214 protein-coding genes and 2 pseudogenes (2 of these 216 cut by a window edge) are annotated in these 224,060 nt (G+C 65.8%); 126 read left to right on the top strand and 90 right to left on the bottom strand.

Translation table 11 applies throughout. The annotated features are described in order from the left end of the window. The 5 genes from HS053_RS02400 to HS053_RS02380 all read left to right on the top strand — a co-directional run. Positions 1 to 33 carry the final stretch of an alpha/beta fold hydrolase gene (locus HS053_RS02400; RefSeq protein ID WP_174209578.1) on the top strand. The gene continues 792 nt to the left of window position 1, outside the view, so the window shows 33 of its 825 coding nt (coding positions 793–825); its start codon lies off the left edge, out of view; its stop codon occupies positions 31 to 33. After that, complete coding sequence (locus tag HS053_RS02395; protein ID WP_174209577.1) at positions 30 to 998, top strand: threonine ammonia-lyase; 969 nt, start codon at positions 30 to 32, stop codon at positions 996 to 998. Before HS053_RS02400 ends, HS053_RS02395 begins: the two co-directional genes overlap by 4 nt. A 3-nt stretch (positions 999 to 1,001) precedes the next feature. After that, a complete protein-coding gene (gene pcaD / locus HS053_RS02390) occupies positions 1,002 to 1,787 on the top strand; it encodes a 3-oxoadipate enol-lactonase (protein ID WP_174209576.1) in 786 nt (261 codons plus the stop codon). After that, entirely contained in the window at positions 1,780 to 2,454 is a 675-nt protein-coding gene (locus HS053_RS02385) for an alpha/beta fold hydrolase (protein ID WP_174209575.1), read from the top strand. The genes pcaD and HS053_RS02385 overlap by 8 nt, the downstream gene beginning before the upstream one ends. A gap of 96 nt (positions 2,455 to 2,550) precedes the next feature. Next, positions 2,551 to 3,792 carry a mandelate racemase/muconate lactonizing enzyme family protein gene (locus tag HS053_RS02380; protein ID WP_174209574.1) on the top strand — a complete coding sequence of 414 codons (1,242 nt, stop codon included), beginning with the start codon at positions 2,551 to 2,553 and terminating at the stop codon, positions 3,790 to 3,792. A gap of 44 nt (positions 3,793 to 3,836) precedes the next feature. Here the strand turns inward: HS053_RS02380 and HS053_RS02375 are convergent, their stop codons facing one another. From HS053_RS02375 to HS053_RS02350, 6 genes are all read right to left on the bottom strand, one after another. Then, positions 3,837 to 5,411 (bottom strand): N,N-dimethylformamidase beta subunit family domain-containing protein, encoded by a 1,575-nt coding sequence (locus HS053_RS02375; RefSeq protein ID WP_174209573.1) that lies wholly within the window; start codon positions 5,409 to 5,411, stop codon positions 3,837 to 3,839. Positions 5,412 to 5,414: 3 nt separating this feature from the next. Continuing rightward, entirely contained in the window at positions 5,415 to 6,383 is a 969-nt protein-coding gene (locus HS053_RS02370; RefSeq protein ID WP_174209572.1) for a type I glyceraldehyde-3-phosphate dehydrogenase, read from the bottom strand. 73 nt (positions 6,384 to 6,456) lie between these two features. Then, the gene (locus tag HS053_RS02365; RefSeq protein ID WP_174209571.1) at positions 6,457 to 7,281 is read right to left on the bottom strand and encodes an IclR family transcriptional regulator; all 825 of its coding nucleotides are present in this window, start codon (positions 7,279 to 7,281) and stop codon (positions 6,457 to 6,459) included. Positions 7,282 to 7,455: 174 nt separating this feature from the next. Then, on the bottom strand, positions 7,456 to 7,662 hold the full coding sequence (locus HS053_RS02360) for a hypothetical protein (RefSeq protein ID WP_174209570.1): 207 nt from the start codon (positions 7,660 to 7,662) through the stop codon (positions 7,456 to 7,458). 86 nt (positions 7,663 to 7,748) lie between these two features. After that, on the bottom strand, positions 7,749 to 8,342 hold the full coding sequence (locus HS053_RS02355; protein ID WP_174209569.1) for a YjbF family lipoprotein: 594 nt from the start codon (positions 8,340 to 8,342) through the stop codon (positions 7,749 to 7,751). Then, positions 8,339 to 10,450, bottom strand: coding sequence for a YjbH domain-containing protein (locus HS053_RS02350; RefSeq protein WP_174209568.1), 2,112 nt, complete (start codon positions 10,448 to 10,450; stop codon positions 8,339 to 8,341). The genes HS053_RS02355 and HS053_RS02350 overlap by 4 nt, the downstream gene beginning before the upstream one ends. 255 nt (positions 10,451 to 10,705) lie before the next feature. On the opposite strand from HS053_RS02350, the gene HS053_RS02345 reads away from it, so the two are divergent. Next, the gene (locus HS053_RS02345) at positions 10,706 to 12,994 is read left to right on the top strand and encodes a glycosyl hydrolase family 28-related protein (protein WP_174209567.1); all 2,289 of its coding nucleotides are present in this window, start codon (positions 10,706 to 10,708) and stop codon (positions 12,992 to 12,994) included. Positions 12,995 to 13,008: 14 nt separating this feature from the next. Here HS053_RS02345 and HS053_RS02340 read toward each other — a convergent pair whose 3' ends face one another. Next, positions 13,009 to 13,497 carry a HugZ family pyridoxamine 5'-phosphate oxidase gene (locus tag HS053_RS02340; protein ID WP_174209566.1) on the bottom strand — a complete coding sequence of 163 codons (489 nt, stop codon included), beginning with the start codon at positions 13,495 to 13,497 and terminating at the stop codon, positions 13,009 to 13,011. 262 nt (positions 13,498 to 13,759) lie between these two features. On the opposite strand from HS053_RS02340, the gene HS053_RS02335 reads away from it, so the two are divergent. The 4 genes from HS053_RS02335 (at position 13,760) to HS053_RS02320 (ending at position 19,493) form a co-directional block, all read left to right on the top strand. After that, on the top strand, positions 13,760 to 14,533 hold the full coding sequence (locus HS053_RS02335; protein ID WP_206677571.1) for a DUF1275 family protein: 774 nt from the start codon (positions 13,760 to 13,762) through the stop codon (positions 14,531 to 14,533). Between the two features lie 320 nt (positions 14,534 to 14,853). Continuing rightward, entirely contained in the window at positions 14,854 to 16,818 is a 1,965-nt protein-coding gene (gene acs / locus HS053_RS02330; protein WP_174209565.1) for an acetate--CoA ligase, read from the top strand. A 4-nt stretch (positions 16,819 to 16,822) separates the two neighbouring features. Next, the gene (locus tag HS053_RS02325) at positions 16,823 to 17,491 is read left to right on the top strand and encodes an adenylate kinase (protein WP_174209564.1); all 669 of its coding nucleotides are present in this window, start codon (positions 16,823 to 16,825) and stop codon (positions 17,489 to 17,491) included. 130 nt (positions 17,492 to 17,621) lie between these two features. Beyond that, positions 17,622 to 19,493 (top strand): MFS transporter, encoded by a 1,872-nt coding sequence (locus HS053_RS02320; RefSeq protein WP_194245481.1) that lies wholly within the window; start codon positions 17,622 to 17,624, stop codon positions 19,491 to 19,493. 125 nt (positions 19,494 to 19,618) lie between these two features. Here the strand turns inward: HS053_RS02320 and HS053_RS02315 are convergent, their stop codons facing one another. After that, positions 19,619 to 19,903: a hypothetical protein gene (locus HS053_RS02315; protein ID WP_174209563.1), complete on the bottom strand. Its 285-nt coding sequence runs from the start codon at positions 19,901 to 19,903 to the stop codon at positions 19,619 to 19,621. A gap of 101 nt (positions 19,904 to 20,004) precedes the next feature. Further along, complete coding sequence (gene truA, locus HS053_RS02310; protein WP_174209562.1) at positions 20,005 to 20,778, bottom strand: tRNA pseudouridine(38-40) synthase TruA; 774 nt, start codon at positions 20,776 to 20,778, stop codon at positions 20,005 to 20,007. A 95-nt stretch (positions 20,779 to 20,873) separates the two neighbouring features. On the opposite strand from truA, the gene HS053_RS02305 reads away from it, so the two are divergent. Next, positions 20,874 to 22,277, top strand: a complete 1,404-nt coding sequence (locus tag HS053_RS02305; RefSeq protein ID WP_174209561.1) for a YcjX family GTP-binding protein — start codon at positions 20,874 to 20,876, stop codon at positions 22,275 to 22,277. Next, complete coding sequence (locus tag HS053_RS02300) at positions 22,274 to 23,305, top strand: YcjF family protein (protein WP_347233282.1); 1,032 nt, start codon at positions 22,274 to 22,276, stop codon at positions 23,303 to 23,305. The genes HS053_RS02305 and HS053_RS02300 overlap by 4 nt, the downstream gene beginning before the upstream one ends. Here the strand turns inward: HS053_RS02300 and HS053_RS02295 are convergent, their stop codons facing one another. From HS053_RS02295 to HS053_RS02285, 3 genes are all read right to left on the bottom strand, one after another. Then, positions 23,306 to 23,986, bottom strand: coding sequence for a fumarylacetoacetate hydrolase family protein (locus HS053_RS02295; RefSeq protein WP_174209560.1), 681 nt, complete (start codon positions 23,984 to 23,986; stop codon positions 23,306 to 23,308). A 1-nt stretch (position 23,987) separates the two neighbouring features. Beyond that, complete coding sequence (locus HS053_RS02290) at positions 23,988 to 25,583, bottom strand: D-alanyl-D-alanine carboxypeptidase family protein (protein ID WP_241699719.1); 1,596 nt, start codon at positions 25,581 to 25,583, stop codon at positions 23,988 to 23,990. 151 nt (positions 25,584 to 25,734) lie between these two features. Next, complete coding sequence (locus HS053_RS02285) at positions 25,735 to 26,442, bottom strand: HAD family hydrolase (RefSeq protein WP_174209558.1); 708 nt, start codon at positions 26,440 to 26,442, stop codon at positions 25,735 to 25,737. Positions 26,443 to 26,573: 131 nt separating this feature from the next. Between HS053_RS02285 and clpS the strand changes: the two genes are divergently transcribed. Genes clpS through HS053_RS02270 form a run of 3 tightly spaced genes read left to right on the top strand, consistent with a single transcriptional unit; the run spans position 26,574 to position 28,727 of the window. Next, entirely contained in the window at positions 26,574 to 26,903 is a 330-nt protein-coding gene (gene clpS, locus HS053_RS02280) for an ATP-dependent Clp protease adapter ClpS (RefSeq protein WP_174209557.1), read from the top strand. Positions 26,904 to 26,918: 15 nt separating this feature from the next. Next, positions 26,919 to 27,902, top strand: a complete 984-nt coding sequence (locus tag HS053_RS02275; RefSeq protein ID WP_174209556.1) for a class I SAM-dependent methyltransferase — start codon at positions 26,919 to 26,921, stop codon at positions 27,900 to 27,902. Between the two features lie 15 nt (positions 27,903 to 27,917). Next, positions 27,918 to 28,727: an SDR family NAD(P)-dependent oxidoreductase gene (locus tag HS053_RS02270; RefSeq protein ID WP_174209555.1), complete on the top strand. Its 810-nt coding sequence runs from the start codon at positions 27,918 to 27,920 to the stop codon at positions 28,725 to 28,727. 4 nt (positions 28,728 to 28,731) lie between these two features. Here the strand turns inward: HS053_RS02270 and HS053_RS02265 are convergent, their stop codons facing one another. Then, positions 28,732 to 29,130, bottom strand: a complete 399-nt coding sequence (locus HS053_RS02265) for a hypothetical protein (protein ID WP_174209554.1) — start codon at positions 29,128 to 29,130, stop codon at positions 28,732 to 28,734. 118 nt (positions 29,131 to 29,248) lie between these two features. Here HS053_RS02265 and hemF point away from each other — a divergent pair, with 118 nt between their 5' ends. The 3 genes from hemF to HS053_RS02250 are packed head-to-tail and all read left to right on the top strand — an operon-like array spanning position 29,249 to position 31,081. Further along, the gene (hemF, locus tag HS053_RS02260; RefSeq protein WP_174209553.1) at positions 29,249 to 30,112 is read left to right on the top strand and encodes an oxygen-dependent coproporphyrinogen oxidase; all 864 of its coding nucleotides are present in this window, start codon (positions 29,249 to 29,251) and stop codon (positions 30,110 to 30,112) included. Between the two features lie 4 nt (positions 30,113 to 30,116). Beyond that, on the top strand, positions 30,117 to 30,719 hold the full coding sequence (locus HS053_RS02255) for a LysE family translocator (RefSeq protein ID WP_174209552.1): 603 nt from the start codon (positions 30,117 to 30,119) through the stop codon (positions 30,717 to 30,719). A gap of 11 nt (positions 30,720 to 30,730) precedes the next feature. Further along, entirely contained in the window at positions 30,731 to 31,081 is a 351-nt protein-coding gene (locus HS053_RS02250; protein ID WP_174209551.1) for a hypothetical protein, read from the top strand. Positions 31,082 to 31,132: 51 nt separating this feature from the next. Here HS053_RS02250 and HS053_RS02245 read toward each other — a convergent pair whose 3' ends face one another. From HS053_RS02245 to HS053_RS02230, 4 genes are read right to left on the bottom strand one after another with little or no spacing between them, the layout of a single operon-like run. Further along, the gene (locus HS053_RS02245) at positions 31,133 to 32,581 is read right to left on the bottom strand and encodes a patatin-like phospholipase family protein (protein ID WP_174209550.1); all 1,449 of its coding nucleotides are present in this window, start codon (positions 32,579 to 32,581) and stop codon (positions 31,133 to 31,135) included. Positions 32,582 to 32,602: 21 nt separating this feature from the next. Next, entirely contained in the window at positions 32,603 to 33,958 is a 1,356-nt protein-coding gene (locus HS053_RS02240; RefSeq protein ID WP_174209549.1) for a sensor histidine kinase, read from the bottom strand. Then, on the bottom strand, positions 33,955 to 34,638 hold the full coding sequence (locus tag HS053_RS02235) for a response regulator transcription factor (RefSeq protein ID WP_174209548.1): 684 nt from the start codon (positions 34,636 to 34,638) through the stop codon (positions 33,955 to 33,957). The genes HS053_RS02240 and HS053_RS02235 overlap by 4 nt, the downstream gene beginning before the upstream one ends. A 24-nt stretch (positions 34,639 to 34,662) precedes the next feature. Continuing rightward, the gene (locus tag HS053_RS02230) at positions 34,663 to 36,003 is read right to left on the bottom strand and encodes a S1C family serine protease (RefSeq protein ID WP_174209547.1); all 1,341 of its coding nucleotides are present in this window, start codon (positions 36,001 to 36,003) and stop codon (positions 34,663 to 34,665) included. Positions 36,004 to 36,162: 159 nt separating this feature from the next. Here HS053_RS02230 and HS053_RS02225 point away from each other — a divergent pair, with 159 nt between their 5' ends. Both HS053_RS02225 and HS053_RS02220 read left to right on the top strand, forming a co-directional pair. Further along, positions 36,163 to 36,783: a hypothetical protein gene (locus tag HS053_RS02225; protein ID WP_174209546.1), complete on the top strand. Its 621-nt coding sequence runs from the start codon at positions 36,163 to 36,165 to the stop codon at positions 36,781 to 36,783. A 10-nt stretch (positions 36,784 to 36,793) separates the two neighbouring features. Then, positions 36,794 to 38,872, top strand: a complete 2,079-nt coding sequence (locus HS053_RS02220; RefSeq protein WP_174209545.1) for a caspase family protein — start codon at positions 36,794 to 36,796, stop codon at positions 38,870 to 38,872. Positions 38,873 to 38,968: 96 nt separating this feature from the next. Here the strand turns inward: HS053_RS02220 and iolG are convergent, their stop codons facing one another. From iolG to HS053_RS02205, 3 genes are all read right to left on the bottom strand, one after another. Then, positions 38,969 to 39,970 (bottom strand): inositol 2-dehydrogenase, encoded by a 1,002-nt coding sequence (gene iolG / locus HS053_RS02215; RefSeq protein WP_174209544.1) that lies wholly within the window; start codon positions 39,968 to 39,970, stop codon positions 38,969 to 38,971. 93 nt (positions 39,971 to 40,063) lie between these two features. Next, positions 40,064 to 42,577 carry an ABC transporter permease gene (locus HS053_RS02210; RefSeq protein ID WP_174209543.1) on the bottom strand — a complete coding sequence of 838 codons (2,514 nt, stop codon included), beginning with the start codon at positions 42,575 to 42,577 and terminating at the stop codon, positions 40,064 to 40,066. Then, positions 42,574 to 43,254 (bottom strand): ABC transporter ATP-binding protein, encoded by a 681-nt coding sequence (locus HS053_RS02205; RefSeq protein ID WP_174209542.1) that lies wholly within the window; start codon positions 43,252 to 43,254, stop codon positions 42,574 to 42,576. Before HS053_RS02205 ends, HS053_RS02210 begins: the two co-directional genes overlap by 4 nt. Here HS053_RS02205 and HS053_RS02200 point away from each other — a divergent pair. From HS053_RS02200 to HS053_RS02190, 3 genes are all read left to right on the top strand, one after another. Then, entirely contained in the window at positions 43,253 to 43,945 is a 693-nt protein-coding gene (locus HS053_RS02200; protein WP_241699718.1) for an arylesterase, read from the top strand. The two genes, HS053_RS02205 and HS053_RS02200, sit on opposite strands and share 2 nt — an antisense overlap. A gap of 97 nt (positions 43,946 to 44,042) precedes the next feature. Then, complete coding sequence (locus HS053_RS02195) at positions 44,043 to 45,455, top strand: FAD-binding oxidoreductase (RefSeq protein WP_174209541.1); 1,413 nt, start codon at positions 44,043 to 44,045, stop codon at positions 45,453 to 45,455. Next, a complete protein-coding gene (locus HS053_RS02190) occupies positions 45,452 to 46,624 on the top strand; it encodes an MFS transporter (RefSeq protein ID WP_174209540.1) in 1,173 nt (390 codons plus the stop codon). Before HS053_RS02195 ends, HS053_RS02190 begins: the two co-directional genes overlap by 4 nt. On the opposite strand, the gene hemC is transcribed toward HS053_RS02190, so the two are convergent. Further along, positions 46,621 to 47,559 (bottom strand): hydroxymethylbilane synthase, encoded by a 939-nt coding sequence (gene hemC / locus HS053_RS02185; RefSeq protein WP_174209539.1) that lies wholly within the window; start codon positions 47,557 to 47,559, stop codon positions 46,621 to 46,623. The genes HS053_RS02190 and hemC overlap by 4 nt on opposite strands. A gap of 187 nt (positions 47,560 to 47,746) precedes the next feature. Here hemC and hemE point away from each other — a divergent pair, with 187 nt between their 5' ends. After that, positions 47,747 to 48,775, top strand: coding sequence for a uroporphyrinogen decarboxylase (gene hemE, locus HS053_RS02180; RefSeq protein ID WP_174209538.1), 1,029 nt, complete (start codon positions 47,747 to 47,749; stop codon positions 48,773 to 48,775). Positions 48,776 to 48,779: 4 nt separating this feature from the next. Here hemE and HS053_RS02175 read toward each other — a convergent pair whose 3' ends face one another. Then, positions 48,780 to 49,808, bottom strand: a complete 1,029-nt coding sequence (locus HS053_RS02175; RefSeq protein WP_174209537.1) for a trans-3-hydroxy-L-proline dehydratase — start codon at positions 49,806 to 49,808, stop codon at positions 48,780 to 48,782. Positions 49,809 to 49,942: 134 nt separating this feature from the next. Here HS053_RS02175 and HS053_RS02170 point away from each other — a divergent pair, with 134 nt between their 5' ends. Both HS053_RS02170 and HS053_RS02165 read left to right on the top strand, forming a co-directional pair. Continuing rightward, entirely contained in the window at positions 49,943 to 51,151 is a 1,209-nt protein-coding gene (locus tag HS053_RS02170) for an aminotransferase-like domain-containing protein (RefSeq protein ID WP_174209536.1), read from the top strand. Positions 51,152 to 51,153: 2 nt separating this feature from the next. Further along, on the top strand, positions 51,154 to 52,038 hold the full coding sequence (locus tag HS053_RS02165; protein ID WP_174209535.1) for an EamA family transporter: 885 nt from the start codon (positions 51,154 to 51,156) through the stop codon (positions 52,036 to 52,038). 10 nt (positions 52,039 to 52,048) lie between these two features. Here the strand turns inward: HS053_RS02165 and HS053_RS02160 are convergent, their stop codons facing one another. The 3 genes from HS053_RS02160 to HS053_RS02150 all read right to left on the bottom strand — a co-directional run bounded on the left by HS053_RS02160 (position 52,049) and on the right by HS053_RS02150 (position 55,313). Continuing rightward, positions 52,049 to 52,444 (bottom strand): DUF6173 family protein, encoded by a 396-nt coding sequence (locus HS053_RS02160; protein WP_174209534.1) that lies wholly within the window; start codon positions 52,442 to 52,444, stop codon positions 52,049 to 52,051. Between the two features lie 10 nt (positions 52,445 to 52,454). Next, complete coding sequence (locus tag HS053_RS02155) at positions 52,455 to 53,483, bottom strand: MBL fold metallo-hydrolase (RefSeq protein WP_174209533.1); 1,029 nt, start codon at positions 53,481 to 53,483, stop codon at positions 52,455 to 52,457. Between the two features lie 129 nt (positions 53,484 to 53,612). Further along, positions 53,613 to 55,313 carry an acyl-CoA dehydrogenase gene (locus HS053_RS02150; RefSeq protein WP_174209532.1) on the bottom strand — a complete coding sequence of 567 codons (1,701 nt, stop codon included), beginning with the start codon at positions 55,311 to 55,313 and terminating at the stop codon, positions 53,613 to 53,615. A gap of 108 nt (positions 55,314 to 55,421) precedes the next feature. Between HS053_RS02150 and HS053_RS02145 the strand changes: the two genes are divergently transcribed. Then, complete coding sequence (locus HS053_RS02145) at positions 55,422 to 56,369, top strand: L-threonylcarbamoyladenylate synthase (protein ID WP_174209531.1); 948 nt, start codon at positions 55,422 to 55,424, stop codon at positions 56,367 to 56,369. A 4-nt stretch (positions 56,370 to 56,373) separates the two neighbouring features. Next, positions 56,374 to 56,799 carry an NUDIX domain-containing protein gene (locus HS053_RS02140; protein ID WP_174209530.1) on the top strand — a complete coding sequence of 142 codons (426 nt, stop codon included), beginning with the start codon at positions 56,374 to 56,376 and terminating at the stop codon, positions 56,797 to 56,799. Here HS053_RS02140 and HS053_RS02135 read toward each other — a convergent pair. Beyond that, positions 56,796 to 57,092, bottom strand: coding sequence for a hypothetical protein (locus HS053_RS02135; protein ID WP_174209529.1), 297 nt, complete (start codon positions 57,090 to 57,092; stop codon positions 56,796 to 56,798). The genes HS053_RS02140 and HS053_RS02135 overlap by 4 nt on opposite strands. Before the next feature lie 119 nt (positions 57,093 to 57,211). Then, positions 57,212 to 58,360, bottom strand: a complete 1,149-nt coding sequence (gene argE / locus HS053_RS02130; RefSeq protein ID WP_206677570.1) for an acetylornithine deacetylase — start codon at positions 58,358 to 58,360, stop codon at positions 57,212 to 57,214. Positions 58,361 to 58,538: 178 nt separating this feature from the next. Here argE and HS053_RS02125 point away from each other — a divergent pair, with 178 nt between their 5' ends. The 6 genes from HS053_RS02125 (at position 58,539) to HS053_RS02100 (ending at position 63,036) form a co-directional block, all read left to right on the top strand. Then, complete coding sequence (locus HS053_RS02125; protein ID WP_174209527.1) at positions 58,539 to 59,228, top strand: hypothetical protein; 690 nt, start codon at positions 58,539 to 58,541, stop codon at positions 59,226 to 59,228. Between the two features lie 77 nt (positions 59,229 to 59,305). Further along, complete coding sequence (locus HS053_RS02120; protein WP_174209526.1) at positions 59,306 to 59,755, top strand: GNAT family N-acetyltransferase; 450 nt, start codon at positions 59,306 to 59,308, stop codon at positions 59,753 to 59,755. A 103-nt stretch (positions 59,756 to 59,858) separates the two neighbouring features. Further along, positions 59,859 to 61,139, top strand: coding sequence for a hypothetical protein (locus HS053_RS02115; RefSeq protein ID WP_174209525.1), 1,281 nt, complete (start codon positions 59,859 to 59,861; stop codon positions 61,137 to 61,139). Between the two features lie 21 nt (positions 61,140 to 61,160). Further along, entirely contained in the window at positions 61,161 to 62,021 is an 861-nt protein-coding gene (locus HS053_RS02110; RefSeq protein ID WP_174209524.1) for a D-amino-acid transaminase, read from the top strand. 2 nt (positions 62,022 to 62,023) lie between these two features. Next, on the top strand, positions 62,024 to 62,740 hold the full coding sequence (locus HS053_RS02105; protein ID WP_174209523.1) for an AzlC family ABC transporter permease: 717 nt from the start codon (positions 62,024 to 62,026) through the stop codon (positions 62,738 to 62,740). Further along, the gene (locus HS053_RS02100; protein ID WP_174209522.1) at positions 62,737 to 63,036 is read left to right on the top strand and encodes an AzlD domain-containing protein; all 300 of its coding nucleotides are present in this window, start codon (positions 62,737 to 62,739) and stop codon (positions 63,034 to 63,036) included. Before HS053_RS02105 ends, HS053_RS02100 begins: the two co-directional genes overlap by 4 nt. 36 nt (positions 63,037 to 63,072) lie before the next feature. On the opposite strand, the gene HS053_RS02095 is transcribed toward HS053_RS02100, so the two are convergent. After that, positions 63,073 to 63,807, bottom strand: coding sequence for an N-formylglutamate amidohydrolase (locus HS053_RS02095; protein ID WP_174209521.1), 735 nt, complete (start codon positions 63,805 to 63,807; stop codon positions 63,073 to 63,075). A 156-nt stretch (positions 63,808 to 63,963) separates the two neighbouring features. On the opposite strand from HS053_RS02095, the gene pyk reads away from it, so the two are divergent. The 4 genes from pyk (at position 63,964) to rplT (ending at position 66,349) form a co-directional block, all read left to right on the top strand. Next, complete coding sequence (gene pyk, locus HS053_RS02090; protein ID WP_174209520.1) at positions 63,964 to 65,409, top strand: pyruvate kinase; 1,446 nt, start codon at positions 63,964 to 63,966, stop codon at positions 65,407 to 65,409. Between the two features lie 33 nt (positions 65,410 to 65,442). Then, entirely contained in the window at positions 65,443 to 65,667 is a 225-nt protein-coding gene (locus HS053_RS02085) for a hypothetical protein (protein WP_174209519.1), read from the top strand. 106 nt (positions 65,668 to 65,773) lie between these two features. After that, positions 65,774 to 65,974 (top strand): 50S ribosomal protein L35, encoded by a 201-nt coding sequence (gene rpmI, locus HS053_RS02080; protein WP_103259124.1) that lies wholly within the window; start codon positions 65,774 to 65,776, stop codon positions 65,972 to 65,974. A 12-nt stretch (positions 65,975 to 65,986) separates the two neighbouring features. Next, complete coding sequence (rplT, locus tag HS053_RS02075) at positions 65,987 to 66,349, top strand: 50S ribosomal protein L20 (protein WP_174209518.1); 363 nt, start codon at positions 65,987 to 65,989, stop codon at positions 66,347 to 66,349. 105 nt (positions 66,350 to 66,454) lie between these two features. Here the strand turns inward: rplT and HS053_RS02070 are convergent, their stop codons facing one another. Beyond that, the gene (locus HS053_RS02070) at positions 66,455 to 66,985 is read right to left on the bottom strand and encodes a DUF2087 domain-containing protein (RefSeq protein WP_174209517.1); all 531 of its coding nucleotides are present in this window, start codon (positions 66,983 to 66,985) and stop codon (positions 66,455 to 66,457) included. Between the two features lie 150 nt (positions 66,986 to 67,135). After that, positions 67,136 to 67,684 (bottom strand): DNA-3-methyladenine glycosylase I, encoded by a 549-nt coding sequence (locus HS053_RS02065; protein WP_174209516.1) that lies wholly within the window; start codon positions 67,682 to 67,684, stop codon positions 67,136 to 67,138. Positions 67,685 to 67,801: 117 nt separating this feature from the next. Between HS053_RS02065 and HS053_RS02060 the strand changes: the two genes are divergently transcribed. From HS053_RS02060 to yddG, 5 genes are all read left to right on the top strand, one after another. Further along, positions 67,802 to 68,641, top strand: a complete 840-nt coding sequence (locus tag HS053_RS02060; RefSeq protein WP_174209515.1) for an EAL domain-containing protein — start codon at positions 67,802 to 67,804, stop codon at positions 68,639 to 68,641. A gap of 128 nt (positions 68,642 to 68,769) precedes the next feature. Next, positions 68,770 to 69,945 carry an acetyl-CoA C-acetyltransferase gene (locus HS053_RS02055; RefSeq protein WP_174209514.1) on the top strand — a complete coding sequence of 392 codons (1,176 nt, stop codon included), beginning with the start codon at positions 68,770 to 68,772 and terminating at the stop codon, positions 69,943 to 69,945. A 110-nt stretch (positions 69,946 to 70,055) separates the two neighbouring features. Further along, a complete protein-coding gene (phbB, locus tag HS053_RS02050; protein ID WP_174209513.1) occupies positions 70,056 to 70,781 on the top strand; it encodes an acetoacetyl-CoA reductase in 726 nt (241 codons plus the stop codon). 72 nt (positions 70,782 to 70,853) lie between these two features. Continuing rightward, a complete protein-coding gene (locus HS053_RS02045) occupies positions 70,854 to 71,990 on the top strand; it encodes a sugar-transfer associated ATP-grasp domain-containing protein (RefSeq protein WP_174209512.1) in 1,137 nt (378 codons plus the stop codon). Between the two features lie 53 nt (positions 71,991 to 72,043). Next, positions 72,044 to 72,928, top strand: a complete 885-nt coding sequence (gene yddG, locus HS053_RS02040) for an aromatic amino acid exporter YddG (RefSeq protein ID WP_174209511.1) — start codon at positions 72,044 to 72,046, stop codon at positions 72,926 to 72,928. Here the strand turns inward: yddG and HS053_RS02035 are convergent. The 3 genes from HS053_RS02035 to HS053_RS02025 form a co-directional block, all read right to left on the bottom strand. After that, positions 72,906 to 73,073 (bottom strand): YdcH family protein, encoded by a 168-nt coding sequence (locus HS053_RS02035; protein WP_174209510.1) that lies wholly within the window; start codon positions 73,071 to 73,073, stop codon positions 72,906 to 72,908. The genes yddG and HS053_RS02035 overlap by 23 nt on opposite strands. Before the next feature lie 111 nt (positions 73,074 to 73,184). After that, positions 73,185 to 73,943 carry a tRNA1(Val) (adenine(37)-N6)-methyltransferase gene (locus tag HS053_RS02030; RefSeq protein WP_174209509.1) on the bottom strand — a complete coding sequence of 253 codons (759 nt, stop codon included), beginning with the start codon at positions 73,941 to 73,943 and terminating at the stop codon, positions 73,185 to 73,187. Further along, the gene (locus HS053_RS02025) at positions 73,933 to 74,157 is read right to left on the bottom strand and encodes a putative signal transducing protein (protein WP_174209508.1); all 225 of its coding nucleotides are present in this window, start codon (positions 74,155 to 74,157) and stop codon (positions 73,933 to 73,935) included. The genes HS053_RS02030 and HS053_RS02025 overlap by 11 nt, the downstream gene beginning before the upstream one ends. A gap of 52 nt (positions 74,158 to 74,209) precedes the next feature. Between HS053_RS02025 and HS053_RS02020 the strand changes: the two genes are divergently transcribed. Then, entirely contained in the window at positions 74,210 to 75,211 is a 1,002-nt protein-coding gene (locus HS053_RS02020; protein ID WP_174209507.1) for a polyprenyl synthetase family protein, read from the top strand. On the opposite strand, the gene HS053_RS02015 is transcribed toward HS053_RS02020, so the two are convergent. The 3 genes from HS053_RS02015 to HS053_RS02005 form a co-directional block, all read right to left on the bottom strand. Further along, the gene (locus HS053_RS02015) at positions 75,208 to 76,047 is read right to left on the bottom strand and encodes a 4-(cytidine 5'-diphospho)-2-C-methyl-D-erythritol kinase (protein WP_174209506.1); all 840 of its coding nucleotides are present in this window, start codon (positions 76,045 to 76,047) and stop codon (positions 75,208 to 75,210) included. The genes HS053_RS02020 and HS053_RS02015 overlap by 4 nt on opposite strands. Continuing rightward, a complete protein-coding gene (locus tag HS053_RS02010; RefSeq protein ID WP_174209505.1) occupies positions 76,037 to 77,743 on the bottom strand; it encodes a tetratricopeptide repeat protein in 1,707 nt (568 codons plus the stop codon). Before HS053_RS02010 ends, HS053_RS02015 begins: the two co-directional genes overlap by 11 nt. Positions 77,744 to 77,853: 110 nt before the next feature. After that, positions 77,854 to 79,506 (bottom strand): electron transfer flavoprotein-ubiquinone oxidoreductase, encoded by a 1,653-nt coding sequence (locus tag HS053_RS02005; RefSeq protein ID WP_174209504.1) that lies wholly within the window; start codon positions 79,504 to 79,506, stop codon positions 77,854 to 77,856. Positions 79,507 to 79,756: 250 nt separating this feature from the next. Here HS053_RS02005 and greA point away from each other — a divergent pair, with 250 nt between their 5' ends. Continuing rightward, complete coding sequence (gene greA, locus HS053_RS02000; RefSeq protein WP_174209633.1) at positions 79,757 to 80,227, top strand: transcription elongation factor GreA; 471 nt, start codon at positions 79,757 to 79,759, stop codon at positions 80,225 to 80,227. A gap of 21 nt (positions 80,228 to 80,248) precedes the next feature. Next, complete coding sequence (locus HS053_RS01995) at positions 80,249 to 81,235, top strand: hypothetical protein (protein ID WP_174209503.1); 987 nt, start codon at positions 80,249 to 80,251, stop codon at positions 81,233 to 81,235. A 6-nt stretch (positions 81,236 to 81,241) separates the two neighbouring features. Here the strand turns inward: HS053_RS01995 and recQ are convergent, their stop codons facing one another. Continuing rightward, positions 81,242 to 83,302, bottom strand: a complete 2,061-nt coding sequence (gene recQ, locus HS053_RS01990; protein WP_174209502.1) for a DNA helicase RecQ — start codon at positions 83,300 to 83,302, stop codon at positions 81,242 to 81,244. 12 nt (positions 83,303 to 83,314) lie between these two features. Further along, positions 83,315 to 83,602, bottom strand: a complete 288-nt coding sequence (locus HS053_RS01985) for a YggT family protein (RefSeq protein WP_174209501.1) — start codon at positions 83,600 to 83,602, stop codon at positions 83,315 to 83,317. 126 nt (positions 83,603 to 83,728) lie between these two features. Here HS053_RS01985 and HS053_RS01980 point away from each other — a divergent pair, with 126 nt between their 5' ends. From HS053_RS01980 to HS053_RS01950, 7 genes are all read left to right on the top strand, one after another. Beyond that, positions 83,729 to 84,274 carry an acyl-CoA thioesterase gene (locus HS053_RS01980; RefSeq protein WP_174209500.1) on the top strand — a complete coding sequence of 182 codons (546 nt, stop codon included), beginning with the start codon at positions 83,729 to 83,731 and terminating at the stop codon, positions 84,272 to 84,274. Positions 84,275 to 84,334: 60 nt separating this feature from the next. Beyond that, complete coding sequence (locus HS053_RS01975; protein ID WP_174209499.1) at positions 84,335 to 85,702, top strand: MFS transporter; 1,368 nt, start codon at positions 84,335 to 84,337, stop codon at positions 85,700 to 85,702. After that, positions 85,699 to 86,595, top strand: a complete 897-nt coding sequence (gene mepA, locus HS053_RS01970) for a penicillin-insensitive murein endopeptidase (RefSeq protein ID WP_174209498.1) — start codon at positions 85,699 to 85,701, stop codon at positions 86,593 to 86,595. The genes HS053_RS01975 and mepA overlap by 4 nt, the downstream gene beginning before the upstream one ends. After that, entirely contained in the window at positions 86,568 to 87,461 is an 894-nt protein-coding gene (locus HS053_RS01965; RefSeq protein ID WP_174209497.1) for an esterase-like activity of phytase family protein, read from the top strand. The genes mepA and HS053_RS01965 overlap by 28 nt, the downstream gene beginning before the upstream one ends. Before the next feature lie 96 nt (positions 87,462 to 87,557). After that, entirely contained in the window at positions 87,558 to 88,178 is a 621-nt protein-coding gene (locus HS053_RS01960) for a queuosine precursor transporter (protein WP_174209496.1), read from the top strand. A 258-nt stretch (positions 88,179 to 88,436) separates the two neighbouring features. Further along, positions 88,437 to 88,859 (top strand): alternative ribosome rescue aminoacyl-tRNA hydrolase ArfB, encoded by a 423-nt coding sequence (gene arfB, locus HS053_RS01955; RefSeq protein ID WP_174209495.1) that lies wholly within the window; start codon positions 88,437 to 88,439, stop codon positions 88,857 to 88,859. Next, positions 88,856 to 89,776, top strand: a complete 921-nt coding sequence (locus tag HS053_RS01950) for a phosphotransferase enzyme family protein (protein WP_174209494.1) — start codon at positions 88,856 to 88,858, stop codon at positions 89,774 to 89,776. Before arfB ends, HS053_RS01950 begins: the two co-directional genes overlap by 4 nt. Positions 89,777 to 89,791: 15 nt before the next feature. On the opposite strand, the gene pncB is transcribed toward HS053_RS01950, so the two are convergent. The 3 genes from pncB to pncA are packed head-to-tail and all read right to left on the bottom strand — an operon-like array spanning position 89,792 to position 94,017. After that, positions 89,792 to 91,084 (bottom strand): nicotinate phosphoribosyltransferase, encoded by a 1,293-nt coding sequence (gene pncB, locus HS053_RS01945; protein ID WP_174209493.1) that lies wholly within the window; start codon positions 91,082 to 91,084, stop codon positions 89,792 to 89,794. Next, a complete protein-coding gene (locus tag HS053_RS01940) occupies positions 91,018 to 93,348 on the bottom strand; it encodes a hybrid sensor histidine kinase/response regulator (protein ID WP_174209492.1) in 2,331 nt (776 codons plus the stop codon). The genes pncB and HS053_RS01940 overlap by 67 nt, the downstream gene beginning before the upstream one ends. A 60-nt stretch (positions 93,349 to 93,408) precedes the next feature. Further along, on the bottom strand, positions 93,409 to 94,017 hold the full coding sequence (gene pncA / locus HS053_RS01935; protein WP_174209491.1) for a bifunctional nicotinamidase/pyrazinamidase: 609 nt from the start codon (positions 94,015 to 94,017) through the stop codon (positions 93,409 to 93,411). A 146-nt stretch (positions 94,018 to 94,163) separates the two neighbouring features. On the opposite strand from pncA, the gene trhO reads away from it, so the two are divergent. Together trhO and HS053_RS01925 are read left to right on the top strand one after the other, a co-directional pair. Beyond that, complete coding sequence (gene trhO, locus HS053_RS01930; RefSeq protein WP_174209490.1) at positions 94,164 to 95,066, top strand: oxygen-dependent tRNA uridine(34) hydroxylase TrhO; 903 nt, start codon at positions 94,164 to 94,166, stop codon at positions 95,064 to 95,066. A gap of 108 nt (positions 95,067 to 95,174) precedes the next feature. Beyond that, entirely contained in the window at positions 95,175 to 95,678 is a 504-nt protein-coding gene (locus tag HS053_RS01925; protein ID WP_174209489.1) for a DUF6985 domain-containing protein, read from the top strand. 127 nt (positions 95,679 to 95,805) lie between these two features. On the opposite strand, the gene HS053_RS01920 is transcribed toward HS053_RS01925, so the two are convergent. Both HS053_RS01920 and HS053_RS01915 read right to left on the bottom strand, forming a co-directional pair. Beyond that, positions 95,806 to 99,048: an efflux RND transporter permease subunit gene (locus tag HS053_RS01920; protein WP_174209488.1), complete on the bottom strand. Its 3,243-nt coding sequence runs from the start codon at positions 99,046 to 99,048 to the stop codon at positions 95,806 to 95,808. Further along, entirely contained in the window at positions 99,045 to 100,007 is a 963-nt protein-coding gene (locus HS053_RS01915) for an efflux RND transporter periplasmic adaptor subunit (protein ID WP_347233281.1), read from the bottom strand. Before HS053_RS01915 ends, HS053_RS01920 begins: the two co-directional genes overlap by 4 nt. 170 nt (positions 100,008 to 100,177) lie before the next feature. Between HS053_RS01915 and HS053_RS01910 the strand changes: the two genes are divergently transcribed. The 4 genes from HS053_RS01910 to HS053_RS01895 all read left to right on the top strand — a co-directional run bounded on the left by HS053_RS01910 (position 100,178) and on the right by HS053_RS01895 (position 103,987). Next, a complete protein-coding gene (locus tag HS053_RS01910; protein ID WP_174209487.1) occupies positions 100,178 to 101,209 on the top strand; it encodes an LLM class flavin-dependent oxidoreductase in 1,032 nt (343 codons plus the stop codon). Positions 101,210 to 101,246: 37 nt separating this feature from the next. Next, the gene (locus HS053_RS01905) at positions 101,247 to 101,645 is read left to right on the top strand and encodes a PaaI family thioesterase (RefSeq protein WP_174209486.1); all 399 of its coding nucleotides are present in this window, start codon (positions 101,247 to 101,249) and stop codon (positions 101,643 to 101,645) included. Positions 101,646 to 101,755: 110 nt separating this feature from the next. Beyond that, the gene (gene paaK, locus HS053_RS01900; protein WP_174209485.1) at positions 101,756 to 103,063 is read left to right on the top strand and encodes a phenylacetate--CoA ligase PaaK; all 1,308 of its coding nucleotides are present in this window, start codon (positions 101,756 to 101,758) and stop codon (positions 103,061 to 103,063) included. Positions 103,064 to 103,159: 96 nt separating this feature from the next. After that, complete coding sequence (locus HS053_RS01895; RefSeq protein WP_174209484.1) at positions 103,160 to 103,987, top strand: PhzF family phenazine biosynthesis protein; 828 nt, start codon at positions 103,160 to 103,162, stop codon at positions 103,985 to 103,987. 18 nt (positions 103,988 to 104,005) lie between these two features. On the opposite strand, the gene HS053_RS01890 is transcribed toward HS053_RS01895, so the two are convergent. Next, entirely contained in the window at positions 104,006 to 104,710 is a 705-nt protein-coding gene (locus HS053_RS01890) for a helix-turn-helix domain-containing protein (RefSeq protein WP_174209483.1), read from the bottom strand. Further along, positions 104,682 to 104,972, bottom strand: coding sequence for a hypothetical protein (locus HS053_RS01885; RefSeq protein WP_174209482.1), 291 nt, complete (start codon positions 104,970 to 104,972; stop codon positions 104,682 to 104,684). The genes HS053_RS01890 and HS053_RS01885 overlap by 29 nt, the downstream gene beginning before the upstream one ends. Positions 104,973 to 105,163: 191 nt before the next feature. Here HS053_RS01885 and HS053_RS01880 point away from each other — a divergent pair, with 191 nt between their 5' ends. The 4 genes from HS053_RS01880 to HS053_RS01865 all read left to right on the top strand — a co-directional run bounded on the left by HS053_RS01880 (position 105,164) and on the right by HS053_RS01865 (position 108,879). Then, entirely contained in the window at positions 105,164 to 105,640 is a 477-nt protein-coding gene (locus tag HS053_RS01880) for a hypothetical protein (protein ID WP_174209481.1), read from the top strand. A gap of 122 nt (positions 105,641 to 105,762) precedes the next feature. Then, positions 105,763 to 106,398, top strand: a complete 636-nt coding sequence (locus HS053_RS01875; protein WP_174209480.1) for a ribonuclease HII — start codon at positions 105,763 to 105,765, stop codon at positions 106,396 to 106,398. An 87-nt stretch (positions 106,399 to 106,485) separates the two neighbouring features. Next, complete coding sequence (locus HS053_RS01870; protein ID WP_174209479.1) at positions 106,486 to 107,610, top strand: site-specific DNA-methyltransferase; 1,125 nt, start codon at positions 106,486 to 106,488, stop codon at positions 107,608 to 107,610. Between the two features lie 138 nt (positions 107,611 to 107,748). Continuing rightward, the gene (locus tag HS053_RS01865; RefSeq protein ID WP_174209478.1) at positions 107,749 to 108,879 is read left to right on the top strand and encodes a methyltransferase domain-containing protein; all 1,131 of its coding nucleotides are present in this window, start codon (positions 107,749 to 107,751) and stop codon (positions 108,877 to 108,879) included. Here HS053_RS01865 and HS053_RS01860 read toward each other — a convergent pair whose 3' ends face one another. Both HS053_RS01860 and HS053_RS01855 read right to left on the bottom strand, forming a co-directional pair. Next, the gene (locus tag HS053_RS01860; RefSeq protein ID WP_174209477.1) at positions 108,880 to 110,028 is read right to left on the bottom strand and encodes an alkane 1-monooxygenase; all 1,149 of its coding nucleotides are present in this window, start codon (positions 110,026 to 110,028) and stop codon (positions 108,880 to 108,882) included. A gap of 143 nt (positions 110,029 to 110,171) precedes the next feature. Beyond that, a complete protein-coding gene (locus HS053_RS01855; protein ID WP_174209631.1) occupies positions 110,172 to 111,173 on the bottom strand; it encodes an A/G-specific adenine glycosylase in 1,002 nt (333 codons plus the stop codon). 151 nt (positions 111,174 to 111,324) lie between these two features. Here HS053_RS01855 and HS053_RS01850 point away from each other — a divergent pair, with 151 nt between their 5' ends. Genes HS053_RS01850 through HS053_RS01840 form a run of 3 tightly spaced genes read left to right on the top strand, consistent with a single transcriptional unit; the run spans position 111,325 to position 113,656 of the window. Beyond that, on the top strand, positions 111,325 to 111,864 hold the full coding sequence (locus HS053_RS01850) for a DUF721 domain-containing protein (protein ID WP_174209476.1): 540 nt from the start codon (positions 111,325 to 111,327) through the stop codon (positions 111,862 to 111,864). After that, the gene (locus HS053_RS01845; protein ID WP_458358872.1) at positions 111,861 to 112,511 is read left to right on the top strand and encodes a DsbA family protein; all 651 of its coding nucleotides are present in this window, start codon (positions 111,861 to 111,863) and stop codon (positions 112,509 to 112,511) included. The genes HS053_RS01850 and HS053_RS01845 overlap by 4 nt, the downstream gene beginning before the upstream one ends. Further along, complete coding sequence (locus HS053_RS01840; RefSeq protein ID WP_174209475.1) at positions 112,511 to 113,656, top strand: CaiB/BaiF CoA transferase family protein; 1,146 nt, start codon at positions 112,511 to 112,513, stop codon at positions 113,654 to 113,656. Before HS053_RS01845 ends, HS053_RS01840 begins: the two co-directional genes overlap by 1 nt. A gap of 6 nt (positions 113,657 to 113,662) precedes the next feature. Here HS053_RS01840 and HS053_RS01835 read toward each other — a convergent pair whose 3' ends face one another. Further along, positions 113,663 to 113,974, bottom strand: coding sequence for a TFIIB-type zinc ribbon-containing protein (locus HS053_RS01835; RefSeq protein WP_174209629.1), 312 nt, complete (start codon positions 113,972 to 113,974; stop codon positions 113,663 to 113,665). 125 nt (positions 113,975 to 114,099) lie between these two features. Between HS053_RS01835 and yghU the strand changes: the two genes are divergently transcribed. Further along, positions 114,100 to 114,948 carry a glutathione-dependent disulfide-bond oxidoreductase gene (yghU, locus tag HS053_RS01830; RefSeq protein ID WP_174209474.1) on the top strand — a complete coding sequence of 283 codons (849 nt, stop codon included), beginning with the start codon at positions 114,100 to 114,102 and terminating at the stop codon, positions 114,946 to 114,948. Positions 114,949 to 115,147: 199 nt separating this feature from the next. Next, the gene (locus HS053_RS01825; protein ID WP_174209473.1) at positions 115,148 to 116,356 is read left to right on the top strand and encodes a M24 family metallopeptidase; all 1,209 of its coding nucleotides are present in this window, start codon (positions 115,148 to 115,150) and stop codon (positions 116,354 to 116,356) included. Between the two features lie 40 nt (positions 116,357 to 116,396). Here HS053_RS01825 and HS053_RS01820 read toward each other — a convergent pair whose 3' ends face one another. Together HS053_RS01820 and HS053_RS01815 are read right to left on the bottom strand one after the other, a co-directional pair. Further along, positions 116,397 to 117,086 (bottom strand): L,D-transpeptidase, encoded by a 690-nt coding sequence (locus HS053_RS01820; RefSeq protein ID WP_174209472.1) that lies wholly within the window; start codon positions 117,084 to 117,086, stop codon positions 116,397 to 116,399. A 48-nt stretch (positions 117,087 to 117,134) separates the two neighbouring features. Further along, positions 117,135 to 117,548 carry a hypothetical protein gene (locus HS053_RS01815; protein ID WP_174209471.1) on the bottom strand — a complete coding sequence of 138 codons (414 nt, stop codon included), beginning with the start codon at positions 117,546 to 117,548 and terminating at the stop codon, positions 117,135 to 117,137. Between the two features lie 69 nt (positions 117,549 to 117,617). On the opposite strand from HS053_RS01815, the gene HS053_RS01810 reads away from it, so the two are divergent. Continuing rightward, positions 117,618 to 119,801: an esterase-like activity of phytase family protein gene (locus HS053_RS01810; protein ID WP_174209470.1), complete on the top strand. Its 2,184-nt coding sequence runs from the start codon at positions 117,618 to 117,620 to the stop codon at positions 119,799 to 119,801. A gap of 134 nt (positions 119,802 to 119,935) precedes the next feature. Next, positions 119,936 to 120,664 (top strand): annotated as a pseudogene (locus HS053_RS01805) (L,D-transpeptidase); the annotation flags it as partial. Positions 120,665 to 120,925: 261 nt separating this feature from the next. Here HS053_RS01805 and HS053_RS01800 read toward each other — a convergent pair. Then, positions 120,926 to 121,258, bottom strand: a complete 333-nt coding sequence (locus tag HS053_RS01800; RefSeq protein ID WP_174209469.1) for a cupin domain-containing protein — start codon at positions 121,256 to 121,258, stop codon at positions 120,926 to 120,928. A gap of 154 nt (positions 121,259 to 121,412) precedes the next feature. On the opposite strand from HS053_RS01800, the gene panB reads away from it, so the two are divergent. Beyond that, the gene (gene panB, locus HS053_RS01795; RefSeq protein WP_174209468.1) at positions 121,413 to 122,249 is read left to right on the top strand and encodes a 3-methyl-2-oxobutanoate hydroxymethyltransferase; all 837 of its coding nucleotides are present in this window, start codon (positions 121,413 to 121,415) and stop codon (positions 122,247 to 122,249) included. Then, positions 122,246 to 123,085, top strand: coding sequence for a pantoate--beta-alanine ligase (gene panC, locus HS053_RS01790; RefSeq protein ID WP_174209467.1), 840 nt, complete (start codon positions 122,246 to 122,248; stop codon positions 123,083 to 123,085). Before panB ends, panC begins: the two co-directional genes overlap by 4 nt. Positions 123,086 to 123,213: 128 nt before the next feature. On the opposite strand, the gene HS053_RS01785 is transcribed toward panC, so the two are convergent. Continuing rightward, positions 123,214 to 124,485: an acetylornithine deacetylase/succinyl-diaminopimelate desuccinylase family protein gene (locus tag HS053_RS01785; protein ID WP_174209627.1), complete on the bottom strand. Its 1,272-nt coding sequence runs from the start codon at positions 124,483 to 124,485 to the stop codon at positions 123,214 to 123,216. A 114-nt stretch (positions 124,486 to 124,599) separates the two neighbouring features. Here HS053_RS01785 and HS053_RS01780 point away from each other — a divergent pair, with 114 nt between their 5' ends. From HS053_RS01780 to HS053_RS01750, 7 genes are all read left to right on the top strand, one after another. Further along, positions 124,600 to 125,673: a coiled-coil domain-containing protein gene (locus HS053_RS01780; protein ID WP_174209466.1), complete on the top strand. Its 1,074-nt coding sequence runs from the start codon at positions 124,600 to 124,602 to the stop codon at positions 125,671 to 125,673. 48 nt (positions 125,674 to 125,721) lie between these two features. Then, a complete protein-coding gene (locus tag HS053_RS01775) occupies positions 125,722 to 126,849 on the top strand; it encodes a hypothetical protein (RefSeq protein WP_174209465.1) in 1,128 nt (375 codons plus the stop codon). 162 nt (positions 126,850 to 127,011) lie between these two features. Continuing rightward, a complete protein-coding gene (locus HS053_RS01770; protein WP_174209464.1) occupies positions 127,012 to 128,937 on the top strand; it encodes an AAA family ATPase in 1,926 nt (641 codons plus the stop codon). After that, positions 128,934 to 129,767, top strand: coding sequence for a hypothetical protein (locus tag HS053_RS01765; RefSeq protein WP_174209463.1), 834 nt, complete (start codon positions 128,934 to 128,936; stop codon positions 129,765 to 129,767). Before HS053_RS01770 ends, HS053_RS01765 begins: the two co-directional genes overlap by 4 nt. Further along, positions 129,764 to 131,125 carry a DUF6638 family protein gene (locus HS053_RS01760; RefSeq protein ID WP_174209462.1) on the top strand — a complete coding sequence of 454 codons (1,362 nt, stop codon included), beginning with the start codon at positions 129,764 to 129,766 and terminating at the stop codon, positions 131,123 to 131,125. Before HS053_RS01765 ends, HS053_RS01760 begins: the two co-directional genes overlap by 4 nt. Continuing rightward, complete coding sequence (locus HS053_RS01755; protein ID WP_174209461.1) at positions 131,122 to 131,403, top strand: hypothetical protein; 282 nt, start codon at positions 131,122 to 131,124, stop codon at positions 131,401 to 131,403. Before HS053_RS01760 ends, HS053_RS01755 begins: the two co-directional genes overlap by 4 nt. Positions 131,404 to 131,414: 11 nt before the next feature. Beyond that, positions 131,415 to 132,071: a DUF1523 family protein gene (locus HS053_RS01750; protein ID WP_174209460.1), complete on the top strand. Its 657-nt coding sequence runs from the start codon at positions 131,415 to 131,417 to the stop codon at positions 132,069 to 132,071. 44 nt (positions 132,072 to 132,115) lie between these two features. Here the strand turns inward: HS053_RS01750 and pheT are convergent, their stop codons facing one another. Next, positions 132,116 to 134,527 (bottom strand): phenylalanine--tRNA ligase subunit beta, encoded by a 2,412-nt coding sequence (gene pheT, locus HS053_RS01745; protein WP_174209459.1) that lies wholly within the window; start codon positions 134,525 to 134,527, stop codon positions 132,116 to 132,118. A 190-nt stretch (positions 134,528 to 134,717) separates the two neighbouring features. On the opposite strand from pheT, the gene HS053_RS22470 reads away from it, so the two are divergent. Then, positions 134,718 to 134,843: a hypothetical protein gene (locus tag HS053_RS22470; protein ID WP_277817035.1), complete on the top strand. Its 126-nt coding sequence runs from the start codon at positions 134,718 to 134,720 to the stop codon at positions 134,841 to 134,843. 70 nt (positions 134,844 to 134,913) lie between these two features. Further along, positions 134,914 to 135,903, top strand: coding sequence for a P1 family peptidase (locus HS053_RS01740; protein ID WP_174209458.1), 990 nt, complete (start codon positions 134,914 to 134,916; stop codon positions 135,901 to 135,903). Between the two features lie 19 nt (positions 135,904 to 135,922). Here HS053_RS01740 and HS053_RS01735 read toward each other — a convergent pair whose 3' ends face one another. The 4 genes from HS053_RS01735 to ppk2 all read right to left on the bottom strand — a co-directional run bounded on the left by HS053_RS01735 (position 135,923) and on the right by ppk2 (position 138,285). Continuing rightward, a complete protein-coding gene (locus HS053_RS01735) occupies positions 135,923 to 136,363 on the bottom strand; it encodes a molybdenum cofactor biosynthesis protein MoaE (RefSeq protein WP_174209457.1) in 441 nt (146 codons plus the stop codon). A gap of 1 nt (position 136,364) precedes the next feature. After that, positions 136,365 to 136,613 carry a molybdopterin converting factor subunit 1 gene (moaD, locus tag HS053_RS01730; RefSeq protein ID WP_174209456.1) on the bottom strand — a complete coding sequence of 83 codons (249 nt, stop codon included), beginning with the start codon at positions 136,611 to 136,613 and terminating at the stop codon, positions 136,365 to 136,367. Then, entirely contained in the window at positions 136,610 to 137,275 is a 666-nt protein-coding gene (pgsA, locus tag HS053_RS01725) for a CDP-diacylglycerol--glycerol-3-phosphate 3-phosphatidyltransferase (RefSeq protein WP_174209455.1), read from the bottom strand. The genes moaD and pgsA overlap by 4 nt, the downstream gene beginning before the upstream one ends. Before the next feature lie 92 nt (positions 137,276 to 137,367). Then, entirely contained in the window at positions 137,368 to 138,285 is a 918-nt protein-coding gene (ppk2, locus tag HS053_RS01720; RefSeq protein WP_174209454.1) for a polyphosphate kinase 2, read from the bottom strand. A gap of 126 nt (positions 138,286 to 138,411) precedes the next feature. Between ppk2 and trhA the strand changes: the two genes are divergently transcribed. After that, positions 138,412 to 139,065 (top strand): PAQR family membrane homeostasis protein TrhA, encoded by a 654-nt coding sequence (gene trhA / locus HS053_RS01715; RefSeq protein ID WP_174209453.1) that lies wholly within the window; start codon positions 138,412 to 138,414, stop codon positions 139,063 to 139,065. Here trhA and HS053_RS01710 read toward each other — a convergent pair. After that, positions 139,062 to 139,946: a LysR family transcriptional regulator gene (locus tag HS053_RS01710; protein ID WP_174209452.1), complete on the bottom strand. Its 885-nt coding sequence runs from the start codon at positions 139,944 to 139,946 to the stop codon at positions 139,062 to 139,064. The two genes, trhA and HS053_RS01710, sit on opposite strands and share 4 nt — an antisense overlap. A 104-nt stretch (positions 139,947 to 140,050) precedes the next feature. Between HS053_RS01710 and HS053_RS01705 the strand changes: the two genes are divergently transcribed. The 9 genes from HS053_RS01705 to HS053_RS01665 all read left to right on the top strand — a co-directional run bounded on the left by HS053_RS01705 (position 140,051) and on the right by HS053_RS01665 (position 149,963). Continuing rightward, positions 140,051 to 140,839 carry a S49 family peptidase gene (locus HS053_RS01705; protein ID WP_174209451.1) on the top strand — a complete coding sequence of 263 codons (789 nt, stop codon included), beginning with the start codon at positions 140,051 to 140,053 and terminating at the stop codon, positions 140,837 to 140,839. Position 140,840: 1 nt separating this feature from the next. After that, complete coding sequence (locus tag HS053_RS01700; RefSeq protein WP_174209450.1) at positions 140,841 to 141,035, top strand: hypothetical protein; 195 nt, start codon at positions 140,841 to 140,843, stop codon at positions 141,033 to 141,035. Further along, entirely contained in the window at positions 141,036 to 141,812 is a 777-nt protein-coding gene (locus HS053_RS01695; RefSeq protein WP_174209449.1) for an SDR family oxidoreductase, read from the top strand. It abuts the gene before it with no gap. A gap of 312 nt (positions 141,813 to 142,124) precedes the next feature. After that, positions 142,125 to 143,984: an excinuclease ABC subunit UvrC gene (gene uvrC, locus HS053_RS01690; RefSeq protein WP_174209448.1), complete on the top strand. Its 1,860-nt coding sequence runs from the start codon at positions 142,125 to 142,127 to the stop codon at positions 143,982 to 143,984. Between the two features lie 92 nt (positions 143,985 to 144,076). Then, on the top strand, positions 144,077 to 144,544 hold the full coding sequence (locus HS053_RS01685) for a formate dehydrogenase subunit gamma (protein ID WP_174209447.1): 468 nt from the start codon (positions 144,077 to 144,079) through the stop codon (positions 144,542 to 144,544). After that, complete coding sequence (locus HS053_RS01680) at positions 144,541 to 146,067, top strand: formate dehydrogenase beta subunit (protein WP_174209446.1); 1,527 nt, start codon at positions 144,541 to 144,543, stop codon at positions 146,065 to 146,067. The genes HS053_RS01685 and HS053_RS01680 overlap by 4 nt, the downstream gene beginning before the upstream one ends. Beyond that, a complete protein-coding gene (fdhF, locus tag HS053_RS01675) occupies positions 146,064 to 148,940 on the top strand; it encodes a formate dehydrogenase subunit alpha (protein ID WP_174209445.1) in 2,877 nt (958 codons plus the stop codon). Before HS053_RS01680 ends, fdhF begins: the two co-directional genes overlap by 4 nt. Continuing rightward, entirely contained in the window at positions 148,937 to 149,737 is an 801-nt protein-coding gene (gene fdhD, locus HS053_RS01670) for a formate dehydrogenase accessory sulfurtransferase FdhD (protein ID WP_174209444.1), read from the top strand. The genes fdhF and fdhD overlap by 4 nt, the downstream gene beginning before the upstream one ends. Continuing rightward, the gene (locus HS053_RS01665; protein ID WP_174209443.1) at positions 149,727 to 149,963 is read left to right on the top strand and encodes a formate dehydrogenase subunit delta; all 237 of its coding nucleotides are present in this window, start codon (positions 149,727 to 149,729) and stop codon (positions 149,961 to 149,963) included. Before fdhD ends, HS053_RS01665 begins: the two co-directional genes overlap by 11 nt. Before the next feature lie 3 nt (positions 149,964 to 149,966). Here HS053_RS01665 and HS053_RS01660 read toward each other — a convergent pair whose 3' ends face one another. From HS053_RS01660 to HS053_RS01630, 7 genes are all read right to left on the bottom strand, one after another. Next, entirely contained in the window at positions 149,967 to 150,149 is a 183-nt protein-coding gene (locus HS053_RS01660; protein WP_174209442.1) for a hypothetical protein, read from the bottom strand. Positions 150,150 to 150,238: 89 nt separating this feature from the next. Further along, positions 150,239 to 150,850, bottom strand: a complete 612-nt coding sequence (locus HS053_RS01655; RefSeq protein ID WP_174209441.1) for a 4'-phosphopantetheinyl transferase family protein — start codon at positions 150,848 to 150,850, stop codon at positions 150,239 to 150,241. Further along, complete coding sequence (locus HS053_RS01650) at positions 150,843 to 155,372, bottom strand: MupA/Atu3671 family FMN-dependent luciferase-like monooxygenase (protein WP_174209440.1); 4,530 nt, start codon at positions 155,370 to 155,372, stop codon at positions 150,843 to 150,845. The genes HS053_RS01655 and HS053_RS01650 overlap by 8 nt, the downstream gene beginning before the upstream one ends. A gap of 1 nt (position 155,373) precedes the next feature. Continuing rightward, positions 155,374 to 156,390: a glycosyltransferase gene (locus HS053_RS01645; protein ID WP_174209439.1), complete on the bottom strand. Its 1,017-nt coding sequence runs from the start codon at positions 156,388 to 156,390 to the stop codon at positions 155,374 to 155,376. A gap of 1 nt (position 156,391) precedes the next feature. After that, complete coding sequence (locus HS053_RS01640) at positions 156,392 to 162,766, bottom strand: type I polyketide synthase (RefSeq protein WP_174209438.1); 6,375 nt, start codon at positions 162,764 to 162,766, stop codon at positions 156,392 to 156,394. Between the two features lie 249 nt (positions 162,767 to 163,015). Further along, the gene (locus HS053_RS01635; protein WP_174209437.1) at positions 163,016 to 164,404 is read right to left on the bottom strand and encodes a hypothetical protein; all 1,389 of its coding nucleotides are present in this window, start codon (positions 164,402 to 164,404) and stop codon (positions 163,016 to 163,018) included. A 99-nt stretch (positions 164,405 to 164,503) separates the two neighbouring features. Next, on the bottom strand, positions 164,504 to 165,397 hold the full coding sequence (locus HS053_RS01630; RefSeq protein ID WP_174209436.1) for an acyltransferase family protein: 894 nt from the start codon (positions 165,395 to 165,397) through the stop codon (positions 164,504 to 164,506). Positions 165,398 to 165,545: 148 nt separating this feature from the next. Between HS053_RS01630 and HS053_RS01625 the strand changes: the two genes are divergently transcribed. Further along, positions 165,546 to 166,292 carry a WecB/TagA/CpsF family glycosyltransferase gene (locus tag HS053_RS01625; protein ID WP_174209435.1) on the top strand — a complete coding sequence of 249 codons (747 nt, stop codon included), beginning with the start codon at positions 165,546 to 165,548 and terminating at the stop codon, positions 166,290 to 166,292. Here the strand turns inward: HS053_RS01625 and HS053_RS01620 are convergent, their stop codons facing one another. Then, complete coding sequence (locus HS053_RS01620) at positions 166,293 to 167,252, bottom strand: glycosyltransferase family 2 protein (protein ID WP_174209434.1); 960 nt, start codon at positions 167,250 to 167,252, stop codon at positions 166,293 to 166,295. A gap of 325 nt (positions 167,253 to 167,577) precedes the next feature. On the opposite strand from HS053_RS01620, the gene HS053_RS01615 reads away from it, so the two are divergent. Then, positions 167,578 to 168,450 carry a tyrosine-protein kinase family protein gene (locus tag HS053_RS01615; RefSeq protein ID WP_174209433.1) on the top strand — a complete coding sequence of 291 codons (873 nt, stop codon included), beginning with the start codon at positions 167,578 to 167,580 and terminating at the stop codon, positions 168,448 to 168,450. Positions 168,451 to 168,453: 3 nt separating this feature from the next. Continuing rightward, positions 168,454 to 169,803, top strand: a complete 1,350-nt coding sequence (locus HS053_RS01610; RefSeq protein ID WP_174209432.1) for a GumC family protein — start codon at positions 168,454 to 168,456, stop codon at positions 169,801 to 169,803. A gap of 69 nt (positions 169,804 to 169,872) precedes the next feature. Here HS053_RS01610 and HS053_RS01605 read toward each other — a convergent pair whose 3' ends face one another. From HS053_RS01605 to HS053_RS01595, 3 genes are all read right to left on the bottom strand, one after another. Then, entirely contained in the window at positions 169,873 to 170,574 is a 702-nt protein-coding gene (locus HS053_RS01605; RefSeq protein ID WP_241699717.1) for a sugar transferase, read from the bottom strand. 409 nt (positions 170,575 to 170,983) lie between these two features. After that, the gene (locus HS053_RS01600) at positions 170,984 to 171,163 is read right to left on the bottom strand and encodes a hypothetical protein (protein ID WP_174209431.1); all 180 of its coding nucleotides are present in this window, start codon (positions 171,161 to 171,163) and stop codon (positions 170,984 to 170,986) included. A gap of 85 nt (positions 171,164 to 171,248) precedes the next feature. Beyond that, positions 171,249 to 172,595, bottom strand: coding sequence for an oligosaccharide flippase family protein (locus tag HS053_RS01595; RefSeq protein WP_174209430.1), 1,347 nt, complete (start codon positions 172,593 to 172,595; stop codon positions 171,249 to 171,251). 174 nt (positions 172,596 to 172,769) lie between these two features. Here HS053_RS01595 and HS053_RS01590 point away from each other — a divergent pair, with 174 nt between their 5' ends. Together HS053_RS01590 and HS053_RS01585 are read left to right on the top strand one after the other, a co-directional pair. Beyond that, positions 172,770 to 173,951: a glycosyltransferase gene (locus tag HS053_RS01590; protein ID WP_174209429.1), complete on the top strand. Its 1,182-nt coding sequence runs from the start codon at positions 172,770 to 172,772 to the stop codon at positions 173,949 to 173,951. Then, positions 173,951 to 174,727 (top strand): glycosyltransferase family protein, encoded by a 777-nt coding sequence (locus tag HS053_RS01585; protein WP_174209428.1) that lies wholly within the window; start codon positions 173,951 to 173,953, stop codon positions 174,725 to 174,727. The genes HS053_RS01590 and HS053_RS01585 overlap by 1 nt, the downstream gene beginning before the upstream one ends. 68 nt (positions 174,728 to 174,795) lie before the next feature. Here the strand turns inward: HS053_RS01585 and HS053_RS01580 are convergent, their stop codons facing one another. Next, positions 174,796 to 175,425, bottom strand: a complete 630-nt coding sequence (locus HS053_RS01580; protein WP_174209427.1) for a GDSL-type esterase/lipase family protein — start codon at positions 175,423 to 175,425, stop codon at positions 174,796 to 174,798. Between the two features lie 95 nt (positions 175,426 to 175,520). On the opposite strand from HS053_RS01580, the gene HS053_RS01575 reads away from it, so the two are divergent. Genes HS053_RS01575 through HS053_RS01565 form a run of 3 tightly spaced genes read left to right on the top strand, consistent with a single transcriptional unit; the run spans position 175,521 to position 177,292 of the window. Then, on the top strand, positions 175,521 to 176,438 hold the full coding sequence (locus HS053_RS01575) for a thioredoxin family protein (RefSeq protein ID WP_174209426.1): 918 nt from the start codon (positions 175,521 to 175,523) through the stop codon (positions 176,436 to 176,438). A gap of 27 nt (positions 176,439 to 176,465) precedes the next feature. Next, positions 176,466 to 177,113: an LON peptidase substrate-binding domain-containing protein gene (locus HS053_RS01570; protein ID WP_174209425.1), complete on the top strand. Its 648-nt coding sequence runs from the start codon at positions 176,466 to 176,468 to the stop codon at positions 177,111 to 177,113. Continuing rightward, the gene (locus tag HS053_RS01565; protein ID WP_174209424.1) at positions 177,110 to 177,292 is read left to right on the top strand and encodes a Trm112 family protein; all 183 of its coding nucleotides are present in this window, start codon (positions 177,110 to 177,112) and stop codon (positions 177,290 to 177,292) included. Before HS053_RS01570 ends, HS053_RS01565 begins: the two co-directional genes overlap by 4 nt. A gap of 9 nt (positions 177,293 to 177,301) precedes the next feature. Here HS053_RS01565 and HS053_RS01560 read toward each other — a convergent pair whose 3' ends face one another. Further along, positions 177,302 to 177,685 carry a tautomerase family protein gene (locus HS053_RS01560; RefSeq protein WP_174209423.1) on the bottom strand — a complete coding sequence of 128 codons (384 nt, stop codon included), beginning with the start codon at positions 177,683 to 177,685 and terminating at the stop codon, positions 177,302 to 177,304. Between the two features lie 94 nt (positions 177,686 to 177,779). Between HS053_RS01560 and HS053_RS01555 the strand changes: the two genes are divergently transcribed. After that, positions 177,780 to 178,658 (top strand): LysR substrate-binding domain-containing protein, encoded by an 879-nt coding sequence (locus HS053_RS01555; protein WP_174209422.1) that lies wholly within the window; start codon positions 177,780 to 177,782, stop codon positions 178,656 to 178,658. On the opposite strand, the gene HS053_RS01550 is transcribed toward HS053_RS01555, so the two are convergent. Next, the gene (locus HS053_RS01550; RefSeq protein ID WP_174209421.1) at positions 178,655 to 179,884 is read right to left on the bottom strand and encodes an FAD-dependent monooxygenase; all 1,230 of its coding nucleotides are present in this window, start codon (positions 179,882 to 179,884) and stop codon (positions 178,655 to 178,657) included. The two genes, HS053_RS01555 and HS053_RS01550, sit on opposite strands and share 4 nt — an antisense overlap. 127 nt (positions 179,885 to 180,011) lie before the next feature. Here HS053_RS01550 and HS053_RS01545 point away from each other — a divergent pair, with 127 nt between their 5' ends. The 5 genes and pseudogenes from HS053_RS01545 to HS053_RS22255 all read left to right on the top strand — a co-directional run. Then, on the top strand, positions 180,012 to 181,343 hold the full coding sequence (locus HS053_RS01545; RefSeq protein WP_241699716.1) for an amidase: 1,332 nt from the start codon (positions 180,012 to 180,014) through the stop codon (positions 181,341 to 181,343). A 218-nt stretch (positions 181,344 to 181,561) separates the two neighbouring features. Then, the gene (locus tag HS053_RS01540) at positions 181,562 to 182,737 is read left to right on the top strand and encodes an aminotransferase class I/II-fold pyridoxal phosphate-dependent enzyme (RefSeq protein ID WP_174209420.1); all 1,176 of its coding nucleotides are present in this window, start codon (positions 181,562 to 181,564) and stop codon (positions 182,735 to 182,737) included. Positions 182,738 to 182,749: 12 nt separating this feature from the next. Further along, a complete protein-coding gene (locus tag HS053_RS01535) occupies positions 182,750 to 185,800 on the top strand; it encodes a DNA translocase FtsK (RefSeq protein WP_174209419.1) in 3,051 nt (1,016 codons plus the stop codon). Next, complete coding sequence (locus tag HS053_RS01530) at positions 185,797 to 186,282, top strand: hypothetical protein (RefSeq protein ID WP_174209418.1); 486 nt, start codon at positions 185,797 to 185,799, stop codon at positions 186,280 to 186,282. The genes HS053_RS01535 and HS053_RS01530 overlap by 4 nt, the downstream gene beginning before the upstream one ends. Positions 186,283 to 186,326: 44 nt before the next feature. After that, positions 186,327 to 186,488: pseudogene (locus tag HS053_RS22255) on the top strand (DNA translocase FtsK); the annotation flags it as partial. A 72-nt stretch (positions 186,489 to 186,560) separates the two neighbouring features. Here HS053_RS22255 and HS053_RS01520 read toward each other — a convergent pair. After that, the gene (locus HS053_RS01520) at positions 186,561 to 187,025 is read right to left on the bottom strand and encodes a BrnA antitoxin family protein (protein WP_174209417.1); all 465 of its coding nucleotides are present in this window, start codon (positions 187,023 to 187,025) and stop codon (positions 186,561 to 186,563) included. A gap of 124 nt (positions 187,026 to 187,149) precedes the next feature. Continuing rightward, positions 187,150 to 188,445, bottom strand: coding sequence for a D-amino acid dehydrogenase (locus HS053_RS01515; RefSeq protein WP_174209416.1), 1,296 nt, complete (start codon positions 188,443 to 188,445; stop codon positions 187,150 to 187,152). A gap of 302 nt (positions 188,446 to 188,747) precedes the next feature. On the opposite strand from HS053_RS01515, the gene HS053_RS01510 reads away from it, so the two are divergent. Further along, complete coding sequence (locus HS053_RS01510) at positions 188,748 to 189,350, top strand: LolA family protein (protein WP_174209415.1); 603 nt, start codon at positions 188,748 to 188,750, stop codon at positions 189,348 to 189,350. A gap of 3 nt (positions 189,351 to 189,353) precedes the next feature. Here the strand turns inward: HS053_RS01510 and HS053_RS01505 are convergent, their stop codons facing one another. Then, positions 189,354 to 189,932, bottom strand: coding sequence for a transglycosylase SLT domain-containing protein (locus tag HS053_RS01505; protein WP_174209414.1), 579 nt, complete (start codon positions 189,930 to 189,932; stop codon positions 189,354 to 189,356). A gap of 209 nt (positions 189,933 to 190,141) precedes the next feature. Here HS053_RS01505 and hspQ point away from each other — a divergent pair, with 209 nt between their 5' ends. From hspQ to HS053_RS22250, 6 genes are all read left to right on the top strand, one after another. After that, positions 190,142 to 190,468 (top strand): heat shock protein HspQ, encoded by a 327-nt coding sequence (hspQ, locus tag HS053_RS01500; RefSeq protein ID WP_174209413.1) that lies wholly within the window; start codon positions 190,142 to 190,144, stop codon positions 190,466 to 190,468. A 76-nt stretch (positions 190,469 to 190,544) separates the two neighbouring features. Further along, positions 190,545 to 190,880: an STAS domain-containing protein gene (locus HS053_RS01495; RefSeq protein WP_174209412.1), complete on the top strand. Its 336-nt coding sequence runs from the start codon at positions 190,545 to 190,547 to the stop codon at positions 190,878 to 190,880. Beyond that, entirely contained in the window at positions 190,870 to 191,319 is a 450-nt protein-coding gene (locus tag HS053_RS01490) for an ATP-binding protein (protein WP_174209411.1), read from the top strand. Before HS053_RS01495 ends, HS053_RS01490 begins: the two co-directional genes overlap by 11 nt. A 437-nt stretch (positions 191,320 to 191,756) precedes the next feature. After that, on the top strand, positions 191,757 to 193,328 hold the full coding sequence (locus tag HS053_RS01485; protein ID WP_174209410.1) for a gamma-glutamyltransferase family protein: 1,572 nt from the start codon (positions 191,757 to 191,759) through the stop codon (positions 193,326 to 193,328). Between the two features lies 1 nt (position 193,329). Then, positions 193,330 to 193,782, top strand: a complete 453-nt coding sequence (locus HS053_RS01480) for a GAF domain-containing protein (RefSeq protein WP_174209409.1) — start codon at positions 193,330 to 193,332, stop codon at positions 193,780 to 193,782. Then, the gene (locus HS053_RS22250; RefSeq protein WP_174209408.1) at positions 193,779 to 194,540 is read left to right on the top strand and encodes a GFA family protein; all 762 of its coding nucleotides are present in this window, start codon (positions 193,779 to 193,781) and stop codon (positions 194,538 to 194,540) included. The genes HS053_RS01480 and HS053_RS22250 overlap by 4 nt, the downstream gene beginning before the upstream one ends. A gap of 145 nt (positions 194,541 to 194,685) precedes the next feature. On the opposite strand, the gene HS053_RS01470 is transcribed toward HS053_RS22250, so the two are convergent. Next, complete coding sequence (locus HS053_RS01470) at positions 194,686 to 195,111, bottom strand: VOC family protein (protein WP_174209407.1); 426 nt, start codon at positions 195,109 to 195,111, stop codon at positions 194,686 to 194,688. A gap of 92 nt (positions 195,112 to 195,203) precedes the next feature. On the opposite strand from HS053_RS01470, the gene HS053_RS01465 reads away from it, so the two are divergent. From HS053_RS01465 to HS053_RS01445, 5 genes are all read left to right on the top strand, one after another. Beyond that, positions 195,204 to 195,827 carry a LysE family translocator gene (locus HS053_RS01465; protein ID WP_174209406.1) on the top strand — a complete coding sequence of 208 codons (624 nt, stop codon included), beginning with the start codon at positions 195,204 to 195,206 and terminating at the stop codon, positions 195,825 to 195,827. Positions 195,828 to 195,830: 3 nt separating this feature from the next. After that, on the top strand, positions 195,831 to 196,727 hold the full coding sequence (locus HS053_RS01460) for a homocysteine S-methyltransferase family protein (RefSeq protein WP_174209405.1): 897 nt from the start codon (positions 195,831 to 195,833) through the stop codon (positions 196,725 to 196,727). Then, positions 196,724 to 197,377 (top strand): RluA family pseudouridine synthase, encoded by a 654-nt coding sequence (locus HS053_RS01455; protein WP_174209404.1) that lies wholly within the window; start codon positions 196,724 to 196,726, stop codon positions 197,375 to 197,377. Before HS053_RS01460 ends, HS053_RS01455 begins: the two co-directional genes overlap by 4 nt. 67 nt (positions 197,378 to 197,444) lie before the next feature. After that, on the top strand, positions 197,445 to 199,064 hold the full coding sequence (locus HS053_RS01450; RefSeq protein WP_174209403.1) for an FMN-binding glutamate synthase family protein: 1,620 nt from the start codon (positions 197,445 to 197,447) through the stop codon (positions 199,062 to 199,064). Positions 199,065 to 199,112: 48 nt separating this feature from the next. Continuing rightward, entirely contained in the window at positions 199,113 to 199,679 is a 567-nt protein-coding gene (locus HS053_RS01445) for a hypothetical protein (protein WP_174209402.1), read from the top strand. A gap of 97 nt (positions 199,680 to 199,776) precedes the next feature. Here HS053_RS01445 and HS053_RS01440 read toward each other — a convergent pair whose 3' ends face one another. From HS053_RS01440 to HS053_RS01420, 5 genes are all read right to left on the bottom strand, one after another. Then, entirely contained in the window at positions 199,777 to 201,753 is a 1,977-nt protein-coding gene (locus tag HS053_RS01440; protein ID WP_174209401.1) for an oxidoreductase, read from the bottom strand. Positions 201,754 to 201,901: 148 nt separating this feature from the next. Beyond that, positions 201,902 to 202,345 carry a hydroxyphenylacetyl-CoA thioesterase PaaI gene (gene paaI, locus HS053_RS01435; RefSeq protein WP_174209400.1) on the bottom strand — a complete coding sequence of 148 codons (444 nt, stop codon included), beginning with the start codon at positions 202,343 to 202,345 and terminating at the stop codon, positions 201,902 to 201,904. 11 nt (positions 202,346 to 202,356) lie between these two features. Continuing rightward, the gene (gene paaG / locus HS053_RS01430; protein WP_174209399.1) at positions 202,357 to 203,151 is read right to left on the bottom strand and encodes a 2-(1,2-epoxy-1,2-dihydrophenyl)acetyl-CoA isomerase PaaG; all 795 of its coding nucleotides are present in this window, start codon (positions 203,149 to 203,151) and stop codon (positions 202,357 to 202,359) included. Positions 203,152 to 203,161: 10 nt separating this feature from the next. Next, positions 203,162 to 204,358, bottom strand: coding sequence for an acetyl-CoA acetyltransferase (locus HS053_RS01425; RefSeq protein ID WP_174209398.1), 1,197 nt, complete (start codon positions 204,356 to 204,358; stop codon positions 203,162 to 203,164). 10 nt (positions 204,359 to 204,368) lie between these two features. After that, a complete protein-coding gene (locus HS053_RS01420; RefSeq protein ID WP_206677569.1) occupies positions 204,369 to 205,793 on the bottom strand; it encodes a 3-oxoacyl-[acyl-carrier-protein] synthase III C-terminal domain-containing protein in 1,425 nt (474 codons plus the stop codon). Positions 205,794 to 205,914: 121 nt separating this feature from the next. Between HS053_RS01420 and HS053_RS01415 the strand changes: the two genes are divergently transcribed. After that, positions 205,915 to 207,117, top strand: coding sequence for an NAD(P)/FAD-dependent oxidoreductase (locus HS053_RS01415; protein WP_174209397.1), 1,203 nt, complete (start codon positions 205,915 to 205,917; stop codon positions 207,115 to 207,117). Between the two features lie 6 nt (positions 207,118 to 207,123). Here the strand turns inward: HS053_RS01415 and HS053_RS01410 are convergent, their stop codons facing one another. Then, entirely contained in the window at positions 207,124 to 207,729 is a 606-nt protein-coding gene (locus HS053_RS01410; RefSeq protein ID WP_174209396.1) for a TetR family transcriptional regulator, read from the bottom strand. A gap of 228 nt (positions 207,730 to 207,957) precedes the next feature. On the opposite strand from HS053_RS01410, the gene HS053_RS01405 reads away from it, so the two are divergent. Together HS053_RS01405 and HS053_RS01400 are read left to right on the top strand one after the other, a co-directional pair. Beyond that, positions 207,958 to 209,277 carry a phenylacetate--CoA ligase family protein gene (locus HS053_RS01405; protein ID WP_174209395.1) on the top strand — a complete coding sequence of 440 codons (1,320 nt, stop codon included), beginning with the start codon at positions 207,958 to 207,960 and terminating at the stop codon, positions 209,275 to 209,277. A gap of 71 nt (positions 209,278 to 209,348) precedes the next feature. Next, positions 209,349 to 210,161 carry an alpha/beta hydrolase gene (locus tag HS053_RS01400; protein ID WP_194245479.1) on the top strand — a complete coding sequence of 271 codons (813 nt, stop codon included), beginning with the start codon at positions 209,349 to 209,351 and terminating at the stop codon, positions 210,159 to 210,161. A 14-nt stretch (positions 210,162 to 210,175) separates the two neighbouring features. On the opposite strand, the gene HS053_RS01395 is transcribed toward HS053_RS01400, so the two are convergent. From HS053_RS01395 to HS053_RS01365, 7 genes are read right to left on the bottom strand one after another with little or no spacing between them, the layout of a single operon-like run. After that, complete coding sequence (locus tag HS053_RS01395; RefSeq protein ID WP_174209394.1) at positions 210,176 to 211,330, bottom strand: CaiB/BaiF CoA transferase family protein; 1,155 nt, start codon at positions 211,328 to 211,330, stop codon at positions 210,176 to 210,178. A gap of 16 nt (positions 211,331 to 211,346) precedes the next feature. Next, positions 211,347 to 212,123: an SDR family NAD(P)-dependent oxidoreductase gene (locus HS053_RS01390; RefSeq protein WP_174209393.1), complete on the bottom strand. Its 777-nt coding sequence runs from the start codon at positions 212,121 to 212,123 to the stop codon at positions 211,347 to 211,349. Beyond that, positions 212,123 to 212,440 (bottom strand): 2Fe-2S iron-sulfur cluster-binding protein, encoded by a 318-nt coding sequence (locus tag HS053_RS01385; RefSeq protein WP_174209392.1) that lies wholly within the window; start codon positions 212,438 to 212,440, stop codon positions 212,123 to 212,125. The genes HS053_RS01390 and HS053_RS01385 overlap by 1 nt, the downstream gene beginning before the upstream one ends. Before the next feature lie 18 nt (positions 212,441 to 212,458). Then, the gene (locus HS053_RS01380) at positions 212,459 to 213,178 is read right to left on the bottom strand and encodes an SDR family NAD(P)-dependent oxidoreductase (protein ID WP_174209391.1); all 720 of its coding nucleotides are present in this window, start codon (positions 213,176 to 213,178) and stop codon (positions 212,459 to 212,461) included. Positions 213,179 to 213,180: 2 nt separating this feature from the next. Next, positions 213,181 to 213,987, bottom strand: coding sequence for an enoyl-CoA hydratase/isomerase family protein (locus HS053_RS01375; RefSeq protein ID WP_174209390.1), 807 nt, complete (start codon positions 213,985 to 213,987; stop codon positions 213,181 to 213,183). 9 nt (positions 213,988 to 213,996) lie between these two features. Further along, a complete protein-coding gene (locus HS053_RS01370; protein WP_174209389.1) occupies positions 213,997 to 214,524 on the bottom strand; it encodes an aromatic-ring-hydroxylating dioxygenase subunit beta in 528 nt (175 codons plus the stop codon). Beyond that, positions 214,521 to 215,798, bottom strand: a complete 1,278-nt coding sequence (locus HS053_RS01365; RefSeq protein ID WP_174209388.1) for an aromatic ring-hydroxylating oxygenase subunit alpha — start codon at positions 215,796 to 215,798, stop codon at positions 214,521 to 214,523. Before HS053_RS01365 ends, HS053_RS01370 begins: the two co-directional genes overlap by 4 nt. A 291-nt stretch (positions 215,799 to 216,089) precedes the next feature. Here HS053_RS01365 and HS053_RS01360 point away from each other — a divergent pair, with 291 nt between their 5' ends. From HS053_RS01360 to HS053_RS01335, 6 genes are all read left to right on the top strand, one after another. After that, a complete protein-coding gene (locus tag HS053_RS01360) occupies positions 216,090 to 217,229 on the top strand; it encodes an ABC transporter substrate-binding protein (protein ID WP_174209387.1) in 1,140 nt (379 codons plus the stop codon). A gap of 91 nt (positions 217,230 to 217,320) precedes the next feature. Beyond that, positions 217,321 to 218,193 carry a branched-chain amino acid ABC transporter permease gene (locus HS053_RS01355; protein ID WP_174209386.1) on the top strand — a complete coding sequence of 291 codons (873 nt, stop codon included), beginning with the start codon at positions 217,321 to 217,323 and terminating at the stop codon, positions 218,191 to 218,193. Between the two features lies 1 nt (position 218,194). Beyond that, on the top strand, positions 218,195 to 219,151 hold the full coding sequence (locus tag HS053_RS01350; RefSeq protein ID WP_174209385.1) for a branched-chain amino acid ABC transporter permease: 957 nt from the start codon (positions 218,195 to 218,197) through the stop codon (positions 219,149 to 219,151). Beyond that, the gene (locus tag HS053_RS01345) at positions 219,148 to 219,936 is read left to right on the top strand and encodes an ABC transporter ATP-binding protein (protein ID WP_174209384.1); all 789 of its coding nucleotides are present in this window, start codon (positions 219,148 to 219,150) and stop codon (positions 219,934 to 219,936) included. Before HS053_RS01350 ends, HS053_RS01345 begins: the two co-directional genes overlap by 4 nt. Continuing rightward, positions 219,923 to 220,624, top strand: a complete 702-nt coding sequence (locus tag HS053_RS01340; RefSeq protein ID WP_174209383.1) for an ABC transporter ATP-binding protein — start codon at positions 219,923 to 219,925, stop codon at positions 220,622 to 220,624. Before HS053_RS01345 ends, HS053_RS01340 begins: the two co-directional genes overlap by 14 nt. Positions 220,625 to 220,626: 2 nt before the next feature. Then, a complete protein-coding gene (locus HS053_RS01335; protein WP_174209382.1) occupies positions 220,627 to 222,594 on the top strand; it encodes a 3-hydroxyacyl-CoA dehydrogenase NAD-binding domain-containing protein in 1,968 nt (655 codons plus the stop codon). Positions 222,595 to 222,672: 78 nt separating this feature from the next. Here HS053_RS01335 and HS053_RS01330 read toward each other — a convergent pair whose 3' ends face one another. Continuing rightward, on the bottom strand, positions 222,673 to 224,060 hold the 3' portion of the coding sequence (locus HS053_RS01330) for an aldehyde dehydrogenase family protein (protein WP_174209381.1). 58 nt of this gene lie beyond the right edge of the window; only the last 1,388 of its 1,446 coding nucleotides appear in the window; its start codon lies beyond the right edge, outside the window; the stop codon is at positions 222,673 to 222,675.

The raw sequence follows: 224,060 nt of genomic DNA, 5'->3' as shown, positions 1-224,060 counted from the left end.
GTCATCCGCAACTGGCTGGGGGCGATGGCATGAGCGACCTTGCCCGCATCGAAGCCGCCGCAGCCCGGTTGGCCGGACAGACCCGGGTGACGCCGCTGCTCAACGCGCCCTTGCTGGATGCGCTGGCGGGGCGGCGTATTTTCGTCAAGGCGGAATGCCTGCAATGGACCGGCAGCTTCAAGTTCCGTGGCGGCTGGTCGGCGGTCTCGGCCCTGCCGCCCGAGGTCCGTGCGCGCGGCGTGATCGCCTATTCCTCGGGCAACCATGCGCAGGGGGTGGCGCTGGCCGCCGCCCGCCATGGCGTGCCAGCCGTCATCGTGATGCCGGTCGATGCCCCCAGGGTTAAGATCGAGAATACAAAGTCTTATGGCGCCGAGGTGGTGCTTTATGACCGCGTCAGCGAAGACCGCGACGCCATCGGCGCCGCCCTTGCCAAGGCCCGCGGCCTGACCCTGATCCGCCCCTATGACGAGCCGGAGGTGATTGCCGGGCAGGCCACGGTCGGGCTGGAAATCGCCGCGCAGGCCGCCGAAGCGGGCATCGCAGAGGCCGATGTGATCACCTGCTGCGGCGGTGGCGGCTTGACCGCCGGTATCGCGCTGGCGCTTGAGGCGCGGGCGCCGGGGCTGCGGGTGCGGCCGGCCGAACCGGAGGGGTTTGACGATACCGCCCGCTCGCTCGCCTCGGGGCGGCGGGAGCGGAACGCGGCGCTGGCGGGTTCGCTCTGCGATGCCATCGTGACCCCAAGCCCGGGCGAGATCACCTTTCCCATCCTGCAACGACTTTGCGGCCCCGGACTGGTCGTGACGGATGAAGAGGCGCTGCGGGCAATGGCGCTGGCCTTTACCCATCTGCGCATCGTGGTGGAACCGGGGGGTGCGGTGGCACTTGCGGCGGCCCTCTTCCGCAAGGATCTGCCCGATACCGTGATCTGCACCGCCTCGGGCGGGAATGTGGAGCCCTCTCTTTTCGCCGATGTCCTGCAGCGGTATGCCTAGGTCATGTCTCTGATTTACCTTGACGATCTGCGCCTGAATGCGGTTCTGGATGGCCCTTCGGACGGCCCGCCCCTTGTGTTGATTCACGCGCTGGGCACCGACCTGACGATCTGGGACGGGGTGGTGGCCCGCCTGCCCCGCCACCGCATCCTGCGCTTCGATCTGCGTGGCCATGGGGCGAGCGACTGCCCGCCGCCGCCCTATGCCATGGGCGCGCTGATCCGCGATGCCGAACGGTTGATGACCCATGCCGGCATGGCCGAGGCGGTGGTGGTCGGCGTCTCGCTGGGCGGGCTGGTGGCGCAGGGGTTGGCGGTCAAGCGGCTTGATCTGGTGCGCGGTATGGTGCTGTCGAACACGGCGGCCAAGATCGGCGGCGAGGCGCTGTGGAAAGCGCGGATCGCCGAGGTTACGGATAAGGGCCTTGCCGCCTATGCCCCCGGCGCGATGGAGCGGATTTTCGGGCGCAACTGGCGGCAAGCCCCTGAAATGCCACGGATTCGCGCGCTTCTTGAATCGACGCCGCCCGAAGGCTGGATCGGCTGCGCCGAGGCGATTGCGGGCACCGATTTCTACACCACCACCGCCAGCCTGACCCTGCCGACACTGGTGATCGCCGGGGCCAAGGACGGCACCACGCCGCCTGACCTTGTGCGCGAAACAGCAGAGCTGATCCTTGGCCACCGCTGGCATCTGATGCGCGGCGCCGGCCATCTGCCGATGGTCGAGCGGCCCGACGATTATGCGGCGCTGCTGCGCGACTTCCTTGCAAGCATCGGACATGGCTGAGTTTTTGCTGATCCACGGCGCGGGTCACGGCGCCTGGGCCTGGGATGAGGTGATCCCGAAACTGACCACCCTTGGCCATGACGCCCGCGCCATCGACCTGCCGGGGCGCGGCGGGGTGGCTACCACGCTGGAGGCGCAGGCGCGGGCCATCGTTGCGGCTCTGCAGGGGCCGACGGTGCTGGTCGGCCATTCGGCGGGCGGCTTTGCCATTACCGCCGCTGCCGCGATGGCGCCGGAGCGGGTGGTGCGGCTGATCTATCTCTGCGCTTTCATCCCGCAGCCGGGCCGCTCGATCGCCGATCTGCGGCGGGCCTGTCCGGGGATCGGACTGCGGGGCGCCTATCGTGTGGCGGCTGATCGGCAGAGCTTTGCTTTTGATGCGAATACCGCCAAGACATTGTTTTTCCACGATTGCCCAGCGCCAGAACAGGCTGCCGCCCGGCTGTGCGCCGAGCCGGTCCCCCCACAGGAAACCGCGCTGGAGCGGTTGCCCGACCTGCCCCGCGCGGCAATTCTCTGCACCGAAGACCGCGCCATTCCTTTGGGTTTTCAACAGGATATGGCCGCGGGAATTGCCGTTCAGCGCAGCCTGCCATCGGGCCATTCGCCGTTTCTGTCGATGCCGGGGGCGCTGGCACGGACCTTAGACGAACTCTCAGACTGTTAGCGACGAATCCTGTCGCAAACAGGGCGCCCATGTCGGAGTTCCGCGCGAGAGGCAGCGCTGCTGGCGCCAAACTTCCGTCAAAACGGAGGATTGCCGATGAAACTGCGCACGCTTGAGATTTTCGTTGTCGCCCCTCCGGCACCGGGTTGGGGGGGGCGCTACTGGATCTTCCCCAAGATCACCACCGATGACGGGATCATCGGCTATGGCGAATGCTATGCCTCGACCGTGGGGCCAAAGGCGATGATCGCAGTGATCGAAGATGTTTTTGAACGCCATATGTTGGGGGAAAGTGCCGAAAACATCGAGATGATGTATCGCCGCGTCTATTCCAGCGGCTTTACACAGCGGCCCGACCCCACGGTGATGGGCGCCTTTGCCGGCCTTGAAATCGCCTGCTGGGATATCATTGGCAAGGCGCGGAACCGGCCGGTCTGGGCGCTTCTGGGCGGGATGATGAATGCGCGGGTGCGGTCCTATACCTATCTTTACCCGCAGCCGGGGGTGGATGCGGCCGAGTTCTGGGTGAACCCCGACTGGCAGGCGGAAGAGGCGGCGCGCTGCGTGGCGCAGGGGTTTACGGCGGTCAAGTTCGATCCGGCCGGGCCCTATACCATCCGTGGGGGTCACCAACCCGCCATGAGCGACATCTCGCGGTCCGTCGCCTTCTGCAAAGCCATCCGCGAGGCGGTCGGCGACAAGGCGGACCTTCTGTTCGGCACTCATGGCCAGTTCACCACGGCAGGGGCGATACGGCTGGGCCGGGAGTTGGAACCCTATAACCCGCTTTGGTATGAAGAGCCGATTCCGCCGGATAATCTTCTGGAATTCCAAGAGGTTGCCCGGCAGGTGCGCATCCCCTTGGCCACGGGGGAAAGGCTGACCACCAAGACCGAATTCGGGATGCTGCTGCGCGCCGGAGGCGTGAAAATCCTGCAACCGGCTCTGGGGCGGCTCGGCGGTATCTGGGAGGCCAAGAAGCTTTCCGCCATAGCGGAAATCTACAATGCCGAAATGGCACCGCATCTTTATGCCGGGCCGGTGGAATGGGCGGCCAATATCCACCTTGCGGCCTCTATCCCCAACCTGTTGATTGCAGAGACAATTCAGACGGGCGGCGCCTTCCACCTCGCCCTCATCCGCAATTCGATCACTTGGGAAGACGGCTATGTGATCCCGCCGCAGGTCCCCGGGCTGGGCATCGAATTTGACGAGGATCTGGCCCGGGCGCATCCCTTTACCGGCACCGGGCTGCATCTGCAGATGCAGGAGGCGCCCTGCGACCATCGCCACGGCAACAGGTTCGAGGGGGGGGCTCCGGCGCCAAACAAGGCGTAAAGTCTGCGTCAATTTCCCGTATATTCTGCGTATATTTTCCGTATCTACAGCCAGTCGCCCAAAAGGATGTTGCGCGTCACCTGCTCGACCGGGCGTTCGCGGGCGATCAGGCCCGCGACCCATTCGCAAGAGGCGGCGTTGAAGACGGCGCCCTTGCCGCGGCGATACTCGGCCATGCAGCCGTTGCCGCGGCTGGCGCGGGCGACGGTTTCGGGCGTCACCACGCCATAGACATGCAAAGCGACCTCTTCGGCATCGGCGGTGCCGATGAAACTGTCGGCATCCTGCGGGCCGGTGGAATGCGACAGGGTGGTGGCGGGCGACAGGCCGACGATGGTCAGCGGGCCTTGCAGACCGGGGGCGACGGGTTCCGGCAGGCCCTGATGGAAGGTGAAGTCGATGCCGTCCACCTCATAGCCGAAAATCCGGCTCGCCGCGCCCAGCACATCGCCATAGCCAAGTCCGGTGCCGCGCAGCGCCCAATGCTCCGGCCGCCAGATCAGGAACCCGCCGGTGCCATGGGCAGCGCAGCGGCTCCACCCGGCATAGACGCCCGCCGAACCCGTCAGGCCCATGGTCGCCACCGCCGGGCGCGCGACCTGCGGGTGATCCCAGTAAGAGGTGAGGCGGGCGGGGTTAGGGTCTTCCGCCTCGGCCCGGGATTTGAAGCAGGTTTGCGTCAGGAGGTCGGGCGAAAGCCGCGTCTGCCAGAAGAAATTGCCGCCAAAGCGCGCCAGTTGACCGCCGCAGTCCAGCCACCCGTCGAGATGGTCGCGCATCTCCCATGTCCAGTATTCGTCATGGCCGACGATCAGGGCGCGGGGATAGCCGTTCAGCGCGGTGGGATCGCGGTGCAGGTCGTGCTGGGTAAGGTAGTCAAGCGCAATGCCCTGCGCCTCGCACCACAGGGCGAAGGGACGCTCGAAAGCGGCCCAGCCGGAGGAGGCGTATTTCTTGGAAATCCCCTTGGCGCGGGCGTAATCCATATGCGGATAGCGCGGCTTTGACAGCAGGGGCGAGGCATGGGGGATGCGCGGGGCATCCTCCGGCCAGCGGACAAAGCCGCGTGCCCAGGGGCGCAGCAGGCTGACATGGGCGGCGAAATCATCGCCACGCGGGCCGCTGAGGCCCTGATAATGGTTCGACCCGCCCCAGTCGTTATAGGCGCACCAGGTTCCGGTGGCGAGGACAAGGGCGATCTTTGCCTGAGGCTGCGCGGCGCGCAAGACGAACATATGTTCGGATTGGTGGCCAGCGATGGTGAAAGTCACGGTATAAAGGCCGGATCTCCAGGTCTGCGGGATTGGCAGGGCCAGCGCCTCTGGCCAGTTGCAGCCAGTTTCCGAACAATCGTTTGGCGTCGGTGCGAAATGAGCGGCGACCTCGGCATCGAATACGGTTTCAGGGGTCAGGCCATCACGGCAGATCGTGACGCGGGCCTTGGCTGCGGTGGAGCTGAGATGCAGGCGCAGCGTGTCGCCGAGCCGGTAGGATAGCGCATCGCTATAGCCCCAGACCTGCGGGCGGCTCGGATCGGGTGAGGCGGTCTCGTAATAATGGCCGGTGACGGAATCGCCGTCATCAAAGGGGCCGGGAACAAAAAAACCCTGCAAAGCCATGGCTTACCCCATCCTTAGGGCGACATCCAGCATCCGGTTGGAAAAGCCCCATTCATTGTCATACCAGCCAAAGACCCGCAGCATCCCGCCCTTGGTGACACGGGTTTCCGGCAGGGCCATGATGATGCTTTCGGGCCGGGCACGCAGATCGGTCGATACGAGCGGTTGTTCGGTTATGCCGATCACCCCGCCGGCCGCGACCAGCGCGGCATTGACTTCGGTGGCGGTGACCGGGCGTTCCGTCATCACGGCAAGGTCAACGGCAGAGACCGAAGCGGTCGGCACCCGCACCGCCGAGCCTTCGATCCGGCCCGCGATCTGCGGCAAAACGAGGTCCAGGAGACGCTGCGCGCTGGTCGTGGTCGGCACCATCGACAGCGCCGCCGCACGCGAGCGGGCATAGTCGGCAGCCGGCGCATCGACGGTGGGCTGCGAGCCGGTATAGCAATGGATCGTGGTCATCGAGCCGGTCACGACGCCCCAGTGTTCATGAATCAGCCGGGCCAGCGGCGCCAGTGCATTGGTGGTGCAGGAGGCGTTCGAGACGATTTCCTGTGCAGCAAGGGCCGCATCATTGGCGCCCAGAACCACCGTCAGATCGGCGGCGGCAGAGGGGCCGGAGATCAGCACCCGCCGCGCGCCGGCGCGCAGGCCCCGTTCGGCCACCGCGCGGGAATCGGCGCGGCCGGTGCATTCCATAACCAGATCGGTTCCGGCGAGGTCCAGCGTGGAAATATCCGGTGTGCGGTGGAGCGGGATGGCACGGCCATCGACGACCAAGGCGCCATCGGTCAGCGTCACGCTGCCGGGCCAGGGGCCGAAGACGGAATCATACTGAAAGAGATAGGCGCACATCTCGGGCGCGGCGATGTCGTTGATGCCGGTGATGGTCAGGCCGGGCGCCGCCCCTTTGGCCCAAGCCCGCAGAACCGACCGACCGATGCGGCCAAAGCCGTTGATGAAGACACGCATGACCGGCCCTCCCCTTTGGGCGAAGTCTGATCATGGGCCGGGCGGGGTTTCAAGCCGCCCGCAACAGGTTTGATCAAATATCTTCGGGCGCGCTGCCGCCAATCGCTTCGGTCACGCCATCGGCGGCGGCGCGGACGGCGGCACCGAGACGGGTGGCATCCGACAGGCCAAAGCGGAAGGCAGGCCCGGCGACGGCCAGCGCCGCCACGACGCGGCCTGCGCCGTCAAAGATCGGGGCGGCCACACCGCGCATCCCTTCGGCCTGCTCCTGATCATCCAGCGCAAAGCCCCGGCTGCGGGTGCGGAGCAGTTCCCGCGCGAGGGTTTCGGGCGAAGTGATGGTGAGCGTGGTCAGACGTTCAAGCCGCTGCCCCTCCAGCACCTCTTCGCGCAGGTCTTCATCCGCCCAGGCAAGCAGCACCTTGCCGGGCGCAGCGGCGTGCAACGGCGCCAGAGTGCCGGGTGGGAAGATGGCGCGGATCGGCTGGCGGGTTTCGCTTTGTGTCAGCACCAGAAGCCGCCCGCCCGAAACGATGCCCAGAGAAGCGGTTTCACCCGAGGCCGCGACCAGCGCATCCATCGCGCGGCGGGCCTGAACCTCAAGCCCGGTGCGGCGCAGATAGGCGGTGCCAAGGCGAAAGGCCGCCGGGCCGATGTGCCAGAGCGGGCCCGGCTCCACCCCTTCGACCATGCCGCGGGCCTGAAGCGTGGCAAGGGCGCGGAAGGTGGTGGCCAGCGCCTGCCCCGTCTGTTCGGCCAGATCGGACAGGCTGAGGCCGGGGCGGGCCGAAATCACCTCAAGCAGCGCAAGGGCGCGGTCAAGGGCGACAACGGTGTGCTGTTCGGGGTCGGCGGGGCTGGTGCGGGGACGCCCCCGGGGGCGGGTTGGATCGGGCATGGGCGGCCTCCTTGCCGATCCGGCCTAACATTGGCCGGTCAATATGAAAAAGGATTTCGCGCCATTGCGCCGCCATGCCGCAGCGCCGCACGCCCTTTGCCCAAAGCGATGGCACCCGGAATGCAAACGCCCGCGCAAATGGCGCGGGCGTTGCGAAAACCCAAAGGGTTCAGATCACTCTTCGGTGGTGCCGTCGCTGCCACCGCCGGCAACGGCAGCGCCAGCCAGAAGCAGGAGAGCGAGAACCAGCAGGCCACCTTTGCTGCTCGGGGTTTTGGCGACGACGGCCGGCTTTTGTTCACCGATCGGCTCGCTGATGCCACCGGCATGAGCAGCGGTGCCCGCGAGAAGCAGAGCAAGAGCAGCAGAGATTTTCTTCATGTTATCGTTCCTTGGAATGGGGATTCTTGAAGCCAGTATAGTGATTCTCTCCCCTGTTGCAAAGCATTACCGCCTTTTGGGTGATGCTAGGGGGCAACAAAGCCTGCATAACCGGCATAATCCGAGACCCATTGGCTGGATTGCACGATGCGACCGCCCCGCAGCCAATAGTCATTCGTGATATAGCCATCGGGCGAACTGCACTTCTGCCGGATATGGCGGGTGCCTGCGGGGCCCTCGCCACCATCGCCGGCGGCCACTGTGCAATCGAAATCGCGGCGCAGCATGGTGTCGGTGCCGTCCAGATAGAAATCGCTGCGCTTGTGCGCCGCGCCCCGCACCAACTCGGCAAGGCCGGGCTGGCTGGAGGACATCAGATCCGTGCCGAAACCACGGGTAGCAATCAGGATGCCGTCGCGCAATTCCATCTGGGCACCATCAGCCGCAACATAGGTCACGACGTTTCCGTCCCGCTCAAGCTCGCGCATCGGGAATTTGAAACCGCGGAAGGACAGTGTGACTTCGGTCCCGGGGCCGCTTTTGGGCATGGCGGGGGTTGACGCCTGCCCGCTTCCCCCCAGCATTCCGGCGGCAGGCGCAAGGGCGCGCTGACCAAGGCCGCAGCCGGACAGAAGGGCAGCCGCAACCACCAGACCCAGAGGCGCAAGGCGCATGGTCATCTCCAGAATCTCCCCCACTGGTCGTCGAGGCGACCCTGCTGATAGCCGCGCACGCTGTCGTAAAGCCGCCCGTCCACCGAGAGCCGCGCCCCTCCGTCGCGGGTGATCGGGCGGATCGTGGGGGCATAAGCCTTTTCGCTGGGCCTGCCGAGCAGCCAGTTGAAGGGGATCTGGATGCGGATGCCCTTGTCGAACGAGCCTTCGCCGAAGTCTTCATAGGAGACATCGGTCATGGTGGCAAAGGCGCCGACCTTCCAGCCATTGGCAAATTCGCGGTCGATGGCGAGCGTGGCGCCGATGTCGCCCGCAAGGTAACGGCCCACGTCAAGCTGCGCCACATAGCCGTTGCCAAAGCTGTAATAGCCCGAGACATGGCCGGTGAAGACCTTGTAATCTTGGAAGCCGAGCATCTGGTCAAAGTCACGCTGCTGGACATAGTTCAGCTCGACACCCAGTGCAAAGGGGCTGTCCACCCGTTTCCACAGCAATTCACCCGAGATGCCGCCGAACATCCGTTCGAGATAACCCACGGTGACGCGGCTATAGAGGTTTTCGCCCGGCTTGGCATACCAGGCCATGGTCAGGGTTTCGAGGGCAGGGTCGCCCTCGCGGTCATAGATGTTGCCGTCACTGCGCACATGCGGCAGCACCGAATTCGACACCCGGTCGGACGCATCAAGGTTGCCGATCACCTTCTTGGTGACGGACCCCGACAGCACGAGGCCCGGCGCGATATCGTAGCGGGCCGACAGGCGCAGGCCGAAATCGGCGCGCAGGGGGTCTTCCGGGTCAAACAGGCTGGTGCGGACATAGGGCGAAACGCCCCAGCCAAAGCGGGGATAAAGCCCCTCACCCATCAGCGCCCCTTCGGGCGTGGCACCAGAAACCGCCAGAATCTCGGTCCGGCTGCGCATCAGGGCATCCTGATTGGGGGCGTGATCCAGCGCCTCAAGGTCGGACCGCTGCATCACCACCTGCGACAGCGGCACGCCGTTCCAGACCGGAACGATGCGGAAGGTTTCCACCGAGGCGGGCAGTTGCGCCGCCAGCACCCGGGCCGCACGGCCCAGCATCTGCGGGCCGTTCTCGCGCTGCGGGGTGCGGACGCGCAGTTCAACCGCCGAAGCGGCGAAGCTGATGCTTTCCAGCGTCATGCCATCGGCGCGCAGATCGCGGGCGATGCTGTCGCGCAGGGTGGACTGGCGGCCACGGTCGCTGACCCATTCGGTGGACCAGTCGGCGCCTGCCGCACGGTCCTTGAGCGGGCGGGGGCCGCCATAGGTCAGCCCGCCGGTGGGGCTGCGGCGCGGGTCCAGCGCGAATTGCGCCGAAAGGCCCAGTTCAGAGCCATACATATAGTAGGCACCAACCCGCAGCACGCCGTTGACCTGATATTCCAGACCAAAGTTGAAGGGGCTCTTGCGCTCGAACGTCTGCCGCTCACCCGCTTCGGTCACATAATCGTCGGAGGAATATTCGGCCTTGAAGCCGAGTTTGTCGTTGATCTGGTATTCGATCCCGGCAAAGGGGGCAAAATCGCCCTTGAACCATTGGCCGGTGCGCACGGTGCCGCCAAGGCCATAGTCGAAATCGGGGCGGGTGCCGATCGCGCCGATCGGTTCATAGCTGCCAAGCCGGCCCCAGCCGAGGCCCGCCGTGACCTTGAGCTTGTCGCCGAAGGTCTTGGTGGCGGCGATATATTCGCCCGACATCTGGCCGGTGCCGATTATGTCCTGCAAGCCGATCACCACGCCGGGAACATAGGTGCCTTCGTTCAGCAGTTGATAGCGCAGGTCGAAGCTGCGGTCGTAATAGGTTTCCAGCGGGAAGGGCACGACGCGGTTCCAGTCGCGGGTGCCCGCATAGCGGAAGCTGCCCGAGAGCCGCGGCGTGATCTGAAAGCTGAGGGTGGTGCGCGAGATCGGGCCAAAATGTGCCGAGGTGATCGACAGCACCCCATCATTTTGCGATTCGCCCGTGGGCATGTCGATCAGGCCGGTCATGCCGCCGAAGGACAGGGTCGGGCGCATCTCGGCCGCGGCAGGCGCAGCCAGAAGCCCAGCCATCACGGCAGAACAGATCGCGGCGCGGCGGCGCGCAGTCGTCATGGGGCAACCCTCTTGCAATACCGTGGCCCGGCCTTTGGGGATTTCTAGGCCAGAATGCGGCAGCCTGCCAGCGCCTTGGCGGGGCAAGGGCGGCAAAACCCGCCCCTGTTGCGATTCCGCCCGTGCGGGCGGCGGCGTTGCGCCCAAGCGACAGGCAGCGCGCGGGCGCGGCAGCCGCTGTTAACTGCCGCCCGCTAGACCCTGTGGCCTGTTGCGGCACGGGCCGCGTGGGGCTTGGAAACGGCGAGGTTGCAGATGAACAAGGCGATTACCCAGGGTCTGGTGCTTATGCCGCCGGCCTTTTCGGCAGGGCTGGCGCTGTGGTCGCGCGAAGATGGCCTCCCCGGACAGGGCTCTTACGCGGGCCAGCCGAATGCGGCCTATGTGCCGGCGGATGCCGATTTCGCGGGCTGTCTGGAGTTGCAAAAGATCTCTGCCACGCAAAAGCTGCGCTGTTTTCAGCAGATTCCGTTTCAGCCGGGCCTCTATCTGCGCATCACCGCCCGGGTGAAGGCGGTCAGCGGCGCCCTGCCGGCGGTGGCGATTGCGGCATGGGCCGGCGACAGCAGCGGGGCCAATGTCACCACCGCCGATCAGGTGGGGCCGGAGGTGGCGCTGACCAGCTATGGCAGCGTGGTGACGGTAACGGCCATCGTCGGATCGGGCAACCGGCAGGGGGTGGACATGTCATGGGGCACGGCGCCGGCCTATGGCCATTTCGGGCTGAACCTGACCGGAGCGAATGGCGGTGTGGTGCGAATCGATGACATCACCATCGAAGATGTCACTTCGGTCTTTCATGCCGAGATGTTCAACTGGGTCGATGTGCGCGATTATGGCGCGGTGGGCGACGGGGTAACCGATGACCGCCCCGCCTTCGATGCCGCCGACAGTGCTGCGGCGGGCAAGACGGTGGTGGTCTCGCCCGGCACCTATTATCTGGCCAGCAACATGACCTTCGACAATCCGGTCAAGTTCGAGGGCACCATCACCATGCCCGCTGCCGCACGGCTGGCCTGCACGCGCAATTACGACCTTGATACCTATGCGGCGGCCTTTGGCAGCGAGCTTGCGGGTTTCAAGCGCGCGTTGCAGGTGCTGTTCTACTATACTGATCATGTCGAACTGAACCTGAACGGCCGCCGGATCGAGCTGACCGAGCCGATTGATGTGGCTGCCCTCTGCGGCCTGACGACCTTTCTGCAACGGCGGCTGGTGCGCAACGGGCAGTTGACGGTGGCCGCCGGGGCGGCATGGACCACCGCCTCGGTAACCGCCACCGCCACCTATTCCACCGCCCAGCCGACGCGGCTGACGGCAGTGGCCAATGTCGGCACCATCGAGGTGGGGTCGCGGATCAGTGGCAGCGGCGTGGGCCGCGAGGTTTATGTGACCGGGCGCAACATCGGCGCGGGCACGCTGGACATCAGCGCGCCTCTGGTCGGCGGGTCGGGCACGCGGCCCTATACCTTTGACCGCTATCGCTACATGCTGGATTTCTCAGGCTTTGCCGAGTTGGCCAAGTTCGAGCTTTCCGACATCGAGTTCCTCTGCGGCGGCACGGCCAGCGGCATTCTGCTCTCGGCCACCGGCAACACCTTTCGCGTGGCGGATTCGGTCTTCAACCGGCCGAAGGACCGGGGCCTGACCTCGTTCAATCAGGGCTGTCAGGGGCTTTTGCTGGACCATTGCCAGTTCCTGTCGAACGAACAGGACATCCGGGTGCAGGACCGCACGACGATCATGTTCAACATCAACCAGAACGACAGCAAGATCCGCAACTGCCGGGCGGTGAAATTCGCCACGACGGCGGTGATGCAGGGCACCGGGCACATGTTCGTCGGCAACCATTTCTTTCAGGGCGACGGCGAGCCTTCGGGCGTGCGGCGCGCGGGGATCGTGCTGACCACGCCGAACAGCAAGTCGATGATCACCGGAAATTACATCGACAATTGCTTTGTCGAGCTGACCAACGAACATGAGGCCGAGCCGAACTTCGGCTCGCAGTTCAGTTTCGGCGGGCTGACCATCACCGGCAACACCTTTACCGCGCAGGGGGTTGGCGCCTCATTCAGTTGGCTGGTGGTGACGCCGCGCGGCACGGGGCATTTCATCTCGGGCCTGTCGGTGACGGGCAATGTGTTCCGCGCCCGCGACGGCAATGCCGACCGCGCCGAGAAGGTGGATACGACCTATGCCACGCTGAACTATTTCAGCTTTCGCAACATCGTCTTTGAGTCGAATACCTATAACGGGGTCACGCAGGTCACCTCCAGCCCGCTGCATATCCAGCACAATCAGGCCACCGCAGCCGATACATGGGTGGTCGATGGCGGCGCCTATCTGCCGTTCGGGGCCCGCGCCCGCAATGTCACTGCGGTCGTGCTGGAGGGGGCGCCGACCAACACCGCCAATGCCGTGCAATGGGCGCAACCCTATGCGCTGGTCGAGCAGGGAACCGGCGGCAAGCTGGTGCATCTGAAATGGCCCGCCGCCGTGAAGGGGATCGCGCAGGTGACGATGCGCTGCGACAACCCCGTTTGAAGCCTGTGCCGGGGTCAGGCCCGCAGATCGGCCGCCTCGAACCGGAACGCCTTGCCGAACCCGCCGTTCAGCAGGGCGCCCAAAGGTTCAAGCAGGACAAAGGCGAAATCGGGGAAATCGACATAAAGGGCCGCCTTCGGGTGGCCCTTCAGCCAATGGGCACGCAGGGCGGGACGCGCGGGATCATCGGGCGCGATGAACTGCGCCCGGGCGCGAACCATCAGGCGCGGATGGGTCAGGGGATCGCCCTTGACCCCGACCTCACCCACCATCACCGCGCAGGCCGCCCGCGCCTTCAGCGCCGGTGAATGCGGCGCCAGACCCGAGATCAGCGTCATCGGCACGCCTTCGGGATCAAGGCCAAAGGCGATGCGGCTGATGCCCGGGGTGCCGTCCGCCTCAAGCCATGACAGGGCCGCATGATTGGCCGCCCGCAGCATGTCGCGGGCCTGGGCGCGGGCGGCATCATCGGCCGGCGCGACGGGATCGGGGCGGGTGGTCATTGCGGACTCCAGATAGTTGACAGAAACAGTCACCATCCCCAGCTAGCCGGTTTCGCGCGGCGATGCCAGCCACTTTGACGGCTGCGGCGGCGGGGGCGTTGACAAGCGGCCGGGGCAGAGGTCTTCTGGCCAAGCCGATATTTTCGCCCAAGTCTTTCCGCACATGACCCGTTTTGCCCCTTTGGGTGGATTGTCACCCCGACCGCAGCGGAGCTGACATGACCCGTTCCGAACCATCACCCGGCACGCCGGAGGGCCACCCGTGACCCTGCGGCAAAGCGTGCGCGGGCGGCTGGTTCACCCCGAGCGGTCCGAGGCAGAGGACCGCCAGCTTGCCGTGGTGCTGGCGGCGGTGGCGGGCGCGGCCAATGCGGGCGGGTTCTTTGCGCTGGGGCAGTATACCTCGCATATGACGGGGTATCTGGCGCAACTGGCCGACAATCTGGCGATCCTGAACCTGTGGATCAGCTTCGTCAGCCTGCTGGCGCTGGCGGCCTTCATCGCGGGGGCTGCCTTTTCGGCCATCCTGATCAATTGGGCACGCACCCGCCACAGCCAGCATCAATACGCCCTGCCCATCGCGGTGCAGGGCTGCTTTCTGATCTGCTTCTCCTGGGGCTGGATCTTTACCTCCGAAGCGGGGCGGCTGTTTTCGCTGGCCTGCCTGTGCTTTATCATGGGGATGCAGAATGCCACGATCACCAAACTGTCGGGCGCCCGCATCCGCACCACCCATGCAACGGGGATGGTGACCGATATCGGCATCGAACTGGGCCGGACGGTGTTCGGCACGCTGCAACCCGGCAGCGGGGTGCGGGCCGACCGCCGCAAACTGAGCATTCTGGTGTTGCAGGTGACCGGCTTTCTGGCCGGTGGCGTAGTGGGGGCCGTGGGCTATGGCGCCATGGGGTTCTATTTCTCGCTGCCGCTGGCGGCGGTGCTGCTGACCATCTCTGTTCCGGCGCTGCTGACGGGGGGCGCGGCACCGCCGCGCAAGACTGTCGAAAGACCGCCAGGCGATTCGCCCGCAGGGTGAGTAGACGGCCCCTTGCGCCATTGCCGCGACGCAGCGACATGACGCCGCGTCACGGCGCCGCGCGGGCGGCGCGGCACCGCTGCCCCAAGGGCCGATCACGGCCCCGATCACGCCCCTGTCATTTCATTGCCCTTTTTCGAAGGATTTACAGGCTTCACCGCTAACATTGTCAATATTTTTACAAGAAAATACTGATGATAAAAAGAGTTACACTTTCGTTTACAAAAGCGTTATCATGCCATGAAACGGGGGAGACTTGCGCGCCGCGCAGGCCGTGCAAAGGCGGTTCTGACAGCCGCTTTGGGATCGAGGAGGAACTTATGGCAGAAACGGGTCAGGCCACCGGCCTTTACAGCGCATCGGCGGATTTCGTCGCCCATGCCCATGTCAATGCCGAGCAATATGCGGCCAAATACGCCGCCTCGGTCAATGACCCCGAGGGGTTCTGGGCCGTCGAAGGCCAGCGGATCGACTGGATCAAGCCCTATACCAAGGTCAAAGACACCTCGTTCGAATTCGGCAATGTCTCGATCAAATGGTTCGAGGACGGCACGCTGAACGTTTCGGCCAACTGCATCGACCGCCACCTGATCGACCGCGCCAACCAGACCGCGATCATCTGGGAACCCGATGACCCCAAGACCCCGGCCCGCCACATCACCTATACCCAGCTTCTGGAAAACACCTGCCGCATGGCCAATGTGCTGAAGGCGCATGGCGTGACCAAGGGCGACCGGGTGGTGATCTATCTGCCGATGATCCCCGAAGCGGCCTATGCCATGCTGGCCTGTGCGCGGATCGGCGCCATCCATTCGATCGTCTTTGCGGGCTTCTCGCCCGACGCGCTGGCCAACCGGATCAACGATTCCGAAGCCAAGGTGGTGATCACCGCCGATTACGCCCCCCGTGGCGGCAAGAAGACCGCGCTCAAATCCAACACCGATGCCGCCCTCCTGCATTGTGACGACCGGGTGAAATGCCTTGTGGTCAAGCATACCGGCGACCAGACCACCTGGGTTGATGGCCGCGATTTCGACGTCAAGGCCGAGATGGCCGAAGCCCGCCCCTATTGCCCCTATGTCGAGGTGGGCGCCGAAGACCCGCTGTTCATTCTTTACACCTCGGGTTCCACCGGCAAGCCGAAGGGGGTGGTGCATACCTCGGGCGGCTATCTGGTTTATGCCGCGATGACGCAGCAGATCACCTTCGATTACCATGATGGCGACGTGTTCTGGTGCACGGCCGATGTGGGTTGGGTTACCGGCCATAGCTATATCGTCTATGGCCCGCTGGCCAATGGCGCGACCACCGTGATGTTTGAAGGCGTGCCGACCTTCCCCGACGCGGGCCGCTTCTGGGAAGTCTGCGCCAAGCATAAGGTCAATCAGTTCTACACCGCCCCGACCGCGATCCGCAGCCTGATGGGCCTTGGCGCCGAATGGGTGGAAAAGCACGACCTCTCCAGCCTGAAACTCCTGGGTTCGGTGGGCGAGCCGATCAACCCCGAGGCGTGGAACTGGTATAACACCCATGTCGGCAAGGGCCGCTGCCCCATCGTCGATACCTTCTGGCAGACGGAAACCGGCGGCCATCTGATCACCCCGCTGCCGGGTGCCGTGCCGCAAAAGCCCGGTTCGGCCACCCTGCCCTTCTTCGGCGTCAAGCCCATCGTGCTGGACCCGTCCAACGCGCAGGTGCAGGAAGCCACCGAAACCGATGGCGTGCTGTGCATCGCCGACAGCTGGCCGGGACAGATGCGCACCCTCTGGGGCGACCATCAACGCTTTGAAGAGGCGTATTTCGGCCAGTATCGCGGTTACTACTTCACCGGCGACGGCTGCCGCCGCGATGCGGATGGTTACTACTGGATCACCGGCCGCGTGGATGACGTGATCAACGTCTCCGGCCACCGGATGGGCACGGCGGAAGTGGAATCGGCGCTGGTCGCCCACCCGAAGGTCGCGGAAAGCGCCGTGGTCGGCTACCCCCACGACATCAAGGGACAGGGCATCTATGCCTACGTCACCCTGATGAACGGCGTGGAACCCACCGACGCCCTGCGCAAAGAACTTGAGGCTTGGGTTCGCACCGAAATCGGCCCGATTGCCAAGCCCGACCTGATCCAATGGGCCCCCGGCCTGCCCAAGACCCGCTCGGGCAAGATCATGCGCCGCATCCTGCGCAAGATCGCCGAGAACGACTATGGCGCGCTGGGCGATACCTCGACCCTCGCCGATCCGTCGGTGGTGGATGAGCTGATTGCCAACCGCATGAACCGGGGCTGAACCGATGACCGCACAAGCGCCCGTCCTGATCCTGCTTGGCCCCCCCGGGGCCGGCAAGGGCACGCAAGCCCGGATGCTGGAGGAAGATTTCGGTCTGGTCCAGCTTTCCACCGGCGACCTCTTGCGCGCCGCCGTGGCCGCAGGCACCGAAGCCGGCAAGCGTGCCAAGGCGGTGATGGAGGCCGGGCAACTGGTGTCGGACGAGATCGTTCTGGCGATCCTGAAAGACCGCATGGCGCAGCCGGATGTGGCCAAGGGTATCATCCTTGACGGTTTTCCGCGCACGGCGGGTCAGGCGGCGGCGCTGGATGCGCTGCTTGCGGCCACCGGGCAAAAGGTGACCGCCGCCATCAGCCTTGAGGTGGATGACGAGGCGATGGTGGGCCGGGTGTCCGGCCGCTACACCTGCGCTTGCGGCGAAGGCTACCATGACGAGTTCAAGCAACCCGCCGTGGCGGGGGTTTGCGACAAATGCGGCGGCTCCAGCTTCAAGCGCCGGGCCGACGACAATGCCGAAACGGTGCGCGAACGGCTGAAAGCCTATCACGCCCAGACGGCCCCGCTGATCGCCTATTACGATGGCAAGGGCGTGCTGGAAAAGCTCGACGCGATGGGTGCCATCGCCGAGATCCGCAGCAGCCTTGGCCGGATCGTGGCCGGCGTCGCGGCGTAAACGGAATGCCGCGCCCGGGCGTCAGGCCGGGCGGGGAGGGACGAGGGAGAGGCGCCCGAGATCAGGCCAAAGGCCGGACGAAGGCGCCGCAAGGGAACCGGCGAAGGCCGGGCAACACAGGGGAGGCCACATGGCTAACACATCCGCAGACGTGAGCGCACGCTCGCGCCCGATGACCGGGGAAGAGAAGAAGGTTATCCTTGCTTCGTCCGCCGGCACCATCTTTGAATGGTATGACTTCTACCTTTACGGCTCGCTGGCCGCGATCATCGGCGCGCAGTTCTTCACCTCGTTCCCCGAAGCCACGCGCAACGTCTTCGCGCTTCTGGCCTTCGCGGCGGGCTTCATCGTGCGCCCGTTCGGCGCGCTGGTGTTCGGGATGCTGGGCGACCTGATCGGCCGGAAGTATACCTTCCTTGCCACCATCCTGATCATGGGCGCCTCGACCTTCCTCGTCGGCCTGCTGCCCGGCTATGAAAGCTGGGGCATGGCCGCGCCGATCATCCTGATCGCGCTGCGGATGTTGCAGGGCCTCGCCCTCGGCGGCGAATACGGTGGTGCGGCGGTCTATGTGGCCGAACACGCGCCGCAGAACCAGCGCGGCTATTTCACCGCCTTCATCCAGACCACGGCCACGCTGGGTCTGCTGCTCTCGCTGGTCGTGATCCTGCTGGTGCAGGGCTATATCAACGGCAACTGGCCGGAAACCGAACTGGTGCAGAACGGCGTCGCCGTGCTGAACGCCGACGGCACCGCCAAGATGATCAAGGCTTTCGATCTCTGGGGCTGGCGCATTCCGTTCCTGGGCTCGATCTTCCTGCTGCTGATCTCGCTCTACATCCGTCTGCAGATGAACGAATCCCCCGCCTTCAAGAAGATGAAGGAAGAGGGCGCCCAGTCCAAGGCTCCGCTGCGTGAAGCCTTCGGTCAGTGGAAGAACGCCAAGATCGCGCTGATCGCGCTCTTCGGCCTGACCGCCGGTCAAGCGGTGGTCTGGTATTCGGGCCAGTTCTATGCGCTGTTCTTCATGCAGAACGTGATCAAGGTTGACAGCTTCTCGGCCAACGTCTTTGTGGCCTGGTCGCTGATCCTCGGCACCTATGGCTTCATCTTCTTCGGCCGTCTGTCCGACAAGATCGGCCGCAAGCCGATCATCCTTGCCGGCTGCCTGATCGGGGCGATCACCTTCTTCCCGGTGTTCAAGTTCCTGACCCAGACCGCCAACCCGGCGCTCTACAACGCCCAACTGACCGAAGTGACCGTGACCGCCGACCCGGCTGACTGCTCGTTCCAGTTCAACCCGACCGGCACTGTCAAGTTCACCAACTCCTGCGACATCGCCAAGGCCCTGCTGTCGAAGACCTCGGTGAATTCGACCACCGTCGCCGGCGAAGCGGGCAAGCCCGCCACCGTCAAGATCGGCGAAACCGTCATCGAATCCTATGACGGCGCAGCCAACTCCAAGGCGATTGCCGACGCGAAAGCCGCGCTGGAAACCGCCAAGGCCGGCACCGATCAGGCTGCCACCGACGCCGCACAAGCTGCGCTGGATGCCGCCAACGGCGTGAAGGCCGCCTTCGAGAAATCGGTGAACGAGGCGCTCAAGGCCGCCGGCTATCCGCTGGTTGCCGCCGACAACACCACCATCGCCAAGGCGTCGAACTTCATCGACATCTTCACCGCGCAGAAGCTGACGATCATCCTGACCCTGACCTACCTCATCATTCTGGTGACGATGGTTTACGGTCCGATCGCCGCCATGCTGGTGGAACTCTATCCGACCCGCATCCGCTACTCCGGTCTGTCGCTGCCCTACCACATCGGCAACGGCTGGTTCGGGGGCCTGCTGCCGGCAACCGCCTTCGCCATCTCGGCACAGTCGGGCAACATCTATGCGGGTCTCTGGTATGCGATCGTGGTCGCCCTGATGACCGTGGTGATCGGCACGATCTTCGTTCCGAACGGCACCCACAAGAAGAACATCTTCGCCGACAGCAACTGATCGGTCACAAGATGGAAGCAGAAGGGCCGGGGTGCCAACACCCCGGCCCTTTTCATTGGTCCGGCCCACCCATGGAAAAGCCGCCCGCGGAGGGTCCGGGGCGGCGTCTGCCTTGTCCGAAAAGATCAGCCGCGCAGGCGCCGATAGGCTTCCCATGCCGCCAGCGCGATGGCGAGCAGGATGACATTCGCCACCACCCCCACCGCCACCACCTGCCAGAGCGGCAGCGGCAAGCCCGCACGCTGCGCCGTGACCGGGATGATCACCGCCACGAACAGCGCCCCCGCCGCCAGCGGCAGCCAGACGCCCGTCGCCGCCCGCGTGCGCTGCATGGTCACGATCAGGGCAAGGAGAAGCCCGATGCGGAAAGGGTCGGCAAGCTGGCTGAGAAGAAGGTCGGACAGGGGCATGGGGCGCGGCTCCGGTTGTGCCCTTCCGGTGTAGCCCTTAGCCCGCCGCCGGTCCACCCGGTTGCATCGTCGCAGGGGGCTGTCTGCTCCCCCGCGCCGGATCAGCCGGCGAAAGGATCGGCCGGATAGCCGACCCCGCTCAGATACAGCCCCTGCGGCGGGCAGACCGGGCCGCAGGCGGCGCGGTCGCGGGCTGCAAGCGCCTCGGCCACCCGTTCGGGCGGCCAGGCCCCTGCCCCCACCCGCTCCAGCGTGCCGGTGATCGAGCGGACCTGATTGTGCAGGAACGACCGCGCCCGCAGAAACAGCCGGTATTCGATGCCGCCCGGATAGGGCAGTTCCTCGATGCTGATTTCATCCAGCGATTTCACCGGGCTTTTCGCCTGACAAAGCGTCGAGCGGAAGGTGGTGAAATCGTGGTGCCCGACCAGATACGCCGCGCCCTGCCGCATCGCGTCGATATCCAGCGGGTTCTGCACCTGCCAGACCCGGCCCCGGTCATGCGTGACCGGCGCGCGGCGGGCGATCAGCCGAAAGACATAACGCCGCTCGCGTGCCGAAAACCGGGCGTGGAAATCGTCCTCCACCTGCGCCACCGCCAGCACCGCAACCGGCGCCGGGCGCAGGTGATGGTTCAGCGCCTCGCCCAGACGGAACGGCGCCCAGTCGCGGGCAAGGTCGCAATGCGCCACCTGCCCCAGCGCATGGACCCCGGCATCGGTGCGCCCAGCGGCGGCGATGGTATGGGGGCCGGGCTCAAGCCGCGCCAGCGCCGCTTCGACAGCGCCCTGAACCGAGGCCAGCCCCTGCGCCTGCCGCTGCCATCCGGCAAAGGGGCCACCGTCATATTCGATCTTCAGCGCATATCTTGGCATGGCTCCGGGTTAGCCTGCCCGCCCGGCGCTGTCCATTCCCCCCTACCCTTTCCCGGCCCGGCTGCCTATCTTGAGGCGGTCAAAGGGGGCGCGCCTTGGTTTTCAATGCCATTACCGACGGGATCGGCCGCAGTCTGGGCGCACTTGGCGGCCCGGCATTCGAGCCGGTGATCCGGCTGGGTGTCACCGGACTGAGCCGGGCGGGCAAGACGGTGTTCATCACCGGCCTTGTCGCCAATCTCCTGGAACGGGGTCGGATGCCGCAATTGCGTGCCGCAACCGAAGGCCGGATCGAGGCGGTCTATCTGCAGCCGCAACCCGACGACACCCTGCCGCGCTTTGCCTATGAAGACCATCTGGCGGCGATGACCGGCGACAATCCGCGCTGGCCGCAATCGACCCGCGCCGTCAGCGAATTGCGCCTGTCGTTCCGCACGCGGTCCAAGGGCTTTTTCGGCGGCTTTGGCGGGCCGCGCACGTTGCATCTGGATATCGTCGATTATCCGGGGGAATGGCTTCTTGACCTCGCGCTGATGGACAAGAGCTTTGACGAATGGTCCGAGGCGACGCTGTCCCGGCTGGACCGCCGCCCCGAGGCGGCGGGGTTCATGGCCACCGCAAGGGCCGAGGATGGGGCGCTGCCGCTGGATGAGGGCAAGATTCAGAACCTTGCCGGCCTCTTCACCACCTATCTTCACACCGCCCGCGCCAAAGGCTGGTCCGATTGCACGCCGGGGCGGTTCCTTTTGCCGGGCGATCTTGCGGGAAGCCCGGTGCTGACCTTTGCGCCTCTACCCCGCCCGGCCCATACCCCGCGCGGCTGCCTCTGGCGCGAGATGGCGCGGCGCTATGAGGCCTATAAGGACCGCGTGGTGCGCCCCTTCTTCCGCGATCATTTCGCCAAGGTGGACCGGCAGATCGTGCTGGCCGATGTGCTGGGCGCCATCCATCACGGCCCCTGGGCGATCGAGGATCTGCGGCGCACGCTGGCCGAGGTGCTGACCGCCTTCCGCCCCGGGGTGAACGGCTGGCTTTCGGCGCTTCTGGGCGGCAAGCGGGTGGAAAAGATCCTGTTCGCCGCAACCAAGGCCGACCATCTGCACCACGAACAGCACCCTGCCCTGACCGCCATCACCGAGGCGCTTCTGCGCGAGGCGAAATCGCGCGCCGATTTTGCCGGGGCGGACACCATGGCCCTGTCGTTGGCCGGGCTGCGCTGCACGGTCGAAGACCGGCTGCCACAGGGCGGCGCCGATCTGCCGGCGGTGCGGGGGCGGCTGCTCGATACCGGCAAGCAGGCGGTGATGTATCCGGGCGAATTGCCTTCCGACCCGTTGCGCCTGCTGTCGCCCGCGCGCGAGGGGGCGGCGCAATGGCTGGATGCCGATTACGGGCTGATGGCCTTTGCCCCCGCCCGCGCCAGCCTTCGCCCCGGTGAAGGCCCGCCGCATATCCGGCTGGACCGGGCGGCGGAATTCCTGTTCGGAGACCGGCTGTGACCCTGCATCTGACTGACGAAAATCCCCGCCTGCGCGGCCCCGCCGTGGTCGAGCTTGATGACAGTGCCCCCGCCGACCCCGGTCTGGCCGAGGCGCCGCCCGATCCGATGCCGCAAGGCCGCGCTATGCAGACGGCGGCGGCGCTGACCACAAGACGCGGTTCGGCCCTTGGCCGGTTCGCGCGCTGGGTGTTCGGGGCGCTGTTCTCGCTGGTGATCTCGGTGGCGGCCTATGATTTCGTCACCCGGCTTTTCACGCAGAACACGGTGCTGGGCTGGCTGGCTTTCGGTCTTTTCGGGCTGGCGGTTCTGGTTCTGGCGCTGCTGGCGCTGCGCGAGGCGGCGGGATTCGCCCGCATGGCGCGGATTGACCGGCTGCGCGCCCGGGCCGAAGCGGCCCGCACCGCTGCCGATTTGCCCGCAGCGCGGGGGGTCAAGGCCGCAATTGCCGCGCTTTACGCCGGGCGGCCCGAGGCAAGCTGGGGCCTTGCCCGGGTGGAAGAGCGGGCGGGCGAGGTGATGGATGCCGATGCCCTGCTCGATCTGGTGGAAACCGAGGTGATGGCCCCCTTGGACCGCGCCGCGCTGGCCGAAGTCGAGGCGGCGGCGCGGCAGGTGGCCATGGTCACGGCGCTGGTGCCGATGGCGCTGGCCGATGTGGCGACGGCGCTTTATTCCAACCTGCGGATGATCCGGCGGCTGTCGGAAATCTACGGCGGGCGCTCATCGTCCCTTGGCAACCTGCGCCTGTTGCGGCGGGTCTTCACGGCGCTTCTGGGGGCCGGGGCCATGGCGCTGGCCGATGATCTGGTGGGCAGCTTTGCTTCGGGCGGGGTGCTGGGCCGGCTATCGCGGCGGTTTGGCGAAGGGGTGGTGAACGGCGCCCTGACCGCCCGTGTCGGTCTTGCCGCGATGGAGACCTGCCGCCCGCTGCCCTTTGCCGCGCTGGACAAGCCGGGCACCACGGCCACCACCAGCCGCGCTCTGGCCGGATTTCTCGCCCGCGCCAAGGCGGAAGAGCCGCGCTGATTACCGGAACGACACCGCAGCCGGAGCCAGCCCTTCGACCTCGACCACACAGGTCTGCCGCGCGGAAATCGGGCCCACCCCGGCAGGCGTGCCGGTAAAGATCAGATCGCCCGGTGCCAGTGTCACAAGCCGCGACAGATGGGCGATGATGCCCGCCACCGGCCAGATCATCTCGGACAGGTCGGCATCCTGCGTCACCCGCCCGTCCACACGGCAACGGATACGGCCCTGCGGCACCGCCGAACCGGGGCGGATCGCCCCCAGCACCGCCGAGGCGTCAAACCCCTTCGACATATCCCAAGGCCGCCGCGCGGCCTTGGCTTCGGCTTGCAAATCGCGTCGGGTCAGGTCATTGCCCGCCGCATAGCCCCAGACCAGCGACAGCGCCGCATCTGTGGGAACAAAGGCCCCCCCGGCACCCAGCGCCACCACCAGTTCCGCCTCGTGGTGCAGATCGGCGGTTGCCACCGGAAAGGGCAGAACCGCGCCGCTTTCCACCACGGCATCGGCGGGCTTGGTGAAGAAGAACGGCGGTTCGGCATCCGGGTTGCCGCCCATCTCGCGGGCATGTTCGGCATAATTGCGCCCGACACAGAAGATGCGGCGCACCGGAAAGCGGCGGCTGTCGCCGTCTACCGGAACCGAAACGACCGGCGGCGGCGGCAGAACATAATCCGGCATCTTACGGCCCCATCGTGAAGCACTGCACGCCGCGCGCCTGCAACTGCGCACAGGCACGTTCCGCCTCGTCCTGACCAAGGCCAAGGAAGTTGGCGTCAAAACCACCGCCCTTCTGGGTGACCTTGCGCAGGCTTTGGCCCAGCGTGGCGCTTTCGGCCAGTTGGGTCTTCATCAGGGCGCGGTCCGCCTCGCCCCAGGTGTTGAAACGCCCCACGTTGATGCCCCAATGCCGCCCGCCCGAGGTGGAGACGCGGGTGATCACCTCGCCCGCGGGTTCGGCCATGGCGACGGCCTCTTCGACCGGCGCTTCGTCATAGATCGGCGCGCGGCGTTTCGGCGGGCGGGGCGCGGATTCAACCAGCGTGACCGGGCTTGCCACGGTTTTGGCGGTGATGGTCAGCGGCTCTGGCGCGGCGGCGGCACCGGCGGCAGACAGCGCCTCGACATCGGTCGGCATTTCGGCCAGTGCAAGTTGCTGCGCCTCAAGCGTGCCTTCGGGCGGCGGCGCGGCATTGGCTTCGGCCACAGCCCCCGCGATATCATCGGCAATCGAGGCCACGACCTGCCCGGCGGCGGCAACCGTTTCGGCATTCGGGCGGGCCAGCGGCCGGGGCGAATTTGCCACCGCCGTCACCAGCCGCAGCGTCTTGCCCGCGCCGCCTTCGACCTCGGGCAGGCCATCATCGGGCGCGGCCTCGGCCACCAGTTCGTTATCCGCAGGGGCCGCGATCACCGGCGGCACTTCCTGCACGTTGCGCTTGGCCTTGCGGAAGCCGAGATCCAGAAGATCGGCCATCTTGGCATTGCGGTTGTCGGTCGAGCTGCCGCCGAAAACGGTCGCAATGATGCGGACCCCGCCCCGTTCAGCCGAAGCCGTCAGGTTGAAGCCGGCCGCCACCGTATAGCCGGTCTTGATGCCGTCGGCGCCGTCGTATTTGTCCAGAAAGCGGCGGTTGGTGTTGTTCACCGTGGCCAGCCCCGCATCGGTCGAGCGGCGCGAGAAGATGTTGTAATACTGCGGAAAATCATAGAACAGATGCCGCCCCAGCACAGACATGTCGCGCGCTGTGGACAGATGCCCCGAGGCCGTCAGCCCGTTGGCATTCTTGAAGGTCGTGTTCTTCATGCCCAGCGCCTTGGCGGTGCGGGTCATGCGGTTGGCGAATTTTTCCTGATTACCGCCGATGAAATCGCCCAGCGCCGCCGCCGCGTCATTGGCCGATTTGACCGCCGCCGCCCGGATCAGATAGCGCACCTGAATCTTCTGCCCGGCCTTCAGTCCAAGGCGCGAAGGCGGCTGCGCCGCGGCATTCTTCGACACCGTGACCATGGTATCAAGCGAGAGATTGCCGCGCTCGATCTCTTCAAAGGTGATGTAAAGCGTCATCATCTTGGTCAGCGAGGCCGGGTGCAGCCGCGTATCGGCATTCTCGGCATAAAGCGTCTCGCCGGTGCGGGCATCCATGACATGGGCGGCATAGGGCGGGGCGGCGTTCGATTCGCGCGGACCACCACAGGCTGCGATCAGCGTGAGCGCCACGAGAAACAGGAAATTGCGAATGGATTGCCCCCGCAGGTGCGCCACTGTCCCAGTCATCTGCTCTGCCTCTTGCAGCTCCTCATTCAACGGGAGCCTTCTTTGCGAGAGGAATGCTAGCATGAAGGAAATTGTCGGAAAACCCCTTCCATTCAAAGGCTTTACGAATTTTCTTCACAGCGGGATTCCGGTGACATCCCCTGCCCGCCCCCTAGGTCTGGTGGGTGGCGGCGACCCGGCCCACAAGATCGGGCAATTGCGACAGGTCGGTCAGGTCGTGAAAGCGGCCATCGCCGCGTGGCGCATCGGCGGCTTCCAGCTCCCATGTCATTTCATGCGGCACATGCACGCCCCAGCCGCCCGCCGCCAGCATCGGCAGCACATCGGATTTGAGCGAGTTGCCCACCATCATCCCCTGATCGGCGCCGGTGCCGTGGCGGGCAAAGACCAGCTTGTAGATTTCCGGTGTCTTGTTCGAGACGATTTCCACCCCGTCGAACAGATCGCCAAGGCCCGATTGCGCCAGTTTTCGCTCTTGATCCAGAAGGTCGCCCTTGGTCACCAGAAGCACCCGGTATTCCGCCGCAAGGGTGGTCACGGCGGCGCGGGCATGGGGCAGAAGGTGGATCGGATGCTCCAGCATCTCGCGCCCCGCCGCCAGAATCTCGCCGATCACCCGGGCGGGCACCCGGCCTTCGGTCACCTCGACGGCGGTTTCGATCATCGACAGGGTGAAGCCTTTCACACCAAAACCGTAGTGGCCCAGATTGCGCCGCTCGGCCGCCAGAAGCCGGGCCTGCAAATGGTCCGGCGCAGCATGGTCGGCCAGCAGGGTGGTGAACCGCTCCTGCGTCAGGCGAAAGAAGCTCTCGTTCTGCCAAAGCGTATCGTCGGCATCGAATCCGATGGTGGTCAGCATGGATTCCTCCTTTGCGGGCAAGCTGTTCCGCCCGGGGCCTTTTCGCAAGCCGGAAATCCGCTATAGTGCGCGGCAACCCTGATGTTTCCGAATCCCCTTGCGAGGTTTCCTTGCCCCTGCGCGCACCCGTCATGTCTGACAAGTCCTCTGGCCCCAATGGCCCCGGCGACGACACCTCGCTGTTGACCAAGACCAAGACGCGCACCCAGCGCCCGCCGCTTTACAAGGTGATGCTGCTGAATGACGACTATACGCCGATGGAATTCGTGGTGCATGTGCTGGAACGGTTCTTTGGCCTGAACCACGCGCAAGCCTTTGAAATCATGCTGACGGTGCATAAGAAGGGGCTGGCGGTTGTCGGTGTCTTCAGCTTTGAGATCGCCGAAACCAAGGTGGCGCAGGTGATGGATTTCGCCCGCCGGCATCAGCATCCGCTGCAATGCACCATGGAAAAGGAATAGGCGCGGGGTCGGGCGATGCTGGCCGCGCGGCTTGAACTGGCGCTGAACGAGGGTGCCTTGGTGCTGCCGCCCGCGGGCGGCATTCTGGTGTTGCGCCCCCGCGCCGGTGACGATCTGTCGCCCCTGCCGCGCGACCGCGTGGTGGTGCGCACCGGCTTTCGCCCGGATTTTCACCACTTTCAGAAGGCAGGCTATGCGACCAGCGGCGACGGCCCCTTTGCCGCTGCCGTGGTCTGCCTGCCACGCGCCCGCGCCGCTGCCCTTGCCCTGCTGGCCGAAGGGCTGGCCGCCCTGCCCCCCGGCGCGCCCCTGCTCTTGGACGGGCAAAAGACCGACGGGATCGAGGCGATCATCAAAACCTGTCGCGCCGAAGGGCTGCTGATGGGTGAGGTTCTGTCCAAAGCCCATGGCAAGGCGGTGGTGTTGCGCGCTGCCCCGCCCCCGGCAGGCTGGGCCGCGCAGCCCCGGCAGGTCGAAGGCTTTACCACCGGCCCCTTCTGTTTTTCCGCCGATGGGCCGGATCGTGGCTCGGCCCTGCTGGCGGCGGCGCTTCCCGCCCGACTGCCCCCAAGGGTGGCCGATCTGGGCGCCGGCTGGGGTTGTCTGTCGCGTGCCATCCTCGCACGCGACGGCGTGGCCGAACTGGATCTGGTCGAGGCCGAGGCCGAGGCGCTGGCCTGTGCAAAGGTGAACCTGCCAGACCCGCGGGCGCGGTTCCATTGGGCCGATGTCCCCGCCTTCAAGCCCTCCAAACTCTGGGATGCGGTGGTGATGAACCCGCCGTTTCACACCGGCCGCGCGCCCGATCCTGCCTTGGGCGAGGCGTTCATCCGCGCCGCCCACCGTTACCTGACCCCCTCGGGCAGCCTCTGGCTGGTGGCCAACCGCCATCTGCCCTATGATCGCAGCCTCACCATCCTCTTCCGTCAGGTCGAGGAGATTGGCGGCGACGCCGCCTTCAGGCTGACCCGCGCTGCCCTGCCGATCCGGGCGCGCTGAAACCGGAGACCTCCGATGTCCTTTTCGATCACCGGCAAGACCGCCATTGTTACCGGCGCGGCCAACGGGATTGGCCTTGCCATCGCCCGCCATTTCCTTGACCGCGGTGCCCGCGTGATGTTCGCCGACATGGACGAAGGCAAGCTTGAGGCCGAAATCGGCGACGAGGCCCGCAGCGAAGGCGCCGTGCGGATGTTCGCAGGTGACCTGCGCGAAAAGCTGGCCATCACCAACCTGCTTTCCGCCACCATCGACGCCTTTGACCGGGTGGATATTCTGGTCAATGCCTCGCGCGTGATGAAACGCTCGGACCCGATGATGCTGGGCGCCGATTGCGTCGAGGATATGCTGCAACAGAACCTGATGACCGCGCTGCGCGTGTCGCAGATGACGGCCAAGCGCATGATCCAGCAGGCCGAACGCGACGAAGACACCACGGCCATGGCGGGCACCATCATCAACCTGTCGTCGATCACCTCGCAGCGCACGCTGTCCACGCTGATGGGCTATTCCATCTCTTGCGCCGCGGTCGAACAGATGACCCGTGCGCTGGCCCTGACACTGGCGCCGAAACGCATCCGGGTGAATGCGGTCTCGCTGGGGTCGGTGATGTCGGCCAGCCTGCAAAACCTCTTGCGCGAAGAACCCGGCTGGCGCCCCGCGATCGAGTCCGCGACGCCGCTGGGCCGCATCGCCCCGGCAACCGAAATCGTCGAGACGGTGCAATACCTTGCCTCTGACGCCGCTGCCTTCGTGACCGGGCAGGTTCTGGTGGTGGATGGCGGGCGCAGCCTGCTTGATGGCGTCTCTGCCCCGGCGCATTAGGGCGCTATTCGGGATATTCGGCCTTGCAGGCGGCGATTTGTGGCGCCGCTGCCTTGGCCTGTGCTGCCCGCTTGGCCTTCAGCCCGGCCAGCTTCTGCGCCTCGGCCCCCAGATCCAGCGCCACCGGCTTGCGGATGGTCTCGGGCACTTCGTCCAGACAAAGCTGCGGCTTGGCGGGCGGCTCGCCCTCGGCATGGGGCGGCGGCAGCGGGCCGCAGCGCACCCAGCGCGTCGTCCAGACCGTCACCTCCTGATAGCCATAGCCGCGGGCCAGATTGCCCTCGGCCTCGGCGATCAGCCGGTCCACCATCCGCATGTCACGGGTGGCCGCCGAAATGCACTGTTCCTGCGGCGTGCCACAGGCCGACAGCACCATGAGGGCGGGCAAGGCCAGACGTTTCATCGCAACCTCCTGAAAACACCCGCCCAGTATAGCCGCTCTGCCGTGCTATGCCATATCAGCCGCGTTGAGCCTGCCGGCCCCCGGTGCTAACGAAGGGCATCCAGAGGAGGCCCGCCCGATGTCCGACGATTTCACCGACCGCAAGGCCCGTGCCGCCCAATGGTTCCGCAGCCTGCGCGACCAGATTGTCGCCGCCTTTGAAGACCTTGAAACCCGCCATGCCGGCGCCCGCGCGCCCGGCCGGTTCGAGGTGACCCCCACCACCCGCACCGATGGCGGCGGCGGGTTGATGAGCGTGATGCGCGGCGGCACCGTCTTTGAAAAGGTCGGCGTCAACTGGTCCGAGGTCCACGGCACCCTTGGTGACAAGGCACAGCGCGCCATGGCCGCGCGCGGCGTGCCCGGCATGGACAAAGACCCGCGCTTCTGGGCCTCGGGCATCAGCCTTGTGGCCCATATGGTCAATCCGCATTGCCCCGCCGTCCACATGAACACGCGGATGTTCTGGACGCCGGGGGCCGCATGGTTCGGCGGCGGGGCCGATCTGAACCCCTGCATCGAATATCCCGCTGACACCACACATTTCCATGGCCGGATGCAAGCCGCCTGCGACGCCCATGACCCGGCCTATTACCCCCGCTTCAAGGCTTGGGCGGATGAATATTTCTTCGTCCCGCACCGGGGCCGGGCGCGGGGCGTCGGCGGCATCTTCTATGACGATCTGAACTCGGGCAGTTGGGAGGCCGATTTCGCCTTTACCCGCGCCGTGGGCGAGGCGTTCCTGCCCGCCTTCCTGCCGGTGACCGAGGCCCGCCTGCAAACCCCCTGGACCGAGGCCGACCGCGACACCCAGCTTGTCCATCGCGGGCTTTATGCCGAATACAACCTCGTCTATGACCGGGGCACGAAATTCGGGCTGGAAACCGGCCATGATGCCAATGCCGTGCTGATGAGCCTGCCGCCGCTTGCCAAATGGCATTGAGACGATGCAACTGCTGCCCTTTGCCGCCACCGCGCTGGTGATCGAGCTGACGCCCGGCCCCAACATGATCTGGCTCGCCCTTCTGGCGGCGACCGAGGGGCGGCGCACCGCTTTTGCCGCCGTTCTGGGTGTGGCGGCGGGGCTGGCGGCGATGGGCGGGCTTTTGTCGCTGGGCGTCGGCGCGCTGATCTCGGCGCATCCGCCGCTTCTGACGGCGCTGCGCTGGGCCGGGGTAGGGTTCCTGCTCTGGCTGGCCTGGGAAAGCTGGCGGGATGCCCGCGATCCGGCGCACCACCGCGCCGGCGGCGGCGAGACGATGGGACAGGCATTTTCCCGCGGCCTGCTCACCAATCTGCTGAACCCCAAGGCGGCGCTGTTCTTTCTGCTGATCCTGCCCGGTTTCCTGCCGCCCGGCGCCGGGCGCGGCGAAAGCGCCGCATTGGCAACGCTTTATGTCGCCATCGCCACGGCGGTCCATCTGGCCGTGGTCGCTGCCGCCGGAACCGCAGGGCGCCTTGCCGCCGATCCCGTCATCTCGGCCCGGCTGCACCGCGTCGGGGCGGCCACCCTTACCCTCATGGCCCTTTGGGTCGCGCTCGAAACCTGAACGGAGTTCCCATGGCCGACCTCACCCTGAAAGCCGCCTATGCCACCGTCACCGAAGACGACGGTTTCCGCTTTGTCGGTTTCGTCGAAGAGGATGACGAAGGTTATGCCCTGTTCCGCCAGCCGGTAGAGGGCGGTGCAGTCTGGTTTGAGGTGAACGACGAAGAATTCGGCGATGATGAGGCGCTGGCCGCCGTCAGCCTAACGCCGAAGGGGCTGGAAATCGCCCTCACCGCCGAAGCCGCGCCGCGCTTTGGCTGGGCCACCAGCGTCGCCATCCGCCTGCCCGCCCGCTGCGAGAACCGCGACGAAGCCCTCGCCGCTCTGACCGAGATGCTCGGCCCGATGCTGCAAACCGGCTGATCTTTCATTTGGCTCAACTATCCCAGGGCGCGGCCCCAAGCGCGCCCTGCCCTAATTGCTGACCGGCGCAATCCGCCGCCCGCCCGCTGCGATGCCCTTCTGAATGCGGGCGTCCACGTCATTGCCCTCCAGCGAGGCGAGAAAGCCGTTGAATTCGGGCGTGGCGCGGGTGGCCAGCCGCCCGGCCTCGATCACCAGATCGACTTCCTCGGTTTTCAGCTTCAGCCGGGTCGGCACCTTGTTCAGCTTCTTGCGCATGTCGGCAGGAACACCTTCGAAACTCGCCTGCCCGATGAACAGCTTCAGGTCGCTGCAATCCCAGCCGTCCAGCGTGCCGCGCAGCCGCCGCACCTCGCCCGGGGGCAGGGCGCAGCGCCATTCGATCAGCTCGGCCTCCCATTGCCGCAACTCACCGCGCATCGCGTCATAGCCCGACCTTGTGGCGGCAGACATCGAGGCCGTGGCGATCGACATGCCAAGGCCCACGCCCCCCGGGCCGGGGATTTTCTGGGTCCAGCCGTAATCCGCCTCAACCCCCGCGTTGGCGACCAGAAACAGCATCCGCTTCATCCGCACCGCCTCTTCCGGCGTCATCGGCGCATAGGGCGCCTGCGCGCGGGCACGCTCCACAGCAAGGCCGGTGGTGCCGAAGTTGTCGGTGATGCCGCCATCCAGCAGTTTGACGTATTTCACCTCTTCGGGATTGGCATAGCTTTCCAGCGCCCGGCCCTGCGCCTTCATCGCCGCCGTCGCCTCGGGGTTGTTGCGGGCCGCTGTCAGCCAGTCCGGCTCTTTATAGCCGCAGTCACCCTGATGCGCCTCAAGCACGACCGGGGTGAAGACCAGGGGGAAGGCCGCCGAAGCCGCCACCGCTTCCGAGATCGGCAGCTTTGACAGGTCGGAACACAGGGCATCAAAAGTTTCGGGCGAAAACAGGAAGGGCGTGTTGTTCGCCATGTCGGTGGCGTTGATCCATGTCTTGATCTTGGAACGCGCCCGCAGATCGCCAAAGGTGGCCCCCTTGAACAGCACCTCATCCAGATAGCGGGCAAAGGTCTTGCGTCCGTTGGCCCCGCCCGCCAGCCCCTTGACGATGGTCACCGGGTTGAACGGCGAATTGGCCATGTATTTCTCGGCATTCGTCACAAGATACCGCTCGCGGTAACCCGTCAGCCCCGCCGGGCCGTAAAGCCCGAACTGCGCCGCCGTGACGGACCCGCCCGACACACCCGAGACCAGCCGCACATCATCCAGAAGCCCGTTCGGCGTGCCTGTTACGGCACCTTGCGCCCGCAATTCCTCAAGCATCCCATAGGCAAAGGCCGAGGCCCGCATCCCGCCGCCCGAAAAGGCAAGACCGACATAAAGCTCTCCCTTGCCGATGCTTTCGGGGGTGACATCAACCAGCGCGGCATTCTCGCCCTGCAACGCCTGATTGATCGGCCGGTTCCATGCCGCGCAACCGGCCAGCAAGGCCAGACAAAACACCAGTTTTTTCATTGGAATCGGCCCACTCCCCCGTCAGGAGGCGAGTTTAGGCCAGCCGATATCCAGCACAAACCCCTTTTCCGCCGCAGGCATCTCAAGCTTGGCGCCATGGCGCGCGGCAATCGCGCGCACCAGCGCGAGGCCAAGCCCATGGCCCTTGATCCCCCGGTCCCGCTCGGCCCGGGTAAAGCGGTCAAACGCCTCTGCCCGCAGGTCTTCGGGCAGGCCGGGGCCGGTGTCGGCCACCTGCATCAGATGGCGGTCGGCGCCCTCGGTCAGGGTCAGGCGCAGGCTGTCGCCGGGGCCGCAATATTTGATGGCATTGTCGATCAGGTTCGACAGCATTTGCGCGATCAGGTTACGGTCGCCCAGCACCCGCAGCCCCGGCGCCACATCGGCCTGCACAAGCAGGCCCTTGTCCTCGGCCATGGGTTCGTAAAGCTCCCAGACCTCCTGCGCCACTTCCGACAGGTCCACCGGCACCAGACCGCCGCCCGAGCCCTGATCGGCCTCGGCCCGGGAGATATCCAGAAGCGAGTCAAAGACCCGGATCGATTGGCGGATTTCGCTGCGCAGGGCGTCCACCACCTCTTCCTGCCCCTCGATCCGGCCCAGCTTCTGCATCAGCCGGTTGAGGGGGGTGCGCAGTTCATGGGCGATCGTGTCCGAGAGGCGGTGCGTGGCGCGATTCAGGTTCTCGATCCGGTCCAGCATCCCGTGAACATGGGTTTCCAACAGGCCAAATTCGTCGCGGCTGCGCGGCCCGGGCAGGCGGGCCGACAGTTCGCCCCCCGCCACCCGGTCGGCCAGATCGTTCAGCCGCCCGATCCGCCGCATGACCGAACGCGCGGCCAGCCAGCCCACCCCGGCGCCCGCGAGCAACAGCGCCAGCCCCAACGCCGCCATGCCGCGCCGCAGGCTGGCCAGTGTGGCATCGACCGGCGCCAGCGAGCGCGCGACCAGCAGCGGGAACCCCCCCGGCAATTCCCGCGCGACGGCCAGCCAACGGGTGCCGCCTTGGGTAAACTCCTCAGCCGGATCAACGGTGAACCCCGCGCCCTGCGCCGTCAGCCCAGCAGGCCATTGCGCTTCGGTCCCCGCCAACACATTGCCCCGGCGGTCCAGCAGCAAAAGCATTTCCGCGCCCGAGGGCGCCGCCGCGCGATATTCGATCGCCTGCCGCAGCGCGATGATCCGGCGTTGTTCATAGAGCGCCGCATAGCCGCCCAGATCGGCGGTCAGCGTCGCCCGCGCCGCCTCGGTCATCCGGGTTTCCACCAGCCGGTATTGCAGCGCCATCGCCATCAGCGACAGCGCCGCCACCGCCGCCGCCATCAAGAGCGCCAGCCGCAGCGTGGCCCTTGCAGCAAGAGGGCGGTTTTCGCTCATCCCGCCTTCAGCGGTGCAAAGACATAGCCCTCGCCCCGGGCGGTCTGGATCGCGGCAGAACCCGCCTCTTCCAGCTTGCGGCGCAAGCGGCCGACATGCACGTCCACCACATTGGTGCCGGGATCAAAATGCAGCTTCCAGACGTTTTCCAGAAGCTGCATCCGCGTCACCACCTGCCCGGCATTGCGGGCGAAATAGGTGATCAGTTCAAACTCTTTCGGACTGACGGCGACATGGGCGCGGCGGACATGCACCGTGCGCGCCTTCAGCCGAATTTCCAGATCGCCAAAGGCCAGAAGGTCATTGTCTAGCACCTCAATCGTGCCGCGCCGCAACAGGGCGCGCAGGCGGGCGCGCAGTTCTTCCGGCTCGAAGGGCTTGGGCAGATAATCATCCGCGCCCTTCTCCAGCCCCTCCACCCGCTGCGCCGCCCGGCCCAGCGCCGACAGCACAAGGATCATCGCCCGGCTGCCCCCGGCGCGGATGCGCGCCATCGCCTCGACCCCATCGCCCCCCGGCAACATGCGGTCCAGCACGATCACCCGGAAATCCTGGGATGAGGCGGCAACGCCTTCGTCCAGCGTCGCCAGCCAGACCGGCTCGCAGCCCAGCGCACGCACTTCCTGCGCGACGGCCTCGGCGGTTTCCGGGTCATCCTCGACAATCAGGATGCGGTCCATGGTGAACTCCCTTTGCGCCGATTTTCAGAACACGACCACATCCGGGTCAAGCACATTCGCGCCGCCAATGGCGCGCAGGCCGGTGCCCTGCCCGTAGGGGTCCAAGAGAACATGGCGGGTTCCGGCGGAATTTTCCAGCAGGAACAAGGCGGCAGCGTCCAGCGTGACTGCGGCAAGATCGCCCGGTTCCACCGGCTGGCCATTCACCGCAAGAATGCGGTCACCCGCCGCCAGCCCGGCGAAATTGGCGGGCGAATTGACCGTGACATCGGTGATCACCCCCGCAGCGTCCAGCGTCAGCCCCAGCGCGGCCAACGTGTAAGAGGTGACCTTCTGCGGCACCCCGCCTGACACCTCGCGCAGGGTCGGCGCCGCCTCTTCCACCTCCAGAGACAGCGGCAGCAGCAGCATCCGCCCCGTCCGCATCACCGCAAGATCGGCCTGCCCCGCCGGTTGCGCCGCCTCCAGCGCAAAGGGCAAGTCGCCCGCATGGTCCAGCGCCCGTCCGCCCACGGCCAGCAGGATATCCCCTGCCATCAGGCCCGCGCGCTCGGCCAGTCCGCCCGCCTCGACCTCATCCACCAGAAGGCCGGTCGGGGCCACGCCCAGCACCTCGGCCAGTTGCCGGTCCACCGGACGGGCGCGCAGGCCCAGCGCGGGCACCGGGGCCAAGGTTTCCGCAATCAGCCCGTCCACGATCCGCGCCAGTTCGGCGGCGGGAATGGCATAGGCGATGCCCACGAACATCCGGCTGCCGTCGGCGATCTGGCTGTTCATCCCCACCAGCGCGCCCGTGTCGTCCACCAGCGGCCCGCCCGACGACCCCGGGTTCACCGCCGCATCATGTTGCAGCATCAGAACCGGCGCCGCCGGATCGACCTGACGGTTTAGGGCGGAGATCATGCCCTCGGTCACCGAAAATTCGATGCCAAGCGGGGCCCCCAGAGCCCAGACCTCCGCCCCGAGCCCAAGCTTTGCGGTCGAGGGGGTCAACCCGCTCCGCCCCGGCTCAACCTGCAGCACCGCCACGTCGCGCACAGGGTCGCGCGCCAGAACGGTTGCAATCTCTTCATGGCCCGCCGCATCGCGCAGACGCACTTCGGCGGCCTCCTTCACCACATGGGCATTGGTCACCGCCACCTCGCCCGCCGCCCCCCAGAGGAAGGCCGAACCAAGGAAGGTGTCGGCATCATCCGCCGAATGCACGGTGAAAACCGTGGCCATCGCCGCCTCAAGCGGCACTTCCGCGGCGCGGCCCTGCGTGGTGGCGAGCGCGGTAACCAGCACGAAAGCCCCCGCCAGAATCTCGGCCAGCCAGCGGCGGGCGCGCGGTTGCAGGCTGGGGTGAATGCGGCGGATCGTCATGCTGTGAAACCTCGTTTCGTTCGGTGAGGCCAAGCTAGCAAGCGGGTTCCTGACAGGCCCGTGACAAAAGCCGTCATGGAAAAATCACTTGTTTACAGGGGCCGGGCGGGGCCGCATCTATGGTGCATGACCTGTCCATTGCCTTTCGGGGACCACACCATGAAACCCTTTCTTGCCGCCGCCTTCGCCGCCGCCCTTGCCTTTCCTGCCGGGGCGGAACCCCTGTCTCCGGTCAAGACGGCACAGCTTTCCGCCGCGCTTTATGCAACCGGGGTCGAGATGGGCGATCCCCTGCTGATCCTTTCCGCCGCCAAGCTGCGCAAGACGCTGAACCCCGCCAAAGGCAGCCTTCTGGCCGAAGGAGCGACGCCCGTGGACGATGCCCCCTTGGGTTGGGAAGAGATGCTGGCCAGCGCCGAAACTCTGGCCGAGGGCGATGACACCCTTCTGGGCCTGATCGACGATGTGCGCGCCGAAAGCAGCAAGGGCGTCTCCTCGGGTCCGGTCTACAACATCGGCGCCTTGGGCAATGGCGGCAATGACACCTATCCGGTTGTCGAGTTCGTCGGCGGCGAATATGCCGAAGTCTATGTCGAGGCGAAGGATGCCACCGACCTGAACCTGACCGTCTATGATGCACAGGGGCGGCTGGTTTGCTCCGACACCGACAAGAGCCATATCGCCTATTGCGGCTGGCGTCCCGACCAGACCGGCGGCTTTGTGATGAAGGTGGAAAACAACGGTCCACAGGGCGCCAATTACGCGCTGATGACGAACTGAGGGGGATGCCATGCTGCGCCGTCTGCTTCTGACCTCGGCCCTGACGCTCATGGCGCTTCCGGCGCTGGCGCGTGAGAATTACGCGCTTTTGATCGGGGCCAGCACCTATCCCGGGCTGGACGAGAAATACTGGCTGAAAGGCCCGGCCAACGATGTGAAGCTGGTGCAGACTTGGCTGACCACCGAGGCGCCGGTGCCCTTTGCCCCCGGCAATGTCGCCGTGCTGGCCGATGGGGTCGAAGGCGCGCAGGCGCCCACACTGGCCGCGATCCGCGAACAGATGGCGGCGCTGGCCGACAAGGTGCAGCCCGGCGATTTCGTCTATCTGCATTTCTCCGGCCATGGCACCCAGGCCCCCGCCGCCGACCCCGAGAGCGAGCTGGACGGGCTGGATGAATTGTTCCTGCCCACCGACATCGGCCCCTGGTCGAATGAGGTCAGCGCCGTGGAAAACGGCCTTGTCGATGACGAGATCGGCCAGATGATCGACGCGCTGCGCGGCAAGGGCGCCAATGTCTGGGCGGTGTTCGACAGTTGTCATTCCGGCACCGTGACGCGCGGCGCCCCCGATGGTGACGAAGAGGTGCGCACCCGGCAGCTCCCGCCCGAGGCGCTGGGTCTTTCCGCCGATGCGATGGAGGTGACGACCCGCAGTCTGGAAGACCCGCGCGCCCAGCCCGAAGCGCCGGTCGATGCCCTGAACGATGCCGATGGCACTGGCAGTTTCGTCGCCTTCTACGCCGCCCAGACCAATGAGGTGACCCCGGAAAAGAATCTGCCCAAGGGCAAGCCGGGCCGCATTCCGCAAGGCGTCTTCACCTATACCCTGTTCGAGGTGCTGGCCGAATATCCGCAGGCCACCTATGGCCAGATCGGGCAAGAGGTGCTGCGCAAATATGCCACCAAATCGCTCGCCCGCTCGACCCCGATGTTCGAAGGCGACCTCGATCAGGTGGCCTTTGCCGGAACCAAGGGCGCCCGCGTGGCGCAATGGGCCGCCACCCGCAGCGACGACAGTTTCACCATCCCGGCAGGCAGCCTGCACGGGCTGGCCCCGGGCGATGTGCTGGCGGTGATGGCCAGTGCCGCGGATGCGACCGAGGCGGCGCTGGGCTATGTCGCGCTGGAGACGGTAGACACCTTCACCGCCACCGCCAAACCCGTTGTGCAAGATGGCAAGAGCCTGCCCGGCGAACTCCCCAAGGGGCTAATGTTGCGCAAGATCGGCACCGACCTCGACTTCAGCCTGACCGTGGCCCTGCCCGAAGCGGGTTCCGCCCCCGCCGATGCGCTGGCCGCCGCTATGCAGGCCCTGACGGAGGCCGCCGGTCCCCGCATTTCCTTTGTCCCCGCCGGGGCGCCCGAGGCTGACCTGCGGCTTGCCGTGCTGCCGGGCAGCCCCCGCCCCGATGCGATCTGGGTGCTGCCCGAAACCGGGCTGGCCGAAGACCTGGCCACCACGCCTTCGGTGTCAACCGCCGACAAGGATGCCGCAACGCTGGGCGCCACGCTGGCCGATACGCTGGGCGCCATGGCCAAGGCGATGAACCTGATGAAGATGGCGGGCGCGGTGGGCGCCGATGGCTTGGACGTGTCGGTCGAGATGCTGACCGGGCCGGACAAGAACAACCTCGCGCCGATGCCCGCCTCGGGTGTGCCGCGGCTGATCCCCGAAGATCAGGTGCATGTGCTGGCACAGAACCACATGGACATTCCGGTGGATGTGAACGTCCTCTATATCGGCGCCGACTGGTCGATCAGCCACTGGTTCTCGGGCCGCCTGCAACCGGGCGACACGCTGAAAAAGGGCCTGTTCAAGATCAGCGATGCCGTGCTGGGACAAGAGCGGATGGTGGTGGTGATGACCCCCGCCGCGCCGCAATCGCCGGTCGAAGACCTGAGTTTTCTGGCGCAGGACAGCCTCGACATGACGCGCGAAGTGCCCAAGGGGGGCCTGCGCTCGGCCCTGACCGAGGCGGGTTTCGGCCAGACCACCCGCGCTGCCATGGCGCTGGATGAGGGCGAAGGCGACAGCGGACCCGGCCCGGCGATCCTGCAACTGGAACTGCGGACGGTGCCCGCCCCCTGAGAGCGGCCCCATCCTCTCTCCACAAATATCCTGCGGGGAGGTCCGGAGGGGTGCAAAACCCCTCCGGGGTCAGCCAGAGGCGAAACCTCTGGCCGCTCAGAGTATTTCCGACAGCTTCACCACACGGCCCTCGGCCACCGATTTCAGCGCCGCCTCGGCCAGCGCCAGCGCCGCCAGCCCGTCTTCGCCCGAAGGTGCCGCGGCGGTCTTGCCGTTCAGCGCCGCGATGAAGCTGGCGATTTCGGCGGCATAGGCTTCGGTATAGCGGGTCATGAAGAAGTCATGCAGCGGCGGGCGGGTATAGCCTGCGGCATTGGCCACCTCGATCGACACCGGGCGCTGGTTTTCCGCCGAAACAGCACCCAGCGACCCATGCACCTCGATCCGCTGGTCATAGCCATAGGTCGCGCGGCGCGAGTTCGAGATGACTGCCTGCTTGCCGCTGGCGGTTTTCAGCAGCACCTGCACCGAATCGAAATCGCCCGCCGTGCCGATGGCCGGGTCCACCAGAACCGCCGCCGTTGCCACCACTTCGGCAATCTCTTCACCCAGCAAAAACCGCGCCATGTCGAAATCATGGATCGTCATGTCGCGGAAAATCCCGCCCGAGCGGCCGATATATTCCACCGGCGGCGCGCCCGGATCGCGTGAGGTGATCACGGCCATTTCCACGGCCCCGATGCTGCCCTTGTCGATCTCGGCCCGCACGGCGCGGAAATGCGGGTCGAACCGGCGGTTGAAGCCGACCATCAGCACGCCCTTATGCGCCCGCACCACCGCAAGGCATTGCTTCACCCGGTCCAGCGACAGATCGATGGGCTTTTCGCAGAACACCGCCTTGCCGGCCTTCACGAAACGCTCGATCAGGTCGGCGTGGGTGTCGGTCGGGGTGCAGATCACCACGGCGTCAATATCCGAAGCCGCCTCGATCGCCTCGATCGTGCGCACGTCGCAGCCATATTGCGCGGCAATCGCCTGCGCCGCCGCCGGGAAGGCATCGGCCACCGCCACCAGCTTTGCATTGGCGTCGCCCGTCACCGCCTTGGCGTGAACCTTGCCGATGCGCCCCGCGCCCAAAAGTCCGAACCGAACCGTCATTGCATCCTCCATGCCAAGGCGCGCGCCGGGGCGCGGGCCAGTTTCGGAACGTATATTCCACTCATGGAACTTTTCAACCGAAAAATTCCACAATCAATCCTGCGCCCGCAGCACCCGGGCCGGACGCACCCCCAAAGGCCGCAGCACGAAGGCAAGGCTGGCCAGCAGCACCGCCCCCACGCCCCCCGCCACGATCATCAGGGCCGAGCCCGCGTCAAAGGCATAATCCACCTCCATCACGAAATGCATCACCGCCCAGCCCGCCATGCCCCCGGCAAAGACCGCAACGCCCCCCGCCGCCGCCCCGGTCAGCGCGGCCCGCAGGGCAAAGCTGGCCAGAATGCGCCCGCGTGAGGCGCCCAGCACCTTCAGCACCGCCGCTTCATAAACCCGCGCCCCCTCCCCCGCCGCCGCAGCCCCAATCAGCACGACAAAGCCGGTGACCAGCGTGGCCATTGCGGCAATCGTGGTGGCCTGCGCGATGGCCGTCAGCGCCTCGGCCACCCGGGCGATGGCCGCCTTCAGGCCAATTGCGGTCACATTGGGAAAGGCCGTCGCCACCTCACGCAGCAGCGCCGCCTCGGCTTCCGGCTCGGCATAGACGGTGGCGATATGGCTGTGCGGCGCCCCGGCCAGCGCGCCCGCGTTCATCGACATCACGAACCCCATTCCGGCATTCGAGAAATCCACCACCCGGAACGAAGTCACCTCGGCCTCAATCTCGCGGCCCAGCACATTGACAGTAATGCGGTCGCCCAGCTTCAGCCCGATCTCCGCCGCCTCGGTGGCGGCAAAGCTGATCTGCGGCGGGCCGCTGTATCCCTCGGGCCACCATGTGCCTTCGGTGATGGTAGTGCCCGCAGGCATGGCGTCGGCATAGGTCAGGCCCCGGTCGCCGCGCACCACCCAATGATCGCCCGCCACCTCGCGCGCATCGCGGCCGTTGATCCTGGTCACCACGCCACGCAGCATCGGCGCGCTTTCCAGCTTGGACACCGCCGGATTGCCGGTGACCATGGCCTTGAACGGTTCGATCTGATCCGGCTGGATATCGACAAAGAAGAACGAGGGCGCCCGTGTCGGCAGATCGCGCTGGATCGCGGCGCGCAGGTTGGCGTCAATCTGCCCCACCGCCGCCAGCACCGTCAGCCCAAGGCCCAGCCCCAGCACCACCTGCACCGTCCCGGCCCTTGGGCTGCCGACCGAAGACAGCGCCAGCCGCAGCGCGACCCGGCCCTGCATCGCCCGCAGCCGCGCCGCACGCCGCGCACACCAGCCAAGGCCCAGCGCCGCCAGCCCCAGCACCACCAGCGCCGCCAGCACCCCGCCCGCGACCGAGACCGTCATGATCCACGCACCCGAGGCCCATGCCGCCCCGCCCACCAGCGCCGCCGCCAGCAGCGCCAGCGTCACCAGATGCCGCGCCGCAGGCCAGCCGCCCGTGAGCCCGCCGCGATACAGCGCCGCCGCCCGCACCCGCTCGGCCCGGGCCAGCGGCCAGAGTGCAAAGAGAAAGGCCGAAGTCAGGCCATAGAACCCGGCCTCAATCACCGGGCGGGGATAGAGGGCAAGCTCCACCGGAAAAGGCAGCGCCGCCGTAAGCGGGCCTTTCAGCGCAAGGGGCAGCCCGACGCCCAGAGCCAGCCCCGCCACCACACCCAGAACCGCCAGCACCGCCACCTGTAATAAGGCGGCGCGGAACACCAGCCGCCCGTCGGCGCCCAACGTCCGCAACGTGGCGATGGTGGAAATCCGCCCCTCCAGCCAGGCCCGCACCGCCGAAGCCACCCCCACGCCGCCCACCGCCATCCCCGCCAATCCGACGAGGATCAGGAAAGCGCCGATCCGGTCCACGAACCGCTCCACCCCCGGGGCGGGGCGGCGGCTGTCGGACCAGCGCATTCCGGCATCGCGGAACCGCGTCTCGGCCTCGGCCTGCAAGGGGGTCAGGTCGGCGCCTTCCGGCAGATCCAGACGGTAAGCCGTATCATAAAGCGTGCCGGGTGCAATCAGCCCCGACTGTGCCAGATCGACCGTCCGCACCAGCGTTCGCGGCGCAAGGGCAAAGCCGCCCGTGGCGCTGTCAGGCTCACGCCGCAAAAGGCCCGACAGCCGGAACTCTTGCAGACCCAGCTTGAAACGGTCACCCACCGCCAGCCCGATCTGGTCGGCCAGCACCGGGTCCATCACCGCGCCGGGCAGGCCACCCGACCCGGCCAGCGCCTGCGCCAGCGTGCCCGCCTGCAATTCCACTTGCCCCAGCAGCGGATAGGCGCCATCCACCGCCTTCACCTGCGTCAGAACCCGCGCCTCACCCGCGACGGCCATCGAGCGGAACTCGACCACTTCCGACATACGCTCGGAAATGCCCTCCAGCCAGTCGCGTTCCTGATCTGTGGCAAAGCGGTAGGTGAACTGCGCCTCGCCATCGCCGCCCAGCAACACCGCGCCCTGCTCGGTCATCCCGGCTTCGATGGCCGAGCGCACCATGCCCACCCCGGCAATCGCAGCAACGCCCAGCGCCAGACAGGCCAGAAAGATGCGAAACCCCGCGATGCCGCCGCGCAATTCGCGCCGGGCAATGCGGGCGGCCAGCCGCAGACTCATGCCGCATCCCCCGCGATGCGGCCATCGACCAGCCGCACCACCCGGTCACAGCGCGCCGCAAGCTCCGGCGCATGGGTCACCATCACCAAGGTCGCGCCATGCCGATCGCGCAGGCCAAAGATCAGATCCATGATGGCAGCACCATTGACCGAATCAAGATTGCCGGTCGGCTCATCTGCCAGAAGGATCGCCGGGCGCGGCGCGGCGGCACGGGCGAGCGCCACGCGCTGCTGCTCACCGCCCGAAAGCTGTGCCGGATAATGGCCGGTCCGCCCGCCAAGCCCCACCGCCGCCAACTCGTCCCGCGCCCGGTCAAAGGCACCCGCCACCCCGGCAATCTCCATCGGCAAGGCCACATTCTCCAGCGCGGTCATGGTCGGGATCAGGTGAAAGCTCTGGAACACCACGCCCATGCGGCCGCGGCGGAATCGCGCCAGACCATCCTCGTCCATCGCGCCCAGATCCTGCCCCAAGGCCAGAACCTGCCCCGAACTCGCCCGCTCCAGCCCGCCCATCAGCATCAGAAGCGAGGATTTGCCGGAACCAGAAGGGCCGATCAGCCCCACCGTCTCGCCGGGGGTGACAGTCAGCGAAATCGCCTTAAGTATCTCGACAGGCCCGGCATTCCCGCTCAGGGTCAGACCGACATTCTCCAGCCGCAGGACGGGCTCGCCCATGATCCACCTCATTCATCCACCCTTCAGATATGCGGTGCTGCGCGGGCTTCGCAATGTCACGATGGCGTGGGGTCTGATGTTTTCTGCGGTTGCAGCCGAACCGCTGACCATTGTGGCACTGGGCGACAGCCTGACGGCGGGCTACGGGCTTGACCCCGCGCAGGGCTTTGTGCCGCAGTTGCAGGATTGGCTGGTGGCGCAGGGGCAGGATGTGACGGTGGTCAATGCGGGCGTGTCGGGCGACACCACCGCAGGCGGCTTGTCGCGGCTGGAGTGGAGCCTTGCCCCCGGCACCGATGCGCTGATCGTGACGCTGGGCGGCAATGACATGCTGCGCGGCCTGCCGCCCGAGGAAAGCCGCGCCAATCTGGACGGCATCCTGAAAGGCGCACAGGCCAAAGGGCTGCCGGTGCTGCTGGTGGCGATGCAGGCGCCGGGCAATTATGGCCCCGATTATAAGACCGCCTTTGACGCGATATATCCCGAACTGGCAGCGCAATACGGCGCGCTGCTCGCGCCGGGGTTCTTCGCGCCGCTTCTGGACGGCGGCGCGGACCCGGCGGCGGTGCAGGGCCTCATGCAGGCCGACGGCATCCACCCCAATGCCGAAGGGGTGAAACGCATCGTTGCCGGGCTGGGTCCGCTGGTGATTGACCTTATCGCCGAAGCCGGGCGCAGCCAAAATCCTTGACCAGGGATTTTGCAAATTTCTTGCAAGAAATTTGGCACCCGGACCTCTGGCGTTTTCGCCTTTGCCCGGCCATTCTGCCGCCAAAGCGAGGAACCCCATGTCCCTGATCACCGATCTTGCCGCAGCCCTTGGCGCGGCCCATGTCCTGACGGGGGACGACCTCGCCCGCTACCGCGCCGAATGGTCGGGTCACTATGAGCCTAACCCCGCCGCCGTCGCCCGTCCCGGCTCCACCGCCGAAGTGGTCGAGGTGCTGCGCATCGCCGCGCGGCACGGCGTGCCGGTGGTGCCCGTCGCGGGCCTGACCGGCCTTGTCGGCGGCGCGATGACGACGGGCGGCCTCATGCTCTCGGTCGAGCGGCTGAACCGCATCCGCGACATCCGGGCCGAGACGCGGATTGCCGTGGTCGAGGCCGGGGTGGTGCTGTCGCGGCTGCATGATGCGGCGGCGGAACAGGGCCTTTATTTTCCGCTCTGGTTTGGTGCGCGGGGGTCTGCGATGATCGGCGGGGTCTTGTCCACCAATGCAGGCGGCTCGAACGTGCTGCGCTATGGGTCCACCCGGGCGCTTTGTCTGGGGCTTGAGGTGGTTCTGGCCGATGGCCGGGTACTGAACCTGATGTCGGAACTGCACAAGGACAATTCCGGCTATGATCTGAAGCAGTTGTTCATCGGGGCCGAGGGCACCCTGGGCGTGATCACCGCCGCGGTGATGAAGCTGGTTCCGGCGCCGCGCGCCTATGCCACGGCCACCCTTGCTGCGCGCAGCCTGCCCGATGCGCTGGCCCTGCTGAACCGCCTGCGTGAGGCGACGGGCGGGCTGGTGGAAGCCTTTGAATACATGCCCGCGACCTATATGCAGCGCCTGTCCGAGGCGCGGCCAGATGTGGCACTGCCCTTTGGCGGCACAAGGTATGAGACGAATATCCTTGTGGAAATCGCCGCCACCGCCCCGCGCGACTGCACGGCGGGCGACGACGGGTCCATCCCCCTGACCGCGCTCTTGGAAGACACCCTTGCCGGGCTGATCGAAGAGGGCGCCGTGCTGGACGCCGAGATTGCCCAGACCGAGGCGCAGCGGTTGGCCATGTGGCAGCGGCGCGAGCTGGCCGCCGAAATTACCATTGCCCGCCAGCCCACCATCGACACCGACATCGCCTTGCCGCTGCATCTGGTGCCCGCCTTCTTTGCCGGGATCGAGGCGCGGCTGCCCGCGCTGGACCCCGGCTGCGACACGCTTTCGGTGGCGCATCTGGGCGATGGCAACATCCATTACACCGTCTTTCCCAGCCGCGACGACCCCGCGCTTTACGATGCCGTGGTCGAGGGGGTCGAGGATGTGGTGCAGGAACTGGGCGGTTCCTTCTCGGCCGAACATGGCGTCGGCCTGTCCAAGCGCACCACCATGGCGCGGCGCAAAGACCCGGTGGCGCTGTCGGTGATGCGGGCGATCAAGGCGGCGCTGGACCCGGCCAATCTGATGAACCCCGGCAAGGTGATCCCCGATTGACACCGCTTGCCGCCGTTTTCGGCCAGCCGGTTCTGCGGATGCTGGCATTGCTGTTGCTGCTGCTTGGTGGCTTCAATGCCGCCGTCTACCCCTATCAGTCGCTGATCGCCATTGAGCGGGTGGGCCTGTCGCCCACTGCCTTTGCCGCCCTGCTGGCGCTGGCTTCGGCGGTGGCGGTGCTGACGGCGGTCGGCTTCGGCATCTGGGGCGACCACAGCGGACGGCGGCGGCAACTGGCGCTGATCGCCGCCTGTTGTGCGGCAACGGGGGTGGGGCTGATGTGGCTCGTCCCCGGGCCGTTGACACTGATGCTGGCCCATGGGCTGCTGATCCCGCTCGGCTCGTCGCTGTTCGGGCAGGGCTTCACACTGGCGGGGCAGGAAATGGCCGCCGACCCCGACCTGCGCGACCGGGTGCAGCCGGTGATCCGGGCGGCAATGTCGCTGGCCTTCCTTGGGCTGCTGGTGGGCTTCACCTTTGCCTTTGCCGCCGGGCTGGACGTGATGTCGGTCTACGGCGTCGCCTGCGCCATGGGGCTTGGCCTTGTGGCGCTCGTGCTGCTGTCCTGGCCTGCCGACCGGCCGCGGACGGCCATCGCGCCGCAGGGCGCGGCACTGGCGGCCATCGCGCGGCCCGCCATCCTGCTGCGGCTTCTCCTCCTTGGAGCGATCAATGCCGCGGGGGTGCTGTATATGGTGCTGGTCTCGCTGGTGTTTGATGCCACGCCGGGGCGCGGGCCGGGGGATGTAGCGCTCTATGTCGGGCTGGTCGCCGGGTGGGAGGTGCCCTTCATGCTGCTCTTGCCGCGGATCGCCGGGCGGATGGACCGCATCACCCAGATCGGCCTTGGCACCGCCATCTATTGCGCCCATCTGGTCCTGATGCCGCTTCTGGCGGGATCGGGCCTGATCTGGGTGCTGCCGCTCTTGGCGGGCTTTGGCGGGGCGGCGGTCCTGACCCTGCCCATCGCCTATTATCAGGATCTGATGCAGGGGCGGCCCGGTGCCGCTTCGGCGCTGATCGCGCTGCAAAAGCTGGTGAGCGACATTCTGGCCGCCGTGATCTTTGCCATCGGCATGGCACTGGGCGGTGCGCTTCTGACGGCCATTCTGGGCACGGCTGCGGCCCTTCTGGGCGCGGTTGGCCTCTGGCGGGCCGACCGGCGTTAAGCGAAAAAGCCGGGGCCGGCCCGGCCCAGCAACTCATCGGCCAGCGCGGTGCCCAGTGCCGCACCCTCCGTCGCCGCGCCGCGCATCTCGCCCGAGACCACCCGCGCTCCATCGGGGCGCAGAATCTCGCCGCGCAGCCACAAGGCATCGCCCTCCAGCACCGCCAGACCGGCAATCGGCGTTTCGCACGATCCGTCCAGCCGCAACAGGAACGCCCGTTCCGCCGCCAGCCGCAGCCCGGTTTCCCGGTCATGGATCGCGGCCAGAAGGTCCGCGACGGCGGCATCCCCCTGCCGCCGCTCGACCCCGATGGCGCCCTGCGCCACGGCGGGCAGCATCTCATCCACCGCAATGGCCGAGCGGGCGGCATCGGCCATGCCCAGCCGGTTCAAGCCCGCCATGGCAAGGAAGGTCGCCACCGCCACCCCATCGGCCAGCTTCTTCATCCGGGTCTGCACATTGCCGCGAAACTCGACCAATTGCAGATCGGGCCGCCGGTGTGCCAGTTGCGCCCGCCGCCGCAGGCTGCTCGACCCCACCACCGCGCCCTGCGGCAGATCGGCCAGCGCCGCCACATGCGGCGAGACGAAGGCATCGCGCACATCCTCGCGCGGCAGATAGCAGTCGAGCAGCAGCCCCGCCGGTTGCAGCGTGGGCATGTCCTTCATCGAATGCACCGCGATGTCGATGCCGCCCGCCAGCAACGCCTCTTCGATCTCGCGCGTGAACAGGCCCTTGCCGCCGATCTCTTTCAGCGCCTTGTCCTGAATCTGGTCGCCGGTGACCTTGATCACCACGATTTCAAACGCAGCCTGTGGCAGACCAAAGGCCGCCGCCAGCCGGTCGCGGGTTTCATGCGCCTGCGCCAGCGCCAGCGGGCTGCCGCGGGTACCGATTTTCAGGGGTCGGTCGGGGGAAGGGAGTGCCTGTGCCATGTGCCAGCCTTATCCGCAGCCGCGCCCGCGTTCAACCATCCGCCCGCCATCGGTGCGTGCAAGCACGCACCCAACGGCAAGTCCTGTGCCCCGCTGTGGCATTGCGGCGCGTCAGGAAATCGCATCCGCCCCTTGCATTTCGCCGCGCGCCGGGCCACCCCCAACAGGACCAGACCGGAGCCGTGCCATGACCAAGCTGATCCTTCGCGCCCTTGCCGGGGAAACCCTGCCCACGCCGCCGATCTGGATGATGCGTCAGGCCGGCCGCTATCTGCCGGAATACCGCGCCACCCGGGCGCAGGCCGGGGATTTCCTGTCGCTCTGCTACAACCCCGAATTGGCGGCCGAGGTCACCTTGCAGCCGATCCGCCGCTATGGCTTTGACGCGGCGATCCTCTTTGCCGATATTCTGCTGCTGCCGCAGGCGCTTGGCCCCAAACTGTGGTTCGAGACCGGCGAAGGCCCGCGAATGGAAACCACCACCACCGCCGCACAGGTCGCGGCGCTGCGCCCGACCGAAGCGATTCACGACACCCTCGCGCCGATCTATGAAACCGTCCGCATCCTTGCGCGGGAATTGCCGAAGGAAACCACGCTGATCGGTTTTGCCGGGGCGCCCTGGACCGTGGCCACCTATATGATCGCCGGGCGCGGGTCCAAGGATCAGGGCGCGGCCCATGCGCTCAAGGCCGCTGACCGCGCCACCTTTGCCGCGCTGATTAACCGCATCACCGAGGCGACTGTGGAATATCTCTCCGCCCAGATCGTGGCCGGGGCCGAGGTGGTGAAGCTGTTCGACTCGTGGGCAGGCAGCCTGAAAGGCGCCGATTTCGCCGATTTCGCGGTGAAACCCACCGCCCGGATCATCGCTGCGCTGAAAGCCCGGCACCCCGGCATTCCGGTGATCGCCTTCCCGCGTGAGGCGGGCAACGGCTATATCGGCTTCGCCGCCGCCACCGGCGCCGATTGCGTGGCCATCGACAATTCGGTTTCGCCGGAATGGGCAGCGGCGAACGTGCAGAAGGACGGCTGCGTGCAGGGTAACCTTGCACCGCATCACATGGTGACAGGCGGCCCCGACCTCATCCGCGAAACCCGCCGCGTGGTCGATGCCTTCCGCCACGGCCCCCATATCTTCAACCTCGGCCACGGCATCACCCCCGACGCCGACCCGGCCAACGTGCAACTGATGATTGATACGGTGCGGGGCGGCTGACGCCTCAGCGCGCGCCCCAGGTATCGCTCAACCGATAGCCGCCCGGCCAGGGGTCGGCGGGGTCAAGCATGTGCTGGTGAATGCCGGTGATCCAGCCGCGGCCGCTGATCTCGGGCTGAATGGCGGCGATGCCGCCGACGGTCGTCGTCCCGAGGATACGCCCCGAGAAGGTCGAGCCGATCAGGGATTCGGTCGTCAAACAGTCCTCAAGCCCCATTTGCCCCCGCGCGTGCAGCACCGCCATCCGTGCCGACAGCGCGGTGCCGGTGGGCGAACGGTCGATCTTGCCCGGCTGGATCACAACCGCCGAACGGGCCTGCAGCTCGGCGCCCGCGCGCGTCAGCGGCCCGGCAAAGAGACAGAACGAGAAATGGCGCCAGTCGGGATTGGTCGGATGCACGAAGCCAAGGCTTTCCGTCGCGGCGCGGGTAATCCGGGCGCCCAGCTTTGCCAGATCATGCGCCTCGTCCGGCACCAAAGAAAACCCCAGCGCCTGCGCGTCCACCATCACGAAACTGTCGCCGCCAAAGGCGGTATCGACCGTCAGGCTGCCCAGCCCCTCAACCTCAAGCGGGACCGAAAGCTTCTGCGCAAAGCTGGGAAGGTTCTGCACGAAAATCCGTTCCGCCTTGCCGTTCCGGCATTCCGCCCGCACCTTGACCAGCCCGCCCGGCGCCTCCAGCACGAATTCGGTGACGGGTTCGGTCATCGGCAGGATGCCCCCGTCCAGCAGCACCGTCGAAACGCAGATCGAGTTCGAGCCGGACATCGGCGGCGTGTCCTCGGGCTCCATGATGATGAAGGCGGCCTGCGCCTCGGGGTGCCTGGGCGGCACCAGCAGGTTGACATGGCGAAAGACCCCGCCGCGCGGCTCGTTCAGGACAAAGTTCCGCAGGGTCTGGTCGTGGGCGATGAAGCGGCTTTGCTCCCAGACGGTTGCGCCCGGCGGCGGCGCGACACCGCCCACGATCACGTCGCCGACCTCACCCTCGGCATGGGCGGAAATCACATGGATGGTCTTGATGCTGCGCATGATGTCCCGACTCTGTGGTGAACGGGATCAGCCTAGGCTGCGGTCCGCACCGTTCCAAGCGCCGTATAGGTCAATGATCTTGACATATCCTGCCCACCGGATCAGGGTCCGCCCAACGGACGGGGAGGGTCGTCATGGATTGGCAAAAGGTTCTGGCCACACGCAACGCGCGGATGAAGGCGTCGGAGATACGGGAGCTTCTGAAGCTTCTGGATCAGCCCGACATCATCTCTTTCGCCGGCGGCATTCCCGACCCGGCGCTGTTTCCCGCCGAAGCCTTCCGCAATGCCTTTGCCGAGGCGCTGGCCGATGACCGTGCCGGGGCGGCGCTGCAATATTCGGTGTCCGAAGGCTACCACCCGCTGCGCGACTGGATCGCGGGCGAGATGGGCAAACTGGGCATCCCCTGCGGGCCGCAGAACATCCTGATCACTTCGGGAAGTCAGCAGGCGCTGGATTACCTTGGCAAGCTGATGATTTCGCCCGGCGATACCGTGCTTCTGGGCTGGCCAACCTATCTGGGCGCGCTGGGCGCCTTCAACGCCTATGAGCCGCGCTATGACCGGCTGGACCCCAACGGGAACCGCCCCGCCGCCAGCTTTGCCGAAGCGGCCGAGGCCGCCGGGGGCCGCGCGAAATTCGCCTATCTCTCGGTCGATTTCGCCAATCCGACCGGCGAAACGCTGGACCGCGCCGCGCGTGAGGCGGTGATTGATCTGGCCGACGATCTTGACATCGCGGTGGTCGAGGATGCCGCCTATCAGACCCTACGCTATGACGGCGCCGCCATTCCGCCGATCCTCGCGCTGGAGATTGCCCGCAAGGGCAGCATCGAGGAGTGCCGGACGCTTTACTGCGGCTCCTTCTCGAAATCGCTGGCGCCGGGGCTGCGCGTGGGCTGGATCTGCGGCAATGCGGCGGTGATTTCGCGGCTGGTGCTGATGAAACAGGCCGCCGACCTGCATTCGCCCACGACGAACCAGATCGTGACCGATCATGTCGCCCGCCGCCATTTCCCCACCCATGTCGCCACCCTGCGCCAAACCTACCGCGCCCGGCGCGATGCGATGCTGGCGGCCCTTGCGCGTGAGATGCCCGAGGGCGTCACCTGGACCCGCCCCGAAGGCGGCATGTTCATCTGGCTGACCCTGCCCGCCCATATCGACGCCGCCGACCTCTTGGCGCAATCGCTGCAATCCGAGCGGGTGGCCTTCGTGCCGGGCCGCGCCTTCTTTGCCGATGGCAGCAATGGCAATACGCTGCGGCTGTCCTTCTCTTGCGCCGATGCGGCGGCGATCAACGAAGGCATAACCCGGCTCGGCCGCCTGATCCGGCGGGCCTGAGCGTGCTTTGGGTTCCCGTCACGCTGCTGGCCACGCTGGCCCAGACCGGGCGCAATGCGGCGCAGGCCGGGCTGACACGACAGATCGGCACCGCCGGGGCAACGCAGGTGCGGTTCCTGTTCGGCCTGCCTTTCGCGGTGCTGTTTCTGGCGCTGGTGGTGGGGTTCGGCGCCGAAATGCCGCCGCTGCCCGGGCTGCGCAGCCTTGCCTTCACCCTGATCGGGGCCTTGGCGCAGATCGGCGCCACGGCACTGATGCTGGTCACCATGAAGTCGCAAAGCTTTGCCGTCACCACGGCCTGGCTGAAGACCGAGCCCGTTCTGGTCGCCCTCATCGCTTGGGCCGTGCTGGGTGATCCGCTGACCCTGCCCGCGCTGGCGGCGATCCTTGTCGCCACGGCGGGCGTTCTGGTGATGACGGTCCGGCCCGGCGCGCGGCTGACCGCGCTTGGCCCGGCGATGAGCGGGCTTGCAGCGGCGGGGCTGTTCGGGCTGTCGGCCATCGGCTTTCGCGGCGGCATCACAAGCCTTGATCACGGCGGGCAGTTGATCCGCGCCACCTCGACCCTTGTGATCAGCCTTGCGATGCAAAGCGCACTTCTTGGTCTCTGGATGGCGGTCTATGCCCGCCCGGCGCTGCGGGCAAGTTTCGGTGTCTGGCGGCAATCGCTGCTGGCGGGGTTTCTGGGCGCCTTCGCCTCGCAGTTCTGGTTTCTGGGCTTTGCCCTGACCAGCGCCGCCAATGTCCGCACCCTTGCCCTGATCGAGGTGGTTCTGGCGCAGGGCGTTTCAACCCTGATCTTCGGGCAGAAAACCAGCGCGCGGCAACTGGCGGGCATGGCGCTGATCGTTGCGGGGGTAGCCGGGCTGTTGCGGTTCCACAGCTAGGGGGCGGGCCTCAGGCCGAACCGTCGCCCGACTCGCCCCCGCTCCACCCTTCGGCCAGCCGGAACCCGATCCGCCGCGCCGGTTCCTCGGGCCGCGATTTGGGCACGGCGCGCAACAGCACCGACAACTGGCTGACATGCTGGATAAGCTGGGTCTTCATTCCCTCTTCATCGCGGCCGAAGAAGGTCAGGATATCGGGCGCGAAATAGCCCACGCCCTCGATGGTCAGCACCCCGGCATCCGAGCCGGCAAAGCCCATCGCCACTTCGTGATCGGCGTCAAGCTGGGTCTCGAAGCTGCGGATATAGTGGACCAGCCGGTCATAGGCCCATTCCGCCGGGGTCTTCGGTTCGGCCTTGGCCGCCGGTTTGGCAGCTTTCGGTTTGGCAGGTCGCGTCTCGGCCATGGTGCTCCCCTCAGCGGGCCTGCCAAAGCCAGGCCCCGTCGGCGCCCAAGGTCCGTGAAACCTCGCCCCGCTTCAAGAGATAGTTCAGATGCGCCACCGCCTCGACAAGGGCGAGGCCAAAGGCATCCGCACCGATCTCGCGCTTGAAGAGGGCAGGGAAGCATTCGGCGGCGCGGTGCGGCCGCACCAGCCGCGCCCGCAGCCGGTCCAGCGCCTGTTCGTGATTCTCGGCCATCTGGACCAGGCGGAAAGGCAGGCCGGTGAAGGGCAGCTTGTGGCCGGGCAGCACAAGCTGATCGTCCCGCGCATGGGGCTGAAAACTGCGGGTGGCCGTCAGCCAGTCGTGCAGCGGATCGGCCTCCGGCTCGGTCGGGTAGACGCCGATATTGGCCGAAATCCCGGGGAGAAGCTGATCCCCGCCGATCACCAGCGCATCGGCCTCGCTCCAGAGCGTGATATGGTCGGGCGCATGGCCCTGCCCCAGCCGCACGCGCCAGCGGCGGCCCCCGGCGGTGATCCGGTCACCCTCGCCCAGCCGGGTGAACCCCTGCGGCAAGGGGGCCACCACATCGGCAAAGTTGAAAGGCCGCTCGGCCGCGCGTTTGGCCAGAAGGTCCGGCGGCATACCCGCGCGGGTGTAGAACAGCATCGCCTCGGGCGAGGGGCGCTCTTGCAGGTCAAGGGTCAGCATCCGGGCATAAAGCCAGGCGGTGCGGGTGGTGATCAACTCTGCCCCCCGCGCCTGAAACCAGCCGACAAGGCCCACATGGTCGGGGTGGTGATGCGTCAGGATCACCCGCGTCACCGGTTTGCCCGCCAGCGGCCCCGCCAGCAGCACGTCCCACAGGCTGCGCGACCGGGCGCTGTTCATCCCGGTGTCGATCAGCGTCCAGCCGTCGCCATCGTCCAGCGCAAAGATGTTCACATGGTCCAGCGCCATCGGCAGCGGCAGCCGCAGCCAGAGGATGCCGGGCGCAACCTCAATGGCCGCGCCGGGTGCGGGGGGATCGGGAAAGGGGAAGGTGATCGCATCCGTCATGCGGCGGTTGTGTCAGGCCCGGGCAGGATGGGCAAGCGGGGCTGTTTCACGAGGATGGGCAGATTGCCCATCCTACAGCAGGGTGCGCAGGGTATCGCGTAGGATGGGCAATCTGCCCATCCCCCGCATTCAAAGCCCCAGCGCCTCGGGCGTCAGGGCATAAAGCCCCTCCGCCCCTTCGCGCACCTGCGCCAGAAGTGCGGCATGTTCCGGCAACAGGCGGCGGATGGCGAAACGGGTCAGCGGCATCCGCGCCCGATCGGCCAAGGCCGCGGCAAGATGGTAATGCGCGCCCAGCACCCGGGCAAAGGCGCGCAGATAGGGCACCGCCCCGGCATTGCGGTCATGCCCCGACATTGCCACCAGCGCCTCGGTCGCCTCGCGCAGCGCCTCGGCCGCCGTCCAGAGATCCTTGGACAGATCGGGCACCTCGGCCCGTGCCGCCTCGGCCGCCGCCTGGACCTCGTCGATCAGGCGGAAGGCAGCCTCGCCCCCGTCCATCATCTTGCGGCCGACAAGATCCATCGCCTGAATGCCGTTGGTGCCTTCATAGATCGCGGTCACCCGCACGTCGCGGCTGAACTGTGCGGCCCCGGTTTCCTCGATAAAGCCCATGCCGCCATGCACCTGCACGCCCAGATAGGCCACCTCGTTGCCGGTATCGGTGCCGTAGGCTTTGGCAATCGGCGTCAGCAGCGCCGCCCGCGCCGCCCATGCCGCATCGCCCGTGGCGCGCGCCATGTCGATCGCCACGGCGCAGGCCAGCGCGATGGCGCGGGCCGAAAACGTCTCGGCCTTCATCTGCGCCAGCATCCGGCGCACATCGGCATGGTCGATGATCGCCCCCTCACCCAGCGGCGTGCGGCCCTGCTTGCGGTCCTGCGCATAGGCCAGCGCCTGTTGCAGCGCCGCCTCGGCCACCGAAACGCCCTGCATCCCCACGCCCAGCCGGGCGTTGTTCATCATGGTGAACATCGCCGCCATGCCCTTGTGCGGTTCCCCGATCAGCCAGCCGGTTGCGCCGTCATATTGCATCACCGCGGTCGGAGAGCCGTGCAGCCCCAGCTTATGCTCCAGACTGACGACCTTCAGGTCATTGCGCGCCCCAAGGCTGCCGTCCGGCTTGGGCAGGAATTTCGGCACCATGAACAGGCTGATTCCGCGGGTTCCGGGCGCGCCATCGGGCAGCCGGGCCAGCACCAGATGGCAGACATTGGCGCTGAAATCATTGTCGCCCCAGGTGATGAAGATCTTCTGGCCGGTGATGGCATAGGTGCCATCCCCCTTCGGCTCGGCCCGGGTGCGCAGCGCGCCCACATCGCTGCCCGCGCCGGCCTCGGTCAGGTTCATGGTGCCGCACCATTCGCCGCTGATCAGCTTGGGGATGTAAAGCGACCGGATTTCATCCGAGGCATGATGCTCCAGCGCGTCGATCTGGCCTTGCGTCATCAGCGGGTTCAGTTGCAGCGCCAGACAGGCCGAACCCATCATGTCGTTCACACAGGTCGCCAGCGTGATCGGCAGCCCCATGCCGCCATATTCGGGATTGGCCGACATGCCCACCCAGCCGCCTTCGGTGATGGCCTTGTAACCGTCGCTGTAGCCGGGAGAGGTGCGCACCACGCCGTTTTCCAGCCGCGCCGGGGTCTTGTCACCCGCGCGGTTCAACGGGGCCAGCGTGTTCTCGCAGAGCTTCGCCGCCTCGGTCAGAATCGCCTCGACCGTTTCGGGCGCCGCATCGGCGAACAGCGCGGTTGCCGCCACCTGATCAAAGCCCAGCACCCGGTCAAGCAGCAGGCGAAAATCGGCAAGGGGCGCGCGGTAGGTCATAGCGGGTCTCCGGGTCGGCTTGGCAAGCGGCAATGGGCCGGGTATGGGCGATGCAGGCAGAGGTTAGCCAGCCCCGCCTCCGCTTCAACCCCTACGCTGCGTCACGCCATGCCCGCCACCCTATTCCTTGCTCCCGACGCCGCCGGCCTTGCCCGGGCCGCAGACATTCTGCGGGCGGGTGGGCTGGTCGCCTTCCCGACCGAGACGGTTTACGGCCTTGGCGGCGATGCGCGCAGCGACCGGGCCGTGGCGGGCATCTTTGCCGCCAAGGACCGCCCCCGCTTCAACCCCCTCATCGCCCATCTGCCCGACCTTGCCGCCGCCGAAGAATTCGCCCTGTTCGATGACCGCGCCCGCGCGCTGGCCGCCGCCTTCTGGCCCGGACCGCTGACGCTGGTGCTGCCGCTGCGCCCCGGCGCGGGCCTGTCGCCGCTGGTCACCGCCGAATTGCCGACCGTGGCCATCCGCGTGCCCGCCCATCCGGTGGCGCAGGCGCTGCTGCGCGCCTTTGGCGGCCCCTTGGCGGCGCCTTCCGCCAACCCCTCGGGCCGGGTCAGCCCGACCCGCGCCGCCCACGTGGCCGAAGGGCTTTCGGGCCGGATCGATGCCATTCTGGACGGCGGCGCCTGCGCGGTGGGGGTGGAATCCACCATCCTCGGGCTGGACGGCACCGCGAGCCTGCTGCGCCCCGGCGGCCTGCCGGCAGAGTCGATCGAGGCGCTGATCGGCCCGCTCACCACCGGCGGCAATGCGGCCAAGCCCAATGCCCCCGGCCAATTGGCCAGCCACTACGCCCCCGCAGCCGCGATCCGCCTGAATGCCCGGGACACCCGCCCCGGCGAAATCCGCCTCGGCTTCGGCCCCGGCGCGGCCGCGCTGAACCTCTCGCCCACCGGCGACCTCACCGAAGCCGCCGCCAACCTCTTCCACCTGCTGCGCGAGGCAGACCGGCTTGCTGGCCCCGGGGGCACCATCGCCATCGCCCCCATCCCTGAAACCGGCCTTGGCCGCGCCATCAATGACCGGCTGCGGCGGGCGGCGGCGCCACGGGGATAGGGCGATGTGGGACGGCAGCGATTTCCACGGCGCCAAGATCGCCCTCCTGCTCGCTGACCGCATCCTGATCTACAAACGCGACAGCTTCCCCGGCCTGCCCTTCCCCGGCTGTTGGGACTTGCCCGGCGGCGGGCGCGAAGGCGGCGAAAGCCCGCAGGACTGCGCCCTGCGCGAAGTTCACGAGGAATTCGGCCTCACCCTCGACCCCGCCACGATCTGCCACCAGCGCAGCTATGCCGCCACACCGGGCGCCCGGCCCGCATGGTTCCTCGTCGCGCCGCTCGCCGAAAGCCACCTGCCGCTGATCCGCTTCGGCTCTGAAGGGGAGCGTTGGGACATCCCGCCCATCGCCACCTACCTCGCCCTGCCCGACGCCATCCCCGCGCATCAGTCCCGCCTGCGCGACTGGCTCGCCCGCCCCCGGGCCTAGCCGCCCTGCCGCGCGACGACCAGCAGCACGATTTTTGCGATCCCGGTCAGGATCAGCACCGAAATCCCCGCCGCCGCCAGAGCCTGCCCCAACCGGCCAATCCGGGTTTTCCCGATGTTGCGGATTTCCTCGTTCACAACCTGCAACCGCTCGCCGAAGGGCATCGACAGCGTTGTCCACCATGCACGCCGGAAAACAAAGCGAAGCTGCGCCGGAACGATCATGCAGGCAAACCCCAGCCAGACCGTCAGCAGCCCGATGAAGAAGGCCGCGCGCAACATGTCATCCACCATCGCCCCGCCTCCCTCCGCGCCTCATCCACCGCCCCGTTTGCACCTTTCGAAATACTCCACGGGGTTCCGGGGGTGTGAAACCCCCGGCGGCCTGCCCGGCAAACCAAAGGGCGGGGGCTTCAGAACCCCGCCTCGCAGCGCGCCACCAGTGCGGCCAGCATCGCCTGACAGCGGTCCATCTGCTCGACCGTCACGAATTCGTCCGGCTTGTGGCCCTGCGCCATCGAGCCGGGGCCGCAGATCACCGTGGGCACCCCCAGCCGGGCGTCGAACAGGCCGCCTTCGGTGCCGAAGGCCACTTTGATCGTGCCATTCGCCCCGGTCAGGCCCTTGACGAAATTCACCACTGCCGCATCCGTCGGCGTGCCAAGGCCGGGGTAATCCCACAACCGCTCCACCCGGATTTCCGCCTCGGAGAAATCGGCCCGCAGCGGCGCCACCACCGCTTCGGCCCCGGCGCGCAATTCGGCGATCAGCGCCTCGACATCCACCCCCGCGAGTGATCGGATTTCAAAGTCGATCACCGCGGTATTCGGCACGATGTTCACCTGCACCCCGCCATTCATCTTGCCGGCATGAACCGTGGTATAGGGCACGTCATAATCGCCGTCGAAGGGCCCCTCGGCGGCGATGCGCGCCTGAACGCCCCGGATCACCCCGATGAAATCCGCCGCCAGATGCAGCGCGTTCAGGGCCAGCGGCGCCAGCGCTGAATGCCCCTCGCGCCCCACACAGGTTGCGCGCAGCGCCACCTTGCCCTTGTGGCCCGTCGCCACCTGCATCGCCGTAGGTTCCCCCACGATGCAGAAGCGCGGCCGCACCGGCGCCCCATCCAGCATGTCGATCAGGCTGCGCACCCCCATGCAGCCGATCTCTTCGTCATAAGACAGCGCCAGATGCAGCGGCACCTTCAGCGGCCGCCGCGCGGCATCCAGCATGGCGGCAATGGCGCAGGCGACAAAGCCCTTCATATCCGCCGCACCCCGGCCGTAGAACCGCCCGTCCGCCTCGGTCAGCGCGAAGGGCGGCTTGGTCCATGCCTGCCCCTCGACCGGCACCACATCAGTATGGCCCGAGAGCATGACACCCCCCACCCCCTCCGGCCCGACCGTCGCCCAGAGATTGGCTTTGCCGCCGCCCGCATCCGGCACCAGAACCGAGGCAATCCCGGCCCCGGCCAGCACCTCGGCGACATAGTCCATCAACGCCCGGTTGGGCCGCGACGACACCGTGTCAAACGCCATCAGCCGTTCAAGAATATCGCGCATCTGCATCCTGCTCCCTGTCGTCCGCCAGACCTAGCGCGCGCCGCGCCCCGGTGAAAGCGCCCAAACCGCCGCCAATGACGGAATTTGTCATGGGCTGTCCTCTTCCCAAAAGGGCGCGGGGATGCAAGATTTGCCGCATCGGCCCCGGAGGAGGGGCAAAGCACAAGGATTTCAGGACATGACCACCAAAACCCTTTTCGCCGCTCTCGCCACCACCGCCCTCGTCACGCTCTCGCTCCCCGTGATGGCCGAGAACAAAGGCCCCAATGTCGACACCAGCGCCACCGGCACCAAGGGCGGCGTCGCCACGCTGGCCCTCGCGCAAGACCTCTACGCCCTTGGCATGGCCAACAAGGATGCGCTGACGGTGCTGACCGCCGCCAAGCTGGCCGCTTCGGTCGATGTCAAGGAAGTCGAGCAGAAGAAGAAGACCGAAGGCACCGAAACCGCAGGTCAGGAAGACGGCGTCGACGCCCCCGTCGATGCCGCCACCATGATGGCCTCGGCCAAGGAACTGGCGGGCGAGGATGAGGTTCTGGCCGGCCTGATCGAGGATGCCGAGGCCGAAGGGTCGCGCGGGCGGATCGGCGGCGCGTCCTCCACCCTGTCGCGCCTGCCCGCCGGGCAGACCGATGTCTGGGAAGTGCCCTTCTACGGCAACAGCTATGCCGAACTCGCCGTGGTCGGCGACGGCGATGCCAACCTCGACGTGCTGGTGACCGACGAGAACGGCAACACGATCTGCTATGACGTGAGCTGGTCCGACAAGGTCTATTGCGACTTCGTGCCCTCGTGGAACGGCTACTTCTATGTCACGGTCCAGAACAACGGCAGCAAGCGCAACAGCTACTATCTGATGACCAACTGAGCCGACCTGTTCCGCGCAAGATCAGGGGCCCGGCACCACGCGGGCCCCTTTTTTCAATTGTTCGGGCTGCCGTCGCCATGACCCTTTTCCGCCCCTTCCGGCCCGATGACATCACCGCCTGCCTTGCGCTTTTCGACGGCAACTGCCCCCGCTTTTTCGCCCCGTCCGAGCGGGAGGAGTTCGCCTCCTTCCTGACCGCCCCCCGCCCCTCAGACGCGCCCTATCTGGTGCTGGAGGATGAAGGTGATATCCTCGCCTGCGGCGGGATCGAGATCAGCGGCCCCGACGCGCATCTGACCTGGGGCATGGTGGCGCGCGACCGCCACGGCCAGCGCCTCGGCACCCGGCTGACCGAGGCGCGGCTGGCCCTCGCCCGAACCCTGCCGGGCGTGGAACGGCTGATCCTCTCCACCAGCCAGCACACGCAGGGCTTTTACGCCGGTTTCGGCTTCGCCGTCACCGCCCACACCCCCGACGGTTTCGGCCCCGGCCTCGACCGCGTGGATATGGCGCTGCTCCTCGGCTGACGGGTGGGACTCGGGCTTTCGCACCTTGACGGCAAGGTTCAACTGTCCGAAACCCGAAGCCAGCCCTTGCCCGTCCGGCCTGCGGCGCCGGGAGCTTTGCGCGATGGGAATTGACGCTCAGGCCTACAGCCGCGCCCTGCCAAAAGGGCTGGTCCTGCGCTTGTCGGGCAGGCGGGCGCTTGAAACCATCGCTCGCGGCGCCAGCGACTGGGCCAGCGCACAGGGGCTGGGCCCGCTATTCCAGACCCAGATAACTGATGACGGGAACCTTGAGATCAGCCTTGTGCCCGTCGCCGATCCGGTGATCTTCACCGCTGAACATGACCGGATCACCGCCGATTTTCGCAGCTCCAACGGCGGGCCGGGGTTTCACGCGGCTGTGGTCGAGATGATGGAACATCTGGACCGGAAACTGGATCTGGGCTGGCGCTGGACCGACAGCGAAGGCTATGACCTGGACGAAACCGGATACGCCCGGCACAAGGATTTCGCGGCCCTGCAAGGCAGCATGGCCGATTTCCTGCGCGGGCTGTCGTGGTCCGTGGCGAACATGCCGGGGGCTGGCAACGCCCTGTGCCTGCCCTTGGGGCTTGGTCTGACCGGAGAGACCTACAACGGCCCGCTCGGCCCGCAAAGCCCCGCGTGGTGCGCCCAGATACCCGACTTGTCTGCGGCTGATCTGCGCGACAGGGCGGCAGAGTTCTTTATCTGGTGGGATCGCGGCCTGACGCCCGCCACCTGGGAAGGGCTTTTGCGCGCGCAACTCTGGATGAATGCCCCGTGGCGCCCCGCCTGCAATGCCGCCGACCCCCTGACCGAACAGCAGATCGACCATACGGTTGCCCGACTGGTGGCCCTCGGCCATCCGCTGCCCGCCGATCTTGCCGAAGCCTGCGCCGAATACGCGGCCCTGCGCAAGGCGACCGATCAGGTTCCCGCCCCCCGGGGCATCGGCTACCGCAAGCGCTTGGTCTGTCACTTCCTGACAGCGAGCTGGACGCTGAGCCTTCCCGGCTATCTTGCGCCGAAAACCGACGAAAACGGCAGCGGCTGGGAACATCCGGCCTTCTGGCTGGGTCTGAAGATTTACGAGCTTCCTCTGGACAGTACCGCCGGCACCGACATTTCCTGGCCCGCAAGCTTCACCAGCGCCACGCGCGAAATCCGCCCCGGCATCTTCAGTCGCAAATCCAGCCGCGACACCCATGCGGAGGGCAGCACGCAAATGGCCGTGGTGATCTCGCAGCGTCCGGGCATGCGCCACCTTATGCTCCTGACGCTTTCCAGCCATCTGGACTGGCCATTTGACGAATTTGACGACTGGATCGGCAGCATCACCTGCCCCGATCTGCAACCCAAGCCCGCCCCTTCCGCCCTGCACTGACCTTCAACCGCGAGAATGCCCATGACCCGCACCGTCTATCTGAACGGCGACTACCTGCCTGAAACCGAAGCCAAGGTCTCGGTCTTCGACCGGGGCTTTCTGATGGCCGATGGCGTTTATGAGGTCACCTCGGTTCTGGGCGGCAAGCTGATCGACTTTGGTGGCCATTGCGCCCGGCTGGCGCGCAGCCTGTCGGAACTGGAGATGCAGAACCCCCATTCCGATGCCGAATGGCTGGCGATCCACCGCGAACTGGTGGCCCGCAATGAGATCACCGATGGCATGGTCTACCTGCAGGTCACGCGCGGCAATCCGGGCGACCGTGACTTTGCCTTCCCGGGGCCGGACGTGGCCCCCACCGTGGTTCTCTTCACCCAGTCCAAGCCCGGCATGGCGGAAAGCCCGCAGGCCGCCATCGGCCTCAAGGTGATCTCGATCCCCGACATCCGCTGGGGCCGCCGCGACATCAAGACGGTGCAGCTTCTCTACCCCTCGATGGGCAAGATGATGGCCAAGAAGGCCGGCGTCGATGACGCCTGGTTCGTCGAGGATGGGGCGGTGACCGAAGGCACCTCGAACAACGCCTATATCGTCAAGGGCAACCGCATCATCACCCGGCAACTGTCCAGCGACATCCTGCACGGCATCACCCGCGCTGCCGTGCTGCGCTTTGCCGCCGAAGCGCAGATGGTGGTCGAAGAACGCCCCTTCACCATCGACGAGGCACAGGCCGCTGACGAAGCCTTCATCACCTCGGCTTCGGCCTTTGTGATGCCGGTGGTGCAGGTTGACGGCGGCGATGTCGGCAATGGCAAACCCGGTCCGGTCGCCACCCGTCTGCGCGAGATCTATCTGGACGAAATGCGCAAGGCCGCCCTCTGACCATGCCCCCCCGCGCGCCCTTTGGTCTGGCCGGATTCCGGCGCGGCTTCCGCGTGGGTCTGGCCATGGCGCTGCCCATTCTGGTCTATGGGCTGGCCTTCGGCATCGTCGCGGCACAGGCGGGCATGGGTGCCGGCATGGCCATGGCCTATAGTGCCACGGTCTTTTCCGGCTCGGCCCAGCTTGCCGCGGTCAGCGTGATGCAAAGCGGTCAGGCCACGCTTTGGGCCATCGCCGCCACCGTGCTGGTGATGAACGCGCGCTACCTGCTGTTTGGCGCCACGCTGCAACCCTGGCTGTCGCAGGCGGGCACCGGGCGGTCGCTGATCAGCCTTTTGTTTCTGGGCGATGCCAACTGGATCGCCACCATGAAGGTGATCGACGCGGGCGAAGAGGACCGGGCCTATCTCTTGGGCACCGGCGTGCCGCTGCTGGTGGTCTGGCTGGCCGGAACGCTGGCAGGCGCGGTGTTCGGCGCCATCCTGCCCGACCCCAAGGCGCTGGGGGCGGACCTGATGCTGCCCGCCTTTGCCGCCTCGATGATGGCAGTGATGGTGAAGGCGCCCGCCTCGCTGGTGCCGGTGGCCATCGGCGCCGGGGCCGCGCTGGCCATGGGCGCATGGGCTGGAGCGGGCTGGGGCATCGTCGCGGCGGGCATCGCCGGAGGCGGCTTTGCCGCGGCCACTGCGAAAGACACCGGGAAAGGCACCGGGAAATGACCCCCTCGCTGACCGCGATGCTGCTGGTTGCCGCCGCCGCCGCGCTGGCCTGCCGTCTGGCAGGCTTTGCCGCCATGCGCTATCTGCCCCGCTCGCACCGGCTGGATGCCGCGCTGCGCGCCACGCCGCTGGCGGTGATGTCGGGCATCACCGCGCTGGCGCTGGCCGCGGGCGGGCTGACCGAGGCGCTGGCCCTTGGCACGGCAACGGCGCTGGCGCTTTGGACCCGCAACGATGTGGGGGCGGCGATTGGCGGGGTGGCGGTGGCGGCGCTGCTGCGGGCCTTCGGCGGGTAAGATGGGCAGATTGCCCATCCTACGGGCCCATCCGCCTCACATCCCCGGCAGCACCTCTGACAGCACCGGCGCCAGACGTGCGGCCCATGCCTCCTGCGCTGCCGCATCGCCGATCAGATCGTTGCGCAACTCGATCAGCGTATTGTGCCGCCCCGGGCGCAGCGCATGGCGATCAATCGCATCGCCCGGCAGATGCCCGGCATAGGGCTCGTTATCGCCGATGCACAGGTCCGCCTCTTGCCGCAGCCGGGTGATCAGCGCCCGCGACAGCCGGTCATCCAGATGAGAATGCAGCACCCCCACATGCCAGGGCCGCGGTGCCCGCCCTTTCAGGCAGGGCGTGAACGAATGCACCGCCAGCACGACCGTATCCGCCCGCCGCGCCGCCAGCCCGGCATAGGCCGCGTGATAGGGCCGGTAAAGCCGCGCCAGCCGCTCTTCAACCTCAACCGGCCCGACATGCCGGTTCGCCGGAATGATCGTGCCGTCATAGAGCTTCATCACCAGCGTCGGGTCTTCCTCGCCCCGGTTGGCATCAATCACCAGCCGCGAAAAGCATGACCCGATCACCGGACTGTCCAACAGCCGCCCCAGCTCCTGCGCCAGCCCCCAAGCGCCGACATCCCAGGCGATATGGCGCGCCATATCCTCCGCCGAGATGCCCAGGTCGCCGCCGCCCACCCAATCGGGCACCCGGTTCGAGGCATGGTCGCAGGTCACCAGCCAGCGACCGGGGCGATCTTCGCCGATGATCTGGAACGCTTCGCCCATTGCCCCTCCGCCTTTGCCTCTTCCTTGCCCAGACTGCGGCAAATTGGAAGGCCGGGCGGAAAAAGTTAGCGCTAACGGGTCACCGCAGTTGCCCCGCCGGGGCTTTTGCGCGATAAGACGCGCGGCCACCGGACCCGCGAATTGAAGGACTGCCCCATGAGACGCCTGCGTAACGTCAAGATCGTCGCCACTCTCGGCCCCGCGTCAAGTGATTATCCGATGATCCGTGCGCTTTTCGAGGCCGGGGCCGATGTGTTCCGCCTGAACATGAGCCACGGCACCCATGCCGACATCGCCGCCCGCCACAAGATCATCCGCCAGATCGAGACGGAAACCGGTCGCCCCATCGGCATTCTGGCCGACCTTCAGGGGCCGAAGCTGCGGGTGGGCGTGTTCGCCGACGGGTCCGAAGAGCTGATCGAAGGCGCAAAGTTCCGCATGGACCTTTCCGCCACCCCCGGCGACGCCGCCCGGGTGCAGCTTCCCCACCCCGAGATTTTTGCCGCCCTTGAACCCGGTTCGACCCTTCTGGTCAATGACGGCAAGATCCGCCTGCATGTCGATGATTGCGGCAAGGATTTCGCCAATTGCACCGTCACGGTGGGCGGCACGATTTCCAACCGCAAGGGCGTGAACGTGCCGGACGTGGTGCTGCCGCTGGCCGCGCTGTCGGAAAAGGACCGGGACGATCTGGAATTTGCCTGCGAGCTGGGCGTGGACTGGCTGGCGCTTTCCTTCGTGCAGCGCCCCGAGGATGTGATCGAGGCGCGGCAACTGGCCAAGGGCCGCGCCGCCATCCTGTCCAAGATCGAAAAGCCTGCGGCGGTCAAAGCCTATGACGCCATCCTTCAGGTCTCGGACGGCATCATGGTGGCGCGTGGCGACCTTGGCGTCGAACTGCCGGTGCATTCGGTGCCGCCGATCCAGAAGCGCCTTGTGCGTGGCGCCCGCGCCGCTGCCAAGCCGGTGATCGTCGCCACTCAGATGATGGAATCGATGATCGAAAGCCCGGTGCCCACCCGCGCCGAAGTGTCCGATGTGGCCACCGCGATCTATGAAGGCGCCGATGCCGTCATGCTCTCGGCGGAATCGGCGGCGGGCAAATATCCGATCGAGGCCGTCGCCACGATGAACAACGTCGCCATGTCGGTCGAAAAGGACCAGACCTATCGCCAGATCATCGAGGCCAGCCGGGTCGTCCGCCGCGAGACCATCGCCGACGGCATCGTTTCCGCTGCGCGCGAGATTGCCGAAGCGACCAATATCAAGGCCATCGCCTGTTTCAGCCAGTCGGGCAACACGGTGAACCTTGTGGCGCGCGAACGTCCGCATGTGCCGATCATCGCCCTGACGCCGCTTCTGTCCACCGCCCGGCGCACCGCGCTGATCTGGGGCGCGCATTGCGTGATCACCGAACCGCAGGAACGCTTCAAGGGCGCGGTGATTTCTGCCGTCAAGGCGGCGCGGGCCGATGGCTTTGCCGGTGAGGAAGACATGATCGTCGTTACCGCCGGCGTGCCGTTCAACGTCAAGGGCACCACCAACATCCTGCGCGTGGCCCCCTGCGATGAGCGGTTGATTTCGCGGGTTGATCCCGAATAACCTAAGCCCGTCAACAACGTGGTGAGGGGTAAGATGGATACCGACCTGATACTGGTGATCGGGATGCTTCTGTCGGTGCTGGCCATCCCCTCACTGCTTGCCGCCTATTCCGAAAGCCGCGCCCCCCGGACCGGGGCCATCATGCTGCTGATCGGCGGCGTGCTGATCGTGGTGGCGCTGACCAGGCACCCCTCGGGCTATACCTTTGCCCAACTGCCCGATGTGGTGGCGGGTGTGGTCGGGCGGCTTCTGAAGTAACCCCTTGCTCTTTCCCCGGGGCCTGCCTATTAGGGCGGCTTCGACTACCCCGCGAGGCCGGCGAATGTGGCATGCCGAGTCGCGCGCGATAACCACGGAGATGGAAATGCCCAAGATGAAGACCAAGTCGGCGGCGAAGAAGCGTTTCAGCTTCACGGCCTCCGGTCGGGTGAAGGCCGGTCCCGCCGGCAAGCGCCACGGCATGATCAAGCGCACCACGAAGTTCGTTCGGGATGCGTCCGGTGCGATGATCCTGTGCGACAGCGACGCCAAGATCGTCAAAAAATACATGCCCTACGACCGGTAAGGAGAACATCAGATGTCCCGCGTCAAATCCGGTGTTGTCACGCACGCCCGTCACCGCAAGGTGATCAAGGCCGCTTCGGGCTATTACTCCGCCCGTTCGCGCAACTTCCGCACCGCCACCCAGGCCGTTGACAAGGCCCAGCAATACGCCACCCGCGACCGCAAGGCCCGCAAGCGCCAGTTCCGCGCGCTGTGGATCCAGCGGATCAACGCTGCCGTCCGGCTGTTCGACCTCGAGATGACCTATTCGCGCCTGATCGACGGCCTGAACAAGGCCGGCATCGAGGTGGACCGCAAGGTTCTGGCCGATCTCGCCGTGCATGAGCCGGAGGCGTTCAACGCCATCGCCGCACAGGCCAAGGCCGCTCTGGCCTGATTTCAGGCCACCGCTATGCAAAAGGCCCCGCTCCGGCGGGGCCTTTTCGTTTGGGTTCCGTAGAGACGGAAGCAAGACAGAAAGAAGACGGGTAAAAGACCCCATCTATCCCCGCCGCGCCATCACCGCCCGGATCAGCGCCCGCGCCGTGGGGTCTGGCGCCTGTTCGATCCGCAGGTAATCCCGCCCCTCTGACCGGCTGACCAGCCGCATCTCCCACAGCGTCCGCCGGATGATCGCGGCATCCCCGAACAGGTGCCAATGGTTCAGCCGCTCGCTGATCTGGCGTTCGGTGAGGGTCTCCCCTTTCGGCAGCCGCGACCACAGCGCCCAGAGCGCCAGCTTCTGCTGGCTGGTCCGCCCGGGCCAGCGGATTAACCGCCCGGCGCCGTCAAACTGCCGCAGCGCCTGCTCCACCGCGACCATGTCGGCGGTGGGCTCTGGGGCTGCAAGCCGGTCGGCCGCCGCGCCAACGGCCCGAAAATGCTGATAATTCCGAAAACCAGCCGCCCGGGCCAGCATGTTGAGAAGGCTCAGATGGCCCGGAAGGGCCGGTTCCGCCGCAAGCTGTTTGTGCAGGTTGCGGGCAAAGGCCGAGAGATCCTCGACCGTCAGGCAAAGCGCATCGCGCGTCATGTCATCCTCATCAGGTGCGCTTGCAACATCGTGAGTCACCGGCTTGACGATCAGGCACCGAAGGGGGGACTGACGGCGCAGAAGGCAGGTTTAGCTGGCCAAACGGCCCGGTGACGTCTGGGTGAACTGCCGACCCATCCCGTCAGCCTATCACCCGTGCGGGCAGCTTTCCAGATGGTCGTTCACCAGCCCCGACGCCTGCATGAAGGCATAGACGATCACCGGCCCGCAGAAAGAAAACCCCTCTTTCTTCAACGCCTTGGACAGCGCGACCGAGGCTTCTGTCTGCGCCGGGACATCCCCCATCGCCCGTGGGCGGGGTCGCGGCGGCGGGGCATGGCGCCAGATGAAATTCGCAAACCCTTCGCGCTCTTCGATCCGCAGATAGGCCCCCGCGGCGCGGATCGTGCCCTCGATCTTGCCGCGGTGGCGGATGATTCCCGGGTCGGCCAGCAGCCGCGTCACTTCTGCCTCGCCCCAGCCGGCAATCACCGCCGGATCGAAACCTTCAAAGGCGGCGCGAAAGCCCTCACGCCGCCGCAGAATGGTGATCCAGCTCAGACCAGCTTGAAAACATTCAAGAATCAGACTCTCCCACAGGGCGCGTGGGTCACGCTCGGGCCTCCCCCATTCGGTGTCGTGATAGGCGACATACAAGGGATCGCTCCCGCACCAGGGGCACCGCAGGGCATCAGACATCGCGCAATCTTTCGTATTTGTGTCAATCCCGCAGCTTTACCCGGTCTTAACCCCTGTGGCGACACTCTGGCGAAACGGCCCTCAGGGGCGATTCCCGGGGATGGTATGGGGGATGGTATGGCGGGCGAGCCGCGCAAACCCAAGATCGACGCCACAGCGGGCCTGCACAGCCCGCTCGGCGTGGCGATTTCCGAAAACGACCGCGCCACGATGGCGATGGTCCGCGAAGCGATCGACGCCCGCCGTGTGCGCCTGGCCTGGCAGCCGGTGGTGCTGGCCCGCGACCCCAACCGCATCGCCTTTCACGAAGGGCTGATCCGCGTGCTGGAACCGGGGGGGCGGGTGATTCCGGCGCGCGATTTCATGGATGCCGTCGAAGCCCACGAAATCGGGCGCGAAATCGACTGTCTGGCGCTGGAGATGGGCCTTGCCGCGCTGGCCCGGCATCCCGGGTTGCGGGTGTCGGTCAACATGTCGGCGCGCTCCATCGGCTATCCCCGCTGGGCCCGGGTGCTGCGCCGCGGCATCGCCGCGGGCCCAACCGTGGGGGAGCGGCTGATTCTTGAAATCACCGAAAGCTCGGCCATGATGGTGCCTGAACTGGTGATCGCCTTCATGGAAGAGTGGCAGCGCAAGGGTGTCGCCTTTGCGCTGGACGATTTCGGTTCGGGTTACACCGCGATCCGCTACTTCAAGGATTTCTTCTTCGACATCCTCAAGATTGACGGCGCCTTCATCCGCAACATCGACACCGACCCAGACAATGCTGCCCTGACCGCCGCGCTCCTGTCGATTGGCAAGCATTTTCAGATGTTTACCGTCGCCGAAATGGTCGAGCGGCCGGAAGAGGCGCGGGTGCTGCAGGAGATGGGGGTGGATTGCCTGCAAGGTTACCTTTTCGGCGCCGCCACCCTGAAACCCGATTTCGCGCAAGCCCCGTTGCGCAAGTCGGCGTGACGCGCAATGCTGCCCCTGCGGCAACGTGAACGGGTGGCACAGCTTGCTTTTCACGGGCCGAAACCATAGCCATGCTGCGCAGCGGCACGACAGCCGCCGGTGGTATTCCTGGGAGAGGGCGTGAGAACATGACCAATGTCGTAATCGTTTCGGCGGCTCGGACTGCCGTTGGCAGCTTCAACGGCTCTTTCGCCGCGACCCCGGCGCATGAATTGGGCGCCGCGGTGATCGAGGCGGTCGTCGCCCGCGCCGGCATCGACAAGGCCGAAGTGGCCGAAACCATTCTGGGTCAGGTGCTGACCGCCGGTCAGGGCCAGAACCCGGCCCGTCAGGCCGCCATCCGCGCCGGTCTGGCGAAAGAGGCTTCGGCCTGGTCGCTGAACCAGGTCTGCGGCTCGGGCCTGCGGGCGGTGGCGCTGGGCGCGCAGCATGTGCAACTGGGCGATGCCGACATCGTCGTTGCCGGTGGTCAGGAAAGCATGTCGCTGTCGCCCCATGTCGCGCATCTGCGCGCCGGGCAGAAGATGGGCGACATGAATTTCATCGATTCGATGATCAAGGACGGCCTCTGGGATGCCTTCAACGGCTATCACATGGGCATCACCGCCGAAAACGTCGCCAGCCAGTGGCAGATCAGCCGCGAGGCGCAGGACGAATTCGCGCTGAACAGCCAGTTGAAGGCCGAAGCGGCGCAAAAGGCCGGCAAGTTCAAGGATGAGATCATCCCCTTCGTGATCAAGACCCGCAAGGGCGAGGTCACCGTCGATTCCGACGAATACATCCGCCACGGCGCCACGCTGGAATCGATGCAGAAGCTGCGTCCGGCCTTCACCAAGGACGGCTCGGTCACCGCGGCCAATGCCTCGGGCCTGAACGATGGCGCGGCTGCCGTGCTGCTGATGTCCGAGGCCGAGGCGGCCAAGCGTGGCCTCAAGGTTCTGGCGCGGATCGCCTCTTATGCCACGGCCGGGCTTGACCCGTCGATCATGGGCGTCGGCCCGATCTTCGCCAGCCGCAAGGCGCTGGACAAGGCTGGCTGGAAGGTTGGCGACCTTGATCTGGTCGAGGCGAACGAAGCCTTTGCGGCGCAAGCCTGCGCGGTGAACAAGGATATGGGCTGGGATCCGGCCATCGTGAACGTCAACGGCGGCGCAATTGCCATTGGCCACCCGATTGGCGCCTCGGGCGCGCGCATCCTGAACACGCTGATCCACGAGCTGGGCCGGAGCGGCGGCAAGAAGGGTCTGGCGACGCTGTGTATCGGCGGCGGCATGGGCGTTGCCATGTGCATCGAACGCGCCTGATCCCGCTGCTGCGGAAATATTGCCGCAGGTGCAAAATGGGCGCGCAATAAAGTTGCGCGCCCTCATTCATTTCGGTAATACCATTTCAAATGCCTTTGAAGGAGGAACACATGGCAAGAGTGGCACTGGTAACCGGCGGATCGCGTGGAATCGGCGCAGCAATTTCGGTCGCGCTGAAGGCGGCGGGCTATAAGGTGGCCGCCAACTATGCCGGCAATGATGAGGCCGCCAAAGCCTTTACCGCCGAAACCGGCATCCCGACCTTCAAATGGTCGGTCGCCGATTATGACGCCTGCGTCGCCGGTATCGCCCAGGTCGAGGCCGAGGTCGGCCCGGTGGATGTTCTGGTGAACAATGCCGGCATCACCCGTGACGCCATGTTCCACAAGATGACCCCCGGCCAGTGGAAAGAGGTGATCGACACCAACCTGACCGGCCTTTTCAACATGACCCATCCGTTGTGGAACGGGATGCGGGACCGCAAGTTTGGCCGGGTGATCAACATTTCCTCGATCAACGGGCAGAAGGGGCAGGCAGGCCAGGCCAACTATTCGGCGGCCAAGTCTGGCGACCTCGGCTTTACCAAGGCGCTGGCACAGGAAGGTGCGCGGGCCGGCATCACCGTGAACGCGATCTGCCCCGGCTATATCGCCACGGAAATGGTGAAGGCGATTGACGAAAAGGTGCTGAAAGAGCGGATCATCCCGCTGATCCCCGTCGGCCGTCTGGGCGAGCCGGAAGAGATCGCGCGCACCGTCGTCTTCCTTGCGTCGGACGATGCCGGCTTCATCACCGGCTCGACCATTTCGGCCAATGGCGGACAGTTCTTCGTCTGAGCCTTGTTCTTCGCGGTCGGGGCGGCAATGATTGCCCCGACCGCCCCGGTCACCCCCCAAGCTGGTGACTCCATGCCCCCTTTGCCCCCCGAACCCTTTAAGCTTGCCCCGGTCGGCACCGGGTTTGACGTGGCGCAAAGCATGCGCTGGGTCACGAAAACCTATGGGTTGAGCGTGGCGCGACAGTTGCGCGACATGGCGATTCTGGCGCTGTCGTCCTGCCGCCTGTCGCCGGATGAATATATCCGCTATGCGCTGTTCCGCCCCAGCCTGTCGATGGCCGATAAGAAAAGCTTCGTCTCGGGCCTGTCGGGGGCTCGGCTGAACCGGCGGCTGACGGTGCCGGGATGGGGGGTTCCGGCGCTCACCTCGCACAAGGTGTTGACGGCCTTTCTCTTGCAGGGGGCGGGCATCCCGACAACGCCGAATCTGGCCCTCTACTGCCCCGATGCGCCGCTGCCGGGTCTGCGCCATTTGCAGGATGCGGCCGAATTGACCCGCTATCTGGCCGAAGAGGCGCCACTGCCCTGTTTCGGCAAACCGCTTGACGGCACATTCGCCATTGGCGGCGCGGCCTTTGTCGGGCGCAAGGCGGGGCGGCTGGTGCTGTCGGACGGCAACGAATTGCCGCCGGAAGAGTTCACCGCCGCCGTGCTGCGCAATTTTCCGCGGGGCTATCTGTTCCAGCCACTGCTGCGGATGCACCCGGCCTTGCAGATGCTGTGTGGCCCGGCTGTGGGCAGCCTGCGGATCACCACCCTGATGAGCCCGCGCGGCCCCGAGGCGCTTTATGCCGTGTTCAAGATTCCCGGCAAGGGCGCGATGACCGACGGCCCGTCGAACGAAAAGCCCAATGGCATGGCCTCGGTGGACCTTGCCAACGGCGCCTTCATCCGGGCGCAGTTCAATTCGGCAACCAATCTTGAAGTGATGACCGAGGCGCTGATGGCGCCCGTCCCGCTGGCCGAAGCGGCGATCCCCGAGATGCCCAAGGCGGTCGCGCTGGCCTGCGAAACGCACCGGCTGTTTCCGACCCATGGCATATTGGGCATCGACGTGCTGATCACCGAAGACGGCCCGCTGATTGGCGAGGTGAACACCAACCCGGTTCACACGCTCTATCAGCGCGCGGCGGACAAGGGCCTGCTGCATCCCGCCTTCAAGGCCCGCCTTGACGAGACCGAGGCGCTGATGGGCCGTCGCGGCTGACGGCTTGCCCCTGCCCCCGGGATCGGCATTATGCGGCAGCGAACGGGGGCGACATGACGCAGCAACGGGCCACGGCCATCGGCTTTACCGCCATTCTGATGTGGGCGCTGCTGGCGCTTTTGGCCATCGGCTCGGCGCCGGTGCCGCCGTTTCTGCTGAATGCGCTGTGTTTTGGCATCGGCGGTGGGCTGGCGCTGATCTGGGTGGCGGCGGGTCCGGGGCTGGGGGTGCTACGCGGCGTGTCGTGGAAGGTTTATGCCTTTGGCACGATTGGCCTTTTCGGCTATCACGCGCTGTATTTCACCGCCTTTCGGATTGCACCCGCCGCCGAAACCGGGCTGATCGCCTATCTCTGGCCACTGTTCATCGTGCTGTTTTCCGGGTTTTTGCCGGGGGAGCGGCTGGGCCTTTTGCATGTGATCGGCGCGCTGGTGGCCTTTGTCGGGGCAGCGCTGATCGTGCTGTCGCGCGGCGATACAGCGGCGGAATTGCCGGTGATGGGGCTGGTTCTGGCCTTTCTTTGCGCGCTGGCCTGGGCGGCCTATTCGGTGCTGTCGCGGCGGCTCGGCGCCGTGCCGACCGAGACGGTGACGGTTTACTGTCTGGCGACCGCCGTTTTGTCGGTCGCCGCCCATCTGGCGTTTGAGCAAACCGTCTGGCCTGCCAGCAACTGGGGCTGGCTGTCGGTGCTGGCGCTGGGGCTTGGCCCGGTCGGGGCGGCGTTTTTCACCTGGGATGTCGGCATGAAAAAAGGCGACATCCAGTTGCTGGGTGTCGCCTCCTATGCGGCGCCGCTTCTGTCAACGCTGGCCCTGATCGCGGGCGGGCGGGCAACGGCCACGCCCATGTTGCTGGTGGCGGCGGTGTTGATCACCGGCGGGGCGGCGCTGGCCGCCCGCGCCAGCATGAAGCCGGTCAGACCTGCTGCAGGCGGCTGATTTCCTCTTTGATCTTCAGCTTCTGCTTCTTCCATTCCGCAATCTGAAGATCACTCGACCCCGGGGCGCGCTGCGCCTGGGCAACCATATCCGACAGGTGTTCGTGCTTTTTCTTCAGCTCGGCAATGTGGGAAGTGACAGTCATCTACATCCTCCTGTTGACGGTTTGGTCAAAGACAGTCGAACACGGATTTCGAGTCGTGTCACCAAAACTTCGCAGGCCCGTTACAGGCGGCGGCAAAAGCTTGCGCTCAATTCAAGCGAACTCGGCCAGAAGTGGCCCAGCACCGCGCAAAATTTCCTCAGCGCGGGGGGTATAGCTTTCGCGGTCGCCGTCATGGGCCGGGCCGCGATGCAGCACAAGCGGCGCCAGCAGCCGGAAGGCGGCCCGTCCGCCCTTTTTGGCCCGCAGGATCACGCGGCCCGCTGCCCGCCCCTCACGCGGGGCAAGGGGCAGAACGGCGGCGGACCCCATCCGCGGTGCCAGTGCGGCCAGCACCTCGGGCAGGCCATCGGCGCCGAAGATCATGGTCAGCGTGCCACCGGGCCGCAACCGCCGCGCACCTGCCGCGACCCAAGCCGCCAGCGGCGTGCCCACCTGCAAGGCCGTCGCCCGCCCAGCCTGTGGCGATGGCGTGCCGCCCGGCGGGTAATAGGGCGGATTGGCAATCACCTGGTCAAAGTCCACCCGCAGGGGCCGGGGAATCTCGGCCAGATCGCCCTCTTCTACCTGCATCGCTATCGCATTCTCGGCAGCGTTGCGGCGGGCAAGGGCGGCATAGCCGGGCTGCAATTCCAGCCCCGCCAGCCGCAGCCCCGGCACCCGCGCCGCAAGGCACAGGCTCGCCGCGCCCGCGCCGCAGCCAAGGTCCAGCACCGCCTCTCCCGCGACAGCCGGGCAGGCCGCCGCCAACAGAACCGGATCGGTCGCGGCACGGTAACCCTTGCGCGGTTGCCACAGATGCAGCCGCCCGCAAAGGAAGGCGTCGCGCGTCAGATCCTCCTCAGCGAACATCATAGCCCCGGTCGATGCCATTATCGCGGATCACACTGTCCGCCATGAAATGATCCCGGTCGGCCACCATCAGGCGGCGCGGCAATATGCCAAGGCTGCCCTCAAAGACGCTCATGTGGACGTCCAGCACAAAGCTGGCTATACCCTCGCCCTCAAGGAGAGCCTGGGCAAAGGCGATCACGGTCGGGTCGGTGGTTTGCAAAAGCAGCCGCATCCCCCTGTTGTCGCGGGCCAGCCCGGGAATGTCGAGACCGGATGGGGATGGGATGAGCTTGGACGACGCCGCGCAGAAACCGCATGACCGGCTTGGCGCCTTTCTGGCCACGGATATGGAGGCGGTCAACGCGCTGATCCGCGAGCGGATGGCCTCGCAGCATGCCCCCCGCATTCCCGAAGTGACCGCCCATCTGATCGAGGCGGGCGGCAAGCGGCTGCGCCCGATGCTCACGCTGGCTGCGGCGCGGCTCTGCGGCTATGACGGGCCGTTCCACATCCATCTGGCGGCGACGGTGGAATTCATCCACACCGCGACCCTTTTGCATGACGATGTGGTGGACGAAAGCGCGCAGCGGCGCGGGCGGCCGACGGCCAACCTGTTGTGGGATAACAAGTCTTCGGTGCTGGTGGGCGATTACCTCTTTGCCCGCAGCTTTCAGCTGATGACGGCGACCGGCAACATGCGGGTGCTGGAAATCCTTGCCAATGCCTCGGCCACGATTGCCGAGGGCGAGGTTCTGCAACTGACCGCCGCGCAGGATCTGCGGACCAGCGAAGCGATCTACCTGCAAGTGGTGCGCGGCAAGACGGCAGCGCTGTTTTCGGCGGCAACCGAGGTGGGTGGCGTCATTGCAGGCGCCGATCCGGCGCAGGTGGCGGCCCTGTTCGATTACGGGGATGCGCTGGGGATTGCGTTCCAGATTGCCGATGACCTTCTGGATTACGGCGGCACCTCGGCGGCGATCGGCAAGAACGTGGGCGACGATTTCCGCGAGCGCAAGCTGACGCTGCCGGTGATCAAGGCGGTGGCCAAGGCGACGGCGGAAGAGCGCGCCTTCTGGGTGCGGGTGATCGAAAAGGGCCAGCAGGGCGAGGGCGACCTTGAACAGGCGCTGGCGATCATGGCCCGCCATGGCGCGATGGAGGCGGCCCGGGATGACGCGCTGGCCTGGTCGGCGCGGGCGAGGGCGGCCTTGGCACCGCTGCCCGACCATCCGCTGCGCGAGATGCTGGATGCGCTGGCCGATTATGTGGTGGCGCGGCTGCGCTAACGCGCGAGTTCCGCCGCCTCCACCCACCAGCCGGGCTGCACCCGTCGCAGCGCGGCGGCCGCGGCGGCGGCGTTCAGCGCATCGGGGAACAGCCCGAAGCAGGTGGCACCCGAGCCGGACATCCGCGCCATAAGGCAGCCCGATTGTGCCGACAGTGCCGACCGCACCTGCCCGATCACCGGCGCCAGCGCCATTGCCGGCGCCTCGAGGTCATTGCGCTGCATCATAAGGAAGGCCGCAAGTTCCTCTGCCGTCGCCAGCCGCGGCAGCGTTGCGGGCAGGCGCGCGTTGTCGCGCCGCTCCAGCGCGCGGAAGACGGCGGGAGTAGACACCGCCACCCCGGGATTGACCAGCACCAGCCAGGCCGCAGGCAAGGGTGGCAGCAGCGACAACACCTCGCCCACACCTTCCATCCGCGCCGGGCGCCCGGCAAGGCAGACCGGCACATCCGCCCCCAGCGCCAGCACCGCCGCCGCATCGGGCAGCGGCACGCGCCAGAGCCGCGCCAGCGCCTGCAACGTCGCCGCCGCATCGGCCGAGCCGCCGCCGATGCCGGATGCCACCGGCAGATGTTTTTCCAGCGTGATCTGCGCCCCGGGACCGGCCATGGCCCGCGCGGCGCGCAGGCAAAGGTTGTCGTCATCCGCAGCCAGCCCACCGCCCTGCGGCCCGGTCACCGTCAGCCGCAGCCCCTGCCCCGGCGCCACGGTGATCCTGTCGCCAAACTCCGCAAAGACCACCAGCGAGTCGAGCAGGTGATAGCCGTCGGCCCGCCGCCCCACCACATGCAGCGCAAGGTTCACCTTGGCGCGGGCCAGCGCCGTTTCAGTTGTCATTGGTGGCGGCGGCCTGCGGCTTGGCGGCTTCTTCGGCGGCCATCACCGCATCAAGCCCCTGCTCCAGCTTCTTGCGGATACGGGTGGCATCCGCCTCGGTCGGGCCGAAGGACAGGGCACGATGCCATTGGAATTCCGCCTCGCGGGTGCGGCCGACCTTCCAGTAGACATCGCCCAGATGGTCGGTCACCACCGGATCGACGGGTTCCAGAAGCGATGCCTTCTCCATCGGCTCCACCGCCTCGCCATAGCGGCCAAGGCGGAAATAGGCCCAAGCCAAACTGTCGATGATATAGCCCGAGTCGGGCTGACCCGCGACGGCGCGCTGGATCATCTCCAGCGCCTCTTCAAGGTTCACCCCTCGGTCCACAAAGCTGTAGCCAAGGTAGTTCAGCACCTGCGGCTGATCGGGGTTCAGCTCCAGCGCCCGGCGCATATCCGCCTCGGCGCCCGCAAAATCGCCCAGACGTTCGGCGCAGATGCCGCGGCTATAGTAAAGCGCCCAATGCTCCGGCGCGGGCGTGGCAACCAGCGCCAGCGCCTCGTCATAGGCGGTGCGGGCCTCGGCAAACCGTTCGGCGCGGCGCAGGGTATCGGCCAGGGCGGCCCGCACCGGCAAAAGCGTGGGGTTGCTGCGGGCAAGTCCGGTCAGGATTTCCACCGCCGCCTCGCGCCGTCCGGCGTTCCAGGCGGCTTCGGCCCGGCCCATTTCGGCGACGTGGAACACCGGGCTGTCGGGCGGCACCGCCGCATAGGCTTCGGTGGCCAGATCGTGCTGGCCAAGTTGCTCCAGAAGCCCCGCCGTCAGCAGCACCGCCTCGGTCAGATCGGGGCGCAGGTCCACGGCGACCCGGGTATAAAGCAGGGTATAGCCATCATCCGCCTCGCCATTGAGCGCGGTGGAAAGGGTAAAGAACACTTCGGCCAGACCGTCGGTCGCGTTGCGCACCACGTCAAAGGCAATCGGCTCACCGGCCTGCAGACGGCGGCGCAGATCGTCGATCTGCGGGTCGCTGTCATTGCCAAAACTGCGGTCCAAAAGGGCCACGGCATCGGCGTTCCGCTCAAGCTGGCTCAGGATCTGGGCATGGGCAATCACACCGCGCCGCATCACGCCGATGGGGCCGGCAGCCCGGCCCGACAGAATGTCATCCGCCCCGCCGAAATCCCCGGCCGAGGCCAGCGCCAGCGCCTTGTGATAGAGACCGAACGCCTCAAGCCCCTTGGTCTTGGCCAGCGCATCAAAGCCGTCGGTCGCTTCGGACATCCGGCCTGCGCCCAAATGGGCCCAGGCTGTAACCAGCGCCTCAAGCAGAGTGCCCGCCTTGGCGCCCGCCTGTGACAGGTTCAGGATCGCCTCATAATCGCCTTTGCGCGCGGCGGCATCCACCAGCGCCAGATAAGAGACCTGCCCGATCCGCCCCTGCGCCGCCAGCGCCTGTGCCGCATCCCCGGCCAGCGCCATGCGCCCAAGGCTGAGATTGGACAGCACCGCCCCTTCCAGAAGGTCGGGATTTGCGGGGTCTTCGGCGAGTGCCCGGCCATACCAATCCGCCGCGGCACGATAATCGGCCTCGCTCGCGGCCACCCGCGCCGCGAGGTAGGCGCCGGAATTGCCGGTCTCCTGCGCCTGAACCGGCAGCGACAGCACCAGCGCGAGGGCCGAGGTCACAAGGAAACGGGGCAGCTTGGGCATTCGGGGCTCCTGCGCGGACAGGGTGGCAGGCTAGACGGCACCCGGGGCGAAGGCAATGCGGGCCGGGGGTTTGCACCGCCCGGCCCGCCGATTCTCGCGCAATCGTGCGCTTACATGTTCGGGTAGTTCGGCCCGCCGCCGCCCATCGGCGTGGTCCAGACAATGTTCTGCGACGGATCCTTGATATCGCAGGTCTTGCAATGCACGCAGTTCTGGAAGTTGATCTGGAAGCGGGGCGCCTTGCCCTCTTCCGCAATCACCTCATAAACCCCCGCCGGGCAGTAACGTTGCGCCGGTTCGGCATATTCCGGCAAGTTCACTGCAATCGGAATCGACGGGTCTTTCAGCCGCAGGTGCGCGGGCTGGCCCTCGTCATGGTTGGTGAAGCTGAAGGCCACGTTGGTCAGCCGGTCAAACGACAACACGCCATCCGGGCGCGGATAGTCGATCGGTTTGAAATCCTTGGCCTTGCCGGTGGCGGCGGCATCGGTCTTGCCGTGTTTCAGCGTGCCCAGCACCGTCAGGCCAAAGGTATTGGCCCACATGTCGGCCCCGCCCAGCATGAGCGAGGCGACCAGCCCGTATTTCGACCAGAGCGGCTTGACGTTGCGCACCTTCTTGAGGTCGCGGCCAATGGCGCCGCCGCGCACTTCGGCCTCATAATCCGCCAGCTCATCGCCCGAACGGCCCGCGCCGATGGCGGCAAAGGCCGCCTCGGCCGCCGCCTTGCCCGAGAGCATGGCATTGTGGTTGCCCTTGATGCGCGGCACGTTGACCAGACCGGCGGTGCAACCCAGCAGGGCCACGCCCGGCGCGACCATCTTCGGGATCGACTGCCAGCCGCCTTCGCTGATCGCCCGGGCGCCATAGGCCACGCGCTTACCACCCTTCAGCAGCTCGGCCACCATCGGATGGTGCTTGAACCGCTGGAACTCCATATAGGGATAAAGGTGCGGGTTCTTGTAGTTCAGGTGAACCACAAAGCCGACATAAACCTGATTGTTTTCAAGGTGGTAGATGAAGCTACCGCCACCCGCATTACCGCCCAGCGGCCAGCCCATAGTGTGGGTCACGGTGCCAAGCCGGTGCTTGGCAGGGTCAATCTCCCAGATTTCCTTCATGCCGATGCCGAATTTCTGCGGGCAATGGCCTTTGGACAGGTCGTATTTCGCAATCACTTCCTTGGCGAGCGAGCCGCGCACGCCTTCGGACAGGAAGACATATTTGCCGCGCAGCTCCATCCCCGGCTCGTAGGCCGGCCCCGGCGTGCCATCGGCGGCCAGACCCATCTCGCCCGCGACAACGCCCACCACTTCGCCCTTGTCGCCATAGACAAGCTGCGAACAGGCCATGCCCGGGAAAATCTCCACCCCCAGCCCTTCGGCCACCTGCGCCATCCAGCGGCAGACATTCGCCATCGAGACGATGAAATTGCCATGGTTGTTCATCAGGGGCGGCATCGGCCAGTTCGGAATGCGCGCCTGACCGGCCGGGCCGAGGATATAGAAATTGTCCTCTTTCACCGGCACGGTGATGGGCGCGCCCATGCTCCGCCATTCGGGCAAGAGCGCATCCAGCCCCGCAGGGTCCAGCACGGCGCCCGAAAGGATATGGGCGCCAACCTCGGACCCCTTTTCCATCACGACGACGGACAGGTTCGGGTCCAGTTGCTTCAGCCGGATCGCCGCCGACAGGCCCGAAGGCCCCGCGCCGACGATCACCACGTCATATTCCATCGACTCGCGCACGATGTCCTGCGCCATGGCTACACCTCCACCCGGGTTCTTGCTTGCCTGCGTGATTGCCCCAACGGCGACCACAGGTCAACCATGACGCAACATCATATTTCCGCATCGCAGCATGAGCGAAACTTTCTTTCCCGCCCGCGACACCCGCCCGCCGAAAGGCGGCAAAGCCTCTTGCAATCTGGCGCCCGCTCGGGTCAGGTGGGGGCCTGAGAGGTTCAAGGTCATGGTCCGGCAGGGCTGTGGCCTTGTCATTTGGTGAATGGCGATGGAAAAGATTCCGATGACGCGCGCGGGTTTCACCGCGCTGGACGAAGAGCTGAAGACCCTGAAATCGGTGGAGCGTCCCGCCGTGATCCGCGCCATTGCCGAGGCGCGTGAGCATGGCGACCTGTCGGAAAACGCCGAATACCACGCCGCGCGCGAAAAACAGAGCTTCATCGAAGGCCGCATCAAAGAGCTTGAGGGCATCCTGTCGCTGGCCGAAGTGATCGACCCGACCAAGCTGTCGGGCGCCATCAAGTTCGGCGCCACGGTGACGCTGGTCGATGAAGATACCGACGAGGAAAAGACCTATCAGATCGTGGGTGAGACCGAGGCGGATATCGAGACCGGGCGGCTGAACATCCGCTCGCCCTTGGCCCGCGCGCTGATCGGCAAGGACGAAGGCGATTCGGTCGAGGTGCGCACGCCCGGCGGCCAGCGCAGCTATGAAGTCCTTTCCATCCGCTATCTCTGACCCCGGCCCAAGGGGGCATCCATGACCGAAGCCCAGGACAAGACAACCGACGGACCGGGCAGGCCGGTGACCGAACTGGTCGCTGCCGGGCTGTCTATTGTCTGGGTGCTGGCGGTGGGCGCCTATGTGCTGACCGGGCCGCGCGATGCCGGGGCGCTGGGTCTGGTGCTGACGCTGCTGGTGGTGTTCCTGCCGCTGGCGCTGATCTGGGCGGCGGTGACCACGCTGCGGTCAGTGCGGGCGCTGCGGGCCGAGGCGGCGCGGCTGCAAGCCACGGTCGATGCGATGCGCCGCGACTATCAGGCCAGCCAGCAGGCGGGCGGCGGCATGAAGCCCTCGGTCGAGAAAAAGCTGGACGAGATCGAGCGCGCCACCCGCAACGCCGAAACCGTGCTGGCCACCTTCCAGACCCGGCGCGATCCGGGGCTTTCGGTGCCTTCGGCCGACCGCAAGGCGGCGCTGACCCCACCGCGCCCCGAACCGCAGGCGGAGCAGCCGGGTCTTGCCCTTGGCACCCCCGCCGATGACATGCGCGCGCCGCTGTCGGTGGCCGATTTCATCCGCGCGCTGCAATTTCCCGAAAGCCCGGATGACAAGGAAGGTTTCCGCGCCCTGCGGCTGGCGCTGGAAGACCGCACCACGGCCAAGCTGATCCGCGCCGCGCAGGATGTGCTGACGCTTCTGGCGCAGGAGGGCATCTTCATGGATGACCTCAAGCCCGACCGCGCCGGCCCCGAGCTGTGGCGCAAGTTTGCCACGGGCGAGCGGGGCCGCGCGATTGCGGCGCTGGGTGGGGTGCGCGACCGTTCCTCGCTGGCGCTGACTGCGGGGCGGATGCGCGAAGACCCTGTGTTCCGCGACGCGGCGCACCATTTCCTGCGCACCTTCGACCGGGCGTTTCAGGAGTTTGAAAAGAATGCCAGCGACAGCGACCTGTCCGATTTGGCCGAAACCCGCACCGCGCGGGCCTTCATGCTGTTCGGGCGGGTGACCGGCACCTTTGACTAAGGCGGATCAATCGTTCAGCACGGCGAGAAAGGCCGCGCCGAAACGCTCTACCTTTTGCTCCCCCATGCCGGTGATCTGCGCCAGTTCCGACAGGGTCGAGGGCCGCCGTTCGGCAATCTGGCGCAGGGTGGCGTGGGTGCAGGACAGATGCTTGCCGATGCCATCCTCGCCCCGGGCCAGCCGCACCTGTTCTTCCTCAAGCCGGTCATAGATTGCCCCGGCATCGCGGCCCGCCAGCCGCATCCGCGCCGGATGCAGCCGTTCCTCCCCCGCACCGGTGATCACCGACAGGAACTGCGCGCCAAAGCTTTCCAGCTTTTTCGCGCCCACCCCGGTTATCCCCATCATCGCATCCAGCGTCTGCGGCCGCGCCTCGGCCATCTCAATCAGCGTGCGGTCGGGGAAGATCACATAAGCCGGCACGCCCGCCGCCTCGGCCAGCGCCCGCCGCTTGGCCTTGAGCGCCGAGAGCAGGCCCGCATCCTCTTCGGCCACCTGCATTTTCACCGCAACCCGTGGCGCGGCCTTGTCCACCGTATCCTGCCGCAACAGCACCGGCGCCTCGCCGCGCAGCACCGGGCGGGCAGCTTCGGTCATGCGCAGGGCGCCGTGGCGTTCGGCATCGGGGCGCACAAGGTCGCGGCCCATCATCTGGCGGAACACCGCGCCCCATGCCGGTTTCGACAGATCGCGGCCAACGCCAAAGGTCGGCAGCCCGTCATGCCCGCGCTCGCGCACCTTGGGCGTGGCATTGCCCGTAAGAATATCGATCAGATGGCCCGCGCCGAAATATTCGCCTGTGCGCAGGATAGCCGACAGCGCCTTGCGCACCGCATCAGTGGCGTCGAACACCTGCGCGGGGCGGTCGCACAGGTCGCAATTGCCGCAAGCCTCGGACTCTTCCCCGAAATAGCCCAGCAGCACCCGGCGGCGGCATTGCACCGCCTCGGCCAGCCCCAGAAGCGCGTTCAGCCGGCCATGGTCGGCCTGTTTGCGTTCGGGCGGCGCCAGCCCCTCATCAATCTGGCTGCGGCGCAGGCGGATGTCGTCGGGGCCGTAGAGGGTCAGGGTTTCCGCCGCCCCCCCGTCGCGGCCCGCGCGGCCAATTTCCTGATAATAGCTTTCGATCGACTTCGGCAGATCGGCATGGGCGACCCAGCGGATATCGGGTTTGTCGATGCCCATGCCAAAGGCCACCGTCGCCACCACGATCAGCCCGTCTTCCTGCTGAAAGCGGATTTCGACGCGGCGGCGTTCCTCCGCCTCCATGCCGCCGTGATAAAAGGCGGTCAGGTGCCCCGCCTCGCGCAGCGCCTGCGCCAGCGTTTCGGTCTTGGCCCTTGTGCCGCAATAGACGATGCCCGACTGTCCCTTGCGGGCGGCGGCAAAGCGCAGGATCTGCTCGCGCGGGCTGTCCTTGACGGCAAAGGCAAGGTGGATGTTCGGCCGGTCAAACCCGCGCAGGAAGGTTTCGGGCGGCTGGCCGTCGAACAGCCGCGCCACGATTTCATCGCGCGTTTCGGCATCGGCGGTGGCGGTGAAGGCGGCCAAGGGCACGTTCAGCATCCGCCGCATCTCGCCAATGCGCAGATAGTCGGGGCGGAAGTCATGGCCCCATTGGCTGACGCAATGCGCCTCGTCCACCGCGATCAGGCGCACGCCGATCCGCCGCAGCATCGGCAGGGTTGCCGCCGAAGCCAGCCGTTCGGGCGCGATGTAAAGCAGCTTCAGCCGCCCCTCATCCAGCGCCTGAAACACCGCCTCGGTCTCTTCCTCGGTGTTGCCCGAGGTCAGCGCCCCCGCCTCGACCCCCGCGGCGCGCAGGGCCCGGACCTGATCCCGCATCAGCGCGATCAGCGGCGAGACGACCAGCGTCACCCCCGCGCGGCACAGCGCCGGAAGCTGAAAGCACAGCGACTTGCCGCCGCCCGTGGGCATGATGGCCAGCGTGTTGCGCCCCGCAAGCACCGCCTGCACGATCTCTTCCTGCCCCGGGCGAAACCCGGGAAAGCCGAAGACCGAGGCCAGAAGCCCGCGCGGATCGGTGGTGGTCGGCTCAGGATGCATCGGGCAGATGGGTCAGTAGAAGGCCATCATGTTGTTCACCAGCACGATGCGCAGCGCATAAATGCCGATCAGCACCACCAGCGGCGCAAGGTCCAGCCCGGAAATCGGCGGCAGGATGCGGCGGATCGGGGCATAGATCGGCTCGACCAGCCGCTGCAACCCGTTCCAGATCTGCGCCACCAGCGGCTGACGCAGGTTCACCACGTTGAAATTGACCAGCCAACTCATGATCACATTCGCAAGCACGATCCATTTGACGATATCGACGAGCAGGAGAAGGATCTGGAAAAGCGAGGTCATCGGCGGCTCCGGCCAAAAGGGTCGGCCAAGGGATAGCCTCCGCCCCCCCGAAGGGCAAGGCTTGCCGCTGCGTTTCGCTTGACCCTTGCGCTGCGCTGCGGCACCGAGGGGGCAAAGAGGTGCCGCATGTATCCCTATCTCCGCATGGCCAAGGAATTGTGGAAGTTCCGCAAGGCCCCCGCTTTGGGAATCTTTGACCCCCATGTCTCGACCCACCGCATCTGGCCATGGGATATTGACCCCTGGATGGAGCTGAACAACGGTCGCACCCTGACGCTGTTCGATCTGGGCCGGTTGCCGATGGGCAAGCGGATGGGGTTTGACAGGCTGGCGCGGGAAAAGGGCTGGGGCATGACGGTGGCGGGCAACACCACCCGCTATCGCCGCCGGGTGACAACGTTCCAGAAGCTGACCATGGTGACGCGCATTCTGGGCTGGGACGCGCGGTTTCTTTATATCGAGCAAAGCTTCTGGCGGAAGGGCGACTGCACCTCGGCGATGCTTCTGCGCTCGGCCGTGGTGTCGAAGGGGGGCATGGTGCCGATGACGCAGGTTCTGCCTGCCCTTGGCGTGACCGAAGCCAGCCCGCCCTTGCCCGACTGGGTCCAGTCCTGGATTGCCGCCGATGCCGCCCGCACATGGCCGCCGCAAACCCCGGGCGTGACGGTTTAAGCCTTTCACTTGCCAGAACCGCCACTTTCAGGCTTGATCGGCAAAAATCAGGGGGCGGGAATGGCAACGCAGCGGCAGCGCATCTGGGGCTGGTATTTCTTCGACTGGGCCAGCCAGCCCTACAACACCTTGTTGTTGACCTTCATCTTCGGCCCCTATTTTGCCGAGGTGGCCAGCGGCTATTACCTTGGCGCGGGCCTTGATGCCGAAGCGGCCAAGGCGGCGGCGCAGGAATACTGGGGTTATGGGCTGACCATCTCGTCGCTGGTGATCGCGGTGCTGGCGCCCATTCTGGGCGCGGTGGCCGACAGCACGGGGCGGCGGCTGATCTGGGTCTGGCTCTTTTCGATCTGCTATTTCGTCGGCGCCTATGGCCTGTGGTGGGTGGCGCCGGGCGGCGATGCCGGGATGCTGACATGGGCGGTGCTGTTCTTTGGCGTCGGCTTTATCGGCATGGAATTTGCCACCATCTTCACCAATGCCCTGATGCCCACCCTGTCGGACCATGACGAGATCGGCGGCATCTCCGGCAACGGCTTTGCCTTCGGCTATCTGGGCGGGCTCTTGGCACTGATCGTGATGCTGTTGTTCTTTGCCGAAAGCGCCACCACCGGCAAAACCCTGCTGGGGATGGACCCGCTGCTCGGGCTGGACGCCGAGGCACGCGAGGGCACCCGCGCGGTGGGGCCGTTCAGCGCAATCTGGTATGCGGTCTTCATGGTGCCGTTCTTTCTGTGGGTGAAAGAACCCCGCACCGCCGCCCGCCCGTTGCAGATCGGCGCGGCGCTGGCCAGCCTGATGGAGCTTCTCGCCTCGTTGCGGTTCCGGCGCAGCCTTTCGGCCTATCTCGCCTCGTCGCTGTTCTACCGCGACGCGCTGAACGCGCTTTACGCCTTTGGCGGAGTCTATGCCTATAATGTGCTGGAGTGGGAGACGATCCAGATCGGCGTCTTCGGAATCCTCGGTGCGGTCACGGCTATGGTGGCGGCCTTCATCGGCGGCGGGCTGGACAAGCGGCTGGGGCCGAAGCCGGTGATTGCCGGCTCGATCGTGGTGCTGATCCTTGTCTGTCTGGTGATCGTCGGCATGACGCGGGAAAGCGTCTGGGGCATTGCGATGGACCCGGCCTCGTCCACGCCCGACATCGTGTTCTATGTCTGCGGTGCGCTGATCGGGGCGGCAGGCGGGCCGTTGCAGGCTGCCAGCCGCACCATGATGCTGCGCCACACCACGCCCGATCAGGCCACCGAAGCCTTTGGCCTGTTCGCGCTGTCGGGCAAGGTGGCCAGCTTCATCTCGCCTTTCCTGATCGCTTTGGCGACCGGGCTGACCGGATCGGCAAGACTTGGCATCTCTCCGGTGATCGGGCTGTTCGCGGTGGGGCTGATCCTGCTACTCTGGGTCAAACCCAGAGGGGAACTTGCATGATCCGCAGACTTGTCCTGCTTCTGGCGCTGGCGGCCCCCCTGCCCGCCGGAGCCGATGCCCTTGCCAACAAGCTGTTCGGCGCCAAAGACGCACCCAGCAGACAGGATGCGATGCCGGTCGGCTCTTACGCCCGGGGCTGTGCCGCGGGGTTGCAGCAATTGCCGGAAACCGGGCCGACGTGGCAGGCGATGCGCCTGTCGCGTAACCGCAACTTTGGCCAGCCGGTGATGATCGGCTTTTTGCAGGATCTGTCGGTGGCGGCAACGCAGGTCGGCTGGCCCGGCCTTTACATCGGGGACATCAGCCAGCCGCGCGGCGGGCCGATGACCTCGGGCCATGCCAGCCACCAGATCGGGCTGGATGCCGATATCTGGTGGCTGCGGCCCAAAAGCCTGTCGCTGTCGCGGGATGAGCGGGAGAATATCTCGTCGATCCCGGTCCGCTCGGCCGATCAGAAATCGGTGACCGACGCCTGGACTCCCGACCGCCGCGCCCTTCTGAAAGCGGCGGCCAGCGATGCGCGGGTGGACCGGATTTTCGTCGCCGCAGCGGTGAAGATCGAGATTTGCAAGACGGCAACCGCCAAGGACAAGAAATGGTTGCAGAAAATCCGCCCCGTCGCCGGTCATGACACCCATTTCCACGTCCGCCTGAAATGCCCCAAGGGCGCACGGCTGTGCGAGACGCAAAAGCCCACGGTTTCCGAGCTGTCCAAGGGCGGCGACGGCTGTGACGACACGCTGATGTGGTGGGTGTCGGACGAATACCTGCACCCCAAACCCTCGAAAAAGAAAAAACCAGCCGAGGATGACGCCCCCCGCAAAAAGGGGCCGCGCGAATTCACGCTGGCCGACCTGCCCAAGCAATGCAAAGACGTGCTTTCCTCGCCCTGACGGCGGGGTTCGGGCTTTTGGCGGGGCTTCAGGGCAGCGCCACCCCGGTTCCCCCCGCGGGCCTTCTTTCCGATGTTGTCTGGACCATGGACGACCCCCGCTTTGGCGGGTTTTCCGCGATTGAGGTGCAGCCGGATGGATTGGGGTTCGTCGCCCTTTCCGACAAGGGCGCCTTTGTGCGGGGACGTTTCGAGCGGGATGGCGAGGGGCGGATTGTCCGCATCACCGCCAGCCCGCCGGTGCCGCTGAAAGGTCAGGGTGAAGAGCCGCTGCGCCCCGGCCGCACCGACAGCGAGGGGCTGGCGATGGCGCCCGATGGCAGCGCCTGGGTTTCGTTCGAGGGGCCGGCGCGGGTGCTGCGCTATGCGCGGCTGAACGGCCCGGCCGAAAACCTGCCCTCGCCGCCCGAATTTGCACGGATGCAGGCGAATTCCGCGCTCGAAGCGCTGGCGGTTGGCCCGGACGGCACGCTTTACACCCTGCCAGAGCGGTCGGGCGGCGAAAAGCGGCCCTTTCCCGTCTATCGCTTTCGCAACGGTAAATGGGACCACGACCTGAGCATTCCACGCTCGGGTGGCTACCTCGCCGTGGCGGCGGATATCGGGCCGGATGGCCGGTTCTATCTGCTGGAGCGGCAATTCCGCGGGTTGGCGGGGTTTTCCACCCGGCTCAGGCGCTTTGATCTGGGCAAGACGCTGACCGGCGAGACGACGCTGCTGCAAACCCCGGTCGGCCTGCACGCCAATCTGGAAGGCATGTCGGTCTGGCGCGACAGTGCGGGGCGGCTGACCGCCACCCTGATCGCCGATGACGGCTTCAGCTTTCTCTTCGCCACCCGGATCATCGAATATCGCCTGCATGATTGACGGAACCGCCGAAAGGCGCTAGTCCGCCGCGTCCCCCATGACGTTTCCCGTTACGGGGGCCAAGTCTCCGCGACCTTGTAAAAAACGGATCACAACATGAAACCGCTTCTGCCTGGCATCCTTGCCATGGCCATCATCGTGGTGGCCTCGAATATCCTTGTCCAGTTTCCGGTCGGAACCTGGCTGACCTGGGGGGCCTTCACCTATCCGGTGGCCTTTCTGGTTACCGACCTGACCAATCGCTTCCACGGCCCCGCCGCCGCCCGCCGGGTGGTCTATGCCGGGTTTGTCGTGGGCCTTGCCTGTTCCTTTGTCGGCACGCAGATCATGGGCGAGTTCGGGCCGCTGGTCACGCTGCGCGTGGCTCTCGCCTCGGCCACGGCCTTTCTGGTGGGCCAATTGCTGGACATCGCGCTGTTCACCCGGCTGCGCCGCGCGCCATGGTGGCAGGCGCCGTTCTTTGCCTCACTCGCCGGATCGGCGATTGATACCGCAATCTTCTTTCCGCTGGCCTTCGCCACCGTCTTTGCCGCCATCGAGCCTGCCAATGACGTGACCTGGGCCGCCGAGATGATCCCGCTCTTGAACTTCGGCCCCGCCGTTCCCTTGTGGGTTTCGCTGGGCGTGGCGGACTTTCTGGTGAAGGTGCTGGTCGATGGTGTCGCCCTTTTGCCCTTTCGTTTGGCAGTTGCAAAACGTGCGGCGAAACTTGTGTAATTTAACTTGACCTACACAAAATCTGTGCCACCCTCCCCTTATCGGCAATCTTTTGAAAGGAGGTGATCCAGTGTCTAGAGTGATATTGGAGAGAGGTGTCCGGACAGTCAGGCGAGGGCATTTTTAGGGCAACCCCTTGAAATCGCAATCAAATGATTGGGCCTAGCTCCTAACTGGCCCATCTCCTTGGAACTCGGAAAGGGTCGCCGCGCACCGGCGGCCCTTTCTCTTTGCCCGCGTCCCCGCTAGCCTTGCCCCATGCTGTGGATAAACGACCAAATCGCGCTGGCCGACTGGGAATTGACCGAGAGTTTCGTGCGCTCTTCCGGCCCCGGCGGGCAGAATGTGAACAAGGTTTCAACCGCCGTCGAACTGCGGTTCGAGGCCGAACGCTCCCCCCATCTGCCCGCCCCGGTCAAGGTGCGGCTGAAACGGCTCGCCGGGCGGAAATGGACGCTGGAAGGCGCGCTGGTCATTCAGGTTGAGGATACCCGCAGCCAAGCCCGCAACCGCGAAATCGCACGCGAGAGGCTGGCCGAAATGATCCGCGCCGCCTTGGTGGCGCCCAAACGCCGCATCGCCACCAAGCCGACGCTGGGCAGCCAGCGTCGCCGCATTGCCGCCAAAACCGCCCGTGGCGAAGTGAAATCCCTGCGCGGCCGGGTGGAGGACGAGGAATGATCGAAGCCATCGCAACCGAGGCCGCCGCGCATTGGAACGGCAGGCCGCTGCGCCTGCTGGCCCATCGTGAAAATGCTGTCTTTGAAATGGCGCTGCCGGGCGGCGCCCGTGCCGCGCTGCGCCTGCACCGGCAGGGCTATCAGGCGCCCGCCGCGATCCGGTCCGAGCTTTGGTGGTGCGCGGCACTGGCCGCCGCCGGGGTGGCGGTTCCCGCAGCCCTCGCCTCCCGCGAGGGGCCGCTTCTGGTGACGCTGCCCGACGGCAGTCAGGCTTCGGCCATCGCCTGGGCCGAAGGCGAGGCGATGGGGGTCGGCGGCAGGCCCCTCGCCCAGCCGCTGCCGCAGGCCCGCCGCCTGCATCGCGCGCTGGGTCAGCTTCTGCGCCGGATTCATGATGCGACCGACGCACTGACCCTGCCCGCCGATTTCACCCGGCCACGCTGGGACCGCGCCGGGCTGGTGGGCGAGGCGCCGTTCTGGGGCCGGTTCTGGGAACACCCCGATGCCACGCCGGATGAACGCACCCTTCTGCTGCGCGCCCGCGATTTTCTGGCCGAACGTCTGGCGGAACCGGCCAGGCTGGGCCCGATCCATGCCGATGTGCTGCGCGAAAACGTGCTGGTTCAGGGCGAGGCGCTGACCCTGATCGACTTTGACGACAGCGGCATCGGCTTTCGTCTTTATGACCTTGGCACGGCGATGTCGCAGAACCTGTATGAGCCGGACCCGACCGCGCTGCGCGATGCGCTGATGGAGGGCTATGGCACCGCGGATGCCGCGATGGTCGATGCCTTCACCCTCGCCCGTTGCTGCGCCTCGGTCGGCTGGATGATGCCCCGGCTGGCGCCCGACCATCCGGTGCATCGCCGCCACCTCGCCCGCTTTGCCCTGTGCGCGCGGCGGGTGATGGGGGGCTAAAGCCGCAGGCGCGGCTCAGACCTGCACCTCGCGGGCGGCCTGCGCCCCCACGCCGAAGACCCGCTTGTAGCGCGCAATCTCCTCGGCCGGCCCCATCGCCTTGAGCGGGTTGTCCGAGAGCTTCACCGTAGGGCGGCCGTTGGCCGAGACCGCCTTGCAGACCAGACTGAAGGGGGCCAGCCCGTCACTGGGCACCAGACCACGGAAATCATTGGTCAAAAGCGTCCCCCAGCCGAACGACACCTTCACGCGGCCACTGAACCGGGCGTGCAGCGCCTCAATCTGTTCAACGTCCAACCCGTCGGAAAAGATCACCAGCTTTTGCCGCGGATCTTCGCCCCGTTCGGTCCACCAGCGGATCGCCGTTTCGGCGCCCGCCGCCGGATCGCCCGAATCGATGCGGATGCCTGTCCAGCTTGCCAGCCAATCGGGCGCGTTGCGCAGAAAACCCTCGGTTCCATAGGTGTCGGGCAGGATGATGCGCAGATTGCCCTCATGCTCTTCGTGCCAGTCGGCCAGCACCTGATAGGGTGCCGCCGCCAGTTCGGCATCGGAATTGGCAAGGGCGGAATAGACCATCGGCAATTCATGGGCATTGGTGCCGATCGCTTCGATGTCGCGTTTCATGGCGATGCGGCAGTTCGAGGTGCCGGTGAATTTGGCACCCAGCCCCTCTTGCATTGCCTGCACGCACCAGTCCTGCCATAGGAAGCTGTGCCGCCGCCTTGTGCCGAAATCGGCGATCCTGAGGCCGTCGATTCGCCGCAGCCGCTCGATCTTTTCCCAAAGCCGGGTCATGGCGCGGGCATACAGCACCTGCAACTCGAACTTGCCCATGTCTTTCAGAACGGCCCGCCCGCGCAGTTCCATCAGCACCGCCAGCGCCGGGATTTCCCACAGCATGACCTCGGGCCATTTGCCCTCAAACGTCAGCTCATATTGGCCGTCGATCTTTTCCAGATGATAGTCGGGCAGGCGCAGCCCCTCGAACCATTCCATGAAATCGGGGCGGAACATCTGCCGCTTGCCGTAAAAGGTGTTGCCGCGCAGCCATGTGCTTTCGCCCCGCGACAGCGAGAGCGAGCGGACATGGTCAAGCTGTTCGCGCAGCTCCCCCTCGTCGATAATCTCGGCCAGCCGCACTTTGGACGAGCGGTTGATCAGGCTGAAGGTGACGGTGGTTTCCGGCTTGTTGCGGAAAACAGACTGGCACATCAACAGCTTGTAAAAATCGTCGTCGATCAGTGACCGGACGATCGGGTCGATCTTCCAGTTGTGATTGTGGACTCTGGTGGCGATATCGACCATGCCGTCCCTCCCTTTCCCCCCATGTCTAAGCCATCCTTGGGGGAAAGGTCAAAACCCGCGGGTGCTGCCGTCCGCTCGATCAGCGCATAAAGGTCGGCCCGCGAGAGGGGTTTGGTCAGAACCCCGTCGAGGCCCGCTTCAAGACAGGCGCTTTCCTGTTCAGCCGAGGCATAGGCCGTCAGCGCATGGATCGGGCAGCGCGGCAGGCCCGCCTCTGCCTCATGGGCGCGGATGGCGCGGGTGGCGGCCAGCCCGTCCATCTCGGGCATCGAGACATCCATCAACACCAGATCGGGCGGGTTGGCGCGATACATCTCGACCGCGATGCGGCCGTTGCCCGCTTCGGCCAGGCTGGCGACAGAGCGTTCGAGAAGCTTGCGCGCGATCAGCATATTGGTGCGGTTATCTTCGGCGATCAGCAGGCGCAGCGCGGTCTGCGGCGGCCCCGCGCGCTCTTCCCGCCCTGCTGCATCACCCGCAACCGGGGCGGCGGCCAGTCGCAGGGTAACCGTGAAGACCGAGCCCTGCCCCAGCACCGAAGACACTTCGATATCGCCGCCCATCTGCTGCGCCATCAGCCGCGAGATGGTCAGACCAAGCCCGGTGCCGCCGAACTGCCGCGAGATCGAGGCATCGGCCTGGGTAAAACTGTCGAAGACATGGCCGATGCGGTCGGCGGCAATACCAATGCCCGTGTCGGAAATGGCAATCTGGATCGTGTCGCGCCGCGTCCCCGGTTTCAGGCGCACCGAAACGCCGACCTGACCTTCGGAGGTGAACTTTACCGCATTGCCGATCAGGTTCAGCAGGATCTGCCGCAGCCGCCCGGCATCGCCCAGATGGCGCGGGAAAGGCTCGGGCAGATCGCAGGTCAGCGCGATGCCCTTCTTCTGTGCCGTCGGACGCAGCAGGTCGAGCGCCCGGGCCACGCATTCGGCCACCGAAAAGGCTTCGACCCGCAGCTCGACCTTGCCGGCCTGAAATTTCGACAGGTCCAGCACATCGTTGATGATGGTCAAAAGCGCGCGGCCGCTTTCGATGATGGTGCCGACATATTGCCGCTGCTGCGGGTCAAGCCGGGTTTCCTCAAGCAGTTCGGCCACACCGATCACCCCGTTCATCGGCGTGCGGATTTCATGGCTCATCGTGGCGAGGAAGGCGGATTTCGCCTGCGTCGCCGCCTCGGCCGCCTCACGCGCGGCGGCGAGTTCGGCGGCATGGGCTTTGGCTTGGGTAATGTCCCGTTCGATGGCGATGAAGACATCGGCGCTGCCATCGGGTTTCAGGACGGGGGTCATCGAAACTTCCATCCAGATCAGCCGGCCGTCCTTGGTGCGGTTCTGGATTTCAACCACGCAGGGCCGCCGCTCCCGCTGGGCGTCGCGCAGGGTCTGCAACGCGCTCTGCGCCGTGGTGGGGGCGTCCAGCACCTCGGACGGGGCATGGCCGACAACCTCGGTAAAGCTATAGCCGCTGATCCGGCTGAACGCCTCGTTCACCCATTCGACACGGCCATCGGGGCGGGTGAAGACCACGCTGTCATTGGCGTGGCGGGCCACAAGGGCCAACCGCGCGGCGCGTTGCGCCTCTTCGGCCAGCGCCAGACGCGACCGCTCCAGCGCCGCCTGCTCCTCGATCAGGGCGCGCTCGAACCGCAGCCGTTCGCTTTGCCCCTTTTCCACTGCGCGGATGAAGAGTGTCGCCGTATAGGCCAGGATCAGCACGGTCAGCACAAAGAACCACGCCCCGGCCCGTCCGCTGTGCAAGGCGACGGTGCTGTCCATGATCAGCATGGCCAGACAACTGAATGCAAAGACCGTCAGCCGCGCCTTGGCGCCTTCGGGGAAATGGCGGCGCACCATGCCGGCGTTGATCGCGGCCCCCATCAGGAAGACCGCCGCGAAAAGCCGCGCCTCGACCAGCGGGATCAGCCGCCAGCACAGCATGATGCTGGCCGCGATGGTCAGCGACTGTATCCCCGCAGTCACGGCCGCGATGCGGCGGTGGCGCGGCAGAATCCGCGGCATCGGCACCAGAACCCGCAGCGTCAGGCATTCCACCGCCTCACCCGCAAGGACCAGTGCTGCGGCCAGAAACCCCATCCACGGCGCGCCCAGCCCGCCAATGGTCAACGAGCCCATGACCGTCATCGTCTGGCGCATCGCAAAGTTGCGCAACCGGCCCCTGGCATAGCGCAGGAACAGCCCCTCGGGGCTGTTGTGGCGGTCGAACTGATCTTTGGCGCTGCCCGTCGTGCCGGTCATCGTGCTGCCCGCTCCTCTTCCGCGTCAAGCTAGGCCGGAATGCTTAACAGAAGGTAACCATTAATCGGCCCAGATCACGCCTGCCGCGCGGGTTTCGCTGCGGGCGGTGGCGAGGCTGCCGTCAAGGTCGATGGCGCGGCAGGCCCCCTCAAGCAGCGTGGTGGCAAAGCCCAGCCTTGCAGCATCAACCGCCGAAAAGGCCACACAGTAATCGGTCGCAAGCCCGACCAGCACCAGCCGCGCGATCCCCCGGTTGCGCAGATAGCCCTCAAGCCCGGTGGCCGTCTGGCGGTCATTCTCGAAGAAGGCCGAGTAGCTGTCGATACCGGGGCGAAAGCCCTTGCGGATCACCAGTTGCGCCGGATCGGTGCGCAAGGCCGGGTGAAACGCCGCGCCCACCGTGCCCTGCACGCAATGGACCGGCCACAGAACCTGCGGCCCATAGGGCATTTCCGTCAGGCTGAACGGCGCGGCACCGGGATGATTGGCCGCGAAAGAGGCATGGTTGGCCGGGTGCCAGTCCTGGGTGAAGACCACGGTCCGAAACTCGTCCATCAGCGCGTTGATCCGCGGGATGATCTGATCGCCCCCTGCGACGGCAAGCGCACCTCCGGGGCAGAAATCGTTCTGCACGTCGATCACGATCAGGGCTTCGTCGGCGGGGCGCATGGCAGGCTCCTTTTCAAACCTGACTCAATGGGTAAGGCTGCGGGCCGGGCGGGTCAACGCAAAGGGAGATGATGCGGGCTTTGATCCCGGGCGCCTTGCGGCGCTGCCCTCTTGCGGGCATCGCAGCGGGGGCCTATCCCCGGATCATGCTGACCATTGCCGCCCTTTACCACTTCACCCGCTTCGATGACCCCGCCGCCCTGCGCGCGCGCCTGCTGGGCCTCTGTCAGGCAGAGGGGGTGAAGGGCACGCTTCTGCTCGCGCGTGAGGGGGTGAACGGCACCATCGCCGGGCCGCGCGCCGGGATCGACGCTGTGCTGGCGCATCTGCGCGCCCTGCCCGGCTGCGCGGCGCTGGAGTGGAAAGAGGCCGAGGCCGCCGAGATGCCCTTCGGCAAGATGAAGGTGCGGATCAAGGCCGAGATCGTGACCATGGGGCAGCCGGATGTGGACCCCACGGCGCAGGTGGGCAGCTATGTCAACCCGCAGGACTGGAACGCGCTGATCGCGGCGCCGGACGTGGCGGTGATCGACACCCGCAACGATTATGAGGTCGCCATCGGCACCTTTCGCGGCGCGGTCGACCCGGGCACCCGCAGTTTCCGCGAGTTTCCGCAATGGTGGGAAGCGAACCGCGCCCAATTCGCGGGCAAGCGGATTGCCATGTTCTGCACCGGCGGCATCCGCTGTGAAAAGTCGACGAACTACCTTCTGGGTCAGGGGGTGAACGAGGTCTTTCACCTGCGCGGCGGCATCCTGAAATATCTTGAGGACGTGCCCGCGGAGCAGAGCCTGTGGGACGGCGAATGCTATGTCTTCGACGGGCGGGTTTCGGTCGGCCACGGGCTGGTGCCCGGCGCCTACGAAAGCTGCCACGCCTGCCGCCGCCCGCTGTCACCCGAAGACAAGACCCGCCCCGAATACGAACGCGGCGCCGCCTGCCACCATTGCGTGGGGGAATATACCGAGGCCGACCGGGAGCGGTTCAGGGAACGGCAACGGCAGATGGATTTGGCCGAGGCAAGGGGAGAGCGGCATTTCGGGGGGTGAGGGGGGCGGATCGACGCTTCGAGCCCAAGTGACCGATGATGTGAGTTGCGCAAATGTCTGCTTTCAGTAACTTTAAAAGCAGTTTCGGAAGGATTACTCGGGTGCGACATGAAGTTCGGATTTAATGGGTATTATTGGCAAGCCGATGTCGCCCTGCCTGCCTGGTCAGACTTCACTGCAGGAAACACAACCTCACTGACATTCGCACCTGAAGGCAGAGATGAAGGGCCGATGAGAGCGGACGAGATTGCTCTCACAACGTGGGTCAGAGACAACCACGAAATGCAGAAGCATCTACTGCTGAACGCGGTTCTCGAGGCTTATCCCGAGTTCAGACATCAATTCTTCGAAGACTACAACATCAAGGAGAACCAGGACGATTTACCAATGGTAACTTCTGCAGATGGCCTGTCGAAAGTAATCGCGCTCGAAGAAATTTTTGTTCACCAGATTTCGAAAGATGGGCTGCCCTATGTGGGATATCAGTTTTCCTGTGATTGGGACGAGGAGCATGGCCTTGGTGTTTTGATGCACCACAAACGAGTCATCGAGATTGGTGGGGCTGACTGCGCATTCACGCTTTGGGTCGCCGAGCGTGATCGCGACAGTTGATGTCGTCAAACTCTACTTGTGTTCTGGCCAATCTAAAGCCGCCATCGGGGCTTTGGCAATCGACGACAGCGATGTCCGCATAGCTGCCCCCAAACCAAGAAGGGACGCCCGAAGGCGGCCCATGTCGTCAGGCTTCTGCCACGATCTCTTCCGCAACCTTATCCCCCCGCAGCAGCACATAGATCGCCGGGATCACCAGCACGGTCAGCAGCGTCGACGAGGCCAGCCCGAACAGCAGGCTGATCGCAAGACCCTGAAAGATCGGGTCGGTCAGGATGGTTACGGCGCCGATGATGGCGGCCAGCGCGGTGAGGAGGATCGGCTTGAAGCGGATGGCTCCGGCGTCCAGCAGCACCTCGACCAGTTTGGTGCCGGGCTGGTTGGCGTGGCGGATGAAATCCACCAGCAGGATCGAGTTGCGCACGATGATCCCGGCCAGCGCGATGAAGCCGATCATCGAGGTCGCCGAGAAGGGCGCTCCGAAAATCCAGTGGCCGCCCAGAATGCCGATGAAGGTCAGGGGCACCGGGGTAAGGATCACCAGCGGCAGTTTGAAGCTGCCGAACTGTGCCACGACAAGGATGTATATCCCCACCAGCGCCACCATGAAGGCCGCCCCCATATCGCGGAAGGTGACCCAGGTCACCTCCCACTCGCCATCCCAAAGGAGGACGGGCGTGCCAGTGTCGGTTGGCTGGCCATGCAGGGCGATCTGCGGCTTGGGCAACTCGCCCCAGTCGGCGGCGTCGATCAGGCGGCCGACTTCGAGGATGCCGTAAAGCGGCGCCTCATAGGCTCCGGCGAGTTCGGCGGTCACCATCTCGGCCGGTTTGCCGTTGTGGCGGAAGATCGGCGGCGACTGCATCTCGCGCTCCACCGTCACCACATCGCCGAGTTCCACGACCGAACGGTCACCGGGCAGGATGTTGGCGGGGATCGGGGTCGCCAAGGCGCGTTCGTCCAGCACACCTTCCGCTTTCAGCGGTGCCATGCGGATCGGCAGCGGCAAGCGCCCCTCGCCCCGGTGCGAATAGCCCACGGTGGTGCCGCCATAAAGCAGGCCGATGGTGTCGAACACATCGCCCTGTTCCACCTTGTGGAAGTTCAGCGCGGCATCATCCAGCACCAGCCGCAGCCGCTCGGCCGGGGTGCCGAAACTGTCGTCCACATCAACGATGAAGGGCACCTGCGCGAAAATTCCGCGCAGTTTGGTCGCCACGGCGCGGCGGGTTTCGGCATCGGGCCCGTAAACCTCGGCCAGAAGGGTGGCCATGACGGGCGGTCCGGGCGGCGGTTCCACCACCTTGATCGTGGCACCTGCGGGCAGGTCCAGCGCCAGCACACGGTTCCGCAGGTCCAGCGCGATGGCATGGCTTTCGCGGTCACGCTCGGCCTTGGGCGTCAGGTTGACCTGAAGGTCGCCATAGCGCGGCTCGGCCCGCTCGTAATAATGCCGCACCAGACCGTTGAAGTTGAAGGGCGCGGCGGTTCCGGCATGGCTTTGGATGGTGGTGATTTCCTCGACCGGCGCCAGCGCCACCGCGATCTGCGCCAGAACGCGGTCGGTTTCCTCAACCGAGGTGCCGCGCGGCATGTCCAGCATGACCGCGAGTTCCGACTTGTTGTCGAAGGGCAAGAGCTTGACCGTCACCGCCTTGGTGTAAAAGAGGCCCATCGAGGCGAAGGTGGCCACCACCACCGCCAGAAGGAACATCCCCGCCCGGCGGCGTGAGGCCAGGATCGGCGCCGCCACCCCGCGATACATCCGGCCCAAGGGCCCGCCATCTGCCGCGTCATGCCCGTGGCCGCCGGCATGGGGCTTGCCGAATTTCAGCATCAGCCAGGGGGTGACCATCACCGCAACGAAGAAGGAAAACACCATGGCCGCGCTGGCATTGGCGGGAATGGGGCTCATGTAAGGCCCCATCATGCCCGAAACGAAGAGCATCGGCAGCAGGGCCGCCACCACGGTCAGGGTGGCAACGATGGTGGGGTTGCCCACCTCGCCCACCGCGTCAATCGCGGCCTGACGGCGCGAGCGCCCGTCGCCCATGCCCCAGTGGCGGGCGATATTCTCGATCACCACGATGGCGTCATCGACAAGGATGCCGATGGAAAAGATCAGTGCGAAGAGGCTGACCCGGTTCAGAGTATAACCCATCACCCGCGCGGCAAAGAGCGTCAGCAGGATCGTCACCGGAATGACGATGGCCACCACCAGCGCCTCGCGCCAGCCGATGGCGATCCAGACCAGCGCCACGATGGAAAGCGTCGCAAGGCCAAGATGGAACAGCAGTTCATTGGCCTTTTCATTGGCGCTTTCGCCGTAATCGCGGGTGAAATCCACGGTCAGGTCTTCGGGAATGATCTTGCCCCGCATCGCCTCGACCGCATGGCGGATTTCCTCGGCGATCACCACGGCATTGGCGCCGGGCCGCTTGGCCACCGCAACGGAAACCGCAGGGCTGCGGGTGAAGCCGCCTTCGCTGCGGGCCATGTTGAAAACGCGGGTTTCGGCCGGGTCGGTCAGCAGGCTGACCGTGGCCACGTCGCGGACATAGACCGGCCTGCCGTCGCGCGTGGTCACCAGAAGCCCGCCGATCTGGTCAAGCCCGCTCAGGGTTTGTCCGGCGGCCAGATCAATCTGGCGGCCCTGATCGCGCAGGGTGCCCAGCGCAAACGCCTTGTTGGCGCCCTCGATCTTGCCCGCCAGCGCCTGCAGCGTCAGGCCATATTGCGCCAGCCGCTCGGGGTCGGGCGCGATGCAGATTTCCGCCGCCTGCGTGCCGACGACATAGGTCAGCCCGATATCATCCAGTGCCGCGATGCCCACCTGAACCTCGCCCGCAACGCGGGTCAGGTCGGCGGCGGTCCAGCGCCCCTCGGCCCCCGGTTCGGGCGACAGGGTAACGACCATGATCGCCACATCGTCAATGCCGCGCCCCACGATCAGCGGTTCGGGGATGCCTTCGGGGATGCGGTCCATGTTGGCGCGGACCTTTTCATGCACGCGCAGGATGGCGGCATCGCCCGAGGTGCCCACCTGAAACCGCGCGGTGACCATGGCGCCATCATCGCGGGTCTGGGAATAGACATGCTCCACCCCCGGGATCGACTTGACGATGGTTTCCAGCGGTTCGGTCACCAGCTTGGCGGCGTCTTCGGCCCGCAAACCGTTGGCTGCTATGTGGATATCCACCATCGGCACCGAGATTTGCGGCTCTTCCTCGCGCGGCAGGGTGATCAGCGCCACCAGCCCAAGGATGACGGCGGCAAACAGCACCAGCGGCGTCAGCGGCGAGACGATGAAGGCGCGCGTCAGCGCACCGGCGATGCCCCGCGCCGGTTCGGATTTCGGCAGGTCGCTCATGGCAGCAGCACCACATCTCCGGCGCGCAGGCCGGTCAGGATTTCGACGCGGGCCCCTTCGGCGGTGGTCAGCGCGGCACCGGGCAGCACCACGACCTCGACCGGCCCATCGGCGCCCTGAATACGGACCAGATCAAGCCCGGCGCGGGTTTCGATGGCTTCGGGCGGCACGGCCAGCGCCTGCCGCGTGCCCACCGGCACCTCGACCAGCACGCGCTTGCCCATGAAGGCATCCGACAGGCCGGCCACGGCGACATCGACAATAACGCGGCCTTCTTCGATCTGCGGATAGATCTTCTCGATCTGGCCGGTTCCCTGTTGCAGCGCCACCGGGGCGCCCATCGTCAGGTCTTCAGCATGACGTTCGGGCAGGGCCAGCCGCAGGAAAGCGCCGCCCGCCGCCACCGTCGCCACCGGCTCGCCCGGCATCAGAACGGCGCCGATGCGGGCAGGCACGGTCAACACCCGGCCATCGGCCGGCGCCAGAACATCGCCCTCGCTGATCTGGCGGGCGGTCACGGCCTGCGCCGCCTCGGCTTGGGTCACGCCATCGCGCGCCACCTCAACCGTGGTGCGGGTCTGATCCACCTTCTGCACGGTGGTGGCACCTCGGGTCAGCAGTTCTTCATACCGGGCCAACTCACTCTCGGCATTGGCAAGCTGCGACTTTGCCGCGGAAATCTGCGCTTCGGCCGCCAGAAGCTGCGATTCGAGCTTGGGGTCAACGATGCGGCCAATCACCTGCCCGGCGGTCACCATGCTGCCCTCGCTGACCGTCAGTTCGGTCAGCGTGCCGCCGATCCGCCCCCGGGCGGGGGCGACGAAGCGGCTTTCGATGCGCCCGTAAACCGCTTTGGTTTCCGTCACTTGCACCGGCTGCACCGTGTATTCACCCGCCGCCAGCGGGCCCGCCAGAACCGCAAGGACCATCCCGGCCCATATCCCGAAACCTGCCGCCACAGCATTTCTCCTTATCGCGTTTGCCTGCCTCCTAGCATGGCGGCAACAAACATTCAAACATTTATATATGATTGGATTGCCACAGCGCGCAGAGCCTGTGCGCCAATCCGGCTATCGGCGCGCGGCATCAGCGCCTATCTGTGTCGCAACCCAATTTGGCGGAGCATGACATGAGCGATATCCAGCTTGGCCTCGACACCTTCGGCGATGTCAGCCTTGGTGCGGACGGCACACCGAAACCCATGGATCAAGTCCTGCGCGACGTGGTTGATCAGGCGGTTCTCGCCGATGAACTGGGTATCCATTTCATCGGTCTGGGCGAACATCACCGGCCCGATTTCGCCATTTCCTCGCCCGAGATCGTGCTGGCCGCCATCGCAGGGCGCACCAAACAAATCAAACTGGGCACGGCGGTCACCGTTCTGTCCTCGGACGATCCGATCCGGGTGTTCCAACGCTTCTCGACGCTGAATGCGCTGTCGGGCGGGCGGGCGGAACCGATCCTGGGCCGCGGCAGCTTTACCGAAAGCTATCCGCTTTTCGGCTATGACCTGCGTGATTATGACATGCTGTTCGAGGAAAAGCTGGACCTGTTCGCCAAGCTGGCGCGCAACCCCGAGGTGAACTGGTCGGGGCAGCACCGCACGCCGCTGAAGGGCCAGAAGGTCTATCCGCCGCTGGGCGACGAGGGCATGACGGTCTGGGTCGGCGTCGGCGGCAGCCCGGAATCGGTGGTGCGGGTGGTGCGCCACGATCTGCAACTGATGCTGGCGATCATCGGTGGCGACCCGCGCCGCTTTGCCCCGTATATCGACCTCTATCACCGCGCCTGCGACCAGTTGAAGAAAGCTCCGCGTCCGGTCGGCATCCATTCGCCCGGTTTTGTCGCCGAAACCGACGAGGCCGCGCGTGAGGCGCTCTGGCCGCATTATCAGGAAATGTTCGGTCGTCTGGGGCGCGAGCGTGGCTGGCCCGCCACGACCAAGGACCGCTACATCGACGAGGTGGAGAACGGCTCGCTCTATGTCGGCTCGCCCGAAACGGTGGCCAAGAAGATTGCGGCGGCGGTCAGCGCCCTTGGCGTGCAGCGGTTCGACATGAAATATGCCACCGGCCCGATGCCGCACGCGCAGTTGATGGAGTGTATCCGGCTTTATGGCGAACGGGTCATTCCGATGGTAAACGAGATTCTGGCGGGGTGATCCCGCCGGAACCATCGCTGAAAACCCGGGGAACACCATGATCGATGCCACCCTTGCCGCCCTTTGGGAGGTGGATGCCCTGCCGCTGGAACTTGGCATCGCGCTGACCGTTGCCAGCGGCGGGCGGGCCGAAACCCGGGTTACGATCGAACCCCGCCATGTGAACACTCACGGCATCTGCCATGGCGGGCTGATCTTCACGCTGGCCGATACCTGCTTTGGCTTTGCCGCCCATTCCAGCGGGGCCGAGCGGGCCGTGACACAGGCCGCCAACATCAGCTATATCTCGCCCGCCAAGGTGGGCGAGGTGCTGACCGCGCGCGCCGCCGTCATCTCGCGCGCCGGGCGCACCGGCATCATCGACGTGACGGTCACGGCGGGCGATGGCCGCACCGTGGCGCTGCTGCGCGGACAGGCACGCTTTCTGCCCGGATGAGGGAAATTTGCGGCATCATGGCTGCAAACCACCCTAACGCCATGACATTGCCCGATTCGCCTGCTTTTCCTGAGGGTCAGTAAATGTCGCTTGAGTGCGAAGGACGCCCTATGCTTGACCTCGGCCCGGCCCGTGACAGCCTTGAAGCCATCGAAACCGCCTCGCGCGATGAAATCGGGGCGCTGCAACTGCAACGCCTGCAATGGTCGCTGAACCACGCCTGGGCCAATGTGCCGCATTACCGCACCGCCTTTGCAGCCGCCGGGGTGCATCCCGACGATGTGCGCAGCCTCGACGACATCCGCCGCTTTCCCTTTACCACCAAGGCCGACCTGCGGGCGAATTACCCGTTTGGCATGTTCGCCGTGCCGCGCGAGCAGGTGCTGCGGCTGCACGCCTCATCGGGCACCACGGGCAAGCCGACGGTGGTGGGCTATACCGCCCGCGATCTTGAAACATGGGCCGGGCTGATGGCGCGTTCAATGCGGGCCTGCGGCACGCGGCCGGGCGATATCGTGCATCTGGCCTATGGCTATGGCCTCTTCACCGGCGGGCTGGGCTTTCACTATGGCGCTGAAAGGCTGGGCTGCACGGTGGTTCCGGTCTCGGGCGGGATGACGCCGCGGCAGGTTTCGCTGATCGAGGATTTCGGGGCGACCACCATCGGCTGCACGCCGTCTTACATGCTGTCGATTCTGGACGAATACCGCGCGCAGGGCCGCGACCCGCGCCAATCGCCGTTGCAGGTGGGCATCTTTGGCGGCGAGCCCTGGACCAATGCCATGCGCGCGGAAATCGAGGCGGCCTTCGACATGCATGCGCTGGATTGCTATGGCCTGTCCGAAGTGATCGGACCGGGCGTGGCCATCGAATGCGTGGAAACCAAGGATGGGCTGACGCTGTGGGAAGATCACTTCCTGGCCGAGATCATTGACCCTGACACCGGCGCCGTGCTGCCCGATGGCGAGGTGGGCGAGCTGGTGCTGACCTCGCTGACCAAAGAGGCGCTGCCCATCGTGCGGTATCGCACCCGCGACCTGACCCGCCTGTTGCCCGGCACGGCCCGCACCATGCGGCGGCTGGAAAAGCTGCGCGGGCGCAGCGATGACATGATCATCCTGCGCGGAGTGAACGTCTTCCCCAGCCAGATCGAGGAACAACTGCTGGCCCATCCGGGCCTTGGCCCGCATTTCCAGATCGAGATGCGGCGCGAAGGGCGGCTGGATACGATGATCGTCGCCGTAGAAACCAGCGCGGAAAGCGATGAGGCCACCCGCGCCCGCCACGCCTCGGCCTTCCAGAAGCGGGTCAAACAGATGCTGGGTGTTTCGATCCTGGCACAGGTCGGCGGCCCCGGCGCGGTTCCGCGCAGTCAGGGCAAGGCGGTGCGGATCGTGGACCACCGGCCCAAGGGATAGGGCGCCATCGCCTTTGCTGATCCCCTTCTCCACAAATCGGCATTGGCCCTGCCCGGCGCAGCGCCCCATTCTGGGCCGGCAACAAGGGGGGCGCCCATGAATCTGCAACGGATCGCAGCCTTTGCCGAAGGGGAGACGGGCGGCAACCCGGCAGGGGTGCTGATCGCCGATCACCTGCCGCCCCCCGCCGAAATGCAGCGCATCGCGGCAGAGGTCGGCTATTCCGAAACCGTGTTCGCCGCGCCCGCGCCCGGTGGCTGGCAGGTGCGCTATTTCGCGCCCGAGGGCGAGGTGGCCTTTTGCGGCCATGCCACCATCGCGCTGGGGGCGGAACTGGGGCGCCGCTTTGGCCCGGGGCGCCATGTGCTGTCGCTGTCGCAGGGCGACATCTCGGTCGAGGTGAGCGCGGATTCGGCGGTGCTGACCTCGCTCCCCACCCGCTCAACCCCGCTTGAGGCCGGGGTGGCGGCGGCCCTGCTGGACGCCTTCGGGCTGACCCCGGCCGATCTTGACCCGCGCCTGCCGCTGTCGCGTGCGCATGGCGGGGTGGATCATGCGGTGATTGCCCTTCTGCGCCGCGAACGGCTGGCGGCGATGGATTATCCCTTTGCCCGGGTCAAGGCGCTGATGCAGGAGGCCGGGCTGACCACGATCAGCCTGATCCACATTGCCGCGCCGGATCTTTTCATGTCGCGCAACGCCTTTGCCATTGGCGGGGTCGTCGAAGACCCGGCAACCGGCGCGGCGGCAGCGGCGCTTGGCGGGCTTCTGGTCGATCTGGGTTGGCCGGGACTGGCGACAGGCGGCCGTTTCACCATCCTGCAAGGGCAGGATATGGGGGCGCCGTCGCGGATCGAGGTTGAGGTGACCGGGCAGCCCGGCGCCCCTGTCCGCGTGGCCGGACGGGCGCGGCAGATCGGCTGAACCCGACGACGCCGCAGGTCAGATCATGCGGATCGCTTCTTTGCCCACGGCCAGCATATAGCCGCGCCGCGCCACGGTTTTCACCAGCAGTTCCGACACCAGTTGATTGCCCAGCGCGTCGCGCAGCCGCTTGACCCGGGTCGCGCCAGCGGCCTCTTCGCAATCGGCCTCGGAGCGGCCCGAAATCACCGCCTCGATCTGCACGCCGGTCATCACCTCGTCATCCAGCCGGGCTTCGGCCAGCACCGACAGGGTTTCGATCGCCGCTTCGGTCAGGCTGAATTCCATGTCGTTGATATAGACCGCCCGCGCCTCGCGGCTGATCAGCATGGATGACACCTGAATGCCCGACCGCTGGATCGCCGAAATCCGCCGGTTCAGCGCGATGATGGTGACCAGAAACACCAGACTGGCAATCAGCAGCGCGGTGGCAAAGACCAGCAGCACGAAGATCACCGAGCGATAGCTTTGCAGCACCTCGGAGAACGAGGTGCCCGACTGCGCCAGAATCTCCAAGAGCTTGATTTCCGCCGCCGTGGTCAGGTCGTTGTTTTCAACGAACAGCCGTTCCACCCGGGCGTTGAAGGCATTGGCATCGGGCAGGCTGACGAACAGGAACACCGCCGCTGCCAGCAGGATCAGCACGATGGCGGCAATGCCGAACCCCACCACGCGGTTGCCCGCGCGCAAAGACTCAGTAGCGGAGGAAGTAGTCTCCTGCACTGCCTTTCCTTTCTTCCAGACCTTCAGGGCCGAACACCGATAGCACGTTCAACAGGGTCCAGCCAGCCGAGGCAAGGCGGGGCTGCAATTCGGCTTCGGCACCGCCCTTGTCACAGGCGGAAACCTGCGCGACGCCGTAATGCAGGCGCAGGGGGTCGTCCTGCTTGGCCTTGTAATCGGCATAGCAATCAGCCGCTGCAGGGGCGGCAAGGGCAAGAACCGCCGCAAGGGCAGCGGCCAGCAAGGCGATTGGGCGCGTCATTCCGCACACTCCGTCTAGGTCTGTCCATCCTGCGCAAAGCGCTCTGGCTATTCAATATCCAAAGGGGTTCGGCGGCGTTGTTATCTCCTATCAAGCCGGCGTTATTGCGTGGCCGCGCCGGTTTGGCCGAGCCTTGGTGCAGATCAGGTGGCCCCGCAACGCCACCACCCGCAACAGACGAGGAAGCCCCGATGAAACCCGCAATCCACTCCTCCATCCTTGCCGAAACCACCCATGGCCGCAGCCAGTCGGGCGAAGCGATGCCGCTGAAACGGCTGTTGGGCGGTCTGACCATGCTGGCCGCTGCCGTGGCGCTGATCGCTGCCAGCGCGGTGCCCTCGCATGCCGACCGGCGCAGCGACAATATCGCAAAGGTGATCGTCGGGGCGCTGATCGTCGGCGCCATCGTGAACGAGGTGCAGAAGGACAAGCGCAAGCCGCCGGTGTATCCGGTGGACAGCCGCCGCGTGCCCGGCGCCTGCGCCATCGAGATCGAAAGCGCCAGCCAGCCGCGCCCGGTGGTGGTTTATGGCGGCACCTGCCTGCGTGAATACGGGCTGACGCGCCTGCCCGCCTGCGGCCGTGGCGCCACGATCTATGGCCGGGCCGAACGGCTGTATTCCCCCGATTGCCTGCGCGGCGCCGGTTTCAGCGTGCCCCGCCGCTGAAACCGCCGTGCAATCCCTCGGGTCCGGTGTGTGCGTGTTGTTGGCCGGGCCCGGCCTCGGGGCGGAGGGGTGAGCAGCCTCCGCCCCCTTTTTTTCCCCCGCCATTCGCGCTACGCGAGCGAATGGCCCGCATTCCCCCAGATTTCGCGCATGAAACCGCCGCCCTCGCCCGGGGTCACACCATTGTCTGCGGTGTGGATGAGGTGGGACGTGGGCCACTGGCCGGGCCGGTGACGGCGGCGGCGGTGATCCTGGACCCTGCCCGCATTCCCGAAGGTTTGGCGGATTCCAAGGTGCTGACCGCCGCCCGGCGCGAACGGCTGTTCGACCAGATTGCCGCCATGGCCCGGGTCAGCATCGCCCATGCCACGGTGGAAGAGATCGACGCGCTGAACATCCTGCGCGCCAGCCATCTGGCGATGGAGCGGGCGGTGGCCGGGCTTGGCGCAGTGGATCATACCCTGATCGACGGCAATCTGATCCCCGCCGGGCTGCAAGGCCGGGCCGAAGCCATCGTCAAGGGCGATGCCAAATCGCTGTCGATCGCCGCGGCCTCGATCATGGCCAAGGTGACGCGGGATCGCCTTATGGTGGATTTGGCGCAACAGCACCCCGGCTATGGCTGGGAGGGCAATGCAGGCTACCCCACAAAGGCCCATCTACAGGCGCTTCTAGATTTGGGGGTGACCCCTTGGCATAGACGCTCTTTCGCGCCTGTCCACAAGATATTGTATCAAGATGTTTCTGTAAGTAGTTGATTCAAAAAAGAATTTGACGGCGAATCACTCCTGACTCATCCTGCACTCATGGAACGGCACACAAGATGCCGTCAAACGAGGCAGAAGATGGCGACCAAAACTCCCCCGGCGCAGGCACAAGCCCTGCCGCTGAACCAGATCCTTGGCGGTGACTGCATCGAGGTGATGAACGCACTTCCTGCGGCCTCGGTCGATCTGATCTTCGCGGACCCCCCCTATAACCTGCAGTTGAAGGGGGAGCTTCACCGCCCCGACAATTCCCGGGTGGATGCGGTGGATGATCACTGGGACCAGTTTTCCAGCTTTGCCGCCTATGACAAATTCACCCACCAATGGCTTGCCGCCGCCAAGCGGCTCTTGAAGCCCAATGGCGCGATCTGGGTGATTGGCAGCTATCACAACGTCTTCCGCCTTGGGGCGGCCTTGCAGGATCAGGGCTATTGGCTCTTGAACGATGTGATCTGGCGCAAGTCGAACCCGATGCCGAACTTTCGCGGCAAGCGGCTGACCAATGCCCATGAAACGCTGATCTGGGCCTCGCGGGATGAAACCGCGAAATACACCTTCAACTATGAAGCGCTGAAGGAACTGAATGACGGCGTGCAGATGCGATCCGACTGGGTGATCCCGCTTTGCACCGGGCATGAGCGGCTGAAGGATGAGAACGGCGACAAGGCCCACCCGACGCAAAAGCCCGAGGCGCTGCTGCACCGGGTGTTGCTGGCCACCACCAACCCCGGCGATGTCGTGCTGGACCCGTTCTTTGGCACCGGCACCACTGGCGCCGTGGCCAAGATGCTGGGCCGCGACTTCATCGGGATCGAGCGCGAAGAAGCCTATCGCAAGGCGGCTGGCGAACGGATCGAGCGGGTGCGCCGCTTCGACGCTTCGGCGCTGGAGATCACCGGGTCCAAGCGGGCCGAGCCGCGGGTGCCCTTCGGGCAGGTGGTGGAACGCGGCATGTTGCGCCCGGGCGAAGAGCTGTTCTCGATCGGTAACCGCTTCAAGGTCAAGGTCCGCGCCGATGGCACGCTGATCGGCAACGACGTGAAGGGCTCGATCCATCAGGTCGGCGCCGCACTGGAGGGCGCGCCAAGCTGCAACGGCTGGACCTACTGGCACTTCAAGCGCGATGGCAAGATGGTGCCCATCGACATCCTGCGCCAGCAGATCCGCGCCGAGATGGAGGCCGATCAGGGCCGCCCGCACTGACCCCGACACAATCACCGAACGCCTGTGCCGTGGTCCGCCCGCGGCATGACTGCCCTGCCGTGTCCGCACGGCAGGGCCTTTTCCGCTTGCGAAAATCCGCTAGGCTGGCGGCATTGACCTTTCGCATTGGAAATCCCCATGTTCTCGACCGATCCCGATGTTTATGGCGAGGGGGTGAACCTTGTCGCCTCTGCCGCCAAGCTTGAAGCCTTGGTGACCATGCGGGTCGAGGCCCTTGCTGCGGCGATCCAGCCGCCCTTCACGCCCCCGCGCCGCCGCAAGATCCGGGCGGCTCTGGCCGAGGCGCAGACCGAAGCCACCCGCCTTGGCCGCCTCTGCAACCGCTGGATTGTCGAGATGGGGGCGGATCGGCAGCATCAGGGGCGCGTCCTGCGGCTGGGCCAGTTGCTGCAACTGTGGAACGACGCGGCGGAACGGCTTGAGGCCACCATCATGGCCGCCCCCCGCCCGCTGACGCCCGATACTCCGCGCCCCGGTTCGCTGAACGAGGCGGTTGCCGTTTCGACCGACCGTTTTTTTGAGCGGCTGCATATGGCGCTGTCGCCCGACACCCCGGTCTATCATGTGGACGAGGGGCCGTTTCACGGCGACATCCCCCTGCCGATGACCCGGTTCCAGAACCTGATCCGCGCCACCGCCCGCCTGCTGCGCGCCATGGACCGGCCCGAGCCCTGGTCGTTCCTTGAGGTGGGCTGCGGCATCGGTCTCAAGCTTCTGGCGGCGCAGGAGCAGTTCGCCCATGTCGTGGGCATCGAATATGACGCCCCCCGCGCCGCTGCGGCGCAGGCGATGATGGACCGCGCCCACCTGCATCTGACCGAGGCCGACGACGCCCCCAGCCCCTGGCTGCGCGGCACCGCGCCGCAAGCGCGCGCCACGGTGCAGTCCGGCGACGCGCTGGAATTTGCCGATTACGGCAGCTTTGACGTGATCTATGCCTATCGCCCCATTGCCGATACCGGGCTGCGCACGCAGTTGGAGCGCCGCATCATTGCCGATGCACGGCCCGGCACCCTGCTGATCATGCCCTATCCCGATTTCGGCGCCACCGGCGGGGCCGAAGGTTCGGTGCAACTCGACCGTTTCATCCACCTCAAGCCCCTGCCCGGACAGAAGCCCGAGGCGCTTGTGCGCCGCGCCGGGCATGTCGGCCTGATCCGGCCGACCGAACCGACCGGCGGCCGCCCGGACGAAGGGTTCGTTGCCCCCCTTACGGCGGCGCTGCGCCATTGGGGGCATCTGAGCTGATCAGGGGGCACCCTTCGGCGGCGGGTTCAGCGCCTTGTTATAGGCGTGCCAATCGGTGACCTCAGGATAGAACCGCCGCCGCCACGCCTTGACACGGCGGTTCATCACCCGCTTCCACAGCGGCGGGATCATCGCCATCGTGGTCATCAGCGGATAGCCATAGGGCAGTTGCGGCGCCTCATCCTCGGCATAGGTCTGGAGCAGGGGGAAACGGCGGTCGGGCTTGTAATGGTGGTCGGAATGGCGCTGCAAGTTGATCAGAAGCCAGTTCGACGCCCGATGCGCCGCATTCCAGCTATGGCGCGGCAAGACATGCTCATAACGCCCCTCGCCCAGATGGCGGCGGGTCAGGCCGTAATGCTCAATGTAATTCACCAGTTCCAACTGCCAGACGGCAGAGCCCGCCTGCCACAGGAACAGGCCCAGTCCCTGCCAGCCGCCCAAGGCAAAGGCCAGCCCCAGCGTGGCCACTTGCAGCGCCGCATAGCGCCAGAACGGATTGCTGCGATGCCAGACAGGCAGACCGCGCCGCGCCAGCATCGCCGCTTCGGCCCGAAAAGCTGAAGGCGGGCATTGCCGCAGCACCCGAGGAAAGAAGCGGTGGAACCCTTCGTTATAGCGCGCGGTGACCGGATCGCGGGGGGTGCCGACATAAAGGTGATGCACCCGCAGATGCTCGCTGCGGAAATGGCTGTAAAGCACACAAGCCAGCAACAGATCGCCCAACCAGCGTTCCGCCGCCGGTTTCTGGTGCATCAGCTCATGGGAATAGTTGATGCCGACGGTGCCCGAAATCACCCCGACGCCAAAGAACAGAACCAGCTTTTCGGCCAACCCCAGATGCGGCGCCTGCGGCACATACCAGATCAGCCAGAAAAGCAGCCCCGCCTGCACCGGAAACCAGATCAGCGTGATCGCCCGATACCAGAACAGCCCGGCCTCGGGCGTGGTCAGGTCGGCGTTTTCCTCGTTCAGCCCGATCAGCGCATCGAGGACCGAGAACATGCCCCAGCTATAGACCGGCAACAGCACCACCGCCCAGCCCCCCTGCAAGGCCCCGAAAACGGCCAGCGGCACCGTGCCCAGCGACAGCCAGAACGGCAGCGCATTGGTCAGGCGGCGGACTTCGGTGGCGGGAATGGTGCGCATCTGGACCCCTCGGTTGCCGCCACCTTAGCCGATCCGCCGCCAGCCTCAACGCGGCGCTTTGGCGGGGCTGTCGGAGGGGGCGCTGCCCCCGGCGCGTGCCGCGTCCCCCCGGGATATTTGGGCCAAGATGAAATTGCCCTTCTTCAAATACTCCCGCCGGAGGCGTCTGCCAGTGCGGCAAGGGCAAGGTCATGGGCCTTGCGCATCAGGGTCGGCAGATCGGTGGGGTGCAGGTCCGGCATGGCCAGATAGGCGCCGCGCCGGGGCGCGGCTGCCGTCTCGGCCACTAGAACCTGCAGGATCAGGTGGAAATGGGTGAAGGTGTGGCGCACCTCGCCTGCCGGGCGCCAGCCGGCATCCAGCGGCGCGGCACCCGCGCTGCCGTCCCAGCCATCGCCCGGGAAACCCAGCATCCCGCCCAAGAGGCCACGCTCGGGCCGCCGCTCGACCAGCAGGGCACCATCGGGGCGACGGGCCACCCAGACGGTGCCGGTCCGGGTGGGTTTGGCGGCTTTGGGCGTCTTGCGCGGCAGATCGGCGGCGATGCCTGCGCGCCGCGCTGCGCAAAAGCCCGTCACCGGGCAGATGCCGCAGGCGGGGCTGCGCGGGGTGCAGATCGTGGCGCCCAGATCCATCATCGCCTGCGCATGATCGCCCGGGCGGCGCTGCGGTGTCAGAAGGCCCGCCAGCCGGTAAAGTTCGGGCTTGGCGGCGGGCAGCGGCGTTTCCACCGCGAAGAGCCGGGCTGCCACCCGCTCGACATTGCCGTCCAGCACGACTTCGGGCGCGTCATGGGCGATGGCGGAAATCGCGGCGGCGGTATAGGGGCCGATGCCGGGCAGGGTCAGCAGACCCTCGCGGCTGGCCGGAAACACCCCGCCATGGTCGCGCACCACCGCCCGGGCGCAGGCCAGAAGGTTGCGCGCCCGGGCGTAATAGCCAAGCCCGGCCCATTCCGCCATCACCGCCCCATCCTCGGCTGCGGCAAGGTCGGCGACGGTCGGCCAAAGTTGGGTGAAGCGGTGGAAATAGGCACGGACGGCGGCAACCGTTGTCTGCTGCAACATCACCTCGGACAGCCAGACGCGATAGGGGTCAGGCCGCACGCCCGCCGCCCGCTCTGCCGGGCCGGTGCGCCAAGGCATCACCCGGGCCTGCGCATCATACCAGCCCAGCAAAGCCGCCCCGATTTCCGTCACTTGTCCGTCACGCAATCTTTATCCCCCTGCCCCGGCCAAAGCGCTGGCCCGCTCCGGCGCCCCGGCCTAGAATAGCGCGGTAACGAGACAGGACCAGATGGCCCGCAGCCCCGCCCCTCCGCCCAGCCCGAGCCGCCGTATGCGCGGGTTTGAGCCGACTGCCCGGCTTCTGGCCGACCGCATCCGCACGGCAGGCGAGGCGCGCGGTTTTGCCGTGGCGCGGCTGCTGACCCATTGGCCCGAGATCGCCGGAGAAGAGCTGGCGCGCGTGACCCGCCCCGTCAAGGTGCATTACGGGCGCGAAGGGATGGGCGCCAGCCTGACCTTGCTGACGACGGGCGCCATGGCGCCGATCGTGGAAATGCAGAAAGAGGCGCTGCGCGAGCGGGTGAACGCCGTTTACGGCTATGCCGCGATCAGCCGTATCCTGCTGACCCAGACCGCCGCCAGCGGCTTTGCCGAAGGCCAGGCGCAGTTCATGTCCGCCCCGCCCAAGGCGCCGCCGCCGCCAGACCCGGCCATCGCCGCCAAAGCCGCCGAGACGGCCGCACCGATCCGTGACGAAGGGCTACGCGCAGCACTTGAAGCCCTCGCCCAAAACATCTTAACTCGCCGCAAAACCAAGGATGCCCCATGACCATGAATTTCAAGCCCGGCCTGACCGCCCTTGCCCTGACCGCCGGTCTGGGCCTTTTCGCGGCACTGGCTCCGCTGCCGGTCGCGGCGCAGGAGACGGCCCCCGCGACGGCTGCGGTGGATGCCATTCAGGATTTCAGCATCGGCGTGCCGGATGCCAAGGTGCAGATCATCGAATATGCCTCGTTCACCTGCCCGCATTGCGCGCGCTTTCATGAAGAGGTCTTCGGCAAGCTGAAGGCAGATTACATCGACACCGGCAAGGTACGCTTCACCTACCGCGAGGTGTATTTTGACCGCTATGGCCTTTGGGCTGCGATGATGGCCCGTTGCGGCGGCGAGATGCGCTATTTCGGGATCACCGATATCTTGTTCTCGACGCAAGGCGAATGGGCCGCTTCGGATGATCCGGCGGCGGTTGTGGCCAATCTCAAGAAGATCGGCCGCACGGCGGGCATGGATGATGCCGCGCTGGACGCCTGCATGAAGGATGGTGCGACGGCCGAGGCGCTGGTGGCGCATTTCGAAAAGAACTTCACCGCCGATGGCGTGGAAGGCACCCCGACCTTCTTCATCAACGGCGTCAAGCATTCCAACATGGGCTATGACGACCTGAAGGCGCTGATCGAGGCGGAGCTGGCAAAGTAATGCCCGGGCCGCTGGAGGGTGTGAAGGTCATCGAACTGGCCCGGATTCTGGCTGGCCCCTGGGCTGGTCAGACCCTGGCCGATCTGGGCGCCGATGTGATCAAGGTCGAGGCGCCGGAAGGCGACGACACCCGTCGCTGGGGCCCGCCCTTCATCGAGCGGCAGGCGCCTGATGGCAGCATTGACCGTTCGGCGGCCTATTTCCATGCCACCAACCGCGGCAAGCGTGGCATCACCTGCGATTTCCGCACTGCCGAGGGGCAGGAAACCGTCCGCCGTCTGGTGGCCGATGCCGATGTGGTGATCGAGAATTTCAAGGTCGGCGGGCTGGCGAAATACGGGCTGGACTGGGAGAGCCTGCGCGCGGTCAATCCGCGGCTGGTCTATTGCTCGATCACCGGATTTGGCCAGACCGGGCCTTATGCGCATCGCGCGGGCTATGACTTCATCATTCAGGGCATGGCCGGGCTGATGAGCGTCACGGGCGAGCCCGAGGGCCAGCCGCAGAAGGTGGGCGTGGCGGTGACGGATGTGTTCACCGGCGTCTATGCGGCGACGGCCATTCTGGCGGCGCTGGTGCAACGCGGGCGCACCGGCGAGGGCCAGCACATCGACATGGCGCTGATGGATGTGGCCACCTCGATCATGGCCAATCAGGCGATGAACTATCTGGCTTCGGGCAAGGCGCCGGTGAAGATGGGCAATGCCCACCCGAACCTTGCGCCCTATGCGGTGTTCGACTGCGCCGATGGCTGGATCATTCTGGCGACCGGCAATGACGGGCAGTATCAGCGGCTTTGCGGCATTCTGGGGCTTGAGGAGATGGCCGAAGCGCCAGAGTTCCTGACCAATGCCGACCGCATCGCCCACCGGGCCGAAATGACCGCCCGGCTGACCGCAGCCACCCTGCGCTGGCAGAAGGCCGATCTTCTGGGCGCCTGCGAGGCCAAGGGCGTGCCCGCCGGGCCGATCAACGATCTGGCCGAGGTCTTTGCAGATCCGCAAATCCTTGCCCGGCAGATGCAGATTGCGCCCGAAGGCGTGCCCGGCGTGCGCAGCCCAATGACCTTTTCGGGTGCCGAACTGTCGCTGGACCGGCCCGCCCCAAGGCTGGGCCAGCATCAGGACGAGGTTCTGGGTGGCTGACCCCCGCTAGAAGTCGAACAGATCGCTGAGGAAGCTGTCGCGCCGCTTGCGCTTGTAGCCATCCTTGTAATCGTCGTCATCGTCCCGGCGGCGGCGCGGCTCTTCGCGGTAAGAGGCCGGTGCGGCGCCGCGCGGCTCGGGCTGGTAAACCGGCGCAGGCTCGCGCGGGGCGGCAGCGGGGGCCTGCGCGGCGCGTTCGATGATCTTGTCCAACTCGCCCCGGTCCAGCCAGACACCCCGGCATTTCGGGCAATAGTCGATCTCGACCCCATTGCGGTCCGCCATCACCAAAGTTTCGCCATCTACCGGGCAGCGCATGTGTTTCTCCATCTTCGTGCAAAGCGGAGATGGGGTCGGTGCAGCATTGCACAAGGGGCGACCATTGCTGCATGGCGGAATCATGCTTAGGTTTCCTGCGATTGGATGCCCGCAAAGGAAGCGCGATGACCATTTCCTACCAGCCGCCGAAGGTCTGGACCTGGACCACCGGCAACGGTGGCCAGTTCGCCAATATCAACCGCCCCATCGCCGGGCCGACCCATGACAAGGTGCTGCCGCGCGGCGCCCATGGGTTTCAGCTTTACTCGCTGGCCACGCCCAATGGCGTGAAGGTCACGGTGATGTTCGAGGAATTGCTCGAAGCCGGTCACAGTGGCGCCGAATATGACGCCTGGCTCATCGACATCGGCAAGGGCGACCAGTTCGGCTCGGGCTTTGTCGAGGTGAACCCCAATTCCAAGATCCCGGCCCTGCTGGACCTGACCGGGGACAAGCCGGTGCGGCTGTTCGAAAGCGGCTCGATCCTGATCCATCTGGCGGAAAAGTTCGGCGCGTTCCTGCCCGCCGCCGGGCCGGAGCGGAGCGAGGTGCTGAACTGGCTGATGTGGCAGATGGGGTCGGCGCCCTTTGTCGGCGGCGGCTTTGGCCATTTCTACGCCTATGCACCGGAGAAGATCGAATACGCCATCAACCGCTATGCGATGGAAACCAAGCGGCAGCTTGACGTGCTGGACCGCCGTCTGGCCGAGGTGCCTTTCGTCGCGGGGGAAAACTACTCCATCGCCGATATGGCGATCTGGCCGTGGTATGGCGGCATGGTGCTGGGCCGGTCCTATAACGCGGGCGAGTTCCTGGACGTGACCAGCTATAAGAACGTGCTGGCCTGGGCGGAAAAGATCGACGCCCGCCCGGCGGTCAAGCGCGGCCGGATGGTCAACAAGACATGGGGCGAGGACAGTGAAAAGCTGCCCGAGCGCCATTCGGCGGCCGATTTCGCGGGCAAGGCAATCTGATCTGGCAGGATGGGCAATATTGCCCATCCTACGGTTTACAGACCCGGCGCCAGCGACTATCCTGTGATTGAGCCGGAACGATGGCGTCGTTCCAGGGGCCTATGCCCCGCCGCTTGCAGGGCAACCTGCCTTCGTCCTGTACGCCGGGACCTTTCGGGGTCCGGGCGTATGACGTCAGACCCCTGTGATGAGGTCTGAAATGACAACCGAACGTCCGCAGCAATACCGCTTCCACCAAGGCGACCGGGTTCTGCCCTTCTCGTCCGAGGAATATGACACCCGCCTCGCCGATCTGCGCGAGATGATGGAGGTGCAGGGGATCGAAGCCTGCGTCTTCACCTCGATGCACAACATCGCCTATTACTCGGGCTTTCTCTATTGCTCGTTCGGGCGGCCCTATGGGCTGGTCGTGACGCCGACGCAAAGCGTGACGATCAGCGCCGGCATCGACGCGGGGCAGCCCTGGCGGCGCTGCCATGGCGACAACATCACCTATACCGATTGGCAGCGCGACAATTACTGGCGCGCGATCCTGTCGGTGGTGGGCGAGGGCCGGGTGGTGGGCTGCGAGGCGGACCATCTGACGCTGCTGCAATCGGAAAAGCTGAACCATTTCCTGAAACCCCGGCGCGGGGTGGATATTGCGCCCGCCACCATGCTGCAACGCATGATGAAATCGCCGGCCGAGCTTGAGCTGATCCGCCATGGCGCCGCCGTGGCCGATGTCGGCGGCTTTGCCATCCGCGACGCGGTGCGCGAGGGGGCCCGCGAAATCGACATTGCCATGGCGGGCCGGGACGCGATGGAACTGGAAATCGCCAAGCGCTTTCCCGATGCCGAATACCGCGACACCTGGGTCTGGTTCCAGTCGGGCATCAACACCGACGGCGCCCATAACCCGGTGACCAGCCGCAAGCTCAAGCGCGGCGATATCCTGTCGCTGAACACTTTCCCGATGATCTCGGGCTATTACACCGCCCTTGAACGCACGATGTTCGTGGGCGAGGTTGATGCCGCCAGCCGCCGCATCTGGGATATCAACGTGGCAGCCCATGAATATGGCATGAGCCTGCTGGTGCCCGGTGCGAAATGTTCCGAAGTCACGGCCAAGCTGAACACATTCTTCGAGGAACATCAGGTGCTGCAATACCGCACCTTCGGCTATGGCCATTCCTTCGGCGTTCTGAGCCATTACTACGGGCGCGAGGCGGGGCTGGAACTGCGCGAGGATATCGACACCGTGCTGGAGCCGGGCATGGTGATTTCGATGGAGCCGATGCTGACCATCCCCGACGGGCAGCCGGGGGCCGGTGGCTACCGCGAGCATGACATCCTGATCGTCACCGAAACCGGCAATGAGGATATCACTAAATATCCCTATGGCCCCGATTTCAACGTGGTGGGCTGATGCCTTGGCCCGGGCGCGCCGTGACGCGCGCCCGGGCTTTTCAATAGACGATATCCAGCGGCACCGGCATTTCCGCCGGCAGCACCCGCACCGAGGCGCCCTGCCGCACCCGGCGTTCAAGGTCGATGATGTCCTGATCCAAGAGCCGGATGCAGCCCGAAGACACCGCCTTGCCCAGATATTGCGGTTCGCAGGCGCCGTGGATGCGGTAAAGGGTATCCTCGCCATTCTGGAACAGATAAAGCGCCCGCGCCCCCAGGGGGTTGCCCGGCCCGCCCGGCATCCCGCCCTTGGCCACGGTATAGGGCGCCAGCTCCGGGCGGCGCATCACCATCGCATCGGGCACCTTCCATGTCGGCCAGGCGCGGGTGAACTGCACGCGCGCCGCGCCACTCCATGAAAAGGCGGCGGCGCCGGTGCCTGCGCCATAGCGCATGGCCGTGGCGGGGCTTTCCACCAGATGCAGCAAGCCCTCGCCCGGATCGACGATGATCGTGCCGGGGGCGTCTTCGGGATAGGGGTTCACCACCTGCTGCCGCCAGAACCGTGGATCGACGACATCTTCGGGCACGGCGGGCACCGGGAAGGGTTCGTCGTAAAGCGCGCCATAGAAGGCGGGCAGCGGCGGCCAGTCGGGTTTGGGCGGCGAAACCGGGGCGGGGTCGGGGCGGACACAGGCGGCAAGCGCCGCAACGGGCGCCGCCGCGACGAATGAACGTCGGGTAAGCATGGGATATCCTTGCGGTGGATTGGGTCTGGGGTTGGTGCCGGGAAAGGGTCAGGCCCGCTTGGGCGGTGGCGTGGCCGTATCGGGCAACAGCGCCGTGCCCATCACGATTGCCAGCGGCGGGCGCGCCCGCGTGGTGCCGGGGGCACCCAGCGGCAGAACCGGAGGCAAAAGCCCCGGCTCTTGTGCGCAGCTTTGCCCGGGCAAAAGCGCCGTGCGGCAGCGATGCGCCGCGCGCAGCACAACAGGCTCACCCTTCTGCGCCATGATCGCCAGCGGCTGGGGTCGCTGGGCCGAGGCCGACAGCCACGCCCCCCAAGGCAGCAGGGCCACCACCAACAGGCCGAAAAGCAGGGCGCGCAAGTTGATCATCCGGTCAGGATACCCGCTCTGCGCCGCAGCGACCACCGCCGCCCGGACACAATGGCGCGAGCGGGGCGCGAGGAGCGATTGCAAAACCGTCACGTCCCCGTCACCCGCACGTCACCCAAGCCCGCCATTGGCCTTGCTGGAAACCCCAGCAAGGAACACCCCATGTCCACGCGCCTTCTTGGCATGACCTCGGTTCTGGCCCTTTGTGCCGCCCTGCCCGCCCTGGCCGATCCGATGTTCAACCGTATCGCCACCTTCGCCACCCCCGACAACATGGCCGAAGGCGAAGACCGCAGCCGCCCGACCTCGGCCGAGATCATTTCGGCCACCGAGGATGGCATGGTGCTGATCTATACCGACAGCCCGCTGGGCGTGATCGGCCTGATCGACATTGCCGACCCGCGCGCGCCCAAGCCCCTTGGCAATATCGCGGTGGGCGGCGAGCCGACCACGGCCAAAGAACTGGCCGGCAAGATTTTTGCAGGGGTGAACACCTCGGAAAGCTTTGCCAATCCTTCGGGCAAGCTGGTGACGATCGACCTAGCCTCCAAAGCGGTCGAGGCGGAATGCGATCTGGGCGGCCAGCCGGATTCGGTCGCCGCCGCCAAGGACGGCAGCTTCCTTGCCATCGCCATCGAGAACGAGCGCGACGAAGAGGTGAATGACGGCGCCATCCCGCAGATGCCCGCCGGCTATGTGGTGAAACTGCCGATCAAGGATGGCGTGGCCGATTGCGCGGCCTTGCAGAAGATCGAGGTCACGGGTCTGGCCGAAATCGCCCCCGAAGATCCCGAGCCGGAATTTGTCGATATCAACGCCAAGGGCGAAATCGTCGTCACCCTGCAGGAAAACAACCATGTCGTGGTGATCGGCGCCGATGGCGCGGTGACCAGCCATTTCAGCGCCGGCGCGATCGACCTTGAGGGCATCGACACCAAGAGCGATGGCAAGCTGGACTTCTCGAAGAAGAAGGAAGGCGTGCTGCGCGAACCCGACGGGGTGAAATGGCTGACCGACGATCTGTTCGCGGTGGCCAACGAGGGCGATTACAAGGGCGGCAGCCGGTCGTGGACGGTGTTCGACCGCACGGGCACCGTGGTTTACGAATCCGGCGCCACGCTGGAACATGCCATCGCCGAAATCGGCCATTATCCCGAAGGCCGCTCGAAATCGAAAGGCGTGGAGCTTGAGTCGGTCGAAGCGGCGGTGTTCGACGGCACGCCCTTGGCCTTTGTCGCCTCGGAACGGGCGTCGGTCATCGGGGTTTACGATGTGACTGACCCGGCGGCGCCGGTGCTGAAACAGCTTCTGCCCTCGGGCGTGTCGCCCGAAGGTATGGTGGCCATCCCGCAACGCAACCTGCTGGCCAGCGCGAATGAGGTGGACCTTGTCGAAGATGGCGGCGTGCGGGCGCATGTGATGATCTATGAACGTGCCGAAGGCCCGGCGGCCTATCCGATGATCACCTCGGCCGGCAGCGCGGACCTCATCGGCTGGGGCGCGCTGTCCGGTCTTGCTGCCGATCCGGCAGAGGCGGGCAAACTCTTTGCCGTTTCGGACTCGGTCTATGGCGCCGCGCCGGTGATCTATAGCATCGACGCCACGCAAACCCCGGCGCGGATCACCTCTTCGCTGCTGGTGACCCGTGGCGGCGATGCGGCGCAGAAGCTGGACCTTGAAGGCATTGCGACCGATGGCGAGGGCGGCTTCTGGCTCGCCTCCGAAGGGCGCAGCGACAAGCTGGTGCCGCACGCGCTGCTGCATGTGAATGCCGAAGGCGAGATCAAGGAAGAGATCGCCCTGCCCGAAGCCCTGCTGGACAATGAAATCCGCTTTGGCTTCGAAGGGGTGGCGGTTTCGGGCAACACCGTTTGGCTGGCGGTGCAGCGCGAATGGCAGGACGACCCGAAGGGGATGGTCAAGCTTCTGGCCTATGACACCGAAGCGAAGACCTGGGGCGCGGTGCATTACCCTCTGGACGCGCCGGGCGAAGGCGCCTGGATGGGCCTGTCGGAAATCACCCTGCACGGCGATTGGGCCTATATCGTCGAGCGTGACAACCAGATCGGCGCGGCGGCGGTCACCAAGAAGCTTTACCGCGTGAAGCGGACCGACATGACCCCGGTGGAGCTGGGCGGCGCGCTGCCGGTGGTGGCCAAGGAACTGGTGCGTGACCTCATGCCCGATCTGGCAGTGCTGAACGGCTATACCGCCGAAAAGGTCGAGGGCTTTGCCATCGACGTGGGTGGCACCGGCTGGGTGGTGACCGACAATGACGGGGTGAGCGATTCGTCGGGCGAAACCCTGTTCTTGAGCATCGGCCAGATGGACGCTGCCGCCAACTAAGCCTTTGAACTTGCGAATCGGGCCTCCGGCGGCAACGCCGGGGGCTTTTCTTTTTGCAACCTCAGAGCGGGGCTTGACGCAGGGCCCGGTCCGGGCGCTTTCTGCCCGAATTATCCACAAGCCGAGACTCAGTCGTGAACACCCCGATTCTCCGCCTTCTGGCGATTCTCTCCTTTGCCGCCCTCGCCGCCTGCGGCGGGCCGAAGGAAAAGGTTACCGAAGACCCCAACAAGACCCTGCCCGGCTATGAGGGGGTGCAAGACGGCGAATTCTATATCGAGCCGGTGCCCGCCAACCTGCTGGAAGAAGACCGCGCCAAGACCGAGGTTACCTATACCGGCCCCGAACGGCCCGGAACCATCGTGGTCGATACTTTCGCGCGCAAGCTGTTCCTTGTGCAGGAGGGGGGCACCGCCACCCGCTATGCCATCGCTGTCGGGCGCGAGGGGCTGTCGTTCCGCGGCTCGGGCGTGATCGGGCGCAAAGCGGAATGGCCCTCGTGGCAGCCCACCGCCAATATGGTGCGCACCCGCCCCGACCTTTACGGCCATCTTGCGGGCGGCCTGCCGGGCGGGCTTGATAACCCCTTGGGCGCGCGGGCGATGTATCTCTATCGCGGCGGGCGCGACACGATGTTCCGCATCCATGGCACCGTGCAGAACGAGTCGATCGGTCACGCCACCAGCGCCGGCTGCATCCGCCTGTTCAATCAGGATGCCATCGACCTTTACAACCGCATCCCGAACGGCACCCCGGTCAAGGTGCGCTCGCTGGAGGAAAGCCTCGCCATCGAGGGACCGTATATGGATGATGCCTGGGGCCGCGCCGTGCCGCAGACGCCCGAGAACATTGCCAAGCTGGAAACCGACAAGGCCCAGATCGCCGCGGATGAGGCGGCCCAGGCCGAGGCTGACCGCATTGCCGCCGAGAAGGCCGCGAAAGAGGCGGCCAAGGCCGACAAGAAGCGCCTTTCGGCCTGCAAGCGGCAAGGTATCGCGGCCGAAGACTGCCCGCCGCTGCCCGATCTGACCGCTTCGGCGGGCGCGGCCGACACCCAGGGCTGAGTTTTCCACCAAGGCGGGCGGCGGAGCGTAAACGCTCCGCCGCTTTTCAGGATGGGTCCGTCACAGGATCACATAATCCTTGAGGGTGGTCTCCAGCACCTCCCATGTGCCCGTGAACCCCGGGCGGATGATGAAGCTGTCGCCCGCCTTGAGATGGGTCACGCTGCCGTTCGCGCCGGTCAGCACTGAATGGCCCTCGTGGATATAGACATATTCCCATTCCGAATAGGTCACTGCCCATTTCCCGGGGGTGGATTGCCACATGCCGCAATAGAGGGTGCCGCGCTCTTCCTGATTCCAGGTCGTATGCACCGGATCGCCCGCCAGCACCGTCCGGGGGCGGCTGATTTCGGGGGGAATACCATCGCGGCTGACGCGCTTGATCAAGGCCATATGTTTCTCCTGTCTGGACCGGCCGATTGGGCACCGCGCCCCGGCCCGGGTCAAGCCCCGCCCGAACGCCGCAGCGCAGCGCAATATTCTTGCACAGCCGCCGGGGCTGTGCCCTTATATCGGGCAGGTTGAAACTGCAGGCGGAGCCCCCGCGATGAGTGCCACATCCCCCCACCGCTCGGTCCTGCCGCCGGAGATCCGCGCCCGCAAGGGGACCGCCCCGCTGGTGGTGCTGACCGCCTATACCACGCCCGGCGCCCGGCTGGTGGACCCGCATTGCGACATCGCCCTTGTGGGCGATTCCGTCGGCATGGTGCTGCACGGAATGCCCAGCACGCTGGGCGTGACGATGGAGATGATGATCCTGCACGGCCGCTCGGTGGTCAAAGGTCTTACACGCGCCATGGCGGTGATCGACATGCCCTTCGGCAGCTATGAGGAAAGCCCGCAGCAAGCCTATCGCAACGCCGCCCGGCTGATGGCCGAAACCGGCGCCCCTGCCGTCAAGCTGGAGGGCGGCGCGCATATGGCCGAGACGATTGCTTTCCTGACCCGCCGCGGCGTGCCGGTGATGGCGCATATCGGCCTGACCCCGCAGGCGGTGAACACGCTGGGCGGCTACAAGGTTGTGGGCCGCGAGGGTGAGGCCGACAGCGTGATGGAAGACGCCCGCGCGGTCGAGTCGGCCGGGGCCTTTGCCGTGGTTCTGGAAAAGGTGCCCATGGGGCTGGCCGCGCGGATCACCCAAAGCCTGACCATCCCCACCATCGGCATCGGCGCCGGCGTGCAGTGCGACGGTCAGGTTCTGGTGGTCGATGACATGCTGGGCCTTTTCACCGACTTCCGCCCGAAATTCGTGAAACGCTATGCCGAGTTGGGCCGCACCGCCGATGAGGCCATCGCCGCCTACGCCGCCGAGGTGCGCGGGCGGCAGTTCCCGGGCGAAGAGCATTCCTTCCCCGACACCCTTCCCGCGAAAGGCCCGAAATGACCGAGATCATCCAGACCGTCGCAGACCTGCGTTCAAAGGTGCGGGCGTGGCGGGCGGCGGGGCAAAAGATCGGCGTGGTGCCCACCATGGGCGCCCTGCACGAAGGCCACCTGTCGCTGGCCCGCCGGGCGCGGGCGGAATGTGACCGGGTGATCACCACGATCTTCGTCAACCCCAAGCAGTTCAACAACCCCGACGACCTGAAGAAATACCCCCGCACACTGGAAGCTGACGCGGTGCTGCTGTCCGGCGTGCCGGTGGATGTGGTCTTTGCGCCGGGTGTGGAAGAGGTCTACCCGGATGGCTTCATCACCACGGTTTCGGTGGGCGGGGTGTCAGAACCGCTGGAAGGCCGGATGCGGCCCGGCCATTTCGACGGCGTGGCAACGGTGGTGACCAAACTCTTCGGCATGACCGAAGCGGATCGCGGCTATTTCGGCCAGAAGGACTGGCAGCAGTTGCAGGTCGTGCTGCGGCTGGTGCGCGACCTGAACCTTCCGGTCGAGGTGGTGGGCTGCGAAACCATCCGCGAGGCGGACGGTCTGGCGATGTCCTCGCGCAACGTGCGGCTGACGCCGGAAGGCCGTGCGGTGGCCGGGGTGCTGTATGCCGCAGTGACAGTGGCCGCCGAGGAAATCCGCGCCGGACAGTCCGACCGCATGGCCATCCGCGAAGCGGCGGAAAAACTGCGCGCGGCGGGGTTTGAGCGGGTGGAATATATCGAGCTGCGCGATGCCGAAACCCTGATGCCCTCGGACGACCCACGCCGCCCGCGCCGGATGTTGGCCGCCGCCTGGCTGGACGGGGTGCGGCTGATCGACAACATTCCGGTTTAGGCCCGCAGCCCCGGGGCGCTGCGCCGGACCCCGGGATATTTGAGGAGAGCGGATATTGAACGGCGGGTTCATCCTCTCTCTGAAAATATCCCGGGGTGAGGCGCCGCAGGCGACGAGGGGCAGCGCCCCTATTGCAACAGATCCGCCAGCACCAGCGCCATGACCTTGGCGCTGTCCATCATATCCTGCACGCCCACCCATTCATCCGGCTGATGCGCCAGATGCAAGAGGCCCGGCCCATAGGCGATGCAATTCGACAGCCGCCCGATGCGGTCGATGTGCTTCTGGTCATAGGTGCCGGGCGAGACGACATAATCCGCCATCCGGCCCAGTACGGCCTCAATCGCGGCGGCAGTGCTTTTCACCACCGGGGCCTCGCGGCTGGCCATGGTTGGCTGCACCTCGAACAGGGTGCGGATGTCATAGCTGAAGCCGGGGCGGCGGGATTTCACCCGCTCCAGCACGTCGGAAACCTCGGCCTTCACCTGTGCGAGGTCTTCTTCGATCAGAAAGCGCCGGTCGATCACGATGCGGCAGCGGTCGGCCACGCAGGGCGCGGGCAAGGCGGTGGACCCCGGCGCAGGCTCGGCCTCGCCCCCGTGGATCGAATTGATGTTCAGCGTCGATTGCCGCGCCCCTTCGGGCACCACCGGCATTTCGGTGCGTTTGGTGGCGAGAAGCGGGTAAAGCCGGTCCTCGATCTCTTCCAGCACCGCGCCCATGTGGCGGATCGCGCTGTCGCCCAGAAACGGCATCGAGCCATGGGCGATGCGGCCATGGGTTTCCACCTCGGCCCACCAGACGCCGCGATGGCCCAGACAGATGCGGTCCTTGTGCAAAGGTTCGGGGATGATGACATGCTGCACCTTGGCCGGGCTGAAATAGCCCCGCTCTGCCAGCCAGGCCACGCCGCCGTAGCCACCGGTTTCCTCATCCGCCGTCGCCGAAATCTCGATGGCGCCGCGAAAGCCGGGGCGGGCGGCCAGAAACGCCTCGGCGGCAATCACGCTTGCCGCCAGCCCGCCCTTCATGTCGCAGGCGCCGCGGCCATAGATGCGGTCTCCGTCCAGTTCACCGCCGAACGGGTCGCGCGTCCAGCCGTGGCCGACCTCGACCACATCATGGTGGCTGTTGAAATGCACACAAGGCCCCGGCCCGCCCTCATACCGCGCGACCATGTTCCAGCGGGGGAAGGCGTCGCTGTCGCCGGGGCTGCCAGTCGCGCGCAAGAGTTCCACCGCCCAACCCTGCGCCATCAGCCGCGCCGCGAGATAGTCGCAGATCGCCCGATAGTTCCGCCCCGGCGGATTCAGCGTCGGAATGCGGATCAGATCCTGCGTCAGACCGATAAGGTCTTGGCGGCGGGCCATGACTTGGGCAAGGATATCGGCATCGTTCATGGGGAACAGAGTGCCGCGCAACACCCCTGCGGGGCAATCCGATTTTCCTGTGATGCGGGATGTAAACAGTCGCAACATCCCCATATGCTGGTTGTCATTGCAAGGGAGGGCCCGATGGCCGATTTCGACGCTCAGATTCAGGAAAGCCAGAAGCAGGTTGCCGCCGCACAGGCCAAGATTTCCGAGGTGACGGCGCGGATCGAAGCCGGCCGCGCCAAGATCGAGGCCGGTGAGGCCGCGATCGACGTGGAAAACGCCACGCTGGACGATGTGCGCAAGCATACCGACGTGATGAACGCCAATATCGCCGAGCTGATCATGGGGCTGGACGATGTGACGGCGGGTTTCTCGAAGGATTTCGACGAGATGCGCTCGAAGACCGGCTGGGAGAGCTTTGTTGGCATCTTCTCGGGCGCGAAATCGGAATCGCTGCGGCAGGAACGGCTGCGCACGGCCAGCATCGACGACAAGTTGCAGGACTTGATCAGCAAATCCGACGTGATCGTGCGGCTCTTGCAGGGCCAGCTTGACCTGCTGAATGTCCAGAAGGCCAAGGTCGAGGCCAATCTGGGCGACACGCTGATCCAGCGGGAAACCACGGTCGCAGCGCTTGAGGCGGTTCGGGCCGAAATTGCCGCGATGGACCCCAAGATCATCGAGCTGGAAAACAAGATTTCGGTCGAGATGGATGCCGCCGCGCGGACCAAGCTGGAAACCGACCTTGCCGAACTGAACGCGAAATACAACGCGCTGGTGCAGGACGAACAGGTGCAACTGGCCAAAAGCCAGACGCTGGAACGCTATATCGAGAAGGGCAAGACCTGGGTGGACAGCCTGACCAATCAGGCGGCCACCCAACTGGTGCTGATCAACAAGCTGCAAACCGATACCAAGCAGCGCGTGGTTCTCTATGACGCGCTGACCAGCAGCTTGAAAACCGCACAGCAGCAGGACGTTGCCCACCGCATCAACGAAATCGGCGTGAAGACGGATCAAGAGGCGCAAGCCGCCATGGCCGCCATCGGTGCCGCGACGAATGACAAGATGGCCGACATGCTGGAAGCCCACGAAGGCCACATGGTCTTTGCCCGCCAGATTCTGGAGCAGAAGGCCAAGGCGGATGAACGCTTTGCCCGTCGCTTCGCGGCGATTGTCGAGAAGCACGACAAGAACGCTTACGGTGAGTAAGCCGACCGGGGCCGCTTCGGCGGTCCCGCCCCCAACAGGTGGAAGCCGATGCCTGATCCCTCGATCAAGGAAACCCTCGTCAACGACCATGCCGAGCTTTACGACACCGCCATCGCCCGGCGCTATTTTGCAAAGTTCGACCGGATCACCGGCCATCTGGCGCGGGTCGCAGGCGAGGTTGAGGCCGAAGGGAAGCTGACCCGGACCGAGGCGCGAATTCTGGGCCGCTATCTTGCCTCCCTGACGGCGAGTTTCCGCGCCCTCAGCCACAAGTATCTGATGACCGGCCTGGCCGAAGGCGCCCCGCGCCTGACCTTTGACCGGCACGAAAGTGGCTTTCCGGTGGCGCAGGAACTGATGGTGATGGCCGTCGATGCCGCGCAGGCGGGCAAGCACCTGCAGGGCATGGCCTCGGAAACCGAGCTGAAAGACCGCATGGTGCGCCAGATCGTCCGCGACCTGACCGTGCCCACCGCGCTGCAATTCGCCCTGTCACAGCGACTCTATTATGAGGCGCTGGCGGCGGGCGGCCTGTTCCTGACCCGCAACGACCCTGATGCACAGTGGATCGAAGATCGCGGCCCCCGCCGCCATTTTCTGGTGCATTGGGCGGTCTATGATACCCAAGCCAACCTGCCGGTGGTCTATCTGCTGAATGTCGAGGATTCCGGCAAGAAGCCCCTGCCCAATGACGACCGCCGCTGGCCGCTGGTCAGTCAGGGTCTGGTGGCGCAGTCGTTGACCGGGCTGAAACTCTTGACCATCGCGCAGGGTTTCGACAAGGATTTTGAGGCGCTGCACCCCAAACGCCTGCGCCGCCTGACGCTTGGCCCGATGTATAGCCATGATTTCACGCTGCAATCCGGCCCGATCTCGACCGTTCTGACCAATGCCGCCGCCCCTGACGGCGACGACTGGGCATTGGTCTGGACCGTGGAAGACCTGATCTCGGACCGCGAGGAAGAGGTGAAGGACGGCTGGTTCTCGACCGCCAATCGCCAGATCTGGAAGCTGGACCCGCTGACCGGCATCGACACCGGCACCAGCCGCACCGAACGCATGGTCATACTGCCCGAACGCCCGTTTCAGGCGATGACCGACCTGAACGCCCCCGGATTGCGCGACCTGCGCAAGTTCGTCGTCGGCGCCGGCGGCCGCATCCTTCCGGCGGTGTAGAATGACCGGGCGGCACACCATTCCCGCCGTCGCCGGGGGCCCTGCCCCCGAACCCCCGGGATATTTCTGCCAAGATGAAAAGCAAGGCGGATTTCATCTTGGCGCAAATATCCCCGCCGGAGGCGCAGGCCAGACCGGGGCGCAGGTTTCAGGAGGTTCACAATGACCACACGCGACACGATGGAACTGCGCGAAGCGACGATCCGCAGCCAGTATGAGGCGGCACTGGGTCTGGTGCAGGGCTTTGACCACGCGCCGCGGCTGGCCAAGGCGGTTGAGGTGGCAGCGCCGGAACGCTCACCCGGGATCGGCGCGCGGCCGCGGTTCCGCTCGACCGTGCCGGGGATGGCGGCGCGCTCCACCGCCCGGCCCGGCGGGGTGCGGCTGGTCGAGCGGGTGGAGGGCCTGGGCGATGGCCTTCTCTCGCCGCTGCAATCTTCGGCGCTGAACGCGCTGCGGCGGGGCCTGGCGATTGCACTGGCGCTGGGGGAGACCTTTGCCGCGCAGTCGGGTCTGGGGGAGTTGAAGAAGGCCAACCTCGAAGGCCGCCTGCCCGAGGTCAAGCGCGCCGAATTCACCGAACTTCTGGCAGCCGAGGCGTTGGCGGTTCTCTATACCTTCGCCAACGCCACCGCCTATCTGCTCGCCCCGCATCTGGGCAGCACCACGGTCGAGATCGGTGAGGTTGAAGAGGTGCTGACCGACAATGCCCCCCTCGCGCTGCAAGGCGCCCTGTGGGAGCTGGATCAGGACATCGCGGCACTTGCCGAAGACGAAACCCGCCTTGTCGCGGTGATTGCCGCCTTTTGCGAGGCGCTGATGGAGAAGGTGGCGCTGCGGGCGGCCACGGCGGCACGGCTGGGCGCCTTTACCAACGGGTCATGGCGGGTTGAGGCGGACGGGCTGACCATCGCCGGCTTCAAACCGGCGCGGGCAGCGAAGGGTGGCGCCCTCACCATGGCCTTCAAGAAGCCGACCGAGGTCGTCGGCAATCACATCGCCAAATATCAATCCATGCGGCTGGCCAAGATGCTGATGGCCTATGATTTCGAGCGCCGCCTGAACCCCTTTGCGGAATTGGGCGGCTTCATCTTCACCTTCATGGGCGATGGCAAGCCGGGCACGGGCAAGACCACGCTGATCCAGATGATGGCAGGATTGCTCAATGATTACTGCAAGGTGGCGGGCTATCCGTTCCGCTATCAGAACTTTTCCATCGACCAGATCGACAGCTATCAGGGCAAATCGGGGCAGAACGCCAAAGCCTTCATCGACACGGTGCTGGACCCCACGGTGATCGGCTTTGGCACCATCGACGACATTGATCAGGTGGCGGGCAAGCGCGGTGACCGGCAATCTTCGGCCGGTCAGCAAGAGGTGACGGCGGTCTTCATGGGCGCCTTTGCCGGGGCCAATACCGTGGTGCGCGGCAATTGCACATTTGGCATGTTTTCCAACTATCCCGAGAATGTCGATGATGCGCTGCGCCAGCGGGCCGGGGCGCGGTTTCTGGTCGATGGGCCCCAGACGCGCGAGGATTATATCGACATCCTCGCCATGCTTCTGGGCAAGAACCATGCGATCCCCTTGGGCCAGCATGATCTTTACGCGGCACAGGAAATCAAACGCGCCGTTGCGGCGAGTTTTGAGGGGCACTCCCGCCCGCATGAGGCGGGGCTGGTGAAGGTCTGGGACAAGGTGGCGGCGGAGATCGGCCCATTGGACACCATCGCCAAGCTGGGCGCCTATCTGAAGGCGATCCAGCAGGCGGATGAGCGGTTTACGGGGCGCGCCATCAAGAACATCACCGATGCGGTGAAGGTGCGGGCGATGGACTTTGAATTGCCGGATGAGTGGATGGAAAACCCCGACCTGTTCCTGTTCAAACCTTATGATGACAAGCTGGCAATGATCCGCGGGCTGATGACGCCGATCTCGGTGGACATGGTGGTGCAGGAAATCAACCGCTATGCCGACAGCGAATTCCGCTATGCCGACAAGTCGGATGAGGTGGCGATTGAGGGCATGGTGCGGGACTTCCGGCGTCAGGAAGAGGCGAAGCGGCGGTATGTGGAGGGGCGGGGGTGAGTGAGGAAGCCGAGAACGTGAGATGGTTGACGCCAACTAAGGTTGGGTTCGCACTTACAGCCTTAGTTCTGGCTGGCTTCGCTTTCATGGCTTGGCGAAAGAACTGCATTTTGTTGGCGTCAGATGTTCTGGAGTGTCGAACAAATTGGGCATGGTTCTTGAGTTCACCTCCGAACGAATTGGGTGATACTCTCGCTGGCTTTGCCGGGGCCTTAGCGTTTGTTTGGATCATTATCACAGTTTGGATTCAGGGACATGAGCTTCGAGAGCAACGGAAAGAGCTAGAGCTTACTAGAAGCGAATTGAAGCTCGCGCGTGAGGCTCAGGAGAAACAACTTGAAGTCATGCAGATGCAGGCTGATATTTTCGAAGACGAAAAGATTGCTCGAAACGAGGACCGTGCGCGTCGAGAATTGGATGAAAGTTTGAATAGGATTGGCACCCAAATTTTCGACTTAACGCTGTGGCCTCTGAAATGGAAGTATGCGAATGAGCGAACTTATGGATCTGTTTTTGACCCCGATGGATCAATTACGTTTTTGAAGCCAGATGAGCTTGCAAAATCATCGACCCATCACAGAGATTTTGAGCGTTGGCTTCGCCTCTTGGAGTTTAGGCATCAAACTGCTGCAAAGTTTGGAAGCCTAATCGAGAAGTGCCGCAGTGATGCGCTTATAGAGATTAGAAAATCAATTGTGAGTGCTATACAAATAGAAGATCGACTGGGGAGCGATCAGAAGATAAGGCTGTCTGTCCTTCGTCTGCACGAATGCCTAACAGCAATAGACAGGTTGCTCGGTATCGATATCTGGGAGTCAGAGTCGCCATGAAACGCCTCATCGCCGCTGGCCTCATGTTCGGCAACCTTGTCGAAATCTCCTCCCCGGCCTTGGTCGAGCGGTATAACCGGGCGCTGAAACATCTGACCGGCAAGACCACCGCGCTGACCGATTTCCATATCGACATTTCCGGCTTCTCCCCGGAAATCGGCGAAGAGCTTAACGATCCGCTCTACCTCAACCCCAATGGCGCCAACCGGCAGTTCATCTTGCTGACCACCAGTCAGAAAACCGCGCCGCTGCTGAATATGAAATTCTCCACCTCGCGCGGGATTCTGCAGCAGTTCATCGAAAAGAACGAGGCGCAGTTGTTTGCCCTGACGGCGCGGGATGCGGTGGCGGGGGAGTTGCAGGGTTCGGTCTATGAGGTCTCTACCCCCGCCCGGCTTCTGGAAATGAAGCGGGTGACGGTTGAGGCGGATACGATTGGCGGCCATGTGGCGGATGCCGAAAAGCTGACGCAGATGATTGACCGTTTCCGCGAGGAACCGGACGGCTGGCGCGATGAGGCGCTGATTGCCCAGATGATCGGACTGGCGCGCAAGACCGGCGATGTCACGCGCCAGCCCATCGCTTTGCCCGCCATGACCTTCCAGCAGCCGAATTTCTGGACCAGCCATTTCGGCGGCATCTATATCTTTCAGGAGGCGAAGTTTCCCGGCCTGATCAGCACCCTGCCGCGCGAAAGCCTTGGCCGCGTGCCGCTGTCGCCCGCGATGGACCTGAGCCAGCGCAATGCGATTGCCGACTGGCTGGAGCGCAACGGGCTGGTGGAGCCGATCGTGCAGGCGCGGGGGCTGGATGCGGCGGCGGTGCTGCGACAGAAGATGGATTTCATTCTGGTCGAGGCGGCGGAAACGCTGGGCATCGACATTGGTGACGCGCGGCGGACCGAGTTGCGCAAGGTGGCCTACCGGCTGGGCGACAGTCTGCCCGAGGAATTCCTTGGGCTGGCGGCGCTGTTGCGCTGGGTCGAGGGGGCCGGGCCCTGGCCGCGGATCACCTCGGAACATGCGGCCTATTTCTATACCCTGCGCGGGGCGCCGGGGCCGGACCGCGATCTGGTCAACATGCTGTTGTCGGAACTGTCGCCGATGGATGTGCGGCAGATGTTCATTGTTCACAAGGAACTGTTCTACGCCCATTATACCCGCTGGTCCGAGGCCAAGCGGCAATTCGTGGTGGATTTTCTGGAACGCGAATACAAGGTGGATGCCCAAGGCGCGCGTGAGGCGCTGTTCGGCCCGGAACCGTCGATGGATGCGCGCGAGCGGCCCCATCCCCGGCCCGCCCGCGATCTGGCGGCGGCGGTCGGGCCATGGGGCGCGGTGCAGAGGGAGAGAAGATGATCGGATTGATCCGCCTTGCCGTGTTCGGCTTTGTCGCCCTGACGCTGGTCTATGTGCTGGTCTCGATCTATTCCCGCTCGGTCCGGCGCGAGCGGCTTGAGAAGGAATGGGACACGGACCCCGCCTGCGAAGGCAGCCTGCCGGATGAGCGGGCGGCCTTTATCGAGGCGGGGATGGCCGCCTATCGCCACAGCCTGCGGCGCAAGCTGATCGTGCTGGTCTATATCATTCCCATGGCAATCGTCGCCATCACCACCTATCTGGTGAACTATCAGTAACGGAGGCCCCGATGGGTGGTAAATTCTGGACCTATGCCAAATGGACGTTGCGCATTGTCCTGTTCCTGTTCGTGGCGGGGTTTCTGCATTACACCCTGCCGCAGCACGATATCGTGCGGATCACCAACACCTATAACCGACTGACCACGGTCGGGACGGAAAACAGTTGGGCCTATTCCTCGCCGGATTCCGGCACAGCAGAGGGCACCACCACCCGCGACATCCGCTTTGTCGATACCGCCTTCGCCAACGGCAAGGTGATGGTCTATCGCAATGAGGATACCGGCTGGGTCTGGCCGCCCTATTTCAAATATGACAGCTCGAACCTGCAGGCCGAGGCGACCAATCTGAAATCGGACGCGGCCAATCCGAAATGGGTGGTGGTGACGCATTACGGCTGGCGGCTGCCGATCCTGTCGATCTATCCCAATGCCGTCGCCGTGCGCGAGGCGAGCGGCCCGGATGAGCAGATCATCCCTTGGGTCAACATCGTCGTGCTGGTGCTTCTGCTGTTTGTGGTGGTGATGATCCGCCGGATGTGGGCGCAGTTCTGGGAGCGCACGGTGGAACCCGCCGCCGCCAATGTCGAAGAGGCATGGGACGGGGTCGAGAACCGGGCCGGCGGATTCTGGGGCCAGATCAAGGGCTGGTTCAGCCGCAAGAAATGAAAAAGGCCCCCGGTTCGGGGGCCTTTTGCTTTCTGCCGGGCAGATCAGCCGCGCAGGGTGCCGCCGGTCGCCTTGGTGACCTTCTCGACGATCTTCTTCGAGACCACCTCGATATCCGCTTCGGTCAGGGTCTTGTCCACCGGCTGTAACCGCACGGTCAGCGCGATGGACTTCTTGCCTGCGCCCATCTGTGCCTCAGCCTTCTCGCCCGTGAACTGGTCGAAGACCCGGACGCTTTCGATCAGGGCCTTGTCGGCGCCTTGCGCGGCATTCACGGCGGTCAGCACCTCAACCCCCTTGTCCACGACAAAGGCGAAATCGCGGTCAACCGCCTGCAGGTCGCTGATGGTCAGCGCGGCGCGCAGCGGGGTTTTCACCTTGGGCTGCGGCACATTGCCGACCAGCACGGTAAATGCCACCGCAGGCCCCTTGACCTCCATCGCCGCCAGCACACGGGGATGCACTTCACCAAAGGTCGCCATCACATTCGGGCCAAGGCCCAGCGTGCCCGAGCGGCCCGGATGCCACCACGCCGCCAGTTTGCGGCCCACTTGCACCTTGGCCGGGGCGCCGAGGGCAGCCAGAACCGCCTCGACATCCGCCTTCACGTCGAACACATCCACCGGACGGCGGCTGCCATGCGGATCGCGGGGGGCCGAGGCGCCGACCAGAAGCCCGGTCGCCTGCAAATGCTGCTCGCCCGGTTCGCCGCCGTGGAAGGCGGGGCCGATTTCGGCCAGCGCAAGGTCCATGAAGCCGCGCGCCTGATTGCGCGCCGCCGCCCGCAGAAGGCCCGGTAGCAGGTCGGGGCGCAGATGGGTCATTTCCGAGGAAATCGGATTGTCCACCCGCACCGCATCCTGCCCGCCGCCGAACAGCGTGGCCGCCGTCTGGTCGATGAAGCTGTAGGTCACGCATTCGTTGTAGCCCAACGCCGCAATGGTCCGCCGCGCCGCCTTTTCGCGCATCTGCATCGGCGTCAGGATCGGGCGCGGCACGCCGGGCACCGCCCGTTTCAAGGGCTTGCCCTGCAACTTGGTCAGGCTGGCGACACGGGCCACTTCCTCGACCAGATCGGCTTCGCCCAGCACGTCGGGGCGCCAGGTGGGCGGGGTGGCCATATCGCCGTTCAGCGTGAAGCCAAGGGCCACCAGCGTGGCGCGCTGCTCGGCCTCGGGAATGTCCATACCGACAAGGCTGATCACCCGGGCCGGGTCCAGCCGGTAGGCGCGGGTCACATCGGGTGCGGCGCCGTCCTGCACCACCGCAGACGCTTCACCACCGCAGAGGTCCAGCACCATCTGCGTGGCCAGCTCCAGCCCCGGCAGGGTGAAGGCCGGGTCAACGCCACGTTCAAACCGATAGCGCGCGTCGGAGTTGATCTTGAGCGCCCGCCCGGTGCTGGCCACCGTGATCGGATCCCAGAACGCGCTTTCAAGGAAGACATTCACCGTGCCCTCGGTGCAGCCCGAATGCTCGCCCCCCATGATGCCCGCAAGGCTTTCCACGCCCGTGGCATCGGAAATCGCCATCTGCCCGGCCCGCAGCGCATAGGTCTTGCCATCCAGCGCCAGAAGCTCTTCGCCGCCCGCTGCCGGATGAATGCGCAGCACGCCGCCCGTCACCTTGTCGGCGTCAAACACATGCAGGGGGCGGTTCAGGGCGAAGGTGAAGAAGTTGGTGATATCGACCAGCGCCGAAATCGGCCGCAACCCGATCGCCTTCAGCCGGGCTTGCAACCAGTCGGGCGAGGGGCCGTTCTTCACGCCGCGAATGACCCGGCCCGCGAAATGCGGGCAGCCGTTGACCTTCAGCGCATCGTCGATCTGCACTGCGATGGGCGAGGGGAAAGCCCCCGCCACCGGCTCAATGACCAGCGGTTTCAGCACGCCAAGGCCACGCGCCGCAAGGTCGCGCGCCAGCCCCCGCACGCCCAGCGCATCGGGGCGGTTGGGGGTGATCTTGATATGGATCATCGGGTCCACCGTGCCGGGGCGGTTCGCGGCCAGCCAATCGACAAACCTTTCGCCAACCTCTCCCGAGGGCAGCTCGATGATGCCGTTATGTTCGTCCGACAGCTCCAGCTCGCGCTCCGAAGCCATCATGCCGTGGCTTTCCACGCCCCGGATCTTGCCGACGCCAAGGGTCACGTCGATGCCCGGCACATAATCGCCCGGCTTGCACAGAACCACGGTGATGCCCGCCCGCGCATTGGGGGCGCCGCAGACGATCTGCTTTTCGCCCTCATCCGTCAGCACCCGGCAGACGCGCAGACGGTCGGCATCGGGATGGGGTTCGGCGTGAAGCACCTTGGCAAGGGTAAAGGACGCCAGACGCGCGGCAGGATCAACCACCTCCTCAACCTCAAGCCCGAGATCGGTCAGGGCATAGAGGATGTCGTCAAGCGGGGCCGAAGTCTCAAGGTGATCCTTCAGCCAGGACAGGGTGAATTTCATCGGTCTGGCCCTTGCGGTTCGTGCCGGGTCGCGCCCGGGAATGGTCAGCGCTGGGATTAGCGCAAAGCGGCGCCAAGGGGAAGCGGCAGGGCGGCGGATTGCCGGCCTGTTTCCCCGGCAGAAACGGCTTGTCGCCGTGGCAACGGGTGCGGCGCCACATTCTGGGCAGCCCGCTGGGCTAGAAGGCGGCATGGAACCGATGCTCGACATACCCAAGGACCGCAAACGCATTCCCCCGCTCCGGCTGTGCCTGATGCTGGCCGCGGCGGTGCTTTTGTTCATCGCCGCCGAGGCGCGGGGATCGGTTCTGTTCTGAACCGCTTTGCGCGGGCATCCGGCCATGCCATCTTCTGCCCCATGGGCGGCGGGCGCCCGGGTGGGGAACCATGAAGCCGGGCAAGCGCAATCTGATCACCGATATTGCCGGGCTGCGGGTGGGCCATGCCATTGATGCCCGCCTGCGCTCGGGCTGCACGGTGTTGCTGGGCGCGCAGCCCTTTGTGGCGGCGGTTTCGGTGATGGGCGGGGCACCCGGCACGCGCGAGACCGACCTTCTGGCGCCTGACCGGCTGGTGCAAGAGGTGGATGCGCTGGTGCTGTCGGGCGGCTCGGCCTTTGGGCTGGATGCCTGCTCGGGGGTGGCCGATGGCCTGCGCGCCATGGGGCGCGGCTTTGCGGTGGGCGATCAGCGGGTGCCCATCGTGCCGGGCGCGATCCTGTTCGACCTGCTGAACGGCGGTGACAAGGGATGGACCCGCAATTCCTATTACGACCTTGGTGCGCAGGCCCTTGCCGCGGCGGATGCCAGCTTTGCCCTTGGCAGCGCGGGGGCGGGATATGGCGCGCTGACCGGGCGGTGGAAGGGCGGGCTGGGGTCCGCCTCTTGTGTGCTGCCGTCGGGGATTTCGGTGGGCGCGGTGGTGGCGGTGAATGCACTTGGCTCGGTCACTGTGGGCGACGGCCCGCAATTCTGGGCCGCCCCTTGGGAAATCGGGGCGGAGTTCGGCGGGCTGGGCGCCGTTTCGGCCTTCCCGCCGTCAGAGGCGCCGCTGCCGCGCAAACGGATGGGCGAAGCAACCACGATTGCGATTGTCGCCACCGATGCCCGGCTTACGCAGGCCGAGGCGACGCGTATGGCCACGGCGGCGCAGGATGGCATGGCGCGGGCGATCGTGCCCTCGCATACGCTTCTGGACGGCGATCTGGTCTTTGCCGCGGCCACAGGCGCGCGGGCGCTGACCGATCCGGTAACCGATCTGTTCCAGATCGGCCATGCCGCGGCGACCTGTCTGGCGCGGGCCATTGCGCGCGGGGTCCATGCGGCAGAACCGATGCCGGGCGACCTGCAACCGGCATGGCGCAGCCATTTCGCGTAGGATGGGCAATCTGCCCATCTTACCAACGGGTCAGCGCCGCCTCGTCTTCATCCTTGGCCGCAACCCATGCCGCGCCATCGGCCCCGATTTCCTTCTTCCAGAACGGCGCGCGGGATTTCAGCCAGTCCATCAGGAACTCGGCCGCGGCAAAGGCATCGGCGCGGTGCGGGGCGGCAGTGGCAACCATCATGATCGTCTCGCCCGCCGCCAGCCGGCCAAAGCGGTGAATCACCAGCGCATCGGCCAGCGCGAAACGCGCCTTGGCCTGATCCATCATCGCCGCAATCGCCTTTTCGGTCATGCCCGGGTAATGCTCGATCTCCATTGCCGCCAAGGCACCGCCATTGTCGCGCACAAGGCCGGTGAAGGTCACCACCGCCCCGGCGCCCGCAGCGCCAGCGGCGAAAGTGTTGCTTTCGGCCCCCAGATCGAACGCGGTTTCCTGCACCGAAAGCCGCATCTCAGCCCCCGGTCATCGGCGGAAAAAACGCCACCTCACGCACGCCCGTCAGCGGGCTGTCGAAACCGGCAAGCTCCTGATCCAGCGCCACGCGCAGGCTGGTGCGGTCGGCAAAGGCCAGCGCATGACCCTCGCTGCGGACAGCCAGTTCCGCGACCAGATCGGCCACGGTCGCGGCCCGGGTTTCCACCCGCTCGCGCCGTTCCCCGATCCGCTCGCGCAGCCAGGCGAAGTAAAGCACCTCGATCATCGGTCGTCCCTGAGATAGGGCAGCGCCTTGCGGAAATAGTCCCAGCCGGTGATGGCAGTCAGGATCGCCGCCAGCCAGATCAGCACCAGCCCCAGAATATTGGCGAATGAGGCGCAATCGCGGTTGCCGCAGGCGCGGATCGGATCGGCCAGCCCGGCACTGACCGCTTCGGCATATTGCTCGGGCGTCATGCCCTGCATCGCCACGCCGTTGAGATATTCCAGCCCCGTGCCCAGAAACAGCGTGGCAATCGCCACCATCTGCGCCGTCGTCTTCCACTTGGCCAGCTTGGTGACCTTCAGGAGCCCGGCCTTGGCGCCCAAAAACTCGCGCAGGCCGGCCACGAACACCTCGCGGAACAGGATCACCGTGGCGGGCAGGATCAGCCAAGGGTTCATGCCGTTATAGCCGGTCAGCACCATGATGGCGATCAGCACCATCGCCTTGTCGGCAATCGGGTCCAGCATGGCGCCGAATTTCGATTCCTGCTTCCACAGCCGGGCAAGGTAGCCGTCGAACCAATCGGTAATCGCAGCGCCAACGAACAGCGACAGCGCGAACCAATCGGCCCAAGGCCGGTGGAAATACAGGAACATCACCGCGACACCGGGTGCGGCGAGCAGGCGAAGGACCGTCAGGATATTCGGGATGTTCCAGGTCATGCCGGATTGGTAGCCGAAAACGCGCCGAAAGAAAGGGCGGAAATTCAACGCCGCCCTGTGGCACTTCAGTCGCTGCCTTGCGAAGGCCGCTCTCAGTAGCGGCCGGGAACGTAAAGCTCGGGCGGCAGGACCGCGCGTTCATAGTCGGGATTGAACACCCGCTCGGGCAGGTGGATCTCTTCATGCGGGACCGGCTCATAGGGGATCAGGTCCAGCAGATGCGCGATGCAGTTCAGCCGCGCCCGCTTCTTGTCATTGCCCTCGACGATATACCACGGCGCTTCGGGGATGTTGGTGCGGGCCATCATCTCTTCCTTGGCCTTGGTGTATTGCTCCCAGCGTACGCGGCTTTGGAGGTCCATCGGAGAGAGTTTCCACTGCTTCATCGGGTCGTGAATCCGCATGAGGAAGCGCATCTGCTGTTCCTGATCGGTGATCGAGAACCAGTATTTCACCACCCGGATGCCCGAGCGCACCAGCATCCGCTCAAACTCGGGCGTGTCGTTCAGGAACTGCTCGACCTGATCTTCGGTGGCAAAGCCCATCACCCGCTCGACCCCGGCGCGGTTATACCAGCTGCGGTCGAACAGCACGATTTCGCCACCGGCGGGCAGATGCGGCACATAGCGCTGAAAATACCACTGGGTTTTCTCGCGGTCCGAGGGCGCAGGCAGCGCCACGGTGCGCACCACACGCGGGTTCAGCCGCTGGGTGATTCGCTTGATCACCCCGCCCTTGCCTGCAGAATCGCGGCCTTCGAACAGCACGACCACTTTTTCTTTGCTGTGCTGCACCCAGTCCTGCAGCTTGATCAACTCGGACTGCAGGCGGATCAGTTCCGAAAGATAAACCCGGCGGTCCAGCGCATCGGGATGCTTGTCCTTGTAAAGGCGCGAGATTTCGCGCGACAGGGTCGCGTCCTCGATTTCAAGCTCGTAATCCTCGTCCAGAATTTCGGCCAGTTCTTCGGCCAGCCAATCCTGAGCGATGGTGTCTTGGGTCTTCGGCATCTGATGGGTTCCTCGCGTTCAAAGCCGGAGATGACAGAGTATTGTGACAGTGCCGCGTCAGTTGCCCCTACGTCACGGCCCAGGCACAACTTGTGCTGGGGCCGGGGGGCGTGGCAGGCTTATCACATGCAATCCTCCGCCATCACCACCCGCCCCGCCTATACCCGCGCCGAGCGCCTTTCCGATGCTGTGGTGCATGTCACCGGGCTGGCCATGGTGGCCGGGGCGGTGCCGGTGCTGATCGTGCTGACCGCCCTTCTGCGCGGCGATGCGCCTTCGGTGGTCGGCGCCTCGGTCTATGGGGCGACGCTGGTGCTGATGATCCTGTTCTCGGCGCTTTACAACATGATCGGGCGGCCCGACTGGAACTGGCTTTTGCGGCGGCTGGACCATTCGGCGATCTACCTCAAGATTGCGGGCACCTATACGCCCTTCGCGCTGATCTCGGGTCAGGGTTGGGGGTTGACCACGGTGATGTGGGGCGCCGCTGCCGCGGGTGTCGGACTGAAAACCATCTCGCCGGCGCGGTTCCGCTGGCTAGCGCTGTCGCTTTACCTTGGCATGGGCTGGGCGGGTTTCATCGCGGGCGGGCCGATGCTGGCGGCGCTGCCGATGCCGGTCGTGGTGCTGATGATCATCGGCGGGCTGATCTATACGACCGGCGTGGCCTTTTACCTGTGGAAGGCGCTGCCGTTCCACAAGACGATCTGGCATGTCTTCGTGCTGGCGGCCACCATGGTGTTCTATGCCGCCGTCATGGTGCAGGTGGTGACGGGCTAAAGCAGCCGCGCCAGCCGCACCGCCTCTTCGATCAGCGCGGCAAGGACGGGCGTCTGCGGCTCGCGCCGGGGGGCGATCAGTCCGACCAGATGTTCCGCCTCTGGCTCGACAATCGGAATGGCTGCAAGGCCCGCACCCTCGAACATCCCCGCCAGTTTCATCGGCACGACCGAGGCCCAGCGCCCGGAACGGACATGGGCGATCAGCGCGATCGAGGAATTGGATTCCACCATCGCCTGCACCCGCGCCCCTGCCTCGGCCAGATGCTGGTTCACGATGCGGCGGTTCTGCATGTCGGCGGTCAGCAGGCACAGCGGTTCCTGCGCCACCTCGGCCCAGGTCACACTGTCGCGCCCAGCGAGCGGTGAGGCGGGGGCGCAGAGAAAACGGTAAAATTCGGTATAAAGCGGGGTCTGGGTCACACGGCCCAGCGGCTCATTGTCCAGATAGGTGATACCGGCATCCAGTTCGAGGCTTTCCAGACCGTCAAGGATTTCAACCGAGGTGCGCGACAGGATCGTCACCCGAAGATTGGGATGGCGCGCGGTGAAAGGCGCGGTCAGATCGGCAATCATCGGCAGGGCGGTGGGGATCACTCCCAACCGCAGATTGCCCGACAGCCCCCGGTGAACCGTGCGCATTTCGTCCTTGAGCGCGCGCATGTCGCCCACGATCCGCCGCGCCCAGTCCAGCACGCGCTGCCCCTCGGGCGTCAGCCCCTGAAAGCGGGAGCCGCGAAACACCAGTTGCACACCCAACTGATCCTCAAGCTGGCGGATGGCGGACGACAGGCTGGGCTGCGCCACGCCACAAGCCTCGGCCGCGCGGCCGAAATGCCGCTCGTTCGCAAGGGCGATGAACATTTCCAGCTTGTCGATCATCCGCCAAGGGTGGCCGCGGATGCGGCGGAAGGCAAGGGCCTGCCCCGACAGGTCCGGGCAATGCAGCCATTGCGCCCACGCGCGGGCCGCCCTACCTCTATGCCATGCGCAGCCTCATCCCTTTCCTGAAAAAGCCGCCCCTTGTTCCGGTGATCCGCCTGCAGGGCACCATCGGCACCGGGCGCAACGCCCTGTCCGACGCGGGGCTTGCTCCGGTAATCGAGAAGGCGTTTCGCATGAAACCCGCGGCGGTGGCGCTGGCCATCAACTCGCCCGGCGGCTCGGCGGTGCAATCCAGCCTGATCGCCGCCCGCATCCGGCGGCTGGCGGACAAGAAGGGCATTCCGGTTCACGCCTTTGTCGAGGATGTCGCGGCAAGCGGTGGCTATTGGCTGGCCTGTGCGGCGGATAAGATCTGGGTCGATGACAGCTCGCTGGTCGGCTCCATCGGGGTGATCTTTGCCAGCTTCGGCTTTCCCGATTTCATGGCCCGTCACGGGATCGAGCGGCGGGTGGTCACGGCAGGCAAGTCCAAAAGCCTTGCCGACCCGTTCCTGCCCGCCAAACCCGAAGATGTTGAGCGGCTGCGTGCCCTGTCCGCCCCGGTCCATGCCGCCTTCATCGCCCATGTGAAGGCACGGCGCGGGGCGCGGCTGGCCGAAGCGGACCTGTTCAACGCCGATATATGGGTGGGGGCAGAGGCCGCCGATCTCGGGCTGGTGGATGGGGTTGCCCATCTGGTGCCCAAAATGCAGGCGCTTTACGGTGACAAGGCCCGGCTGATCCCCATGGGGCAGAAAAAGGGGCTGCTGTCCCGCTTTGGCCTGAACCTCGCCGAAGACGTGATGCTTGCGGCAGAGGAGCGGGCGCTTTGGGCCCGCTACGGGCTGTGACATGCTGATCAAGACCATCCTCGTCTTTCTGCTGGCCATGGCGGCCGTTGGGATGATCGGCAATGCGCTGACCAAGGGGGGCGTCACCCGCAGCGCAAAAAAGCGGCTGGGGTTGCGCCCGGCCACTCGATGCGGGCGCTGCGGGCGCTATCTGATCGGCAAGGCGGATTGTGACTGCGGCAAGAAGGGCGGATAGATGCGGGCATTGGTCACCGGGGCGGGCAAGCGGCTGGGCCGCGAGATGGCGCTGTATCTGGCGCGGCGCGGCCATGATGTGGCGATCCACTATGCCAGTTCCGCCGAAGATGCCGAAGAAACCGCCGCTATGATCCGCGCCCTTGGCCGCCGGGCCGAGGTGCTGCAAGCCGATCTTCTGGACGAAGCGCAGGTCAGCCGGCTGGTGCCCCGCGCGGCGGCGGCGCTGGCCGGGCCGCTGACGGTGCTGGTCAACAATGCCTCGATCTTTGAATACGACAATCTGACCAGCGCCACCCGCAAAAGCTGGGACCGGCATATGGAATCGAACCTGCGGGCGCCTTTCGTGCTGACGCAGGATTTCGCCGCACAGGTTCCCGCGCCGGAACCCGACATCGCCGGCGAGCCGCTGGCGCGCGGGCTGATCGTGAACATGATCGACCAGCGGGTGTGGAAGCTGACACCCGAATTCATGACCTATACGCTGGCCAAGATGGGGCTCTGGGCGCTGACCCGCACCGCGGCGCAAGCGCTGGCGCCGCGGGTGCGGGTGAATGCCATCGGCCCGGGGCCGACGCTGATCGGGGGACGGCAAAGCGCAAGCCATTTTGCCCGCCAGCGCGCCGCGACCGTGCTGAAACGCGGCTCGAACCCTGCCGATATCGTCGCGGCGCTGGGATTTTTCCTCGATTCTCCCGGCGTCACCGGCCAGATGATCGCCACCGACGGCGGCCAGCATCTGGGCTGGCAAACGCCGGATGTCCTTGGGGTTGAGTGACCTTGCGTCAAGAGGGGCGCGGCGAGTTGTCCACTTTTGGATTCACCTTCACGCCCGCGTTACAAATCTGTTGGTTTTTCAGTGATTTGCACGATCCGAAAGAATCTTTATATTCTTTTCAATGCCTTAATGAAGCGCCTAAAAATTGGGCAGATCAAGGAATAGGGCCAAAAACAAGGAAATTTCGCCCCCTCCTGAAAACTTCTCCGCAAGGTTATCCACAGAAAGCGTGGACAGCTTTGCTCTTGCCCGCCGTGCCATATCATTGCAGCCAGCAACGAGAATCGATGAGTCCCGAAAGCACCTGATCCCATGACAGAGACACCCCGCACCGGACATGAGGTCATTCAGGACTATCTGCGCACGCTGGACAGCTCGCCCGGCGTTTACCGGATGCTGAATGCGGCATCGGAAGTGCTGTATGTCGGCAAGGCACGCAATCTGAAGGCGCGGGTGTCGAACTATGCCCGCCCACAGGGCCATTCCGCCCGCATCGCCCGGATGATCTTCGAGACCGCCTCGATGATGTTCCTGACCACGCGGACCGAAACCGAGGCGCTGCTCTTGGAGCAGAACCTGATCAAGCAGCTCAAGCCGCGCTACAACGTGCTGCTGCGGGATGACAAGTCGTTCCCGAACATCCTGATCTCATCGGAGCATCCCTTTCCGCAGATCAAGAAGCATCGCGGAGCGAAGAAGGAGAAGGGCAAGTATTTCGGCCCCTTTGCCAGCGCGGGCGCGGTGACGCGGACGCTGAACCAGTTGCAGAAGGTGTTCCTGCTGCGCAACTGCTCGGATGCGATGTTTGAAAGCCGCACCCGGCCCTGTCTGCAATTCCAGATCAAACGCTGCGCCGCCCCCTGCGTCGGCCGGATCAGCGAAGAGGGCTATGGCGAGCTGGTCGCCGATGCCCAACGCTTCCTTGAGGGCAAATCGACCACCGTGCAATCCGATCTTGCCACGCAGATGCAGGCAGCCAGCGAAGCGATGGAGTTTGAACGCGCCGCCGCCCTGCGCGACCGGATCAAGGCGCTGACGGCGGTGCAATCGACCCAAGGCATCAACCCGCGCGGCGTGGCCGAGGCGGACGTGGTGGCGCTGCATCTGGACCACGGGCAGGCTTGCGTGCAGGTCTTCTTCATCCGGGCCAATCAAAGCTGGGGCAACCGCGATTTCTATCCCCGCACCGGGGCCGGAGCCGAGGAACCGGAAATCCTCGAAGCCTTCCTGACCCAGTTTTATGACGACAAGGAACCGCCCCGGCTGATCCTGCTGTCCCACCCCGTCGAAAACCCCGATCTGGTGACCGAGGCGCTTTCAGGGCTTGCGGGGCGCAAGGTGGAGCTTGCGGTTCCCCTGCGCGGCGAAAAGGCCGAACTGGTGGAAAATGCCGCCCGCAATGCCCGCGAGAGCCTTGCCCGCCGCATGGCCGAATCCAGCACCCAGAACAAGCTGCTGCAGGGTCTGGCCGAAGCGTTTGACCTTGATGCACCGCCGCGCCGGATCGAAGTCTATGACAACGCCCATATTCAGGGTTCGGATGCCGTGGGCGGCATGATCGTGGCCGGGCCGGAGGGGTTCCTGAAATCGCAGTATCGCAAGTTCAACATCCGGTCCGATGCCGGCAAGAACAGCGACGACTTCGGCATGATGCGCGAGGTGATGACCCGCCGCTTTGAACGCCTGCTGAAAGAAGATCCCGAGCGGAAATCCGATGCTTGGCCCGACCTGTTGCTGATCGACGGCGGCGCCGGGCAGGTTTCGGCGGTGGGTGGTATCCTGTCGGAGCTTGGGGTTGAGGATATTGCCATGGTCGGCGTGGCCAAGGGCATCGACCGCGACGCAGGCAAAGAGGAATTCCACCGCGAGGGGATGCCGCCCATGGCGCTGCAACGCAACGACCCGGTGCTGTATTTCGTGCAGCGCCTGCGCGATGAGGCGCACCGTTGGGCCAATGGCGCCCACCGCGCCAAGCGCGCCAAGGCGGTGGGCGTCACGCCCTTGGACGACATTCCCGGTGTCGGCGCCACCCGCAAACGCGCCCTGTTGGCCCATTTCGGCAGCGCCAAGGCGGTATCCCGCGCCGCCCTGCCGGACCTGATGGCGGTGCCCGGCATCTCGGCGGCGATGGCGGAAACCGTCTACAACTTCTTCAACGCGCGGGGCGAATGATAGTCAAAAACTATCAAACCACGGGAAATTGAAATTGATTTCCCTATCAAGCGGCGTATCCCTTGGCAAAGCTACCAGTCCGAGGCCGCCATATGCTTGATTCCGTCCAGACCACAGAGCGCGTCGGGGAAATTCTCCTCGCCCACAAGGGGATGGAGGGGGCTTTGCTGCCGATCCTTCATGCCATTCAGGAGGAATTCGGCCATGTGCCGCAAGAGGCGCTACCGATCATCGCGCGCGATCTGAACCTCAGCCGGGCCGAAGTGCATGGCGTGATGTCCTTCTACCACGATTTCCGCGAGGCGCCCGCCGGTCAGCATGTGCTGAAACTCTGCCGGGCCGAGGCGTGCAAGGCCGTGGGCGCCGATGCGCTGGCGACCCATGCCCGGGGCGCGCTGGGCATCGACTGGCACGAGACGACGAAGGACGGCAAGGTCACGCTGGAGCCGGTGTTCTGCCTTGGCCTTTGCGCCTGCGGCCCCGCCGCGCTGGTGGATGGCAAACTGGTGGGCCGCGTGGATGCCGCCAAGCTCGACCGTCTGGTGGGAGAGTTGAAATGAAAATCTACCTGCCCCTCGATTCCGCCGCCGTCGCCTTGGGCGCCGATGAGGTGGCCGAGGCCATTCTGGCCCATGGCCGCGCCCATGGCATCGACGTGACCCTTGTCCGCAACGGCAGCCGCGGCATGGTCTGGCTTGAGCCGCTGGCAGAGGTGGAAACCCCCGACGGTCGCATGGCCTTTGGCCCGATGACCGTTGAAGACGTGCCCGCCCTGTTCCGCGAACCGGCCCGCCATCCCAAGGCGCTGGGCCTGACCGAAGACCTGCAATGGATGCGGGCGCAAACCCGGCTGACCTTTGCCCGGGTCGGCGTAATTGATCCCCTGTCGCTGGCTGATTACCGGGCGCAAGGTGGTCTTGCGGGTCTGACCCGCGCTTTGGGCATGGAACCCGCCGCGATGGTTGCGGAAGTGATCGACTCCGGCCTGCGCGGCCGGGGCGGCGCGGGCTTCCCCACCGGGATCAAGTGGAAAACCGTGAGCGAGGCCAAGGCCGACCGTAAATACATCGTCTGCAACGCCGACGAAGGCGACAGCGCGACCTTCGCCGACCGGATGCTGATGGAGGGCGATCCCTTCACCCTGATCGAAGGCATGACGATTGCCGGCCTTGCCTGCGGCGCGACCAAGGGATTTGTGTATATCCGTTCGGAATACCCCGTCGCCATCCGCGTGATGCAGGAAGCCGTGGCCATTGCCCGCCGCGAAGGCGTTCTGGGCGCCACGGTTCTGGGCCGCGGCCCGGCCTTCGACATTGAAGTGCGCGTCGGCGCAGGCGCCTATGTCTGCGGCGAGGAAACCAGCCTGCTCAACAGCCTTGAGGGCAAGCGGGGCGTGGTCCGCGCCAAGCCGCCGCTGCCTGCGCTGGAAGGCTTCCTCGGCAAGCCAACCGTGGTGAACAACGTGATCTCGCTCGCCTCGATCCCGGTGATCTTTGAAAAAGGCGCGGCGTTCTACAAGGGTTTCGGCCTTGGCCGGTCGCGTGGAACCATCCCGCTGCAAATCGCCGGTAACGTCAAACACGGCGGGCTTTATGAGATTGCTTTCGGCCTGACCCTTGGCGAAATCGTCGAGGGCATCGGCGGCGGCACCGCTTCGGGCCGCCCGGTCAAGGCGGTGCAGGTCGGTGGCCCCTTGGGCGCCTATTTCCCCAAGGCGCTGTTCGACACCCCCTTCGGCTACGAAGAATTCGCCGGCAAGGATGGGCTGATCGGCCACGCCGGCCTGACGATCTTTGACGACAGCGCCGACATGCTGGAGATGGCACGCTTTGCGATGGAGTTCTGCGCCATCGAAAGCTGCGGCAAATGCACCCCCTGCCGGATCGGCGCGGTGCGCGGCGTGGAAACCGTCAACCGCATCGCCCGGGGCGACGCTTCGGCCATCCCGCTGCTGACCGACCTCTGCAACACCATGAAATCAGGCTCTCTTTGCGCGCTGGGGGGCTTTACCCCCTATCCCGTGATGTCCGCCCTGACCCATTTCCCCGACGACTTCTCGACCCAGAAGGAGGCCGCCGAATGAAAGACTTCATCATCCCCGACCGTGATTTCGGCACCCCGGCGGCGAAATCCAAACAAATGGTCACATTGAACATCGACGGCTTCGATGTAACGGTGCCTGAAGGCACCAGCATCATGCGGGCCGCGGCGGAAATAGGCATTTCGGTGCCGAAACTCTGCGCCACCGACAGCGTGGACGCTTTCGGTTCCTGCCGTCTGTGCCTTGTGGAAATCGAAGGCCGCAACGGCACCCCGGCAAGCTGCACCACCCCGGTTGCGCCCGGCCTCAAGGTTCACACCCAGAATTCGAAGCTCAAGCAACTGCGCCGCGGCGTGATGGAGCTTTACATCTCGGACCACCCGCTCGACTGCCTGACCTGCTCGGCCAACGGCGATTGCGAGTTGCAGGACATGGCGGGCGCCGTGGGCCTGCGCGATGTGCGCTATGAGGCGATCGAGACCCATTTCAAACCGAAGAACAATTCGGGTATCGCCAATCCGAACTACATCCCGCGCGACGACAGCAACCCGTATTTCAGCTATGATCCGCAGAAATGCATCGTCTGCAGCCGCTGCGTGCGCGCCTGCGAAGAGGTGCAGGGCACCTTTGCGCTGACCATCGAGGGCCGGGGCTTTGACAGCCGCGTGTCCTTCGGGATGAAATCGGACAATGCGCTGGCATCCGATTGCGTGTCCTGCGGCGCCTGCGTGCAGGCTTGCCCGACCGCCACGCTGCAAGAGAAATCGGTGATCGAGATCGGCACGCCCGAGCGTTCGGTCATCACCACCTGCGCCTATTGCGGCGTCGGTTGCAGCTTCAAGGCGGAAATGCGCGGCGACGAGTTGGTACGCATGGTGCCCTACAAGCATGGCAAGGCGAACCGTGGCCATAGCTGCGTCAAGGGCCGCTTTGCCTATGGCTATGCCTCCCACAAGGACCGCATCCTGAACCCGATGATCCGCGACAGCATCAACGACCCCTGGCAGGAAGTGTCCTGGGCCGAGGCGATGGAATTTGCCGCGAACCGGATGAAGGGCATCATCGCCAAGCACGGGCGGCATTCGGTGGGGGTCATCACCTCATCCCGCTGCACCAACGAAGAGACCTATCTGGTTCAGAAGCTCACGCGCGGCGTGTTCATGAACAACAACACGGATACCTGCGCGCGGGTCTGCCACTCGCCCACCGGCTATGGTCTTGGCCAGACCTTCGGCACCAGCGCTGGGACGCAGGACTTTGATTCCGTTGAAGAAACTGATGTTGTTATCGTCATCGGGGCCAACCCGACCGATGGCCACCCGGTTTTTGCCAGCCGCCTGAAGAAGCGTCTGCGCAAGGGGGCCAAGCTGATCGTGGTTGATCCGCGCCGCACCGATATGGTGGACAGCCCCCATATCCGCGCCGCCCATCACCTTGCCCTGACCCCCGGCACCAACGTGGCCGTCGTCACCGCGCTGGCGCATGTGATCGTGACCGAGGGCCTCTTCAACGAAGCCTTCATCCGTGAGCGTTGCGACTGGGACGAGTTCCAGGACTATGCCGAATCCGTCAGCCAGCCGCAGCATTCGCCCGAAGCGGTGCAGATGCTGACCGGCGTCAAGGCGGAAGAGGTTCGCGCGGCGGCCCGGCTTTACGCCATGGGCGGCAATGGCGCGATCTATTACGGGCTGGGCGTGACCGAGCATTCGCAAGGCTCGACCACCGTGATCGGCATTGCCAACCTTGCCATGCTGACCGGCAACATCGGCCGGCCGGGCGTGGGCGTGAACCCGCTGCGCGGCCAGAACAACGTGCAGGGCTCCTGCGACATGGGGTCGTTCCCCCACGAACTGCCCGGCTATCGCCATGTGAAGAACGACAATGTGCGTGAGATTTTCGAAAGCCTCTGGGGCGTGAAGATCGACAACGAACCGGGCCTGCGCATTCCCAACATGCTGGATGCGGCGGTGGAGGGCACCTTCAAGGGCCTTTACTGCCAGGGCGAAGACATCCTGCAATCCGACCCGGATACCAAGCATGTCTCGGCGGGCCTCGCGGCGATGGATTGCGTGATCGTTCACGACCTCTTCCTGAACGAAACCGCGAACTACGCCCATGTGTTCTTCCCCGGCTCGACCTTCCTTGAAAAGGAAGGCACCTTCACCAATGCCGAACGCCGGATCAACCGCGTGCGCAAGGTGATGGCGCCGCGCAATGGCTATGCCGATTGGGAAGTGACCCAGATGTTCGCCCAAGCCATGGGGGCCAACTGGGCCTATACCCATCCCAGCCAGATCATGGATGAAATCGCCCTGACCACGCCGTCTTTCGCGGGCGTCAACTATGCGATGCTGGAAGAAAAAGGCTCGGTCCAATGGCCCTGCAACGAGAAGGTGCCGGATGGCACGCCGCTGATGCACGTCGAAGGCTTCGTGCGCGGCAAGGGCAAGTTCATCAACACCGAATACGTGGCGACCGATGAGCGGACCGGCCCGCGCTTCCCGCTGTTGCTGACCACGGGGCGGATTCTGTCGCAGTACAACGTCGGCGCCCAGACCCGGCGGACCGAGAATGTCGTCTGGCATGATCAGGACGTGCTGGAGATCCACCCGCACGACGCCGATAACCGCGGCATCAAGGACGGGGCCTTCGTGCGGCTGGCCTCGCGCTCTGGCGAGACGACGCTGCGGGCCAAGGTCTCGGACCGGGTGAATCCGGGGGTGGTCTATACGACCTTCCACCACCCGGATACGCAGGCCAATGTGATTACGACCGATTATTCGGATTGGGCCACCAACTGCCCCGAATACAAGGTCACCGCGGTTCAGGTCAGCCCGTCGAACGGCCCGTCCGAGTGGCAGGAGGAGTATTCTGCCATGGCCAGCCGTTCGCGCCGTATCGCGGCGGCGGAATGAACACCCACCGCCCCTTGCCGCGGCTTGTCTTCGGGCAAAGCCGCGCCTCGGGCAGCTTGCGTGAGCTGCCCGAAGAGGTGGCGGTGGCCCTGACCTACAACGGATCGACCCGGGCGGTGATGATGGCGAGCCCTGCCGATCTGATTGATTTCGCCTATGGTTTCTCGATCACCGAGGGGATTGCTGCCCCGGAAGAGATCGAGTCGGTCGAGGTTGCCGAAACACCGCTGGGCATCGACCTGCAAATCTGGCTTGCCCCCGAAGCAGAGGCGCGTGAAACCACCCGCCGCCGCAACATGGCCGGGCCGGTGGGCTGTGGCCTTTGCGGCATCGACAGTCTGGAACAGGCGCTGCGAAGGCCGCAGCCCATTTCAGAACAACAGTTCACAATGACGCCGCAGCAGATCATGTCGGCGATGGCCGAGCTGGTCGCGCATCAGCCGCTGCATGACCTGACCCGCGCCGCCCATGCGGCTGCCCTCTGGTCGCCCGAAGGTATCCTTGCTGCGCGTGAGGATGTCGGTCGTCACAATGCGCTGGACAAGCTGATCGGCGCCGTCCGTGGCCTGCCGCGCAGCGCCGTCGTGCTGACCTGCCGCACCTCGATCGACATGGTGCAAAAGGCGGCGGCGGCGGATTTTCCGGTGATCATTGCCGCCTCGGCCCCCACCGCCGCCGCCGTGCGGATGGCTGATCAGGCGGGCATCACGCTTGTCGCCCTCGCCCGCCCGGACGGGTTCGAGGTATTCACCCACCCCCACCGCATCGCACCACAGGAGGCCGCCCATGTCGCATGACGGACCGCATGCCAAGCTGATCTATATGGCCAACCAGATTGCCAAGTTCATGGAATCGAAACCCCATGCCGAAGGTGTGGCCGGATTATCTTCACATATCAACGACTTCTGGGAGCCCCGGATGCGCCGCCACCTGTTCGAGGTGCTGGATGCAGGCGGTCAGGGCCTGCGCCCGCTGGTGCTTGACGCGGCCCCGTCGATCCGCCGCCCTGCCGAGGCGGCCTGACCCTCAGCGGATTTTTCGCGCCAAGGCCATGTAGGTGAAGGTTCCGGTCAGAAACCCGATGGCCGCCAGCAGGGCGGCCACGGTCATTTGGTGGCTGTCGGCCGAATTCGCAGAAAGCGCGAGATAGCCGAAGGACCAGAAGCCCGCCCAACTGACCACGCAAACCAATGCGATAACTTTGTTCACCCGAAGCTCCTCCCAAAACCTGCGTGCTGCGGCAAGTTAGCGCAGATCCTTGGGAAGTCCTGCAAATTCGTCTCTGCGGCGCGGCAATTTCACGCTGCGATTGCGACAAACGCCGCCACAAATCCCCCCGCCTGCACCAACCTCCCCTGCAACTGCGCGCCTTTGGCAAAGGGGGGAACCGCCCGGGTGAAATGGGCGGTGAATTGCGCCCCGCGCCAGTCCAGCCGCAGGGTGTGAAAGTCGAACAGCATGCGGCTGAGGGGATATTGCGCCTTGTAGGCCGCTTCCTTGGCGACAAAACTGCGCAGCGCCTGCAGGCCGTCGCCTTCCTCGTCCGGGCCAAGGATCAGCGGCCAAAGCCCGGCCTCCAGCGGCACAAGCGGCTCGGCGTCCAGCCCCAGCCCGTGCCAATCGGCCGCCTGCCCGGCCAAGGCAAGGCAGGCCCCGGCGCAATGGGTGATGGTTCCGGTCACCCCCCCGGGCCAGACCGGCGCACGGTCGGCCCCCATCGGGATCGGCAGGGGGGGCAGGCCCAGCGCCGCCATCGCCGCCCGCGCTGCCGAACGCCCCGCAGCAAACTCAACCCGGCGGGCGGGCACCACCGGGCCGGGATCTTCCAGCGGCAGGTCGCCCGCCACCGGCAGGCCCAGCGCCGCCCCCGGGGGCAGCACCGCCCGCAGCGCGGTGGCGAGGTCAGGCATCCACCCCGGTCCGCCGGTTGCGCATCGCCAGCCGCCGCGCCATCGCATCCGCCCGCGCGTCGGCACGGTCTTCGGCCCGGCTTTCGGCGACAAGCGCCGGTTTCGGCGCATCGTCCAGATGCCGCGCCAGTGCGCCCAAGGTGGGGAAGCGGAAGATGTCGGTGATCGACAGTTTCGTCAGCCCCAACTGGTCACGAATCTCACGGTGGGCCTGCACCGCCAACAGGCTATGCCCGCCCAGCGCAAAGAAATTGTCGCGCGCACCGATCTTTGGCACCCCCAGCACCCGCTGCCAGATCGCGGCCAGTTGCGCCTCGATCCCGGTTTCGGGGGCGACGAAAGCCTCGGTCACAGGGGCGGCGGTGGGGGCGGGCAGCGCCTTGCGGTCCACCTTGCGGTTGGGGGTCAAGGGCATCACGTCCAGCCGCACGAAATGCGCGGGCACCATGTGTTCCGGCAACACCGCCGCCAGTGCGGGCCGCAACGCCGCCTCGCCCGCCTGCCCCACCAGATAGGCCACCAGCCGCAAATCGCCCGGCTGATCCTCACGCGCCATGACCACGGCCTGCGAAACACCCGGCTGCGCCTCAAGCACCGCTTCGATCTCACCCAGTTCGATCCGGTAGCCGCGCAGTTTCACCTGATGATCGGCACGGCCAAGGAAATCGAGCTTGCCATCGCCCCGCCAGCGCACAAGGTCGCCGGTCCGATACATCCGCGCACCCCAGAGGCAGGCGCGGTCCGCCGTCACAAAGGGATCAGCCTTGAAACGTTCCGCCGTCAGATCGGGCCGCTGCCAGTAACCGCGCGTCACACCGTCGCCGCCGATCCACAACTCCCCCGCCACGCCGGGCGGCACCGGGGCGCCGCCTTCGTCCAGCACATACATCTGCTGATTGATCAGCGGCCGGCCGATGTTTTGCACCGCCTCGGCTTCGCCCACCTCTTCGACCGAAGACCAGATGGTGGTTTCGGTCGGTCCATACATGTTCAGGATGCGCGCCTTCGATGCCCGCCGCAGGTCGCCCACCAAGGCACCGGGCAGCGCCTCGCCCCCCAGCATCACGGTTCTCACCCCGGTCAGCGCACCACGCGCCTCGTCATTCAGGGCAATCATCCGCGCCATGGAGGGCGTGCATTGCAGATGCGTCACGCCATGGCGCAGGATCTGCGCCGCGATCGAGAAATCGTCTTCCTCAACCGCACCGCCCGCATTGCTGCGCTTGACGACTTCGGCCAGCGGATAAAGCCCCTCCATCACCTTTTCCGGCGCGATGCCATAGTCGATCAGGCAAGCCACCTCGCCCACCCCGATCCGCTTCAACTGCTCGACCCGGGCAATGGCGTCTTCGACCGTGCCAAACAGGCCCGAGTCTTCAAAATAACGGTGGAAGGCGAAATCGAGGATCGCTGCGTTTTCCTCATCCGAGAGGGTGCGCAGGTCAATGTCCATCGGGTTGGTGACGCCCGCCGGTTTCTTGAAGGCCGGGAAGGCCCAGGCATATTGCTTGACCAGCCCCACCGCGGCGGCAAGGTAGGCTTTCATCGGCCCTTCGGCCACGCGGCGCACCTGCTCGCGGTCGCGGCCGACATAGGTGTGCAGCATCAGCGTCACGGTGAAATCGGCCGGGTCATGGCCCGCCTTGCGCAGTGCTGTGTGATAGAGGGCGATCTTGCCCGCCACCTCGTCAATCGACTGGCCCAGAAGGTGGGTCAGCACATTCGCCCCCATCTCGCCCGCCTCGCGCCAGGTGTCAGGGTTGCCCGCCGTTGTCACCCAGAGCGGCAGTTCCTTTGACACCGGGCGCGGTTGGGTCTTGACCGTGAACAGGCTGCCATCGGCCTTGGGGAAATCGACCCCCTCACCCCGCCAAAGCCGCCGCACCTGATCGGCGGCGGCATACATCGCCGCCTTGTTCTTCGGCGGGGTATTTTCGGGCCGCAGCACGAAATCCTCAGGCTGCCAGCCAGAAGCAATGGCAAGGCCCGCGCGGCCGTTGGTCAGGTTGTCGATCACCGCCCATTCCTCGGCGATCCGCGCCGGATGGTGCAGCGGCACCACGCAAGAGCCTGCGCGCACAGCAATATTCTTCGTCACCGCTGCCACGGCAGCCCCCGTCACCGAGGGGTTCGGATAGGGGCCGCCAAAGGCATGGAAATGCCGCTCGGGCGTCCAGACGGCGCAGAAGCCGTGGCTGTCGGCGAATTTCGCGCCCTCCAGCAGCAGCTCGTATTTCTTCGGCCCCGCCCCGTCGTCATTGCCCCAGTAATAGATCGAGAAATCCATCTTCTGCGCGCTTGCGATCCGCCCCGAAGACACCAGCGCCCGGTTTTCATCCGACGAGATCACCACTTTGAAGCCGCGCGCCAGCGTCCAGAACAGCTCCAGCACCGAAATGTCGAAAGACAGCGAGGTGACCGCCAGCCAGACCCCGCCATCGGCGCCAATCCGGTCGTCCATCCCGGTGAAGAAATTGACCACATTGCGATGCTCGACCATCACCCCCTTGGGCCGCCCGGTGCTGCCGGAAGTATAGATCATATAGGCCAGATCGGCAGGGCTGACCCCACTTTCGGGGTTCGTCGCCGGGGCCAGCGCCATGCGGCCATCGGTATCCAGTTCCAGCACCTGCGCCCCGTGCGGGGGCAGCGGAATGCCCGATTGCGTCACCACCACCGGACAGGCCGAATCCTCAAGATACAGCGCGATGCGGTCCGCCGGATAGGCCGGGTCCATCGGCACATAGGCCCCCCCCGCCTTGAGGATCGCCAGCGCCCCGACCAAGAGGTCAAGACTGCGCCGCGTGCAAAGCCCGACCAGCGTGCCCGGTCCCGCACCCATACCGCGCAGCACATGCGCCGCCCGGTTGGCACGCGCATTCAGCGCGGCATAGGTCAGGCTGTCGCCCTCACAGACCAGCGCGACGGCATCGGGGGTTTTGGCCGCCTGCGCCTCAAACGCCGTATGCACGCAAAGATCGGGGAAACGCGGGCCAAGGGTGGCGTTCCACTCTTGCAGCACCAGCCGCTCTTCCGCCGCACTCAGCACCGAAACGCTGCCCAGCGCCGCATCGGCGGGCGCGGCCTGCAGGGCCGTCAGCGCATGGGCGATCCGCCCGGCGAGACGGGCGGCCTCCTCTGCACTCAGCCGCGCGGCGTCGAAATGCAAAGCACCGGGGGTCAGGGTCACCACCGCGCCGGGCAGCGGCCCGGCATCGCAAAGCGCCAGTTGCGGCGGCACCAGCCCGGCCAGCGCCGCATCCCGCGTCATCAGGTCAAGCGCAAAGGCAGGCGTGGCGCGCCCCGCTGCCAGAGCGGCCTCTGCCGCCGCAAAGCCCGCGCCGACCGTGCCATCCGTATTCAGCGTCACCGGCACCCAGTCCGACAGATAGCCGGGCAAGCCAGCCCCGCCGGCATAGGCCAGCGTAGGGTTTTCCAGCCCCAGCGCCCGCGTCGCAGCCAGTGCCAGCGCCGCCAGATCGCCCGCAAGGGGCAGCGCCTGCCAACCCGGTTCGCCAGCGGCACCAGCCCCCGGAACCGCCGCCGGGGCCATGGATTTCAACGCCTTGCGCAGCGCCGCCTCACCACCGACAACCGCCGCCAGCGCCGCGGTCAACCGCGCCACCTCATCTGCCGTCAGCAGCGGCAGCGCGGTTTCGGTCACGGTCGCCGCATCTACCACGCCACCCTTGATCTGGCAGGTCAGCCGGTTCAACCGCACCGCCCCGGTGCCGCAAGCCACCACCAGCCCCTCGGCCCCGGCGGACAGAACCTGCCCCGGCGCCCCGGCACCCGCTGCCACTTCGGCGGCGCCGACATTCAGCACACGCGCCCCGGTGTCGATCTTGGCCGTCGCCAAGGGGTTCCAATAGCGGCCATGGTCCAGCGCCCGGACCATCCGCGCCACGTCATCCGCAGGCCGCGCAAAATCCAGCCGCCCCATCGCCGCAGGCCGGTCGCTGCGCAGATGCAGGCTGCGGCGCGACAGGTCTTGCGGCACGGGCCGCAACCCGCCCTCAAGCTGCGCCAGCAGCGCCGGAAAGCTCTCCATCGCCGCTTCAAAACAGCGGGTGTTCAGCGTCAGCGCGGTTTCATTCGGCGCGATGTCAAAGCTGCGCGCCTCAAGCACGTCGCCCTCATCCACCCCGCCCGCGATCAGGTGCCAGGCGATGCCATGCCGCGCCTCACCCGCCAAAAGCGCCCAGACCGGCGCATTCAGCCCAGCATGGGCGGGCAGCGGCCCGTCGTGAAAGTTCACCGCACCCCGCGACGCCAGCCCCAACACCGCCTCCGGGATCACCGACAGATTGGCCACCGACAACAGCCAGTCCACCGAAAGCCCGTCCAGCGCCGCCCAATCGCCGGGGTTCACCACCCGCAGACCGGCGCCCGCCGCCCACTTGCGCACCTCACCATGGCGGCTGACCACCGCCGCAATCCGGTGGCCCCGCGCCAAAAGTGCGGCCCCGCATTGGTGGGTCAGGGTTTCATTGCCGATCAGCAGGGCGGAAAACACGGTCATCTCATACTCCTCCCGCCGGGTCGGCGGGGCTTGGCTTCACTTCAGCCGCCTTGCGCGCAAAAAGCGGCCTGATCAGGGCGCGGGCGTGATGTGCGGCCATATCACGCAGATAATGCGGCGGATCGAGCCTGTCCCTGCGCTGGAGCAAGGCGCGCAGCCGCCAGATCGCCCCGCCGGACAGCGCCGCCAATGTCGCCGCCACCGCATAGCCCACCCCATGATTCTTCACAAAGTAATGCCAGCGCGAATCCAGCCAGAAACCCGGAATCCGGCCCCAAGTCTTCATCCCGGTCGAGGCCGAGCCGATATGCGCCACCTCTGACGCCCACACATAATCAGTGGGCCACCCCGCCAGCGCGGCCCGGCGGCACAGGTCTGTCTCCTCGAAATAGAGGAAGAACGTCTCGTCAAATAGCCCGATCCGGTCCAGCACCGCTTGCCGCATCATCAGGCTGGCCCCCGCCAGCCAATCGACCCGCGCGGTCCCCTGCGGGATCGGCTGCGCCACGATCCAGCGGTTCAGCGCACGGCTGATCGGCCCGAACCGCGCCTGCGCCTCGAACTCACCCGGGATCGAGGGGAAGCGAAAGGCGGTGTGATGCGGCGCACCATCCGGCCCATGGATATAACTGCCGGCAAAGCCGGTGGCGGGCGTCGCCTCAAGATGCTCCAGCAGCCGGCGGATCGCCATGGCGTCGGGGAAGGCATCGGAGTTCAGCAGGTAGACGTAATCGGGCCGCGAGCCATCCGGCATTCCGGCCCTGATGCCGAAATTATTGCCCGCGCCAAAACCGCCGTTATGCCCCGATTGCAGCACCCGCACCGCCTGCGGCCCCTTGTCCCAGCCGCGCGCAGCCACCTCGCGCGTCAGGGTCTCGAAACTGCCATCGCCGGAATCGTTGTCAACGATCACCAGCGCCCCGTCGATGCCCTGCAACGCGCGCAGCGCGGCCTCGGCCGATTGCAGCGTCATCCCGGCGCTGCGCCAGTTCAGGATCACCGTAAGAAGCCGCGCCATGCTATTCCGCCGCCGCCGACACCGGGCGGAAGGGCACCACGCGGCCCGGCCCCCCCTCGGCCTCGGCCAAGGCGGCGCGCAGGCGGGCGGCAAGGGTGCGCACATTCGGCTCAAGCACCATCGAATCGTGATCGCCGGGCACTTCCACCACATCAAGCGCCGGGGCAAAGCGGGTCAGGTCATTGTCGTTGAACACATATTCCTTGGCCGCAGAAACCCAGCGTCCGCCCGTCACCTGCCATTTGCGGTCCAGCGGCGGGCGGTAAAGCACCGTCGCCCCGCTCCGCACCGGCAGGTCATAACCGGCAATCGCCTGCCGGAAGGCCGCCTCGATCGCGGCATTGTGGAATTGCGCCGGGGCGGCGGCGGGGGCCGAACGGTCGCGCATCTCCCATTCCCAGCGCGCCCGCGCCCATTCGGCCAGATAAACCGGCCCCTTGGCGCGCAGTTCGGCCAGCTTGATCAGCGCCTTGTCGGCACGGCTGATCGCCGGTCGCATCGGCAGCGGCGTATCCAGCAGCACCAAGAGCGACACGGTTTCCCCCGCCGCCTCCAACTGCCGCGCCATTTCCCATGCCGTCAGCCCGCCGCCCGAGAAGCCGCCCAAAAGGTAAGGCCCCTGCGGCCGCACCTGCCGCAACTCGGCGATATAGGCGGCGGCGGCTTCGGGGATGCTGTCATGCGGCGTATCCTCGCCCAACAGCCCCTTGGCCTGCAATCCGTAGAAGGGCCGGTCGGCGCCCAGAAGCTGCGCCAGATGCCGCAGGTTCAACACGTTGCCGAACATCCCCGCCACAAGGAAGAACGGCGATTTCTGCCCGCCCTCGCCCTCATGCATCGGCACCAGATGGGTAAAGCGGCGGCGCGGGGCCGCGGCCTGTGCCGTTGGCGCATCCGCCTCGCCCACCTCGTCGGCGATCAGCCGGGCACAGGCGGCAATCGTCGGCGCCTCGAACAGCACCGAAATCGGGAAATCGACGCGGAAGGTCTTCTTGACCATCGCGAACAGCCGCACCGCAATCAGGCTATGGCCGCCAAGGTCAAAGAAACTGTCCTCTACCCCCACGCGGCCAACGCCCAGCAGCTCTTGCCAGAAGCCGACCAGCGTCCGCTCGATATCATTGCGCGGTTCGACATAGGCGGTGTCCAGATCGGGGCGTTCAAAGCTCTGGCCCTCGCTGCGGGTGGCCTCTGCCTCGGCGGTCTGGCGGATCAGCGCGGGCAGGTCCAGCGAGGAAACGATGATCTGGCTTTGCCCGGCAGCCACGGCGCGGGCAAAGGCGGCAGCCCCCTCTTCGGGGCGGATGCCTTGGGCAAAGGCCGCCATCAGCCGCTCTTCCGCGGGCGAAAGCGGACGGGCAGCGCCGCCGCCGTCAAACTGCATCTCGCGCGCTTCGGGGCGCGGGAAAGCCAGCCCACCTTCAAGCCGCCGGATGGTAAATCCCTCAATCTCCACGCAAACCTCACCCTCAGGCGTGGCAAGGGTCACATCGAAGCGCGCCGTTGCGCGGCTTGCCCGGTTGTCGGCGGCGTTGCGCACATGGCTGACGATATCGGCCGGCAGCGGGCGCAGCACACGGATGCTGTCATAGCCCACCGGCACCCAGAGGTGATCGGGCGCATAGCCCGCGATCAGTTCCATCGCCCAGCCCGTCGCCAGATCCATCAGTGCGGGATGCAAGAGCCAGCCCTGCTCGGGCTCGGCCCGGAAGGGCAAGGGCAGCACCAGCCGCGCCAGCCCCTCCCCCTCCGCGACGCTGCGCGAGCGCAACACGCGCCAGCGCGGACCGAAGGCAAGGTGATGCTCTTGTGGGCTGACCAACCCTTCGCCAAACTCCGGCGCAGGCAGACGGGCAGCGATGGCACCCGGATCAATCCGCCGCGGCGCCTCGGCCAAGATGCGCAGCGCGGCTGTCGCGTGCAGAACCCAGCCCAGCCGCCCCTGATGCATCAGACCAGAGCGGAGTTCGAACCCATACCCTTCATCGCTGCGGGTCAGGGTGGCGCGGATCGGGCGGGCCTCGCCTTCGGCCACATCCAGCGGGCGGAAGAAGGTCAGGTCATTGATTTCAAACGGTCCCACCTCACCATTGGCGCGCAGCGCCTCGGCGGCAATCTCCAGATAGCCCGTGCCGGGGATCAGCGCCTGCCCCGCTTTGGTGCGGTGGCCGTCCAGCACCCAGCGGTCCATGGCATAGGTCGCGGTGAACATCCGGTTGCCAGCGGCATCGAAACTCGCCTCGTCCAGCATCGGCGCCGCCAGCGGCACCCGCGGCGGAACCGGCCGCTCTCCGGTGCGGTCGGCCAGCGCCTCGGCCGCCATGCCGACCCCGGTCCAGATGCCCCAGTTCAGCGCGACAACCCGCGTTGCCCCCCCGGCGCGCGATTTCGAATAAGCGTTCAGGAATTCATTCGCCGCCACATAATCGACCTGCCCCGCAGGCCCGGTCACGGTCGAGGTCGAGGAGAACAACACCATCAGCGCCACAGAGCCATCCGGGAACAGCCGGTCCAGAACCAAGGTGCCATGCAGTTTCGGCGCGAAAACCTCTTCGACCTGCGCCGGGGTCTTGGTCATCAGCGGGCCATCGTTGACCACGCCCGCCGCGTGGATCACCGCATGAACCTTGCCGAACCGCGCCTCGCCCAGCGCGACAGCGCCGCGCATATCCTCAAGATTGCAGACATCGGCGGGCGCGACCAGAACCTGACCGCCAATCGCCTCAAGCCGTTGCAGCGCCAGAATGCGGCGGCTGATCGGATCGGCAGGATCATGCGCCACCAGCCAGCGCGGCCAGAGCGACCGCTCCGGCAACCCGCGCCGGGCGATCAGGGTGATCTGCGCGCCGAAACGGCGGATCAGATCTTCGGCCACCGTCAGGCCGATGCCGCCAAAGCCGCCGGTGATCAGCACATGCGCGCCCTGCGGCAGGGTGAAATCGCCTTCGGGCAGCGGCGCGGGCCGCAACTCCTGCACATAGCGGCGCGCACCACGCAGCGCGGCCAGCGCCGGGCGCGGCTCTTGCAGCAGCTCTTCCAGAACACGGTCGGTCAGTTCCGCCAGATCGGCCTGCCCCCGGCGCGGCAACGCGGGCAGCGTCAGGTCCAGCGCCGAAACCGTCACCCCCGGCAATTCGCGGCCAATCACCCGGGCCGGCCCCAGAAGGGTTGCCTTTTCGGGATGGGCCAGCCCCTCGCCCCGCAATTGCGCGGCGCCGGTGGTGAAGACGCCGATGTGGATGGGGCGCGGCAGGTTTTCCTCGGCCAGCGCCTGTGCGAGGAACATCAGCGCGTAAAAGCCCTGCTCAAGATTGCGGTGCAAGAAGCTGGAACCGGGGCGGTGGGTTTCCCCCCGCGTCACCAGCCAGAAATGCGCGATGCGGTTGGGCGCATGGCCGTGGCGCACCAGATCGGCAACCAACTGGTCATAGCCTTCGCGGCCCCGCTCGGGCGCCAGAACATAGCCGTCCCCATCGCGGCCAAAGGCATCGCCCGCGCGCACGGTCTGCACGCTATGGCCCGCCGCCCGCAACCGTTTGACGGTCGCGGCACCAAGGCCGCAATCGTCAAGGAAGACGAGCCAGCTTTGCGCCGCCGCCTCATCCAGTTCGGCAATGTCGAAACCGGCAGACTCGGGGCGCCAGTGCGGCTTCCAGCCCCAGTTGGCCATATCTTCAATCCGGGTGACCGGGGCCGCCTCTTCGGCAGCCGCCTGACCGGGAGCGATGAAATAGGGTTTGCGCTGGAAGGCGTAGGTCGGCAGCGGCACGCGGTTGCGCCGCGCCCCGGCCCAGATCGGCTCCCAGTCCACCGCCACGCCACAGGCCCAAAGCCGCGCAATGGTGCCGATATGCCAGGCATCATCGGCCATCGCCTGTTCGGGGTGACGCAGCGCCTGCACCACCTGCGCCGCAGGCACCCCATTGGCCTGCGCCAGCGAGGACAGCGCCCGCCCCGGCCCCATCTCCATGAACACGCGCGGTTCATCCATCAGCGCCGCCATGCCACGCTGGAAATCCACCGTGTTGCGCAGGTGCTGCACCCAGTATTCCGGGTCCATCGCCTCTGCCGCCGTCAGGGCCCCCCCGCTGCGGTTCGAGATGATCGGCAGACGCGGCGCGTTCAGCCGGATGCGGCGCAGATAATCGCCAAAGCGGCCAAGGATCGGTTCCAGCATCCGGCTGTGCGCCGCGATGTCGATGGCAATGCGTTGGGTTTCAACCCCATCGGCCAGAAGCGTTTCCGCCAGCGTTTTCAACGCGGCGTCCGGGCCGGAGACCACGCACAACCCCGGCGCGTTGACCGAAGCCATGTCCAGATCGCCCGTCAGGCGCGGCCGCAGGTCGGCCTCGGCCATGGGCACCGACAGCATTCCGCCCGGTGCAATCGTGTCAAAGAGCTGCCCGCGCAACAGGACCAGCCCGATGCAATCCTCAAAGCTCATCACTCCGGCAAGGGCCGCGGCGGTGTTTTCACCCATCGAATGGCCGATCAGCGCCGAAGGCACCACCCCCCAGCTTTCATAAAGCTTGGCCAGCGCATATTCGGTGATCATGATCAGCGGCAGTTGCACGGAAGGCCGTTTCAGCGCGGCATTCGCCGCCGCCTCGTCGCCAGCTTTTGGCAGCCAAAGCGCGCGGATGTCATAATCCAGCTTCGGTTGCAGCACCGACAGGCCTTTGTCCATCCAGTCGGCAAAGACCGGCTCGGTCTCATACAGATCGCGCGCCATGCCCGCATATTGCGCGCCGCCGCCGGGGAACATGAAGACCACCTCGGGCGCGTCCAGCCGGTCATGGTTGAACACCCGGCGCGTGTCGCCGCCCTCCAAGAGCCGCGCCGCCTCTTCATGGCTTTCGGCCACGATGACCCGGCGCTTCTCGAACGCCCGGCGCCCCTCTTTCAGCGTATAGGCCACATCGGCCAGCTTCTGCTCGGGATGCGCCCGCAGATGGACGGCCAGCCGCGCCGCCTGCCCGTCCAGCGCCGCCTTCGAGCGGGCCGAGATCACCAGCGGCTGGAAGGGCCAGATGCTGTCTTCGGAAGCCGCGCGCACCGGCGCCTCTTCCAGCACCACATGCGCATTGGTGCCGCCGACGCCCAACGAATTGACCCCCGCCCGCAACACCGGCGCCTGCCAGTCGGTCAGCCGGTCATTCACCCGGAACGGGCTGGTTTCAAAATCAATCGCCGGATTCGGCGCCTCATAGCCCAGGCTGGGCGGCAATTGCCGATGATGCAGCGACAGCGCCACCTTGATCAGGCTGGCCACCCCCGCCGCGGTATCCAGATGGCCGATGTTGGTCTTGACCGAACCGATCCGGCAGGTGCCCACCGCATCGGTGCCTTCACGGAACGCCTGCGTCAGCGCCGCCACCTCGATCGGGTCGCCCAGATAGGTGCCGGTGCCGTGGCATTCGACATAGCTGACGCTGGCGGCATCCACCGCCGCCACGGCCTGTGCCTCTGCGATGCAGCGCGCCTGCCCGTCAACCGACGGCGCGAGATAGCCCGCCTTGGCCGCCCCGTCGTTGTTGATGGCCGAACCTTTGATGATCGCCCAGATATGGTCGCCGTCGCGGATCGCATCCTTGGCCCGCCGCAGCACGACACAGCCCGCGCCCGAGCCAAAGACCGTGCCTTCGGCGCGGTGATCAAAGGCATGGCAATGACCGTCGGGCGACAGGATTTCGCCCTCGGTGAACAGATAGCCCCGGGCATGGGGCAATTCGATGGTCACCCCACCCGCCAGCGCCATGTCGCATTCGCCGTTCAACAGCGCCTGAGCGGCGAAATGCACCGCGACAAGCGAGGTGGAGCAAGCCGTCTGCACGTTGATCGACGGGCCCTTGAGGTCAAAGATATGGCTGACCCGGGTGGACAGGAAATCCTTGTCATTGCCGGTATGGCGAAGCAGGAACATCCCCGTCTGATCCACCAGATCGCGGTTGGAGCAGAGGTTGAAGTAGAAATAGCTGCCCATGCCGCAGCCGGCATAGACGCCGATGGCCCCCGGAAAGCCTTCGGGCGGGTGGCCGGCATTCTCCAGCGCCTCCCACGCCACCTCAAGGAACTGGCGATGCTGCGGGTCAAGGATGGCCGCCTCTTTAGGGGAAAAGCCAAAGAACTCGGCATCGAAGGTCTCGAAACCGTCCAGCACGGCAGCGGCGGGCACATAATTGGGCTTGCGCAGCCGCGCCGGGCTTTCCCCTGCCGCCAGCAGCTCTGCCTCGGTCAGGTGGCGGATCGATTCCACCCCCGCCGAAAGGTTCTGCCAATAGCTCCCGATGTCCGGCGCACCGGGCAGATGCGCCGCCATGCCCACCACCGCAATATCGGTGTCGCCAATGGTCGAGAACTCAACAGAACCAGTCATGCCACATATCCCCTAGGCCCCGACTCTGACAGAGGGGACGCAATCCCCTTCAATTTAACGCATTTTCACCGGCAAACCTACCCGCCGCCCGGCGACGGGTGGATAGTGCGACTTCAGGGGACAATGCCTGATGAATGCCACAATTTCGCCGCCTTTCCCCGGCGATTGCGGCAGCCCCGTTCGCACAGGCTGCCGTTCTGCCGGGAAAACCTGCGCGACTTGGCGGTTTGGCGCAACAATCGGCAGGGCTCAGATCACTGTCTTGCTGATCCGCCCGCCATGCAGCCCCGCCCGCCACTGTTCAACCCCGCGGGCCTTGCGCAGGGCGCGCAGCCGCTCGGCCTCACCCAAAAGCGCACCGACCAGCAGCCAGGTCAGCGGCACCTGCGTTGCATTGGGCAGGAAATCCAGCATCGAAGCCGCAAGGATCAGCGCCATCCCCGCCGTCAGCGGTGACAGGTCGGCCTTGCGCCCGATCAGCGCCTCGCGCCCCAAGAGCCAGAGCGGCAACGCCGTCAGCCCGAAATCGGCCAGATAACCGATCCAGCCGTAAATCCCCAGCAGGATGATCCATGCCCCGTCGGCGATGTTCAGCGTTTCACCCGTGACCGGATCATGGGTGAAGTTGCGGTTGAACCCGCCCCAGCCGAACACCGGCCGCTGTTCGGCCCGGGCCAGCAGGATCTCTTCATTGTCGATACGGAAGAACAGCGACTGCCCCCGCTCGGGCGAGATCGAGGTGGCGACATCGACGATCTGGTCCAGCGGCACCACATGCAGCCCGCGCAACAGCGGATAGACCACCACGATCCCCGCCACCAAAGCCGCCACAATGATCTGCACCCGCGCCCCCGCGACCAGCAGCAAGGGCACGAAGAACAGCGCATAGGCAAGCACCCCGGCGCTTTTGCACACCAAAAGCATCAGCCCCAGAAAGCCGACGATGATCAGCGCCTTGGGCCGCGCCTCGGCCCGGGCCGCACGAAACAGGATCACCGACGACATCAGGCACATCAGCGTGAAGAAGGCCACCCACAGCCCATGCGGCAGGAAAACCACCGGGCGATAGCCGCCATAGCGGATGGTCTGGAAGAAGTCGTGCTGGAAGAACCCGTAAATCCAGATGTTCAACTGAGGTGAGACCTGCACCTCCACCAGCATCGGCACCGCATAGGCCAGTCCACCCAGCACCAGCGCCCGCGCCAGCGCCTGCATCCCTTCGGGGCTGCCCAGAAACTGGCGGCCAAGGAACATCGGCATCAGCCAGATCATCTGGTTCGCCACCGCCGAGAAGCTGTCATACAGCTTCATCCCGTCGATCTGCCCCTCTTTGAACAGGATCGGGTCGGTATTGGTCAGCACCGTGCCGAACGGGCCCAGAACATAAGCCGCCATCAAAAGCCGCCCCAGCCAGTTCTGCGGCAGAAACTCCAGCCGCCGATGCACCACCAGCACCACGCAGACCGCCGACATCAGGCTGGGGATCGAATATTTGTCCATGTCGGGAACCGCCGGCAGGTCAAATCGCGCCACCGGCGGCAGCACCAGATACCCCGCAAGGATGGCCCAGATCAGCGCCTGCCCCGGCGGCAGCTTGCGGTAAAGCTGCCATGTGACAACCGGCCAGATCGCAAGCATAAGATAGGCAAGGGCATTTGGCACGGGCGGAATTTCCTCGCGGCAGGTCAGGCCGTTCTAGCACGGCCCCGTCAGCCGGTCACCCGGTCACAGGACATCTCACAGGACACGGGCCATCAGCGGCAGCCGCCGCAGCAGGGCCGTCGCGGCCCAAGACATGGCAAAGCACAGGACGGCGGCAAGGAACAGGTTCACCCCGGCCCCCATGAACTTGTAGACCACCAGCATGAAGAACGGATGCAGCAGATAGATGCCAAAGGCCACCTGCCCCAGATGCGGCAGGATGCGCCCGCGGATCGGCAGGCGCCAGAACAGCTCGAACGCCACAAGCGACCCCATCAGTGTCCAGGCCCAGGGCATGCTGCCCGAATACCAGACCGCAAAGCCCGTCATCGCCGCCACGGCCAGCGCCGGCATCCATGCCTTGCCCATCGGATGGGCAATGCCCAGAAGCAGCCCCAGCGCATAAAGCGGCAGCGCGAACACCCATTGCGGCAACGGCAGCGGCAACCAGCCCTGCACATGCAGCACCAGAAGCGGCACCGACAGAACCGCGACGCCGACACAGGCCAGCGCCATGGCCTCCGGCCCCCGGATCAGCCGCACAGCAGGCGCGACCAGCACCATCGCCAGCGCCACGAAGGGCAGGAACCACAGATGGATGGTGGACCCGTAAAGCAGTGTCCATGGATCACTCAACGGCACGAAACGGTCGGGATTGTGCGAAAACACCAGATCGACCAGCCGGTAGAAAGCCGACCAGACCAGCCAGGGCAGGATCAGCCGCCGCGCCCGTGGCACAAAGGCATAGCTGCCGCCCGCGCGCTGCGCCGATTGCACCGCCAGAAAGGCCGTAAGGATCAGGAACAGCCCCAGCGCCAGATGCCCCACCCAATCATTGATCGAGGCATAGGCATGGGCGACCACCACCCCGAACGCCGCGACAAAGCGGGCAAGGTCGATCGACGAACGATGGGCGACGGCGGCTTTCATCCGCCTACCGCTACGGCAGCAAGGCCGCTGTGACAACTGCGGCCTTGCTGCGGGCGCGAAACAATCTGTCGCCGCAGTTGCGCAACAGCCGCTTGGGCCGGGCGGGGGTTCCGTGCTAACCCCAGAGCATTCACCCCGGAGAGCGCCCATGCAGTTCCGCTTTGGCGAGACCACAATTGCCGTGACCCATGCCAGCCGCGCCGCGCTGCAATCGGCGGTGCGCGCCCGTCTTGCTGCGGGTCAGGGCTTTGCTCTGGCCACGATCAACCTTGACCATCTGGTGAAACTGTCGCGCAGCGCCGCTTTCCGCCGCGCCTATGCGGCGCAGGATATGGTGGTGGCCGACGGCAATCCCATCGTCTGGCTGTCGCGGCTGGCGGACAAGCCGGTTGATCTGCTGCCGGGGTCTGACCTCGTGTTGCCCTTGGTGCGCGATTGCGCGGCGGCGGGGCGCGGGCTGGCACTGGTGGGGGCGACCGATGCCGCCCTTGCCGCCGCCGGGGCGCGGCTGATGGCCGACGTGCCCGGGCTGAACATCGTGCTGCGACATGCGCCGCCGATGGGCTTTGATCCCGAAGGCCCCGCCGCGGCAGCACTTCTGGCCGAGGTGGCGGCCAGTCAGGCCGGGCTGTGCCTGATCGCCCTTGGCGCACCCAAGCAAGAGAGTTTTGCCGCAAGGGGCCGCGCCCTGGCCCCCGCGGTCGGCTTTGCCTCGATTGGCGCCGGGCTCGATTTTCTGGCGGGAACGCAGGTGCGGGCGCCGGAATGGGTGCGCCGCCTTGCGCTGGAATGGCTCTGGCGGGCGCTGTCCAGCCCGCGCCGCCTGATCCCGCGCTATGCCGCCTGCGCTGCCATCCTGCCGGGGCAGGTGCTGGCGGCGCTGCGGCAACGCTGACTATTTGTATTCAATCAGCCCGCGCCGCCGCCCGCGCAGCCGGTCGGCCCAGTAACCCAGCGCGCCCTGGGCTTCGGCAAATTTGCCCAGCACGCTGTAAACGGCCCAAGTCCCGCCGCCGCGCCGCGCCAGCCGCACAAACTGCGCCGGATAGACCAATGCCAAAAGCCAGCCCGCCGGGTGGATCAGCCCTGCCAGCAACACCAGAACCGGCAGCCCTGCCCCCCAGAACAGCGCGCGCCGCGTCTCGGCCACCCAATGCCGTTCAGGTCCGGCGCCATGCAGCGCGGCCCCCTCGGCAAAGGCATGGCCCGCCCGCCGCGTGCGCCGCCACCATTGGCCGAACCGCGTCAGCGCCGCGTCATGCAGCACCATCTCTGCTGCAATCCGCCAGACCTCGCCCCCCGCCTGCCGCAGCCGCAGGCACAGTTCCGGCTCCTCTCCCGCAATCAGATCGTCACGATAGCCGCCCACGGCCCGCACCGCCGCATAGCGCATCAACGCATCGCCGCCACAGGCCCGCGCCGGGCCGACCGGCGTATCCCATTCCCGGTCCGCCAGAGCGTTCCAGACCGAAGCCTGCGGAAACCGCTCCCGCCGCCGGCCGCAAACCACCACCGCCCGGGGATGTTCGGCAAAGGCCGCCAGCGCCGCAGCGGGCCAGCCCGGCACCATCTCGCAATCGCCGTCCAGAAGCTGCACGAATTCCGGCGGGTCCGCGGCCAGCACCTCCAGCCCGGCATTGCGCGCCCGCGCCGCGGTGAAGGGCCGGGTCATGTCCAGCGCCACCACCTCGGCCCCCAGCGCGCGTGCCTGCGCCACCGACCCGTCGGTCGAGCCGCTGTCCACATAGACCACCCGGCGCATCTGCCCCCGCAGCGCGCGCAGGCAGACCACGAGCCGCTCTCCCTCGTTGCGGCCGATCACCACGGCGTCGATCTGATCCGGTATCTCCGTCATAGGACCATTCTAGGCGGCCCGCACCGGCTTGGCCACCGGATTGGCCAGCGGCGCAAAGCCCCTCTGCCGCTTTGCTTTTTCGTGCTGCATCTGCTAAATCTGACTGTGCTGGGCGGGGGCCCGGACGAATCCTGCTGCGCGAAATCCATCGGATCGGCGTTGTGGCAGGCACCAGATCGGGCGAACCGCCTGCCGGAAGGCAGGCCCTTTTGAACCGAGTGCGGCCGTCAGACGCCGCGCTGCAGAGGAGCCCGGCTTTCGAATGTCCATACACAGGATGTTGATGTCGTTGCCTGAGCGGCGCGAAGATATAGGGGTTTCGGCCATGTCCGGCGACAAGTTCGCCCCGCGCCCGCAGGGGCGTGCCTCTGGGATATCGCTGTTCCGGCCCGGCCAACCGGCGCCGGAAACCGCCGTCACCTATGACCTTGCCACCGGGCGCGAGATTTTCTCGGCAGCGCTGCCCGCGCCGGTCCTGAACCCCGGCCGGGTCTGGGAATCGCTGGGTCCGGTGCAGCTTTCGGGCGAACATCTGGCTGGAAACGGTTTGTTTCCAGCCTCTTCCAGCGAACCCGCCGCTGCGGCCTTTGATCAGTTGCGCAGCCGCCTGCTGCATGGTCTGGCGCAAAAAGGCTGGCGCCGGATTGCCATTACCTCGCCCACCCATGGCTGTGGCAAAAGCCTTGTCGCCACCAACCTTGCGCTGGCACTGGCCCGCCGCCCGGCCAGCCGCACCGTGCTGATCGACCTTGACCTGCGCCGCCCGCGCCTTGCCGATCTTCTGGGCATCGCCGATGCGCCGCCGCTGGAAGATTTCCTGACCGGCGAGCAGCCGCTGGAGGGGGTGTTCCGCCGCTTTGGCCGCACCCTCGCGCTGGGTCTGAACGGCACGCCGGTCGAAATGGCGTCCGAGCTTCTGCACAGCCCCGACACCATGCAAGCCCTTTCCGCCATGACCGAACAGCTCGACCCCGAGGTGGTGCTGTGCGATCTGCCGCCCGCGCTGGTGGGCGATGATGTGCTGGCCATGGCCCCGGCGCTGGATGCGGTTCTTCTGGTGACCGACGGCACCCGCTCCACCCCCGATGAAATCCGCGCCTGCGAGCGGATGTTCGACAGCCGCCTGCCCCTTCTCGGCGTGGTGCTGAACCGCGCGCAGGAAAAGGCGGCGCGGCGCTTTGGCTATGGGCGGAGCTAGGGCATGGGACAGATCCAGTCCTTCGAGGAACTCTTCGCCTTCCTGCTGCGCCGGGCGCGGCTGATTCTGGCCGTGGCGCTGATCGGCACGCTGGCCGCGGCGATCTATGCCAAGTCCCGCCCTGACAGTTATGAGGCGGCGGCGGTGATTCAGGTGGAAACCTCCACCGTTTCCGGCAGCAACGGTCAACCCGCCACAAGCAGCGCCGCGCAGATCCTGCAAAGCATTGAACAGCGCCTGACCACGCGCGAAAATCTGACCGCGATGATCGAGCGGCATGGTCTTTATGCCGATCTGCCCGGTCTCTCGCTGGAAAAGAAGCTGGTGCTGCTGCGGTCTTCCGTCACCTTTCAGGGGGTGGACAGTGCTGCGGGACAGAACTTCGGGCAGGCGCGCAACCTGTCGGCCATCATCATCTCGGCCCGCATGGGCGATGCAGAGTTGGCGGCGCGCGTTGCCAATGACTTCGCCCAAGGGGTGCTGGACCGTTCCGCTTCGGGCAGCCGCGAGCGGGCCGCGCAGAACGTTGCCTTCTTTGCCGAGGATGTGACCCGGATCGGCAACCAGATCGCCACGCTCGAAGCCGAAATCGCCAGCTACAAGAACGCCCATGCCGCGGCCCTTCCCACCCAGTCGCAGACCCTGCGGGACGAGCTTTCGGGGTTGGACGGCGATCTGCGCCGTCTCTCGCAGGACCGTATCGCTGCCGAGGGCGAGGCGGCCACCCTGCGCGCCAAGGAAACCCTGCGCGAAACCGACCGGCGGCAGTTGGACGAGATCACCCGGCGGCTTGATGTGATCGACACCCAGATTGCCACCGCGCAGACCCGCCGCGACGAATTGCAGGCCGCCCTTGCCGGCACGCCCGAGGTGGAGCGGGTGATGGCCGGCTATGACCTCATGCTGTCGCAATTGCAGGACCAGTATGAGATTGCCAACCGCCGCAAGGCCGAGGCCGATACCGACCTGCGCCTTGCCGAACGTCAGCAGGCCGAACGGCTGACCCTTCTGGACCGCGCCATCACCCCGGAATACCCGATGGGCGGCGGCGGCAAGAAGATCGCCATTGCAGGTGCCCTTGCCAGCCTGATGGCCGGGCTTGGTCTGGCTTTCCTTCTGGACCTCATGCATCCGGTGGTGCGCACCGCCGCGCAGATGGAGCGTCAGCTTGACCTGCGCCCGGTGGTCTCGATCCCGGAAATCAGAACGCAGAAACGGCGCGGCTTGCTTGATCTGGGTGCGGATCGGGGCAAACCGCTGTTGGGGCTGACGCGCAACGCCATGATCGTCGTGGCAACCGCCGTGATGGCGCTGGTCGCAGGTGTCATGGCCTGGACCGCCAAGACCCGCTGACCGCACCAACGGCGCAAAGACAAAGGGCGGCCCCTTCACGGGCCGCCCTTTGCTTTTCACAAGGTTTGTTCAGTAGCCGGTGCCCTTGAGCATCACGCCAACGGTGCGGAACAGAATCTTGATGTCGCTCCACAGCGACAGATCCACCTCATAGGTCGTGTCATATTCGGCCCGCGCCTCGAACGTGGTGCGGTTGCGGCCCGCCGTCTGCCACAGGCCGGTGCAACCCGGGCGCAGCGCGTAATAGGCCAGCCCCGGATAAAGCGCCTGCTGGCTGATCATCATGGGACGCGGACCGACAAGGCTCATATCGCCCTTTAGCACGTTCCAGAGCTGCGGCAATTCGTCGAGCGAGCTTTGCCGGATGATCTTGCCGACCCGGGTGATCCGCGGGTCATGCTTGAGCTTCTGGGTCTGGTCCCATTCCAGCCGCGCTTCGGGATGGGCAAGCAGATACTCGTCCATCCGCGCATCGGCATCGGCCACCATGCTGCGCAGCTTCCACATGCGGAAGCGGCGGCCATCCTTGCCGACCCGCATCTGCGAGTAGAAGGGGCGCCCGCCATCGCGGGCCACCATCACCGCCAGCACGGCCACCACCGGCACCACAACGGGCGCCGCCAGCAAGATCGCGGTCACATCCATGGCGCGCTTGACCATGTTGCGATACAGCCCCCGGCGACGCGGCAGAACGGTATCAAGCCCTGCTTCAGCCGCGGCAGGAAGGGTCTCGGCGCGATGGGCGCCGAACTCGGGAAAGGTCATCGTCATTGTCGGTCACCCGTAGACAATGGCGCAGAGGTCAGGCCGCGTGTTGCCTGCCCGCTGACGCGGGCACGCAAGAGATAGCCGGTCAAACCGGGTGGACAATTTGAATTCGCAGCACATTTTCCGCACTCTTGAAGTACGCCCCCAAGACACATTTTAGCCGAAATTTAGCCAACTGCGCGACAACAACCGAAAGGGCGAAGGGCTGTTTACGCTGGGTTAACCAACAAAATGTGCCACGCACTCGCCAGACTCTTGCCGCAATTTCGGCGCCGTCAACCACGGGTTGCAGGGCATCTCCCAAGGCAAGAAAACGCGCGCAAAGTGATTCGCCACAGCCAACCTCAGGATCGGCAGGCGGCCGCGCCATCGGGCTGCAGCGCTTGCCGTTTTGGCCGTTTCCACAGCAGGATCAATGGCCGCGCCCGGCCCTCTGCCGCATCCGCAACGCCACCAGACCGCCGACGGCCACGGTCCCGCCCGAAGTCCAGGCCATCAGCAGCAAGACAGGCCCGGCCTCGGCGGCAATGGCGGTGAAGCCCGGCGCGGCAAGGCCACCCAGAACAGCACTCAACACCACGCTCGCCGCCATGCGGACCCCCTGCCAACCCGGATCAGCCCATCTTTGCACGATTTGGAAACAATTCCAGCCCGAATCACGCATTGTTGCCGTAGGATCACCCCGCCAGCAGGGCCGCGTTCCGCCACAGGACCAAAGCGGCCAAGACCGCCGCCAGCGCAAAGAAGCCCGCATCATGCGCCGCATCCCAGGCCCGATGCCGCCGCGCCAGCCAGATGATCGGCAGATGCATGATGCAAAGCGCCGCCCCCTGCGCCGCCAGCGCCCCGTAAAGCCCGCCAAAGTGCATTCCCGCCAGAAAGGCCGCCGTCTGCAACACCGCCTTCAGCGCGATCACCAGAAAGTAGTTGCGCGAATCCCCCACCGCCAACGCCGACTGGTCATAGGTCATGCCGATCACCCCGGGCATCTGCACGCAAGCCATCACCACCACCACCGCCGCCGCCCCGCCATAGCGCGCATCGTAAAGCAGCCCGACCAGCGGCGCCCCGGCAAGCCCCAGCACGCCCAGCAGCCCCAGCGTGCCCCCCGTCACCAGCAGCCGCAGCCGCCGCATCCGCGCCGCGTTCTGCGCGCTCGCCGCCGGGGGATGATCCCGGTAAAGCGGGATCAGGATTCGCCCCGTCACCGCCCCGGCCAGCAGAACGGGAAACGAGGCGAGGAACCAGCCGATGTTATAAATCCCCAGCTCCTGCAGGCTCAGATAGGCGCCGAAAATCGCCTTGTCGCCCTGCGACAGCAGAAAGCCGCAGGCGGTGGACAGGAAAATCCACTTGCCGAACCGGACCAGGTCACGCCCCGCCGCCGGCTCCCAGTGAAAGCGGTTGGCCGGCCCCGGCAGAAAGCGCCAGGTCAGCACCAGTTTGGCCAGCGCGCCCAGAATGGCGCCGATCACCAGCGCCCAGACCGAACGCAGCGCAAAGGCCAGCACCACCATGGCCGCAATGGCAATGACCTGCGCAATCAGGTCCAAGAGCGTCAGCCGCCCCAGCAGAAGATGCCGGTTCGCCGTGTCGATCCGCGTCGGGTTGAAGCCCGAAATCAGCAGCGTCAAACCGGCGGCGGGCAGCAGTTGCATCAGGTCGGGCGCCTCGTAAAACCGCGCCATCGGCCAGGCCAGCGCACAGGTCGCCGCCCAAAGCACCGCACCGCGCGCCACATTCAACGTGAAGGCGGTATCGAGGAAATCCCGCTCATCCCCGCGGGGGCTGGCCGAAATCGCCGGGCCGACGCCCATGTCGGAAAACATCGCCAGCCCGACCAGCGCCACCGAAACCAGCGCCATCACCCCGAACGCCTCGGGGTAGAGGAGCCGCGTCAGGATCAGGTTTGACGCCAGCCGCAGCGCCTGCGTCACCGCATAGCTGCCCGCGGTCAGCATCGAACCGCGCAAAGCGCGGGCGAACAGCCCCTGACCGGAAAGACGTTGAAGGATCCCCATCATGGCGCGACCCTAGTGCGGCTTGCCGCAACTGCGAAGGGGGGAAATTTGGCACCCGGTCGCCCTGACCTGCCCGGCGGATGCCTCCGGCGGGGATATTTGGGCCAAGATGAAAGGGTTTGCCTTAACTTTGCCAAAGGGCTTGGGTAGGGCGGGAGCGGTTCTTCGGGGGTCTTCGTGAAGCTTGCCTATCTGGTCAATACCTATCCGCGTGCCTCGCACAGCTTCATCCGGCGCGAGATTGCCGCGCTGGAGCGGCGGGAGCATCAGGTGTTGCGGCTGGCCATGCGGTCAGACCGCGGGGCGCTGAAAGACCCGGCGGATCTTGCCGAGGACAGGCGCACGGCGCATCTGCTGGAAATGGGGGCTTCGCGGCTGCTGTTGTGCGCGTTTGGCTGGATGACGCGGCATCCGGGCGGGGCGTTTCGCGCGCTTCGGCTCGCGCTGGCCTGCGGCGGGCGGGCCGAAGGGGGCGCGCGGCTGCGGCATCTGATCTATTGGATCGAGGCGGCCGCGGTGGCGCGGCGCTGTGCTGCGGAAGGTGTCGCGCATCTGCATGCCCATTTCGGCACCAATCCGGCAACGGTCGCCATGCTGGCGGCGGAAATGGGCGGGCCGCGCTGGAGCTTCACCGTTCACGGGCCGGAAGAGTTCGACGCACCCATGGGTCAATCTCTGGGCGAAAAGATCGCGCGGGCGGGCTTTGTCGTGGCGATATCCTCCTATGGGCGCAGCCAGCTTTGTCGCTGGGTCGGGACGGAGCATTGGGACAAGATTGCCGTGGTCCATTGCGGGATCGAACCGGCACGGTTTGCCCCCGTGCCGCTGCCTTCGGCGCTGCGGCTGGTGGCCATCGGGCGCTTTGCGCCGCAAAAGGGTTTTGCGCTGCTGATCGCGGCGCTGGCGCAGGTGCCGGAAGTCCGGCTCACTTTGGTCGGCGATGGCGAGTTGCGCGGGGAGATCGCGGCGGCGGTGGCGGCGCATGGGCTGCAAGACCGGGTGGATTTCGCGGGCTGGCAGGATGAGACCGGGGTGAGCCGGGCGCTGGCCGAGGCGACGGCGCTGGTGCTGCCCTCCTTCGCCGAGGGTCTGCCGGTGGTGATCATGGAAGCGATGGCCATGGGCCGCCCGGTGATCGCCACCGCCATTGCCGGGGTGCCGGAACTGGTCACGCCCGAAACCGGCTGGCTGGTGCCCGCAGGCGATGCCGGGGCATTGGCCGGGGCGATTTCGGCCTTGGCCGCCACCTCGCCCGCCCGGTTGGCCGAAATGGGCGCTGCCGGTCGCGCCCGGGTGCTGCAACGCCATGACATCGACCGCGAGGCTGCGCGCCTTGCCGCCCTGTTCGGAGAGACCTGATGGACATTGTGCTGTGCTGTGCCAGCCATTCGGATGACATCCTGAACGGCAATCTGGCGCGTTCGCCCTGCGTCACCTCGGGTGCGCTGCCGCTGCATGTCGAGCGCGGGGCACCCTCGGCTTCGGTCGCCTATAACCGGGCGCTGGCGGCGACCGAGGCCGGGATCGTGGTGTTCGTCCACCATGACGTCTATCTGCCCTTGGGCTGGGACCGGCTCTTGCGGGCGCGGCTAGCGGAATTGCCCGACGATTGGGCGCTTTACGGCAGCTATGGCATCGGGCTGGACGAGGCGCTGATCGGGCCGGTCTGGTCATCGTCGATCGGGATTCTGGCGGGACGGGTGCCGGTGGCGCCGGTCGAGGTGCAAAGCTTTGACGAGCTTTTGTTTGTGATGCGCCGCAGCGCCGGGATCAGGTTTGATGAGGGGCTGCCGGGCTGGCACCTTTATGGCACCGATATCGTGACGATTGCCCGGGCCGCAGGCTTTCGCGCCTATGCCGGGGCGCTGCCGGTGATCCATAACGACCGCTATCACGAGGAACTCGGCAGCGATTTCACCGAATGCTACCGCTATTTGCAGCGCAAATGGCATGACCGCCTACCGCTGCGAACGGCGGTGACCAAGATCAGCCGGTCGGGGTTCTATCTGTGGAAAGAGGGCTGGAAGACCCGCCGCTCGACCCCGCTGCGCGAAAGGCTCGCGGTGGGAACCGGGCATGAGCCGGAGTTTCTGGCCCGGCGCTGCGGCTGGGCCGATCTGGGGCCTTCGGCCTGACAGGGCAGAACCGGGGGTTTCACACCCCCGGACCCCCGTGGAGTATTTCCAAAGGTGCAAATGCCAGGTCAGAGCGCGCGCAGCGCCCCGGCGACGGCCTGCGCCAAAGCCGCATGGGCCTCGGGTTCGAAATGCACGCCGTCTTGCGGGCTGACCTCGATCACCTGACCGGCATCCAGAAACCCGCAGCCCCGGGCGCGGGCAAGGGCGGCATAAAGCGGCGGCAGCGCGAGCGAGCGGGCGCGGGCGCCATAGAACTGATCGGCGATCGGACCTTGCTCCAGCACCGGCGGCGGGCAGATCAGCAGAATGCGGAAACCACCGTGGCGGGTCTGCATCTCGGGCGACTGCGCGATGTCCAAGAGGCTCGCCAGCCCGCCGGTCACCAGCTCGGGCGAGGCGCCGAAGCGGGCCTTCACATCATTGGTGCCCAGCATGATCGTCAGAACGTCGATCGGCCCGTGACTTTGCAGCGCGATCTTCAGCCCGTCCTGCCCGTTCATATGGGCGCCCATCACCGGATCGGCGAATTGCGCGGTGCGGCCCGGCAATCCCTCTTCCACCAGCGTCCAGCCCAGCGCGCGGGCGGCCAGCACCGACCAGCGGGTGGCAGCGTCAAAGCGGTTATACTGGCCAAGATCGACAATCGGCGGCGTGCCATGGGTGTTGCTGTCGCCATAGGTCATCAGAACGGTCATATCGCCCCCTTTGCCGCATCGGGGCCGCTGCCCCCTTCAAACTTCGTTCTATCGGTTGCATATATGCGCACAACCGCTTTCCTGATGAGGATGCCATGTTCGGGATCACCGACAAACCCGCCGCCGCCGCCGCCCCGTCCGACCTGATCAAGGACGCCACCGAAGCCAGCTTCATGGCGGATGTGATCGAGCCCTCGGCCCAGGTGCCGGTGATCGTCGATTTCTGGGCGCCGTGGTGCGGGCCCTGCAAGACGCTGGGACCGGCGCTCGAGGCGGCGGTGATCGCCGCCAAGGGCCGGGTGAAGATGGTCAAGATCAACGTTGACCAGAACCAGATGCTGGCCGGTCAGCTGCGCATCCAGTCGATCCCGACCGTTTATGCTTTCTGGCAGGGTCAGCCGGTCGACGGCTTTCAGGGCGCCCTGCCGCCGTCCGAGGTGAAGCGCTTTGTCGACACCATCGCCGCCATGGGGCCGGAGCCGGATGGCGGGCTGGCCGATGCGCTGATCGCGGCCGAGCAGATGCTGGAAGAGGGGGCCGCAGCCGATGCCGCCGAAACCTTTGCCGCCATTCTGGAGGAAGAGCCGGGCAATGCCGCCGCCTATGCCGGGCTGATCCGCAGCCATCTGGCCTTGGGCAATCTGGATGAGGCGGCGGGGCTGGCCGACAAGGCCCCCGCCGAGGTAACGAAATCCAAAGAGGTCGAGGCGACCCGCGCCCAGATCGAACTGGCCCGGCAGGCCGCCAAGGCCGGTCCGCTGGACGAATTGCACGCCTTGCTGGCCAAAGACCCGACCAACCGGCAGGCGATGTTCGACCTTGCCACCGCCCAGCACGCCGCCGGCGATGTCGAAGGCGCGGTGACGACCCTGCTGGACCTCTTCAAACTGGACCGCGAGTGGAACGAGGGCGCCGCCCGGGCGCAACTGATGGTGATTTTCGAGGCGCTGAAGCCGACCGATCCCGTCGTTCTGAAGGGTCGGCGCCGCCTGTCGTCGATGATCTTTGCCTGAGGCCGCAATCGCCCTAGGTTCAGGGGTATGAAACGCATCGCCGACCTGCCCGAGGTGATCCCGCTGTTCCCGCTTCCGGGGGCGCTTTTGCTGCCGCGGGCGCGGTTGCCGCTGCATATCTTCGAGCCGCGCTATCTGGCGATGCTGGAGGATTGCATGAAGACCCCGGCCCGGCTGATCGGCATGATCCAGCCGCGCAGCCTGCCGGGCGGTGAGACGCGGCTGTCCGCCATCGGCTGTGCCGGGCGTCTGACCGGGTTTTCCGAAACCGAAGACGGCCGCTATATGATCACCCTCACGGGCCTGTCGCGGTTTCGGCTGCTGGACGAGGTGCAGGGCGGTTTCACCCCCTATCGCCGGGGCCGGGTGGACTGGGCCAGCTTTGCCCGCGACCTTGGCGCGGCCGAAACCGATCCCGGGCTTGACCGCGAAGGCTTCATGGCGCTGCTGGCGCGGTTCTTCACCCTGCGCAAGCTGGGCAGCGACTGGACCAACCTGCGCGAGGCCGAGGATGAAATGCTGATCAACGCGCTCTCCATGCTCTTGCCCTTCGCACCCGAAGACAAGCAGGCGCTGCTCGAGGCGCCCTCGCTTGTCACCCGGCGCGAAACGCTGGTGACGCTGATCGAATTTGCCCTGCGTTCTGGCGGGGCCCCGGATGAGGTGCTGCAATGACCCCTTCAACACCCTTCGACCGCCGGATGCTCGAGGCGCTGGTCTGCCCCGTCACCCAAGCCATGCTGACCTACGACCCCGAGACGCAGGAGCTGGTCTCGAAAGCCGCGCATCTGGCCTTTCCGATCCGCGACGGCATTCCGATCATGCTGGCCAGCGAGGCGCGGGCGATCGACTGAGGCAGCGCGTCACGCCACCCGCCGCGCCGCCTGCGTCTGCCCGTCATAGCCCCAGCTTTCCGCCGGAATCTCGTGGATCATCCCATAGCTTGCCACCGGAAGGGCCGGCCCCGCCACCTCGCGCATCAACATGCCGACCGCCTCCAGAAAGGCGGCTTTCTGCGCCTGCGTGTTGGTGCCTTCGGTCACCGCGATTTCCAGATGGGCAGCCACGGGCACCGGCGCCGCCCCCACGGCCCATCCCGCCACCGCGATCTCTTCGATCAGCACCGCCGTCAGGTCATGGCGCTTGCCAAGATGCTGCGCGGTCAGATCGGTCAGGCGGCGTTGCAGCGTCTGACGCCGCAGATCGGTCAGGGCAAGCCCGGCAAGGCGCAGGTGAAGAAAGGGCATCATGGTCTCCTCGTTTTCGATGCCTCTGCTTGACACAAAACCATATTTCGGAAAATTTGGAAGTTATTACCAGATATTTCGGAATACCCAATACATGCCGCTGCCCTCCAACCTGCCCACCGATTTCCTGCGCAGCTTTGTCGCCGGGGTGGACCTTGGCGGCCTTTCCGCCGCCGCAACCCGGCTGGGCCGCAGCGCCTCGACCCTTTCCCTCCAGATCGACCGGCTGGAAGAGATTGCCGGAACCGCGCTGTTCATTCGCAAGGGCCGGGGTCTGGCGCTGACCGAGGCGGGGGCGGCACTGCTCCCCTATGCGCGCCGGATGCTGGCCCTGAATGACGAGGCGCTGACCCGGCTCGCCGATCTGGGTGCCATGTCGGGCTGGCTGCGGCTGGGGCTTGCCGAGGATCTGGCCGAAGGCTGGCTCCCCGGCCTGCTGGGCCGCTTCACCCGGGCGCATCCAGACCTGCGGCTGGAACTGCAATCGGGCCGGGGCAGCCAGTTGACGGCGGCGCTGGCGGCGGGCGATCTGGACCTTGCGCTGTTCTGGACGCCCGACGGCACGGTTGGCCCGGGCGATGCCTGCCTGCAGACGCTTCCCATCCGCTGGATCGGCGCGCAGGGCCAGCTTCCCCCGGCCAGCGGCCCGCTGCCGCTTCTGGCGATGTCATCGCCCTGCCATGTCCGCGACCGCGCCGTCGCCGCGCTGGAGGCACAGGGCCGCGACTGGCATCTGGCGCTGTCGAGCCATGGGCTGGCCGGAATCTGGGCTGCCGCCCGCGCCGGTCTTGGCGTTACCCCGCGCGCCATCGCCGCCCCCCTGCCCGAGGGGCTGGCCCCGCTGCCCGACAGCGCCGGATTGCCCGGACTGGGCGATACCCACCTGATCCTGCGCCACGCCAGCGCCAGCCCGCCCCGGGCGGCGCTGCGGCTGGCCCAACTGATCAGGGACGAGCTGGACGCGCCACGCTAAAGCGGCCGTCCTGCCAGCAACCGCGGCAATTCCCCGGTCAGCCCCGCCGCCTGCCGGATAAAGCCGCGCCGCAACCCCGGCAGGGCGTTGACCAGCCCAAGGCCAAGGTCGCGCCCGGCCCGCAACAGAGGGTTATCGTTGGAAAACAGCCGGTTGACCGTATCCATGCCCAAAGCCAGCGCCGTGCTGTCGAACCGCCGCCAGCGCTCATAGCGTTCCAGCACATCCAGCGCACCGATATCCTCGCCCCGCCGCGCCGCCTCGACCAGCACCTGCGCCAGCGCACCCACATCACGCAGCCCAAGGTTCAACCCCTGCCCCGCAATCGGATGCACCCCATGGGCCGCATCGCCCACCAGCGCCACGCGCGGCGCCACGAACCGCTCGGCCAAGGACAGCGACAAGGGATAGGTGAACCGCGCACCTGCCAGCGAAATCTCGCCCAGAAATTCCCCGAACCGGGGGCGAAGCGCCGCAAGATAACCCGCGTCGTCCAGCGACTGGATCGCCGCAGCCGCCGCATCCGTCTCGCTCCATACGATGGACGAATGATGCCCGCCCGGCAGCGGCAGAATGGCCAAAGGCCCGGAGGGCATGAAGAATTGCTGCGCAATCCCCTGATGGTCGCGGGCGTGCTGCACCGCCGTCACCAGCGCCGTCTGGCCATAGCCCCAGCCCTGCCGCCGGATGCCCGCCCGCGTGGCCGTGCCCGAGCCGCGCCCGTCGCAGCCCAGAACCACCGCCACCCGCAACCGCCGCCCAGAGGCGAGCGTGGCGGTGATCCCCGCCGCCTCTACCTCTTGCGCCGTCACCACCTCGCCCGACAGGAGGGTCAGGCCCGGCGCGTCGGCCATCGCGGCAAGGAAAGCCGCGTAAAGATGGCGGTCCTCGGCCATGAAACCCATCGGCCCCTCTTCGATCTCGGCCGCATCGAAGGTCAGGAAGAACGGCGCCGGCCCCTGCCCCGGGCGTCCGTCGCTGGCCTTGATTTGCAGGATCGGCTGCACCTGACCGGCCAGACGCGGCCAGACACCGATCCCCGCCAGAAGCCGCTGCGAGGCAATGGCCAGCGCATAGGCCCGCCCGTCAAACCCCGCTTCGGCCCGGGCGGGGGCCGGGCGCGCATCCGCCACCACCACCCGCAACCCGGCCTGCGCCAGCGCCAGCCCAAGGGCGGGGCCGTTCAGCCCGCCGCCCACGATCAGAATATCCGCATCCCGTTCCATGGGCCGAATATGGCGCCTCGGGCGGGATTGTCCATGCGCCCCCTTGCCGCTAGCTTCGCTTGCGGCAAGGGCGCGAAAAATTTTCGCCGAAAATTTTTCTGTCCCCGCCCGTCACGCCGGAGGCAAAATGTCGATCACCTGGTCCAATATGACGGCGGCAGAGCTTGGCCGCGAAATCGCCGCCGGGCGCATCCATCCGGTGGAGCTGACCGAGTTCTTTCTGGAGCGGATCGCCAGCCACCCGCTGGCGCCGCGCATCTATGCCCGCGCCACCGCAAACCGCGCCCGGGGCGAGGCGATGGGGGCTGCCAGCCGTGCCAAGGCCGGGCTGCGGCGGGGTCTGCTCGACGGGGTGCCGCTGTCGTGGAAGGATTTGTTCGACAGTGCCGGCGTGGCAACCGAGGCCGGTTCGGCCCTGCTGCGCGGCAGGACACCCGAAGCGGATGCCGCCGTTCTGGAAACCGCCACGCGCGAAGGCACCATCTGTCTGGGCAAGACCCATATGTCGGAACTGGCGTTCTCCGGGCTGGGCCTGAACCCCGTGACGGCGACAAGCCCCTGTATCAACGATGAAAATGCCGTGTCCGGCGGGTCATCGTCTGGGGCCGCGGCCTCGGTCGCCTATGGGTTGGCGCCTGCGGCCATCGGCTCGGACACCGGCGGGTCGGTGCGGATTCCGGCGGCGTGGAATGACCTTGCGGGTCTGAAGACCACCTCGGGCCTGTTGCCGCTGCGCGGGGTGGTGCCGCTCTGCGAGCGGTTCGATACCGTGGGCCCGCTGGCCCATTCGGTCGAGGATTGCGCTCATCTTCTGGCCGTGTTGCAAGGCGGGCGGGCGCCTGACCTGAGCGGTTCCAGCCTTGCCGGGGCGCGGCTGGCAGTGCTGGAAACCGTGGCGCTGGACGATCTGCGCCCGCGCCCGGCGCAGGGCTTTGACGATGCGCTGTCGCGGCTGACCCGCGCCGGGGCCCGGCTGGAGCGGCTGGCCCTGCCCGAGGTGGCCGAGGCGATGGCACTGGCCGGCGCGCTTTTCACCGCCGAAGCCTATGGCATCTGGGAGGCCACGATCGAAGCCGCGCCGGAAAAGATGTTCCCCCGCATTCTCGAACGGTTCCGCGCTGGGGGCAGCATCGCGGCCAAGGATTATGTCGCAGGCTGGCGGCGGCTTGAGGTGCTGCGGCAAGGCTGGAGCGCCGCCACCGCTGGCTATGATGCGGTGATCCTGCCCACCTCGCCCATCCTGCCGCCCGATGCGGCGCGGCTGATGCAGGACCATGATTATTACGTCACCGAAAATCTTCTGGCGCTGCGCAACACCCGGATCGGCAATCTGTTCGGCCTTGCCGTGCTGACCCTGCCCACCGCGCAGCCTTCGTGCGGGATCAGTTTCATGACCCCGGGGTTCACCGAGGCTCGGCTGTTGCGGCTGGGCATGGCGGCGGAGCGGGCGCTGGCCTGAAACCGGGGTGCCCCGGCCCGCCCCCGGGGCCAGCCCCGGACCCCGGAGTATTTCGGGAAGGGCAAATGCAGGGCGGCGGGCCGCCGGTGCGGCGCAGCGAAAAAGCCACAAAGACGGCTTCCAAGCCCAAGATGCCCTTGGGTTTTTCTGGACCCGCCGAACTCTTCTGGCTATCCTTTGGTCAAACGGGGCGCAATGATCCCGGGATTGAGGCAGTCATGGCGTTTCCAGAGCGGTTTTCGAACCTGCCGGACTATGCGTTTCCGCGTCTGCGGAAGCTTCTGGATGCACATGCGCCCGGGGGCGACCCCGTTGCCATGACCATCGGCGAGCCGACCCATCCGATGCCGGATTTCGTCGGGCCCATTCTGGCCGCGAACCTGTCGGGTTTTGGTGTCTATCCGCCGAACGATGGCACGCCGGAATTGCTGGCGGCGATATCGGGCTGGACCGAGCGGCGCTATGGCGTGAGTGTCGGCAGCGAGCGGATCATGGCGCTGAACGGCACGCGCGAGGGGCTTTACAACGCCTGCCTTGCCATTGCGCCGGAAACCAAGCGCGGCAAGCCGCCGGTGATCCTGATCCCGAACCCCTTCTATCAGGTCTATGCCGTGGCCGCCGCCACCGTGGGGGCCGAGCCGCTTTATGTGCCGGCCGTCGCCGCCAACGGCTTTCTGCCCGATTACGCGGGCCTGCCTGCCGACGTGCTGGACCGGGTGACCGTGGCCTATATCTGCTCGCCCGCGAACCCGCAGGGCGCCGTGGCCAGCCGCGCCTATTGGGCGGACCTGCTGGCGCTGGCCGAAAAGCATGATTTCGTGATCTTTGCCGATGAATGCTATTCCGAGATCTGGCGCTCTGCCCCGCCGCCCGGCATTTTGCAGGTCGCGGCCGAGGTCGGCGCCGATCCCGAGCGGGTCTTTACCTTTCATTCGCTGTCGAAACGCTCGAACCTGCCGGGGCTGCGCTCGGGCTTTGTGGCGGGCGGGGCGCAGGGCATTGCCCGCATCCGCAAGCTGCGCGCCTTTGCCGGTGCCCCCCTGCCGCTGCCCATCCAGCGGGTGAGCGAGGCGGCCTGGGCCGACGAAGCGCATGTCGAAGCCAACCGCGCGCTGTATCACGAGAAATTCGCCATCGCCGCGCAGGTGTTTTCCGGCCTGCAAGGGTTCGATCTGCCCGAAGGCGGGTTCTTCCTCTGGCTGCCGGTCGAGGATGGCGAGGAGGCGGCGCTGCACCTGTGGAAAAAGACCGGGGTGCGGGTGTTGCCGGGGGCTTACCTCTCGCGCGATGCGGGCGGGCAGAACCCCGGCAAGGGTTACATAAGGGTCGCTCTGGTGGCCCCAAAGGAAGAAATGCAGCGCGGGCTGATCACGCTCCGCGACTGCCTCTATTGAGGACAGGCGAGAATGGCATCCTATCAGGTCCGGCAGCGCGATCCGCTTCTTGATCAGAACACCCAGGCCATGCTGGAACGGCGCGGGCGCGAGTTGCTGGGCCTGTTGCTGATCGGGCTGGCCCTCGCCTTCACCGCGATGCTGTGGAGCTATTCGCCCGAAGACCCGGGCTGGATGGTCGCCTCGGACAAGCCGGTGGCCAATGCCTTGGGCAGTTTCGGCGCTGCGCTGACCTCGACGCTGATCATCATTGGCGGCAAAGGGGCTTGGGGAATTCCGATGATCCTCTGCGCCTGGGGCCTGCGGTTTGTGCTGCATCGCGGGGCCGAACGGGCGGTGGGCCGTGTGGTTTTCGCGGTGATCGCCATTGCGATGGCCTCGGTCTATTGCGCGACGCTGGTTCCGGGGGCGGATTGGGTGCATTCCTTCGGTCTGGGCGGGCTCTTCGGCGATACGGTTTCGGGCGCGCTGGTGGGCATGGTGCCGGGTGGGGCGGGCTTTGGCCTCAAGCTGATTTCGGCGGCGACGGGGCTGACCCTTGTCGTGCTGATGCTTTACGTCATGGGCTTTGATCTGGCCGAGATGCGGGCGCTCTTGGCCTTTCTGGTGACCAGCCTGATCTATTCCTATTCCATTCTGCTTGGCGCTGCGGGCAAGGGCGCGCAGGGCACTGTCCGCGCCGCCAGCGCCATGCAAGAACGCCGCCGGGCCGCCGCGCCGCCGATGGCCGAAGCCGGACCGCGCGGTCTGGTGCGTCGGGCGCCGCCCGTCGTGGCCGAGGAGGCAGACCTGATCGACCCGGCCCCGCTGCGCCCCGCCCCGCTGCGCGCCGATCCCCGCTATGCCGAGCCGCTGGCCGAAGCGCCGCAATATGCGCCGCCGCGCGAAAAGGTCGGGCTTCTGGCCCGGATGCCCGCCCTGATGCGCCGCGTGATGGAGCCGGAACCGGAGCTGGTGGAACCCATGACGCAGGAGATCGACGATCTTGACCTGCCCGACGATGACCGGATCAAGGCGCGCATCAGCGATGCCGTCCGCTCGCGCACCCGCACGCCCGAAGCGGCGCTGAACCCGATCACCGCCGCCATCCAGCGCCGCGAACCGGCGATGAGCCGCCCGCGCGGGCCGCAGCCGCTGATCGCCGACACCCGCCGCCCGGCCCCGGCCCCCGTCGCGCCACCCGGCCTGCGGGCCGAGCCGCCCGTGGTCGCCCGTCCGGCCGCCGTGGCCAGCGCCGCGCTGACCCATCTGGCCCGCGCCGTGCCCCCGGCCCAACCGCCGCGCCCCGCCGCGCCGGTCAACGCCTTTGTCCATATCGACGAAGACGACTTGCCCGAAGACGACCTGCCCCGCACCGAGGATGAGGCCGCCGATGACTGGCAGCCCGACGGCGATTTCGAACCGGACTACGATCCCACCCCAGTCACCCCCCGCGCGCTGCCGGTGGTCGAGGTCAAGCGTGGCGTGGTGCAGCAACCGGCCAAGAAACCCGCCCTTTCGACCCGCGCCGTGCAAGAGGCACAGCCCCGCCTGCGCTTTGATGATCCGGCCCCAGCCTATGAACTGCCGCCGCTGTCGCTTCTCGCCTCGCCCGCCTCGATCCAGCGCCACACGCTGTCGAACGAGGCGCTGGAAGAGAATGCGCGGATGCTGGAAAACGTGCTGGATGACTATGGGGTCAAGGGCGAAATCGTCTCGGTCCGCCCCGGCCCGGTCGTGACCATGTATGAACTGGAACCCGCGCCGGGCCTGAAGGCCAGCCGGGTGATCGGTCTGGCCGACGATATCGCCCGCTCGATGTCCGCCCTTTCCGCCCGCGTCTCCACCGTGCCGGGCCGCACCGTCATCGGCATCGAACTGCCGAATGCCCACCGCGAAAAGGTGGTGCTGCGCGAAATCCTCTCGGCCCGCGACTTTGGTGACAGCCAGTTGCGCCTGCCGCTGGCCTTGGGCAAGGACATCGGCGGCGCACCGATCGTCGCCAACCTTGCCAAGATGCCCCACCTTCTGATCGCGGGCACCACCGGCTCGGGCAAGTCGGTGGCCATCAACACCATGATCCTGTCCCTCCTCTACAAGCTGACGCCCGAGGAATGCCGCCTGATCATGATCGACCCCAAGATGCTGGAACTTTCCGTCTATGACGGCATCCCGCATCTGCTGTCGCCCGTGGTGACCGATCCGAAAAAGGCCGTGGTCGCCCTGAAATGGGTGGTCTCCGAAATGGAGGACCGCTACCGCAAGATGTCCAAGATGGGCGTGCGCAACATCGAAGGCCACAATGGCCGCGTGCGCGAGGCGCTTGCCAAGGGCGAGATGTTCAAGCGCACCATCCAGACCGGCTTTGACGAAGACACCGGCGAGCCTGTGTTCGAAACCGATGAATACGCCCCGGTCTCCCTGCCCTATATCGTTGTGATCGTTGACGAAATGGCCGACCTGATGATGGTCGCCGGCAAGGAAATCGAAGCCTGCATCCAGCGCCTTGCCCAGATGGCCCGCGCCTCGGGCATCCACCTGATCATGGCCACGCAGCGCCCGTCCGTTGACGTGATCACCGGCACCATCAAGGCCAACTTCCCCACCCGGATTTCCTTCCAGGTGACCTCCAAGATCGACAGCCGCACCATCCTGGGCGAACAGGGCGCCGAGCAGCTTCTGGGCATGGGCGACATGCTCTACATGGCCGGCGGCGGGCGCGTCAGCCGTATCCACGGCCCCTTCGTGAGCGATGAAGAGGTTGAGGAAATCGTCAACCACCTCAAGAGCTTCGGCCCGCCCAGCTATATGTCAGGCGTGGTCGAAGGCCCGGATGAAGACTCCGCCTCCGACATTGACATGGTTCTCGGCCTCGGCAGCGGCGAGGGCGGCGACGATGCCCTCTACGATCAGGCCGTCGCCATTGTGGCCAAAGACCGCAAATGCTCGACCAGCTACATCCAGCGCAAGCTCGGCATCGGCTATAACAAAGCCGCAAGACTGGTGGAGCAGATGGAAGAGCAAGGGGTTGTGACGCCCGCGAACCACGTCGGCAAACGCGAAATCCTGATCGAGGAACGGTGATCACCAAACTTCCTGGCCCGAAAGGCACGGCGGTAAGGTACTTTCTTTGTGGTGCCGCCGTCGGCGCAGCTCTGATGTTTGCCTATGCCCGTCTGGAAACTGGCTATTGGCGAAGCCCCGGAGAGCTTTATGCAGAGATTCCCCGACTTCATGCCTGGGCAGTGCGGCTGATGGATTTAGGCGGCCCTGGCAGAGACGGGGCACAGGACTACCAGGTTCCCAAGAGCGAATGGGCCGCTCGAGGTGGCACCCTGAAAGAGTGTTTTGCCGGGGGCGCTGATGAGAGCCTGATTCAGTATCATGTCAGGGATAAGACGCTTTCCGGGGTCTACCGCTGCAAGATCGGGGACATGACGGGTGAGTTGGAAGTCGGGCTTCTCGAAGGGTACCTGCACGGCGAAATCGAATCGTCATATGAGTTTCGAATGCTTGACAGCTCGACGGCCGCTCCTATGCAGCCAATTGGTGTCTTCGGACGTTAACTTTCAAAACTCAGAAACGACCGAGCAGCTACGCCCGCTGGCCTATCGTGGCGAAAGACCGCAAATGCTCGACCAGCTATATCCAGCGCAAGCTTGGCATCGGCCATAACAAGGCCGCAAGACTGGTGGAACAGATGGAGGAACAAGGGGTTGTGACCCCCGCGAACCACGTCGGCAAACGGGAGATTTTGATCGAAGAGCGGTAAGCCCCCCAAAGGTGCGTGAAATCACGCACCCTACCGCCCGTAGGTCGGGGTTCACCCCGACGCCCTCGCCCCTCACCCCCGCGCCCGCTGATCCCGCAACGCCTTCAGCGCCTGCACCTGCGCCTTGCGCCGTTCCACATCTGTCATCTCGGCCAAAGCGGCGGCCTTGGCGGCCTCTTGCGCGGCCATGATCGACACGATTTCCTCCCGGATCTGCCGGACCTCATCGGCATGGCTGGGCGCATAATCTGTGGCCTTCACCACCTCGGCCAGCCGCGCCAGCATGAAGGCCCGCAAGACCGCGTTCATCCGCGTCAGATGCCCGGCCCCCATGCTGCGGAAGAAGCGCAGCACATCCTCGTCCACCCGCAGCGACACCGGGCATTTGGGCGGCGGCCCGACCTCTTGCGCGATGCGGTGCCAGTCGGCGGGAATGCGGGGCGAGCCTTCAAGGCCCCAGCGCAGGTCGGCCTCCAGATCGCGCAGGGTCTGGGCCAACTGATGATAGGCGGTTTTCGGGGCGGGTGGGCGCGGCATGGGCGGGCTCCTTTGCCCGCACAGCCTGCCGTAAAAAGGCCGCGCGCCGGTTAAGACGGCGCGCGGCCTGTATATACGCGTAATTTACGCAAACATGACGCGGAATGGACGGGAAGTTTACGCCCTATTCCGCCGGAACCGCAGCCCCCACCGGCACCGAACGGCTGCGGGTGTAGCGGGCATAGCCAAGGTCGCCATGCTCGATTTCCGGCGCCCGGCCGCTCACCAGATCGGCCAGCAGCCGGCCCGAACCGGCGGCCATGGTCCAGCCCAGGGTGCCGTGGCCAGTGTTCAGGAACAGGTTCGGAATGGTCGAGCGGCCCACCACCGGCGTGCCATCCGGCGTCATCGGGCGCAGCCCGCTCCAGAAGGTGGCGCGGCTCTGGTCGCCCGCGCCGCCGAACAGGTCTTCGACCGAATGTTCCAATGTTTCCCGGCGCTTGGGGTGCAGGGTGTTGTCGAACCCGGCAATCTCTGCCATGCCGCCCACCCGGATCCGGTCGCCCAGACGGGTGATGGCGATCTTGTAGGTTTCGTCCATCACCGTCGATTCCGGCGCCTTGGCCGCATCCACGATCGGCACCGTGATCGAATAGCCCTTCACCGGATAGACCGGCAGCTTGATGCCCAAAGGCCGCGCCAGAAGCGGCGAATAGCTGCCCAGCGCCAGCACAAAGGCATCCGCCGTCACCCGGCCCTGCGCGGTCTGCACCGCCACGATCCGCCCGCCCTCGGCCTCCAGCCGCTCAATCGCCACGCCATAGCGGAAGGTCACCCCCGCCGCCGCGGCCATTTCCGACAAGCTATTGGTAAACTTGAAGCAATCGCCGGTTTCATCGCCCGGCAGGCGCAGCCCCCCGGCGATCTTGTGGCGGCTGGTGGCCAGACCCGGCTCGGCCCGGATGCAGCCTTCGGCGTCCAGCACCTCAAACGGCACGCCATCGGCCTGCAACACCTTGATATCCTTGGCCGCGCCATCCACCTGCTTTTGCGTGCGGAACAGTTGCAGCGTGCCTTGGGTCCGCTCGTCATAGGTAATTCCGGTCTCGGACCGCAGCGCGATCAGGCAATCGCGGCTGTATTCGGCCAGCCGCACCATGCGGGATTTGTTCACCTCATAGGCGGCGGTGGTGCAGTTCATCAGCATCCGCGCAACCCAGGAAATCTTGGCCAGATCGGGCATCGGCTGAATGATCAGCGGCGCATGGCGCATGAAGAGCCATTTCATCGCCTTGGCCGGAATGCCCGGCGCGGCCCAAGGGCTGGCATAGCCGGGGCTGATCTCGCCGGCATTGGCAAAGCTGGTTTCCAGCGCCGGGGCGGGCTGACGGTCGATCACCGTCACCTCATGCCCCGCGCGGGCCAGATACCAGGCCGAGGTCACGCCGATCACACCTGCGCCCAGAACCACGATCTTCATCTGCGCTCTCCTGCCTTGTCAGCCGTTAAGGAATAGCGGACAGAATACGCGACAGCGCCGGGAGTTCTTGGCAAAGATACGGGCTGGATAGAGTGTTTTGCGAATTTTCTTCACTGTATCACAGTTTCAGTCGCGCTTTATTCTGCACAATTTCTGATCAGCCGCAGGAAACTGCGAAACCCCCGGTTCTGACGCAAGGAAACCATCGCCCTCCCCTGCTCACGGCCCGCTCACCGGCGGGTCGCCGCCATGTGAGCGGGCCGGGGGGTGCAGCCGGTTTTCGCTTGCCCTATATTGGCGCCATGAACATTCGCACTGCCCTTCTGGCCCCGCTTGCTTTTCTTACGCTGGCCCTGCCCGCTCTGGCAGACCCCATTCCGCTGGGCGATCTGTCGCGCTATCTCAACGGGTTGACGACGGTCGAGACCGATTTCACCCAGGTCAATGCCGACGGGTCGGTTTCGCTGGGCAAGGTCTTCATCAAGCGCCCGGGGCGGGTGCGGTTCGAATATGCCCCGCCGGACCGCAGCCTTGTGCTGGCCTCGGGTGGGCAGGTGGCGATTTTCGACGCGAAGTCGAACCAGCCGCCCGAGCAATATCCGCTCAAGCGCACGCCGCTGAACCTGATCCTTGATGCCAAGGTGGACCTTGGCCGCGCCAAGATGGTTGTCGGCCACCGCGAGGTGGAAAAGACCACCCGCGTTGTGGCCCAAGACCCTCAGCATCCCGAATACGGCACTATCGAACTGGTCTTCACCGCCAATCCGGTGACGCTGCGCCAGTGGATCATCACCGACGATCTTGGTCAGGCGACCACGGTGATCCTAGGCGAATTCAAGACCGGCGGCGAATTCAAGCCCTCGCTCTTCAACATCACCGACGAAGTGAGCCGCCGCAAGAAATAGCCTTCAGCGGCAATATTGCAGTTGCTGGCGATACATTTCCGAGCGGGCGCCCACCTTGGACGCCACCTCGACCAGCCACGGCTTGCCCAGATAGGACTGATTGGCATAGCCGGTCCGCCCCTCATGATAGGCCAGATACTGCGCTTCGGCGTCGGTCGGCGAAATGCCAAGCCGGTCAACGCTTTGCCGCATATACCAGCCCATGAAATCGGTGGCATCGGTGATCCGGTCGCGCCGGGCGTTGCCGCGCCGCTCTTCGCGCTGATACTCTTCCCATGTGCCGTCCAGCGCCTGGCTATAGCCATAGGCCGAGGATTGCCGCCCCATCGGGATCACCCCCAGCGCAAAGCGGTGCGGTGTGCGGGCATTGCCGACGAATTTCGATTCCTGATGGATCGCCGCCATCTGGACATGCACGGGGATGCCCCATTTGCGCTCGGTCGCCCGCATGGCTTTCAGATAGGCCGGCCGCTGGCTGACGATCGCGCAGGCGTCGTCAAGATCACGGGGCGCCGAAAAGTTGCCACCCCCGCAGGACGCGAGGACGAAAAACAGGATCGACGCACGGAGAGTTCTGCTCATCTGCCCCTCGCGCATTCATTTTGCGGCGAGGATAGGCGAAATCCGGCGGCAGGGAAATGGCGGAATCCCGGCCCCTCATCAGAAATCCGCGAGCAGCGACACCGACTGTCGCCGTCGGGCCACGGGATTGTTTCCCCCACCCCGGCGCCTGCGCAATGGACAGCACCCGGACAGAGGATTATTAACCGGGAACGGGGGGCGCTTGCGCTATGCTGAAGACGGACGCGAAATATCACATCGGTCAGGTGCTGCGCCATCGCAAGCATCCGTTCCGTGGCGTGGTCTTCGATGTGGATGCGATGTTCTCCAACACCGAGGACTGGTATCAGGCCATCCCCGAAGAGGCCCGCCCGTCGCGCGATCAGCCGTTCTATCACCTCTTGGCCGAGAATGACCAAAGCTACTATGTGGCCTATGTCTCGGAGCAGAATCTGGTGCCGGACGAAACCGGGGAACCCGTGACCCATCCCGATCTGCCCGATCTGTTCGGCGATTTCGAGGATGGCCGCTATCCGCTGCAATTTCAGTTGAACTGACGAAATTTCAGGTGCGGTTACCAGTTGGTAACGCCCCCTGCCTTAGGTTGTCGGAAACCGCTGGCATGAGGGCAGGATGGAGCTTCGGGCAAGGGAACAGAACGGCATCCTTGTGGTCCATGTGCAGCAGGACCGGATCGACGCGGCTTCGGCGATTCAGTTCAAGGACCGGATGCGCGAGGTGACGCAGGACAACCCGGCTTGTGTCGTGCTGGACCTGTCGCAGGTGGCTTTTCTGGACAGTTCGGGTCTGGGTGCCGTGGTTGCGGTGCGCAAGGCGCTGGGACCGGACCGCGTGCTTGAACTTTCGGGCCTCACGCCCAGCGTGCAGAAGGTGTTCCGGCTGACCCGGATGGATACGATCTTTCGCATCCACCCCAGCCTGCCCGATGGGCTGCGCGATGCCGACTGACAACCGGCCCGTGCGGGATGGGCCCTGCCCCGCCGCGCTGCAACTGACCATCCCCGGCCATGCCGAGGCGGTCAGCGCCGGTTTGCGCGCCCTGCTCGACGCCCGCCTGTTGCGCGCCCTGCCGGATGAGGGGCGCGGCACCGCTGAACTGGTGCTGGCGGAGGTGCTGAACAACATCGTCGAACATGCCTATGCCCGCCACTCGGGCGAGATTGAGGTGACGCTGTCGCGCGACGCCGGCGGCATCCTGTGCGAAGTGGCCGATACCGGCCTGCCCATGCCCCAAGGCGTACCGCCCGCCGGACAGCTCCCGCCGCTGGAGGGTGACAACCTGCCCGAGGGGGGATTCGGCTGGCATCTGATTCGCAGCCTTGCCCGGGATCTGGAATATCGGCGCGAAGGCGGGCGCAATCTTTTGCGGTTCCGGCTGGAAAGTTGACAATGCCCCGCCATTGCCGCCGTTGTTTCCAATTGAGGGAAACTGACGCGGGATTGCCTCATTTCGTCCGCGAATCCGCCCTCTGCCCCCCGGATATTGGCCCCGTAGCTGCATAAAGCTTCCCTCGGCGCCATGGATAACAGCCCCCACCCAAGTTCGTGGCGCCGAGGACTTTACCCCCCTACATCCCCAGAACCATCAGCGCCCCGGCGCGGAGCTGCCCCATGGCCTGCAATCCGGGCGCCTGCTGCGGAAGTCCCGACAATGCCGCAATCCGCCCCTTATTTCGCCATGCGGCGCTGCGAAACCCCATCCTGTAGCTGCATAAAGCTTCCCTCGGCGCTGTGGATGAAAGCCCCCACCCAGTTCGCAGCGCCGAGGTCTGCCCTTGCAACTTCTGCATCACCCCCTAGGCTTGGCCGACAGGGGGACATGTCATGCGCGATTTCCAACTTCCCGGCCGCTCGGCCACTTATGCGACGAACGGCATGTGCGCCACCTCGCATCCGCTGGCGGCCAAGGTGGCAATCGACATTCTGCAGGCGGGCGGCAACGCCGCCGATGCCGCGATTGCCGGCGCCGTCCTGCTGGGGATTTGCGAACCGCAGATGACCGGGATCGGCGGCGACTGCTTTGTGTTGCTGAAACCCGCCGGATCGAACGAGATTCACGCCCTGAACGGCTCGGGCCGCGCACCTGCCGGGCTTTCGGCAGCGGCGATGCGCGACCGCGGCCTGACCTCGGTGCCGCTGCGCGGCATCGAATCGGTAACGATGCCCGGCGCGGTGGATGCCTTTTGCCGCCTGAATGCCGATTGGGGCACGATGGGGCTGGACCGCGTTCTGGCCCCCGCGATCCGCTATGCAGACGAGGGGGTGCCGGTCGCCCCCCGTGTCGCCTTTGACTGGGCCGAGGATGCGCCCTGCCTGCAGGGCGACGCCCGCCGCTTTCTGCTGCTGAACGGCGAGGTGCCGAAGGTGGGCCAGCTTTACCGCGCGCCCGGTCAGGCCGAGGTTCTGCGCCGCATTGCCGCCGAGGGGCGGGCGGGGTTCTATGACGGCGAGGTTGCCGAAGACCTGATCACCTCGCTGCGGGCGCTGGGGGGCAGCCATTCTGCCGACGACCTCAACACCACCCGCTGCGACTGGACCACGCCGGTTTCGGGCGACTATGGCGGAATGGAACTGGTTGAGCATCCGCCGAATGGCCAGGGCGCCACGGCGATCCTGATGCTGAACATTCTCAAGCACTTCGACCTTGCCGCGCTGGAGCCTTTCGGCACCGCCCGCGCCCATATCGAGGCCGAGGCGGCCAAGCTGGCCTATGACGCCCGCAACCGCTTTATTGCTGAGGCCACAACGCGGCTGGACCACATGCTGGCGCCCGAGACGGCGGCAAAACTGGCCGCGCTGATCGACCCCAAACGCGCCATGGCCGCCGCCGCCCCGCTGACCGAGGCGGTCCACAAGGACACCGTCTATATCACCGTGGTGGACCGCGACCTGATGGCGGTCTCGCTGATCTATTCGATCTTCTGGGGCTTTGGTTCCGGCCTGACCTCGGCCCGCTTCGGCATCAATTTCCAGAATCGCGGCGCCGGGTTCAGCCTGCAGGAAGGCCATCCGAATGAGGCGGCAGGCGGCAAACGCCCGATGCACACGATCATTCCCGGGATGCTGCGGCAGGGCGGGCGGGTGGTGATGCCCTTCGGCGTGATGGGCGGCGCCTATCAGCCGAACGGCCATGCCCGCTTTGTCACCAACCTGACGACCTATGGCATGGACCTGCAATCGGCCATCGACGCGCCGCGCAGCTTCTCGGGCGCCGAAGGCATGGCCGTCGAGCGCGGCTATCCCGAACCCGTGCGCGCCGAACTGGCGGCGATGGGGCATGAGGTGTCGGTCCCGACCGATCCGATCGGCGGCGCACAGGCAATCCTGATCGACGAGGCGGGCGTTCTGATCGGTGGATCGGACCCGCGCAAAGATGGCTGCGCTTTGGGGTACTAGGATGGATTATAACGCCGCAACCGAAAGCATCCGCGCCCTCTGCCATGGCGAGACGGACACTGTCGCCCTGATGGCCACGCTAGCCTGTGAGATTCACCATGCCCACCCTTATGCCGACTGGACCGGGTTTTACCGCGTGGTGGCGCCCGATCTGCTGAAGATTGGCCCCTATCAGGGCGGCCATGGCTGCCTTGTGATCCCGTTCGCGCGCGGGGTCTGCGGGGCTGCGGCGCGCTCGGGGCAGGTGCTGAACGTGCCCGATGTCGATGCCTTCCCCGACCATATCGCCTGCGCCTCTTCCACCCGGTCCGAACTGGTGCTGCCGGTCTGGAACGGCGCCGGGCGGCTACTGGGCGTGCTGGACATCGACAGCGACACGCCCGCAGCCTTTACCAAGGCCGACGAAGACTGGCTGGTGCCGCTCTTGGCCGAAGTGTTCGAGAGGGCGGAATGATGCGCGGCTCCTGCCTTTGCGGTGCCGTGGCGTTCGAGGCCGACCCGCCCTACCGCGAGGTGGTGGCCTGCCACTGCACGCAATGCCGCAAGACGTCGGGGCATTACTGGGCTGCGGCTTCGGTGACACATGACCGCTTCCGTCTGAGCGAAAAGCGCGGGCTGGCATGGTTCCGGTCTTCGACAAGCGCCACCCGGGGCTTTTGCCGCGACTGCGGGGCCTCGCTCTTCTGGCAGCCCGAGGGTGAGGCACGCATTTCCTTCGCCGCCGGCTGCATCGACGGGCCGACAGGGCTGTCGCTTGAGGCGCATTGGTATGCCGAAGATGCGGGCGACTATTACCGCCCCGAAGGCCCGCCTCCGCCGCCCACCCGGGCCGAAACCCTGCACGGAAGCTGCCTTTGCGGCGCCAACCGCTTCACCCTGCCCGGCCCGATGGGCGCGGTGACCGCCTGCCATTGCAGCCAGTGCCGCAAGACTTCGGGCCATTACGCCGCCTCTTTCGATGTTGATGAGGCGTCCGTGGTCTGGCAGGCCCGCAAGACCGCCAGCTTCACCACCCCGGGTGGCGGCAGCCGCAGCTTTTGCCCCGATTGCGGATCGAGCCTTGGCTTCCGCGCCGCCGACGGCAGCTTTTCCATCGAGGCAGGCGTGATCGACAACCCCACCGGCGGGATGCTGACAAGCCACATCTTCACCGCCGACAAGGCGGATTATGTCGTGCTGGACGACGGCCTGCCACAAGAGCCGCAAGGGTAAGCCAAAGGCAAAGCCCTGAGGTTTGCACCTTGCCAAATACTCCCGCCGGAGGCACCGGCACCCCCTTTGCAACGCTGCCACAGCTCGCGCGGCAGCGCCGCAGGCGGGGGCTCGATGCCCGTTGCCTGCGGCTCCCCCTTTCCGGTCAGATCCGCCGCGATGGCACCCAGGCATAGCCCGAGGGGCTGAGGATCACCGCCTCGCGCAGCCCATGCCCCGCCTTGTCCACCGGCGCCTGCAACACCATCCCGCTCTCGAACGCCTGTGCCCGGGCCGCAGCCTGATCCGGGTCCGCCTCATGCAGGCGCAACTCGATCCCGGCACCGCGCGGCCCCGCCTCGGGCAGCAGCGCCGACAGCGGGTGGCGGCCAAAGCTCGCGTCGGAATGCAGTTGAAACGGCTGGCCGGCATGGGTCAGGATGGCGAAATCGGCAGACATGCGGTGCGCCTGCATCCCGAACACCTCCACCAGAAACGTCGCCTCGGTCGGCACATCGCGCACCAGAAGGTTCACCGACAATCCGCGCAGGGCATGGCCAAAGTCGCGGGCGGGAACGGTTTCGTAATCCATCGGGCACCTCCGGCTGCAAACCTTGCCCGCGCCGCCCGAAAGGTCAAATCACCTCTCTTGATCTTCGCCATCGGCGCGCCGAATGTGCGCCCATGTGGGACGCCATCTTTTCCATTCCGCCCGGTCAGTTCCTGACCTTCCTGATCGGGGGGCTGATCGTGAATTTCGCGCCGGGGCAGGACATGGTCTTTGCCACGGCCTGCGGCATTCAGGGCGGCCCGCGCGTGGGCGCCGCCGCGGGTTTTGGCGCCGGGGTGGGGGTGCTGTGGCATGTGACGCTGGCAGCCCTTGGCCTTTCGGCGCTGGTGGCGGCGCATCCGGGCGCGCTCTCGGCCATCAAATATGCTGGGGCGGCCTATCTGCTTTATATCGCGTGGAAAAGCTGGCGCGCGGGCGCCCTGCCCCAGGGACGCGGCGTGCCCAGCCTGCGCCGCGCCTTCCTGCGCGGGGTGCTGTCCAACATGCTCAACCCCAAGCCGATCCTGTTCTTCCTTGCCTTCCTGCCGCAATTCGTGAACCCCGAGGCCGGGCCGGTCTGGCGGCAGGTGGTGCTTCTGGGCCTGATCTTTGCCTTCAATGGCACCTGGACCACCATGCTTTACGGCTGGCTGGCCGGGCACGCGGGCCATGCCCTTGGCGCGCGGATGGCGGTGGTGAACAAGGTGGCGGCTGTTCTTTTCGCGGGCCTTGCCGCCCGCCTGATCCTGACGGAGTAGACGATGACCGAAATCACCCTTCTTGACGGCGGCATGGGGCAGGAACTGGTCGCCCGCTCGGGCGATGCGCCGACGCCGCTCTGGGCGACGCGGGTGATGATCGACCATCCCGGGCTGGTAAAGGCGATCCATGCCGATTACTTCGCCGCCGGCGCCTCGGTTGCGACCACCAACACCTACAACATCCTGCATGACCGGCTGGTCGGCGTGGGTCTTGACCACTACTACCACGCGCTGCACCTGCGCGCCCTGATGGAAGCGCATGAAGCGCGAGCCGAAGCGGGGCGCGGGATCATCGCCGGGTCGATGGGGCCATTGGGCGAAAGCTATCGGCCCGACCTGACGCCGCCGGTTGCGGTTTCCGCCCCGCTTTACGCCGAAAAGGCGCGGATTCTGGCGCCGCATGTCGATGTGATCCTGCTTGAAACGCTGTCTTCGCTGGACCTCTGCCGGGGTGCGCTGCAAGGCGCGCAGGCGGCCGGTCGGCCGGTCTGGCTGTCGGTTTCGGTGCATGACCGCGACGGGTCACGCCTGCGCTCGGGTGAGCCGGTGGCCGCGCTGCGCGAGGTGATTGCCGAACACCCGACCGCCGCCGTCCTGGCCAATTGCTCGATGCCCGAGGCGATGGCGGCGGCGCTTGGCGTGCTGTCCACCTTCGGCCTGCCCTTCGGCGCCTATGCCAACGGGTTCAGCGAAATCTCGTCGTTGCCGCTGCCCGAAGATGCCTCGGCCCCCGATTACACCCACCGCCATGACCTGACTCCCGAGAAATATGCAGCCTTTGCAATGTCCTGGGTGGCGATGGGGGCCACGATCGTCGGCGGCTGCTGCGAGGTTGGCCCCGCCCATATCCGCCATCTCGCCGCGGCGCTGAAGGCGGCCGGCCATACCATCGCATGATCCCCGATTTCGACTATCGCCCCCCGGATGTGCCGCTGTCGATCCTGTATGAGGACGACCTCCTTCTGGTGCTGGACAAGCCTGCGGGCCTGCTTTCCGTTCCGGGCAAGCTGGCCGGACGGGAAGATTGCCTGATCTCGCGGCTGCAGGCCGCCCGCTGGGACGCGCTGCTGGTGCATCGGCTGGATTGCGATACCTCGGGCGTCATGATCTTTGCCCGCACCAAGGCGGCGCAGGGTTTCCTCGGGCAGGAATTTGAAAAGCGCCGCGCGAAAAAGACCTATGTGGCAAGGGTTTGGGGACAGATGAGCGCAGAGGCGGGTCATGTGGACCTGCCGCTTGCCGCCGATTGGCCGAACCGGCCGCGCCAGATGGTCAGTCATGAACACGGTCGCCCGGCGCAAACCGACTGGCAGGTGATCGGGCGGGCGCCGGGTGAAACCCGGGTGCGCCTTGCCCCGCTGACCGGGCGCAGCCACCAGTTGCGGGTGCATATGACGGCGCTGGGCCATCCGATATTGGGCGATCCGATCTATGCCACGGGTCCGGCGCGCGATTTTCCCCGGCTGATGCTGCATGCCGAAACACTCGGCCTGCATCATCCGGGCCACGGGGAATGGGTGGAATTTTCTGCCCCCAACCCGTTCTGACTGTTACCTTAGCCGTATTAACCTTGCTGCAATCTATCCGGTTTCAGATGCCCGTAAGGAGAGTTCCATGCGATTGCTGCGCCTTGTCTTCGAGACACGCTTTGCCCTGCTGACCTGGCCGATGATCGGGCTTGTCGCGGCGTTGTTGGGCGCGGTTCTGCTGCCGGGCCTGCATCAGACCATGGCGCTGATCGCCTTCGCGCTGGGGCTGATCGTGGCCTTGGGGCTGTATGATGTAACCCAGACCCGCCACGCCATCTTGCGCAACTATCCCGTGGCCGCCCATCTGCGCTTTGTGCTTGAGGGCATCCGCCCCGAGATGCGGCAGTATTTCTTTGAAGGCGACAAGGACGGCGCCCCCTATCCGCGCGACAAGCGGGCCATCGTCTATCAGCGCGCCAAGAAAGAGCTGGACAAACGGCCCTTCGGCACCCAACTCGATGTTTATCAAGAGGAATATGAGTGGTTGCACCACTCGCTCGCCCCGCGCCCGCCCGTCGATCCGGGCGCGATGCGGGTGCAGGTGGGGGGCTATTCCTGTTCGCTTCTCAACATTTCCGCGATGAGTTACGGCGCGCTTTCACCCAATGCGGTGCGCGCGCTGAACAAGGGCGCCAAGGCGGGCGGCTTTTTCCACGACACCGGCGAAGGCGGGATTTCGCCCTATCACCGCGAAAGCGGCGGTGATCTGGTCTGGGAGCTTGGCTCGGGCTATTTCGGCGCGCGCGGGGCGGATGGTGGGTTTGATCCGGCGCTGTTCGCAGCGACCGCCGCCGATCCGCAAATCCGCATGATTGAAATCAAACTGTCGCAGGGCGCCAAGCCCGGCCATGGCGGCGTGCTGCCCGCGGCCAAGATCACCGCCGAAATTGCCGCGATTCGGGGCATTCCGATGGGAGTGGACTGCGTTTCTCCGGCGGCCCATGCCGCCTTTTCCACGCCGGTCGGCCTGATGGAATTCGTCGCGCAGTTGCGCGGGCTGTCCGGCGGCAAGCCGGTGGGGTTCAAGCTGTGTATCGGCCACCCGTGGGAGTTTCTGGCGATCTGCAAGGCGATGCTGACCACCGGGATCACCCCGGACTTCATCGTGATAGACGGGAAAGAAGGGGGCACCGGCGCCGCACCGCTGGAATTCATGGACCATGTCGGGATGCCGCTGCGCGACGGGCTGACCTTTGCCCATAACGCGCTGATCGGGGTGGGGCTGCGTGACCGCATCCGCATCGGCGCCTCGGGCAAGATCACCTCGGCCTTTGACATGGCGCGCGTGTTGGCGCTGGGGGCGGATTGGTGCAACGCGGCGCGCGGCTTCATGTTCGCGCTCGGCTGTATTCAGGCGCAGTCCTGCCATACCGGCCTGTGCCCCACGGGTGTCACCTCGCCCGACCCGGCCCGGCAGCGCGCGCTGGTGGTGCCTGACAAGGCCGAACGGGTGGCGAATTTCCACCGCAACACCCTGCACGCCCTTGCCGAACTGACCGCTGCCGCCGGGGTGAACAGCCCGGCAGAGCTTGGCCCGCAGCATTTCCAGCGCCGGGTCGGCAGCGCCGGGGCGATCCCGTTTTCCGAGCTTTATGAACGGCTTGCCCCCGGAGTGCTGTTGTCCGACCCCGGGCAAAGCGGCCGCTTCCGCGCGCCTTGGGCCATGGCGCAGGCCGACAGTTTTGCACCGCTGCTGCCGGTTTGACCCGTGACGAAAGCTTGCTAAACTCTTGCGGGTAGAGTGAGGGGTGCCATGCAAAATCTGGGCGACGCGATTCAGGCCAGCTCGATGAACACCTGGGCGCTTGAAGGGCCGTTTCGGCTGGTCAAGGTCGTGGGTCTCGCGGCTGAGGCATATATGCGCGGTCAGGGCAAGATTTCCGGCTATTTCACGCAGGAAAAGTTTCTTTACGGCCTGACTCCTGCGCAGATTGAGCAGGTTCTGGGCCTGCGCTCCAACGAACTTAGCCCGATGGCGCGGGTTTATGCCTTTGCCCGCCTGCCGAAATCCGATGAGGTGGAGTTCAAGCTGACCGCGGCCTTTGCCGGCGGGAAACCCTTTGATGACGGACAGTTCGACCAGATCATGCAGGCCCGCGCCGATTTCAGGGCGGGGGTGGACACCCACAAGCGTTCGTGGAGCGAGACCGTGCAAGCCTATCCGCCCGGCTCGGGCATGGTGCCGCAATGGACGTTCAAAGCCGGACAGGGGGTGCCGGTGGGCAACCTGATTGCCACCATCACCCCGCAACTGCCGTTCCCGCGCCCCAACGGGTCCATCAAACCCTATACACCGCACAACCGCGGCCCGATCCGCTAAAGCGTGTCCGGGTCACCTTGAATCAAACCGATCGAAAATCGCGTTCGAGCGTCAGCGAGAGGCAGCGAATTTCGATTCGGATCGAACCGGACAAGCTTTAAAGCGACAGCGCCAGTTTGCGCCCCTCGTGAAAGGCATAGGCAGCCAGACGTGGCGCGGCGCAGTCACCGATGCGGTGGGTCGCCTTGCCGGGGAAGCTCTCGGGCCAAGGGTCAAAGGCGCGGTTGGTGGTGGCCATGACCAGACCGCTGGCAGGCAGGGTCTCCTCCGCCCCGGTCAAGAGGTTACGAACCGTCACCCCATTGCCATGCCAGCGGGTCAGGCAATGTTCGGTCAGGAAACGCGCACCCAGACGGGCCAGCGCGCGGCGCGCGGCGCCATCGGCGGCGGTGCGGGAAATCTCTTTGCCGACAAAGGCTTCGGGTGTCACGATGGTCACCTGATGCCCGCGCTCGGCCAGGGCCCAGGCGGTGCCAACCCCCCGCCAGTTCGAGCCTTCGTCATAGATCACCACCGCGTCGCCCAGCCGCGCCTCACGCCGCATCACCGCCTCGGGCGACCAGACGCCGGGGGTCTCGATCCCGGGCAGGGCGGGCAGATGCGGCTGCCAACGCTGAAAGCCGGTTTCATCCGGCAGCGAGCCGGTGGCGAGGATCACGGTATCGGCGGGATGGGCGGCAATCTCATCGGCGTCGAGGAAGCTGTTCAGCCGCAAGGTGACGCCGAGTTTGGCAAATTGCCGTTCATACCAGCCCATCAGGTCAAGGATCTGGGCCCGGCGCGGTTGCAGGCCCGCAAGGCGGAACTGGCCACCAATCTGACCAGAGGCTTCAACGATTTCAACGCTGTGCCCACGTTCCGCAGCGGCGCGGGCGGCTTCCAGCCCCGCAGGACCGGCGCCGACCACCAGCACCGATTTCGGCGCCTCTGCCGGGGTGAACCGATCACCGCCCCATTCCCATTCGCGCCCGGCCGAAGGGTTGATCAGGCAGGAAATCCAGTAGTCGCGCGAGCGGCGGCCCCAGCACATCTGATTGCACGAGATGCAGCCGCGAATATCCTCAACCCGCCCCTCGGTCACCTTGCGGGCGAGATGGGGGTCGGCAATCTGACCGCGGACGATGGAGACAAGATCGGCCTCCCCCGCGGACAGGATGGTTTCGGCATTCTCGGGCGTGCGCACGCCGGCTTCGGAGGTTATCACCGCATGTCTTACGATACCCTTAAGCTGCGCCGTCAGCGGCGTGGTCAGCTTTTCGCCATGGGTGAAGGGTGGGATGATGGATTCGAATTCCAGATAGCTGCCCGCGCCGCAGGTGACGTAATCGACATGGCCGGTGGTATCGTGCAAGGCAATGATTTCGCACAAGGATTCTGCTTGCAACGTGACATCGTAGGCGGGCGAATAGCTGATGGCGAGGCCGATGATGAAGTCTTCGCCACAGGCGCGGCGGATGTCCTCGATCAGGGTGCGGGAGAAGCGGGTGCGGTTTTCAAGGCTGCCGCCCCAGCGGTCATCGCGGGTGTTGGACCATGGCGTCCAGAACTGGTCGATCAGCGAGTGATAGGCGCCCCACACCTCAACCCCCTGATATCCGCAGGCTTTTGCACGAATGGCTGCGGCGAGGTGCCCGGCGAGAAGCTCTTCGATCTCGGCTTCGGTCATGCGGTGGGAACCGTCCGAATCGTGATAGCTCGGCCCGCCAGAGGGGGACCAGTGCGGCTGGAACGACAAGTCGGAATCGCCATGGGCGCCGACATGGTAAAGCTGCTGGATCGCCACCGCCCCCGCCTCGCGGATGCGCGAAGTAACCCGCTGAAACGGCTTGATGATCTCATCGCTGTTCACGGCAAGATTGCCCCGGGTCAGAATGCCGGTGCGATGCACCGGGACGGGTTCGCAGACCACCATGGCAGCACCGCCAAGCGCCCGCTCCACAAGGTAATTTTCCATCCGCGGGCCGGGCAGCCCCATGTCGGACATGTTGTTGGTATGGGCGCCGAACACGATGCGGTTGCGCAGGGTCTGGCCGCGCAGTTGCAGGGGGGAAAGCAGGCGGCGATGCTGGCTCATGGGCTTACTCCGACCGGGATAAGTGGAAGAGACCCAGAATCGACACATGTGTCAAGTTTTTTACCCCTTCCGGTCCCCTTTCGCGCGTCTTCTGTCCGGTTCGCTTCCGTTGCGGTTTCCGGGTGGGGCCAGCATCAGGGCAATTCGGTCATCCGGCATTCGGGGCGCGCCCCACCATTCTGGAGTGGCCACGGAACTCGGCAACGTGATCGCCGTTCTGATTGGTCACGCGGATGTCGTAAATTCCTGACCGGCCACGAAGCGAAACCTCGGTAGCGGACGCTGTGAGGGTGTCGCCGATCCGGCCGGGGATCAGATAGGTGATCGCGCAATGCTGGCCCACCGCCTTGTGTTCGCGGGTGTTTGCCGCAAAGGAAAAGGCGCAGTCGGCCAGTGTAAAGATATAACCGCCATGGCAGTTCCCATGGCCGTTCGACATATCGGCGGTCACATTCATGGACAGCGTTGCGGTGCCGGGCCCGATCCGGTCGAGGGTCAGCCCCAGAGTCTGGCTGGTCCGGTCCTTTTGCCACAGGGCATGGGCCGCGGCCTCGGCCAGTTGCTGTGGCGACAGTTCGGAAATCGGCAGCATAGATGATCCCTCTACTTGCCGGAAAAAGCCGGAGGGCGCTTTTCAAGGAAGGCGAGAACGCCTTCGGCATAGTCGGCGCTGCGCCCGGCGAACTGCTGGCAGTCGCGCTCCTGATCAAGGTGGCTGTCGAAATCATTGCTCTGCGCGGCCTGGACAAGGTGCTTGGTCATGCCAAGACTTGCCGTCGGACCTGCCGCCAGTGAAACCGCAATGGCGCGTGCCCTGGCCGGAAGCTGCGCATCCTCGACCGCCTGCCAGATCAGCCCCCATTCGGCGGCTTTCTCGGCCGTCAGCGGCTCTGCCATCAGGGTCAGCGCCTTGGCTCGCGCTTCGCCCAGAAGCCGCACCAGATGCCAGCTTCCACCCGCATCGGGGACAAGCCCGATCTTCGAGAAGGACTGGATGAAGCGCGCCGACCGCGCCGCCAGAACGATGTCGCAGGCAAGGGCGATATTGGCGCCCGCCCCCGCCGCCACACCATTCACGGCGCAGACCACGGGTTTTGCCAGACTGCGGATTAACCGCAGGGTCGGGTTGTAGAAAGTGTCGAGCGTGCGGCCCAGATCGGGCGGTGGTTCGCCCCGGCGGGGATCACGGTCACCCAGATCCTGCCCTGCCGAAAAGCCGCGACCCGCCCCGGTCAGCAAAACCGCCCGGACGGCGCCATCGTCATGGGCGCGCTGAACACCGGCGCGCAGGGCCAGATGCATCGCTTCGTTGAAGGCGTTCAGTTTTTCGGGGCGGTTGAGCGTCAGCGTCAGGACGCCATCGGAAAGCTCGGTCAGAACGGTGTCGGATTCTGTCATGTGGCCCTCTTCAATTCGCCCCAAGGATGGTGACCGAACAGACATTCTGCGATGGCGCGCCGCCGAGATTATGGGTCAGCGCAAGCGAGGGGTTGGCCAGTTGACGCCCTCCTGCGGCGCCCGTCAGTTGCAGCCAAGCCTCATAAAGCATCCGCAGGCCCGACGCGCCGACCGGATGGCCAAAGCATTTCAATCCGCCGTCGATCTGGCAAGGCATGGCGCCATCGGCGTCGAACCTGCCGTCCAGCATCTCGCGCCAGGCCGTGCCCGGCTCGGTGAGGCCGAGATCCTCCAGCGTCACCAGTTCGGTGATCGAGAAGCAGTCGTGAACCTCGGTCAGGCTGATCTGGCGCGCCGGATCGGTGATCCCGGCTTCGGCATAGGCGGCGCGGGCGACGATGCGGGCGGTATGGACATGCGCGCCATCCCATTCCGCCTGCTGCACCTCCCAGCCGTTCGAGGTGACAATCTGGATCGCCTTGACGGTCACCGCGGGTGCGCGGCCCAGACTGCGGGCTATCTCGGGTGTGGTCACGATGGCGCAGGCGGCGCCGTCAGAGACCGGGCAGCAATCGAACAGGCCGATCGGCTCGGCCACCAGCGGGGCGTTCAGCGCCTGCTCGATGGTGATGGCCTTGCGCAGATGGGCGTTCGGGTTCTTCACCGCATTGGCGTGGCTTTTCACCGATGTATGCGCCATGGCGCGCTTCAGGTCGGCGCGCCCGACATTGTGCCGCGCCTGATAGGCGGCGGCCAGTTGCGCGAAATTGCCCGGATTGCTGTGGGTGGGCAGATACATCGGCCCGAAGGTTCCGCGCGAGGCGAGCGGCAGCCCGGCAAAGCCGGTGTCCTTAAGCTTTTCGACCCCCACGGCCAGCGCGATATCCACAGCGCCCGAGGCAACGGCATAGACCGCGCCGCGAAACGCCTCTGTCCCGCCGGCACAGAAATTCTCGACCCGGGTCACGCCGATATTCGGCAGCCGCAGGGCCTGCGCCATCGGCGTGCCGGCCTTGCCGGCGCCAATGTCATCGTAATGCGAGGAATACCAGGCGGCGCCGATGGCCGCCGGTTCGATCCCCGCGCGGCTCAGAGCCTCGACATAGGCTTCGACCATCAGTTCTTCCTGACCCACATCCCAGCGTTCGCCAAAGCGCGAACATCCCATCGAGAGGATCGCCACCTTATCCTTGATGCCTGTTGCCACGGCTTGTCCTCTAACTGGCCACGGGCGTGGCGATGGCTTTCCAGAAATAGCGGCGATAGCCGGTCTGCGGGTCGATATCCTTGATACGGAAGACGAATTCCACAGGCGTTCCCGGCGTGATCGCTGCCGCGCCCGGATCGGTGAATTCCATCAGCAGCCGCCCGCCGCCATTCAGATCGACCAGCCCGTAGCAATTCGGCGGATGGGGCGAGAAGGCTAGCAGATCGGCGGTGAAGGTGGCAACCTGCCCACCCACATCGGCCAGCGGCCAAGGTTCCTGAGTGTCGAGGTGCAGGCCATCGCCCACCGTCAACCGGGTGGGCGGAAACTGGACGCGCCCGGTCTCGCGGCAGCGCCCGCCCACGAAACCCATCAAAGCCGCAGAATAGCGCCAGGCGGTGGACAGCGCCTCGTTCACGATGAAGCGCCCGCGCAATCCCCTGTCCCAGGCGATCTTCCCACGAAAGGCCAGAAGTTTCATATAGTTCGCTTCGTCGATCCCTTGTGCGAGTTGGGGCGAGACGAGCGGTATCATTGTCACAGACCCGGCCTCAAAGACCAGTGCCGTCGCACCCTGACCGAATTGGGCGACAAGAAGCTTCTGGCCCGGCACCGCAGTCTCAAGGGCGTGGGCCAGCATCAGCAGCGGGTGCGCCGTGCCGGTATCGCCGCAGGTTTCGGCAAGCGAAGCGGCAAGACGTGCATTCGCCAGCCCGGCCCGCGCCGCAACCGCCGCAGCCACGCCCGGAATGGGACAGGGCAGGACGAAATGGTCGATATCGGCGGCGGACAGCCCGGCCTTGGCCAGCGCCCCGGCAACAGCCTTGGGAACAAGGTCCAGATAGCCCGCCTCCCTGACCCAGCGTTCCTCCCACTCCTGCGGGTGGTCGTGGCCATTGGCGCGGTAGCGGTCGGTGAAAGGCGCGCTGAGGCTGATGCCCCCGCGATAGTCCAGCAGACCCGGACCGGAACCGACCAAAGCAGCAGCCCCGCCATCTCCGGCACGCGCTTCGGCCAGGCTGCCGGGCGTGCCGGGTGGCAGATCGCCAGCCGCGATCAGCGCCGTTTGGCCGGATTCCAGCGCGGAATGCAGCGCAATCAGCGTCGCGCGCGGGCTTCCCTGCACATCCTGAGCGAGACAGGTCTCAGGCAGCCGCAACGCCGCATGGACGAAAGCCGCACCCTGCGGTTCGACAAAGGGGGCGGTGGTGCTGGCAAAGCTCAGTGAGTGAATCGCGGCCGCATCCTGCCCGCGCAATGCGGCGCGGGCGGCGGCAACCGCCATGGTAATGCTGTCCTCATCCCAAAAGGCCAGCGTTCGCTGCCCCTTGCCGGCGCCAGCGCCAGAGGTCAGCCAGCCGAGGGCCGAAGACATCGCCGCCCGCTGAAGCCGAAGACGCGGCAGATGGACGCCGAGTGCCAGAATGCTTGTCACAGACTTCTCCCGATGCCGGCTTCACGATCCGCTGGGGCAATTGGTGTATTGCCTGTGGATGTTTGCCTCTTATATTAGTCAGAACGTTCGGTCAACTAATTAGTCACAGGGGAAAGTAGGCATGGAGACGATCGCAATTGTCGGCGCTGGTCAGGCGGGGGCGGCGCTGGCGGCACGGCTGCGGCTGAAAGGGCATGACGGACCGATCATCGTCTACGGCGCCGAAAGCGCCCCGCCCTATCAGCGGCCGCCGCTTTCCAAGAAATATCTCAGCGGTGAATGGGAGGCCGAACGCCTCTGGCTGCGCGCGCCGGATTTCTGGAGCGCCCACGACATAGACCTGCGCCTTGGTCAGCCGGTCACCATGATCGACCCCGAACTGGGCCATCTGGTCTGGGGTGGCGAATTGCAGGACTGGGACAAGCTGGCGCTGACCACCGGCACCGCGCCGCGCCCCTTGCTGCCCGGCCTTGCAGGTCGGGAAAACGTCTATGAACTGCGCAGCATCGCCGATGTTGACCGCCTGCGGCCGGCCTTCCGGGCGGGTCAGCGTCTTGTCATCGCCGGGGGTGGCTATGTCGGACTGGAAACCGCCGCCGTCGCCGCGACCGCCGGTCTGACCGTCACCGTCATCGAGCGCGCGCCGCGTATCTTAGAGCGCGTGGCCTGCGCCGAAACCGCCGATCACGTCAGGGCCCTGCACAAGGACCACGGCGTCACGATCCTTGAAGGGCGCAGCATCGTTTCCACCCGCGGAGCCTCTGCCATTGAGGAGGTGGAACTGGATGACGGCAGCCGGATTGCCTGCGATCTGATCGTGGCGGGCGTCGGCGTGCTGCCGCAAACCGAACTGGCCGAACTGGTCGGCATCCGATGTGACAATGGCATTGTGGTTGATGCCTTTGGCCGAACCTCTGCGCCCAGAATATGGGCCGCCGGGGATTGCGCCTGTTTCGATCTGGACGGCAAGCCGACCCGGCTGGAAAGCGTGCAGAACGCCATAGATCAGGCCGAAGCTGTGGCCGATGACATGCTGGGTGACGGGCGCCCCTATCATCCGGTGCCGTGGTTCTGGTCCGATCAGTATGATGTGAAACTGCAAATCGTCGGGCTGAATCGCGGCTATGACACTGTGGTCAGCGCTGTCTCTGCGCGCGGACGGTCAAACTGGTATTTCGGCGAGGGTCGGCTGCTGGCTGTGGATGCGCTGAATGACGGGCGGGCCTATATGGCGGCGAAGAAGCTGCTTGATGCGGGGCTGACCGTGGAGATCGCGCAGGTGCAGGCTGCGGATTTCAACCCGATGAATTTGCTGAAGGGATAAGACGGATCAGGGTTTGACCGGCATGTTGGTGAAGCCGTTCAGGAACATTTCGACCGTCCGTTCGGCCAACTCATCGGGCGACACCACACCGTCCGACCGATACCAAGTGTAGGTCCAGTTGATCATGCCGAAAAACAGCATGGTATCGACATGGGCCAGCACCCGGTTCTGCGCCATGTCGGGCCGCAGTTGCAGCAAAGCGTCGCGCACATAGGCAATCAGTTCGCGCTGCTTGCCGATCAGCTCGTTGCGATGCTCGGGCGGCAGGACATCAAGGCAGGTCAGCAGCACGACATGCTGATCCCGCGAATCCGCATAGATCTCCAGAAACAGCTTCACCAGTTGCAGGAAGCGTTCCTTCGGCTCGCGTGAGCCGTAGAGAACCTGCCGGCATTGTTCGAGCAGAGAATCGACATGCGTCGTCAGCATGTCCCGCAGGATCGCCTCTTTGCCGTCAAAGTAGTGGTAGAGGCGCGACTTGGAGCAATCACAGGCCGTCGCAATGTCCCCGATCGAGGTCGCGGCATAGCCGTGCTTGGCAAAGATGGCCGCAGCGCGACGAATGATCGTGTCATGGATACTGTCATACTCGGCGGATCTTGTTCGGGCCACGGAACCTCCGGCAGCTTTATTGACTGAACATTCGGCTTATATATCTCTGCCGGGCGGAAGCCAACTGTCGTTGCCGCACGCGCGTGTCCTGTCTTGGCACCGCCCGAGAAGATATGCCCCACATCCAACTTTCAGACTTTACATAGTCCAATCGTTCGTTCTATTATTCAACGGCGCACAAGCGTAGCCCAGGGGAGGGAGCCCCCCCAGGCGCCGGGAGGAAACCGAATGCTGCATCCAGAGATTGAGATGCTGGACCGCGAGGGCATCTTGCGGATTCAGCGCAGAAGGCTTGCCACGCTTGGCGAACGCCTTGCCAAGAACGACGCCTGGCGCGATCACTTCAACTCCGTGGGCATGCAGCCCGAGGATCTTTCCGCGCCGGACGGGCTGGAAAACGCGCCCTTCCTGGAAAAGGCCGATCTGCGCGGCCATTATCCCTTCCCTTTCCTGACCGCCCCGATGGAAGAGGTCGAGCGTTTCGTCGCCACTTCGGGCACCACCGGGCTTCCGGTGCTGTTCGGCATGACGCAGCAGGATTTCGGGACGCTCCTGCCCAATCAGGTGGCACGGCTTCTGGCTGCGGCGGGCGTCAAAAGGGCGTCGCGGTCCTATCAGGGCTACGGCTATGGCCTGTGGATCGGGGGGCCGGCGCCGGATCAGGGGTTCAAGGCGCTGGATTGCACCAATTTTCCGATCGGCCCCGGCCGTGGTGAGCTGGCCGCCCGCTGGCTGCGCGATCACCGCTATGACGTGGCCTCGATGTCGCCCTTGTGGCTGATGAGTCTGGTGCAGGCCGCTCGTGCGCAGGGGATCAACCCCAAGACCGACTGGCACCTGAAGACCGCGATCCTTGGCGGGCAGTCGGTTTCCGCCGAGTTCCGCGCGCAGCTTGAATCCGAAATGCCTGCGGGCTTCATTTCGCACAACATCTACGGCACGACCGAGGCGGGCGGTCCGATTCTGGCGATCTCGACCCCCTACACCCATGCGGATGACGAGTTGCACCTGCTGAACGAGGATACCGTTCTAACCGAAATCCTTGACCCGGTAACGCTGAAGCCGGTGTCTGAGGGGGAAGTGGGCGAAATCGTCGTCACCACCCTGTCAAAGCAGGCTTCGCCCGTGGTCCGCTGGCGCACCCGCGATCTGGTTCGCCTGTCGCCGCGGCCCTACGACTGCCCCTCGGGTCGGCGCGGAATGCGCAAGATCGGGCGGATCATCGGCCGCTCGGACGACATGATCAAGTTCAAGGGGGTCATCGTCTTCCCCTCGCAGATCGAGGATGTGATCACCGGAACCAACGGCGTCGTGCGCGAAGCCTGGCAAATCTATATCGACAAGGAACGCATGACCATTGGCACGCTGACCGTCGCCGTCGAGGCTGTGGCGGCACAGGGCCGCGCCGCCGACCAGATCTGCAATGACATCCGGCGCGAGGTCCGTGCCCGGCTTGGCATGAACATCGTCGTCGAATGTCACCCCGAAGGCACCCTGCCCCGCTATGAGGCCAAGGCTGTCCGTGTTCTTCACCGGGCGGAGCCTTGATCCCCCCGGCAGACCCGCTCGCCCCTGTGCGTGCGCGGCTGGCGGCTGTCACAGGCCGCTGGTCACAAGGCATGTCGCTGGCTGAAATCCGCACGGATTTCAGCCGCTATCTGGCAGAGGTCGGCCCCAGGGGCGCCGCCATGGCAGAGCTGCGCCCGGTTTCCGGTCTGGGCATTGATGCCGCATGGATCGGCAACGGTCCGCGCCCTGTGCTTTACTGCCATGGTGGCGGCTTCCAGATCGGGGGCATCGCATCTCATGCCAGCCTGATCGCACGGCTGGCCAAGGCCGCCGATGCAAGAATGCTGGCCTTCGATTACCGGCTGGCGCCGGAGCATCGCTTTCCCGCCGCCGCCGATGACGCCCTTGCGGCCTATCAGGCGTTGCTGGTGGATGCCGCCCCGCCCCACGCGGTCATCGGGGACTCCGCCGGGGCCGCGCTGGCGCTGCTGACCGTGCAGCGGGCCCGCGATGCGGGGCTGCCGCTGCCCCGTGCCATCGTTCTGATCTCGCCCTGGCTTGATCTGTCGATGCAGGGGGAAAGCTATCAGAGCCTGGCGGATCAGGACATCTTTTCAAGACCCGGGCAGTTGCGGGCCATGGCGCGCAGCTATCTGGGCCGACAGGGCCCGCCCGCCGATGCGCCGGAAGTGTCGCCGCTTTGGGGCAACCTCAACGGGCTGCCTCCCATCCTGATCCACAGCGGGGCCGCCGACATCACGCTGGACGATTCCGTCACGCTGGCAGAGCGGGTCAGGGCGGCGGGCGGAGCGGTCAACCTGCGAGTCTTTGACGGGATGTGCCACCATTTCCAGATCTTCGAGGCCCTGCCCGAAGCCGAGGATTCAATTGCAGAAATCGGCGACTATCTGAAGCGCGCCTAGGCGGCACGGCCCCGTCAGGGGGCCCCGCCAATCATTCCGCTGTCAAGCGCCGCCGCAATTCGGTCCGAGGCGACGCCCCATTCGCGCAGAATGCTGCCGGACTGGCTGCCGGGGGTGACCGCCGCCTGCGGCATCGGGGCGGGCGTCACGCTGAGGCGCGGGGCGGGGGCAGGCTGAACCACCCCATCGACCGTAACAAAAGCCTCCCGGGCGACGGCCTGCGGATGGGCCGCAGCCTCGTCCCAATCCAGCACCGGCGAGACGCAGGCATCGCTGCCGACGAACATGTCCGCCCAATGGTCGCGTGGCCGCGTCGCCAGCAAGGCAGCCAGCCGCGCGCGGCGGTCCGGCCAGACCGACGGGTCGCGCATATGGCTGAAGATCGCCGGATCAAGACCCAGCCGATCCAGCAGAATGTCGTGAAACCGCTTCTCCACACAGGCAACGGCGAGGAAGCGGCCATCCGCACAGGCATAGGTCGCGTAGAAATAGGCGCCGCCGTCCAGCAGATTGGCCTCACGCCGGTCCGACCATGCCCCCCCGGCGCGAAAGCCCCAGAACATCGAGGTCAGCAGCGAGGCCCCGTCAACCATGGCCGCGTCGATGACCTGACCGCGCCCGGTCTGACGTGCCGACAGCACCGCCGACAGCATTCCGAAGGCCAGCAACATGCCGCCGCCGCCGAAATCCGCGACATAGTTCAGCGGCACCACTGGCGGACGATCCGCGGGGCCGATGGCGTGAAGCCCGCCCGTCAGCCCCAGATAGTTCATGTCATGCCCGGCCTGTTGCGCCATCGGCCCGCCCTGCCCCCAGCCGGTCATCCGGCCATAGGCAAGGACAGGATTGCGGATCAGGCATGGGTCGGGGCCAAGTCCCAGCCGCTCCATCACGCCGGGGCGAAAGCCTTCGATCAACCCGTCCGCCTGTGCCACCAGATCCAGCAGCAGGTCTGCCGCCCCTTCGGCCCGCAAGTCGATGGACAGCGAGTGGCGGTTGCGCCCCAGAACGTCGAACCGGCCGTTCAGCAACGGAAAGTCCGGCTTCTGCCCCTTTGCATGGATGCGGATGACCTCCGCCCCGTGGTCGGCCAGCATCATGGCCGCGAAAGGGGCCGGGCCAAGCCCGACCATCTCGATGATGCGCAAACCGCTCAACGCGCCGGACATGAGTTTCCCCTTCGTCTCATTGGGCCGAAATACCGCCGTTCACGCTGATCGCCTGCCCGGTGATGCGGGCGGCCCCGGGGCTGGCAAGGAAGTGGATCAATGCGGCCAAATCTTCGGCCTCGGCCACGCCAAGCGCGGCCATCTGCGCCGCCTTTTCAAACAGCCGCGCCGCAAAGGGATGCGCGAAGAGGCGGTCATGCGTGCCCGTTCCCCGGATCAGCGAAGGGGTCACGCAGTTCACACGGATTCCGTCCCGCTTGGCCTCCATCGCCAGCGTGCGGCTGAACATGATGATTGCAGCCATGGCGGCGCCGATGATCGTCTCTCCGGGTGTGGCGACCTTGCCCGCATCCGAGGCGACGGTGATGATTGCCCCCGAACGCTGTGACCGCATCACAGGCAGAACGGCCCGCGCCATCAGCATCGGGCTAAGCGCCTGCTCTGTCAGATCCCGGGCAAGGCGCCCGGTCGGAATATCGGCCAGCAGATCGGGCAGTGCCGCGCCGACGGTGGCCACCACCAGCACATCGACCCGCCCGCGAAGCGCCAGCGTCTCGGCGATGATCCGCTCTGCCCCTTCTGCGGTGTTGGCATCGCCCAGCACCAGCTTCGGCCCGGTTTCGGGGAAGGCGGCAGCCAGCGTCGCCATGGCCGCTTTTCCACGGGCAGCATCCCGCCCGACGATCGTGACTTGCGCCCCCCCTTGGGAAGCAAAGCGACGGGCCGTGGCAAGACCGACGCCAGAGGTGCCGCCGACGATCAGCACGCTGCGCGGTTCAGCAGGATCGGTCATCACACCTCCTCGGGGATACGGACAACCAGCCCGTCAAGGGCAGCGGTGATCCTGATCTGGCAGGACAGCCGCGAATTCGGCCGGATATCATTGGCGAAATCCAGCATTTCGCGTTCCATCTCGTCAGGCGCACCGACAAGGGCCAGCCATTCCTCGGCCACATGCACATGGCAGGTGGCGCAGGCACAGGCGCCGCCGCATTCCGCAATGATGCCGCGCACATTGGCCCGGCGCGCGCTTTCCATCAGGCTGAGGCCCGCGCCAGCCTCAACAGTCTGGGCCTGCCCGCCTGCGGTGATGAAGGTCACTTTTGTCATTCTCTTGCTCCAGCAGCCTCAGGCGCCGCAGCCCATCCCGCCCGAGACGCCCAGCGCCTCGCCGGTGATGAAGCCAGCGGCTTCCGTGCAGAAAAAGGCGATGGCATGGGCAACCTCTTCAGGCTGCCCCAAACGGCGCAGCAGGGTCATCGCCGCCATGTCCGTAAGGATCTTCTCACCGACATCGGCAACCGCGCGGTCAACCATGGGTGTGTGGATCGGCCCCGGCAGCACGGCGTTCACGGTGATGCCATAGCGGGCATTCTCGCGCGCGATGGAACGGGTAAAGCCCAGAAGACCGGCCTTGGCGGCGGCATAGACCGAACCGCCTTTCGAACCGAGCCGTGCCGCCTCGGACGAGACATTGACGATCCGCCCGAACCGCGCCGCCTGCATCCCGGGCAAGGCACCCAGCGTGAAGGCGAAGGCGCTTTCCAGATTGACCGCCAGCAGGCGCCGCCAATCCTCGGGGCCGGTGGCGGTGAAGAAGGCGTGCTGATCGGCGCCGACATTGTTGACCAGAATGCCGAACGGCACGCGGCCATGAAACAGCGCAGAGACCGCGGCGGGGTCAGCCGCGTCCACCGCGACGAATTCCGCGCCGGTCGCGGCGGCAAGGGCCTGACCTGCCGCGACATCCCTGTCGCAGAACGTGACGGCATTGCCCTCAAGGCACAGCTTGCGCACAGTTGCCGCGCCGATGCCGCTGGCGCCGCCTGTCACCAGCGCGGAACGCATGGTCACAGCCCCCGGAACACGGGCTTGCGCTTGTCGATCACCGCAGCCAGCCCTTCCCGGCTGTCGGCAGAGGCCGAAAGGCCGGCAACGGTGCGGGCCTCTTCGGGCAGGGCGCGCTCGACCTCGATGGCGTTCCACAGCAGCCGCTTGGTCGCGGCCATCGCCATGGGGGCACCCTCGGCATATACGGCGACAGTGCGCGCGGCTGCCCCGGCCAGATCGGCATCGGGAACCACCCGCGTGATCAGGCCGATCCGCTCGGCCTCGGCGGCATCGACGATGCGGTTCGACAGCATGATTTCGGCCGCGCGGCGCAAACCCACAAGATGCGGCAGGATCACCGAAGCGCCGCCGTCGGGCGCCATGCCGACGCGCGTGGCGCCAGCCAGAAACCTGGCGCCCTCACCCGCAATCACCACATCCGAGGCGCAGACGAGACCCAAGCCCCCGCCGCCCGCCGCAAAGCCCTGAACCTCGGTCACCACCACGGCATCCAGACGGATCAATGCCCCAACCGCCATTTGCAGCCATGCCGTGACTTCACGCAGGAAATCACCCAGACCCTCGCCCATCGCGGCAAACTCCCGCACATCGCCTCCGGCACAGAAATTGCGCCCGGCGCCGCGCAGATGCACCACCCGCAGGCCCGGCTCGCGGTGACAGCGCATCACGGCCTGATGCAGGGCCTTCATGAAGACGATGTTCATGCCATTGGCCGCCTCGGGGCGGTTCAGCGTGATCGTGGCCACGGGGCCATTGCGGTGAAGCAGCACCGGCCCTTCGCCAATCCAGATTTCGGAGAGAGTCATGAAGGTTCCTCAGACAAGGAAGGAAAGCGTGAACATCGGCTTGCCGTTGTTGACGAGCGCGATCTTCTTGCGCACCAGTCGGAAGTTCCCGTTCACCAGCCGCAGCCGATATTCGTTGCGGGCAGCCCAGACGGTTTCGCCCCGCAGATTGTCTTCGTAGATCATGCTGTTGGCGAAAACGGTAACTTCGGCAGCCGCGACCTCGCCGATCTCGATGTTCGAGATCAGCCGTGCCAGTTCCGAACGCGGCGTCTGGGTATGGCGCCGCCCGGTCTTCAACTGCTCGATCCGCACATGGATGCGCGAGCGGTTGTCATACAGCACCGACATCTGCGTTTCGGGATCAGTGTCCATCCCGTTGGCCGGCACCCAATAGATGCCGTCCTCCTCCCAAAGTGCGTCCCAGCCGTCATAATCATGGCTGTCAGCAAGCCGGGCTTCGTGAAACAGGAATTGCGCGACATTGTGGTGCAGCGCGACGGGATCGAGCGCACGCAGGTCGTTGTCGGCCGTGGCGATGGCAATTTGCGCGGTCATGCGGGTTGCTCCTGCATCAGCGAAAGGTAGTGGCGCCAGATGCCGCGCTGCGGCACCTCATCGGTGGAATGGGCAATGGTGTAGCCGTTCTCGTCCTTGCGCTCGCGGTGCAGGCCGCGCGTCAGAACCAACCATTCCGGGTCGCGGATGCGGGCGCCGCGGTGGTTGCGTTCATACATCTCGGTATCGTCGGCCAACAGGAACCCCGCAGGGCCGACCGACCCCATGGTCTGCTGCCGCAGGCGGCGGTTGATGTCGGGCGCGTCCTTGAACTGCACCGCCGTAACATGCTGGATGCTTTCATCGACCGAGATCGGCTGGATCACGAACATCTGGATTTCAGCGATGAAGAGGTTCGGGAAGATCATGGTGTGCGGCGAGCCGTCGATCATGATCTGGCGCGCACGATCCGGCCCATAGGCCGCATTCATCGCCGCGACGTAATCGGGCAGCCGGTCTGCCGTGGTGCCGAACCAGTTCAGCGGCTTGTCGATGCGGCGCCACTCGGGGCGCAGATCAAATTCGGTATGGCCGTTGCCATAATCGCGGGTCAGCGCGATCGAATCCTTGCCATAGAGGTTGGCAATGCCGCTTTTGGTGACCTGAAAGATCGAGCCGTGAACGAAGCCGGGGTGATAGCCATCGGTCTCATTCTCGACCATGAACTTCCAGTTGGCTTTGGTGCGGTGTTGCAAGAAACCCGCACGCAGGTCCAGCTCGCCGGTCGGCGCGTTGTCGCAAAGCTGGTCAAGTGCCGCCTTCGCGCCGCCCAGATGTTCCTCAAGCGTGGGGCCGGTTTCGGCGAAAGAGCCGAAGACGAAGCCGCGATAGATGGCGATGCGCGGCACCTTGCCCAGCCCCACCCCGGTCTTTGACGCGCCTTCATATCCGTCGGCCAAGGCATAGCCCATCAGGTCGCCGGTGTTCGAGAAGGTCCAGGAGTGGTAGGGGCAGGTGAAGGTCGCGCGATTGCCCTGACGATAGGCGCAAAGCTGATTGCCACGATGCGGGCATTTGTTCAGCAGCAGCCTGATCTCGTCATTGCGGTCGCGCACCAGCAACACCGGCGTCGGGCCGATGCTCTTGGTCACATAGTCATTGCGGTTCGGCACCTCACTGACATGGCCGACATAGACCCAGCTGCGATACCAGATCTTCTCCATCTCCTCCTGAAAGATATCGGGATCGGTATAGAGGCGGCTGTTGATTCGGGTCGGTTCGATCAGGGCGCTGTAGTCAACCTTCCCTGCGGGCCTTGTCTCTGTGTTCAACATGGCGGCTTGCTCCTGATAGCGGCTATAATTTGCCGAACGCTCATTCGATTTATTGTTCGAAAAATGGGCTGTCAAGCATTCTTTGCCAAGAGAAAATCAACATGCCTCACGCCAGAAGAGGAAAAATATTCATAATGTATAAGCTTTACCAATCACTTCCCTGACATGCCGCACAAAAATCCGGGCGCAAAAAATCTCTGGATGTCAGATTCAACTTCTGATAATTACTCCGAACGATCGGTCTTATAATATCCGAACATGGCCGAACGAATCTCCAGGGAGGAGGAAGACATGACACCGACAAAGGCGATCATCGCCGGACTGTTCGTGCTGGCAGGCGCGCTGCCCGCCGTGGCCGAAATCAGGATCGGCGCTTCGGTTTCGGCCACCGGACCTGCGGGGGCCCTTGGGGACCCCGAGGCGAAAACGCTGGAAATGCTGATCGAAGAGGTGAACGGCAAGGGCGGCATCAACGGCGAGACCGTGACGCTGGTGCTTTATGACGATGCCGGCGACCCCAACAAGGCGCGCACTTTCGCCACCCGGCTGATTGAGGACGACGAGGTGGTTGCGATCATTGGCGGAACCACCACCGGCACCTCGATGTCGATTCTGGCCGTTGCCGAAGATGCGGGGATTCCCTTCATCTCGCTTGCCGGGGCCATCGACATCATCGACCCGGTGAAGCCCTACACCTTCAAGACCCCGCACACCGACCGCATGGGCTGCCAAAAGATCTTTGCGGACATGCAGGCGCGCGGTTTTGCGAAAGTGGCGATCATCGCCTCGACCGACGGCTTCGGCGCCTCGATGCAGGCACAGTGCAAACTGGTGGCGCCCGAGATGGGCATGGAGATCGTCGCGGACGAGACCTATGATCCCAAGGATTCCGACATGACGGCGCAGTTGACGAAAATCCGCGGCACCGAGGGCGTTCAGGCAATCGTCAATCCCGGCTTTGGTCAGAGCGCGGCGGTTCTGGCCCGGAACTACCGGCAGTTGGGAATGGACATCCCGTTCTACGCCTCGCATGGCGTTGCCTCGCAAGGGTATATCGACCTTGCCGGCGCCGAGGCGGTGGAAGGGTTCCGCCTGCCCGGCACCGCGCTGCTGGTGGCCGAATTGCTGGCAGACGGCGATGTGCAAAAACCCGCCGTCACCGCCTACAAGGCGGCGTTCGAGGGCAAATTCGCCACCCCGGTCAGCACCTTCGGCGGCTATGCCCATGACGGCTTCATGATCCTGTCTGATGCCATCGCGCGGGCAACTGCGGCCGAGCCTGCCGCGATCCGCGATGCGATCGAGGCGACCACCGGCCTTGCCGGCACCACCGGCGTCTATACCTATTCGGCCACGGACCACCTTGGGCTTGACCTGTCGGCCTTCCGCCTGCTCGAGATCCGCGGCGGCGCATGGACGCTTGCCGAGTGATCTGACCACCCCGCCCCTGTCTCTGCGCCCGCCGCGGCGCAGAGCCCCTTTCACCCAAGGTCAGCTCCCGCTTTCCAAGCCCGGAGGCGCCATGTCGGAACTCATCCAATTCCTGTTCTCGGGGGTCACGGTCGGCGCGGTCTACGCGCTGGTCGCCCTTGGCTTCACCATCATCTACAACGCCTCGGACGTGGTGAACTTCGCCCAGGGCGAATTTGTCATGCTCGGCGGCATGATCACCTGGTTCGCGCATGAGGCCGGCCTGCCCCTGCCGCTGGCGGCGCTGATCGCCATTGTCCTGACTTCGGCCTTGGGCGTCGCCATGAACAAGCTTGCCATCGAACCCGCCCGGGGCGCGCCGGTCGTCTCGCTGATCATCATTACCATCGGCGCCTCGATCTTCATTCAGGGAACGGCGCAACTGGTCTTCGGCAAGCAAATCCACACCTTCCCGGCCTTTTCGGGCGATACGCCGATCCATGTTGGCGGGGCGACCATCCTGCCGCAAAGCCTGTGGATGATCGCGGGGGCGCTGGCCGTCTTCCTTGCGCTATGGCTGTTTTTCAGCCGCACGCTTCTGGGCCGCGCCGTGATGGCAACCGCGAACAACCGGCTTGCCGCGCAGCTTGTCGGGATCAACACCAATTTCGTGATGACCCTTTCCTTCGCACTTTCGGCAGCCATCGGGGCGCTTGGCGGCGTTCTGGCCACCCCTGTCACCCTGACGGCTTACGGCGTGGGGATCGGCTTTGCCCTGAAGGGTTTTGCCGGCGCGATGCTTGGCGGCATGGGCAACCCCAAGGGCGCACTGCTCGGCGGTTTTCTGATCGGGCTGATCGAGGCGCTGACCGCAGGCTACCTGTCATCGCAATACAAGGATGCGGTGGCCTTCGTCGTGATCCTGCTTGTCCTGTTCTTCCTGCCGCAGGGCCTGTTCGGCCGCAAGACCACAGATCGGGTGTGACATGAAGCTGACCCCGAAATCCGCAACCCTGCTGGTGCTGGCCGTGCTTGTCGCGCTGTCGCCGCTGTTCTTCCCCTCGGGCTACTACTACCGGGTGGGCGCGCTGATCTTCGTCAACGGCATCGCTGTGACGGGCATCGTGATCCTGACCGGCTGGGCCGGGCAGATCAGCCTTGGCCATGCCGGCTTTGCCGGGATCGGGGCCTATGCCTGTGCCCTGGCCCCGGCGCATTGGAGCCTGCATCCTGCCTTGGCCGTCGTGCTGGGGGCCGCAATCTCGGCCCTGCTGGCCTGGCTGGTCGGGCGCCCGATCCTGCGGCTCCGCGGCTATTACCTTGGGGTGGCCACGCTTGGCTTTGGCATCCTTGTCTCGATGGTTCTGAACAATGAACGCGACCTGACCCGCGGCCCCGACGGGATCGAGGTGCCGGAGTTGGGCCTGCGTGCGCTGCTGAAGGGCTGGGGGCTCGATCTGTCGAACGGTCAGTTCTGGTATTTCTTCTGCGGTCTCTGCCTGATCGCCGGGGCCTGGCTGGCGCTGAACCTTTACAACAGCCCCACCGGCCGCGCCCTGCGCGCGCTGCACGGGTCAGAGGTGGCGGCGCGCACGGTCGGCGTCGATCTGGCGCGGATGAAGTTGCAGGCTTTCATGATCTCGGCGGTCTATGCCTCTGTCTCCGGTTCGCTTCTGGCGCTGCAGAACAAGTTCATCACGCCGGATGTCGCGGGCTTCATGCATTCGATCGAGATGGTGACCATGGCCGTTCTGGGCGGCGTCGGATCGGTTCTGGGGGCGATTTTCGGGGCGGGTGCGCTGACGCTGCTGCCGCAGGCGCTGACCGTCTTTGCGGAATACGAGCAGATGGTCCTCGGGCTGGTGATGATGCTGGTGATGATCTTCCTGCGTGAAGGGCTGCTGCCCTCGATCCTGCGCAAACTGAGGGGGCGGGGCGAATGACGAGGTCAGACAAGGAAACCCTTCTGTCGGTCGAGGGGCTTGGCATCGCCTTTGGCGGCCTGAAGGCGGTGAACAACGTCAGCTTCGGGGTAAGGCCGGGCGAAATCGTCTCGATCATCGGGCCAAACGGTGCGGGCAAGACCACGCTGTTCAACATGATCTCGGGCATCTACCTGCCCAGCATGGGGCAGGTGACCCTGTCAGGCGAGGATGTAACCGGGATCGCGCCGCATCTTCTTGCCCGCCGGGGCATGAGCCGGACCTTCCAGAACCTCCAGATATTTCAGTCGATGACCGTGCTGGAGAATGCCATCGCAGGTTATCACCTACAGGAGCGCGGGCCGGTGCTGGCCGATCTCTTTGGCCTGCCCTCCTCGCGTGCCCGGGCGAAACGGGCCGAAGCCGGGGCGCGGAAGTTGCTGGAGCGGGTCGGTCTGGACCGGGCAGCAGAGCGAGAGGCCGGGAACCTTTCCTACGGCTCGCTCAAACGGCTGGAGATTGCGCGCGCCCTGGCGCTGGACCCGAAGATCCTGCTGCTGGACGAGCCCGCCGCAGGCTGCAACGCGGTCGAGACCGAAGAGATCGACCACTTGATCGCCGAGGTCGCCGCCTCGGGCGTGGCGATCCTGCTGGTCGAGCATGACATGAAGATGGTCATGCGCATCTCGAACCACATCGTCGTGCTGGACCATGGCGAGAAGATCGCCGAGGGCGACCCGGCAACCGTCAGCCGCAATCCGGCCGTCGTCGCCGCCTATCTGGGAGCCGAAAATGCTGACGGTTGAAGGTTTGCGTTCACGCTATGGGCGCATCGAAGTGCTGCACGGGCTGGACCTGCGGGTTGACTCGGGTGAGATCGTCACCGTGGTCGGCGCGAACGGCGCCGGCAAGACCACGCTTCTGCGCTGCCTTTCGGGGGTGCAGCCGGTGACCGGCGGCACGATCACCTTCCGGGGCGAGGCGCTGACACCCGTTCCCGCATACAAACGCCTGCGGCGCGGGCTGGCGCAATCGCCCGAGGGGCGCCAGATCTTCACCAATCTGACGGTCGAGGAAAACCTCCGGCTCGGCGCCTTTCTCTACAGCGATGACCGCGTGGAAAAGGACATGGAAGACGCCTTTCAGATGTTCCCGATCCTGAAGGAAAAGCGCAACCTCGCGGCTGGCGGCCTGTCCGGCGGCCAGCAGCAGATGCTGGCGATGGCGCGGGCGCTGATGGGGCGGCCCTCCTGTCTTTTGCTGGACGAACCTTCGATGGGTCTGGCCCCGATCATCGTCCAGCAGATCTTTGCGGTGGTGAAAAGCCTGAAGGCGCTGAATGTCACCGTGCTTCTGGTGGAACAGAACGCCTTTGGGGCGCTGCGGATCGCCGACCGGGGCTATGTGATGGAGACTGGCCGCATCTCGATGTCAGGCGCTGCGGAAGAGCTGATCGCCGATCCCCGCATCCGCGCCGCCTATCTGGGGCTCTGACCATGCCAGCCGAAACACCCGTCATCTCGATCACCCGTGACGGCAGCATCGCCATCGTCACCATCGACAACCCGCCGGTAAATGCCCTTGGCCTCAGCTTGCGGCAGGCGTTGTGGCAAACGGCCGAAACACTCGACGCCGATCCCGGCGTGGCGGCTGTGGTGCTTGTCTGCGCCGGTCGCACCTTCATCGCCGGTGCGGATGTGGGCGAATTCGGCGCCCCCCCGGTGCCGCCGCATCTGCCCGATGTGGTCGCCCGGATCGAGGCCGCCCGCGCTCCATGGTTTGCCGCGATCCACGGTTCGGCGCTTGGCGGCGGGTTCGAGGTTGCCATGGGCTGCCGTTTTCGCGTGGCGGTGGCCAGCGCCTCGGTCGGCCTGCCGGAAGTGACGCTCGGCATCGTGCCCGGCGCCTCGGGCACCGTGCGCACTCCGCGGCTTGCAGGCGTTCCGGCTGCGGTGCAGCTGGTGACGACGGGCCGGCCTGTAAAGGCGGCAGAGGCGCTTTCCCTGGGTCTGATCGATGCGATTATCCAAGGCGAGCTGCGCGAAGGTGCCATCGCCTTCGTCCGTGCGGCGCTGACAAAACCTTTGCCCCCTGCAATCTCGGCCCGCCCCGTCGCGGCGCAGACCACGACCTTCTGGGCCGAACAGGAAGCCGCGATTGCCAGACGGGTCAAGGGCGAGACCGCGCCGCTGCGCGCGCTGGCCGCAATTCGCAAGGCCACCGAGGCGCCGTTTGCCGAGGCGATGGCGCATGAGCGAGAGACCTTCCTTGAACTGCGCGCTTCGGATCAGGCGGCGGCGCTGCGGCATGTGTTCTTTGCCGAACGCGCGGCGCCACGGCCCGCACACCTGAAAAGCGCAGCCCCCCTGCCGCTGCGCAATGCCGCGGTCATCGGCGGTGGCACCATGGGCGCCGGGATCGTCGCTGCCCTCCGTGACGCCGGACTTCCCGTCACCCTGATCGAACGCGATGACGCGGCGCTTGACCGCGGTCTCACCAACGTCCGGGCCATCTTCGACGGTGGGGTGAAACGCGGCAAGCTGACCGAGGCGCAGGCCGCCGACCGGATGGCCGGTGTCACCACAACCTGCGACTATGCGGCATTGGCCGATGTCGATCTGGTGATCGAAGCGGTGTTCGAGGAGATAGGCGTAAAACGCGCCGTCTTTGCCGAACTTGGGCGGGTCTGCCGCCCGGATACTGTGCTGGCAACGAACACCTCATACCTTGATCCCCGGTGCATTGCCGAGGGTGTCGCCATGCCCGGCCGCTTCATCGGTCTGCATTTCTTCAGCCCGGCCCATGTGATGAAGTTGCTTGAAATCGTGCCGATCCCCGAGACCGCCCCCGAAACGCTTGCCACGGGTTTTGCCCTTGGTCGCGCCTTGGGCAAAATCCCGGTTCAGGCCGGCATATGCGAGGGCTTCATCGGCAACCGTATCCTGAAACGCTATCGCGCCGCCGCAGAATCTCTGGTCCGGCAGGGCATTGCCATCGAAGCGGTCGATGCGGCAATGCGCGGCTATGGTTTTGCCATGGGGCCGTTCGAGGCGCAGGATCTGGGCGGCCTCGACATTGCCCATCTGCAACGCGAAGCGGCGCGGGCGGCAGGGCAAGCGGTGCCTGAAACCCTGGGCGACATCCTCGTTCGTGCGGGCCGCAAGGGGCAAAAGACCGGCGGCGGCTGGTATGACTATCCCCCGGGCGAGCGGCGCCCGCAGCCATCGGCCACCACCGGCACGCTGCTGTCCGGCGCGATCAGAGCGGGTGCGGCCCTGACGCCTGAGGCCATTGCCAAGCGGCTGGTGGATGAAATGGCGGCTGAGGGTGCAGCACTTCTGGCCGAGGGTATCGCCCGCAACGCGGCGGACATCGACCTGGTGGAAATCCACGGTTACGGCTTCCCGCGCTGGCGGGGCGGCCCGATGTTTGCGACACGCAGGAAGGGTGCGGCCAAGCCTTGAGCCAACGCGGTTCGCCCCCTAGGGCGCAAGAAAGGCCCCGAAGGTCACGCTCCGGGGCCTTGTCCTGAGATCGGCGGTCTATTCGGCGGCAGAATCCCAGCCGGAAATCGCCTTGGCCTCAAGGAACTCTTCCAGCCCCCAGATGCCCCCCTCACGCGCGCGGCCCGAAGCCTTGACCCCGCCAAATGGCGAACCACCAGCGCGGCTCTTGCCGTTCATCTGCACCATGCCGGATTTCAGGCGCAGCGCCATGCGGTTACGCTTGGCCCCGTCCTGCGACTGGACATAGTTGGTCAGGCCATAGGGCGTGTCATTGGCGATGCGGATCGCCTCTTCCTCACCCTCAAAGGGGATCATGGCAAGGACCGGGCCGAAGATTTCCTCGCGCTCAATGGTCATGCCGGGGGTAACATCGGCAAAGACGGTGGGTTTGACATAGAAGCCGCGGTTGAAACCTTCGGGTAGGCCGGGGCCACCGGCGATCAGGCGTGCGCCCTCGTCAATACCCTTCTGGATATAGCCCTGAATCTGGTCCCATTGCCGCTTGTTCACCACCGGGCCGATATGGTCGCCCTCGGCGCTGGCGGGGCCAACGGCGATGCTGTCGGCCACCTGCGCGGCGATCTGCACGGCACGGTCATAGATCGGACGCTCCACCAGCATCCGGCTGGGTGCGTTGCAGGACTGGCCGGTGTTGTCCATCATGTGGCGCACGCCGCGTTCCACCGCGCGGTCATCGGCATCGGCAAAGATCACGTTGGCGCCCTTGCCGCCCAGTTCCAGCGTCACCCGCTTCAGCGTGTCGGCAGCGGCCTTGGAAATCGCCCGCCCGGCGCGGGTCGAGCCGGTGAACGAGATCATTTCCACATCGGGATGGGTAGACAACTGGCTGCCGACACCCGCCCCATCGCCGTTGACAAGGTTGAAGACACCCGGCGGCAGGCCCGCGTCATGGCAGAATTCGGCAAAGATCATCGCGTTCAGCGGCGATTCCTCGGACGGCTTCAGAACGCAGGTGCAGCCCGCCAGAATCGCCGGAATGGCCTTCAGCGCGATCTGGTTCATCGGCCAGTTCCAAGGGGTGATCAGGCCGACCACGCCGATCGGCTCCATCGAGATGCGGTCGTTCGGGGCATGTGGGCCAAGCGGGCGCACCCATTCGATATGGTCGAAGGCGGTCAGGAAATTCTTGGTGTGCCACGGCAGGCAAGGCGCCTGCTGTTCGCGCGCATGTTTCAGCGGCGAGCCCATTTCAAGGCTGATCGCCTGCGCCAACTCTTCCTTGCGCGCCTCATACTGTTCCAGAATGCGGACAACGGCAGCGCGGCGTTCAGCCGGCGGCGTGGCGGCCCAGCCGGGGAAAGCGGCCTTGGCGGCGGCAACGGCGGCATCGGTATCGGCACGGTCACCCAGCGAGATGATGGCAACCTCGTCCTCGTTCGAGGGGTTGATGACGGCACAGTCGC

This window comes from Tabrizicola fusiformis, from assembly GCF_013328815.1.
Lineage (GTDB): Bacteria > Pseudomonadota > Alphaproteobacteria > Rhodobacterales > Rhodobacteraceae > Fuscibacter.
Note: the sequence above shows the minus strand (reverse complement) of the source record. Positions and strands in the feature narration are given on the sequence as shown.

Bases quoted from the DNA above. Each gene is read 5' to 3' on its own strand.
- HS053_RS01630 (WP_174209436.1), bottom strand. From the start codon at position 165,397: ATGAAAGCCGCCGTCGCCCATCGTTCGTCGATCGACCTTGCCCGCTTT.
- trhA (WP_174209453.1), top strand. From the start codon at position 138,412: ATGCAATCCTCCGCCATCACCACCCGCCCCGCCTATACCCGCGCCGAG.
- HS053_RS01860 (WP_174209477.1), bottom strand. From the start codon at position 110,028: ATGCGCACCATTCCCGCCACCGAAGTCCGCCGCCTGACCAATGCGCTG.
- HS053_RS01570 (WP_174209425.1), top strand. From the start codon at position 176,466: ATGAAACGCATCGCCGACCTGCCCGAGGTGATCCCGCTGTTCCCGCTT.
- HS053_RS02120 (WP_174209526.1), top strand. From the start codon at position 59,306: ATGACCCTTTTCCGCCCCTTCCGGCCCGATGACATCACCGCCTGCCTT.
- HS053_RS01995 (WP_174209503.1), top strand. From the start codon at position 80,249: ATGACCGAAGCCCAGGACAAGACAACCGACGGACCGGGCAGGCCGGTG.
- HS053_RS02205 (WP_174209542.1), bottom strand. From the start codon at position 43,254: ATGGGCGAGCCCGTCCTGCGGCTGGAGAATGTCGGTCTGACCCTGAGC.
- HS053_RS01370 (WP_174209389.1), bottom strand. From the start codon at position 214,524: ATGACCGCGCAAATTGCCATCGCCACGGCCGACAACGACCTGCGTGCG.
- HS053_RS01390 (WP_174209393.1), bottom strand. From the start codon at position 212,123: ATGACCGATCCTGCTGAACCGCGCAGCGTGCTGATCGTCGGCGGCACC.
- HS053_RS02065 (WP_174209516.1), bottom strand. From the start codon at position 67,684: ATGTCTGATGCCCTGCGGTGCCCCTGGTGCGGGAGCGATCCCTTGTAT.
- HS053_RS01545 (WP_241699716.1), top strand. From the start codon at position 180,012: ATGTCGATCACCTGGTCCAATATGACGGCGGCAGAGCTTGGCCGCGAA.
- HS053_RS02250 (WP_174209551.1), top strand. From the start codon at position 30,731: ATGGCCGACCTCACCCTGAAAGCCGCCTATGCCACCGTCACCGAAGAC.
- HS053_RS02145 (WP_174209531.1), top strand. From the start codon at position 55,422: ATGCCCGCCACCCTATTCCTTGCTCCCGACGCCGCCGGCCTTGCCCGG.
- HS053_RS01695 (WP_174209449.1), top strand. From the start codon at position 141,036: ATGCGGGCATTGGTCACCGGGGCGGGCAAGCGGCTGGGCCGCGAGATG.
- HS053_RS01740 (WP_174209458.1), top strand. From the start codon at position 134,914: ATGAAGCCGGGCAAGCGCAATCTGATCACCGATATTGCCGGGCTGCGG.
- HS053_RS01835 (WP_174209629.1), bottom strand. From the start codon at position 113,974: ATGCGCTGCCCGGTAGATGGCGAAACTTTGGTGATGGCGGACCGCAAT.
- HS053_RS01910 (WP_174209487.1), top strand. From the start codon at position 100,178: ATGAGCGATATCCAGCTTGGCCTCGACACCTTCGGCGATGTCAGCCTT.
- HS053_RS01565 (WP_174209424.1), top strand. From the start codon at position 177,110: ATGACCCCTTCAACACCCTTCGACCGCCGGATGCTCGAGGCGCTGGTC.
- HS053_RS01395 (WP_174209394.1), bottom strand. From the start codon at position 211,330: ATGTCCGGCGCGTTGAGCGGTTTGCGCATCATCGAGATGGTCGGGCTT.
- HS053_RS01405 (WP_174209395.1), top strand. From the start codon at position 207,958: ATGCTGCATCCAGAGATTGAGATGCTGGACCGCGAGGGCATCTTGCGG.
- HS053_RS01455 (WP_174209404.1), top strand. From the start codon at position 196,724: ATGATCCCCGATTTCGACTATCGCCCCCCGGATGTGCCGCTGTCGATC.
- HS053_RS01810 (WP_174209470.1), top strand. From the start codon at position 117,618: ATGTCCACGCGCCTTCTTGGCATGACCTCGGTTCTGGCCCTTTGTGCC.
- truA (WP_174209562.1), bottom strand. From the start codon at position 20,778: ATGCCAAGATATGCGCTGAAGATCGAATATGACGGTGGCCCCTTTGCC.
- HS053_RS01700 (WP_174209450.1), top strand. From the start codon at position 140,841: ATGCTGATCAAGACCATCCTCGTCTTTCTGCTGGCCATGGCGGCCGTT.
- HS053_RS01540 (WP_174209420.1), top strand. From the start codon at position 181,562: ATGGCGTTTCCAGAGCGGTTTTCGAACCTGCCGGACTATGCGTTTCCG.
- fdhF (WP_174209445.1), top strand. From the start codon at position 146,064: ATGAAAGACTTCATCATCCCCGACCGTGATTTCGGCACCCCGGCGGCG.
- HS053_RS01440 (WP_174209401.1), bottom strand. From the start codon at position 201,753: ATGAGCCAGCATCGCCGCCTGCTTTCCCCCCTGCAACTGCGCGGCCAG.
- HS053_RS01800 (WP_174209469.1), bottom strand. From the start codon at position 121,258: ATGGCCTTGATCAAGCGCGTCAGCCGCGATGGTATTCCCCCCGAAATC.
- HS053_RS02150 (WP_174209532.1), bottom strand. From the start codon at position 55,313: ATGACCTACCGCGCGCCCCTTGCCGATTTTCGCCTGCTGCTTGACCGG.
- HS053_RS01780 (WP_174209466.1), top strand. From the start codon at position 124,600: ATGGCCGATTTCGACGCTCAGATTCAGGAAAGCCAGAAGCAGGTTGCC.
- HS053_RS02340 (WP_174209566.1), bottom strand. From the start codon at position 13,497: ATGACCACCCGCCCCGATCCCGTCGCGCCGGCCGATGATGCCGCCCGC.
- HS053_RS01415 (WP_174209397.1), top strand. From the start codon at position 205,915: ATGGAGACGATCGCAATTGTCGGCGCTGGTCAGGCGGGGGCGGCGCTG.
- HS053_RS01980 (WP_174209500.1), top strand. From the start codon at position 83,729: ATGTATCCCTATCTCCGCATGGCCAAGGAATTGTGGAAGTTCCGCAAG.
- HS053_RS02155 (WP_174209533.1), bottom strand. From the start codon at position 53,483: ATGACGGATGCGATCACCTTCCCCTTTCCCGATCCCCCCGCACCCGGC.
- paaK (WP_174209485.1), top strand. From the start codon at position 101,756: ATGCTTGACCTCGGCCCGGCCCGTGACAGCCTTGAAGCCATCGAAACC.
- HS053_RS02005 (WP_174209504.1), bottom strand. From the start codon at position 79,506: ATGGCGCAGGACATCGTGCGCGAGTCGATGGAATATGACGTGGTGATC.
- HS053_RS01625 (WP_174209435.1), top strand. From the start codon at position 165,546: ATGCAGTTCCGCTTTGGCGAGACCACAATTGCCGTGACCCATGCCAGC.
- phbB (WP_174209513.1), top strand. From the start codon at position 70,056: ATGGCAAGAGTGGCACTGGTAACCGGCGGATCGCGTGGAATCGGCGCA.
- HS053_RS02325 (WP_174209564.1), top strand. From the start codon at position 16,823: ATGACCGCACAAGCGCCCGTCCTGATCCTGCTTGGCCCCCCCGGGGCC.
- argE (WP_206677570.1), bottom strand. From the start codon at position 58,360: ATGCGCGATATTCTTGAACGGCTGATGGCGTTTGACACGGTGTCGTCG.
- HS053_RS01975 (WP_174209499.1), top strand. From the start codon at position 84,335: ATGGCAACGCAGCGGCAGCGCATCTGGGGCTGGTATTTCTTCGACTGG.
- HS053_RS01775 (WP_174209465.1), top strand. From the start codon at position 125,722: ATGCCTGATCCCTCGATCAAGGAAACCCTCGTCAACGACCATGCCGAG.
- HS053_RS01875 (WP_174209480.1), top strand. From the start codon at position 105,763: ATGGCCCGCATTCCCCCAGATTTCGCGCATGAAACCGCCGCCCTCGCC.
- HS053_RS01385 (WP_174209392.1), bottom strand. From the start codon at position 212,440: ATGACAAAAGTGACCTTCATCACCGCAGGCGGGCAGGCCCAGACTGTT.
- HS053_RS01645 (WP_174209439.1), bottom strand. From the start codon at position 156,390: ATGGCGCGGCTTCTTACGGTGATCCTGAACTGGCGCAGCGCCGGGATG.
- HS053_RS02315 (WP_174209563.1), bottom strand. From the start codon at position 19,903: ATGCCCCTGTCCGACCTTCTTCTCAGCCAGCTTGCCGACCCTTTCCGC.
- HS053_RS02010 (WP_174209505.1), bottom strand. From the start codon at position 77,743: ATGCCCAAGCTGCCCCGTTTCCTTGTGACCTCGGCCCTCGCGCTGGTG.
- HS053_RS02085 (WP_174209519.1), top strand. From the start codon at position 65,443: ATGGATACCGACCTGATACTGGTGATCGGGATGCTTCTGTCGGTGCTG.
- HS053_RS02045 (WP_174209512.1), top strand. From the start codon at position 70,854: ATGCCCCCTTTGCCCCCCGAACCCTTTAAGCTTGCCCCGGTCGGCACC.
- yddG (WP_174209511.1), top strand. From the start codon at position 72,044: ATGACGCAGCAACGGGCCACGGCCATCGGCTTTACCGCCATTCTGATG.
- HS053_RS01665 (WP_174209443.1), top strand. From the start codon at position 149,727: ATGTCGCATGACGGACCGCATGCCAAGCTGATCTATATGGCCAACCAG.
- HS053_RS02275 (WP_174209556.1), top strand. From the start codon at position 26,919: ATGCTGGCCGCGCGGCTTGAACTGGCGCTGAACGAGGGTGCCTTGGTG.
- HS053_RS01505 (WP_174209414.1), bottom strand. From the start codon at position 189,932: ATGAGCAGAACTCTCCGTGCGTCGATCCTGTTTTTCGTCCTCGCGTCC.
- ppk2 (WP_174209454.1), bottom strand. From the start codon at position 138,285: ATGCCGAAGACCCAAGACACCATCGCTCAGGATTGGCTGGCCGAAGAA.
- HS053_RS01635 (WP_174209437.1), bottom strand. From the start codon at position 164,404: ATGCTTGCGATCTGGCCGGTTGTCACATGGCAGCTTTACCGCAAGCTG.
- HS053_RS01735 (WP_174209457.1), bottom strand. From the start codon at position 136,363: ATGCGGCTTTCGGTGCAGGAAACCGCGTTCGATCTGGGGGCCGAAAGC.
- HS053_RS01825 (WP_174209473.1), top strand. From the start codon at position 115,148: ATGACAACCGAACGTCCGCAGCAATACCGCTTCCACCAAGGCGACCGG.
- HS053_RS01350 (WP_174209385.1), top strand. From the start codon at position 218,195: ATGAAGCTGACCCCGAAATCCGCAACCCTGCTGGTGCTGGCCGTGCTT.
- HS053_RS01340 (WP_174209383.1), top strand. From the start codon at position 219,923: ATGCTGACGGTTGAAGGTTTGCGTTCACGCTATGGGCGCATCGAAGTG.
- HS053_RS02220 (WP_174209545.1), top strand. From the start codon at position 36,794: ATGCTGCGCCGTCTGCTTCTGACCTCGGCCCTGACGCTCATGGCGCTT.
- HS053_RS02115 (WP_174209525.1), top strand. From the start codon at position 59,859: ATGGGAATTGACGCTCAGGCCTACAGCCGCGCCCTGCCAAAAGGGCTG.
- panB (WP_174209468.1), top strand. From the start codon at position 121,413: ATGAGTGCCACATCCCCCCACCGCTCGGTCCTGCCGCCGGAGATCCGC.
- HS053_RS01495 (WP_174209412.1), top strand. From the start codon at position 190,545: ATGGAGCTTCGGGCAAGGGAACAGAACGGCATCCTTGTGGTCCATGTG.
- pyk (WP_174209520.1), top strand. From the start codon at position 63,964: ATGAGACGCCTGCGTAACGTCAAGATCGTCGCCACTCTCGGCCCCGCG.
- HS053_RS01895 (WP_174209484.1), top strand. From the start codon at position 103,160: ATGAATCTGCAACGGATCGCAGCCTTTGCCGAAGGGGAGACGGGCGGC.
- HS053_RS02110 (WP_174209524.1), top strand. From the start codon at position 61,161: ATGACCCGCACCGTCTATCTGAACGGCGACTACCTGCCTGAAACCGAA.
- HS053_RS02240 (WP_174209549.1), bottom strand. From the start codon at position 33,958: ATGAGCGAAAACCGCCCTCTTGCTGCAAGGGCCACGCTGCGGCTGGCG.
- HS053_RS02095 (WP_174209521.1), bottom strand. From the start codon at position 63,807: ATGGGCGAAGCGTTCCAGATCATCGGCGAAGATCGCCCCGGTCGCTGG.
- HS053_RS02395 (WP_174209577.1), top strand. From the start codon at position 30: ATGAGCGACCTTGCCCGCATCGAAGCCGCCGCAGCCCGGTTGGCCGGA.
- HS053_RS01520 (WP_174209417.1), bottom strand. From the start codon at position 187,025: ATGCCGCGCCCACCCGCCCCGAAAACCGCCTATCATCAGTTGGCCCAG.
- HS053_RS02200 (WP_241699718.1), top strand. From the start codon at position 43,253: ATGATCCACCTCATTCATCCACCCTTCAGATATGCGGTGCTGCGCGGG.
- HS053_RS02055 (WP_174209514.1), top strand. From the start codon at position 68,770: ATGACCAATGTCGTAATCGTTTCGGCGGCTCGGACTGCCGTTGGCAGC.
- HS053_RS01460 (WP_174209405.1), top strand. From the start codon at position 195,831: ATGACCGAAATCACCCTTCTTGACGGCGGCATGGGGCAGGAACTGGTC.
- HS053_RS01950 (WP_174209494.1), top strand. From the start codon at position 88,856: ATGATCGAAGCCATCGCAACCGAGGCCGCCGCGCATTGGAACGGCAGG.
- paaG (WP_174209399.1), bottom strand. From the start codon at position 203,151: ATGACAGAATCCGACACCGTTCTGACCGAGCTTTCCGATGGCGTCCTG.
- pncA (WP_174209491.1), bottom strand. From the start codon at position 94,017: ATGCGCCCCGCCGACGAAGCCCTGATCGTGATCGACGTGCAGAACGAT.
- pheT (WP_174209459.1), bottom strand. From the start codon at position 134,527: ATGAAATTCACCCTGTCCTGGCTGAAGGATCACCTTGAGACTTCGGCC.
- HS053_RS01380 (WP_174209391.1), bottom strand. From the start codon at position 213,178: ATGCGTTCCGCGCTGGTGACAGGCGGCGCCAGCGGCATCGGCGCGGCA.
- HS053_RS01470 (WP_174209407.1), bottom strand. From the start codon at position 195,111: ATGGATTACGAAACCGTTCCCGCCCGCGACTTTGGCCATGCCCTGCGC.
- HS053_RS02170 (WP_174209536.1), top strand. From the start codon at position 49,943: ATGGATTGGCAAAAGGTTCTGGCCACACGCAACGCGCGGATGAAGGCG.
- HS053_RS22250 (WP_174209408.1), top strand. From the start codon at position 193,779: ATGATGCGCGGCTCCTGCCTTTGCGGTGCCGTGGCGTTCGAGGCCGAC.
- HS053_RS01925 (WP_174209489.1), top strand. From the start codon at position 95,175: ATGAAGTTCGGATTTAATGGGTATTATTGGCAAGCCGATGTCGCCCTG.
- HS053_RS01755 (WP_174209461.1), top strand. From the start codon at position 131,122: ATGATCGGATTGATCCGCCTTGCCGTGTTCGGCTTTGTCGCCCTGACG.
- HS053_RS01355 (WP_174209386.1), top strand. From the start codon at position 217,321: ATGTCGGAACTCATCCAATTCCTGTTCTCGGGGGTCACGGTCGGCGCG.
- HS053_RS02195 (WP_174209541.1), top strand. From the start codon at position 44,043: ATGTCCCTGATCACCGATCTTGCCGCAGCCCTTGGCGCGGCCCATGTC.
- HS053_RS01465 (WP_174209406.1), top strand. From the start codon at position 195,204: ATGTGGGACGCCATCTTTTCCATTCCGCCCGGTCAGTTCCTGACCTTC.
- greA (WP_174209633.1), top strand. From the start codon at position 79,757: ATGGAAAAGATTCCGATGACGCGCGCGGGTTTCACCGCGCTGGACGAA.
- HS053_RS02175 (WP_174209537.1), bottom strand. From the start codon at position 49,808: ATGCGCAGCATCAAGACCATCCATGTGATTTCCGCCCATGCCGAGGGT.
- HS053_RS01705 (WP_174209451.1), top strand. From the start codon at position 140,051: ATGCGCAGCCTCATCCCTTTCCTGAAAAAGCCGCCCCTTGTTCCGGTG.
- HS053_RS02140 (WP_174209530.1), top strand. From the start codon at position 56,374: ATGTGGGACGGCAGCGATTTCCACGGCGCCAAGATCGCCCTCCTGCTC.
- hemF (WP_174209553.1), top strand. From the start codon at position 29,249: ATGTCCGACGATTTCACCGACCGCAAGGCCCGTGCCGCCCAATGGTTC.
- paaI (WP_174209400.1), bottom strand. From the start codon at position 202,345: ATGCTGCCGATTTCCGAACTGTCGCCACAGCAACTGGCCGAGGCCGCG.
- HS053_RS02235 (WP_174209548.1), bottom strand. From the start codon at position 34,638: ATGGACCGCATCCTGATTGTCGAGGATGACCCGGAAACCGCCGAGGCC.
- HS053_RS01845 (WP_458358872.1), top strand. From the start codon at position 111,861: ATGACCATGAATTTCAAGCCCGGCCTGACCGCCCTTGCCCTGACCGCC.
- HS053_RS01400 (WP_194245479.1), top strand. From the start codon at position 209,349: ATGTCGCTGGCTGAAATCCGCACGGATTTCAGCCGCTATCTGGCAGAG.
- HS053_RS01365 (WP_174209388.1), bottom strand. From the start codon at position 215,798: ATGTTGAACACAGAGACAAGGCCCGCAGGGAAGGTTGACTACAGCGCC.
- trhO (WP_174209490.1), top strand. From the start codon at position 94,164: ATGCTGACCATTGCCGCCCTTTACCACTTCACCCGCTTCGATGACCCC.
- HS053_RS01555 (WP_174209422.1), top strand. From the start codon at position 177,780: ATGCCGCTGCCCTCCAACCTGCCCACCGATTTCCTGCGCAGCTTTGTC.
- HS053_RS01535 (WP_174209419.1), top strand. From the start codon at position 182,750: ATGGCATCCTATCAGGTCCGGCAGCGCGATCCGCTTCTTGATCAGAAC.
- moaD (WP_174209456.1), bottom strand. From the start codon at position 136,613: ATGATCGAGGTGCTTTACTTCGCCTGGCTGCGCGAGCGGATCGGGGAA.
- mepA (WP_174209498.1), top strand. From the start codon at position 85,699: ATGATCCGCAGACTTGTCCTGCTTCTGGCGCTGGCGGCCCCCCTGCCC.
- HS053_RS01510 (WP_174209415.1), top strand. From the start codon at position 188,748: ATGAACATTCGCACTGCCCTTCTGGCCCCGCTTGCTTTTCTTACGCTG.
- HS053_RS02020 (WP_174209507.1), top strand. From the start codon at position 74,210: ATGAGCTTGGACGACGCCGCGCAGAAACCGCATGACCGGCTTGGCGCC.
- HS053_RS01585 (WP_174209428.1), top strand. From the start codon at position 173,951: ATGGACATTGTGCTGTGCTGTGCCAGCCATTCGGATGACATCCTGAAC.
- HS053_RS02135 (WP_174209529.1), bottom strand. From the start codon at position 57,092: ATGGTGGATGACATGTTGCGCGCGGCCTTCTTCATCGGGCTGCTGACG.
- HS053_RS01345 (WP_174209384.1), top strand. From the start codon at position 219,148: ATGACGAGGTCAGACAAGGAAACCCTTCTGTCGGTCGAGGGGCTTGGC.
- HS053_RS02160 (WP_174209534.1), bottom strand. From the start codon at position 52,444: ATGGCCGAGACGCGACCTGCCAAACCGAAAGCTGCCAAACCGGCGGCC.
- HS053_RS01770 (WP_174209464.1), top strand. From the start codon at position 127,012: ATGACCACACGCGACACGATGGAACTGCGCGAAGCGACGATCCGCAGC.
- hemC (WP_174209539.1), bottom strand. From the start codon at position 47,559: ATGGCACAGGCACTCCCTTCCCCCGACCGACCCCTGAAAATCGGTACC.
- HS053_RS02380 (WP_174209574.1), top strand. From the start codon at position 2,551: ATGAAACTGCGCACGCTTGAGATTTTCGTTGTCGCCCCTCCGGCACCG.
- iolG (WP_174209544.1), bottom strand. From the start codon at position 39,970: ATGACGGTTCGGTTCGGACTTTTGGGCGCGGGGCGCATCGGCAAGGTT.
- HS053_RS01335 (WP_174209382.1), top strand. From the start codon at position 220,627: ATGCCAGCCGAAACACCCGTCATCTCGATCACCCGTGACGGCAGCATC.
- HS053_RS01885 (WP_174209482.1), bottom strand. From the start codon at position 104,972: ATGACGCGCCCAATCGCCTTGCTGGCCGCTGCCCTTGCGGCGGTTCTT.
- HS053_RS01600 (WP_174209431.1), bottom strand. From the start codon at position 171,163: ATGGCGGCGAGCGTGGTGTTGAGTGCTGTTCTGGGTGGCCTTGCCGCG.
- HS053_RS01490 (WP_174209411.1), top strand. From the start codon at position 190,870: ATGCCGACTGACAACCGGCCCGTGCGGGATGGGCCCTGCCCCGCCGCG.
- HS053_RS01960 (WP_174209496.1), top strand. From the start codon at position 87,558: ATGAAACCGCTTCTGCCTGGCATCCTTGCCATGGCCATCATCGTGGTG.
- arfB (WP_174209495.1), top strand. From the start codon at position 88,437: ATGCTGTGGATAAACGACCAAATCGCGCTGGCCGACTGGGAATTGACC.
- HS053_RS01375 (WP_174209390.1), bottom strand. From the start codon at position 213,987: ATGACTCTCTCCGAAATCTGGATTGGCGAAGGGCCGGTGCTGCTTCAC.
- HS053_RS02035 (WP_174209510.1), bottom strand. From the start codon at position 73,073: ATGACTGTCACTTCCCACATTGCCGAGCTGAAGAAAAAGCACGAACAC.
- panC (WP_174209467.1), top strand. From the start codon at position 122,246: ATGACCGAGATCATCCAGACCGTCGCAGACCTGCGTTCAAAGGTGCGG.
- HS053_RS02030 (WP_174209509.1), bottom strand. From the start codon at position 73,943: ATGTTCGCTGAGGAGGATCTGACGCGCGACGCCTTCCTTTGCGGGCGG.
- HS053_RS02015 (WP_174209506.1), bottom strand. From the start codon at position 76,047: ATGACAACTGAAACGGCGCTGGCCCGCGCCAAGGTGAACCTTGCGCTG.
- HS053_RS01840 (WP_174209475.1), top strand. From the start codon at position 112,511: ATGCCCGGGCCGCTGGAGGGTGTGAAGGTCATCGAACTGGCCCGGATT.
- HS053_RS01560 (WP_174209423.1), bottom strand. From the start codon at position 177,685: ATGCCCTTTCTTCACCTGCGCCTTGCCGGGCTTGCCCTGACCGATCTG.
- HS053_RS02290 (WP_241699719.1), bottom strand. From the start codon at position 25,583: ATGACTGGGACAGTGGCGCACCTGCGGGGGCAATCCATTCGCAATTTC.
- pncB (WP_174209493.1), bottom strand. From the start codon at position 91,084: ATGGTCGATATCGCCACCAGAGTCCACAATCACAACTGGAAGATCGAC.
- HS053_RS22470 (WP_277817035.1), top strand. From the start codon at position 134,718: ATGGAACCGATGCTCGACATACCCAAGGACCGCAAACGCATTCCCCCG.
- HS053_RS02100 (WP_174209522.1), top strand. From the start codon at position 62,737: ATGACCCCCTCGCTGACCGCGATGCTGCTGGTTGCCGCCGCCGCCGCG.
- HS053_RS02370 (WP_174209572.1), bottom strand. From the start codon at position 6,383: ATGCGTGTCTTCATCAACGGCTTTGGCCGCATCGGTCGGTCGGTTCTG.
- HS053_RS01360 (WP_174209387.1), top strand. From the start codon at position 216,090: ATGACACCGACAAAGGCGATCATCGCCGGACTGTTCGTGCTGGCAGGC.
- HS053_RS01480 (WP_174209409.1), top strand. From the start codon at position 193,330: ATGGATTATAACGCCGCAACCGAAAGCATCCGCGCCCTCTGCCATGGC.
- HS053_RS01450 (WP_174209403.1), top strand. From the start codon at position 197,445: ATGCGATTGCTGCGCCTTGTCTTCGAGACACGCTTTGCCCTGCTGACC.
- HS053_RS02105 (WP_174209523.1), top strand. From the start codon at position 62,024: ATGCCCCCCCGCGCGCCCTTTGGTCTGGCCGGATTCCGGCGCGGCTTC.
- HS053_RS01760 (WP_174209462.1), top strand. From the start codon at position 129,764: ATGAAACGCCTCATCGCCGCTGGCCTCATGTTCGGCAACCTTGTCGAA.
- HS053_RS02365 (WP_174209571.1), bottom strand. From the start codon at position 7,281: ATGCCCGATCCAACCCGCCCCCGGGGGCGTCCCCGCACCAGCCCCGCC.
- HS053_RS01880 (WP_174209481.1), top strand. From the start codon at position 105,164: ATGAAACCCGCAATCCACTCCTCCATCCTTGCCGAAACCACCCATGGC.
- HS053_RS01580 (WP_174209427.1), bottom strand. From the start codon at position 175,425: ATGACCGTTCTGATGACCTATGGCGACAGCAACACCCATGGCACGCCG.
- HS053_RS02255 (WP_174209552.1), top strand. From the start codon at position 30,117: ATGCAACTGCTGCCCTTTGCCGCCACCGCGCTGGTGATCGAGCTGACG.
- HS053_RS02125 (WP_174209527.1), top strand. From the start codon at position 58,539: ATGACCACCAAAACCCTTTTCGCCGCTCTCGCCACCACCGCCCTCGTC.
- HS053_RS02285 (WP_174209558.1), bottom strand. From the start codon at position 26,442: ATGCTGACCACCATCGGATTCGATGCCGACGATACGCTTTGGCAGAAC.
- HS053_RS01515 (WP_174209416.1), bottom strand. From the start codon at position 188,445: ATGAAGATCGTGGTTCTGGGCGCAGGTGTGATCGGCGTGACCTCGGCC.
- HS053_RS01680 (WP_174209446.1), top strand. From the start codon at position 144,541: ATGAAAATCTACCTGCCCCTCGATTCCGCCGCCGTCGCCTTGGGCGCC.
- hemE (WP_174209538.1), top strand. From the start codon at position 47,747: ATGACCAAGCTGATCCTTCGCGCCCTTGCCGGGGAAACCCTGCCCACG.
- HS053_RS02070 (WP_174209517.1), bottom strand. From the start codon at position 66,985: ATGACGCGCGATGCGCTTTGCCTGACGGTCGAGGATCTCTCGGCCTTT.
- HS053_RS01710 (WP_174209452.1), bottom strand. From the start codon at position 139,946: ATGATCGACAAGCTGGAAATGTTCATCGCCCTTGCGAACGAGCGGCAT.
- HS053_RS02295 (WP_174209560.1), bottom strand. From the start codon at position 23,986: ATGCCGGATTATGTTCTGCCGCCGCCGCCGGTCGTTTCGGTTCCGGTA.
- HS053_RS01865 (WP_174209478.1), top strand. From the start codon at position 107,749: ATGTTCTCGACCGATCCCGATGTTTATGGCGAGGGGGTGAACCTTGTC.
- rpmI (WP_103259124.1), top strand. From the start codon at position 65,774: ATGCCCAAGATGAAGACCAAGTCGGCGGCGAAGAAGCGTTTCAGCTTC.
- HS053_RS01610 (WP_174209432.1), top strand. From the start codon at position 168,454: ATGGGACAGATCCAGTCCTTCGAGGAACTCTTCGCCTTCCTGCTGCGC.
- rplT (WP_174209518.1), top strand. From the start codon at position 65,987: ATGTCCCGCGTCAAATCCGGTGTTGTCACGCACGCCCGTCACCGCAAG.
- HS053_RS02245 (WP_174209550.1), bottom strand. From the start codon at position 32,581: ATGAAAAAACTGGTGTTTTGTCTGGCCTTGCTGGCCGGTTGCGCGGCA.
- HS053_RS02385 (WP_174209575.1), top strand. From the start codon at position 1,780: ATGGCTGAGTTTTTGCTGATCCACGGCGCGGGTCACGGCGCCTGGGCC.
- recQ (WP_174209502.1), bottom strand. From the start codon at position 83,302: ATGCATCCTGAGCCGACCACCACCGATCCGCGCGGGCTTCTGGCCTCG.
- HS053_RS01920 (WP_174209488.1), bottom strand. From the start codon at position 99,048: ATGAGCGACCTGCCGAAATCCGAACCGGCGCGGGGCATCGCCGGTGCG.
- HS053_RS01605 (WP_241699717.1), bottom strand. From the start codon at position 170,574: ATGACGATGACCTTTCCCGAGTTCGGCGCCCATCGCGCCGAGACCCTT.
- HS053_RS01785 (WP_174209627.1), bottom strand. From the start codon at position 124,485: ATGAACGATGCCGATATCCTTGCCCAAGTCATGGCCCGCCGCCAAGAC.
- HS053_RS01870 (WP_174209479.1), top strand. From the start codon at position 106,486: ATGGCGACCAAAACTCCCCCGGCGCAGGCACAAGCCCTGCCGCTGAAC.
- yghU (WP_174209474.1), top strand. From the start codon at position 114,100: ATGACCATTTCCTACCAGCCGCCGAAGGTCTGGACCTGGACCACCGGC.
- HS053_RS02270 (WP_174209555.1), top strand. From the start codon at position 27,918: ATGTCCTTTTCGATCACCGGCAAGACCGCCATTGTTACCGGCGCGGCC.
- HS053_RS01485 (WP_174209410.1), top strand. From the start codon at position 191,757: ATGCGCGATTTCCAACTTCCCGGCCGCTCGGCCACTTATGCGACGAAC.
- HS053_RS01595 (WP_174209430.1), bottom strand. From the start codon at position 172,595: ATGATGGGGATCCTTCAACGTCTTTCCGGTCAGGGGCTGTTCGCCCGC.
- HS053_RS02320 (WP_194245481.1), top strand. From the start codon at position 17,622: ATGGCTAACACATCCGCAGACGTGAGCGCACGCTCGCGCCCGATGACC.
- HS053_RS01685 (WP_174209447.1), top strand. From the start codon at position 144,077: ATGCTTGATTCCGTCCAGACCACAGAGCGCGTCGGGGAAATTCTCCTC.
- HS053_RS01620 (WP_174209434.1), bottom strand. From the start codon at position 167,252: ATGACGGAGATACCGGATCAGATCGACGCCGTGGTGATCGGCCGCAAC.
- HS053_RS01965 (WP_174209497.1), top strand. From the start codon at position 86,568: ATGCAAAGACGTGCTTTCCTCGCCCTGACGGCGGGGTTCGGGCTTTTG.
- HS053_RS02355 (WP_174209569.1), bottom strand. From the start codon at position 8,342: ATGACCATGCGCCTTGCGCCTCTGGGTCTGGTGGTTGCGGCTGCCCTT.
- pgsA (WP_174209455.1), bottom strand. From the start codon at position 137,275: ATGACCTGGAACATCCCGAATATCCTGACGGTCCTTCGCCTGCTCGCC.
- clpS (WP_174209557.1), top strand. From the start codon at position 26,574: ATGTCTGACAAGTCCTCTGGCCCCAATGGCCCCGGCGACGACACCTCG.
- HS053_RS02350 (WP_174209568.1), bottom strand. From the start codon at position 10,450: ATGACGACTGCGCGCCGCCGCGCCGCGATCTGTTCTGCCGTGATGGCT.
- HS053_RS01850 (WP_174209476.1), top strand. From the start codon at position 111,325: ATGGCCCGCAGCCCCGCCCCTCCGCCCAGCCCGAGCCGCCGTATGCGC.
- fdhD (WP_174209444.1), top strand. From the start codon at position 148,937: ATGAACACCCACCGCCCCTTGCCGCGGCTTGTCTTCGGGCAAAGCCGC.
- HS053_RS01640 (WP_174209438.1), bottom strand. From the start codon at position 162,766: ATGACTGGTTCTGTTGAGTTCTCGACCATTGGCGACACCGATATTGCG.
- HS053_RS01940 (WP_174209492.1), bottom strand. From the start codon at position 93,348: ATGACCGGCACGACGGGCAGCGCCAAAGATCAGTTCGACCGCCACAAC.
- HS053_RS02210 (WP_174209543.1), bottom strand. From the start codon at position 42,577: ATGAGTCTGCGGCTGGCCGCCCGCATTGCCCGGCGCGAATTGCGCGGC.
- HS053_RS02060 (WP_174209515.1), top strand. From the start codon at position 67,802: ATGGCGGGCGAGCCGCGCAAACCCAAGATCGACGCCACAGCGGGCCTG.
- HS053_RS02265 (WP_174209554.1), bottom strand. From the start codon at position 29,130: ATGAAACGTCTGGCCTTGCCCGCCCTCATGGTGCTGTCGGCCTGTGGC.
- HS053_RS02025 (WP_174209508.1), bottom strand. From the start codon at position 74,157: ATGCGGCTGCTTTTGCAAACCACCGACCCGACCGTGATCGCCTTTGCC.
- HS053_RS01615 (WP_174209433.1), top strand. From the start codon at position 167,578: ATGTCCGGCGACAAGTTCGCCCCGCGCCCGCAGGGGCGTGCCTCTGGG.
- HS053_RS01650 (WP_174209440.1), bottom strand. From the start codon at position 155,372: ATGACCGTGTTTTCCGCCCTGCTGATCGGCAATGAAACCCTGACCCAC.
- HS053_RS02375 (WP_174209573.1), bottom strand. From the start codon at position 5,411: ATGGCTTTGCAGGGTTTTTTTGTTCCCGGCCCCTTTGATGACGGCGAT.
- HS053_RS01855 (WP_174209631.1), bottom strand. From the start codon at position 111,173: ATGCCTTGGCGCACCGGCCCGGCAGAGCGGGCGGCGGGCGTGCGGCCT.
- uvrC (WP_174209448.1), top strand. From the start codon at position 142,125: ATGACAGAGACACCCCGCACCGGACATGAGGTCATTCAGGACTATCTG.
- hspQ (WP_174209413.1), top strand. From the start codon at position 190,142: ATGCTGAAGACGGACGCGAAATATCACATCGGTCAGGTGCTGCGCCAT.
- pcaD (WP_174209576.1), top strand. From the start codon at position 1,002: ATGTCTCTGATTTACCTTGACGATCTGCGCCTGAATGCGGTTCTGGAT.
- HS053_RS02360 (WP_174209570.1), bottom strand. From the start codon at position 7,662: ATGAAGAAAATCTCTGCTGCTCTTGCTCTGCTTCTCGCGGGCACCGCT.
- HS053_RS02230 (WP_174209547.1), bottom strand. From the start codon at position 36,003: ATGACGATCCGCCGCATTCACCCCAGCCTGCAACCGCGCGCCCGCCGC.
- HS053_RS01905 (WP_174209486.1), top strand. From the start codon at position 101,247: ATGATCGATGCCACCCTTGCCGCCCTTTGGGAGGTGGATGCCCTGCCG.
- HS053_RS01655 (WP_174209441.1), bottom strand. From the start codon at position 150,850: ATGCCTGACCTCGCCACCGCGCTGCGGGCGGTGCTGCCCCCGGGGGCG.
- HS053_RS01445 (WP_174209402.1), top strand. From the start codon at position 199,113: ATGCAAAATCTGGGCGACGCGATTCAGGCCAGCTCGATGAACACCTGG.
- HS053_RS01750 (WP_174209460.1), top strand. From the start codon at position 131,415: ATGGGTGGTAAATTCTGGACCTATGCCAAATGGACGTTGCGCATTGTC.
- HS053_RS01820 (WP_174209472.1), bottom strand. From the start codon at position 117,086: ATGCTTACCCGACGTTCATTCGTCGCGGCGGCGCCCGTTGCGGCGCTT.
- HS053_RS01550 (WP_174209421.1), bottom strand. From the start codon at position 179,884: ATGGAACGGGATGCGGATATTCTGATCGTGGGCGGCGGGCTGAACGGC.
- HS053_RS02225 (WP_174209546.1), top strand. From the start codon at position 36,163: ATGAAACCCTTTCTTGCCGCCGCCTTCGCCGCCGCCCTTGCCTTTCCT.
- HS053_RS01575 (WP_174209426.1), top strand. From the start codon at position 175,521: ATGTTCGGGATCACCGACAAACCCGCCGCCGCCGCCGCCCCGTCCGAC.
- HS053_RS02345 (WP_174209567.1), top strand. From the start codon at position 10,706: ATGAACAAGGCGATTACCCAGGGTCTGGTGCTTATGCCGCCGGCCTTT.
- HS053_RS01985 (WP_174209501.1), bottom strand. From the start codon at position 83,602: ATGACCTCGCTTTTCCAGATCCTTCTCCTGCTCGTCGATATCGTCAAA.
- acs (WP_174209565.1), top strand. From the start codon at position 14,854: ATGGCAGAAACGGGTCAGGCCACCGGCCTTTACAGCGCATCGGCGGAT.